Consider the following 230,686-nt stretch of genomic DNA (forward strand, 5'->3'; position numbering starts at 1 on the left):
CCGCAAGCCTTCATCGACACCGTAAAACGCATCTCCATCACCTTCGGTGGTATCAACCTGGAAGACATCAAGGCGCCAGAGTGCTTTGAAATCGAACGTGCTCTGATCGAGCAGTGCGACATTCCGGTATTCCACGATGACCAGCACGGCACCGCGATCGTGACCGCTGCGGGCATGATCAACGCCCTGGAAATCGCTGGCAAAACCCTCGCTGACGCCAAGATCGTCTGCCTGGGCGCTGGTGCTGCGGCCATCTCCTGCATGAAATTGCTGGTGAGCATGGGCGCGCGCATCGAAAACATCTTCATGGTTGACCGTACCGGCGTGATCCACTCCGGTCGTGACGACCTGAACCAGTACAAAGCCGTATTCGCCCACGCTACCGAGAAGCGCAGCCTGGCTGACGCACTGGCAGGCGCTGACGTGTTCGTCGGTCTGTCCGGTCCGAACCTGCTGAGCGCAGAAGGCCTGCTGTCGATGGCTGCCAACCCGATCGTGTTCGCTTGCTCGAACCCGGATCCGGAAATCTCCCCGGAGCTGGCGCACGCTACCCGTAGCGACGTGATCATGGCGACCGGCCGTTCGGACTACCCGAACCAGGTCAACAACGTACTGGGCTTCCCGTTCATCTTCCGTGGTGCCCTGGACGTTCGCGCCAAGCGCATCAACGAAGAAATGAAAGTGGCTGCCGCCAACGCCCTGCGTGAACTGGCCAAGCTGCCAGTGCCACAGGACGTGTGCGATGCCTACGGCGGTGCTCCGCTGGAATTCGGTCGTGAGTACATCATTCCGAAGCCAATGGACAAGCGCCTGATCACCCTGATCTCCGATGCTGTGGCCAAAGCGGCAATCGAGACCGGTGTGGCCACCCTGCCGTATCCGAAGAACTACCCGCTGAAAAGCGTGGATGACGTGTTCAACGGCTAAGTCGTTGTAGCGCTTCAACTGAAAGCCCCGGCTCGTGAGAGTCGGGGCTTTTTTATGCCTGGAGAGCCCCTCACCCTAACCCTCTCCCGGAGGGAGAGGGGACTGACCGAGTTGTCTGGAGTCATACACCGACCTGAAAGGGTGGCGTCGATTATGGATTCGGCACGGCACGTTCAAGTCGGCGCGACTGCCGAGCATCCCCCAATAAGTCCCCTCTCCCTCCGGGAGAGGGCTAGGGTGAGGGGCTCTTGATCTTCAGCCATAAAAAAAGCCCCGCACTTCTCACGAAGGCGGGGCTTTTCAATGACGCTGGATCAGAACAGATCGATCGGCGCCTGCTCATCCGCCGGCAGCGGGCTGCCTGGCGCAGTGCCGTTGCCCAGCTCGTTCACCGACGGTGGCGTGTCTTCCGACTTGAACAGCTCGAAGTACGCACCCGGCGTGCTCGGCGTCGCCGCACGACCGCTGACCGGGTCCACGCGCAGGCTCAGCAAACCTTCCGGCTCAGGCTGAACATGCGGCGGCTTGTCCTTGAGTGCGGCGGACATGTAGTTCATCCAGATCGGCAGCGCCACAGTGCCACCGAACTCGCGGCGACCGAGGCTTTCCGGCTGATCGAAACCGGTCCAGACCGTGGTCACGTAATCGGCGTTGTAACCGGAGAACCAGGCATCTTTCGATTCGTTGGTGGTACCGGTTTTGCCGGCGATGTCGCTACGGCCCATGGCCAGTGCGCGACGACCGGTGCCGAGCTTGATCACGTCCTGCAGCATGCTGTTGAGGATGTACGTGGTGCGGCCATCGACGATTCGCTCAGCCACGGCCGGTGCTTGTGGCACTGCCGCGTTGCCCGGCGCTTCGCCCGGAACCGGCGCGGCATTGACCGTGAACGACTGCGCGTCCGGCGCGGCGATACCGTCCGTCGCCGAACCGCCCTGAGGCACGGTCGGCGGATTGGCGACGAACAGCGTGTCACCGTTGCGGCTTTCGATCTTGTCGATGATGTACGGGGTGATCTTGTAGCCGCCGTTGGCGAACGTGCTCCAACCGGTGGCGATCTCCATCGGCGTCAGCGTCGCAGTACCCAATGCCAGCGAGAGGTTAGGCGGCAGGTCCTGCTTGTTGAAGCCGAAGCGGGTGATGTAGTCGATGGTCTTGCCTACGCCCATCGCCTGCAACAAGCGGATCGAAACGAGGTTGCGCGACTTGTACAGTGCTTCACGCAGACGGATCGGGCCGAGGAAGGTGTTGGTATCGTTCTTCGGACGCCAGACCTTGTCCAGATACTCGTCGACGAACACGATCGGCGCATCGTTGACCAGGGTCGCGGCGGTGTAGCCGTTATCCAGCGCGGCGCTGTAGACGAACGGCTTGAAGCTCGAGCCCGGCTGACGCTTGGCCTGCATGGCGCGGTTGTAGTTACTTTGCTCGAAGGCGAAACCACCGACCAGCGAGCGAATCGCCCCGTTCTGCGGGTCCAGCGACACCAGTGCGCCCTGCGCCTGTGGAATCTGGCTGAATTTCAGCGAATTGTCTTTCTGGCGCTGCACGCGAACCAGATCGCCGACTTGCGCAACATCCGACGGCTGACGCGGGTTGGCGCCCATGCTGTTGGTGTTGAGGAATGGACGCGCCCATTTCATGGTGTCCCAGGCGACGTGCTCTTCGCCGGTGCGGGTCAGCACTTGCAGGCCGTTTTTGTCGACCTGAGTGACGATGGCCGGTTCGAGGCTGCTGATGGTGCGTTGTTTGGTCAGCTCGCTGGCCCAGGCTTCGCGGGTCTTGCCCGGCAGGCGCGATTCAGGGCCGCGGTAGCCGTGACGCTGGTCGTAGGTCATCAAACCTTCGTGCAGCGCGGTGTTGGCCATTTCCTGCAGGTTGCTTGGCACTGTAGTGGTGACGCGGAAACCCTCGGTGTAGGCGTCGCTGCCATAACGACCGACCATTTCGGCACGGGCCATTTCGGCGATGTATGGCGCATTCACTTCCGGGGTCGGCACGTGATAGCTGGCATTCAGCGGCTCGTTGATCGCGGCGGTGTAGTCCGGCTCGCTGATCTTGCCGAGTTTGTACATGCGCCCGAGGATCCAGTCGCGGCGCTCTTTGCTGCGCGCCGGGTTGGCCAGCGGGTTGAAGCGCGAGGGTGCTTTCGGCAGGCCGGCGATCATCGCCATCTGCGCCAGGCTGATGTCACGGATCGACTTGCCGTAATACACCTGCGCCGCCGCCTCGATGCCGTAGGCGCGGTTGCCCAGATAGATCTTGTTCACGTACAGCTCAAGGATCTCGTCCTTGGTCAGTTGCCGTTCGATCTGCAGGGCCAGAAGAATTTCGGTGGTTTTACGCGAGAAGCTGCGTTCGCTGGTCAGGAAGAAGTTCTTCGCTACCTGCATGGTGATGGTGCTGCCGCCGGACTGAATGTGCCCGCTTTTGACCAATTGGGTCGCGGCGCGCATCAGGCTGCTCGGATCAACGCCATAGTGGTTGGCGAAATTGTCGTCTTCAGCACTTAGTAACGCATTAATGAAGTTGGGGGGAATGTCGGCGAAACGGATCGGCGTACGGCGCATTTCGCCAAATTCTGCGATCAACTTGTTGTCGCTGGAGTAGACGCGCAGGGGAATCTGCAACTGAATGCTTCTCAGCGCCTCCACAGACGGCAAACCCGGACTAAGGTAAAGAAACGCGCCGCTGAGACCTAAAAGCAGTCCGCAGAAAACGGCGACGATGGACCAACCGAAAAATTTCAGCAGACGAATCAAGGCTTTTGGACATCCAGGGCAAAGAATGAATTTGGCGACGGGGTTCCGGCTACACACAGAACGACCCGCGCTGGCAGTAAAAAGCGGAAAAAAACGCTGGGCATTATAAGCACTTTTCTGCTGGGGGCGTCATTTGCGCTTCTGTCAAGACGGAGTGAAGGAACGCAATGCGTATTACAGAGTCCGTAACTCACGGAAAGTCATAGGGAATTGGTAGTGCTGGGACTCTTCAATAAAAAGACCAATACGTTACTGGGGATCGACATCAGCTCCACGTCAGTGAAGCTGCTGGAACTGAGCCGTCAGGGTGATCGCTACCGCGTCGAGGCCTACGCGGTAGAGCCTTTGCCGGCGAATGCCGTGGTCGAAAAAAACATCGCCGAACTCGAAGGCGTCGGTCAGGCCCTGACCCGCGTGCTGGTCAAGGCGCGCACCGGGCTCAGGAGCGTGGCGGTGGCGGTGGCCGGTTCTGCGGTGATCACCAAGATCATCGAAATGGACGCCGGACTTTCCGACGACGAGCTGGAAAACCAGCTGAAGATCGAAGCTGACCAGTACATTCCCTATCCGCTCGACGAGGTCGCGATCGACTTCGAAGTCCAGGGCATGTCGCCGCGCAACCCGGAACGGGTCAGCGTGTTGCTGGCCGCCTGTCGCAAGGAAAACGTCGAAGTCCGCGAAGCGGCGCTCGCCCTCGCCGGCCTGACTGCGCGAGTGGTCGATGTCGAGGCCTATGCGCTGGAGCGCTCGTTCGGTCTGCTCGCCACACAACTGGCCGCCTCGCAAGAGCGCTTAACCGTGGCGGTGGTCGACATCGGCGCGACCATGACCACCCTCAGCGTCCTGCACAACGGCAAGATCATCTACACCCGCGAGCAACTGTTCGGCGGTCGGCAACTGACCGAGGAAATCCAGCGGCGTTATGGCCTGACCGTCGAGCAGGCCGGGCTGGCAAAAAAGCAGGGTGGCTTGCCCGAGGATTACGTCAGCGAGGTCTTGCAGCCGTTTCGCGAGGCGCTGGTGCAGCAGGTATCCCGTTCACTGCAGTTCTTCTTCGCTTCCGGCCAGTACAACGCGGTCGATCACATTTTGCTGGCCGGTGGCACGGCGTCGGTGCCGGGGCTCGATCGGTTGATCGAACAGCGCCTGAACACCCCGACCCAAGTGGCTAATCCGTTTGCCGACATGGCCCTGAGCAGCAAGGTCAACGCCGGGGCACTGGCCAGCGATGCGCCAGCCCTGATGATTGCCTGCGGGCTCGCGCTCAGGAGTTTCGACTGATGGCGCGGATCAACCTTCTGCCGTGGCGCGAAGAGCGCCGTGAAGAACGCCGCAAACGCTTTCTGCTGGCGCTGATCGGCGTGGTCGTCGGGTCGGTAGGCGCGGTATTCATTGCCGATCAGATCATCAGCGCGGCGATTGATCAGCAAATGGCGCGCAACGATTACATTGGCAAGCAGATCGCCGTGGTCGATGAGCGGATCAAGCAGATCAGCGATCTCAAGGCGCGCCGCCAGCAACTGGTCGAACGCATGCGCATCATCCAGGACTTGCAGGGTAACCGGCAGATCAGCGGGCGGATCTTCGATCAACTGGCGCGCACGCTGCCTGACGGGGTGTATTTCACCCAGGTGAAAATGGTCGGTAAAACCCTTTCCATCAGTGGTGCGGCGGAGTCGAACAACCGCGTTTCCGAGCTGATGCGCAATCTCGATGCTTCCGACTGGTTCGATGCGCCGAGCCTCAACGAGGTGAAAGCGACCTCGGCCGATCAGGTGGAGCAATCCAACACCTTTCAGTTGACCGTTCGTCAGACGCAGCCAAAAAGCCTGGAGGACGACCAATGAAACCGTCCGAATGGCTGGATAGCCTGCGCAATATCGATTTCAACGATCTCGACTCCAGCAACATCGGATCCTGGCCGGCCGCCGTCAAGGCCATCGCCGGGGCGCTGTTGATGGTGCTGGTATTGGGCCTTGGCTATAACTTTTTCATCAGCGACATGGAAAACCAGCTGGAGGCCAAGCGCGAAGAAGAAACCACGCTGAAGGAGCAGTTCGCCAGCAAAGCGCATCTGTCGGCCAATCTCGAGCTGTACACCCAGCAGATGAAGGAGATGGAAAACTCTTTCGGCGTGTTGTTGCGGCAGTTGCCCAGCGATACCGAGGTGCCGGGGCTGCTCGAAGACATCACGCGCACCGGTCTCGGCAGCGGCCTGGAGTTTGAAGAAATCAAACTGCTGCCGGAAGTCACCCAGCAGTTTTACATCGAGCTGCCGATCCAGATCACCGTCACCGGGGCCTATCACGATCTTGCGACGTTCGTCAGCGGCGTCGCCGGGCTGCCGCGCATCGTCACCCTGCATGACTTCGAACTGGCGCCGGCCAACCCCGAGGGCGGGCCGAAACTGCGCATGAGCATCCTCGCCAAGACTTACCGCTATAACGACAAGGGGCTGCAAAAATGACCCCGATCCGTTATTTCGCCTTGTCGATGACCTTGTTGGCGCTGAGCGGTTGTGGTGGGAGTAGCGACTTCAGCGACCTCGATGCCTATCTGAACGAAGTCCGTCTGCGCCCGGCCGGCAAGATTGAACCCACCCCGACATTCCGGTCTTACCCCACATTCACCTACAGCGCCGCGAACCTGCGCAGCCCGTTTTCACGCCAGGGGCGCGTCGATCTGGCCGGCCGGCAGCACGGTTCACGCAACGTCAAACCGGACCTCAACCGGGTCAAGCAATACCTCGAAGGTTTCAACATCGAGCAGTTCGAGATGGTCGGCACGATTGCCAATGCCACCGGCTCCTTCGCGCTGTTGCGCGGGGCGGGCGGGGTGCATCGCCTGAAAGTGGGCGACTACCTGGGGCGCAACGACGGTCGCATCGTCGCCATCAGCGCCACGCAGGTCGATGTGGTCGAAATCGTTCCCGACGGCGAAGGCGCCTGGCTGGAGCGTCCGCGCACCATTCCTTTGAAAGAGCACTCATAGTGGAAGTCGAATAATGAACAGGATTTTCTCCACCCTCGGTTTTTCGCTATGGATAGCGCTGTTGTCGCCGATGGTTCACGCGGCCAATCTGCGGACGCTGGATGTCGCGGCATTGCCCGGCGACCGCGTCGAGCTGAAGCTGGCATTCGACAGTCCACCGCCGGTGCCAAAGGGCTACACCACCGACTCGCCCGCGCGGATCGCCCTCGATTTGCCGGGTGTTGCCAGCCAGTTGGCCAGCAAGAATGTCGATCTGGGCAGCGGCAATGCGCGCACGGCGACGGTGGTCGAAGCCAAGGACCGCACGCGGCTGATCGTCAGTCTCACCCAACTGGCGCCGTACAGCACGAGGGTCGAGGGCAATAATCTGTTCGTCGTGGTCGGGCAGGGCGCTCCGACAGCCGCACCGCGCACCGCCGCTGTAGCACCGCGCGCGACGGCGGCGGCAGTGGCGCCAGCGAAGACGTTCGTGGCGAAAAACCGCGCCATTCGCGGCGTCGACTTTCAGCGTGGTACGGCGGGTGAAGGCAATGTCGTCATTGATCTGTCTGACCCGACCATCGCCCCGGATATCCAGGAGCATGACGGCAAGATCATCCTCGGCTTTGCCCGTACGCAGTTGCCGGAAAAACTGCGGGTGCGCCTCGACGTCAAGGATTTCGCCACGCCGGTGCAGTTCGTCAATGCCGGTGTGAGCGGTGATCGCACGGTGATTACTGTCGAGCCGAGCGGCACTTTCGAATATTCCACCTTCCAGACCGACAACAAGCTGACCGTCAGTATCCGGCCGATGACGCTCGACGATCTGCAAAAACGCAACGCCGACCGTAACGCCTACGTCGGTGAAAAGCTTTCGCTGAATTTCCAGGACATCGACGTGCGTTCGGTGCTGCAACTGATCGCCGACTTCACCAACCTCAATCTGGTGGCCAGCGACACGGTGCAGGGCGGCATTACTCTGCGTCTGCAAAACGTGCCATGGGATCAGGCGCTGGATCTGGTGCTGAAAACCAAAGGCCTGGATAAACGCAAGATCGGTAACGTGCTGCTGGTGGCGCCGGCCGACGAGATTGCCGCCCGCGAACGCCAGGAACTGGAATCGCAGAAGCAGATTGCCGAACTGGCGCCGCTGCGCCGTGAGCTGCTGCAAGTGAATTACGCCAAAGCGGCAGATATCGCCAAACTGTTCCAGTCAGTGACCAGCGCCGAGGCGAAAATCGACGAGCGTGGTTCGATCACGGTGGATGAGCGGACCAACAACATCATTGCCTACCAGACCCAGGATCGCCTCGATGAGCTGCGGCGAATCGTGGCGCAACTGGATATTCCGGTGCGCCAAGTGATGATCGAGGCGCGCATCGTCGAGGCCAACGTCGATTACGACAAGAGTCTGGGCGTGCGCTGGGGTGGTTCGGTGCAGAACAAGGGCAACTGGAACACCTCCGGAGTCAGCAACGGCTCATCGACAACCATTGGCACGCCGGGCAGCACCAGCACTAACTCGCCCTTCGTCGACATGGGCACGGTCGGCAATACCTCGGGGATCGGCATTGCTTTCATCACCGACAACGTTTTGCTTGATCTTGAACTGACGGCCATGGAGAAGACCGGCAACGGCGAAATCGTCTCGCAGCCCAAGGTCGTCACCTCCGACAAGGAAACTGCGAAGATCCTCAAAGGCACCGAGATTCCGTATCAGGAAGCCAGCTCCAGCGGCGCTACCTCCGTGTCGTTCAAGGAAGCTTCGTTGTCGCTGGAAGTGACGCCGCAAATCACCCCGGACAACCGCATCATCATGGAGGTCAAGGTCACCAAGGATGAGCCGGACTACCTGAACAAAGTGCAGGATGTGCCGCCGATCAAGAAAAACGAGGTCAATGCCAAGGTCCTGGTCAACGACGGCGAAACCATCGTGATTGGTGGTGTTTTCTCAAATACTCAAAGCAAGGTCGTAGATAAGGTGCCATTTCTTGGCGATGTGCCGTATCTTGGCCGCCTTTTCCGGCGTGATGTGGTTTCGGAGAAAAAATCCGAGCTGCTGGTATTTCTCACTCCGCGTATCATGAATAACCAGGCGATTGCTGTGAGTCATTGATTCTGTGCGAAATTTGATTCTTGTAGGACCGATGGGCGCTGGAAAAAGCACCATCGGCCGGCTGCTGGCCAAAGAGCTGCGCCTGCCGTTCAAAGATTCCGACAAGGAAATTGAACTGCGCACGGGCGCCAATATCCCGTGGATCTTCGATAAAGAAGGCGAACCGGGCTTTCGTGACCGTGAGCAGGCGATGATCGCCGAACTGTGCGGGTTCGATGGCGTGGTGCTGGCGACTGGCGGCGGCGCCGTCATGCGTGATGCCAATCGCAAGGCCCTCCATGAGGGCGGGCGAGTGGTGTACCTGCACGCCTCTGTCGAACAGCAGGTCGGCCGCACGTCGCGCGACCGCAATCGGCCGTTGCTGCGCACAGCCAATCCAGAAAAAACCCTGCGTGACCTGCTGGCGATCCGCGATCCGCTTTATCGGGAGATCGCCGATCTGGTGGTGGAAACCGACGAACGGCCGCCACGCATGGTGGTGCTCGACATTCTCGATCGTCTGGCGCAGCTTCCTCCCCGTTAAAGCATCGCTCGAAATGCGCTATCCTCGGCGGCCTGTCACAGCCCGTCGAGGTTGTGGCGGATGGCGTGCGAGCGGCGTCATACCCGCTACAGGCCGCCGATAACCAATAATTCAGGGCAGGACGCCTGCTTCCATCTTCACTGTGGGGACACATGCAGACACTCAAGGTCGATCTAGGCGAGCGCAGCTACCCGATTCATATTGGCGAAGGTTTGTTGGATCAGCCTGAGCTGCTGGCTCCGCATATCCATGGGCGGCAGGTGGCAATCATCTCCAACGAGACCGTTGCGCCGCTCTATCTTGAACGTCTGACCCGCAGCCTGACGCAGTTCTCGGTGATCTCCGTGGTGTTGCCCGATGGCGAAGCCTTCAAGAACTGGGAAACCCTGCAACTGATTTTCGACGGTCTGCTGACTGCTCGGCATGATCGCCGCACCACCGTTATCGCCCTCGGCGGCGGTGTCATCGGCGACATGGCCGGCTTCGCCGCTGCCTGCTATCAGCGCGGTGTCGATTTCATCCAGATTCCCACTACGTTGTTGTCCCAAGTCGATTCGTCGGTGGGCGGCAAGACCGGCATCAACCATCCGCTTGGCAAAAACATGGTCGGCGCGTTCTATCAGCCGAACGTGGTGCTGATCGATACCGCGTCCCTGAAAACCCTGCCAGAGCGCGAGCTGTCGGCGGGCCTGGCGGAAGTCATCAAGTACGGTCTGATCTGCGACGAGCCGTTCCTGACCTGGCTCGAAGACAACGTCGATGCCCTGCGCGCGCTGGATCAGAAGGCCCTGACCTATGCCATCGAGCGCTCCTGCGCAGCCAAGGCTTTGGTGGTTGGCGCCGACGAAAAAGAAACCGGCGTGCGCGCCACGCTCAACCTCGGCCACACCTTCGGCCACGCCATCGAGACCCACATGGGCTATGGTGTCTGGCTGCATGGTGAGGCGGTCGCGGCTGGCACCGTGATGGCGCTGGAAATGTCCGCGCGTCTGGGCTGGATCAGTGAAGCGGAGCGTGATCGCGGCATCCGTCTGTTCCAGCGCGCCGGCCTGCCGGTGATTCCGCCAGAAGAAATGACCGAAGCCGATTTTCTCGAACACATGGCAATTGATAAAAAAGTGATCGACGGTCGTCTGCGCCTGGTGCTGCTGCGCCGGATGGGCGAAGCGGTGGTGACCGCCGATTATCCGAAAGAGGTTCTACAGGCCACGCTGGGAGCGGATTACCGCGCCCTGGCTCAGCTTAAAGGTTAATAAGATTCCGATGACTAGTTTGCATGCCGACGAGGCGTTCCTCGGCCATTTTCAGTTAAGTCACGACCCGTTCGCGCCGCGCGTGCCGGGCTTCAAATTTTTCCCGGCCCAGCGCAAACCGGTTCTGGGTCAACTGCATCATCTGGCGCGTTACAGTCAGTTGCTGCTGGTGGTCACCGGCCCGCAAGGCAGCGGCAAGACCCTGCTGCGTCAAGCGTTGGTGGCTAGCACTAACAAGCAATCTGTGCAGAGCGTGGTGGTTTCCGCCCGTGGCGCCGGTGATGCCGCTGGCGTGTTGCGTCAGGTCGCTCAGGCGCTGGACGTGGCGCAGGCCGACGTCGGCGCGATTCTGGCGCAAGTCGTGCAGCTGGCGCTGACCGGTCAGGAAGTCTACTTGCTGGTAGATGACGCCGAGCAGCTCGATGAATCCGCGCTCGAAGCGTTGATGGCGCTGGGTGCCGGTGCGCCGGAAGGTCGCCCGCACGTGTTCCTGTTCGGTGAGTCGTCGCTGATCGCTCAGCTCGAGGCTTTGCACCTTGAGGAAGAGCGCTTCCACGTCATCGAATTGCAGCCGTACACCGAAGAAGAGACCCGCGAGTATCTCGACCAGCGGCTCGAAGGTGCCGGCCGCGGTGTCGAACTTTTCACTGCGGATCAGATCTCTGATATTCACGAAAGCGCCGAGGGTTGGCCTGGCAATATCAACCAGGTAGCTCGCGATGCACTGATCGAAGTCATGATTGCCAGCCGCTCTGCGGTGAAGCGTCCAAGTATGGGGTTCAACATGCCGAAGAAACACGTATTGGCGATTTCCGCCGTCGTCGTGGTCGCGGTCGCCGCCGCCTGGTTGATGCCGGGCCGCAGTAAGGCGCCGACCACCGGTGCTCCGGCCAATGAACAGGCACAGCTGCCATTGGGCCAAGGCGCCAATGGTGGAAATCCATCCGTCGAATTCGCCGGTAACACGCAGCCGATGCCGTTGCCGCTGGTCGGCAACTCGCAACCGGTCATGCGCGGCCCGCTGGCCGAAGCTGCCGGTGGTATCACCGAAGGCGACGACGGCGTGCCGGTCGAAGGCTCCAGCGCCACGCCGCCAACCGTGACCACTTCGGCGCCACCAGTGGGAGTGCCGGCCGGTCCTGCACCGACGCCGGTGCCGCTGCCAGCCGCCAAACCGACCCCTGCGCCAACGCAGATCGCTTCCGCCAAGCCTGCACCAGCAGCGCCAGCGGCGAAACCGGCTCCTGCGCCAGCCAAACCGGTTGCAGCAGCGAAATCTGCCGAGAAGCCGGTTACCGTTGCCAAGGCTGCCGGTGGCAACTGGTACGCCGGTCAGCCGACCGGCAACTACGTGGTGCAGATCCTAGGCACCAGCTCCGAAGCGACCGCGCAAAACTTCGTCAAGGAGCAGGGCGGCGAGTACCGTTATTTCAAGAAAGTGCTCAACGGCAAGCCTCTCTACGTGATCACCTACGGCAACTTCGCCAATCGTGACGCAGCCGTTTCTGCCATCAAGGCCTTGCCAGCGAAGGTTCAGGCTGGTAAACCTTGGCCTCGCACTGTCGCCAGCGTCCAACAGGAACTGGCAACAACTCGCTGAAGATTCGGCGGCCTTACCCAGGCCGCCTCTCCAAGCACCTCAAAATTTCTACGAGTGCGCGCCGTCTCTACAGACCGCGTGCCTTGTGGTGTCTGCGTCATAGTAGTCTTTGAGTCGTTGCAGTCAGAATTAAAAAAGTTTTGACTAGCACAGCAGATCGCTTTAAACCTTTCACAAATGCGACATGAATTTGCGACATTTCGTCGTCAAATTTGTGAGCCTCTGTGTCGCTGTGTACAATGACCACCCTTTTGCCCCCGCTAAGCCGGCGTACGTTCGGCGCGGTATGCAAGTGGTTGAATTGAAAAGAAATTTGCCTCGAAAAGAGGCAGCCTGGTGAGAAAGTGTCTATGAAAGCAGGTCTGTACCAACCAGATGAATTCAAGGATAACTGCGGTTTCGGCCTGATAGCCCATATGCAGGGCGAGCCCAGTCATACCCTTTTGCAAACGGCCATCGAGGCCCTGACCTGCATGACCCACCGCGGTGGGATTAATGCCGACGGCAAGACCGGTGACGGTTGCGGTCTGCTGATTCAGAAGCCTGACGCGTTCCTGCGAGCCATTGCTCAAGAAACCTTCAGCGTCGAGCTGCCCAAGCAATATGCCGTGGGCATGGTGTTCTTCAATCAGGATCCGGCCAAGGCCGAAGCCGCTCGCGAAAACATGAACCGCGAGATCCTCGCTGAAGGCCTGCAACTGATCGGCTGGCGCAAAGTGCCAATCGACACCAGCGTCCTCGGCCGCCTCGCTCTTGAGCGCCTGCCGCAGATCGAGCAGGTGTACATCGGCGGCGAAGGCCTGAGCGATCAGGACATGGCTGTGAAGCTGTTCAGTGCACGTCGTCGTTCGTCGGTGGCCAATGCCGTCGATTCCGACCACTACATCTGCAGCTTTTCGCACAAAACCATCATCTATAAAGGCCTGATGATGCCGGCCGACCTGGCCGCGTTTTATCCAGACCTGAGTGACGAGCGCCTGCAAACCGCGATCTGCGTGTTCCACCAGCGCTTCTCCACCAACACCCTGCCGAAATGGCCGCTGGCTCAGCCATTCCGCTTCCTCGCCCACAACGGCGAGATCAACACCATCACCGGTAACCGTAACTGGGCACAGGCCCGTCGGACCAAGTTCAGCAACGATCTGATGGATCTGGAAGAACTCGGCCCGTTGGTCAACCGTGTCGGTTCCGACTCCTCGAGCATGGACAACATGCTCGAACTGATGGTCACCGGTGGCATCGACCTGTTCCGTGGCGTGCGGATGATCATTCCGCCAGCGTGGCAGAACGTCGAAACCATGGACCCGGATCTGCGTGCGTTCTACGAGTACAACTCGATGCACATGGAGCCGTGGGACGGCCCGGCCGGCGTGGTCATGACCGACGGTCGCTACGCGGTGTGCCTGCTCGACCGTAACGGTCTGCGCCCGGCGCGCTGGGTCACTACCACCAACGGTTTCATCACCCTCGCCTCGGAAATCGGCGTGTGGGATTACAAGCCGGAAGACGTGATTGCCAAAGGCCGTGTCGGCCCTGGCCAGATCTTCGCCGTGGACACCGAAACCGGGCAGATCCTCGACACCGATGCGATCGACAACCGTCTGAAATCCCGTCATCCGTACAAGCAATGGCTGCGCAAGAACGCCCTGCGCATTCAGGCGACCATGGAAGACAACGATCACGGTTCGGCTTTTTACGACGTCGATCAGCTCAAGCAATACATGAAGATGTACCAAGTCACGTTCGAAGAGCGCGACCAGGTACTGCGTCCGCTTGGCGAGCAAGGCTACGAAGCCGTGGGTTCGATGGGCGACGACACGCCGATGGCCGTGCTGTCGCAGCGCGTGCGCACGCCGTACGACTATTTCCGCCAGCAGTTCGCGCAGGTCACCAACCCGCCGATCGACCCGCTGCGTGAAGCGATCGTGATGTCGCTGGAAATCTGCCTCGGTGCCGAGCGCAACATTTTCCAGGAGTCGCCGGAACACGCCTCGCGCGTGATCCTCAGCTCGCCAGTGATCTCACCGGCCAAGTGGCGCTCGCTGATGAACCTCGACCGCCCCGGTTTCGAGCGGCAGATCATCGATCTCAACTACGACGAAAGCGTCGGCCTCGAAGCTGCGATCCGCAATGTGGCCGATCAGGCTGAAGAAGCCGTGCGCGCCGGTCGCACCCAGATCGTTCTGAGCGACCGCCATATCGCTCCGGGCAAGCTGCCGATCCACGCATCCTTGGCGACCGGTGCGGTGCACCACCGCCTGACCGAAAAAGGCCTGCGTTGCGACTCCAACATCCTCGTTGAAACCGCGACCGCCCGTGACCCGCATCACTTCGCGGTGCTGATCGGTTTCGGCGCCTCGGCGGTGTATCCGTTCCTCGCGTACGAAGTGCTGGGCGACCTGATCCGTACCGGTGAAGTACTGGGCGACCTCTACGAGGTGTTCAAGAACTACCGCAAAGGCATCACCAAGGGTCTGCTGAAGATCCTGTCGAAGATGGGTATTTCGACCATCGCTTCGTACCGTGGTGCGCAGCTGTTCGAAGCCATTGGCCTGTCCGAAGAAGTCTGCGACCTGAGCTTCCGTGGCGTGCCGAGCCGCATCAAGGGTGCGCGTTTCGTCGACATCGAAGCCGAGCAGAAAGCACTTGCCGCCGAAGCCTGGAGTCCGCGCAAGCCGATCCAGCAGGGCGGTCTGCTGAAGTTCGTCCACGGTGGCGAATATCACGCGTACAACCCGGACGTGGTCAACACCCTGCAAGCCGCCGTGCAGCAGGGCGACTACGCCAAGTTCAAGGAATACACCTCGCTGGTGGACAACCGTCCGGTGTCGATGATTCGCGACCTGTTCAAGGTCAAGATCCTCGACACGCCGCTGGACATCAGTGAAATCGAACCGCTGGAATCGGTGCTCAAGCGCTTCGACTCCGCCGGTATCTCGCTGGGCGCACTGTCGCCGGAAGCTCACGAAGCCCTGGCCGAAGCCATGAACCGCCTGGGTGCGCGTTCGAACTCCGGCGAAGGTGGTGAAGACCCGGCGCGTTACGGCACCATCAAGAGCTCGAAAATCAAGCAGGTTGCTACTGGCCGTTTCGGCGTAACGCCGGAATACCTGGTCAACGCCGAAGTGCTGCAGATCAAGGTCGCGCAAGGCGCCAAGCCGGGCGAGGGCGGGCAACTGCCGGGCGGCAAGGTCAACGGTCTGATCGCCAAGCTGCGTTACGCAGTGCCGGGCGTAACCCTGATTTCGCCACCGCCGCACCACGACATCTATTCGATCGAAGATTTGTCGCAGCTGATTTTCGACCTCAAGCAGGTCAACCCGAAGGCATTGGTTTCGGTGAAGCTGGTAGCTGAAGCGGGCGTCGGCACCATCGCCGCCGGTGTGGCCAAGGCCTATGCGGACCTGATCACCATCTCCGGCTACGACGGTGGTACCGGTGCTTCGCCGCTGACCTCGATCAAATACGCTGGCGCACCGTGGGAGCTCGGTCTCGCCGAAACTCACCAGACCCTGCGCGGCAACGACCTGCGCGGCAAAGTCCGGGTGCAGACCGACGGCGGCCTGAAAACCGGCCTCGACGTGATCAAGGCTGCCATTCTCGGCGCCGAGAGCTTCGGCTTCGGCACCGCGCCAATGATCGCGCTGGGCTGCAAATACCTGCGTATCTGCCACCTGAACAACTGCGCCACCGGCGTCGCCACTCAGAACGAGAAGCTGCGTAAAGATCACTACATCGGTACCGTCGACATGGTGGTGAATTTCTTCACCTACGTCGCCGAAGAAACCCGTGAGTGGCTGGCCAAGCTCGGCGTGCGCTCCCTCGAAGAGCTGATCGGTCGCACCGATCTGCTGGAAATCCTCGAAGGCCAGACCGCCAAGCAGAATCACCTGGATCTGACGCCGCTGTTGGGCAGCGATCACATCCCGGCGGACAAGCCACAGTTCTGCGGCGTTGAGCGCAACCCTCCGTTCGACAAAGGCCTGCTGGCCGAGAAAATGGTCGAGATGGCTTCGTCGGCGATCAACGACATGAGCGGCGCCGAGTTTGACCTGGACATCTGCAACTGCGACCGTTCGATCGGCGCGCGGATCTCCGGCGAAATTGCGCGCAAGCACGGCAACCAGGGGATGGCGAAAGCGCCGATCACCTTCCGCTTCAAAGGCACTGCCGGTCAGAGCTTCGGCGTGTGGAACGCCGGCGGTCTGAACCTGTACCTGGAAGGCGACGCCAACGACTACGTCGGCAAAGGCATGACCGGTGGCAAGCTGACCATCGTGCCGCCGAAGGGCAGCGTTTATAAGACTCAGGAAAGCGCCATCATCGGCAACACCTGCCTGTACGGCGCCACCGGCGGCAAGCTGTTCGCCGCCGGCACCGCAGGCGAGCGTTTTGCCGTGCGTAACTCCGGTGCCCACACGGTTGTGGAAGGCACTGGCGATCACTGCTGTGAGTACATGACCGGTGGTTTTGTCTGCGTTCTGGGCAAGACCGGTTACAACTTCGGCTCTGGCATGACCGGTGGTTTCGCCTACGTGCTCGATCAGGACAACACCTTCGTTGACCGGGTCAACCACGAACTGGTGGAAATCCAGCGGATCAGCGGCGAGGCGATGGAAGCCTATCGCAGCCACCTGCAAAACGTGCTGAACGAGTACGTCGCGGAAACCGACAGCGAGTGGGGTCGTGAACTCGCCGAAAACCTCGATGACTACCTGCGCCGTTTCTGGCTGGTCAAGCCCAAGGCTGCCAACCTGAAGTCGTTGCTTTCCAGCACTCGTGCCAACCCGCAGTGATATGCGCCTGAAGAGTTTGATGAGGTTTTAACAATGGCTGAACGTCTGAATAACGACTTCCAGTTCATCGATGTCGGGCGCAAAGATCCGAAGAAGAAACTGTTGCGTCAACGCAAGAAAGAGTTCGTCGAAATCTACGAACCGTTCAAACCCCAGCAGTCGGCCGATCAGGCCCACCGCTGTCTGGGTTGCGGCAACCCGTATTGCGAATGGAAGTGCCCGGTGCACAACTTCATTCCCAACTGGCTCAAATTGGTGGCCGAGGGCAACATCCTTCAGGCCGCCGAGCTGTCGCACCAGACCAACACCTTGCCGGAAGTCTGCGGCCGGGTGTGCCCGCAGGATCGTCTCTGCGAGGGTGCCTGCACCCTTAACGACGGTTTCGGCGCGGTGACCATCGGTTCGGTCGAGAAGTACATCACCGACACCGCGTTCGCCATGGGCTGGCGCCCGGACATGTCCAAGGTCAAACCGACCGGCAAACGTGTCGCCATCATTGGCGCAGGCCCGGCGGGTCTCGGTTGTGCGGATGTGTTGGTACGCGGCGGCGTGACCCCGGTGGTGTTCGACAAAAACCCGGAAATCGGTGGTTTGCTGACCTTCGGCATCCCCGAGTTCAAGCTGGAAAAGACCGTGCTGAGCAATCGTCGCGAAGTCTTCACCGGCATGGGCATCGAGTTCCGTCTCAATACCGAAGTCGGCAAAGACGTGACCATGGAGCAACTGCTCGCCGAATACGATGCAGTGTTCATGGGCATGGGCACCTACACCTACATGAAGGGCGGTTTTGCCGGTGAAGACCTGCCGGGCGTTTATGACGCGCTGGACTTCCTGATCGCCAACGTCAACCGCAACCTGGGCTTTGAAAAGTCGCCGGAAGATTTCGTCGACATGAAAGGCAAGAAGGTCGTGGTACTCGGCGGTGGCGACACGGCGATGGACTGCAACCGTACTTCGATCCGTCAGGGTGCCAAGTCGGTGACCTGTGCTTATCGTCGTGACGAAGCGAACATGCCCGGCTCGCGCAAAGAGGTGAAGAACGCCAAGGAAGAAGGCGTGAAATTCCTCTACAACCGCCAGCCGATCGCCATCGTCGGTGAAGACAAGGTTGAAGGCGTCAAAGTGGTCGAGACCCGTCTCGGCGAACCGGATGCCCGTGGCCGTCGCAGCCCTGAACCGATCCCGGGTTCCGAAGAGATCATCCCGGCTGATGCCGTGGTTATCGCTTTCGGCTTCCGCCCGAGCCCGGCGCCGTGGTTCGAACAGTTCGAAATCCAGACCGACAGCCAGGGTCGTGTTGTCGCGCCTGAGCAAGGTCAGTACAAGCACCAGACCAGCAACCCGAAAATCTTCGCCGGTGGCGACATGGTGCGCGGTTCCGACCTGGTGGTGACGGCGATCTTCGAAGGCCGCAACGCCGCCGAAGGCATCCTCGACTACCTGGGCGTCTAAACCCGGCTCCTGAGCCAAACGCAATAAACCTGTGGGAGCGAGCCTGCTCGCGAAAGCGGTCTGCCAGCCAACTTAAATGTTGGATGTGCCGACCTCTTCGCGAGCAGGCTCGCTCCCACAGTTGTTTCTCGGTGTTAGTGATAACGCATTGATCGTTCCCACGCTCTGCGTGGGAATGCAGTCGGGGACGCTCTGCGTCCCCAAAAGCGTGACGCAGAGCGTCACAGGAGGCGTTACCACGCAGAGCGTGGGAACGATCATTGCGCAATAAATTGACCCGATAGACAAAAGGCTGACCTGCATCCGTGCCTTTTGCGTCGCGCTCTGAGAAAATGCCCGCACTTTTTTTCCGGATGCCGACATGACTGCCCTGAAGAACGACCGTTTCCTCCGCGCCCTGCTCAAGCAACCCGTAGACGTCACCCCGGTGTGGATGATGCGCCAAGCCGGTCGCTACCTGCCTGAGTACCGCGCCAGCCGCGCCCAGGCCGGTGATTTCATGAGCCTGTGCATGAATCCGGAATTCGCCTGCGAAGTCACGATGCAACCGCTCGACCGCTATCCACAACTGGACGCGGCGATCCTGTTTTCCGACATCCTCACCATTCCCGATGCCATGGGCCAGGGCCTGTACTTCGAGACCGGTGAAGGTCCGCGCTTCAAGAAAGTCGTCAGCACAATGGCGGACATCGAAGCGTTGCCAATCCCTGATCCACACAAAGACCTCGGCTACGTGATGGACGCGGTCAGCACCATCCGTCGCGAGCTCAACGGTCGTGTGCCGCTGATCGGTTTCTCCGGCAGCCCGTGGACCCTGGCGACCTACATGGTCGAAGGCGGCTCGTCGAAAGACTTCCGCAAGACCAAAGCGATGCTCTACGACAACCCGCAAGCCATGCACCTGCTGCTGGATAAACTGGCGCAGTCGGTGACCTCTTACCTCAACGGCCAGATCATGGCCGGCGCGCAAGCGGTGCAGATCTTCGATACCTGGGGCGGCAACCTGTCGGCGGCGGCCTATCAGGAGTTCTCGCTGGCCTACATGAAGAAAATCGTCAGCGGCCTGATCCGCGAATACGACGGGCGCAAAGTGCCGGTGATCCTCTTCACCAAGAACGGCGGCCTGTGGCTGGAAAGCATCGCCGAGGCTGGTGCCGACGCACTGGGCCTGGACTGGACCTGCGACATCGGCAACGCCCGCGCCCGCGTTGGCGACAAGGTTGCCTTGCAAGGCAACATGGACCCAACTGTGCTTTACGCAAAACCGGAAGCGATCCGCACTGAAGTCGGGCGCATTCTGGCCAGCTACGGCAAGGGCAGCGGTCACGTGTTCAACCTCGGCCATGGCATCACGCCTGAGGTTGATCCGGAGCACGCCGGTGCGTTCCTGCGCGCGGTGCATGAGTTGTCGGCGCAGTATCACGAGTGATCAACGCCCAATAAAAAACGCCCGGCATATGCCGGGCGTTTTTTTAGATCAAAAGATCGCAGCCTGCGGCAGCTCCTACATGGGATTAATGTAGGAGCTGCCGAAGGCTGCGATCTTTTGCTTTTAAGCTTTGACACCACCGAGTGGCGGCAACTTCGCCAGTTTCAGCGCCACCAGCAGCGCGATCAGCAGCAACGAACCGATAAACAAGCCAATCCCGTTCCACCCGCCCAAATGCCAGAACACCCCGCCCGCCGTCCCGGCAATGCTCGACCCGGCGTAATAACTGAACAGGTACAACGACGACGCCTGCCCCTTGGCTTTGGTCGCGCGACGACCGATCCAGCTACTCGCCACCGAATGCGCGCCAAAGAAGCCAAAGGTGAAAATCAGCATGCCGACAATCACCAGCAGCAACGGCGTAAACATCGTCAGGGCAAGACCGGCAAACATCAGCGCAATGGTCGCCCACAGCACTTTGCGTCGTCCCAATTTGTCCGCCAGTGAACCGATCTTCGCCGAGCTGTAGATCCCCGACAGGTACACCACCGACAGCAGACCCACGAACACCTGATCAAGGTTGTACGGCGCCGCCAGCAAGCGATAACCGATGTAGTTGAACAGCGTGACGAACGCGCCCATCAGCACGAACGCCTCAAGAAACAGCAACGGCAAACCGGCATCGCGAAAGTGCATGGTGAAGCCGTCGAGCAAGCTGCGCGGGTGCAGGGAGCGCGAGCGGAAGTTGCGCGACTCCGGCAGGATCTTCCAGAACACCGCCGCCGCGATCATCGCCAGACCGCCGATCACCAGCATTGCCGTGTGCCAGCTGACAAAGTCGATCAGAACGCCGGTGATCAAGCGCCCGCTCATCCCGCCAATCGCGTTGCCGCCGATGTACAGACCCATCGCCAAACCGATGTGCTGCGGATGAATCTCTTCGCTCAGATAGGTCATCGCCACCGCCGCCAGACCGCTCAGCGACAGCCCGATCAGTGCGCGCATGATCAGCACGCCTTCCCAACTCGGCATCATTGCACTGGCCATCGTGCACAGCGCCGCCGCGAACAGCGCAGTCACCATCACCGGTTTGCGCCCGACCCGATCGGAAATCGGCCCGGTAATCAGCAGGCCGATGGCGAGCATGCCGGTGGCCACCGAGAGGATCAGGCTGCTCTGCGCCGCGTTGATGCCATATTCGTGAGACAGCAGCGGCATCATTGGCTGCACGCAGTACAAAAGGGCAAACGTCGCGAAGCCGCCGCTGAACAATGCCAGCACCGTGCGCATGAACATCGGCGTGCCTTTTTCGATGTAGATCTCTTGCAGCTCGGTGACGACATCGTCCGCCGCCGCGGGCGGGACTTCATGGGCTAGGGGCGCGACAGCAGTTTTCACTTCAGACCTCGGAGGGCACGGCCAGGCTGGCAATGAAAAAATCATATAGCTGGCTAATGTTTCTATCCAATATATTGTTCGACCTGTTTGATAGCTTTTACGACCTAATGGGATATCCATGGAATTTCGTCATCTGCGCTACTTCATCGCCGTCGCCGAAGAGCTGCATTTCGGCCGTGCCGCACAGGTGCTGGGCATCTCCCAGCCACCGCTGAGCCAGCAGATTCAGGCGCTGGAGCAGGAGGTCGGCGCGCGGCTGTTTGAACGGACCAATCGTCGGGTCGAGTTGAGCGAAGCGGGTCGACTGTTTCTCGAAGAGGCGCGGTTGGTGCTGGCCCAGGTTGATAAAGCAGCGGATGTGGCGCGGCGTGCACAGTTGGGTGAGCTGGGCGAGTTGAAGATTGGTTTCACCTCTTCGGCACCCTTCAACTCGACCATTCCTCAGGCGATTTTTGCCTTTCGCCAGCGCTTCCCGGCGGTGCACCTGAACTTGCGCGAGATGAGCAGCACCATGGTTGCGGATGCCTTGGTCGATCAGTCGATCGAGGTCGGCATCATGCGGCCGCTGGGTTTGCCGGATTCACTGAGCGTAGTGGAATTGATGCGAGAGCCGCTGGTGGCGGTACTCAGTTCCAAGCATCCGCTGGCGCAGGGTTCCGAGGACGGCTTGTTTCTGGCGGCGCTGGCCCATGAACCGTTTGTGTTTTTCCCACGCAGCTACGGCAGCGGTTTGTATGCGCAACTGCTCAGCCTGGCTCGCGACGCCGGGTTCAGCCCACATTTCGCGCAAGAGGCCGGCGAGGCGATGACCATTATCGGTCTGGTGGCAGCGGGGTTGGGCGTGTCGGTGATGCCGGCGTCGTATCAGCGGATGCGCATCGATGGCGTGGTCTATCGGCCCTTGCTTGATCCCGAAGCGGTGACCGCCGTGTGGCTGGTGCAGCGCAAGGATCAGAAATCCCCGATGGCCAAGGCCTTTGTCGACCTGCTCACACGCAAGGTAGAACCATCAATTGGGTAATGGCGGCTGACCTCTTCGCGAGCAAGCCCGCTCCCACAAGAAATCGCATTCCAATGTGGGAGCGGGCTTGCTCGCGAAGGCGCCCGCTCAAACAGCAGATTTTTCAGGGCAGTCGTACCAGATCCCCCTTCAACGCCACCCGCGTGACAAAAATCCCCGCCCGACACTCATACGTATTCAAATCCTTGCGCACATGCTGGTCGTAATAACTGACGAGATTGACCACCGCATTCGCCCCGACCCGCTTGGCGTCCGCCTGCAACTTGATCAGATTCGACTGCAACACCCACTCGCAGGAATCATGATCACTCTTGTTGGAACCGTTGGTGCTCAGATCACTGATCACATCCCGACGCAGCAACTGCTGAGTACCCTGCGGCCCATTGCCAAGCAGATAAAACTTCACACTGCCATCCAGCCGCCCGGCCCGCAGCGCATCCGAAACGACCGTTTCGAAGGGCATATACATAAGATTGGTGGCATGGCTAGCGCTCGGCGATAGAGCGAAAAGCGCAACGGCGATCAGGGCTTTCACTTGCATGGTCATCTCCTTGACGGTGAAAGAGAAGCGCGAGTGCAGGCGATGTGCTGAGGCCTGCATCAGCGAGTGTAGACGCCGTCCAGACGCAGCACACTCTGTGGCGAGGGAGCTTGCTCCCGCTGGGGCACGAAGTGGACCCAAGTCTTGCATTCACCGTTTTTCAGCGAGCCCGCGTCGCCGGATTTTGCGACTGCTGCGCAGCCGAGCGGGAGCAAGCTCCCTCGCCACAGGTTCAGCACAATTCAATCAGTGTTTGAAGCAGACAGAGTGTCGGCCATGACAAGCCGACCTGTTTGTGAAAGGGCGCCGAGAGGCGCCCTTTGTCGTTTCTGGCGTTTACTGAATCTTCGCCAGGTCACCCTTCAACGCAACACCCGCCATGATCGCGCCGGCGTGGCATTCGTAGGTTTGCGCATCCTTGCGCTCGTTGCTTTTGTAGAAGCTGACGATGTTGGTCACGGCATTGGCGCCGGCGCTTTTCGCGGCCTGGTGCAGGCTGATGATGGCCGACTGTGCAACCCATTGGCAGGCTTCTGCGTCGGACTTGTTGAAGGCGTTGGTCTTCTTGTTGGTGACGGCGCCGGGGCTGATGACGCTGACTTTGCCGGCCGGGGTGTTGCCGGCCAGGTAGAACTTGACGCTGCCATCGATTTTGCCGGAGCGGGTGGCTTCGGCGACGGCTTTGTCGAATGGCAGGTAAACCGCCGTGTCACGGGCCTGGCTGACCGCAGGCAAGGCGCAGAGCAGCAGGGTGGTGACAGCGAGTTTGTTGAAGCGCATGGAGGTCTCCTTGACCTGGATTAATTCGGTTGCGGCCAGCGGCGGAAAATCAACGAGGTGTTGACGCCACCGAACGCGAAGTTGTTGTTCATCACATAGTCGTGGTGCATCTGGCGGAATTCCCCGCGCAGGTAGTCGAGCTTGCCGCAGTGCGGATCGACCTCGTCTAGGTTGAACGTGTGCACGTACTGGTCGCGATTCATCATCTCAATGCTGAACCACGATTCCAGTGCACCGCAGGCGCCCAGTGTGTGGCCGAGGAAGCTCTTCTGCGAGCTGATCGGCATGCGTTCGCCGAACAGGCTGCTGGTCGCCAGGGTTTCGGCAATGTCGCCCTGTTCGGTGGCGGTGCCGTGGCCGTTGACATAGCCGATGGCATCCGGTGTCAGCCCGGCGTCTTCCAGCGCCAGTTCCATCGCGCGGCGCATGGTCGTTTGCTCGGGGCGGGTGGTGTGCTGACCGTCGGCGTTGCTGCCGAAACCGACGAGTTCGGCGTGGATGTGCGCACCGCGCGCGAGGGCATGTTCCAGCTCCTCCAGCACCAGCATGCCGCCGCCTTCACCGATCACCAGACCGTCGCGGCCCTTGTCATACGGACGCGGGCTGGTCTGCGGCGCATCGTTTTTCAGACTGGTGGCGTAGAGCGCATCGAAGACCATCGCTTCGGTCGGGCAGAGTTCTTCGGCGCCGCCGGCAAGCATCAGCGGCAAGCGACCGAACTTGATGGCCTCATAGGCGTAGCCGATGCCCTGGCTGCCGCTGGTGCAGGCGCTGGACGTCGGGATCAAACGCCCGGTGAGGCCAAAGAAGATGCTGATATTGGCAGCCGTGGTGTGCGGCATCATCCGCACGTAGGAGTTGGCGTTGAGGCCTTCAGCGACCGAGTTGAGCAACATATTGCCGAACGCCTTGATCTCGTCGGTGCTGCCGGTAGATGAACCACAGGCCACGCCCATACGCCCGTCCTTGATCGACGGGTCGCCCAACAGGCCGGCATCGGCGAGGGCTTTTTCCGCCGCGCCGACTGCTAGCCGCGACACCCGGCCCATGCTGCGCAGTTGTTTGCGCGTCCAGTGCGCGGGCACGACGAAGTCATCGATGGGGCCGGCGAGGCGCGTGTTGAGTTCGCTGAAGCGATCCCACTCGTCCATCCGGCGGATGCCGCTGCGGTTGGCGGCGAAATTGCCGGCGATGGTCTGCCAGTCGCTGCCCAGCGAAGTGATACCGGCCATGCCGGTGACGACGACGCGCTTCATCAGCACAAGCCTCCGTTGACCGCCAGGACCTGGCGGGTGATGTACGAGGCTTCCGCCGACATCAGGAAATTCACCGCACTGGCCACCTCTTCAGGCGTGCCCATGCGTTGCGCGGGGATCATTTTCATCAGTTCTTCCACCGGCACGTTTTCGTCGAGCATGGCCGTGTCGATCAGGCCCGGCGCGACGCAGTTAACGGTGATTTTGCGCTTGCCCAGCTCAATCGCCAACGCCTTTGCCGCGCCGATCACACCGGCCTTGGAGGCGCTGTAGTTGACTTGGCCACGGTTGCCGATCAGCCCCGAGACGGAAGTGATGCAAACAATGCGACCGGCGGCGCGGCGGCGGATCATCGGCATCATCACCGGGTGCAGAACGTTGTAGAAACCGTCGAGGTTGGTGCGCAGCACCACGTCCCAATCGTCATCGCTCAGCGCTGGAAATGCGCCGTCGCGGGTCAGACCGGCGTTGAGCACCACGCCGTAATAGGCACCGTGGTTTTCAACGTCGGCTTCGAGAATGCTTCTGCAGGCTTCGCGGTCGGCGACATCGAATTGCAGAATGCGCGCCTTGCGCCCCAACGCTTCGATTTCAGCCTGCACCGCTTGGGCTTCCGCTACGCCGCTGCGGCAATGCACGACGATGTCGTGCCCGGCTTGTGCCAGGCGCAAGGCAATGGCGCGGCCGATGCCACGGCTGGAGCCGGTGACCAGTACGGATTCAGTCATCGTTCGACTCCTTTTTTTGCACAAGATAATCAGCCGCTGCAGGCGGCCGGAACACATTCAACCGGGCAGTCGCTTCGATGCCGGGCGCGTTGATATGGCATTCGAAAACGCCCATGCCGTTGTCGTCTTCCAGCGAGCGAATGCCATGAATGGTCAATTCGCTGCCGGCTGGAAACGCGTCGACGTTGCACTCGAACTTGCGCGTGCCGAGCAGGAAACCCAACTCCACCGGTTTGCCTTGCTGGCGCGCATGGCAACCGGCGAAGGCCGCGACGCTTTGCGCCATCAACTCGATGCCGACCCACGCCGGCAGGCTGCCGTCGGGCAGGTTGAACAAACCGTCAGGCTTGACCGTGAGCGTGGTGTAGATCTGTTCATCGTCGAAGCTTTCGATGCTGTCGATCAGGATCATGTCGCCCGCATGGGGCAGCAGCTCGGCGAGCGGCCAGGCAGTCATGGGGCATCTCCGATAATCAGGCTGACGTTGTTGCCGCCGAAAGCAAACGAGTTGCTCATCAGGTAGCGGGGTGCAATGGACGTCAGGCGTTCGTCTGCAGTCACCCACTTCAGGGGCGGCAGAGCCGGGTCGGCCTGGCCGTCCCAGACGTGCGGTGGCAAAAGGTGGGCGGGGTTGTCGGCGCTGAGGCTCAGCCAGCAGAACGCGGCTTCCAGCGCGCCGGCAGCGCCGAGGGTATGGCCGGTCAGCGGTTTGGTCGATGAGCAGGCGACGCCTTCGGGGAACAGCGCGGCGACGGCGAGGCTTTCCATGGCGTCGTTGTGTTGCGTGGCGGTGCCGTGCAGGTTCAGATAATTGATTTGCGCGGCTTGCAACTGAGCGCGGCTCAAGGCTTTCTGCATCGCTTGCAGCGCACCGCGGCCGCTCGGTTCGGGCGCGGAAATATGGTGCGCGTCGGAGCTGGCACCGGCGCCGAGCAAGGCGATGGCCGGGCCGTCGCCTGGCTGTTTGCTCATCACGAACAGCACCGCCGCCTCGCCGATGTTGATGCCGTTGCGATTGGCCGAAAACGGATTGCAGCGCTCCGCTGAAACCGCCTCAAGTGACGAGAAACCGTTGAGCGTCAGTTTGCACAGACTGTCGACCCCGCCGCACAGCACCGCGTCGCACAGGCCCAGGTCGAGCAGGCGCTGAGCGCTCATCAAGGCCCGCGCACTCGACGTGCAAGCGGTGGAAATCACATAGGCCGGGCCGCTGAGTTGCAGCCAGTCGGCGAGAAAGTTCGCTGGAGCGCCAAGCTCCTGCTGACGGTAATCGTATTGCGCCGGAAACTGCTGTTCACGAATGTAGTGCGCCAGGCCACGGCTGGCCTCGTCGATGCCCGAGGTGCTGGTGCCGAGCACCACGCCGATGCGCTCGCGGCCGTAGGTGCGGATCGCCTGATCGATGTCATCGCGAATCTGCATTGCGGCTTCGAGCAACAACTGATTGTTGCGGCTGCTCTGCTCGGCGAGTGCTGCTGGAATCGCCGCCAGTTCACCCTGCACGGCAGCCACCGGCAAATCACGCTCCGCGACCCAGCCGGATTCGTGGCGCATGCCCGAGCAATCGCCGGCAAACAGCTTGTGCGCGATGCTTTGCTTGTCGCGGCCCAGTGAGCAAATCACCCCGAGGGCATTCAGGTAGGCGGTCATGGTGTCGATTCATCCAGCGCAGACACGCGATAGTGCGGGCCTTGGGGCAGATTCATTTGAAAGCTCAGCGGTTGTGCATAACGGATGTCCCAGCGCGCCGGCAGCGAACGTTGCCCGACCTGTTGTTGCGCGTCGGGATAATTGCGCAGCAGTTCGTTGGCCGGGGTCAGAGCAAACAGTAGCGCAGCGAACAGCTCGCGAGCTTCCGGATTGGGCGGCAGCAGACCATCGGCCTGCCAATGCCCGTCGATCAGTTGCTGACGCGCCTGGGGAATGCCTAGCGGGTCCATCATCGACCAGCGAATGCCGGAGCCTTCACGCTGGATCACCAGCAGCCAGTCCTGGCGTTGCCCGGCCTGATCGCGCTCGATGTGCAGTTGCAGCGGCAATGGCAGAGTCGGGTTGCCCGCCGGCAACGGTGCCTGGCTGGCGCAGGCACTTAACAGCAATACAACGCCGATCATCACCAGTCGCAGCGCTGCGGTCACTGTGGGAGCGAGCCTGCTCGCGAAGGCGCCTGCACATTCGACAAAGAGATTGGCTGACCTATCGCTTTCGCGAGCAGGCTCGCTCCCACAGGTAATGTGTCGCATCAACGGTCACCCTGCAGTGGCTTGCGCGCGACGACGTTGACCAGCGTTTCTTCACGCTGCCCGAACGGCTTCGGCTTGAGCAGGCCAAATCTTTCAAGCAAGCCAAAATCCTTCGACCGGCTCCACCACAGATACGGGTACGAAACATTGCGCTCGGCAAACTCGAAACCCTGCTCGCGAATCATTTCCAGGTACTGCCCCGCGCTTTTCTGCACATGCATCGGATGGCGGAACAACCAGCGAATCACCCAGGTATCAATGTAAGCCTCGGTGGACTCGGCGAAAAGCAGATAACCGCCCGGCTTGAGCACGCGATAGAACTCGGCGAGGGCTTTTTCCTGCTCGACCAGATGATGAAAAGTCTGGTGGCAGAACAGCAGGTCGACGCTCGCGTCCGGCACATTCAGGGTAGCGCAGTCACTGCCGATCAGCTCGACATCAAGGCTCAGACGTTTGGCTTCCTCGCCGCTCAGTTCAAGGCTGTGCGGGTCGGCATCGATGCCAATCAAGCGCTGGGGTGCAAAGGTCTGGCGCAAGTGACCGAACGACTTGCCCTGGCCGCAACCGGCGTCCAGCAACACCGGATGTTCCGGCAACGGTTCGCTGAACAGCCCGCGCAAATCGTTGATCGCCACGCGCAAGACATGGTGCTGCCAGGTATGGCTGCGCAGGAACCAGAAACCGAAACGGGTTTCCTCGACGTAGCTGTCGCTCAAGTAGTTCATGTGGCGTCCTTTGCACAGAGTTCGGAAATCATCTTCAAGCGGCGGCGCGCCTCGCTGACGAACGGGTTGCGTTCGTCCCAGGCGTAACCGGCGAGGATCGAGCAGATCATCCGGCGAATCTCCGCCTGGCTGTCCTCGTAGAAAATCACGTCCTGGAACGTACCGGCATACCAGCCTTCGACGTAGCAGCGGAAGGTGTCGACGCCACGTTTCAGCGGCTCGGCAAATTCGCGCTGCCAGTCGACCGTTTCGCCTTGCAACTGACGATGCAGCACCGCCGCCGCCATGCTCGCCGACCGCATGGCGATGGTCACCCCGGAGGAGAACACCGGGTCGAGAAACTCCGCCGCGTTGCCGAGCAAGGCAAAACCCGGGCCGTGCAGGGTTTTGACGTTGGCTGCGTAGCCGCCGAGGGTGCGCGCAGGGGTGTCCCATACGGCGTTGTCGAGGACGTCGGCAAGGCTTGGCGTTTCAGCGATGAAGCTGCGCAGGCAAGCATCGAGGTCGGCATCGCGACCGGCGAAATGTTCGGCGGCCGCGACCACGCCCACTGAGCAACGACCGTTGCTGAACGGGATCGTCCAGAACCAGATGTCGCGATGCTGCGGATGGGTGGTGACGAGGATTTTTTCACGGTCGAACGCGGGGCTGTCGATGTGATCCTCGACGTGGGTAAACACCGCCTGACGCACCGGGAAATTCGACGGTGCTTCGAGATCGAGCAAGCGTGACAGCACGCGGCCGTAGCCGCTGGCATCGAGGACGAAATCCGCTTCGACGCGGTATTCGCTGCCGTCCTCGCGACGTACATCAAGCTGCGGTTTTACTCGCTCGAAATCCACGCTGACGATGGCATCGCCATAGCGAATCTCGGCGCCTTGCAACGCCGCCTGATCAGCCAGCAATTTGTCGAAATCGGCGCGTTGCACCTGGAAAGTGGTGGGCTTGCCTGCGGAGAACGTATCGCTGAAATCGAACGCGCTATAACGCTCGCCCCAGGCAAACGCAGCGCCGGTTTTGCGTTGGAAACCGGCGGCGTTGACCGCCTCGAGCATGCCGGCTTCTTCGACGAAATCCAGGCAATGGCTGAGCAGGCTTTCACCGATGGAAAAACGCGGAAAGTGCTGGCGTTCAATGACCAGCACATCGTGGCCCTTGCGCTTGAGCAATGCTGCAGCGATTGCGCCGGACGGGCCGGCGCCGATGATCACGACCTGACGGGATTCCATTTCAACGATTGGCACGCGAGCTCCGGGGCAAAGGGTTGTTCAAATTCAGTGGGGCGCTGTGCAGGCCGATCAGGGCCGGCAACAGCGTGGCAATCAGGCCCATCAGCATCAGCGCGAAGTACAGCGCAGGCGTGATGAGCTGTTGTTGCAGCAGCAAATTGAGAAAGACGATTTCGCTCAGGCCACGAATGTTCAGCAGCACGCTTTCGCGCCAGCGGCTGGCGCCTTCGAACGAGGCGCCGGCCCAGCCGAGGCCGAGCCAGTTGCCCAGCAGTTTGCTGGCAATCGGCACCAGCAGCAGTGCTGCCCATTGCAGGGCGCTAAGGCTGGCGACGGCGCTGTGCACATCGATCTGCACGATGCCGAATGTGAGGATCAACGGGATGGCGATCCACGTCTGCAAGCGGCTCATCCAGCGCGCCGGTACTGGCAGCACCAGCGGCACTTTCAGCGCAGCCATGCACAGCAGATAGCCGATGCCGAAAATCAGCGCATTGAGTTTGTAATGCTCGGCCATGACCAGCAGCGCGAAGAAACCGAGGCTGTAGGTCAGCGGTCGCCGTACACCGAGCAGACGCAGCAGCAATGGCACGCACGCAAGCCCCACCGGCAGCAACAGACTGCTCAGGTGCAGGCTGCCCTGAGCGAGGCCGAACAGCGTCCAGCACGTCAGGTCGATGAGGATGGCGGTTTGCACCAGCCGTCGGGTGGCGGCCGGTGGATAGTCGATATGGCGCAGATACAGGTACAGCACCGGAATCGCGGTAATCGCGAACACCAGGCCGATAGCCAGTGAATTGAGCCATGGTTGTGTGGGCAGCAGCCAGTAAGCCGTCGCCAGGCCACAGACGAACGGCACGGCGAAACTCGGCACGGCGATTTTCACGCTTTGGCGATCAAGTTGCAGATCGATCACATCACTGAGGATATGCCCGAGCAACAGGGCAAAACTCAGGCTGTACAGACTCTTCAACCAGTCCGGTGCGATCAGTTGCGCACCGCTGAGTTGCCAGCCCGGCTCGATCCAGAAGTACATCAGCAGCGGCAAGCCGAAACTCGCCAACAGCAACTGACTGACAATCGGGATCAAGCCGAAATGGCGACCGACACGGGTGGCCGCGACAAACAACGCCAGGGCCAGCAGCCAGAAGGCAACGACCATCATGCTGCCGGCTCCGCAACCGGGGCAGGGTGTTCGTGACGCCCGGCCCACGGTGCCAGCAGGAAGCTGAAGGCCAGACCGAGGCTTACCGACAGGCCGAAATTGCTCACCGCCGGCGTGCTCGAAACCGCTAGCAGACCGAACGACAGCCATGTCGTCAGCGCCGCCAGCAATGTGCCGAGCAGGCTCACCGCGGCACCGCCGACCTGTTCACGCATGAGAATCGCGTAATCGACACTGATCGCCGTGACCAGCAGCAGGCCGAACAGGCTGAACAGGGTCAGCGGCTGGCCCAGCCAACCGAGGCTGGCCAGACTGCAAAGCGCTGCCAGCAGCGGCAGGGCAACGATGCGCAAGGCACCGCCGAAGCCGAACGGCAGGATCAGTACCAGCACGATCAACACGCAGGAGGCGAGCTTCAATTCAGCTGCGCTGATCTGCGTGGCGGCGAACACCGTATTCAATTCACCGAGACGATCGACCAATGTCACACCCGGTAAGTCCAGCGCCTGAATCCGCAACAGCGCAGGGTTGTTCAAGCCTTGCAGGCTGGTCATCGCCGCCACGCCCTCGGCGCTCGGGCCTAGCCAGAGCATGCGATAAGGCTCGCCGAGCGGGCCGGCCAGCGCGGTGTCGATGTCTTCGGCAGGCACCGTCTGCAACTGTTGCAACTCGGTTTGCAGCGCCGCGAGCGGAACGCCAAGGTCGAGTAGCGGCTGCCAGTATTGCGGCAGTTTATTCAGCGCTGCGCGCACCTGCTCCTGTTGGCTCGGCGGGCTGACCAGTTGATCGAGGGCCAGATAGCCTTGCAGTTTGTCGAGGTTGACCAGTTGTTCCAGGCGCTCGCTCAACGCTGCCTGACGTTCCAGCAGTTCTTGCTGATTGGCGCCGCGCACGAGGAAAAATTGACTGGTGGGCTGATAGCCGGTGATGCGCGCGATGGTCTGCGCTTCATCGGTCAGACGCTGCGGCGCCCCGACCCATTGGCGGATGTCGTTCTTGCTTTGCAGCTGCACCAGACCGCCGGCGCAGAAGGCGATCAGCAACGCCAACAGGACCGGAGTGCGTACGCGTTCGAGGAGTTTTTCGCGCAGCGTCACCAGCCGTTCGGCCAAGCGCAGTGGCCATTGCGCCGGACGCAACTCGAGATTGTTCAGCAGCGCTGGCAGCAGACACACCGCCGACAGGTACGCACCGAGCAACCCGGCAGCGGAGAACACGGCTATTTGCGTCAGCGCCGGAAACGGCGTCCAGGCCAGTGCCAGATAACCGATGACGCTGGTGACCAGGCTCAGCGTCAGCCCGGACACGGTCAGGCGCAGCGCCGGCCAGCTGCGCCATGGTTTCAGGCTCCAGCTTTTCGACAGATAGTGCAGCGGGTAATCGACGGCGACGCCGATCAGGCTTGAGCCCAGTACCAGCGTCATCACGTGCATGTGGCCGAACAGTGCCACGCACGCCACCGCGCCGAACAACATGCCGACCAGCACCGGCACGAAGGCCAGCAAGACCCGCCAGCGGCGAAACGCCAACAGCAGCAACAACAGAATACCAAGCGTGGCACCGCCGCCGACCCAGGTCATTTCGCGCGTTGCCTGTTGTTGACCGTTGGCCGCGTACAGCAGGCCACTGGCGGCGAGCAGTTGCACGTCGGATTTCGCCGCTTGCTCGCGACTGTGCTGGAGCAGATCGGCCACTTGCAGCGGCAGGTTCATGTCGAAGGCGTTGCCGGTGGTGCGCGCGCGCAGCATCACCCAGCTCTTGCCGTCGGCATCGGCGACCAATGCCCCGCTGCCGATGTCCAGTTGCACTGCGCCGTGTTTCGGCTGGCTGTTCTGGATGCGTCCGGTCAGGCCCAGCCAGTCGTCCTGGCTCGGCACCAGACTGAACCCAGTGAACGGGTCGAACAGCGCCTGCACGCGTTGTTGAATGAACACGTCGGGGTGTTCGCTGAGCAGTTGCCGGTCGTCCGCCGAGAGCATCGCCAGCCGCCCTTGCAGCAATTGCGTGCGCAAGGCTGGCAAGTCCGCTTGCAGGTTCCACTGGACTTTTTCGAACAGCCCGCTGGCCTGCCATTGCTCGCCCAGCGTCTGCGCCATGGCCACCGCTTGCTGGCGATCGGCGTGGCCGACCAGCACCAGCATTTCGCGGTTGAGCGGTTCCTGCATGCGCTGTTCGGCGCGCAGTTCGAGGGCATCAGGGTTGGTGCCGGGCACCAGTTCCATCAGGTTCGCCGACAGCGGCGCGCCGTCACGCCACTGCCAACCGGCCAGCGCAACGACTGCCAGCAGCAGGATCAGAAACAGCCAGGGCAGCCTGCGTTCACTCGGCAAAGTCATGTTGCTCCGTGTCGCTCAACGGTTGATTGGCGATGCTGTCCTGCATGCGCAGCACAGTGCTGTCGCCCTGGGTTTCCAGCAGCTCGATGGTTTGCACCAGCGCGCCGCCGTCGATGTTGATCTGTTTGAATACTTGCTTGAGCAGCAGCGAACGCGGGGTCAGGGTGAGTTTCCACTGCTGCGCGTCGCCGCTCAGGGCCAGTTCGAAGTCGCGTTGCAGGCCGCTGCTGTCGCCTTGCAGTACGGCGAGGAACAAGCGGTTCTGCTCAGCCCCGGCGCTCTTGTTCGGCAGCAATTGCCAGCCGTTATCGTCGCGGCGGGCGATGCCCTTGGCGCTGATGCGGTAGTCCTGCTGCAACGGCGTTTTCAGCAGCCAGAGCAGGCCGCGGTTTTTCGCAAGAACGAAATTGCCCTTGCTGAGCAGCGGCTGCGGCAGGGCGCGCAGGTGTTTTTCCTGGATGAACCGGCCGTGGATTACCTCCGGTTTTGCCAGTTGCTCGCTCAATTGTTGCAGGTCGAAAGCATTGGCCAGCGCCGACACCGTCAGCAGCGCCAATACGCTCAAGGTTTTAACAAAAACATTCATCGCAGCATCCTTTCCACGGCATCGGTGAAAACTTTCGGTGAAGCCAGCTGCATCTCGCGGCTGCTCACGTCGACGGCGACCTGCACCGAGCTGGCGCGGGTCAGGCGCTCGCCGGTTTGCAGGTCGGTGATCAGGTAGTTGATCTTCAGGCGGTTTTCCCACTCGACCAGATTGGCGCGCACATTCAGGCGCTGACCAAACACCGCGCCACGCACGTAGCGCAGTTGCAGGTCGATGATCGGCCAGGCGAACCCGGATTCGACCATGTGCGTGTAGTTGTGGCCGATCTTGTCGAGCAGCGCACACCGCGCGATTTCGAGGTATTTGACGTAATGGCCGTGCCAGACCACGTGCATGGTGTCGACGTCGAAAAACGGTACGAGGATTTCCGTGTCGGCGTGAAGCACTCCGGCGCTACGCATGCAGCCTCCAGTGTTGCGCGGCGATACGTTGCAGGCACAGGCGCAATTCGCCTTCCAGCGCGCGGTCTTCGATTACCGGCGGGAAATCCTTGGCCAGCTCTGCGTGCATCGCCGCCAACGACGGGGGCAGCGGCCGCGCGTCCTCGGCCTGCGCGCGCAGCCATACGCCTTGGTTGGCGGCGAGCAGGGTGGCAGCGGCGACCTGTTCGGTCAGTTCCAGCACACGGATCGCATCGCGGGCAGCGATGGTGCCCATGCTCACTTTGTCCTGGTTGTGGCACTCGGTGGAGCGCGAGAACACGCTGGCCGGCATGGTATTTTTCAGCGCTTCGGCGGTCCACGCGCTGGTGCCGATCTGCACAGCCTTGAAGCCGTGGTTGAGCATTGCGCGATCCGCTGGCGCGCCGGACAAGTTGCTCGGCAAACCGTGGTTGTAGCGCTCGTCGACCAGCAGCGCGAGTTGCCGATCGAGCAGGTCGGCGACGTTGGCCACGAGGTTTTTCAGGCTGTCCATGGCGAAGGCGATATGGCCGCCGTAGAAGTGCCCGCCGTGCAACACGCGCTCGGCTTCGGCGTCGATGATCGGGTTATCGTTGGCGCTGTTGAGTTCGATTTCGATGAACGAACGCAGCCAGTTCAGGCTGTCAGCCAAGACGCCGAGCACGTGCGGGGCGCAACGCAGCGAGTAGCGATCCTGCAAGCGGTGCAGCGGTGCGGTCGGTGCGTCGATCGCCAGATCCTTGCGCAGCCACGCGGCAACCTGCATTTGCCCCGGATGCGGTTTGGCGGCGAACAGACGTTCGTCGAAGTGCTCCGGATTGCCTTGCAGCGCGACCACGTTGAGCGCGGTGATGCGCGTGGCCAGTTGCAGCAGATAGTCGGCGCGGGCGAAGGCGAGGCAGGCGAGGCCAGTCATTACGGCGGTGCCGTTCATCAGCGCCAGCGCTTCTTTCGGACGCAGCACCAAAGGCGTCCAGCCGAGTTCGCGGTGCACATCGGCAGCCTGACGGCGTTCGCCACGGAACATCACTTCACGCTCGCCGGAGAGTGTCGCGGCGACGTAGGACAGCGGCGTCAGATCGCCGCTGGCACCGACCGAGCCTTCTTCGGGAATCAGCGGCAGGATGTCGTATTCGAGAAACGCGTGCAGGCGTTCGAGAAGCTCTACGCGCACCCCGGAGACGCCGTGGCACAAACTCTGCAAACGCGCTGCCAGCACCGCGCGGGTGGCTTGCGCGTCGAGCAGTTTGCCCAACCCGCAACCGTGGAAGGTGTAGAGGTGACGCGGCAACGCTTCGACGTGATGCAACGGCACCGCGACCACGCAGGAGTCGCCGTAACCGGTGGTCACGCCATAGATCACACCTTCCTTGTCCAGCAGCGAATCGAGGAACCGCGCGCCCTTGGCGATGCGCTCGCGGTAATCGGCGTCGCTCTGCAATTGCACGGGCGCCTGACGGTTGGCCAGGGCCAGCACGTCTTCGATGCGCAATGGGCGTTCGCCGAAGGTTACCGGCTCATGGGTTGGCGTCGTCATCGGTCTTCCAGAAAGGGTAAAAGTTGAACCATTGTTGCGGCGCTTCGAGGCAATAGTGACTCAGGCGCTGCGCATAGCGGGTGGCCCACTGATGAATGACCTGCTCGCGCTCGCTGCGCTTCCACACGATGGTGTCGGCGAAGGGTTCGAGGGTCAGGCGATAGTGGCCGTCCGGCTGTTTCAGGCACATCAGCAGATTGATCGGGCATTTGAGCAAACCGGCCAGCAGCCACGGGCCTTGCGGGAACGGCGCCGGATGGCCGAGAAAGTCCACGGTCACGCTGCGGCCGCCGTGTAGCGGCACACGGTCACCGGCAATCGCCAGCCACTCGCCGCGCTCCAGCCGCTCATGCAGTTGCAGCATGATCACCGGGTCGAGCTCGCTGACCTGAATCAGGCGCAGGTTGGTGGCTCCGGCTTCACCGAGCAAGCGGTTGAATTGCTCGGCGTGCTTGGTGTGCACCAGCACGTTCATGGTGACCTTCTCACCGATCTCCGCCAGTGCGCGGCACACCTCGAGGTTGCCCAGGTGCGCGCCGACCAACAGTTGCCCGCGACTGCCATGCAACTGGTTGCGCAGCAGCGCCGGGTCGATGATCTCGATCTGTTCGATGCGCAGCTTGCCGTTCCACACGTCGAGTTTGTCGAGCATGGAGTCGGCGAAGGCCATGAACTGGCCAAACACCCGCCGATGACTCGGACGCAAATCTTCGCGCCGGGTCGATTCGGCGAGGCGCTGCTGGTATTGCCAGGCACTGCGCCGTGCCGTGCGGCCGAACAGGAAAAAGTACAGAACGATGCCGTACAACAATGGGCTGAGCAGACGTCGCCCCAAGAGCTTGGCGGCGAGCGCCGTGAATTTCATCAGCAGGAAGCTGCCGCGTTCCTCGCGGTCCGCCCAGTGCTTCTTGTCGGTTTCGCCGGTCATGCTCGCCACCGTCGCCAGAGGATCACGGGAAGGCGCAGCAACATGCCGAAGAACAAGCGTGTGTGCATACTCGAAATCAGCGCGTTGTCGTGGAACAGCCGAAAGTGCGACACGCCGTCCAGCGGGTAATGCACGCTGGTCTGCAGCCAGCGCATGGGCTGATTGCGCCACGCCAGGCGGACGAGAATGTCCGAGTCGAAATCCATCCGTTTGCCGATTTTCGCCGAGTCGATCAGCGCCAGTGTCGGCACCAGCGGGTACACGCGAAAACCGCACATCGAATCACGGATCTGCAGTGACAGCGTGTTGATCCAGACCATGACGTGGGTCAGATAGCGCGCATACAGGCGGCCCTTCGGCACGCTCTCGTCAAACAGCGGATAACCGCAGATCAACGCCTCGGGGTGGGCGCGGGATTCGTCGACAAACCGCGCGACATCGTGCAAGTCGTGCTGACCGTCGGCATCGACCTGCAAGGCATGGCTGAAGCCCAGTCTTGAGGCCTCACGCAGGCCGGTCATCACCGCGCCGCCCTTGCCCTGGTTGGCGGTGAGGCGTACCAGATGCACGTTGTCGCGCTCGGCCAGCATATCGAGTACGCGGGCGCAGGAGGGTGTGCTCGCATCGTCGACCAGAATGCACGGCAGACCTTGCGCGAGCAGAGCCTCGATCACCGTACCGATCGCTGTTTCGTGGTTATAAACCGGAATCACCGCGCAAGGGTTATGCATAACAGTTCTCCTGTGGAAAACCGCGATCTCTGTAGGAGTGAGCCTGCTCGCGATTGAGTGCGCAGCACTCACCAAGGTCAATCATGCTCTACACCCAAGAGAATCCGCCCACTGGAGCACGTCGCCGTGTCATTGCGATAAGCGAAATACAACTTGCTGCGCTCCGGATCAAAGCGCAGATGCAGCTGGATCTCATCCCCGGGGCGAACCAGTTGCTGGAATTTCAGCACTTCCATCCCGGCAAACGCGCCGCCCAGATTCAGCAGTTGCCGAGCCAGATTCAGCGCCCATTCCACCTGCACAACGCCCGGCAAAACCGGGGCCTTGGGAAAGTGCCCACTGAAATAGGCCAGATCCGCCGGCACGCTCAGTTGCAGGCTCCACTCGCCGTCCGTCTCGGTTTGCTCAAGCACTTCGGGGGCCTTCGGCCGTGGCGCCAGCAGCAACGCCTCAACGTCAGCCTGAGGCAGTTTGCCTTGGCTGTTCAGCGGCAATTGCCGCACCAGCCGCCAGCGTCGCGGCAGGGCCAGCGCTTCACAATGTTGACGCAAATGCTGGCGCAGGCCCTCAGTCAGGCTGCGCCGGCCGTGTTCACGCAAGGCGAACAGGCCCGCTTCGCTGAGGACCAGCAGGGCGCCCAGCGACGCGCGATTTTCCTGGACCACGCCCAGCCGCGCTTCGGCGACCCAGGCATGGGCGACCAAAGCTTGCTCGAGCATCGGTAGGGATATGCGTTTTTCTTCCAGCTTGACGATGCGGTCCAGCCGTCCAAGCAGCTCGAAACGACCGTCGGCGGCGATGCGCGCGGCATCGGCGGTGTGTTCGATGTGGCCGGCAGGCAGATAAGGCGACGCAATCAGCAGTGCACCGTCGGCGTCCTGACTCAATTCAACACCAACGAACGGCTGCCACAGTTGTTCGCCCTGACGCCAGGCGATACCGCCGGTTTCCGAACTGCCGAGAATCTCCGTCGGCCATTGTTGCAGGCGTTGCTGCAGGCTCTGCGCGGCTTCTGCCGGCAGCGCGCCGCCGGAGGAAAACACCCGGCGCACGGGGCTCAGCGCTGGCCAGTCGAGGTTGTCGCCCATGCGCTTGAGTAGCGCCGGGCTGGCGACCCAGGCGAAGGCCGGATGTTCACGGCTGGCGCGTTGCATGTCTTCGGGGAATGCCAGTTGCTTGCGCACGAACGGCCGCCCGGCGCACAGCGGCCACAACACGCGAAACAGCAGACCGTAGATGTGCTGGGTGGCAACGCTGCCGATGATGCAGGCTTCACCGAGATCCGCGCCCCAGAGTTGTTCCAGCGCCTCGACCTCATTGGCCAGTTGGCGCAGGGTCTTGTCGATGCGCTTGGGTTCACCGCTGGAGCCGGAAGTGCACAGGCTCAGGCGGCACTGATCGAGATCCAGTGCAGCGCCAGGCAGCGGTGGCTGCTGAAAGTCGTGCAATTGCGCGTCTGCGGATTGATCGGTCAGCCACAAGTCAACTTCGCCTGACCAACGCTGACGGGTTTGCGCTTGCAGATCCGATGGCAACAGAACGCTGACGCCTGCACGCCACGCACCCAGCAAGACGATGGCCAGGTCGGCAGCATCTTCCAGATGCACAGCCACACGCTTGACGCCACGGGCTTGCAGGCCGGCGGCGACGCTCAGCGCCTGTTCACACAACTGCGCGTGATCAATGGCCGGTGCGTAACTGATTGCCCGCGCTGGCACAGCCTTGAGCAACAGCTGCTCAAGTTTTATCCAGTTCATGTACGGCCTCTTACCCGTTGTCGTATCAGCCATTCAATGGCAAACATCAGGCCGATCAATCCATAGGAGATCAGGCCGGTGTACAACATCCACCAATTCAGCGGCGCCCACAGGGTCAGGAGGGCGGCGCACAAACCGTTAAAGAAGAAAAACACGCTCCAGGCCACCGTGACCTTGCGCGTGTAGCGAATCGCGATGTCCGGCAGCTCCGGCTCACGCAGGCGCGCCAGACGCTCAACCATCGGCGGCCCGTATTTCAGGCTCAGGCTGAACAGCACCAGCATGAAGCCGCTGATCAGCACCGGATACCAGCGCAGCAACAGCGGACTGTCGAACAGCGCCAGCAACACGCAGAAGACAATGGCCGCGCACGCCATCCACAGGCTGCCAGGCTTGCGCTCGCCGCTCAGGGCCCGCGCCAGCCACAGACTGCCGAGCAGCAGACCGAACTGCCACGGGGCAAAATGCTCCATGCCGAAATACACCGCAAAGGGGTACAGCAGACCGGCCAGCAGCAGGCCGAGGCCGATCAATCGGCTCATGCGGCCGGTTGAACCAGACGGTAGACCGCCTCGACCACGTCACCGACGGTGCGCACCGATTTGAATTCTTCGGCGGCGATTTTCTTGCCGGTCTGGCGCTTGATGTGATCGATCAGATCGACGGCGTCGATGCTGTCGATTTCCAGATCCTGATACAGGTTGGAGTCCAGGCTCACACGGGCCGGATCCAGTTCGAACAGCTCGACCAGGGCATCGCGCAGGGTGTTGAAAATATCGTCACGAGTTTGCATGGTCCGGTCTCAAGCTGCCTGTTTGGCCGTGACGAACGCCGCAAGGCTGGCCACGTTGGTGAAATGGTTACGGGTGTCTTTGGCATCGGCGTCGATCTTGATGCCGTATTTTTTCTGGATCGCCAGCCCCAATTCCAGCGCGTCGACGGAATCCAGGCCGAGGCCTTCGCCGAACAGCGTCTGCTCGTCGCCGATGTCGTCGGCGCTGATGTCTTCAAGGCCGAGGGCATCGATGATCAGCAGTTTGATATCACGATTCAGATCGCTCATCTTCGGCGAGCTCCTTAATAAAGTAAGAGTGCAAATAATCGTTGAGCTTGCGCGAGGCTTGCGGTGCAGGCCCCTGCGCGGCAAAGGTCTGTGGGTCTATATCGGCGCCGATTCGAAAACTGAAGTGCACGCGGCGGCATGGGATCCGATACCACGGTTCGGCTTTGGTCAGCGTGGTCGGGTTGACCTTGATAATCACCGGGGTGAGGATTTTCGCACCGCGCAGGGCAATCGCCGCCGCGCCCCGATGAAAGGCCGGCGCCTGCCCCGGCTGGGTGCGCGTGCCTTCGGGGAAAATGATCAGGGTCTGGCCGTTTTGCAGGGCTTGGGCGGCGGCATCGAGCATGTCCATGCTGCCGTCGTTGCTGATGTATTCGGTGCTGCGCAGTGGTCCGCGCGTGAAGGGGTTTTCCCACAGGCTTTTCTTCACCACGCAATTGGCCTGGCGCACCAGACCGATGAGGAACACCACGTCGATCAGCGACGGGTGGTTGGCGATGATCATCTGCCCTGGCCGACCGAGGCGTTCAGCGCCTTGAATGTCGTAGGTCAGCACGCCGGTGCGGGCCATGAACCGCACGAAAAACCAGAACAGCCGACTGACGGTCTGCCGCGCACGCCGGCGATGCGCGAGCGCATCACCGGGCAGGCAGCCGAGCAGCGGAAACACCAGCACGCGCAGGCACAACCCGCCCACCCCGAACAGGGAGAAGCTGGCGGCGGTGGCCAGCAGGCGCCAGTAGTAGGCGTCGCGGTTTTTCTCGGTCACAGGCTGCGTTGCCAGGTCCATACGCGATTTTTCCAGGCATGTTGGCAAAGGGGTTGCTGGCCGAGCAGGGTTCGCAGCAGATTGAGCGCGTGGGGCCATTGCGCTTTGGACAGTGCTTCTGTGGTGCTGTTCAGGGTCAGCCGCCAGTCGGTACCCGGGGTGAGCAACAGACCGACCGCATACGGAAACGGCACATCGTCGATCCACTCCGAATACGCTGCGGGCGGTTGTTCTTCAGTGATCACCAGCAGCACCGCCGGGGCGCCTTCGTTGAGCAGCGCTGCCGCTTCGAGCATGCCGTGTTCGAGACCGTCGCCCGCCGCAGCGAGGGCGGTCATTTCGCTGGTTTCACCGCGCATGATCGACCACAGGCCGATGATCGCGTTATGCACCGAGAGGCTGAACTGGGTCGGCGACAGCGGTTGCTCGGTGGCCAGATCGCGGAGAATCTCGTAGGTGCGTGGGGTTTCACCATGGCGGGAAACGAACACCAGGGGCAGGTTTTCCCGTCCGTCGGCCAGTGGCCAGCCGACACTGAACGCCATCCGCGCTAAGCGACTGAGACGCCGGCGCTGCATGGCCGGCAAAAACGACACATCGGGCGCGGCATCACTGGCCTGGAGCACCACCGGTTGTCGGCTCCAGGCCTGCCAGGCGTCCACGCTGTCGAGCCCGGGGGCCCACGCGCGCCATTGGGCGATGTTGAAGTTGATCACGGATTTCATCCCGCCCCTGCGGGCTTTTGTTGACGCGTTGAGTCGCCAGAACCGCAGCAGGCTTGACGTGGCGCTTGGCGCCGGGTGGCGCGCATTATCCCGGTGCGACGAGTGTGTAGCAAATGCTGGTTACATTTTGCGCAGTAAAATGTACTGAGTCGTACGCTGAAAAACTGTCACTTGGCCATTATCCAGATTGTTGGCGGCTTGTCTGTCGGGCATCGCGACGATCAATGACAGTTTTTGCGCCAGGCACACGGAGATATTTGCACCTGACTTTGTAGTCCGTGTCCGTGGAGGTAGCGAAGCGAGGTCGCACGCATCTACACTCGGTCATTCTTTGATACACGGAGGTTTTGTCATGCGGCGCGTGGTGTTCAATCAGAAAGGTGGCGTAGGCAAATCCAGCATTGCCTGCAATCTGGCGGCGGTCAGCGCCAGCGAGGGTTATCGCACGCTGTTGGTTGATCTCGATGCCCAAGCCAACTCCACTCAATATCTGACCGGGCTCACCGGCGACGACATCCCGATGGGCATTGCCGACTTCTTCAAGCAGACGCTGTCGTCCGGGCCGTTCTCGAAGAAAAACCAGGCGGACATCTACGAAACGCCGTTCGACAACCTGCACATCATCACCGCCACCGCCGAACTGGCCGATTTGCAGCCTAAACTTGAGGCCAAGCACAAGATCAACAAGCTGCGTAAGTTGCTCGATGAGCTCTCTGAGGATTACGATCGGATCTACCTCGATACGCCGCCGGCGTTGAATTTTTACGCGGTATCAGCGCTGATTGCCGCTGATCGTGTGCTGATTCCCTTCGATTGCGACAGCTTCTCGCGTCAGGCCTTGTATGGGCTGATCGCGGAAATCGAAGAGCTGAAAGAGGATCACAACGAAGGTCTGGAAGTTGAAGGCATCGTGGTCAACCAGTTCCAGGCCCGGGCCAGCCTGCCGCAGCAGATTCTCGATGAGTTGATTGCAGAGGGGCTGCCGGTGCTGCCGGTATACCTGACCAGCTCGGTGCGCATGCGCGAATCCCATCAGGCCAGCACGCCGCTGATCCACCTCGATCCGCGACACAAACTGACCCAGCAATTCGTCGAACTGCACAACCTGATCGAAGGGCACTGATTTCCCGGATTGCACCTAACCCCCTGTGGGAGCGAGCCTGCTCGCGAAGAGGCCGGTACTTTCAACACATATGTTGACTGAACGGACGCTTTCGCGAGCAGGCTCACTCCCACATTCGATCTACGGAGGGTCAGATGCCCTGGCTACGCAGCCACGCCAGCAACTGCGGCAACGGCAACGCGCCACTCTGTCGCGCCAGCTCTTTGCCGTTCTTGAACAGAATCAGACTCGGAATCGAGCGAATCCCCAACTGCGCCGACAACTGCTGATTCGCCTCGCTATCCAGCTTGGCCAACCGACACTTGCCCGCCAACTGCGCCGCGGCCTGTTCGAACACCGGCGCGAACGACTTGCACGGCCCACACCACTCCGCCCAAACATCCACCAGCAACGGCAGATCACCCTTGATCTGACTGGCGTAATCACCTTGCTTGAGTTCGAAGGGTTTGCTCAATAGCACGGCGGATTTGCAGCGTCCGCACTTGGGCTGGTCCGCCAGGCGCTCGGCGGGGATGCGGTTCAGGCCGTTGCAGGAGGGGCAGGGGATGAGGAGTGGTTCGGACATGATGGGTTCTCAGGCAGGAAGTCTATGAGACTGATCTGGAGGCAAAGTCGCGATTATCAAGGAATTGATCTGTAAGTCTTTACCTTCCTCAGTTGAGGAAAGGGCCTACGCACGTCTGCGCGGAGGTTGACTATCTGTATTTTATCTAATCGGTCATCTTGTGCAGACCTGAGCGAAATACCATTCCTATGACCGCCAAGACAGTTAAACGCCTTCCACTCTCGGAGCTTTTGAAGGGCTCTGAATATCTAAAAACCTTAAATGCCCGGACGAGTTGTTCGCTCACTGGGGACTCTGTTGGCTTTGAAAGTGTTTGCCTTGATTCCGGTGCGGACCAAAGTCCGGGTCTCTTAACTCGTTTTCTGCAGTTGCCAGAAAACGAAGACGACTACGATGCTTTGGTATTGGCAATCGACGAACTGCTGGATATTACCGGCGATGATGAGTCGCACCCGTTGATGAGCTTGGTCGACATCATCGGTGACTGGATCGAAGCATGGGATCACACCCATCACCCCATGGCCCAGGCAAGTGGCGAAGAGGTTCTCGGTTACATGATGCGTGAGCACGGCCTGACTCAGAGCGACTTGCCGGGTGTTGGTACTCAGTCGGTTGCTTCGGAGATTTTGAACGGCAAGCGCAAGCTTAACTTGCGCCAGATTCGTTGGTTGGCAGAGCGCTTCAATGTGCCAATCGATGTGTTTACCTGATGCTGGTTCAAGACGAACAACTGATCTCCAAATGCTTGCCCCACTCCGGCGGCCGCTCGGCATAACCGTCCATCCCCGGCTGCTCTTCAAACGGTTTGCTCAGCACCGCGTGCAGCCGGCGTACTTCTGAGTAATCCCCTTGTTCAGCCGCATCGATCGCCTTTTGCGCCAAATAATTGCGCAGGATGTACAGCGGGTTAACCGCATGCATCCGTGCGCGGCGCTGTCCTTGATCAGCATCGCCGTCACGCGCAACCCGGGCAATGTAGCGTTCGCCCCAGGCGTCGAAGCCTTTGATGTCGACGAAGTCGTCGCGCAACTGAGCGACTGCCTGCTGAGGTGAGTCTTCGCCGAGTCGGCGGAAAAACAGCGTGTAGTCGACGCCGCTGTTTTGCATCAATTGCAGCAGGTTTTCCAGCAGTAGCTGGTCGTCATCTTCAGCGCTGGTAAAGCCGAGGCGCCGGCGCATCAGGTCGAGGTAATGCGCCTGAAACAGGGGCAGATACAAGCCGAGGGTTTCGCGCAGGGCTTCGACACTGATGAATGGCGTCAACGCCTGCGCCAGTGCGCTGAGGTTCCATTGGCCGACCGGCACCTGATTGCTGAACGAGTAACGCCCCTGATCATCCGAATGATTGCAGATGAAGTTGGCGTCGAAGTCATCGAGGAAGGCGAACGGGCCGAAGTCAAACGTGATGCCTAGGATCGACATGTTGTCGGTGTTCATCACGCCGTGGCAGAAGCCGTAGGCCTGCCATTTGGCGATCAGTTCGGCGTTGCGCTCGACGATTTCGCGGAACATCGCCAGATACGGTTCCGGTTGCTCCAGGCACTCAGGGAAGTGCATTGCCAAGACGTGTTCGCCAAGCTGCTTTTGCTGCTCGGGACGTTTGGTGTAGTAGAAATATTCGAAGTGGCCGAAGCGGACATGGCTCGGCGCCAGACGCAGGACCATCGCCGCGCGTTCCTGCTTTTCACGCCACACCGGGGTGTCGGAGCCGATCACGCACGCCGCGCGGGAGGACGGGATGTTCAGCGCGTATAGCGCTTCGGAAGCAAGGAACTCGCGGATCGACGAACGCAACACCGCGCGGCCATCGCCCATGCGCGAAAACGGCGTCTGCCCGGCGCCCTTGAGGTGCAAGTCCCAATGTTCGCCGGCAGTGTTGTAGACCTCGCCGAGCAACAAACCACGACCATCACCCAGTTGCGGCGTATAGCCGCCGAACTGATGCCCGGAATAGACCATTGCGCGCGGCTCGGCATCGGCCCACAGCTTGTGGCCGCCGAACAGTTCGGCAAATTCCTCGGTTTCAGCGGTCGCCGGGTCGAGATCGAGCAAGGCCAGGGCCGCCGGGCTCGCCACGACCAGACGCGGATTGTCGATCGGCTCGGGCAGCACATGGGCGGAGAACGCGTCGCCCAGGCGGGCAAAGCGATTGTCGAAGGTCAGTTCGTCGAGGGCTTTCAAGGGCCGGCTCCAGCAGAATGTCCGAGCATTCTGCTGGGATTAGACCGGTTAGTCGAGTTTGGCCGGCGGCGGCTCTTGTAGCGGTTTCTGATCGTCGGCGACCGGCACGATGGTTTTCGCATCGGCTTCGACCGGCACCAACTTGTATTCCTGGCCGTGCAGGTTCTTCAGGTAAACCTCCATCTGGCGGAACGAGATGTTGATGTGCTGCTTCTTGAACTCGCGGTTGATGAAGCGGTTGACCTCATCGAGCACCGGGTTACGGTCACCGAGGTCGCGCACGTGCATGCGCAACTCGTGGTCGAGGGTGCTTTCGCCGAAGTTGAGGAAGTACACGTGCGGCTCGGGTTCTTTGAGTACCCGTGGGTTTTCGCGGGCAGCCTTGAGCAGCAATTCTCTGACCAGATCCAGATCGGAACCGTAGTCGACGCCGAGTTTCAGCGTGACGCGAGTGATGGTGTCGGTCAGCGACCAGTTGATCAGTTGCCCGGTAATGAACGTCTTGTTCGGAACAATGATGTCCTTGCGGTCGAAGTCGGTGATGGTGGTGGCGCGGATGCGGATCTTGCTCACCGTGCCCGAGAGGTTGCCGATGGTGATGGTGTCGCCGATCCGCACCGGGCGCTCGAACAGAATCATGATGCCGGAGATGAAGTTGGCGAAGATCTCCTGCATACCGAAGCCGAGGCCGACCGACAGCGCTGCCACCAGCCATTGCAATTTGTCCCAGCTGACGCCGAGGGTCGACAGGGTCGAGACGAAACCGACGCCGGCAATCACATACGACAGCAGCGTGGTGGTCGCGTAGGCACTGCCCTGCGCCAGATTGAGCTTGGACAGCACGAACACTTCGAGCAGGCCCGGCAAGTTGCGTGCGAGGGCGAAGGTGATGCCGATGATGATCAGCGCGCCGAGCATGTCGCCGATGCTGATCGGCACCATGCTCATGTTGGCGCCGGTGCCGCTGGTGTATTCGTAGAGGGTGATGTTGTCGAGGTACGAGAACACCGAGATCAGGTCCGACCAGACCCAGTACAGCGCCGCGATGAAGCCACCGAGCAGGGCCAGGCGAATCAGGCGCAGAGACTGTTCGTTGACCTTTTCGATGTCCAGCGTTGGCTCTTCGATCACCGCCTCGCCGTCGCCGGCCTCTTTCGCCGCCTGACGTTTGGCCAGCGCACGCTGGTAGGCCAGACGCCGCGCGGCAACGCTGAGGCCACGGACGAAGGTGGCCTCGATCACCAGCCAGAACATCAGCAGGTACAGGGTGTTGATCAAGCGATCACTGAGCTTCAGCGCGGTGTAGTAGTAGCCGAAGCACACCGCGACAAACAGCGCGATCGGCAGCAGGGTGAACATCACGCCAACGGCTTTGCGGAACAGCGAAGCATTTTCGTGGGCCGGGCTGCTGATCAGCAGGCGGCTGAGCAGCCATGCCATCAATGCATAGCAGGTCAGTACCACGGGCATGCCGAGTACGTCGTCGGCCAGCGCCGCCGGTTGCAGTTCGGCGACGGCGACAATGGTCACCAGCGCCATGACGACCAGACCGAGCCTGCGCACCCAGCCTTGCAGGAATTCGACCTGCGGTTTTTCCCAGCGGAAGTGCAGTTCCGCCACGCCGCCCGGCGCCAGAATTCGATACGCGGTGTAGAACACCAGCCACGCCTGGCCCATCTGCAACAGGGCTGCGCCCATGTTGGCGTTCTGCCCGCGAGCGTCGATCTGCAACGCCAGGCCGCACAGCGCCAGGCCGAGCGCCACCGGCATCGCCAGCAGGATATTGATCAGGATCGCTTGCGGCGTGTGCCACTGGCTGTCGCGTTTGAAGTGGCCGATGTCCTGGTGAACCTTGTTGAGTCTGCCGTACAGGGCTTTGCGTCGCCACAGCAGGGCGCCGATCAGCAGGGCCAGCGGCAGGAACAGCAAGGGTCGCTGGATCAGACCGTCGGTCAGCTCACTCAGGCTGGACGCCCAAGGCAGCGTATCGATCTGGCGCTTGAGGCGCTCCGGCACACTGCGCATCCACTCGATGTCCAGCGGCTTGTTGCTGGGAATCCAGAACATTTGCTCATCGAGGGTCGCGCGCAGGCTTTGCGCGGTGCTCAGCAGTTGTTTCTGATTGAGTTGCAGGGTGATCGATTCGTTGAGCACCGCGCTCAGTTCGCGGTTCAAGCGTTCGAGCAGGTCGGCGCGGGTGTTGGCCAGATCAAGCAGGCTTTTGCGCAGTTGCGGGGTGACCTGTTCCGGCGGCTGTGTCGCCAACAGATTGTCGACGTAGGTCGAGGGGTTGCTGAGCAGCTCACGTTGCTGGCTGACTTCGAACTGATACAGGCGAATGTCGGCGATCTGATCGGCGAGGTCGCGGTCGACCTTCAAGCGCGGCAGCGCCTGTTTCTGCTTATACAGAATTTTCGACAGCAGCAGGCTGCCTTTGAGCACGTTGATCTGCTCGTCGAGTGCCGAGTCGCTTTGGGTCAGGCTGTCGAGTTGCTGTTTGGTCTGCAGGTTCTGCTGGGTCACCTCGTTGAGGCGGTCGGTGCTTTTCAGCAGATAGTCCGAGAGCTTGAGGTTGGCCGTGCTCTCACTGGCGAGCAGGCTGCTGCCGCCGGACTTTTGCGCTTCGATTGACTGCTGGGTGACGGTTTCCTGAGACTGCGCCAGACGCTTCTGGTTGATCAGGGTTTGCAGTTCCTGGATCTCGCGGTCGAGGCGGTCGGATTTCTCCGAGAGCAGGTCATGCTGGGCGTTGCCCAGATCCTGCAACTGGCTGTTGCCGGCCAGTTCCTGACGGCGCAGCGGGATCAGCGCATTCAGCGCGGCGAGTTCGGCGTTCAACTGGTCACGTTGCTCGGCGCTGACCGTTTTGCCCGCGTCCTTGCCGGACTTGAGGATGTTGGTGATTTGCTGAATGCGTGTCTGGCTGGCAGAGATTTCCGCCTGGGCGCGCTCCGGGCGGGTCTGTGCGGTGATGATCAGGCTGTTGGCGTCGGCCAGGGCTTTTTGCAGGTCACTCTGCTGGGTCGAGCGCTCGGTGAGGATCTGCTCCAGTTGCGGAATCGATTCGCGGGGGAAACGCTGCGCCACCGGCACCACGCTGGTGGCCTTGAGGCGCGTCAGTTCGCGGGCATTTTCGATGGTCTGCTTGGGCGCCGTCGCCAGTTGCTGTTTGAGATCGATCAGCTTCTGTTCGTAATCACGCTGATTGTTCAGCTGATTAAGGGTGTTCTGCAGGACGGTTTGCAGGGTCTTTTTGTCGGCATCCGGCAGTTTGCTGTCGGCGAGCTTGTCGAGGCTCGCCTGTACGGCTTCGCTGGACGGTGGTTCGGCGGCGTACAGCGGGCCGACAGTAAGACTCAGGCCCAGCAGGGCCGCGGCGAAAAAGGAGCGCAGGGTAGGCATAGAGACCGGTCAAGCAAGTGAGAGTGGACGCAGTTTAGAGGAAGAGCCCGGGACCCGGGCGACTTCCTTCGGGGAATCTGACGCCGACTTTGCCGATCTTGTTCCCGTCCATGACCGCGACTGTCCAGTGAGTGTTGTTCCACTCCACCTGGTCACCAACGATCGGTGCACCGCCGACTTTATGGGCAATAAAGGCGCCCAGGGTCGTTTCAGGATCAATGCCTTCTGCCGGCAACCCGTAAAGCGCTGCAACCGCTTTAAGCTGGGCGTCTCCTTCCAGCACGAAGTCGCCGAAGAAGCGCAGATCGAGTCCGCGTTGCGGTGCCTGGCTGAACAGTTTGCCGAGCGCCGGCAGGTTGTGTTCATGGCCGATAACGCACAGCAAATCATCGACTTCCAGCACCGTACTACCCGACGGATGGAGCAGTTGCTGGCCACGAAACAGCGCGGCGATACGTGTGCCTTCGGGCATTTTCAGTTCACGCAGGGGCGAGCCGATGCACCATTTCTCCGCACCGAGCTTGTAAACGAACAGTTCCCACTCGCTGGTGATGTGCACTTCCAGCGCCGATCGCGAGATTGGCGCAGGCTCCGGCGGCACCGTGACCTTGAGCAGTTTGGCCACCCACGGCAGGCTCGTGCCCTGCACCAGCAGCGACACCAGCACGATGAAGAAGGCAAGGTTGAAGTACAGCTGCGCATTCGGCAGCCCGGCCATTAGCGGGAACACCGCCAGAATGATCGGTACCGCGCCGCGCAGGCCGACCCAGGAAATAAAGGCTTTTTCGCGGCCATGGAAGGCCTTGAACGGCAGCAGGCCGACGATCACCGACAGCGGCCGCGCAAACAGGATCATCCACAGCGCCAGACCGAGGGCGGGCAGGGCGATTGGCAGCAAGTCATGCGGAGTGACCAGCAGGCCGAGAACGAGGAACATGCCGATCTGCGCCAGCCACGCCATGCCGTCGAGCATGTGCAGAATACCGTGGCGGCTGCGTACCGGACGGTTGCCGATCACCAGGCCACACAGGTACACCGCGAGGAAGCCGCTGCCGTGCAGGGCGTTGGTCAAGGCAAACACCACCAGACCGCCAGCGATCACCAATATCGGATAGAGGCCGGCGGCGAGGTTGATACGGTTGACCAGTTGCAGCATCAGCCAGCCGCCGCCGAGGCCGATCACGCCGCCGATGCCGAACTCGCGCAGCAGATGCGTCAGCAGGCTCCAGTGCAGACCGGTCTGGCCGCTGGCGAGCATGTCGATCAGGGTGACGGTGAGAAACACCGCCATCGGATCGTTACTGCCGGATTCGATTTCCAGGCTGGCAGTGACTCGTTCGTTCAGGCCTTTACCACCCAGCAACGAGAACACCGCCGCGGCGTCGGTAGAGCCAACGATGGCGCCGATCAGCAGGCCCTGAATCAGGTTGAGGTCAAACAGCCACGCGGCCGCCATGCCGGTCAGCCCTGTGGTGATCAACACCCCGACCGTGGCCAGCGACAGCGCTGGCCATAACGCCACGCGGAAACTGGAGACCCGCGTGCGCAAACCGCCATCGAGGAGGATCACCGCCAGTGCGAGGTTGCCGACCAGATAGGCCGTCGGGTAATTATCGAAAATGATCCCGCCGCCATCGACCCCGGCGGCCATGCCGACCGCAAGAATAATCACCAGAATCGGAATGCCGAGACGCGAAGACAGGGAACTGACAAGAATGCTCGCACCTACCAGCAACGCGCCGATCAAGAACAGGCTGTTGATGGTCGTCGCATTCAAAGGCAGTACTCCAGAAGCGTAAAGACGGGCACAAACTGACCATGCAGTCTGCGTGCCAGCGATTCTAACCTGTTGAAATGTGATGCTGTCAAAAAGCTTTTTCAGTGTGGCATCAGGTTTTATGTTCGGCGGGCGATTGCTGCCCTCACCCTAGCCCTCTCCCGGAGGGAGAGGGAACTGATCGAGGTGTTTGTGCAAGGTACATCGACCTGAAAATCCTGAGTCGAACTCAGGTTTTGAAAAACACGAAGATCTGCTCCCTTTCCCCCTCTCCTGGGGGGGGGGAGAGGGAACTGATCGAGGTGTTTGTGCAAGGTGCACCGACCTGAAAATCCTGAGTCGAACTCAGGTTTTGAAAAACGCGAAGATCTGCTCCCTTTCCCCCTCTCCTTGGGGGGGGAGAGGGCACTGATCGAGGTGTTTGTGCGAGGTACGCCGACCTGAAAGTCCGGAGTCGAACTCAGGTTTTGAAAAACACGAAGATCTGCTCCCTTTCCCCCTCTCCTGGGGGGAGAGGGCACTGATCGAGGTGTTTGTGCAAGGTACATCGTGTAGTGGTCAACTAATCCCGGACACGACGTTAAGTTTTTCTTCTGCCCGCGCTGGCGCCAACCCACCGTTGAATTGATGGGGTCGAATCCAGTTGTAGCGATGCATCAAGAATTGGCTGATATCACGCTGGGCTTCTTGAGCCGTTCTGTAGCCCGTGGTCGGTATCCATTCTGTTTTCAAGCTGCGGAACACGCGCTCCATCGGCGCGTTGTCCCAGCAATTTCCCCGCCGGCTCATGCTCTGGCGCATGCGATAACGCCACAGCCGCTGGCGAAAGAGTCGGCTTGCATATTGCGATCCCTGGTCCGAGTGGAATAGCAGATCCGAAGGCCTGCCACGCTGCTCATAAGCCATATCCAGCGCCTTGATCACCAGCTCAGCGTCCGGCTTTTCCGACAACGCCCAGCCCACGATCCGGCGTGTGCAAAGATCCAGCACGACAGCCAGGTAATGCCACTTTCCTTGCGCCCAAATGTAGGTGATGTCGCCGCACCACACTTGGTTGGGTGCCGGAACATCGAACTCCCGATTCAAGATGTTCGGGATATCCAACCGTTCAACTGTCGCTCGTTTATAGGCATGTGATCCGGGCTGTTTGCTTACTAAATCAAGCTCGCGCATCAGGCTGCGCACTTTGAATCGACCGAGCTGCTCACCGTCGTCACGCATCAGCGACAGGATGCTGCGGCTGCCCGAAGCACTGCGACTTTGCGAGAACAGCTCGCTCACCCGGCTGCGCAATCGAAGCCGTTCGACATCAGGTGTTCGGCGCCTAAGGCGCTGGGCGTAGTAACACGAGCGAGTGACATCAAACACCTTGCACAGCCAATCAGTCGGCTCATGGACGCTCAGCTGATTGATCAGCGCGTACGCTCGTGATCTTCCGACATCAAGAGCGCGGTAGCCTTTTTTAATATCGATTTTTCCCGTTCAAGGCGGGCGATCCGGGCTTCCAGCTCCTGGATTTTCTGCTGTTCCGGGGTCAGCGCTTTGCTCTGTGGAGTGACGCCTTGGCGCTCCTGCTGAACCTGATCAACCCAGCGGCGCAGGGCCGACTCGCCGACGCCGAGTGAACGGCTGGCTTCGATGTAGCTGTAGTTTTGCTTGAGCACGAGGTCGGCAGCCTCGCGTTTGAATTCAGCGGAAAAGACACGACGTTGTTTGGTCATCTGACACCTCAATCTGGCGAGCATTCTCGCCTAAATGGGTGTCCGGTTTCATTAGACCACTACATCGACCTGAAAATCCTGAGTCGAACTCGGGTTTTGAAAAACACGAAGATCTGCTCCCTTTCCCCCTCTCCTGGGGGGGAGAGGGCACTGATCGAGGTGTTTGTGCGAGGTGCGCCGACCTGAAAGTCCGGAGTCGAACTCAGGTTTTGAAAAACACGAAGATCTGCTCCCTTTCCCCCTCTCCCTCTGGGAGAGGGCTGGGGTGAGGGTGCTTTGGATCTTGATCCACTCAATTAAAGGCTGAACCGCCCAACCATGTTGTTCAGGTCCAGCGCCAGGCGCGACAGCTCGTTGCTCGCCGCGCTGGTCTGGTTCGCGCCGGTCGCCGATTGCACCGACAGATCACGAATGTTGACCAGATTGCGATCCACTTCACGCGCCACTTGTGCCTGCTCTTCCGCTGCGCTGGCGATCACCAGGTTGCGCTCATTGATCTCGACGATGGCGGTGTTGATGGTGTCCAGCGACATGCCGGCGCCACGCGCGATGTTCAGCGTCGACTCGGCGCGCTCGGTGCTGTTGCGCATCGAATCCACGGCGTGTTCGGTACCGCTTTGAATGCTGCCGATCATCCGTTCGATTTCGCTGGTCGATTGCTGGGTACGATGCGCCAGGGCGCGCACTTCGTCCGCTACAACCGCAAAACCACGGCCAGCTTCACCGGCACGCGCCGCTTCGATCGCTGCGTTCAGTGCCAGCAGATTGGTTTGATCCGCGAGACCACGAATAACGTCCAGCACTTTGCCGATATCACGGGATTCGTTGGCCAGATCACCGATCAGGCTCGCGGTGCTTTGCACATCGGCACTCATGCGTTCGATGGCGCTGACAGTTTCCTGAACCAGATCACGACCGTCGCCGGCAGACGTGGTGGCGTTCTTCGAGGCTTCCGAAGTGCTCACTGCGTTGCGCGCGACTTCTTCCACGGCGCTGGTCATTTCGTTGACCGCAGTCGCCGCCTGTTCGATTTCGTTGTTCTGCTGAGTCAGGCCGCGAGCACTTTCGTCGGTGACGCTGTTCAGCTCTTCCGCTGCCGACGCCAGTTGCGTGGCCGAACCGGAAATCCGCTGCAAGGTGTCACGCAGCTTCGATTGCATCTTCGCCATCGCCGCCAGCAAGCGCCCGGCTTCGTCGGTGCCGTCAACATGGATCGGCTGAGTCAGATTGCCCTCGGCAATGGTTTCCGCCGCATCCAGCGCCTTGGCGATCGGCTTGGTGATGCTGGTGGTCAGCAACCACGCGAACAAAAAGGTCAAGCCAGTGGCGATCACCAACAGGGTCACCACCAGGTCGAACGCGGAAGAATACTGATCTGCCGCTTGCTGGTTGGTTTCGCTGATCTGCTCGCCGTTGATTTGCATCAGGCGGTTGAGCACGGTGTTCATCGCTTCGGAGTTGTTGAGCAGTTCGGTGTTGAGCAGGTTGCGCAGCTCATCCACCTGATTGTTGCGCGACAGGCTCTTCATGCGGTCTTCGATCTGGCGGTACTGACCGAGCAATTGCACGTACTGGTCGTAGGCCGCACGTTCCTCGGAGCTGCCGATCAGTGGCTCGTAAGCCGTTTGAGCGGCGCGGATCTGCTGGTTGCGCATGTCCAGCAACTCAACGGTTTTCTGCTGCACGTCCGGTTCGCGATTGACCAGCAAACGGTACGACAACACGCGCAGGCGCAGGGTCAGTTGGGTGAACTCGTCGAGGTTTTTGATGCTCGGCACGCTGCTAGAGGAGATGTCCTCGGCGGCGCCACGGATTTTGCTCATCTGGTTCAGGGCGAACACGCCGAGAATCAGCATCAGGCCGCCGATCAAAGCGAAGCCGGTAAACGCCCGTGGGGCGATATTCATATTGCGGAGGGACATGGGCGGATACCAAGAGAGGGCCGCATCCATGCGGGCTGAGACTGCTGTATGGATGACTTATCGGTCATACGACTAAAGTCTTGAGGCAGTGTGCGTATTTGTCGCAGAAGGGCTGGGGCGACGAAGTGCAGGAACCAGATCGGCAGATCACAGTCTTTAAAACTCGCAAGAATGGTCGCCCACCAGGAAAATCAAGGCTTTGCGCCGGTTTAACCCTGGCATCCGTGGTGACTTTTCTTTATCGTACGCGCCCTTTGAAAATGCCTGGAAGATCAAAATGTTGGAAGCATCCCTCAGCCAATTGGAACAGCTCGTCAGCGACCTGGTGCAACAGAACCAGAGCCTCGCGCAAACCAACCAGAATCTGTCCACGGAACTGGCCCAGGCCAAGGATGAGAACGAAAGCCTGCAACTGAACCTGATGGAACAAGAAGAAAAGCACGGCGCTACCGCAGCGCGCATCCAGGCTCTGGTTGATCGCGTCAACGCAGGTCCTGTCAGCGCATGAACCACGGCACAGCAGGGGTAAAAGTCGTCTCCATTCTTGGGGAGGACTATTCGATCAAGGCACCGGCCGGGGAAGAGCAGACCCTGCTGGACGCGGCGCTCATGCTCAAGGCCGCTTTGGCCGACACCAAACGCAAATACCCGACGCTGATCGGTGACCGCTTGCTGGTGCTGGCAGCGATGAATCTGTGCTCGCAGCAGATCGAAATGAAGAAACAGCACAAAGAAGAACTCGACCGTTACCAAGAGCAAGTCAGCGCCACGGTCGACACCATCGCCAAGACCATCAATCAGGGTTGATGGGGTTGCGCACAACCAAAGAATAGATTGTCGATCGGGTTGTATACAATCGGCACGGCTGTTGCATTGCTTCCGCCACTTATTCTTTGGGGGTGCTCCATGCAGTTGTGGCGACGCAGTATTCAATGGCAGCTGATTCTCAGCATGGGCACCGCCCTGCTGGTCAGTATCCTGATCGTGGTTGGCATTTATACCCTTGTGGTCAACCGCCTTGCCCAGAGCTATCTGGTCGAACAAGCACTGCCGTCGAGCATCGAAGCGACGCGCAACGATATCGAACGCATCCTCGTGCAGCCGCTGACGGCGGCCAAAGACATTGCCAGCAACACCATGGTCCGCGACTGGCTGGCCTCCGGTGAAGACAGCAGCAAAACGGCGGGCTTCGCGCAATATCTGGAAGGCATCCGCGCCGAACACAAGGCTTTTACCGCTTTGATCATCGGCACCGAATCCAATCATTACATCACCGAAAAAGGCCTCGATCGTACCCTCAGCCGGGCCAAACCGGCCGATGCCTGGTTCTATTCCTTTCTCGACAGCAATCAGCCGCGCACCCTGAACATCGACAACGACGGAGCCACCGGAGAATTGGCGCTGTTCATCGATTTGAAGGTCGAGCAGGCCGGCAAAGTGGTCGGCGTCGCGGGGCTTGGGCTGAGCATGAAAGAGCTCTCGGAGCTGATCCACAACTTCAGCTTTGGTGAGCGCGGCAAGGTCTATCTCGTGCGTTCCGACGGTTTGATCCAGGTGCATCCGGAGGCGCAGTTCAGTGGCAAGCGCACTTTAAGCGAGCAGATCGGCAGCAATGCTGCGCAGGCAGTCCTCGGTCAAAAAACTGCCGTCAGCAGCAACTTCCAGCGAGACGGCGAAGACTTCCTCGCCTTCAGTCTGCCTTTGCGCGATTTAGGCTGGACTTTGGTGGCCGAAGTGCCGCAGTCGCAAATCTACGCCGAGGCGCGCAAAGCCATGTGGATGAGCGGCGGCATCGGCCTGGCGGTGGCGCTGGTGTGCCTCGCCCTGGTGGTGTGGCTGGCGCAAGGTCTGGTGCGACCGATTCGTCAAGTAACAGCCGCACTGGTAGCAATCGGTAGCGGTGGGGGAGATTTGACCCACCGGTTAGATTCCAGTCGCGCCGATGAGTTGGGCGACCTTGCTCGCGGCTTCAACCGGTTTCTCGACAGCCAGCGCGGGATGATCGGCGAAGTGCTGACCACCAGCGAGCGCCTGCGCACTGCCGTGGGACAGGTGGCAAAAGTTGTCGAGAACACTGCAGAGCGCTCCGGCCGTCAGCAGGAAATGACTGACATGGTCGCGACTGCCGTTCACGAGATGGGCCTGACCGTGCAGGAAATTGCGCAGAACGCCGGCAACGCGGCGCTCGCCTCGCAAACCGCGCGCGATGAAGCGATGCAGGCGCGGGAAGTGGTCGGCGGTTCGATTCGGCATATTGAAAGCATGTCGGATGAGATTGGCCTGGCAGCGGGTGCGGTGGGTGAACTGGCGCACCAAGTAGCGTCGATCGACTCGGTGCTGGCAGTGATTCGCGGGGTGTCCGAACAGACCAATCTGCTGGCGCTCAACGCGGCGATCGAAGCCGCGCGTGCCGGCGACATGGGCCGCGGCTTTGCCGTCGTAGCCGATGAAGTGCGCACCTTGGCGCGCCGCACGCAGGCGTCGACCGACGAGATTCAGCAGATGATCGGCAGCCTCAAGCAAGGCGCGGAAAATGCCGTGTCGTCGATGCGCACCGGGCAAGCCGCAACCGGCACCGGGGTTGAGTCGAGTCAACGCACCGGGGCGTCGTTGACGGCGATTACCGGGCAGGTCGAACGCATCAGCGACATGAACCATCAGGTGGCGACGGCGACCGAGGAGCAGTCGGCGGTGACCGAAGAGATCAACCGTAACGTGCAGGGCATTTCCGATCTGGCGCGGGCGACGGCGGGGGAGGTGCGGGCGTGTCGTGAGGATTGTCAGATGTTGCAGAAGTTGGCGGATGATTTGGCGCGGCAAATGGGTGGGTTCAAGCTGAGCTGAGTTTTCTATCAGAAAAGCCCCTCACCCTAGCCCTCTCCCAGAGGGAGAGGGGACTGACCGTGGAGCATTCAGGAAGTACGCCGACCTGAAAATGCTGTGCCGAAACCATAATCGACGCGGTTTTTCAGGTCGATGTATAGCGCCAGACACCTCGGTCGGCCCCCTCTCCCTTCGGGAGAGGGCTGGGGTGAGGGCAGGGTGTCAGAACCACGCATCCTGCATCGCCAGGCACGTATCATCCCGCGCCTCCAGCAACGCCAGTTCATGGTGGCAACCTGGCACTTCCCACGTCAGAAAATACCGCGCCGCCTGCAACTTGCCCTTATAGAAGTCAGCATCCGCTGCATTCCCTTTGGCCAACCCTTCCTCTGCACGAATCGCCTGTTCCAGCCAGCGCCAGCCAATCACCGTGTGGCCGAACACCTTCAGGTACAGCGCTGAATTCGCCAAGCTGCTGTTGACCTTGCCCTGCGCCAGATCAGTCAACAAACCGATGGTCACCGTTTGCAGGCGCGCCACCAGTTTCTCCAGTGGCTCGCGCAATGCGCTCAGCGATTCGTAGGCTGTCGCGCGTTCAGCAGTGCTGGCGATAAGGCGAATGAGTTGCTTCAGCCCGGCACCACCGTTCTGCGCCAGCTTGCGCCCGAGCAAGTCCAGCGACTGGATGCCGTGGGTGCCTTCATGGATCGGGTTCAGACGGTTGTCGCGGTAATACTGCTCGACCGGATACTCACGGGTGTAACCGTGGCCGCCGAGAATCTGGATCGCCAGTTCGTTGGCCTTGAGGCAGAACTCCGACGGCCAGGATTTGACGATTGGCGTGAGCAAATCCAACAGTTCATGCGCCTGTTTACGCTCGGCTTCGGACTCAAGTGTGGTGGTGTCATCGAACAGGCGAGCGGCGTACAAGCCGAGGTCAAAGGCACCTTCGACGTAGGATTTCTGCGTCAACAGCATGCGTCGTACATCGGCGTGTTGAATGATCGCCACCGGCGCGGCGGTCGGGTCCTTGCTGTCCGGCACGCGACCTTGTGGGCGTTCGCGGGCGTACTCCAGCGAGTACAGATAACCGGCGTAGCCGAGCATCACTGCGCCCATGCCGACGCCGATCCGCGCCTCGTTCATCATCTGGAACATGTAACTTAAACCGCGATGTGGTTCGCCTACCAGATAGCCGACACACTCGCCGTTATCGCCGAAGTTCAGTGCGGTGGAGGTGGTGCCGCGCCAGCCCATCTTGTGGAACAACCCGGCCAGCAGCACGTCGTTGCGTTGGCCGAGGCTGCCGTCATCGTTGACCAGAAACTTCGGCACGATGAACAACGAAATGCCTCTAACGCCCGCAGGCGCGTCCGGCAGCTTGGCCAGGACCATGTGCACGATGTTTTCCGACAGCGGATGATCGCCGCCGGAAATGAAGATCTTGTTGCCCTTCAGGCGATAAGTGCCGTCGGATGCAGGCTCGGCGCGCGTACGAATATCCGACAGCGATGAGCCGGCATGCGGTTCGGTCAGGGCCATGGTGCCGAAGAAGCGGCCGTCGATCATCGGTTGCAGAAAGCGTTGTTTCTGCTCTTCAGTGCCGAAGCTCTCGATCAGATTCGCCGCGCCCATGGTCAGGAACGGGTAGGAAGTCGAAGCCGCGTTGGCTGACTGGAAATGTGCGAAGCAGGCTTGCGACAGCAATGTAGGAAGTTGCATGCCGCCAGCGTCGAAGCTTCTTGCGGCGTTGAGGAATCCGGCTTCAAGGAAGGCATCTACCGCCGGTTTCACCTCGGGAATCAGAATCGCCTTACCGTCCTCGTAGCGTGGCTCGTTCTCGTCGCCCTTGCGGTTGTGCGGCGCGAAGTACTTCTCGGCGATGTGGCGTGCGGTACCGATGGCGGCGTCGAAGGTCTCGCGATTGTGCTCGGCAAAGCGCTCACGCCGGGTCAGGCCCTCGGCATCGAGGACTTCATACAGCTCGAAAGCCAGATTGCGGGAACTGAGCAGCGTCTCGGACATGGCGACCTACCTGAAATTGGGGTTGGGCCGAGTCTAGGCGTGCTGATAAAGGCTGAACAGGATGATTGATGGGCGTGATACAGAAGCAAAAGATCGCAGCCTTCTGTAGGAGCTGCCGAAGGCTGCGATCTTTTGATCTTAAATGTGGGAGCGAGCCTGCTCGCGAAAGCGGTGGGTCAGGCGACATTGGTGTTGACTGACACTCCGTCTTCGCGAGCAGGCTCGCTCCCACATGGGGTCTACATTCCAGGCGACCGTTGCGGGCGCCTGGAGTTACAGCGGTTTAGCCGATAGTCATCAAGCTGGCATTACCACCCGCCGCCGCAGTGTTAACGCTCAACGCCCGCTCGATCACCAAGCGCTCCAGGGCAATGTTGGTCTCGCCCTGGGACAAGCCCTGAACCCCAACGATCGCGCCGCCACGCTTGGCAATCTGCTGGCAAACACCGCGCAACTGGTCGGAATGGCCGTGATGCAGAACCGCATCGAACACCACTTCGTCTTTATTCCAGTCGGCAACCAGTTTGATCCGCGCCTGAATGTCCTTCGGCAGGCGTGCGAACAATGCCTTGCTGATGTCGGACTCCGGCCATACCGCCGAGCCGCCTACCGCCAGCACCGCTGCCAGTTGCGTCAGCAGATCACTTTCAACCTCCGCCAGGCACAGCACGTGCTCGCGCGGCAGAATCGCGTAGCTGTTTTTCTCACCGGTCGGGCCGGCCAGTACGCGAGTGATGCCGCTCTGCGATTGCGCAGCGTACTGCGCGCACAGCGTGCTCAGTTCTGCGTACTTGTTGCTTTCGGCCCAGGCTTTCAGGGCGTTCAGCGGTTTGCTCATGGCGTCGCGCAAACGAACGTCCGGGGCGACGACAGCATCACCGCGAGCGAAGGATTGTTCGATGGCATCGGTAGGACGTGTCGCCAGCAAACGGTACAGGTACAGCGGGCCACCGGCTTTCGGGCCAGTACCCGACAGGCCTTCGCCGCCGAATGGCTGCACGCCGACCACGGCACCGACGATGTTGCGGTTGACGTAGACGTTACCGGCATTGACGTTGTCGATCACCTTGGCGATGGTCTCGTCGATACGGGTGTGCACGCCCAGCGTCAGGCCGTAACCGGAAGCATTGATCTGGCCGATCAGTTGATCGATCTCTTTGCGCTTGTAGCGCACCACGTGCAGCACCGGGCCGAAGATCTCGCGTTGCAGCTCGTCGAAGCTTTCCAGTTCGATCAGGGTCGGCATGACGAAGGTGCCGCGTTTGACTTCTTCGGTGTCGGCGATCGCCACCTGGTAGACGTTGCGACCTTTGTCGCGCATGCCCTGGATGTGCTTGTCGATGCCAGCCTTGGCTTCGGCGTCGATCACCGGGCCGATGTCCACGGACAGGCGCTCCGGGTTGCCGAGACGGCTTTCCGCCATGGCACCTTTGAGCATTTCGATGACACGATCGGCGGAATCTTCCTGCAAGCACAGTACCCGCAGCGCCGAGCAACGCTGACCGGCGCTGTCGAAAGCCGACGACACCACGTCGATCACAACTTGCTCGGTCAGTGCCGAGGAGTCGACGATCATTGCGTTCTGGCCACCGGTTTCGGCGATCAGTGGAATCGGACGGCCCTGGCTGTCGAGACGGCCAGCGATGTTGCGTTGCAGCAGACGCGCGACTTCGGTGGAACCGGTGAACATCACGCCTTTGACGCGCTCATCGCCAACCAGACCGGCGCCAACGGTTTCACCGCGACCCGGCAGCAGTTGCAGCACGCCTTCCGGGATCCCTGCTTCGAGCAGCAAGCGCACGGCTTGCGCGGCAACCAGCGGAGTTTGCTCTGCTGGTTTGGCCAATACCGGGTTACCGGCAGCCAATGCCGCAGCGACTTGGCCGCTGAAAATCGCCAGCGGGAAGTTCCACGGGCTGATGCATACGACTGGACCCAATGGACGGTGGGCGTCATTGCTGAAATCGTTGCGCGCCTGCACTGCGTAATAACGCAGGAAGTCGACTGCTTCACGGACTTCGGCGATGGCGTTGGCGAAAGTCTTGCCGGCTTCACGAGCCAACAGGCCCATCAGCGGCTGGATCTCGCCTTCCATCAAGTCAGCGGCACGTTCCAGAATCGCCGCGCGTTCGGCCGGCGGAGTGGCCTGCCAGATCGGTGCAGCGTTCAGCGCGCATTGAATGGCGTTGTCGACGTCTTCGACGGTGGCTTCCTGCACGTGACCAACCACATCACGGTGATCTGCCGGGTTCAGCACTGGCGCCGGAGTTTCGGTGCTGGACGCGCAACCGAGCATCGGCGCGGCTTTCCAGTCGGTGTGGGCAGTGGCGAGCAAGGCGCAGGACAGCGAAGCCAGGCGATGTTCGTTGGCCATGTCGATGCCGCTGGAGTTGGCGCGTTCGGCACCGTACAGATCACGCGGCAGCGGAATGCGCGGATGCGGCAAGCCGAAACCACCTTCCACGGTCGCCATCTGCTCGATCTGCGCTACCGGATCGGCCACCAATTCCTGAATCGAAATCGACTGATCGGCAATGCGGTTGACGAAAGAGGTGTTCGCGCCGTTCTCCAGCAAGCGACGAACCAGATACGCCAGCAGGGTTTCGTGAGTACCGACCGGTGCGTACACGCGGCACGGACGGTTCAGCTTGCCTTCGGAAACTTTGCCGACAACCTGCTCGTAGAGCGGTTCGCCCATGCCGTGCAGGCACTGGAATTCGTACTGGCCCGGGTAATAGTTCTGACCGGCAATGTGGTAAATGGCCGACAGGGTGTGGGCGTTGTGCGTGGCGAACTGCGGGTAGATGACTTCCGGCACCGACAGCAGTTTGCGTGCGCAAGCGATGTAGGAAACGTCGGTGTACACCTTGCGGGTATAGACCGGATAGCCTTCCAGGCCTTCGACCTGGGCGCGCTTGATTTCGCTGTCCCAGTACGCGCCTTTCACCAGACGGATCATCAGGCGATGACGGCTGCGGCGAGCCAGGTCGATCACGTAATCGATCACGTATGGGCAACGCTTCTGGTAAGCCTGGATGACGAAACCGATGCCGTTCCAGCCAGTCAGTTGCGGCTCGAAGCACAGGCGCTCCAGCAGATCCAGCGACAGTTCGAGACGGTCGGCTTCTTCGGCGTCGATGTTCAGGCCGATGTCGTATTGCTTGGCCAGCAGGGTCAGCGACAGCAGGCGCGGGTACAGCTCGTCCATCACGCGCTCGTACTGCGCACGGCTGTAACGCGGGTGCAGGGCCGAGAGCTTGATGGAAATGCCCGGGCCTTCATAAATCCCACGACCGTGGGAGGCTTTGCCGATCGAGTGAATGGCTTGTTCGTAAGACGCCAGGTATTTCTGCGCGTCGTGTTCGGTCAGCGCCGCTTCACCGAGCATGTCGTAGGAATAACGGAAGCCTTTGGCTTCGAACTTGCTCGCGTTGGCCAGTGCTTCGGCGATGGTTTCGCCGGTAACGAACTGCTCGCCCATCAGGCGCATGGCCATGTCGACGCCCTTGCGGATCATCGGCTCGCCGCTCTTGCCGATGATGCGGCTCAGCGACGAAGTCAGGCCGGCTTCGTTGTGCGTCGAGACCAGTTTGCCGGTCAGCAGCAGGCCCCAAGTAGCAGCGTTGACGAACAGCGATGGGCTGTTGCCCAAGTGCGGATGCCAGTTGCCGGTGCTGATCTTGTCGCGGATCAGTGCATCGCGAGTGCCCTTGTCCGGGATACGCAACAGCGCTTCGGCCAGGCACATCAGCGCCACGCCTTCCTGAGACGACAGGGAAAATTCCTGCAGCAGACCCTGAACAATGCCTGCACGACCGCCGGCACTTTTCTGGTTACGCAGTTTTTCCGCGATGGAGGCAGCAAGTTTGTTAGTGGCTTCGGCCATCGCTACCGGCAGGCGAGCCTGCTCGATCAGCATCGGCACGACTTCCGGCTCCGGGCGACGGTAAGCGGCGGTGATCGAGGCGCGCAGAACGGACTGCGGCAGGATGCTTTCGGCGAATTCGAGGAAGCACTGGTGGGCGTGATCGGTGTGGACTTCGCCCGCCTCATCGGCGTCCTTGGCGGTCAAACCGTTCAGCTCGGTCAGGGTTGCACCACCCTCGAGTTTTTCCAGGTAATTGAAAATTGCCTGCTTGATCAGCCAGTGCGGTGTGCGATCAATCGAGGTCGCGGCAGCCTTCAGGCGCTCGCGGGTGGGGTCATCGAGTTTGACCCCAAGGGTGGTGGTAGCCATATTTTTATCCTCATGGTTGCCACAGTTGCGTGGCATCAGCTGGCGGCAAGATTAGCCGTGCGCTGAAAGAGGTGCAACCGGGTGCAACCCTTTTTTTGTCGGAATAATAGGCAGCTCGTCAGGAATTATTTTCTGGTACGAAAGTGCTGCTCCTGCTTGGTGCTTTTGCTTCTAGCAAAGGGCCATGACTGCCACAAAAGGGAGCAAAAACGGGGTAATTGTCGATAAATCCGACTAGGTGCAACTAATTCTCACGAAACTGGTTGCACCTTATTTGCTTTGTTGCATAGCATTCGCGCCCTAGGTGCAACCGGGAATAACCCGGTGTACCGGCTGATGGCTTTCCTGGGGAAACATCAGTCCTAAATGCGCGGGATCCCGGATCGTCTGCCAAACGTCGTCGTTTGCGTGCGGTTCACCACCGCCGCTACATAAAAACAAAGCCAGGGCGTAACTCAATGAGCGTAAGCAATCCAACCCTGATCACGTTCGTGATCTACATCGCAGCAATGGTGCTGATCGGCTTGATGGCCTATCGCTCCACCAACAACCTTTCTGACTATATTCTCGGCGGTCGCAGCCTCGGCAGCGTCGTCACCGCGCTGTCTGCCGGTGCCTCCGACATGAGCGGCTGGTTGCTGATGGGCCTGCCGGGCGCCATCTACATGTCCGGTCTGTCCGAAAGCTGGATTGCCATCGGTCTGATCATCGGTGCCTACCTGAACTGGCTGTTCGTTGCCGGCCGTCTGCGTGTGCAGACCGAGCACAACGGCGATGCCCTGACCCTGCCGGACTACTTCGCCAGCCGTTTTGAAGACAACAGCGGTCTGCTGCGGATCATCTCGGCGATCGTGATTCTGGTGTTCTTCACCATTTACTGCGCTTCCGGCATCGTGGCAGGTGCCCGTCTGTTCGAAAGCACCTTCGGCATGTCCTACGAGACGGCGCTGTGGGCCGGTGCTGCGGCGACGATTGCCTACACCTTTATCGGTGGTTTCCTGGCAGTGAGCTGGACCGACACCGTACAAGCCACGCTGATGATCTTCGCGCTGATCCTGACGCCGATCATCGTCCTGCTGGCCACCGGTGGTGTCGATACTACGTTCCTGGCGATCGAAGCACAGGACCCAAGCAACTTCGACATGCTTAAAGGCACCACCTTCATCGGCATCATCTCGCTGATGGGCTGGGGTTTGGGCTACTTCGGTCAACCGCACATCCTCGCGCGTTTCATGGCGGCGGACTCGGTGAAATCGATCGCCAAGGCGCGTCGTATTTCCATGACCTGGATGATCCTGTGCCTGGGCGGCACCGTGGCGGTGGGCTTCTTCGGTATCGCCTACTTCTCGGCACACCCGGAACTGGCCGGCCCTGTCACCGAGAACCACGAGCGTGTGTTCATCGAACTGGCGAAAATCCTCTTCAATCCATGGATTGCCGGTGTGCTGCTGTCGGCCATTCTGGCTGCTGTGATGAGCACCCTGAGCTGCCAGTTGCTGGTGTGCTCGAGCGCCCTGACCGAAGACTTCTACAAAGCATTCCTGCGTAAATCCGCTTCCCAGGTTGAACTGGTGTGGGTTGGCCGTGCGATGGTTCTGCTGGTTGCCCTGATTGCTATCGGTCTGGCCGCCAACCCGGAAAACCGCGTGCTGGGCCTGGTGTCCTACGCTTGGGCCGGTTTCGGTGCCGCGTTCGGTCCGGTGGTACTGATCTCGGTGATCTGGAAAGACATGACCCGCAATGGCGCACTGGCCGGTATCCTGGTCGGCGCGATCACTGTTGTGGTCTGGAAGCATTTCGAACTGCTGGGGCTGTACGAAATCATTCCGGGCTTCATCTTCGCCAGCCTGGCCATCTTCATCGTCAGCAAGCTCGGTTCGCCGACTGCTGGCATGGTGCAGCGCTTCGACGCAGCGGAAAAAGATTTCAACTTGAACAAGTAATGCACTGAGCTTCGGCTCACAAAGAAACGGCCCGTTTCCTACAGGAGACGGGCCGTTTTTTATTGCCTGTGATTTCTCGAACATTGTGGAGATCCAATGTGGGAGCGGGCTTGCTCGCGAAGGCGGTTTCTCATTCAGCAATGATTCAAGCTGACTTACCGCTTTCGCGAGCGAGCCCGCTCCCACATTTGGTTCGTCGATGGTTTGAGGGATTTGTCTGTAGTCGGATGCGCCAATTTTCAGAGGCTTTTTCGACAATAGAAGTAGGGCAAATCTGATTTTCCCGTCACCCACCCATCCCCCCTTGGCCCTCATGCAGAATCGCCCGCCCTTCATTCTGCAAAGAGACATCGGATGTTCGCGCCTGCCAATCAACCGCGTTTCACGTTGACCTTCGAAGGCGCCCAGCATGACCTCAAGGTCCTTGAGTTCACGGGCAAGGAAGCCATCAGCCAGCCGTTTCGTTTCGAGCTTGAACTGGTCAGTGAGCGGCCCGATCTGGATCTCGAAAGCCTGCTGCACTGTCAGGCGTTTCTGAGTTTTGATGCTCAGGGTTCTGGCGTTCACGGTCAGATTTATCAGGTCGGGCAGGGTGATTCCGGGAAACGCCTGACGCGTTATCACCTTAGTCTTGTCCCGCGTCTGACGTATCTCGCGCACCGCATCAATCAGCGGATTTTCCAGCATCAGAGCGTGCCGCAAATTGTTGCGCAGGTGCTTAAAGATCACGCGATCCTCCGTGATGCTTTCGAGTTTCGGTTAGGCAGTGAATACCCGGTGCGCGAGTATTGCGTGCAGTACGCCGAAAGCGACTTGGCGTTCATTCAACGCCTGTGTGCCGAGGTCGGTATTCATTACCACTTTCAGCACAGCCCCGCCGGACATCTGTTGGTGTTCGGCGACGATCAAACCGTGTTCCCGCGATTGGTCGAGCCAACGCTTTATCTGCCCGGTAGCGGCATGTCTGCCGGGGCGCCGGCGATCAAGCGCTTCAATGTGCGTGTGGAAACCCGTTCCAGCGTGGTTACCCGGCGTGACTACAACTTTGAAAAGCCGCGCCTGCAACTGGAGAGTCGCATTGACGGCGAGCAACGCCCGGTGCTCGAGGACTATCACTTCCCCGGTCAATTCAATGATCGTGAAACCGGCAAACACCTCGCCCAGCGTGCACTTGAGCGACATGTCGCCGATTACCGTCAGGCCGAGGGCATCAGCGATGAATCCGCACTGGTTTGCGGGCATTTCCTGCAACTGATCGACCATCCGCGTAACGACTGGAACGACCTGTGGCTGCTGACCGCCGTCGAACACCATGGCCGACAGCCGCAAGTGCTGGAGGAATCGGTGACCAGCGATGGGGAAGAATTCCAGGGTTACCGTAATACCTTTCTCGCCACGCCGTGGGCAGTGTTCTTTCGCCCGCCGCTGGGGCCGGACAAGCCGCGAATGCTCGGTTACCAACCGGCCGTTGTCACCGGCCCGAAAGACACCGAAATCCACTGCGACGAGTACGGCCGGGTCAAAGTGCAATTGGCCTGGGATCGTGATGGCGAGTTGAACGAGCATTCCAGTTGCTGGCTGCGCGTTGCCACCGGCTGGGCCCATGATCGTTACGGCAGTGTGTTGATTCCACGGATCGGCATGGAAGTGTTGGTCGGCTTCATTGACGCTGACGCCGACAAACCCTTGGTAATGGGCTGCCTGCCCAACGCTGCGACGCCGATCCCGCTGGATCTGCCGGCAGACAAGACCCGCAGCATCTTTCGCAGCCAAAGCAGCCCCGGCGGTGGCGGCTACAACGAGCTGCGCATCGAGGATAAAAAGGGCGCCGAGGAAATCTACCTGCGCGCCCAGCGCAACTGGACGCAGCACGTGTTGAACGATCAGCAAGTGCAGGTTGATAACCAGCGCAGCATTGTCGTCACCGGCACCGCGCGGCATGAATTGAAGGCTGATGAACAGCGCATCACCCACGGTCAGCGGCAGGCCGAGGTGAAGCAGGACGATCATCTGACAGTGAGCGGCGACCGGCATATTCGTGTCAGCAGTCAGTCGCTAAGCGCCAGTGCTCAGTTCCACGTCAGCGCGGGTCAGCAAGTGGTCATCGATGGTGGCGCGAGCGCAACGATTCAGGCCGGTGGGCAGTGGATCAACATCGGCCCGGGCGGGATTTTCAGCAGTGTGCCAATTGTCGTCGGCGGCGCGCCGATGGCGGCGATCAGTGCAGCACCGGTTGTGCCGGGGTTGCCGGAGAAGCTGGTCGCTGCACCTGCGGCCATGCTCACCGCCGCACAAATCATGAGTTTCAAAGGCGACGCGCCGTTCTGCGAAGAGTGTGAGCGGTGCAAGGATGGTGTCTGTGCAGCCTGATGTTCTCGACCCCCGCGTGTGGCTGGCGCAGGAACCGCTGAAACCGACAGAGCAACTGTTCGCGATCTTCAGTCATGCCAGTGACGCCAATCCTCCGCTGGTTTCGCCGAACCCGATCTGGGCGGGCACGATCTACGCCGAGTGGGATGCGGTGATGCCCTTCGTGGGAGTTGTCGCTGCCGACAGTGAGTTTCTCGATTGGGTAGCGACCACCGAGTCGCGGGACTGGGGCTGGTTGGCGGTGTCCTCAGCAACGCTTGAAGAGGTAGTGGCGCACTTTCGCAGCCTGACCCAAGTGCTGATGCCGGGCGGCAAAACAGTGTTTTTCCGGTTCTGGGACGGGCGGTTTCTATTTCCGATCCTGCAGGCTGATGAGGTGGACACGGCGCAGATGTTACCGGTGATCGGGCGTGGATTGATCAATGGTCAGCCGCTGGAAATCGCTGGCAGAGCACAAGTTTCAGCGCGGTCATTTCCGTGGTGGCAGATTCCGCCATCGGTGTTGACGGAGCAGGGCGATGAGGTTCGGACGGCCAATGCGTTGCAGTGGTTGAGCGAAGAGCATCCGGCTCTCTTCGAAACCGTTCCCGAGGCGGTTTTGCGCTGCAAGGTCAGGCAGTTTTTTCAGGATTCAATGTCGGAAGAATCGTCGCAATCGGCATTGTTGGCGTTTTTGCTGGCAGAGTCGGAGTGATATTTCCGGGCGAGCGCTTGGGAGTTTTCCTTCGAGTTGCGGCGGTTTTCATGAACTGGTGGGCGGTGGGTTGCAGGGATAGTCTTTTCGTTGTCACTGCGAGAGTGGTGACGGGTGTAGGAACCCTGGCAAATTCACCGCGCATCAGCGTCGACGTTTGATTACGGCACTTAAGTGCGTGCCCGTAATATCTTTCGCGGCGGCTGTGCGCGGGAACGCTTCGGCGTAGCTGAGTTTGGTGGGTTTCTCAGTTTCCTACTCTCGCGTACGGCTGCCACCAAACCTGTAGGAAGGTCATTGGCAGGCTCATTTAACCTATTGAGGTGCAACTTATATGGCCAGGCTTAAACCCGATCCATCCTACGAAAAAATCATCCCCCATCCCGACAACCGCTTCATGGCCCTGACCGGCAATTGCAGCGACATGCCCACTCTGTTCATCGACACCCACGTTCCCCTCGACATCCTCATGGACGCCGCCAATCACCGCATCCGCACCGTGGTTCAGGTCCTGGAAAACATGTGCATGCGCGGCTCGGTCGAGTGCGACTCGATCATCCTCAGCGACTTCGCCATGCTCTGCGCCATCCCGCTGCGCGATGGCTGTGATGTGCTGGATGTTATTGGGCGCAGGTTGGGCGGCATGCCGTCCTGACGGCTCAAGATCAAAAGATCGCAGCCTTCGGCAGCTCCTACATGAATCGCCGTGTAGGAGCTGCCGAAGGCTGCGATCTTTTGACTTTAAAAAAGGCTCAATCAACAACGATGTAAGCATCTTGGGCCCGAATAAAACGGTCGAACGCCTCTGAGTTGTAAACCTGCAGACAAGCATGGAAGACCATTTTTTCATCCGAGTATTTGCTGCCGGCGGAGGTCTGGGCATACGCCGCTGACATATGGTTCCTCGTCTCGTTATAGGGATCGTGCAGCACCTGCAGCGTGTCTTCATTTTGCAGAACGGTGTGCATGCCTTTGCCCATGAACGAGTAGGCAACTGCGGCCAATGCGATGTCTTTTCTCAGGGCGGATTGCTCATTGAATGGCGCCAGGAGGCATTGGCTCAAGCCGTAATTTTTGAGGGTTTGCCGGGCTTGATCGGTGTGGTTTGCGTCGGCAAGTGCTATGTATGGGCCTAATGCGCCGAGTAGGAAGATGAATGGGTGTCGCATGAGATTTTGACTTCCTGTCGGTCGTGGTTAGCCAGTGTAACTGCATGACAGCGAAGCCCCTCACCCTAACCCTCTCCCGGAGGGAGAGGGGAGTGACCGAGTCGGCTGGGTGAGGTACGCCGACTTGCGACTTCTGCAGCGTACTTTGCCCGGCCACGCTTGAGATCGCGGTGGTCTTTCAGGTCGACGTAAGCCGCGAGATCACCACAATCAGTCCCCTCTACCTCTGGGAGAGGGCTAGGGTGAGGGCAGGCTTTTGCCCGCTCAGCCGCCAACCCCTGACTTGCCGCCCGGTAAAAGGTAAACTTCGCGCCCTTCGCAGGAGCAGCCATGAATTATCGTCACGCCTTCCATGCCGGCAATCACGCCGATGTGTTCAAACACCTGACCTTGACCCGCCTCATCGCCCTGATGTCGCGCAAGGAGCAGCCGTTTGCTTATCTCGACAGCCACGCCGGCATCGGTCTGTATGACTTGCAGGGCGATCAGGCGAATCGTACCGGTGAGTACCTGGAAGGCATCGCGCGCTTGTGGGATCAGCCGGATCTGCCGGCGTTGACCGCTGACTACATGAAAGTGCTGCACGAGATGAACCCGGATGGCCAGTTGCGCTATTACCCGGGTTCGCCGGAGCTGGCACGGCGCCTGACGCGTCCGCAGGATCGGGTGATGCTCAATGAGAAGCACCCGGAAGACGGCGTGCTGCTCAAGGACAACATGGCCGGTGATCGTCGGGTCAAGGTTCATCTCGGCGAAGGCTGGCATGTCGCGCGAGCGATGTTGCCGGTGCAGGAGAAGCGTGCGGTGATGCTGATCGATCCGCCGTTCGAGCAGCTCGATGAAATGCAGCGTTGCGCGGCGTCGTTGAAAGAGGCGATCGGCCGGATGCGCCAAACGGTGGCGGCGATCTGGTATCCGGTGAAGGATCAGCGTGCGTTGCGTCGCTTCTATCAGGATCTTGCTGGCTCGGGTGCGCCGAAGTTGTTGCGCGTCGAGCTGCTGGTGCATCCGCTGGATACGCCGAACAGTCTGAACGGTTCGGGCATGGCGATTGCCAATCCGCCGTGGGGGCTGGAGGAGGAACTGCGTGAGTTGCTGCCCTGGTTGTCGAAGAAGCTGGGGCAGACCCAGGGCGGCTGGCAGATGGACTGGTTGATTGCCGAGAGCTGATTAACGGCAAGATCAAAAGATCGCAGCCTGCGGCAGCTCCTACACGATTCGGTATCGCCCACAAATGTGCGGACGATCACTGATCTCCTGTAGGAGCTGCCGAAGGCTGCGATCTTTTGCTTTGAGGATTTAATTGCCTGCCAGGCTCGGTGGCATGCACACGCCGGTGCCGCCAATCCCGCAGTAGCCTTCAGGATTTTTCGCCAGATACTGCTGGTGATACGTCTCGGCGAAGTACACGGTCGGCGCCTGTTCGATCTCGGTGCTGATTTCACCCAGACCTGCTTTCGACAACTCGGCCTGATAGGTCGCCTTGCTCTTCAGCGCCGCATCCAGATGCGCAGGCGAAGTCGCATAGATCACCGAGCGGTACTGCGTGCCGATGTCATTGCCCTGACGCATGCCCTGCGTCGGGTTGTGCAGTTCCCAGAACATCGCCAGCAGTTCTTCGTAGCTGACTTTATCCTTGTCATACACCACCAGCACCACTTCGGCGTGGCCGGTCAGGCCCGAGCAGACTTCTTCGTAGGTCGGGTTCGGCGTGAAGCCGCCGGCGTAACCGACGACCGTGCTGACTACGCCTTCACGCTGCCAGAAGCGGCGCTCGGCACCCCAGAAGCAACCGAGACCGAAAATCGCAAAGTCGACGTCCTGGAAAAACGGGCCAAGCAATGGAGTTTCGTCGAAGACGAAGTGCTTTTCAGGCAGGGTCATCGCGGTTTCGCGGCCGGGCAGAGCTTGTTCTTTAGTCGGGAGCACGTTTTTGTTCACCAGAATTTCCGAGCGCAGAACCATGATCGTTCCTCTCAGTCAGGATGGGATGTAAAAAGTCAGACCGCCAGTGTGCCCAATGATGCCGAGTTAATCACTACCCAATGTAGGAGCTGCCGCAGGCTGCGATCTTTTGATCTTGTCTTTTAAAAACAGGATCAAAAGATCGCAGCCTGCGGCAGCTCCTACAAGGGATCGGCGGGGATTAGAGGCAGAGCGGGCCGCGCGGGTAGCGTTTCAGTGCCTGGATCAGTTCGGCGCCGGGGATTGGCCGGTCGAACAGGTAGCCCTGGCCGACGTCGCAACGGTGCCGGCGCAGGAACGCCAATTGCTCGGCGGTCTCGATGCCTTCGGCCACAACTTTGAGCTTGAGGTTGTGCGCCATGGCGATCACCGCAGAGGTGATTTCCATGTCGTCCTGGTTGTCGGGGATTTCGTGGATGAAGCTGCGATCGATCTTGATGATGTCGATCGGGAATTTTTTCAGATAGCTCAGCGACGAGTAGCCAGTGCCAAAGTCGTCCATGGCCAGGGTCAGGCCCAGACGCTTGAGCTGATCAAGCTGCAAATGCGTGTCTTCGGTGGCTTCCAGCAACAGGCCTTCGGTCAGCTCAAGTTCGAGCAGATTGGCCGGCAGCGCTTCTTCCTTGAGGATGTTGGCGATGGAGGCGACCAGATCCGGGTCGGAGAACTGTTTCGGCGACAGGTTGATCGCCACTTGCAGATTGCCCATGCCGGCAGCGGTCAGCGCTTTGCTCATGCGGCAGGCCTGACGGGCGATCCATTTGCCGATCGGAATGATCAGGCCGGTCTCTTCGGCGACGCTGATGAACTGGTCCGGGCGAATCATCCCGCGCTCCGGGTGATTCCAGCGCAACAGCGCTTCCATGCCCAGCAGACGACCGCTGCGCAGGCACAGCTTGGGCTGATAGAACACGTCCAGCTCGTTCTGGGTCAGCGCGCGGCGCAGGTTGTTCTCGACGAACAGTTTGTAACTGGCCTCGGCGTTCAGCGCTTCGGTGAAGACTTGCACCTGATGTTTGCCGTTGGCCTTGGCTTTGTGCAGCGCCAAGCCGGCGTTACGCATCAGCGTTTGCGGGTCGCGCCCGTGCAGCGGCGCGCAAGCCAGGCCCACGGAGCCGGTGACGCTGATCAACTGGTTGTCGACGAACATCGGCTTATCGAGGGTCATCAGCAACTGGCTGGCGATCTGTTGCCCGGCCTCAAGGTCGGTGTTGTCGAGCAGCACGGCGAATTCGTTACTGGCGAAACGCGCAAGGCTGCCGCTCGGGCTGAGGCTGTTGCGCAGGCGCCGGGCCAGGCTGATCAGCAGTTTGTCGCCGGTCTGATGGCCGAGGCTGTCGTTGATCCGCTTGAAGTTGTCGATGTCCACCAGCAACAGGCTGATCGGGGTATCGCTATCCCGGGCGAAGCGTTCGTCAAGGTTACGGATGAACGCCGGGCGGTTGCCGAGGTTGGTCAGGTTGTCGGTGTAGGCGAGGCGCTCGATGCGCTGCTGCGCCAGTTTGGTCTGGGTGATGTCTTCGTAGATGCCGATGTAGTGGGTCAGCTCACGGTTGTCGCCGTAGACCTTGGAAATCGACAACTGGCCCCAGTACGGTTCGAGGTTCTTGCGCCGGCTCTTGAATTCGCCCTGCCAACTGTTGCTCTTGGCCAGCGCGGAAGGTGCGTCGAACAGCAGCTCGCTGAGGTTCTCCAGCGCCGGCAGCTCGGACAGGCGCTGGCCATGGACTTCTTCGGTGGTGTACTGGGTGATCGCGGTGAAGCTCGGGTTAACGTATTCGACCACACCGTCGCAATTGACCAGCAGAAACGCGTTGGCGCTTTGCTCGACCGCACGCTGGAACAGGTGCAGGGCGCTGGTGGCGGTGCGCCGGTTGTGATTGTTGATGACTTGCGCGAACTGGTCGGCCAGCTCACCGGCAAAGGCGATTTCATCGGACTGCCAGGCGCGGGTCACGCCGGTCTGCTCCAGGCACAACACGCCGACGACCTGGCCATCGACACGAATGCTCGCATCGAGCATCGCGTTGACGTCGCGCGGGCGCAGCGCCTCGGCCATGTCGCGGGTGCGCGGGTCGCGCATCGCGTTGTGCGCGTCGATCGCACGGCTGCTGTGCAACGCTTCCATGTAGTCAGGGAAGGTGCTGATGTCGATTTCGTCGGGCAGGATGTATTCCTGCGTCGCGCGGTGATACGCGGAGATCGGCACCAGTTGCTGGCCTTCGAGGTTCCACAGGCTGGCGCAGTCGATTTCATAGATATCGCAGGCGCAGCGAGTGATCAGTTCGGCGGCTTCCTGCAACGAATTGTGCGTGCTGTAGCGCTGACGGGCGAGTAACAGAATCAGATCCTGCTGGGCGCGCACGCGTTCGAGGTGTTGCAGTTGTTCCTGCTGGGCGCGCTGGTTGAGTTCCAGGGCTATTTGCAGGCGCGAGTTCTGGGTTTCCAGATCGACCGAAGGCGGTAGCGGCGCATCGTCAAATACGTCATCGACTGCCAGCAGATAGCCGCGCAGCAGGTGACGATTGTGTTGTTTGTAGGCTTCGCCCAGTTCGAGGATGCTCAGCGCACCGGCCGCAGTGTGCAGGGTATAGCGCACCAGATAATGCGGGCTGGCGGTCAGTTGTTGCTGGATCGCGTCATGCAGTTGATAACGCGCTTCCGGCTCCATCAGACTGGCGTAGGGTGAACCGACCAGAGCGCACAGCTCGACAGCCGGTTGACCGAATTGGCGTTCGCAGTTGGGATCGAGGAACAACATCGCCCAACTGGCTTCATTCAAGCGCTCGAAACGCAGCATGCCGAGCCGCGAGGGCACAGGCAACTGCGTCACTACCTCGGCCGCCATACGGCTGGCGGCATCGGGTTGGCTCTTCATGAAGGGAACTCGCTTGAAAATATGCTGAACGCGGGGGCTCTCGCCCTCTTTAACGTTGCCTGCGGCAAGGTTGCATCATTGCGGCACTGACTGACAAGAGAGATGAAGGCCAAGTGCTATAAGAATGTGTCGGCTGCGTTGAACATTTCTCCAGCGTGGGGGTGAAAAGAGCCAAAGATCGCAGCCTGCGGCAGCTCCCGCAGGGCAATTCGAACAATGTAGGAGCTGCCGAAGGCTGCGATCTTTAAGGCTTAGCGCAGCTTTATGGTGACCGACTGCAGTGGCTTGCCATCGCGGTCATGATAATTGATCAAAATATGATCACTCTCGACCAGCATATGCGCAAAGTTGTCCTGGCTGATCACCTCGCTGGTCAATTCGTGCACATAGTCACCCGCCGCGGTGCGCGCCAGCGGTTGATCGAGGACAAACGTCGACGCCTTGGCATACGGCAGCAGTTTGCTGTTGCACAGCGGCGAAGACACCACGGTGTGGATTGCGAAATCGGCATCCTCGCTATGGCTCAGGCGCGCAGTCAGCGAGCCGTGGACATCGCCGGAAATGATCACGACATTGCTGATTTTGTGCGTGCGCACGGTTTCCAGCAGGCGCAGTCGTTGCTCGGCAAAGCCCTGCCAGCCATCGTCGCCATTGGCTTGGCGATCCGGGAAAAACATCACGCTGGTCACCACAAACTTGACCCGCGCCGTGCTGTTGATCAGCCATTGGCACAAGGCCAGTTCCTGAGCTTCATCGAGGATGCGCCGCTCATTGTTCGACAGATCGCGTCGGGTGCGCGTGTCGGTCACAAACCATTCGATATCGGCTTCGCTGAATGGGTACCAGTAATGCTCCAGTGAAGCATGATCAAGTTGTCCGTTAGTTGTCAGTGCATAAGCCGGGCTATGGCTTGCCTGGTATAAATTGTATGCCGCCATGGCGTTGCGATATAACTTGTCGTCAGCCGGTTCGGCATTCGCTGGCCAATTGTCTTCAATCTCGTGGTCGTCAAGTATCATGTAAGTTGATGTGCCGGACATCAGGCGTTTTATGCCCGGTTGTGAAAAGGCCGCGCGGTATTTAATGAGGATGTCTTTATAACTGCGATCGGGACCGATCCGGTTCAGGTCATCGACATAAATCTGGTCGCCGCTCATGATGGTTGCGCTGATCGGCGGTTGCTGGCCTTCGATCAATTGGTTGATGGACGTAAAGATCCGATCCCCCAGCAATGGCAATACCGGCACGCCTGCTGTCAGGCGCAGATAGCGACAGGAGCCGAGAATATAGGCGCGTGGCCGCAACGGCTCGCTGCTGCGAGTACGCAAGCGATAAATTTCCCGCGGCCATTGCAGCGGCAGTTCCGCGACGCTGTCCACGGTATGTACCGGGCTCATCGGGCTGAACCAGCCGGTTTGAAATTCATACTCGGTGTCTTCCAGCAAATCATTCAGGATGAACACTTCGCACATATCGCCTAATTCACCCAGTTTGCTAAACAGGGCGGTTGACCATAGTTGTGAATTGCTCGGACGATAACGCAAGCCGGCAAACACTTGCAGGTTCTTTTGATATTCGCCACGAACCAGGATGCGCGCGTGGTTAGTTGTGGTGTGGCCAATAATCGGGCCGATAACGGGTTTTAACATATTCGAATCCATTCGAAAGAGTAAGGCGAAGTGCATGCATTGCTAAAAAGTCGATGCGCTGACTTTGTTGTCGCAAGACTAGTTGCCGACAGAATAAAAAGATCGCTGTGAAGTGGACTCAGGTCGTAGCCGATGTCAGCGGGTTTTGTGGGAAAAGTACCGGTTTATAAATTTCAGGCAAAAAAAAGCCCCGCCAAACTGACGGGGTTGAGGTACGAGCGTGTGGCGCTCGAAAACGTGAAGCACAAGCGGCCCTCCGTTGCCGGAGGGCCGCCTGGGATTACAGCAGGATGGTGCGAATGTCCGCCAGCAGGCTGCCCAGACGCTGGGTGAAGCGTGCGGCAGCGGCGCCGTTGATCACACGGTGATCGTAGGACAACGACAGCGGCAGCATCAGTTTCGGCTGGAAGGCTTTGCCGTCCCAGACTGGCTGGATGGTTGCCTTGGAAACACCGAGTATCGCCACTTCCGGCGCGTTGACGATCGGCGTGAAGCCGGTGCCGCCAATGTGGCCGAGGCTGGAAATGGTGAAGCAGGCGCCTTGCATGTCGTCAGCAGTCAGCTTCTTGTCGCGGGCTTTGGCGGCCAGCGCAGCGGCTTCGGCTGCCAGTTGCAACAGGCTCTTCTGGTCGACGTTCTTGATGACCGGTACCAGCAGGCCATCCGGGGTGTCGACGGCGAAGCCGATGTTGATGTACTTCTTGCGGATGATCGCTTTGCCGCTTGGTGCCAGCGAACTGTTGAAGTCCGGCAGCTCCTTGAGCATGTGCGCGCACGACTTGAGCAGCAGCGGCAGGATGGTCAGCTTGACGCCGGCCTTCTCTGCAACGGCTTTCTGCGCGACGCGGAAGGCTTCCAGCTCGGTGATATCAGCCGAATCGAACTGAGTCACGTGCGGGATGTTCAGCCAGCTGCGGTGCAGGCTCGACGCGCCGATCTGCATCAGGCGAGTCATCGGCACTTCTTCGATTTCGCCGAAACGGCTGAAGTCGACGACCGGAATCGGCGGGATGCCCGCGCCACCGGTTGCGCCAGCAGCGGCCGGTGCTTCCTTGGCCTTCTGCATCATCGCTTTGACGTAAACCTGCACGTCTTCTTTCAGGATACGACCGTGCGGGCCACTGGCGCCGACAGCATTCAGCTCGACGCCGAACTCGCGAGCCAGTTGACGCACGGCAGGGCCGGCGTGAACTTTCGCGCCTGGCTTGGCCGGGGCGGCTGGAGCGGCAGCAGGTGCAGGCGCAGCGGCAGCCGGAGCAGCAGCGGCAGGAGCACTTGGAGCAGCGGCGGCAGCTGGAGCCGGGGCAGCAGCAGGCGCCGCGCCTTTGACTTTCAGCTTGAGAATCAGATCGCCGGTACCGACTTCGTCATCCAGCTTGATGGAAACGCTTTCCACCACGCCAGCGGCAGGCGATGGAATTTCCATGCTCGCCTTGTCGGATTCCAGCGTGATCAGCGACTGGTCGGCTTCAACGGTGTCGCCAGCCTTGACCAACACTTCGATGATCTTGGCTTTGCCAGCCGAACCGATGTCCGGAACGTGGATGTCCTGAACGCTGTCGGCAACCGGTGCCGCTGGCGCGGCTGCCGGAGCAGGCGCAGCAGCAGCGGCCGGTGCAGCAGCCTGGGCCGGAGCGGCTGCAGCAGGGGCCGCAGCACCCGCCACTTCCAGATCCAGAATCAGGTCGCCAGTGCCGACTTCATCGTTGAGCTTGACGCTGATGGCCTTGACCACGCCAGCGGCAGGCGACGGGATTTCCATGCTCGCCTTGTCGGATTCCAGGGTGATCAGCGATTGATCAGCTTCGACGGTGTCGCCGACCTTGACCTGAATCTCGATGATCTGCGCCTTGCCCGACGAACCGATGTCCGGCACGTGCACTTGCTGAACCGAAGCGGCAGCAGGGGCAGCGGCTGGCGCGGCAGCAGCAGGAGCGGCGGCCGGTTTTTCTTCAGCCTTTTTAGCCGGTGCAGCAGCAGGAGCAGGGGCCGCTTCAGCGGCGCCCTCGACTTCCAGCTCAAGCAGTTCGTCGCCTTCTTTCAGACGGTCGCCCAGCTTCACTTTCAGGCTCTTGATGACGCCGGCTTTCGGGGCCGGCACTTCCATGCTGGCCTTGTCCGATTCCAGGGTCAGGATGCTCTGGTCGGCTTCGATACGGTCGCCGACCTTCACAAACAGTTCAATTACTTCACCTTCACCGCTGCCGATGTCAGGTACGCGAATGAGTTCGCTCACAAAATGTCTCCTCAGCAGTCCAGTGGGTTGCGTTTTTCCGGGTCGATGCCGAACTTGGTGATGGCTTCAGCCACAACCTTAGGTTCGATATCACCACGGTCAGCCAGTGCTTCCAGGGCTGCCAACACCACGAAATGACGGTCAACTTCGAAGAAATGACGCAGTTTTTTGCGGCTGTCGCTGCGGCCAAAACCGTCGGTGCCGAGGACTTTGAATTCCTTGGACGGTACCCACTGACGGATCTGCTCGGCGAACAGTTTCATGTAGTCGGTGGAGGCGATGACCGGACCTTTACGGCCGTTCAGGCACTCTTCGACATAGCTCAGCTTAGGCTTCTGGCCCGGCTTCAGACGGTTGCTGCGCTCTACAGCGAGGCCGTCGCGACGCAGTTCGTTGAAGCTGGTAACGCTCCACACGTCAGCGCCAACGTTGAACTCTTCACGCAGAATCTTCGCCGCTTCACGGACTTCACGCAGGATGGTGCCGGAGCCCATCAGCTGTACGTGGTGCGCCGCATCGCGGGTGTCTTCTTCGAGCAGGTACATGCCTTTCTTGATGCCTTCTTCGGCACCGGCCGGCATGGCTGGCTGCTGGTACGACTCGTTCATCACGGTGATGTAGTAGAAGATGTCCTGTTGCTCTTCGGTCATCTTCTTCATGCCGTCCTGAATGATCACCGCCAGCTCGTAGCCGTAGGTTGGATCGTAGGTGCGGCAGTTCGGGATGGTCGCGGCCAGCAGGTGGCTATGACCGTCTTCGTGTTGCAGACCTTCACCGTTCAGGGTGGTACGGCCGGCGGTGCCGCCGATCAGGAAGCCACGGGTACGGCTGTCGCCGGCAGCCCAGGCCAGGTCGCCAATACGCTGGAAGCCGAACATCGAGTAGAAGATGTAGAACGGCAGCATCGGCTGGTTGTGGCTGGAGTACGAAGTACCGGCAGCGATGAAGGAACTCATGGCGCCCGCTTCGTTGATGCCTTCTTCAAGGATCTGACCTTTCTGGTCTTCCTTGTAGAACATCACCTGGTCTTTATCGACTGGCTCGTAGAGCTGGCCGACGGAGGAGTAGATGCCGAGCTGACGGAACATGCCTTCCATACCGAAGGTACGGGCTTCGTCCGGGATGATCGGAACGATGCGCGGGCCGATTTCCTTGTCCTTGACCAGTTGCGCGAGGATTCGCACGAAAGCCATGGTGGTGGAAATTTCACGGTCTCCGGAGCCATCAAGGATTGCCTTGAGGGTGTCCAGGTCCGGAGTCGGCACGCTGAAGCTTTGTGCGCGGCGCTGAGGCACGAAACCGCCCAGTGCAGTGCGACGCTCGCTGAGGTAGCGGGCTTCGGCGCTGTTTGGCTCTGGCTTGAAGAACGGCAGGTTCTCCAGCTCTTCGTCCTTGACCGGGATGTCGAAGCGATCGCGGAACAACTTCAGGCTGTCGACATCGACTTTCTTGGTGTTGTGCGCAGTGTTTTTCGCTTCGCCGGCACCGGTGCCATAACCTTTGATGGTCTTGGCGAGGATGACGGTTGGTTGTTCTTTGTGGTTGACCGCTTCGTGGTACGCCGCATAGACCTTGTACGGGTCGTGGCCGCCACGGTTGAGTTTCCAGATCTCGTCGTCGGACAGATCAGCAACCATCGCCTTGAGTTCTGGCGAGTTGAAGAAGTGCTCGCGAACGAACGCGCCGTCTTTGGCTTTGTAGTTCTGGTACTCGCCGTCGATGACTTCGTCCATGCGACGTTGCAGGATGCCGTCGACGTCTTTGGCCAACAGTGGGTCCCAGAAACGGCCCCAGATGACTTTGGTCACGTTCCACTGAGCACCGCGGAACACGCCTTCGAGTTCCTGGATGATCTTGCCGTTGCCGCGAACCGGGCCGTCGAGGCGCTGCAGGTTGCAGTTGATGACGAAGATCAGGTTGTCGAGCTTCTCGCGGCCGGCCAGGGAGATTGCGCCCAGGGATTCCGGCTCGTCGCACTCGCCGTCGCCCAGGAAGCACCAGACTTTCTGTTTGCCCGGCTGGATGAAACCGCGGTGTTCCAGGTACTTCATGAAGCGTGCCTGGTAGATCGCTTGAATCGGACCCAGACCCATCGATACGGTCGGGAACTGCCAGAAGTCAGGCATCAGCCAAGGGTGCGGGTAGGACGACAGGCCCTGACCGTCGACTTCCTGGCGGAAGTTGTTCATCTGGTCTTCGGTGATGCGGCCTTCCATGAACGCACGGGCGTAAACGCCTGGCGAGGTGTGGCCCTGGAAGTAGATCAGGTCGCCGCCGTGTTCGTCGGTCGGGGCCTGGAAGAAGTAGTTGAAGCCGATGTCATACAGGGTCGCACTGGAAGCGAAGCTGGAGATGTGACCACCGAGGTCAGAATCTTTCAGGTTCGTACGCATTACCATGGCCATCGCGTTCCAGCGTACCAGCGAGCGAATGCGGCGTTCCATGAACAGGTCGCCAGGCATGCGTGCTTCGTGGGTTACCGGGATGGTGTTGCGGTAAGGCGTGGTGATGGCGTAAGGGAGCTGCGAACCGCTGCGGGTCGCGAGTTCACCCATACGGGTCATCAGATAGTGAGCACGGTCTTCGCCTTCTTTGTCGAGAACCGATTCCAGGGCGTCCAGCCATTCCTGGGTTTCGACGGGATCGAGGTCTTGCATGGCTTGCTCCAGGGCGGAAAGGCTTCCAGAATCGGTTGCCTGAGTTTGCGACTGGCCTTGTGGGCAGACGATTTAAAATTCTTGGATTGCCGACAGGTTGTTCCGGCGGCGTGTAGTTTTACTACAAATCTTCCGGCATTTCAGCCTTTCGGATGTATAGACGAGTAGTAAAACTACAGATGAAAGGCTTGTGGCCTCCGACTGCGTTGTGAGAATAATCGTTAAGGTTGGTCAATTACCATCCGTAAAAGGTGAAACTTTGATGCTGGGTGCTAAAGAAGACGAAATTTCGGCTATTTCTAACTTTTGTTCGACAGTCCTTCACGTAGCGGGTTTTCACCATTCACTACAAGCGGCCATTTACACGCCGATCAAGGATAGACCATGACCCTGCCCGTGCTTGCCGAACTGCCTGCCATTCTCCTGCCGTTGGTCACTCGATCCGAGCAGTCGTTCCGTACGGCCGTCGCCGAGCTTGAAGACGATCACGGCTTCGCGAGCTGGACGCCAGAGCGCTGGGCGCAGTTCGCCCGCGTCACCGCCGCCAGCGAGTTTGTCATTGAACAGAGCGTTCGTGACCCTTTGATGTTGCTTGCGCTGGTGCAGTCCGGCGAACTCGACCGACCGTTCGCACCGGGTGAATTGTGTGCGCAGATTTCCGCTGCGGTGAACGCGGCACAGACCGAAGACGAACTCGGTCGCGCCCTGCGTCGTCAACGTGCGCGCCATCAAGTGCGGATCATTTGGCGTGATCTCAACCGTCAGGCCGATCTGGTGCAGACCTGCCGCGACCTCTCGGACATGGCCGACGCCACCATCGACCAAGCTTATCAATGGTTGTACAGCCGCCATTGCGAGCAATTCGGTACGCCGACCGGCCGCCGCAGCGGTGAGCCGCAGCAAATGGTCATCCTCGGTATGGGCAAGCTCGGCGCTGTCGAGTTGAACCTGTCTTCGGACATCGACCTGATCTTCGCTTACCCCGAGGGCGGCGAAACGGTGGGCGTGAAGCGCTCGCTGGATAATCAGGAATTCTTTATTCGCCTCGGTCAGCGTCTGATCAAGGCGCTGGATCCGATGACGGTCGACGGCTTTGTGTTCCGCGTCGACATGCGCCTGCGCCCGTACGGTTCGTCCGGTGCGCTGGTGTTGAGCTTCAACGCGCTGGAGCAGTATTACCAGGATCAGGGCCGCGACTGGGAACGCTACGCGATGATCAAGGCGCGGGTGGTGGCCGGCGATCAGGTCGCGGGCGCGCAGTTGCTCGACATGCTGCGGCCGTTTGTTTATCGGCGTTATCTGGACTTCTCGGCGATCGAAGCGCTGCGCACCATGAAGCAGCTGATCCAGCAGGAAGTGCGGCGCAAGGGCATGGCCGACAATATCAAGCTGGGCTCCGGCGGGATTCGTGAGGTCGAGTTTATCGCTCAGGCTTTTCAGTTGATCCACGGTGGCCGCGACTTGAGCTTGCAGCAACGTCCTCTATTAAAGGTGTTGAGCACGCTGGAAGGGCAGGGTTATTTGCCGCCGGCGGTGATCAGCGAGTTGCGCGAAGGTTACGAGTTTCTGCGTTACACCGAGCATGCGATCCAGGCGATTGCCGACCGTCAAACGCAAATGCTGCCGGACGGCGCGCAGGATCAGGCGCGCATTGCCTTTATGCTCGGTTTTGCCGATTGGGAGGCTTTCCACGAAAAACTGATGTTCTGGCGCGGCCGCGTCGCCTGGCACTTTGCGCAGGTGATCGCTGATCCCGACGAAGAAGAAGGCGCCGAAAGTGAAGTGGTGGTCGGCGGTGAATGGCTGCCGTTGTGGGAAGAAACCCAAGATGAAGAGGCTGCGTGTCGCCAGCTCGAAGAGGGTGGTTTTGCCGATGCAAGCAAGGCCCTGAAAGCATTGGCCGGTTTGCGTGGCAGTCCGCAATTGCGGGCGATGCAGCGATTGGGACGCGAGCGTCTCGATGCGTTCATTCCGCGTCTGTTGGCGCAAGCCGTTGAACATGCCAACCCGGATCTGGTGCTTGAACGCGTACTGCCGTTGATTGAAGCGGTTGCACGGCGTTCGGCTTATCTGGTCTTGCTGACGGAAAACCCCAGCGCCCTGCGACGCTTGCTGACGCTGTGCGCAGCGAGCCCATGGATCGCTGAACAGATCACCCGTTTCCCGCTGCTGCTTGATGAGCTGCTCAACGAAGGTCGTCTGTTCAAGCCACCCTTGGCGCCGGAACTGGCGGCTGAATTGCGTGAGCGCCTGACGCGAATCCCGGAAGACGACCTCGAACAACAAATGGAAGCCCTGCGTCATTTCAAACTGGCTCACCGCTTGCGTGTCGCCGCTTCGGAAATCGCCGGCAGCCTGCCGCTGATGAAAGTCAGCGATTACCTGACGTGGCTGGCGGAAGCGATTCTTGAACAAGTGCTGGCCCTGGCCTGGCGCCAGACCGTGGCCAAACACGGCACACCGCTGCGCACTGATGGCACCTTGTGCGATCCCGGCTTCATCATTGTCGGTTACGGGAAAGTCGGCGGGCTGGAACTCGGGCATGGTTCGGATCTGGATCTGGTGTTTATCCACGACGGCGATCCGCAGGCGGAAACCGATGGCGCCAAGCCGATTGATGGCGCGCAATTTTTTACCCGGCTGGGGCAGCGGATCATTCACTTGCTGACGGCGCAGACCAACTCGGGTCAGCTCTATGAAGTGGACATGCGTTTGCGGCCATCCGGTGCTTCGGGGTTGTTGGTGAGTTCGCTGGGGGCTTTTGCCCGCTATCAGGAAAATGAAGCGTGGACGTGGGAGCATCAGGCCTTGGTGCGCGCGCGGGTGCTGGTCGGCAGTCAGGATGTGGGGCAGGCGTTCGAGAAGGTTCGCGCGCAGGTGTTGGGCAAGGCGCGGGATCTGGCCAAGTTGCAACAGGAAGTCAGCGAGATGCGCGCGAAGATGCGCGACAACCTCGGCACCAAGAGCACAGCGGCCGGCACAGCGGCGAATGCCTTCGACGCCACGGCGCCGTTCGACCTCAAGCAGGACGCCGGAGGTATCGTCGATATTGAATTTATGGTGCAATACGCGGCTCTGGCGTGGTCGCACAGCCACCCGCCATTGCTGCGCTGGACCGATAACATCCGCATCACGGAAGAGCTGGAACACGAAGGGCTGATGCCTGCCGAAGATGCCAGCCTGTTGCGCGAGGCCTATAAAGCCTACCGCTCCGCCGCTCACCGGCAGGCCTTGCAGAAGGACGCCGGCGTCATTGCGGGAGACCAGTTTGCTGAGGAACGCCGACAGGTTTTGCGAATCTGGAAGGAGATGGGGCTAAGCTGAAGCCAGTTTATGCAGCACCCAATACCCTGTGGGAGCGAGCTTGCTCGCGAAGGCAGAGTGTCAGACGACGATAATGTTGAATGTGCTGGCCCCTTCGCGAGCAGGCTCGCTCCCACAGTGATCTGCGGTGAATCGCAGATGTTGGAACAGATGCAAAACCCTGTGGGAGCGGGCTTGCTCGCGAAGACGGCGTGTCAGGCAACATTAATTTCGGATGTGCCGGCGCCTTCGCGAGCAGGCTCGCTCCCACAGTGATCTGCGGTGAATCGCAGATGTTGGAACAGATGCAAAACCCTGTGGGAGCGGGCTTGCTCGCGAAGACGGCGTGTCAGGCAACATTAATTTCGGATGTGCCGGCGCCTTCGCGAGCAGGCTCGCTCCCACAGTGATCTGCGGTGAATCGCAGATGTTGGAACAGATGCAAAACCCTGTGGGAGCGGGCTTGCTCGCGAAGACGGCGTGTCAGGCAACATTAATTTCGGATGTGCCGGCGCCTTCGCGAGCAGGCTCGCTCCCACAGTGATCTGCGGTGAATCGCAGATGTTGGAACAGATGCAAAACCCTGTGGGAGTGAGCCTGCTCGCGAAGACGGAGTATCAGACGACGATAATGTTGAATGTGAAGACCCCATCGCGAGCAGGCTCGCTCCCACAGTAGATCTACAGTGTTTGTAGAGTTCTCGAGGCGGGGAGGCGTAAATGCCTCCCCGGTTCGTTTTTGGAAACCATATGAATATTCTGATCGTTGGGCCCAGTTGGGTCGGTGACATGGTGATGGCGCAGACACTGTTTCAGTGTCTCAAACAGCGCCACCCGCAATGCGAAATCGACGTGCTGGCCCCCGAGTGGAGCCGGCCGATCCTTGAGCGCATGCCCGAAGTGCGCAAGGCCTTGAGCTTTCCGCTCGGCCACGGCGCGCTGGAATTGGCGACGCGTCGGCGCATCGGCAAATCCCTGCGCGGCCAGTACGATCAGGCGATCCTGCTGCCGAACTCGCTGAAGTCGGCGCTGGTGCCGTTTTTTGCAGGCATCCCGAAACGCACTGGCTGGCGCGGCGAATTCCGCTACGGCCTGCTCAACGATGTGCGCACCCTCGACAAAGAGCGCTATCCGCTGATGATCGAGCGTTTCATGGCTTTGGCCTATGAAGCGAACGCCGAGCTGCCGAAACCTTATCCACGCCCAAGCCTGCAAATCGACCCGGTCACCCGCGAAGCCGCGTTGGCCAAGTTCGGTTTGAGCCTCGATCGTCCGGTATTGGCCCTGTGCCCCGGCGCCGAGTTCGGCGAGTCCAAGCGCTGGCCGTCCGAGCACTACGCCAAAGTCGCCGAAGCGCGTATTCGCGAAGGCTGGCAGGTGTGGCTGTTCGGCTCGAAAAACGATCACGCGGTCGGCGAAGACATCCGCGCTCGGCTGATCCCTGGCCTGCGCGAAGAATCGGTCAACCTCAGCGGCGGCACCTCGCTGGCTGAAGCCATCGACCTGATGTCCTGCGCCGACTCGGTGGTCTCCAACGACTCCGGCCTGATGCACGTCGCCGCTGCGCTGAACCGTCCATTGGTCGCCGTCTACGGCTCGACTTCGCCGGGCTTCACTCCGCCGCTGGCCGAGCATGTCGAAGTGGTGCGTCTGGGCCTGGAATGCAGCCCGTGTTTCGACCGTACCTGCCGTTTCGGCCATTACAACTGCCTGCGCCAGCTGATGCCGGACGCGGTCAACGATGCCTTGCAGAAATTGCAGGGCTCTGTGGTCGAGGTTCATTAAGTTGCGGGTACTGTTGATCAAAACTTCATCGCTGGGCGACGTGATTCATGCGTTGCCGGCGCTGACCGACGCCGCCCGGGCCATTCCCGGAATCAAATTCGACTGGGTGGTGGAAGAAGGCTTCGCCGAGATTCCGACCTGGCATCCGGCCGTTGGCAAAGTGATTCCGGTGGCGATCCGCCGCTGGCGCAAAAACCTTTGGAAAACCATCACCAGCGGTGAGTGGAAACGCTTCAAGCAAAGCGTGCGCACGAACAAATACGACTTGGTGATCGACGCCCAAGGCCTGCTGAAAAGTGCCTGGCTGACCCGTTACGTCAAAGCGCCGGTGGCCGGACTCGACAAAGGTTCGGCCCGCGAGCCGGTGGCCGCGCGTTTCTACGACCGCAAACTGGCAGTGGCCCGTGGGCAACACGCCGTCGAACGCGTGCGCCAACTGTTCGCCATCGCCCTCGGTTACGACCTGCCAAAAGGCCTGGGCGACTACGGCCTCAACGTCGAGCGTCTGGTCGAACTGCCACGCAAAAACGCCTTCGTAGTGTTCCTGCACGGCACCACCTGGGACACCAAACACTGGCCGGAAGCCTACTGGCGCGAACTGACCGAGCGTGTCGGTTACCTCGGCGTCGGCATCAAACTGCCGTGGGGCAATCCGCAGGAGAAGGCCCGCGCCGAGCGCATCGCCGCCGGTTTCAAACACGCCGAAGTGCTGCCGAAACTCAATCTGGCCGGCGTCGGCAAAGTCCTCGCCGGCGCGCAAGCCTGCGTCGCGGTGGACACCGGTCTCGGCCACTTGGCCGCGGCGCTGGACGTGCCGACCATCTCTCTGTTCGGTCCGACCAACCCGGGCCTGACCGGCGCCTACGGCAAGCTGCAGATACACTTGGCCAGCGACTTCCCGTGCGCGCCGTGCCTGCAAAAGAAATGTACCTATCAACCGACCGCGCAGGATGCCCGTCAGTTTGACCTGAAGCGTGAACAGCCGCTGTGCTTCACGCGTCTGAACCCCGAGCGTGTCGCCAGCCGACTGAGCACGTTGTTAATGGCTGAGGAGCTGCGCTGATGCAATTGGCATTCGTCCTGTACAAATATTTCCCGTTCGGCGGCTTGCAGCGCGATTTCATGCGCATCGCCCTCGAATGCCAGCAGCGCGGTCATCAGATCCGCGTCTACACGCTGATCTGGGAAGGCGAGGTGCCACCCGGTTTCGAAGTGCTGGTGGCGCCGGTCAAGGCGTTCTTCAATCATCGTCGCAACGAAAAACTCAGTGCGTGGATGGCAGCGGATCTGGCCAAGCGCCCGGTCGATCGTCTGATCGGCTTCAACAAGATGCCGGGGCTGGACGTTTATTACGCCGCCGACGGCTGCTTCGAAGACAAGGCGCAGAACCTGCGCAATTCGCTGTACCGCCGCTGGGGCCGCTATCGCCACTTCGCCGAGTACGAGCGCGCGGTGTTCGCCAAAGACGCGAAGACCGAAGTGCTGATGATTTCCGAAGTGCAGCAGCCGCTGTTCATCAAGCATTACGACACGCCGCTTGAGCGTTTCCATTTGCTGCCACCGGGCATCGCGCAGGATCGCCGACGTCCGGCAGATGCTGACGAAATCCGCGCCGGTTTCCGCGCCGAATTCAATCTGAAGGACGACGAATTGCTGCTGGTGCAGATCGGTTCCGGCTTCAAGACCAAGGGCGTTGATCGCAGCCTCAAAGCATTGGCGGCATTGCCCGCCGAGCTGAAGAAACGCACCCGGCTGTTTGTAATCGGCCAGGATGACCCCAAATTATTCCAGATGCAGAGTGCGACCTTGGGTTTGGGCGATAACGTGACGTTCCTGAAAGGGCGCAGCGATATCCCGCGTTTCCTGCTCGGCGCCGACCTGTTGATTCACCCGGCGTACAACGAAAACACCGGTACCGTGTTGCTTGAAGCGCTGGTCGCCGGTTTGCCGGTGCTGGTCAGCGCGGTCTGCGGTTACGCCCACTACATCGCCGAGGCCGACGCCGGGCGAGTGCTGGACGAGCCGTTCGATCAGGCGCAGCTGACGCAATACCTGACTGACATGTTGAAAGACGACGCTGCACGCGCGGCCTGGAGCCGCAATGGTCTGGCCTTCGCCGAGACGGCCGACCTCTACAGCATGCCGCAGCACGCGGCCGATGTGATTCTGGCGGAGCACGCTTAATGAAGTTGATGCTGGCTGAACCGTTCAAGAGCCTTTGGGCCGGACGCGACCCGTTCGCCGAAGTCGAAGGCTTGCAGGGCGAGGTATACCGCGAGCTGGAAGCACGCCGGACACTGCGCACGGAAGTCGACGGCAACGGATTTTTCGTGAAGATCCACCGTGGCATTGGCTGGGGCGAGATTTTCAAGAACCTGCTGACCGCGAAGCTGCCGGTACTCGGCGCGGGTCAGGAGTGGCAAGCCATCCAGCGTCTGCAGGAAGTCGGCGTGCCGACCATGACCGCCGTCGCCTACGGCGAGAAGGGCAGCAACCCGGCGGATCAGCACTCGTTCATCGTCACCGAAGAGCTGGCGCCGACCGTCAGCCTTGAAGACTTCAGCATTGACTGGGTCAAGCAGCCGCCGGAGCCAACGCTCAAGCGCGCGCTGATCGCTGAAGTCGCGCGCATGACCGGGATGATGCACCGCGCCGGGGTCAATCACCGCGACTGCTACATCTGCCACTTCCTGCTGCACACCGACAAACCGGTGACGCCGCAAGACTTCAAGCTCTCGGTGATCGACCTGCACCGTGCGCAGACCCGCGTGAAAATCACGCAGCGCTGGCGCAACAAGGATTTGGCCGCGCTGTACTTTTCCGCGCTGGACATCGGCCTGACCCGTCGCGACAAGCTGCGCTTCCTCAAGGGCTATTTCCAGCAACCGCTGCGGCAGATTCTTGCCGAAGAAGCGCCGTTGCTGAGCTGGCTGGAAGGCAAGGCCAACAAACTCTATGCGCGTAAACAGCGTTACGGGGATGCGCTCTGATGGCGGGTTGGATTCTGGAGCCGCAATACAGTGAACTCGCCGAAGATTTTGGCAGCCTCGAAGCGGTGTTCGCCCTGCAAGGCGAGCGGCTGACCCGCGATCCGCTGTCGGAAGTCATCCGCGTCGAGCGCAACGGCGTCAACTATTACGTCAAACGCTACGTCGGCGCCGGTAAGGGCTTGCGCCGTTACCTCGGCAAGCCGCGGGTGAAGATGGAATGGCAGAACCTCAAACGCTTCGCCAAGTGGGGCATTCCCACCGCTGAAGTGGTGGCCTGGGGCCTGGAACGACGCGGTGCGGCGTACGACCGTGGAGCGATGATCACCCGCGAACTGCCGCGCACCGAAGACCTCTCGGCGCTGGCCGAGCGCAACGATCCGAAACTCAAGGATCGTGCCTGGGTCGACGGCGTCAGTCGGCAACTGGCCGCTTACACGCGGACCATGCACGACCATCGCTTCACTCATAACGATCTGAAGTGGCGCAACCTGCTGATCGACGATCAGGCGCGACTGTTTCTGATCGACTGCCCGAACGGCGATTTCTGGCGCGGTTTCTGGCTCAAGTACCGCATCACCAAGGACCTGGCCTGCCTCGACAAGGTTGCCAAATATCACCTGTCGAACACCCAGCGCCTGCGCTTCTATCTGCAATACCGTGGGCGTGATCGCCTGAATACCGCTGACAAGAAGCGCATTCGCCACGTGGTGAGATTTTTCGAGGGACGCGAATGACTGATTTCCTGGCCGCTGAAGACCGTGCGCTGTTTGAGCGCAACGACCTCGGCACCTTCGACGCCCTGTGGGCCAAACAGCTCGAAGCGGTGGATGAACCGAACACCGACGGTGGCGGCTGGAGTAGCGTGTTTCGCCTTGAGCTGGAAGGGCATGCCTACTACCTCAAGCGCCAGAGCAACTACCTGACCCGCACGTTGCATGCGCCGTTCGGCGAGCCAAGTTTTGCCCGTGAATTTCGTAACATCAGTCGCTACAACACGTTGGGGATTCCGGCGTTGCAAGCGGCATTCTTCGGGCAGCGCAAGGTCGACGGCGAAGTCCGCGCGATCCTGCTGACCCGTGCCCTCGATGGCTGGGACGATCTCGATTCGTTGTTGCAGCGCTGGTCGGAACTGACTGCCACGCAGCAATCGGCGATTCTCAAGGCCTGCGGACAACTGGCGCGGCTGCTGCACGGTCTGCGTCAGGTGCACGGCTGCTTTTACCCCAAACATATTTTCTTGCAGACCGATGGCGCTGAGTATCGGGCGCAGTTGATCGACTTGGAGAAAACCCGGCCATTGCTGTGGGGCATGCGCGATCGGGTCAAGGATCTGGAACCACTGGTGCGCCGCGCGCCGCAATGGAGCGAGGCGCAACTGCGTGAGCTGCTCGCGGCCTATGTCGATCAGGCGACCGACAGTTCACTGGTCGACGCTTGGGTTACGCGCCTGACCGCGCGGCGCAGTCGCAAGGAGACTCGCTGATGCAGTTGTCCGACCTGAAAAACGCCGGGCGCACGCCAAGTCTGCCGCTGACGATTTCCCTCGCCGATGCCGCCGGGCCTGCCGATTTGCAGTTGCTGAGTCTGCTGCGGGTGTTGCCGGGGCAGCGTTATGTCGGTGCCGGCGTGTGGCGCGGGCGGCCGGTACTGGCGAAATTGCTGGTCGGCAGCAAAGCGGCGCGGCATTTTCAGCGTGAACTCAATGGCGTAAAGCTGCTCGCTGCACAAGGCCTGACCACACCGTTGCTGCTGGCTGATGGCTTGCAGGACGGCGAGGGCGGCTGGCTGCTGTTCGAATTCCTCGAAGACGCCGAGAGTCTCGGTGATGCCTGGAATCAGGTCGAGTCGCTGCCGATGCTGGCGGATGAACAATCGGCGGTACTGGCCGAGGCACTGGGCGCGATTGCTCAGTTGCACAGTAAAGGCCTGTGGCAGGAAGACCTGCATCTGGACAATCTGCTGCGCCACGATGGTCAGTTGCATGTGATCGACGGCGCGGGCATCGGCGCAGAAACCGCTGGCCAGCCGTTGTCGCGGCAGAAAGTTCTGGAAAATCTCGGGGTGTTTTTCGCCCAGTTGCCCAAGGCGCTGGAGCCGTTCACCGAAGAATTGCTGGTGTATTACCTGCTGAGCAACGGCGAACACGCGTTGCCGCTGGAACAGTTGCAGAAGCAGATCGCCAAGGTGCGTGCCTGGCGTCTGCGCGATTACCTGATCAAAGTCGGGCGTGAGTGCACGTTGTTTGCCGTGCAGCGCGGTGCTTTCGCGTTGCGCGCTATTCGTCGCGAGGAAGCAGCGGCAATGCTGCCCGTGCTGGAGCAGGCCGATGCACTGCTCGATCAAGGCCATTTGTACAAGACCGGTGGCGCGGCGAGTGTTGGCAAGGTCGATGTGGCCGGGCGCACGCTGGTGATCAAACGCTACAACATCAAGAATTTTGCCCATTGGCTCAAGCGCTTCTGGCGCCCAAGCCGCGCGTGGCATTCGTGGCGTGAAGGCAATCGTCTGGCGTTCCTCGGCATCGCCACGCCGAAACCGCTGGCGGTACTGGAGAAGCGTTTTCTGTGGCTGCGCAGTCGTGCCTATCTGGTCACCGAATTCCTGCCGGGGCCAGACATCATCGAGCGTTTTGCGCCGTATGTTGAAAGCGGCGAAGCGCCGGAATCCGAATTGCAGGCGCTGGATCAGTTGTTCGCAAGGTTGATCGCCGAGCGCATCAGTCATGGCGACTTCAAGGGTCATAACCTGTTCTGGCAGGACGATCGCTGGGCGCTGATCGATCTGGACTCGATGTGTCAGCACGGCTCCCTCGGTAGCTTCGCCCCGGCCTACGTCCGCGATCGTGCGCGGTTCATGCGTAACTGGCCAGAGAGCAGCGCGTTGTATCAGGTGATTGATCAGCGGTTGCCCAAAGACATCTCCGGCGCTGCCTGAATCCATTCGCCAGCAGGCTGGCTCCCACATTGGAAATACGTTCCCCTGTAGGAGCCAGCCTGCTGGCGATGAGATCCGCTCAAGCACTGTAATTCCCACGGGGGAAACGGTGCACAAACCCCACTGACTTCTCCTACAGCTTCTACAGAAGCCATGAACTGTGCCGCGTCCAGCCCCGATGCTAGTTTGCCTGACGACTTCGGAGGGCAACGCTTGATGATCAACAAGGCTGCAACACTGGCTGTTTTTTCATGGGTTTTATCGGGTTGCGGCAGTGCCCTGACCGTGCTGCAGGACGACGCCGACGTTGCCCGCGACATGCGCAAGCAAAAAACCTACTGCCAATCCATTCCGCGCATCTACAGCGGGCTGGCCTATGACTTCTGCGTATTGAACGCGCCTCCCGACCCGTCGGGCTTCCTGGTGCCTTTCGTGTTGCTGGACCTGCCGCTGTCCGGGGTTTTCGACACTGTCTCGCTGCCGTACACGCTTTATCGGCAGATCGAAGATGGCAATCTGAATATTTACTGGCGTTCAGGTGGTTACTGAGGTTACGAGCGGCTTTTCACCGAGCCGTTCACCCTGGGGCAATTCGCACAGGGTCATTCCCACCATGTTTACGCTATAATCCCGCCCTTTAGCTGTCTCTCGCCCGGTGCGAGGGCACATCAATTTTCAAGGCGCATCGCGCCTGCATGCAGACTAAAGAGGCTAGACCCCTGTGGCATTGACGATTCTTGGCCTGTCCGGCGCCCTTAGCCATGATCCCTCAGCAGCCTTGTACATTGACGGCAAGCTGGTGGCGGCGGCTGAAGAAGAGCGCTTCGTACGCGATAAACATGCAAAGAACCGCATGCCCTACGAATCGGCGAAGTTCTGCCTGGAGCAGGCTGGCATCAAGCCGTCCGACGTCGACGTGGTAGCGATTCCGTTCGCGCCGATCAGCCTGTTCGGCGAGGCTCGCTGGCACTACGCCAAGCGTTACTGGTACGCCCCGGATCGCGCCCTCGATGCGATCCTGATGGGCAACCGTCGCTACAAGCGCTATCGCAACAAGATCGTCTGGTGCCTTGAGCAACTGGGTTTCGATCCGAAAAAGATCAAGATCGAACCGGTCGAGCACCACTTGGCTCACGCCTCCAGCGCCTACCACTGCTCGGGTTTCAAAGAGAAAACCGCGATCCTCGGCATCGACGGCAAGGGTGAGTACGCCACGACCTTCTTCGGTTATGGCGAAAACGGCAAGATCCACAAGATCAAGGAATTCTTCGATCCGGACTCCCTCGGCGGCCTGTACGGCGCGATCACCGAGTTCCTCGGTTTCGAGATGCTCGACGGCGAGTTCAAGGTCATGGGCATGGCGCCGTACGGCGACGCCAGCAAATATGACTTCTCGCGTCTGGCCTCGTTCGAGAACGGCGAACTGGTGATCAACACCGACTACGCCAACGTGATCGGCCTGCGTCGCTACAAAGAGAAGGGCAAGGGCTTCTACTTCTCGCCGAAGCTGATCGAATGGCTGGGGCCGAAACGCGAAGGCGACATCGCTGACGAACCGTACATCCACTACGCCGCGAGCATGCAAGCGCTGTTCGAGAAGATCTCGCTGCAGATGATCGACCACTACCTGGGCGACATCCTCAAGGAAACCGGCAAGCTCGCGTTCGCTGGCGGCTGTGCGTTGAACGTCAAGCTGAACCAGAAAATCATCGCCCGCGATGACGTCAAAGAGCTGTTCGTACAGCCGGCGTCCGGCGATGCCGGCACCGCTGTTGGCGCTGCCGCTTACGTGTCGCACGCCCGTGGCGTGCCGGTCGAGAAGATGGAACACGTCTACCTCGGCCCGTCGTACAGCAACGAAGACGTGATCGCCGCGTGCGCCCGTCACGAGAACAAGCCAACCTGGCGCAAGCTCGACAACATGCCGGAGCAGATCGCCAAGATCATGGTCGATGGCAACCCGGTGGCCTGGTTCCAGGGCCGCATGGAGTTCGGTCCGCGCGCATTGGGTGGTCGTTCGATCATCGGTTGCCCGAGCATTGCCGGTGTGGCTGACCGCATCAACCACCAGATCAAGTTCCGCGAGCGCTGGAGGCCTTTCTGCCCGTCGATGCTCGACACCGTTGCGCCACAGATGATCAAGATCGATCACCCGGCGCCGTTCATGACCTTCACCTTCGAAGTGTCGGACGAGTGGAAAACCCGCGTACCGGAAGTCGTCCATGAAGACGGCACTTCCCGTGCCCAGGTGCTCAAGCGCGAATACAACCCGCGCTACTACGACATGATGAAAGCGCTCGAAGTCCTCACCGGCAACGGCGTGTCGCTGAACACCTCGCTCAACCGTCGTGGCGAACCGATGATCTGCTCGCCGACTGACGCGCTGAACATGTTCTTCGGCTCCGATCTGCAGTACCTGATCATGGAAGACATTCTGGTGGTCAAAGAGGGCGCAAACGCTTATGACTCGCTCGGCTGAACGCCATGTGCTGCAGTTCTGTCACGGCTATGACGGGCCGTTCCTCGACTGCGCACGGCAGTACGCCAGCCTGTTCGCGGGCACCGGTTATCGGGTGACCACGGTCTTTCTGACCGGGGCCGCTGATAGCGAGGTGGCTGCGGCGTGTGCCTCCGATGAAGTGTTGTTCATGGAATACAGCTCCAAGGCCATTCGTGGCCTGAAGCTGGGCGCAATCGGCGATCTGCGCAAGATCGCCGCTTCACGCAATTTCAGTTTCTGCATCGCCCATCGCTTCAAGCCGATCTACATCGCCTTGCTCGGCACTTCGCTGCCGGTGATTGGCGTGCACCACGCGTTTGAGGATTACAAACGCGGTACGCGCAAGCTGTTCGCGCACATTTTCCGCAAGCGCCTGAGCCTGCTTGGCGTGTCCGATGCGGTGCGCGACGACATGCGTCGTTGCCTGCCGAAGTGGCCGCAAGAGCGGATTCAGACGCTGTATAACCGGATCGATGTGCAGGCTTTGCAGTTCAGCCAGGTGTCGGCCCGTGAAGCCCGCGAGACCCTCGGTCTGGCGGCGGATGCATGGATTGTCGGCAACGTCGGTCGGCTGCATCCGGACAAGGATCAGGCAACCTTGCTGCACGGTTTTGCGGCGGCGTTGCCGGGTTTGCCGGGTAACAGTCAACTGGTAATTCTGGGCAAGGGCCGTCTCGAACAGGATCTCAAAGAGCTGGCGCGCGAGCTGGGTATCGGCGATCGCGTGCTGTTCCTCGGTCAGGTGCCGGACGCGCGCAATTACTTCCGCGCCTTTGATGTCTTTGCACTGAGTTCCGATCATGAGCCGTTTGGCATGGTTCTGCTGGAGGCCATGGCCGCCGGCGTGCCACTGCTTGCCACGGCGTGCGGTGGGGCCAAAGAAGTGGTCGAAGGCGTGGGTATTCTGTTCCCGCTGGGCGATGCCCAACACCTTGCGCAAGGCCTGCAACATCTGGCCGGAATGGATGATCAGCAGCGCCTGCAGTGCGCCGAAATGATGCTTGATCGCCTGCGTGAGCGTTTCTCCGACCGCGCGGTGCGCGACACCTTCTGGCATCTGCCGCAAGTTACCGATCTGGCACCGAGGGGCTGATGCTCAACCGATTTCAAGGCTGGCGTGAACGTGGCTGGTCGCCTGTCGACGCCTCGACCTATGCAACCGCCTGGCAGCGTTTTGGCGGCAGCGTCGCGACTCACCCGTTGGTGGTCGAGCGTCTGGCTTATCTCGCCGGCATCCCTGTGCGCTATCTGGCCTGGGAGCGACAGGGCGAGATCAAAGCGGCAATCCCGACCTGGGGCCGCGATCTGGCGCTGTCCAAGGATGTGCTCAAGCGCAACGGCAAAAAAGGCCTGTTCGATCTCGGCAACGCCGAGTTGATCCTGCCGGCCGCTGCCGATGCTCAGGCGCCGCTGCGCCATCGCGCACGCTATTTGTCTGCCCTCAACGAAAGCCGTTTCAGCGGCATGAAGTTGCAGACCGAACAACTGGCCATGGCCCGTACCCCGGAAGAACTGTCGAAGAAGTTTCGCTACAACCAGCGCCGCGAATTGCGTCTGCTCGAAGAGGCGGGCGGCGTGGTGCGTGCAGTCAGCGAGTTCTCCAGCGCCGAACTGGCCGCCATCTACTGCGATCTGTTTCAGCGCCGTTGGGGTTTCCCGGCCACAGGCGCGGCACGCATGGCAGAAGTCGTCGAACTGTTGCGCGAGCTGTTGATCGGCTCGGTGATCTTCCTCAACGATGCTCCGATCGCGATTCAACTGGTGTACCGCGTCGAGGCGTCGGAGTGGATCAGCGTCGAATACATCAATGGCGGCGTCGACCCTGAAACCCGCGAATTCAGCCCCGGCAGCGTATTGAGCTTCCTCAACACGCAAAGCGCCTGGGAACACGCGCGAGCGCTGGACAAACCGTTGCGCTTTTCCTTCGGTCGCGCCGACCGTGAATACAAGGATCGCTGGTGCAATCCTGTGCCGGTGTTCACCGTATGAGCCAGCCCATGAGCCGCAAACAGCAACTGCTCAAGCGCCATCGGCGCAACAAACGTGTCGGCCTGCTGATTGCGCTGATCGTGTTGATCGTGATCGGCGTGCTGGTGGCCTGGTGGTTGCCGCTGGTACTGGCAGTGATCGGCTGGATCGCCCATGAAGCGTGGTTCGCCGATCATTTGTTCTATTCGCCGAAAGACGATTACCAGTACAGCTTCCCGCCGTTTACGCCACAGCCAAAAGTGCACCTCAACGGTGAGCAACTGCGCCTGGATGAAGGCGTGATGGTGATGGATGACGCCACGCTGATTCTGGCGTTGCGAGTCAAAAGCACCTGGCTGGGACGCTTCTTCGATCCTCGTGTCGAGCTGACGGGCGGCCCGAATCCGGACGCACAAGCTTTTGAGCGTGGGGTTAACGGCCTGCGCTATCTGAACCTCAGCGGTCAGGCACAGGCCTTGTCGCAAGGCTCGCTGCGTTTGCGCGGGCGTTTTTGCCGCGTCTCTGGCGAACCGGTGTTGTGGGCGCTGGAGCAAACCGATTATCGCCGTCAGCGGGTCTTGGTGATCGCACCGCACGCCGACGACGCCGAACTGGCAGCCTTCGGGTTGTACAGCCAGGCAGACGAAGCCTGGATTGTCACCCTGACCGCCGGCGAAATCGAAGCCGAACACTATCAGCAGATGGGCCTGAACAAGGTCGAAGCGGCGCGGCTCAAGGGCCGATTGCGCGCCTGGGACAGCCTCGCCGTGCCGCGCTGGGCCGGCGTGCCGACGGAAAACTGCGTGCAGCTGGGCTATTTCTGTCTGCAACTGGCAGCGATGCAGGCTGCACCGAATCAAGCGATTGGTTCACGCGAAGCGGATCTGGACGATACCCGTCTGTTCCGTCAGTTGAATCCGTTCACCTTGCCGGGCGACGTCGATGGCGCACCGACCTGGAACAATTTGCTGGCCGACCTGCGCGAAGTGTTGCTGCGTGCACGTCCTGACGTGATCGTGCTGCCGCACCCGACGCTGGATCCGCATCCCGACCATATCTGTAGCCAGCAAGCTGTGTTGCAAGTGCTGGGCAGTCTCGACTGGCAGCCGACGCTGCTCGGTTACGCCAACCATCTGCATGACAATGATCGCTGGCCCATGGGCAACGCCGGTGAGGGCATCGCGCTGCCACCGGCCTTCGACGCCGCCGTACCGATGCAGCCGTTGTGTTTGCCGCTGACCCTTGCGCAGCAACGCGACAAGGCCATGGCGCTGGGCATGATGCATGACTTGCAGCCGCCAGCACCGTTCAAGCGCCGTTTGCGTCGCTTGATTCAACGCGTGCTGGCCGGGCGTGCGCCGTCGGTGTACGGCGAGAACGAGTTCTTTCGAAAAGCGGTCCGACGCCAGGAATTACTCTGGCTGCTGAAACCGGGTGAATCAGGCGTGAATCGGGGAGATTTATGAGTCAACGGTCAAAGGTTCTGCAGCTGCAGCCCGATTACAACGTCAAAGCCCATGATTTCGCCGACCTTGCCGAGCAGATCGTCAAGGCATTGCCTTCGGATCGCTATGAGATCACGGCGGCGTTCCTGCGCGGCAAACCCGCGCCTGGTGAGCCGGTCAGCCGCGCCGATCGTTCGGTGTATTTCGAGTTTTCCGACAAGTCCCTCAAAGGCATGCGCCTGCGGGCGATGTGGGAACTGTACAAGTTCTGCCGACGGGAAAAGTTCGACGTAGTCATCTGCAACCGCTTCAAACCGGTGAACATGATGCTTACCCTGAACCGCTGGTTGAAGGTGCCGCTGTGCATTGGCATCTCCCACGGTTTCGGCGAGTACGACCGCTTCTACCGCCGCCGCCAGACTCAACGCCTGATTGATCGGCACTGGCGCTTCGTCGGTGTCTCGCCTGCGGTCAAACAGTACCTGCTGGACTGCGATTGCGGTTTCACCGACCAGAATACTTACGCCATCACCAACGCCATCGACATCGAACAGGCCGAAGGCTTGCAACACAGCCGCGAAAAGGCACGTGAGCTACTCGGTATCGATCCGAATGTGCGCCTGATCGGCGCGCTGGGGCGACTGGTTTCGGTCAAGGGTCACACCTATCTGTTGCAGGCATTTGCCGCGCTCAAGGACAAATACCCGAACACGCAGTTGGCGATCATCGGTGCCGGGCGCCTGCAAGCGCCGCTGGCTGCCGAGATCGAAAAACTGAGTTTGAGCGGTCGCGCACATCTGCTGGGTTTCAAGGAAAACGCGCTGCAATACGTGCGCGCGTTTGATATCTGGACGATGCCGTCGCTGGCCGAAGGTCTCGGTCTGGCGTTGCTGGAAGGCATGAGCGGACATTTGCCGGTGATCGCCTCGAACGTGCCGGCGATGGTGCCGCTGATCGAAGGCGCCGGCGGTCTGGCGATTACGCCCAAGGATGTGCCGAGTATTGTCGCGGCGCTGGATCAGTACCTTGCGCTGACCGATGACGAACTCAAGGCCAAGGGCGAACAGTCCTACCGCTATCTGCAGGACCAACATGACATCGAGGTGTTCCGTCAGGAGTACCTCGACCTGATCGACTCAGGCCTGGCACAGGCTCGCAAGGAGCAGCCATGAGCGAAGCGAACGCCCTCGTCACCGTGATCATCGCCTCATACAACCACGGGCCATACATTGAGGAAAGCATCCTCAGTGTCATCAACCAGACCTACAAGAACATCGAACTGCTGGTGATCGATGACGGCTCGAACGACGACAGCGTCGAGCGCATCAACGCCTTGCAGGCACAGTACGGTTTCGATTTTCGGGTGCAGCAGAATCAGGGCCTGACCAATACGCTCAACGGCGCCATCGCGCGCGCCAAGGGCAGTCTGATTGTGCCGTTCGGTTCCGACGACATCATGTACCCGGAGCGCATCGCGGTTCAGGTGGCGTACATGGACGGCAAACCGGAAGTGGGGATTTGCGCCGGCAACATCGAATTGATGGACGCTGACGGCAATCTCTATCCGGAAAAACGTCAGCGTCGCGACGTGCCGTTCCGTCGTCTGGATTTCGATGACATGTTTCTGGAGCGCAAACCGTATCCACCAGCACCGACTCTGATGATCCGCCGCGAGGCGCTGGACAAGGTTGGCGGGTTCGATCCGACGATTCGTCTTGAGGATCTGTATATCGAGTTGAAGGTGACGCGTGCCGGTTATTTCATCGACGGCTTGAACATGGTCATGGCGCGCTACCGCAAGCACGCCACCAACTCGTACAAGAACCACCGTTTCATGATCGAAAGCATCCTGCGTATCTACGCATTGTTCAGCGATCACCCGCTGTACGACGAAGTGCGTTACAAGGCGCTCAACTCGATGTTCCTCAAGACCGCCAACCGCAATCGCAAGTTGGCGTGGGAGCTGCTGAAGCAGATCCCGTTCAAGGCTTGGAACAAGAAGACCTGGCGCGGTCTTGGGCGGTTACTGTTTTCGCCGCAGGAAAAGAGCTGAAACTGCGGTCGCCCGCGCTTAGCGGGCGACTTTCTCCGGGAGCTGCTTATCGCCTTTCTGGCGCGAGCGAATCCACTGCAGCATCTTCTTGCCGGCGGCCATGCCCGGCAACTCGATGTACAGAAAGCTCAGGCTGCTGATCAGAATCAGCAGGCACGTGCAGATCGCGATCAGCGGCAGATAGACATCCGCGTCCCGCGCGTCGAGATTCAGCAGCAGCGGCAGACGCTGCACCATCAGCCACAACACGAAACCGTGCAGCAGATAGGTGCTGTAGCTGATCTCGCCGAGCCAGCGGATGCTGCGTGGCTTGAGCGCACCGAACAGGCTGTTGCCCGACGCCACGATCACGAAAAACAGTGACAGCAGGAACAGCGGCCCGGTCTTGAAGGCACGGTTGAACGCGGTGAACGCAATCACCAGCGCCAGTAACGCAATGATCGCCGCCAGAGGTGTACGACTCCACGCCACCAACGCCGGTCGGCGAATCCAGTACGCCGCCGCGATGCCGCCGAGAAAACTGGCGATGAAGTGCTTCTTCAGCGAATGCTCCCAACCGACCACTTGATACAGCACATAGATGCCGATCAGGCACAGCACCACTTGTATCCAGTTGCCGCGGTAGATGAAGACCATCCCGGCCAGCGGCAGCGCCAGATAGAAGAATACTTCATAGGCCAGCGTCCAGGTGACGTTGGAGATCAGCATGCCGGTTTGCGGATATTGGTTGATGTCGGGGCGGTCAAAAGTCAGCCACGCCATAATCTGTTTGAACAGGGCGCTGCCAGGCTCCTTCAGCTCCCAGTTCTGCAAATGGAACACGGTGACAAAGACAATCAGCATCAGCGGCAGGTACAGCGGATAAAGTCGAAACACCCGCGAAATGCCAAACGCCAACCAATCGTGCTGACGCCCTTGGGTCAGCAGACGGTTCCAGAACAGAAATCCGGTGATCATGAAAAACAGCGCAACGCTGCCCTGACCGATCATCGAGTAAAAGTTGCTGGGCGGAAATCCGAACTCTCCAGTGCGCAGAAAAATCCAGGTAATGACCGCGTGGTGCACGAAAACACCAAACGCCAGATAGCCACGCAAGCCATCAATGCTGGCATAGCGGCTTTCACCGGAATGCTGCAGATGGCGGGCGATTTTCGGCACGACGCGCAGCAATAGCGCGGCGGATACGATGGCCAGCGCATAGGCGGCCAACGCAATCAGGGGGTTAGTCTCGATCATCAGTGAACTCGGGCCGGAGTGTTGCCGGCCAGCACTTGCCTGTGCAGATTATCCACCGCAGATTGCGACGCCGTGACGGCGTAGCCCTGAAGCAGTGCTTCGAAGTGTTCTTCGAACAGCCAGCGTTTGTCGACGGTGTAACGCTGCATATGGCGCAAATTTCGCTGGCGCAGGGCCAGACTGAGCGGGCTAGGGTAAACGCGCAGGTCAGCCAGATCAATCAAGCCGAACTCGCCATCCTCCAGCACCAACACGTTGCCCAAATGCAGAGAGCGGAAATAGACACCTTTCTCATGCAGTTGCGCCATGAACTTGCCAAAGCGTTCCACCAGCGCCTGACGAACGGCCGGTGCGGTAATGCTCTGCAATACCTGGCGCAGCGTGTGGCCGGGCAGGGGGGCGTAGTGCACGGCGCTGCTGCCATCGTTGAGGCGATACAGGTTGAGCACTTGCGGGGTTGGAATACCCATCAGGCGCAACTGTTCACTGTTGACGGCAAAGCGTTCGGAGTACGGATTGAAGTTGCCCGAGGTGTACCAGCGACGACGGCGGAACAGCTTGAGGAAGCTGCCATCGGTCAGGCGCAAGACTTTCGGGCCCAAACCATCCTCTTCGATCACCTGAGCGGCGTTGCTCAGATTTTGCAGGCCGGTGACGGTGAGTTTTTGCACCGGCATTGTCAGCAGGCGCCGCGCACGTTGATTGATGCTCAGTGCCGCGATCAGTGCCAGCGGAATCCACAACAGGAACCAGTGCTCCTTGGGCCGTGAAATGATTCCGCCACCTTCGGTCAGTCCGGCGCCGATGCCAAAGATCAGCAGCGTCGAGGCAACAATCAACAGTGGTTGTACGCGCTGGCGCCAACTGCTCAGCAGGCCCCAGAAAATGAAGAACAGCCACGGCAACAGGCCGAAGATGCCGACGTAATAGAGAACGCCCAGCACGAAACTGTGCGGCTCCTGGAAGTTGATGCCGACACCGGGGTCGACAGACAGCGTGGCGCTGTAGCCGTGACCGATCCAAGGATGGTCGGCAATCATGTGCAGCACCTGTTTCCAGATTTCCAGTCGATACGAATCGCCACGTTCGATGATCATTTGTGCAAACAGGAAGGCGACCGTTACACCGCTGAGCGCCAGGCCGATCAACAAGCCTATCGAGCGACGGTTCCAGCAAATGAAGCACAGCCACAACGCGGCCATTGTCAGCGCCACAAGCGGCGTTCTGGACCCGGTGCCGATTACTGCCATAAACATGATTGCCATTGCCGGCACACTCAGCCACATCATCTGGCGGCGTTTGCAGGTCATGGTCACGCTCAGCCAATAGGCGCTGAAGAAACCGAACAGGTGCGAGCTGAGCAATGGGTTGTCAAAAGCGCCACCGCCGATCAGACGCATGCCGGGTTCGTAAGTATGGGCGAATCTGAACAAGAACCACGTCGTTGCGAGCAGCGCCACCAACGCGGCGCCGAACAGTAAAGGTTGCAGGATCTCACTGCGATAACGCACCAGCAGATAGGTGCCGGCAAACAGCAGCAAGGTGTGCAGTGACGGTTTGAACATCCCGGCGATACCTTCGTCGCGCGGTCCCCAACTGAGGCTGAGCAAGGCCCAGGCGACAAACACCAGCAGCGCGACGAACACCGGCTCGCGTAGCAACTCCTTGAGTTCACGCGGACGCAGGCACAAAGCGATCAATGTCGGAATGCTGAACAAGCCGTAAAAAAGCTTGTGATGCAGACTTCGGCCCGGCAGAAAAAACAGCGCGCACAAGAGCAGGAAATAGCCGGCGGGAAGAATCCACAGGCTAATGAAATCGAAGACTCGATTGGACGTACTGTTAAAGCCGCGAAGTTGCATGCTGTGAGATTCAATCCTGAAGTTGATCGACCATTCGGGTGATGGCTATTTGATGCTGAAAAACGTGCCTAACAATAACAGCCTTTCGCCGTTTGCCAGAACCCTGAAGAAGCTGTGCTAAAGTCAGCGTCCTTTTTATCGACTTTCGCGTGATATGACTGACTCCAGTACCGCCGCAAGCCCTTCGAGCTTGAAAATCTACTTCCGCCTGCTCGGCTATGTTCGGCCGTACATCAGTCTGTTCCTGATCAGCATCGTCGGTTTCCTGATTTTCGCTTCGACCCAGCCGATGCTTGGCTACATACTCAAGTACTTCGTCGACGGCCTGTCCAACCCTGAGGCGGTGCTGTTTCCAAGCGTCCCATACCTGCGCGATCTGCAACTGTTGCAGGCTGTTCCGCTGCTGATCATCCTGATTGCCGCGTGGCAGGGTCTGGGATCTTATCTGGGCAACTACTTTCTGGCCAAGGTTTCCCTCGGTCTGGTGCACGACCTGCGGGTGCAGTTGTTCAACAACCTGCTGGTGCTGCCGAACCGCTACTTCGACAAGCATAACTCCGGTCATCTGATTTCGCGTATCACCTTCAACGTGACCATGGTCACGGGGGCGGCAACCGATGCGATCAAGGTCGTAATCCGTGAAGGCATGACGGTGATCTTCCTCTTCGCCTCCCTGCTGTTCATGAACTGGAAGCTGACGCTGGTGATGGTCGCGATCCTGCCGTTGATCGCCGTGATGGTGCGTACCGCGAGCAAGAAATTCCGCAAGCAGAGCAAGAAGATCCAGCTGGCCATGGGCGACGTCACGCACGTGGCCTCGGAAACCATCCAGGGCTATCGCGTGGTGCGCAGCTTCGGCGGCGAAGTCTACGAAGAGAAGCGCTTCCTCAAGGCCAGCCAGAGCAACACCGACAAACAGCTGCGCATGACCCGCACCGGCGCTATCTATACGCCGATGCTGCAGCTAGTGATTTACAGCGCCATGGCCGTGCTGATGTTCCTCGTCCTGTACCTGCGCGGTGACGCCTCGGCCGGTGACATGGTTGCCTACATCACCTTGGCCGGCCTGCTGCCGAAACCGATTCGCCAATTGTCCGAAGTCAGCTCGACGATCCAGAAGGGCGTGGCCGGTGCCGAAAGCATCTTCGAACAGCTGGACGTCGCGCCTGAAGTCGATACCGGTACAGTCACGCGTGACTCGGTGACCGGTCGTCTGGATGTGCGCAACCTGAGCTTCACCTACCCGGACACCGAGCGCCAGGTGCTCGACAACATTAGCTTTAGCGTCGAGCCGGGGCAGATGGTCGCGCTGGTCGGCCGTTCCGGCAGCGGCAAGTCGACGCTGGCCAATCTGATTCCGCGTTTCTATCACCACGACAAGGGTGAAATCCTCATCGACGGTGTCGAAGTCGAAAACTACAAGTTGCTGAACCTGCGTCGTCATATCGCACAGGTGACTCAGCACGTGACCCTGTTCAGCGACACCGTGGCCAACAACATCGCGTATGGCGATCTGGCTGGCGCGCCGCGTGAAGACATCGAAAAAGCCGCGCGTGACGCCTACGCGATGGACTTCATCGCGCAATTGCCCGAAGGCCTCGATACGCAGGTCGGCGAAAACGGTGTGCTGCTTTCCGGCGGCCAGCGTCAGCGCCTGGCGATTGCCCGCGCCTTGCTGAAGAACGCTCCGCTGCTGATTCTCGACGAGGCCACTTCGGCACTCGACACCGAATCCGAGCGGCACATTCAGGCCGCTCTGGATCAAGTGATGAAGGGCCGTACCACGCTGGTGATTGCCCACCGTCTGTCGACCATCGAGAAAGCCGATCTGATCCTGGTCATGGATCAGGGCCGTATCGTCGAGCGCGGCACGCATGATCAATTGCTGGCGCAGAACGGCTACTACGCACGCCTCAACGCCATGGGCCTCGATGCCCCGGCTGAAGACATCGCCTGAGACTGCCCGCGCGGCCCTGTAGGAGCTGCCGCAGGCTGCGATCTTTTGATCTGTTTTTCTAGACGCAGGGTGAAAAGATCGCAGCCTTCGGCAGCTCCTACAGGGAAAGTGCATTGCAGTTGTGGGCCGTTGTTTGTATCCAGACCTTTACCCTTCTTGACCAAACCGGCATAAAACCGGGCACCGCGCTTGTTAAGGTTCCTCAACGAACTCTTACATCTATCGAAGGGGCTATCCCCGTCGCGCGGGTACTCTCATGTTGCAACGCTATCTGTGGAAACTGCTGCCCAAGCCGCAGCGAGCCTTTCTGCTTGGGCGCTTGTCGGTGGTTGACCGGCAGGTCGTGAACAAGTCGTTGTCGGCCTGTGTGGTGTTTCCAAAGGCTTTCCAGCAGCACGGGTGTCTGTTCATTCATGTGCCCAAGTGCGCTGGCAGCAGTGTCTGCGAGGCGATGTTCGACGGCTGGCGTCCGGGGCATCTGCCCTTGTACTGGTATCAGGAACAGTTTCCCCAACAATTCGCCACGGCCTGGAAGTTCGCTTTCGTGCGGGATCCGCTGGAGCGCGCGTACTCGGCCTTCGCGTTTCTGCGCGGTAATGAACTGAGTGGCCGCGATCAGGCGGCGCAGCAACTGGTCAGGCAGTATCGGGATTTCGACGATTTTGTTTTGCGCTGGCTACATCCAGACAACATCTCTCGGCAATTGCACTTCGCTGCGCAAACCGATTTTCTCACTGACTCGCTAGGCCATCTGGCGCTGGATTTCATCGGCTATCAAGAACATCTGCAGCGCGACTTTCAGTTGGTCTGCGAGCAGTTGGGATTGGCCAGTCAGTTGCCCCACGTCAACAGCTCTCGGCAACGTCAGCCAATGCCTGCACGCGAGTTTTGCACCGCGCGCACCCGGCGCTTGGTGAAACGGACTTATCAGCGCGATTATGAGTTGCTCGGTTATGAATGAATCCCTGTCGCTGCCGGCGCCAGCGCCGGCCATTCGCCCTTATGGCTTGGCGTTGTCGCATCAGGCCCGCGCCATGATCAAGGGGCAGCGTCCGCGTTGCCTGTGGCTGACCGGGTTTTCCGGCGCAGGCAAGTCGACACTGGCCAATGCGCTGGAGCTGTATCTGCATCAGTATGGCCTGCACACGTTTTTACTCGATGGCGACAATGTGCGCAGTGGCCTGTGTCGCGATCTGGGCATGGGCGATAGCTGTCGCCGCGAGAACATTCGGCGTATGGCGGAAGTGGCGCGGCTGATGGTCGATGCCGGGTTGATCGTGATCGTCGCGGCCATCTCGCCGTTTCGCGCCGAGCGCGACGCCGCACGCCGACTTTTTGCACCGGAGGATTTTATCGAGGTGCACGTCAGTACCTCGTTGCAGGTCTGTGCGCGGCGCGATCCGAAAGGGTTGTATCAAGCGGTTCGCGAGGGCCGGATCAACAACTTCACCGGCGTCGACAGTCCTTATGAGGCTCCGCTGAGTGCGGAATGCCGAATCGACACCGAGGCCCTTGAACTGCCTGAAGCCTGTCAGCAGTTGGCAGCGTTGCTGCTCAAAAAATGAGCAAAAAAGCCAGCTGTTTCATCCTGTTGCAGCCCGCGCACAAGCCTTCGCCAACCCTGTGTTAATATCGCGCCCCTGTTCATTTTGTATGTGGGTTGCTCCATGAAGTTGTCCATGCCGCGATTCGATCAAGCCCCTGTCTTGGTGGTCGGCGATGTCATGCTCGACCGTTACTGGCATGGTGGTACCTCACGGATTTCCCCTGAGGCGCCGGTTCCGGTCGTAAAAGTCGAGCAAATCGAAGACCGCCCGGGCGGCGCTGCCAACGTTGCCTTGAACATTGCCGCGCTGGGTGCGCCGGCGTCGCTGGTCGGTGTGACCGGTGATGACGAAGCCGCCGACAGCCTGAGCAACAGTCTCAAGGGCGCGGGCGTGCGTGCGCTGTTCCAGCGCATCGCGCATCAGCCGACCATCGTCAAATTGCGGGTCATGAGCCGGCACCAGCAATTGCTGCGTATCGACTTTGAAGAACCGTTCGCCACCGATGCCCTGGCCTTGGCCTCGCAGGTCGATGACCTGCTCGAAGGCATCAAGGTGCTGGTGCTGTCGGACTACGGCAAAGGCGCGCTGAAAAACCATCAGGCCTTGATCCAGGCTGCTCGCGCCAAGGGCATTCCGGTGCTGGCCGATCCCAAGGGCAAGGACTTCTCGATCTATCGTGGCGCCAGCCTGATCACGCCGAACCTCAGCGAGTTCGAAACCATCGTTGGCGGTTGCGCCGACGAGCACGAGTTGGTGAGCAAGGGCGCGACCCTGATGCACGACCTCGAACTCGGTGCCTTGCTGGTGACCCGTGGCGAGCACGGCATGACCCTGTTGCGCCCGGATCATCCGGCGTTGCACTTGCCGGCCCGCGCCCGCGAAGTGTTCGACGTGACCGGTGCCGGCGACACGGTGATTTCTACATTGGCGGCAGCGATTGCGGCCGGTGAAGAACTGCCGCACGCGGTAGCCCTGGCCAACCTGGCGGCGGGCATCGTTGTCGGCAAGCTGGGTACAGCTGCGATCAGCGCGCCGGAACTGCGTCGCGCGATTCAGCGCGAAGAAGGTTCCGAGCGCGGCGTGCTGGGTCTGGAACAACTGCTGTTGGCGGTTGACGATGCTCGCGCGCACAACGAGCGAATCGTCTTCACCAATGGCTGCTTCGATATCCTCCATGCCGGCCATGTCACCTATCTGGAACAGGCGCGTGCGCAAGGCGACCGTCTGATCGTGGCAGTCAACGATGACGCTTCCGTCAGCCGTCTGAAAGGGCCGGGTCGTCCGATCAACAGTGTCGACCGGCGCATGGCGGTGCTTGCCGGACTCGGTGCGGTGGACTGGGTGATCAGCTTCCCTGAAGGCACCCCGGAAAACCTCCTGCGCGAGGTCAAGCCGGACGTGCTGGTCAAAGGTGGGGATTACGGCATCGACCAGGTGGTCGGCGCCGATATCGTCGCCGCTTACGGCGGCACGGTGAAAGTGCTGGGGCTGGTGGAAAACAGCTCGACCACGGCGATCGTCGAAAAAATCCGCGGTCAATAAAGTCAAAAGATCGCAGCCTGCGGCAGCTCCTACAATATTTCCCTGTAGAAGCTGCCGCAGGCTGCGATCTTTTGCTTTCAGGAATTCACTTTCTTGCGCGGCACGATCTTCTTCAGCAACTGTTTGGCCCTGCCGCGCAACCGCGCCAGGCCAGTAGCCTTCTCCGGCGGCGTCAAACCCTGCTGACGCAACCAGTCCTTCCAGCGAATCCGCTCTTCACGCACCAGCCAGCCATCCTGTTTGGCAAAACTCTCAGCCAGATACAGTCCACGGGTGCCCGCCGGGTACAGCTGGCCTTTTTTCAGGGTGTAGAGTTCGGCCAGCGGCTCGCCATCCTGCAGCGGCATCAAGTATAGATCCGGACGTTTGCGATCCAGCCGCGCCACCAGTTGATCGCCTTCCAGTCGCTCATCGACATGAAACAGGCTCAGGGACTTGGCTTCCTTGGGCACTTCCAGTCGCAGGTCGTAGATCAATTGCAGCGAGGCGGTGGGCAAATGCACATAGGCCCGTGGTCGTTCCTGCAATTGCAGGTTGGCGCAGCGCACCGGCCGCGCCGAGCCGGAGAGTGGCGTCAGGCGAAAGGGCAGGGCTTCGCGATAATGCAGCGCCGTCGCATAAGGCGCCGGCAGCCAAGTGTCATTGAAACGCCCGCCGAGCCAGCCTTCCGGGGTTTCCAGCAGGCACTCTTCAGCAATCTCCTGAATGGCGGTGTGCAGCGGAATATTCAGCTCGTGGGCTGGCACGTAACCGGAAATGAGCTTGAGCACCACATCGCCGCGATCCTGCCGACGCTGGCGCACCAGTACCCAGAAATCGCGATTCTGCCAATGCAAGGTCAGGCGCACCGACACCCCAAGGTTGGCCAGTTCCAGCGAGAAACGCTCGGCATCGGCGACGCTCACCGGTTTGCGTCGCTGCAAGGTCTGGGCGAAATTCAGCGGCATGCCGACGCTCTGATAGGTCAGGCCTTCGGGCGTGGCTTCGACGAACAGCGGCAGGGTCTTGAAGTTGCTCGGGTTCTTTCTGATGAGCGTGCGCGGCATATCGGCTCCTGCTTAAGGCCGCGAAGCGGCGTCAGTGACCACGAAGGACCTGGGCAACGGTCGCTACGTTGTGGGCGAGGTGCAGCGGATTGATCGTGCCGACAATAGCACTGGCCACACCAGGCTGCGCGAACAGCAATTCGAAACTGGCACGCACCGGATCGACGCCGGGGCTCAGGCAGACATGACCACTGGCCAAGGCTTTTTTCACCAGAATGGCTTTGCCGTGGGCAGCAGCATAGTCAATGACAGCCTTATCGTTTTGTTCGTTCAGATTGTAGGTGATCATTGCGCAGTCGCCTTGCTCCAATGCTTTCAAGCCACCTTCGACGGTTTTGCCGGAGAAACCGAAACCAAGAATCTTGCCCTCGGCCTTGAGTGCCGCGAGTGTCGCGTAAACTTCTTCGTGCTCGAGGATCGCCATGTCGTTGCCGTCGGAATGCACCAGCACCAGGTCGACAAAATCGGTTTCAAGACGTTGCAGGCTGCGCTCGACCGACATTCGCGTGTGTGTCGCGCTGAAGTCATGGTGCGACAAGCCATCGGCAAACTCTTCGCCAACCTTGCTGACGATCACCCAGTCCTGTCGCTGGCCACGCAACAGCGGGCCGAGGCGTTCTTCGCTGCGGCCATAGGCCGGGGCGGTGTCGATCAGGTTGATGCCCAGTTCGCGCGCCTGGCGCAGAAGCATGCGCGCCTCATCGTCGCCAGGAATCTGGAAACCGTTGGGGTATTTCACCCCTTGGTCGCGGCCGAGTTTGACCGTGCCCAGGCCCAGAGGCGAAACCATCAGGCCGGTGCTGCCCAGTGGGCGATGCAGATCATGCAGGTTGGCGATGCTCATGGCAGCAGTTGCTCCCAGGCTGGAACACCCATCGGTGGTTTCGGCAGGGCTGGCAATGGTTCGCTGGCTTGCGGCTGAATAGCGTCGCGCTCCAGCGAGGCGATCACCCGGTCGGCAAAGTCCGGCGCCAATGCCAGCTTGGTTGGCCAGCCCACCAGCAGGCGACCCTGTTCGGCAAGGAAGGCGTTGTCGGGGCGTGTCAGCCCGGTTTGCAGCGGTTCGGCACGGTCAACGCGCAAGGTCGCCCATTGCGTGGTGCTGAGGTCGATCCATGGCAGCAACTGGGCGATTTCCTTTTGCGCGGTGGCGATCTGTTCGGCCGGCTCGCGGTGCACGCCTTCGCTTTCAGCAATGTCGCCGCCCATGTACCAGACCCACTGGCCATCAGCCGCCGGATGCGTGGTCACGGTGATGCGCGGTTTGGTGCCGCCGCCCAGGCAATGCGCGTACAGCGGTTTCAGGCCCGGGCCTTTGGCGATGATCATGTGCAGCGGCCGGCGTTGCATGGCCGGTTGCGTCAGACCGAGGTCTTCAAGCAATTGCGCGGTGCCGGCGCCAGCGCTGAGGACGATGCGCTGGGCGCGGATCTCGCGGCCGTCGACTTTCAAACCGACCAGCACACCTGCTTCCAGCAGCGGCTCGATGGTTTGCCCGGCGAGCAGGCCATCACCGGCCAGATCGGCCAGGCGCTGAATCAGGCTCGGCACATCGACCACCAGCTCGGCGAGGCGGTAGACCTTGCCCTTGAAGCGCTTGTCCTGCAGGGCTGGTGGCAGTTGCTCGCCCTTGACCTGATCGACGCGGCCGCGCACGGCTTTGCTGGCGAAGAAACTGGTGAGGTTGCCGGCGAGGGTGCCGGGCGACCACAGGTAATGAGCTTCGGACAACAGGCGCACGCCGGTCAGATCCAGCTCGCCATTGCCGGCCAGCGCTTCACGCCAACGGCGCGGCATGTCGGCAATGGCTTCCGAGGCACCCGTCAGCGCGCCGTGCAGCGCGTATTTGGCGCCGCCGTGAATGATGCCTTGGGATTTAACGCTCTGCCCACCGCCGAGGCTGGCGCTTTCCACCAGCACGGTCGAAAAACCCTGACGGCGCAGACGCGCGTTCAACCAGAGGCCGGCGACACCAGCGCCGACAATCAGAACGTCGGTGGAAATAACGGATGGCATGCAACGACCTCAGTGTTCAAGACGAGGGCGCAGTATACAGACTCGGAGTTCGGCTTCAGATGTGAAAAAAGATCGCAGCCTGCGGCAGCTCCTACACAGAGAATGCGATCCCCTGTAGGAGCTGCCGCAGGCTGCGATCTTTTTCCTCAGTGCCCCGCGGTTTTCGAGAACAACTGGATCACCACGACGCCCAGCACAATCAAGGCCATCCCCAGCATCGCCGGAATATCCAGTTTTTGCCCGTAAATGAACAGCGCCGCGACGCTGACCATCACGATGCCCATCCCGGCCCACACCGCGTAGGCCACACCGACCGGTACGGTGCGTACCACCAGGGTCAACATCCAGAACGCAATCGCGTAGCCGACGATGACCAGCACCAGCGGCAGCGGCGTGCTGAAGCCTTTGACTGCTTTCATCGAGACGGTGGCGATGACTTCGGCGCAGATGGCAATGGCCAGGTAGGCGTAGGCGTTCATGGTTCAAATCCTCATGTGAAACGTTGCTTGCTGAGGCGGCATTCTAGAGATTCCCCAGATGGGGTAAAGTCATTACCTATCTGTTTCGAAGATGGGTTGGTACGTCAGCATGCAATGGAATCTCGATCAGCTACGGGTGTTTGTCGATGTCGCCGAGCAACGCTCGTTTTCGGCGGTGGCACGCCAGCAACGCAAGGCCCAGTCGGCGATCAGTAGCGCGGTTGCGATGCTGGAAGATGATCTGGGTGTCAGCCTGTTCGAGCGTAGCAGCGGTCGTCAGCCAACGCTCACTGAAGCGGGCGACGCGCTGCTCGAAGAGGCGCGGGAAGTCTTGCGTCAATGCGAACGCCTGAATGGTCGGGCGATGGCGATGCTGCGCGGCCAGGAAGCGCAACTGCGGGTGGCCCAGGACGAAGCGATGCCTTATCAGGCGCTGGTGGAAAGTTTCGGTGCACTGGCCGAGCAGTTTCCCAGCCTCGAATTACAGCTGACCAGCGCTGCCCAAGGCGAGGTCGCGCGCAAACTGGTCGAACGGCGTGCCGACCTGGGTTTGCTGTTCTACCACGACGAAATCCCCGAAGCGCTAGAGCGCCGAGTGCTCGGCAGCGTGGAAATGGTCACGGTCTGCGGCATCAATCATCCGTTGGCGACGCAGTCCTATGTCACCTGCCAGCAATTGGCGCAACACCGGCAACTGTTGATGTCGACGCAAACCAGCGTTTACCCCGGCAACGAGCCGGCCAGCCCACAAGTGTGGCGCGCCGACAGTTTCTACGTGATGGCCGAATGGCTGGTGCGCGATCTGGGTTGGGCCTGGTTGCCGCGGCATGTGGTGCAGTATTCGGCGTATCAGGGTTTGATGGTCGAACTCGACAGCGAATGGACGCCGCCGGCGCTGGTGGTCGAACTGGTCTGGCGCCGCGATGAGCCTTTAGGCCCGGCGGCACGTTGGCTGGCGGAGCGTTTTGCCGTGCACTTGCGCGCGATCGGCGAGAAAAGTCGATAAACTCCGCCGCCATGAATAGAACTCTGTACACCGCGCTGTTTTACCTGGGGCTGCCATTGGTGGCGATTCGGCTGTGGCTGCGGGCGCGCAAGGCGCCGGCGTACGCCAAGCGCATAGGCGAGCGTTTCTCCTACGGCATGCCGACGCTGCAACCCGGCGGCATCTGGGTGCACGCGGTGTCGGTGGGCGAAAGTATCGCCGCTGCGCCGATGATCCGCGCTCTGCTGCAGCGTTATCCACAGTTGCCGATCACCGTGACCTGCATGACGCCGACCGGATCGGAGCGGATTCAGGCGCTGTTCGCCAACGAGCCGCGCATCCAGCATTGCTATCTGCCGTATGACTTGCCGTGTGCGGCGGCGCGGTTTCTTGACCGCGTGCAGCCGAAACTCGCGGTGATCATGGAAACCGAGCTGTGGCCCAACCACATTCATCAGTGCGCCAAGCGCGGGATTCCGGTGGCGCTGGCCAACGGGCGTTTGTCCGAGCGCTCGGCTAAAGGTTATGGTCGCTTCAACAAGCTGACCGCACCGATGCTCGCCGAGATGAGCCTGTTTGCCGTGCAGACCGAAACCGAAGCCCAGCGCTTCCGCGATCTCGGCGCTCGCGCGCAGACGGTCGAAGTCACTGGTTCGATCAAGTTCGACCTGACCATCGACCCGCAACTGCTGCAACGCGCCGCCGACCTGCGCAGCCAATGGCAGGCACTGGAGCGTCCGGTGTGGATCGCCGCCAGTACCCACGAAGGCGAGGACGAAGTGGTGCTCGACGCCCACCGTCGCTTGCTGGCCAATCACCCGGATGCGTTGCTGATTCTGGTGCCGCGTCATCCTGAGCGTTTCAATTCGGTGTTCGAACTGTGCCAGCGCGAAGGTTTTGCCACGGTGCGGCGTTCGACCGCGGCCGATGTCGATGCGCAGACGTCAGTGCTGCTCGGCGACACCATGGGCGAGTTGCTGTTTCTCTATGCCCTGGCGGACAGCGCGTTTGTCGGCGGCAGTCTGGTGGCGAACGGCGGGCACAATCTGCTGGAACCGGCAGCCTTGGCGAAACCGGTGCTCAGTGGCCCGCACCTGTTCAACTTCCTCGACATCGCCGCGCAATTGCGCGAAGCCGGGGCGTTGGCCGAGGTCGATGATGCCGAAGGGTTGGCAGTGGAAGTGCAGCGCTTGTTCGAATTGCCGCGTGATGCGCAGCGCATGGCCGACGCCGGGCTGGCAGTGATGTGCCGCAATCAAGGTGCATTGCAGCGCTTGCTGGATGGCTTGGGCCGACTGATCAAATAGTCGCTTGGAATATGACTGTGGCGAGGGGATTTATCCCCGTTGGGTTGCGAAGCAGCCCCAAAACCATTCACCGCGGTGATTCAGGAAAACCCTGTTCACCGGTATTGCGACTGCTGCGCAGCCGAACGAGGATAAATCCCCTCGCCACAGGGGATTCATTCCAGATTGTTTACGGGCGCGCCTTGAGCTGCGCTTCGGCCGCCTTGGCCAGATCCGGCGGGAGGAAATCCTTGTCCGGGTTGTAGTCGGCTTTCAGATAACGCCGCAGATCTTCCAGATCCCCCGGATTCAACGTCCCCGCCGCCTGCTTCAAGCGCAGGTTGTCGAGAATGTAGTCATACCGCGTGTTGTTGTAGTTGCGCACCGAGGTGTACAGCTGACGCTGCGCATCGAGCACGTCAACGATGTTGCGGGTACCCACCTGATAACCGATTTCGGTGGCTTCCACCGCGCTCTGGTTGGAAATGATCGATTGCTTGCGCGCCTGCACCTGCTCGACGTCGGTGTTCACCGCACGGTGCAGGTTGCGGGTGTTCTCGACGATCTGCCGACGCAGCGATTCACGTTGCTGCTCGCTCTGATCCAGTTGCGCATACGACTGGCGCACTTGCGAACTGGTCAGGCCGCCGCTGTAAATCGGTACGCTCAATTGCAGGCCCACTGTGGTCTGCTCGACGTTGCCGTGGTACGGCGCGCCGAACACGCTTGGGTTGCCGAAACCGAGGGCGTCGTTGTCACCTTTTTCGTATTTGGCCACAGCGTCGAGAGTCGGCAAGTGGCCGGCCTTACGCTGTTTCAAGGTCTCTTCAGCCGAGCTGACGGCGAAGTTGCTGGCCAGCAGATTGAGGTTCTGTTTCGCTGCGGTGTCGACCCAGGCCTTGGCGTCATTTGGCGCCGGCGGCAGGATCGGCAGCGAGTGGACGATGCCCTGAATCGAGTTGTACTGACGGTTGGTCAGGGTGATCAGCGCTTCGAACGCATCATCGACCTGACGCTGCGCAACGATGCGGTTGGCCCGCGCAGTGTCGTAACTGGCTTGCGATTGCAGGACGTCGGTCTTGTCCGACAGGCCGACATCGAAACGCTCGTTGGACTGGTCGAGCTGGCGCTTGAAGGCGGCTTCTTCAGCCTTGGTCGAGGCGAGGTTGTCCTGGCTGCGCAGCACGTTGAAGTAATCTTCCGCCGATTGCAGGATCAGGTTCTGCTCGGTCGCTGACAGTTGCAGCGCGGCCTGCTCGTTGACGTCCTTGGCGGCCTGGTACTGGAACCAGCGATCGGCGCGGAACAACGGTTGGGCGAGGGTCGCCTGATACGAGTGAGCGCTGCGATTGGCGACGGCCGAAGGCTGATCGATCGAGGTGCGCACGTTGGCGGTTTCGGCGCCACCGGACAGGTTCGGCAGCAAACCGGCGCGGGCCTGTGGCACCACTTCTTTCTGGGCGCCGTACTGGGCGCGGGCGGCGGCCAGATCGGCGTTGTTGTCGACCGCTTCCTGATAGACGCTGACCAGATCGGTTTTGGTCGACAAGGGCGCTTCTGCTGCCCAGGCCATTGCGTTGGACGCACAAGACACGGCAACAGCCAGTGAAAGTTTGCGCAGCATGAGGCGATCCCTAGCATTAATATTATGGAAGTAATCCGGGCGCCAAAGGTAAGGCGCAGGCCCCATAGCGTCAAGGCGTGACGGGGCAAGGCGAGTGTAGTTGCGCATTTGCATGACAACAATCGGCCAAGCCCCTGTATTTGCGCCATTCATCATGGTGATTGCTGCGGTGTTGGCGTTCTTTGCCAGTTGTGTCTAGACTGGCCGGGTTCTTGTCGGGGTGCCTTGCTATGAGGCTGAGATCGAATAATTTCGGATCCCGTTGAACCTGATCAGGTTAGCGCCTGCGTAGGGAACAAGATTTCTCGTCACCCGGCGAGTCCTCTTGTGCTTCGTCCGGGAAATTGTTCGACAATCGAACGCTCGACGACGATGCACAGCACCAGTCCTGGTGCGTCCGTGCCTTTCAGGTTCTGCTCCGACAATCCACTGCCTGGATGCTGTCTGGAGAGCCCGTGATGACTACTACAAAATCAAAAAACGCGATCAACCTGAGTGACTCGGCCAAGGTCGACGAGCAATCGGTCAAGCCGTTCACCCGTTCGCAAAAAGTCTACGTTCAGGGCTCGCGCCCGGACATCCGCGTGCCGATGCGCGAAATCACCCTCGACGTGACCCCGACCGACTTCGGCGGCGAAATCAACGCGCCGGTCACTGTCTACGACACCTCCGGCCCGTACACCGATCCGAACGTGATTATCGATGTGCGCAAAGGCCTGGCCGATGTGCGTTCGGCGTGGATCGACGACCGTGGCGACACCGAGCGTCTGACGGGCCTGAGTTCCAACTTCGGTCGCGAGCGCCTCGCCGACCCGGAACTGACCAAACTGCGCTTTGCCCACGTCAACAATCCGCGCCGCGCCAAGGCCGGTGGCAATGTCACGCAGATGCACTACGCGCGTCAGGGCATCATCACGCCCGAGATGGAATTCGTTGCCATCCGCGAAAACATGAAGCTAGAAGTGGCCCGCGCCGCCGGCTTGCTGGATCAGCAACACCCGGGTCACAGCTTCGGCGCCAGCGTGCCGAAAATCATCACCCCTGAATTTGTCCGCGAAGAGATCGCCCGTGGCCGCGCAATCATTCCGGCCAACATCAACCACACCGAACTGGAACCGATGATCATCGGCCGTAACTTCCTGGTGAAGATCAACGGCAACATCGGCAACAGCGCGCTGGGTTCGTCCATCGAAGAAGAAGTGGCGAAACTGACCTGGGGCATTCGCTGGGGCGCGGACAACATCATGGACTTGTCCACTGGCAAGCACATTCACGAAACCCGCGAGTGGATTATCCGTAACTCGCCAGTGCCGATCGGCACGGTGCCGATCTATCAGGCGCTGGAAAAAGTCGGCGGCGCGGCCGAAGACCTGACGTGGGAGCTGTTCCGCGACACATTGATCGAGCAGGCCGAACAGGGCGTCGATTACTTCACCATTCACGCCGGTGTGTTGCTGCGCTACGTGCCGCTGACCGCCAAACGCGTGACCGGTATCGTTTCGCGTGGCGGTTCGATCATGGCCAAGTGGTGCCTGGCGCATCACAAGGAAAACTTCGCCTACACGCATTTCGAAGAAATCTGCGAAATCATGAAAGCCTATGACGTCAGCTTCTCGCTGGGTGATGGCTTGCGTCCGGGGTCGATTGCCGACGCCAACGACGCTGCCCAGTTCGGTGAGCTGGAAACCCTCGGCGAGCTGACCAAGATCGCCTGGAAGCACGACGTGCAAACGATGATCGAAGGCCCGGGCCACGTGCCGATGCAGTTGATCAAAGAGAACATGGACAAGCAGCTGGAGTGCTGCGACGAGGCTCCGTTCTACACCCTCGGCCCGCTGACCACTGACATCGCACCGGGTTACGACCACATCACCTCCGGTATCGGTGCGGCGATGATCGGCTGGTTCGGTTGCGCGATGCTTTGCTACGTGACGCCGAAGGAGCACTTGGGCCTGCCGAACAAGGATGACGTGAAGACCGGGATCATCACCTACAAGATCGCCGCGCATGCGGCGGACTTGGCCAAGGGGCATCCGGGTGCGCAGATTCGCGACAACGCCTTGAGCAAGGCGCGCTTTGAATTCCGCTGGGAAGACCAGTTCAACCTGGGACTTGATCCGGACACTGCGCGTTCGTATCACGATGAAACCCTGCCGAAGGATTCGGCGAAGGTCGCGCACTTCTGTTCGATGTGCGGGCCGAAATTCTGCTCGATGAAGATCACGCAGGAAGTTCGCGAATACGCGGCCAACCAGCGGATCGAAGCGGTCGACGTAGATATCGCCCAAGGCCTGGCGGAACAGGCCGAGCGGTTCAAGAAGGAAGGCAGTCAGCTGTACAAGAAGGTTTGATCTGACCTGAAAGGGTGGGCCTGCAAGGGCCCCTTCGCGAGCAGGCTCGCTCCCACTTTGGAATGCATTCAAGTGTGGGAGCGAGCCTGCTCGCGAATGCGATCAACACAACAAAAATGTCCCTCTGAGATAACACCCTTGAGCATTCAACCCAGCACTTATTCCCCCGACCTCGCCGTGCCCGCCGACAAGCGTGTATTCGGCGGTCGCGATCTGTTTTCCCTGTGGTTCTCCCTCGGCATCGGCCTGATGGTCTTGCAGACCGGCGCATTGCTCGCGCCAGGCCTGGGCCTGTCCGGTTCGCTGCTGGCGATTTTCCTTGGCACGCTGGTCGGCGTGCTGTTGTTGGCCGCTGTCGGCGTGATCGGCAGCGACACCGGCTTGTCGTCGATGGCCGCGCTGAAACTCAGTCTCGGCAGCAAAGGCGCGAGCCTGCCGGCGTTGCTCAACTTGCTGCAACTGATCGGTTGGGGCTCGTTCGAAATCATCGTCATGCGCGATGCGGCCAGCCTGCTCGGCACCCGCGCGTTCAGCGAAGGTTCGCTGTGGTCGAACCCGGTGTTGTGGACGCTGTTTTTCGGCGCGCTGGCGACCTTGCTCGCGGTCAGCGGGCCGCTGACTTTCGTCCGGCAGATCCTGCGCAAATGGGGCATCTGGCTGCTGCTCGCCGCGTGCCTGTGGCTGACCTGGAACCTGTTTGCCAAAGCCGATCTGGCGGATCTCTGGTCGCGCGCCGGTGACGGTTCGATGCCCTTCGCCGTGGGCTTCGACATTGCCATCGCGATGCCGCTGTCGTGGCTGCCGCTGATCGCCGACTACTCGCGTTTCGGCAAGCGTGCGAAGAATGTCTTCGGTGGCACGGCCATCGGTTTCTTCATCGGTAATTTCTGGTTGATGAGCCTTGGCGTCGCCTACACCTTGGCGTTCGCGCCGAGCGGTGAAGTCAACGCACTGTTGCTGGCATTGGCCGGTGCCGGGCTGGGCATTCCGCTGTTGCTGATTTTGCTCGATGAGTCGGAAAACGCCTTCGCCGACATTCACTCGGCAGCGGTCTCCAGCGGGATTCTGTTGCGCCTGAAAGTCGAGCATCTGGCCTTGGCCATCGGCGTGATCTGCACGCTGATCGCCCTGCTGGCGCCGTTGGCGCAGTACCAGAATTTCCTGTTGTTGATTGGTTCGGTGTTTGCGCCGCTGTTTGGCGTGGTGCTGGTGGATCACTTCATCCTGCGCAAGCGCAGCGCTCAGGTCGCTTCAGCCGCATTGCGCTGGCCGGCGTTGTTGGCGTGGCTGGGTGGCGTCAGCACCTACCATTTGCTGGCGAATCTGTATCCGGATGTTGGCGCAACCCTGCCGGCGCTGGTGCTGGCAGGGCTGTTGCAGCTAGTGCTCGGCCGGGCCTTCAGTTACGGCCAGGAAACAGCTCGGGCTTGAGAATGCCGTTCAGACGCGGATAAGGAATCTTCAGTTCGACGTGGCCCAGCGCGTAAGGCGCAATGGTGGTCACGTCGTACTTGAGAACCACGCCGCCATAGGTCAGCGCCACGTTCGGGGTTTTCACGAACGGCCAGTTCTTCACGAACTCCGCTTCCTGATCGAGCTTGGTGCTGATCAACCAGCTGTTGTGCGCGACCTGCGCCGCCTTCCAGAACGCCTCTTCCTGACCCGGCATCAGCATGTCGGACAGGTTCAGCACCTTGTGCTGCTGGCGCGAATAGTTGATGAAACCGCGCCCCGGGGTGCCATGCGCGCCACCGGTGTCGAGGTAGCTCGACAACTCGATGATCACCAAGCCGTCATGCTGCTCGCGTACTTTCGCTTGCAGGTAGCTGCTGTTGCGCGGGCCGGCGCTGGCCAGAAACTGATCGCGATAAGCCGCCAGGGTCGGCGCTATCGGGGCGTTTTTCTCGGTGCGGGTCATTTGCAGCAGACGTTTTTCGATGATGCCGTCCAGCGCAGGTTCTGCCGGGAAGCGCAGGGTGTCGATGTTGACCAGCGGGCAATCCGGGTTGGAACAGCCCGGTTTCAGTTGTTCCGACGCATCGCGGGTAGTTTCCAGCGGCGTGCGGTAGTTGGGTTGGAACAGGCTTGCGCACGCGCCCAGAGTCAGGGCAATGGCGGCCACGGAGGCAATTTTGAAAAGCGACATGGGCGTCCTTTCGAAAGCAAGGGAAGGCAAAAAGTTACCGCTTCGACTCTCAACGAAGCAGTCAGTTCGCCACTAAGCTAATTAGAGTGCGTTTCGCCGCCACCGTCCATCCCGCTGACGGTAAAGGGGCTGCATCAAACCGTTCGGGCGCGTTAGGATGGCGCGAAGTCGAGGTTGCCAGTCTCACACGGCAACCTCGTAATGGATGTGCAGTAAAGAGGATGCTCATGACTGATTTTGCCAATGCTATTCCGACCACCGTCGACGTCGTACGGCGCGAACGCTGCTACGAGGGCTTTTACAAGCTCGACCGTTTGCACCTGCGCCATGAATTGTTCGCCGGAGGCATGAGCCGCGAGATCAACCGTGAAGTGTTTGTCCGTCACGATGCCGTGTGCATGCTGCCCTACGATCCGCAGCGCGACGAAGTGGTGCTGATCGAGCAGTTTCGCGTTGGCGCCATGGGCAAGACCGACAACCCGTGGCTGGTCGAACTGGTCGCTGGTCTGATCGACAAGGATGAACAACCGGAAGAAGTTGCTCACCGCGAGGCGCAGGAGGAAGCTGGACTGGACATCAAGGCCCTGTGGCCGATGACCAAATACTTCCCGTCGCCGGGTGGCAGCAACGAGTTCGTGCATTTGTATCTGGGGCGTTGCAGCACCGAGGGCGTTGGCGGTCTGCATGGTCTGGAAGAAGAGGCAGAAGATATCCGCGTCACGGTCTGGGCTTTTGAAGATGCCTTGCAGGCCGTCCGTGACGGACGCATTGCCAACGCGGCGAGCATCATCGCCTTGCAATGGCTGGCGCTGAACCGCGCCGAAGTGAGGGGGTTATGGTCGTAAACAAGTTGCGCGATCGCTATCGAGTCGACCTCGCGGGGCTGCAAGCCGCCTGCGAGGCCAACTACGCGCGTCTGATGCGACTGGTGCCGGACATGCGCAACGAGCCGGAGGCGCGGCGCATCGCCGTGACCCAGGGCGAGCAGATGCTCGGCGTGCTGGCCCTCGAAGTGCTGCAAACCTGTCCGTACACCACCACGTTGCAAGTGCGTCAAGAGCACAGTCTGCCGTGGCTGCCGGTGCCGCAACTGGAAGTGCAGGTCTATCACGACGCACGCATGGCCGAAGTGGTCAGCGCCGAACATGCACGACGCTTTCGCGGCATCTATCCTTATCCGAACGCGGCCATGCATCAGCCAGATGAAAAGGCCCAGCTCAATCTGTTCCTGGGGGAATGGCTGAGTCATTGCCTGGCGTTGGGGCATGAGTACGAAGTCGTACGCTAGTTGTGAACTGTGTCCGGTTCGGCAGTTTCCTCTTTGACTGATCCCCCAGCATAATTGCGGCACTCGATCGATTCCGTGCTTTTGCCTTGGGAGAACGCCTTGCCGAGCGTATCCACGTTGACCACCGCCGATGCGGCGCTGCTGGTGCAGTTGTCCGACAGCCATCTGTTCGCTGAAGCGGACGGTACGCTGCTGGGCATGAATACCCGCGAGAGCCTGCAAAAGGTCATCGAACTGGTGCTGGGGCAACAACCGCAGATCGATCTGATTCTGGCTACCGGGGATATTTCCCAGGACGGCACGCTGGAGTCGTATCAGCAGTTTCGCCAGATGAGCGCGCAGATTGACGCCCCGGCGCGGTGGATTCCCGGCAATCACGACGAACCGATGATCATGGCCGAGGCCGCCGTGCAGAGCGCGCTGCTGGAGTCGGTAGTCGATATCGGCAACTGGCGGGTGACGCTGCTGGATTCGGCGGTGCCGGGTTCGGTGCCGGGGTATTTGCAGGATGATCAACTGCAACTGCTGGCGCGCTCACTGAGCGAAGCGCCGGAACGTCATCATCTGGTGTGCTTCCACCACCATCCGGTGTCGATCGGTTGCGCATGGATGGAGCCGATCGGCCTGCGCAATCCTGAAGCGTTTTTCGAGGTGCTGGATCGTTTTCCACAGGTTCGCGCGGTGCTGTGGGGGCATGTGCATCAAGAGATTGATCGCGAGCGCAATGGCGTGCGCCTGATGGCTTCGCCTTCGACCTGCATTCAGTTCGAGCCGGGCAGTGAGGGCTTCAAGGTCGGCGAGCAGGCACCGGGGTATCGGTGGTTAAGGTTGTTGCCGGATGGGCGGCTGGAAACCGGAGTGGAGCGAGTTACCGGGTTCACCTTCACCATCGACTACGGCTCCAACGGTTATTGATAATCCCTGTAGGAGCTGCCGGAGGCTGCGATCTTTTGATCTTGAAAACAGAATCAAAAGATCGCAGCCTTCGGCAGCTCCTACAGGATGCAGGCGGGCATCATTTGGATGGCCCATCCTGCCCTGACTCCCTGTAAACTCCGCTATCTTTGGCCGACACTCAGGGAGCTCAAATGTCCGGTTCGATCCTCTATATCCACGGTTTCAACAGCGCCCCGGCCTCGAAAAAGGCCTGTCAGCTGGTCGCGGTGATGGAGCGGCTGGGTTTGAGCGAGCAATTGCGGGTGCCGGCGCTGCATCACCATCCGCGCGAAGCCATCGGTCAGCTGGAGCAGGCAATCGCCGAGCTGGGCAGCCCATTGCTGGTGGGAAGTTCACTCGGCGGCTACTATGCGACTCACCTTGCCGAACGCCATGGCCTGAAAGCCCTGCTGGTCAACCCGGCGGTCAGCCCGCACCGGATGTTCGACGGCTATCTGGGCACGCAGAAAAACCTGTATACCGATGAAACCTGGGAATTGACCCACGACCACGTCACGGCCCTGGCCGAACTGGAAGTGCCGGCGCCTCAGGATGCCCAGCGCTATCAGGTCTGGTTGCAGACCGGCGATGAAACACTGGATTATCGCCTCGCCCAGCAGTATTACCGCGCCTGTGCCTTGCGCATTCAGGCCGGCGGCGACCACAGTTTTCAGGGTTTCGCCGGGCAATTGCCGGCGTTGCTGAGTTTTGCCGGCATTGGCGCCGATTTGTATCAGGCAATCGATTTCACCGCACTGTGAAGTCTTGCCCCTATTTCATGAATGACTGACGACGAGACCCTATGGCCACTCCCAGCGCTAGCTCTTATAACGCCGACGCCATCGAAGTCCTCTCGGGCCTCGACCCGGTGCGCAAACGCCCCGGCATGTACACCGACACCAGTCGGCCGAACCACCTCGCCCAGGAAGTTATCGACAACAGCGTCGACGAAGCCCTGGCCGGTCACGCCAAATCGGTGCAGGTCATCCTGCACGCCGACCACTCGCTGGAAGTCAGCGATGACGGCCGTGGCATGCCGGTCGACATCCACCCGGAAGAGGGCGTGTCGGGCGTCGAACTGATCCTCACCAAACTGCATGCGGGCGGCAAGTTTTCCAACAAGAACTACCAGTTCTCCGGCGGTCTGCACGGCGTGGGTATCTCCGTGGTCAACGCCTTGTCGACCGAAGTGCGCGTACGTGTGAAGCGTGACGGCAACGAATACCAGATGACTTTCGCCGATGGCTACAAAGCCTCCGAGCTGGAAATCGTCGGCACCGTCGGCAAGCGCAACACCGGCACCAGCGTGTACTTCGCGCCGGATCCGAAATACTTCGATTCACCAAAATTCTCCATCAGCCGCCTCAAGCACGTACTCAAGGCCAAGGCTGTGCTGTGCCCGGGGCTGCTGGTCAGCTTCGAAGACAAAGGCACCGGCGAGAAAGTCGAGTGGCATTACGAAGACGGCCTGCGCTCGTATCTGGTCGACGCCGTCAGCGAATTCGAACGTCTGCCGAACGAGCCGTTTTGCGGCGCTTTCGCCGGTAATAAAGAAGCGGTCGACTGGGCACTGCTGTGGCTGCCGGAAGGTGGCGACGCGGTACAGGAAAGCTACGTCAACCTGATCCCGACGGCGCAGGGCGGTACCCACGTCAACGGTTTGCGTCAGGGTTTGCTCGATGCGATGCGCGAGTTCTGCGAGTTCCGCAGCCTGCTGCCGCGCGGCGTGAAGCTGGCGCCGGAAGACGTCTGGGAGCGCATTGCGTTCGTCCTGTCGATGAAAATGCAGGAGCCGCAATTCTCCGGCCAGACCAAAGAGCGTCTGTCATCGCGTGAAGCGGCGGCGTTCGTTTCCGGTGTGGTCAAGGATGCCTTCAGTCTGTGGCTCAACGCCAACCCGGAAACCGGTCTGGCCTTGGCCGAATTGGCGATCAACAACGCCGGCCGTCGCCTCAAGGCGAGCAAGAAAGTCGAGCGCAAACGCGTCACCGCGGGTCCGGCATTGCCGGGCAAACTCGCTGATTGCGCCGGGCAAGATCCGATGCGTTCCGAACTGTTCCTGGTTGAAGGTGATTCCGCCGGCGGTTCCGCCAAGCAAGCGCGGGACAAGGAATTCCAGGCGATCCTGCCGTTGCGCGGCAAGATCCTCAACACCTGGGAAGTCGATGGCAGCGAAGTGCTCGCCAGTCAGGAAGTGCACAACATTGCCGTGGCCATCGGTGTCGATCCGGGCGCGGCGGACATGAGCCAGCTGCGTTACGGCAAGATCTGCATCCTCGCCGACGCCGACTCCGACGGTCTGCACATTGCGACCTTGCTGTGCGCGCTGTTCGTCCAGCATTTCCGCCCGCTGGTGGATGCCGGTCACGTCTACGTGGCGATGCCGCCGCTGTACCGCATCGACTTGGGCAAAGAGATCTACTACGCCCTCGACGAAGCCGAGCGCGACGGCATTCTCGACCGTCTGGTCGCCGAGAAGAAACGCGGCAAACCGCAGGTCACCCGATTCAAAGGTCTGGGCGAAATGAACCCGCCGCAGCTGCGTGAAACCACCATGGACCCGAACACTCGGCGTCTGGTGCAATTGACGCTGGGCGAAGACTTTGCCGAAACCGCGGAAATGATGGACATGCTGCTGGCGAAGAAACGCGCCGGTGACCGCAAGACCTGGCTCGAATCCAAAGGCAACCTCGCCGAGGTGCTGACCTGATGCAGTTTGGCTGGGCCTTGGCGGGTGCGTTGCTGCTGAGTGCGATGACGGTATCGGCCGAGCCGTTACAGGAGTTGCGCCTGCTTGCCGAGCATCCGGTCGACGGCATGCGCGGCGGCAATCTTTCGGGCCTGGCGCTGTGCGGTAACGAGTTGTGGACGGTGTCGGATCGCGATGACGATCAGATCTACCGTCTCGACACCCGCGACCAGGTCTGGCAGGCCGAAACCGTGCACATCGACGTCCCGCCAGTGCCCGACAGCGGCTTGCCGTGGGGCTTGAGTTCGCGCACCTGGGCGGCATCATTTGTTCGCGGTGGCGATCTGGACTTCGAAGGCATCACCTGCGACAACGCCGGCAATCGCTTCATTGTCAGCGAAGCTCATGCGGCCGTTTTGCAAGTGCCGCCACAAGGCCCGGCGTCATGGCTGAAAATCTCGCCGATGCTGGTGAAGGAAGCCCGTGCCAGTGGCATGTTGCTGCACTTCAATGCGCTGTTCGAAGGTTTGGCGATCAACCCGGCGGGCGATCAGTTATGGCTGGCGGCCGAGCGCGAGCGTCGCGGCCTGCTGAAGATCAAGCGCCAGCAAACGGTCTGGGATTGTGACGGTGCTTGTGTGCTGCTCAGCGAAGCCGGGGTCGAAATGCAGCCGTCGCAGTTTCCCAAGGCGCGCGCCGTGACCCGTGATTTCGCCGACCTGTCACTGTTCAGCGGCAAACTGTTCACGCTGGAGCGCAACGCCTTCCAGATCTGCCGCCGCGATGCAGTCACGGCTAAAGTCGAACATTGCTGGTCGTATGCTGAAGATGCCTTGCAACCGCAGCGCCAATACTCACAGGCCTACGGTCTGGCAGAAGCCTTGGTGGTGGATGCGCAGGGCGCATGGATCGGTATCGACAACAATGAAGGCGTCCGCGCCGACGGCGAAAAACGCCCGATCATCTGGCGCTTCGCCGCGCCGGATGGCGGTTGGAGCGCCAAACCGTGAGCCAGCAACCTGCGGGCAAACGCGCCGGGCGGGTGCTGATGATTCTGGCCTGGTGCGCGGCGTTGTTTCTGGCCACGCGGTTTTTCGGCCAGTGGGAGCAGCGCCAGCAGAATCCGAACGTGGTAGTCAGTTCGGAGCAGGGCGAAGGTTTTATCGAAGTGAAACTGGCCGGCAACGCTCAAGGGCATTTTGTCGCCAGCGGTCAGATCAACGGTGAGCCGGTGGAGTTCATGCTCGACACCGGCGCCACTGATGTGGCGATCCCGGCGGATCTGGCCAAACGCTTGAAGCTGGAAGAAGGTTTCGGTGTGACCCTGAGCACGGCCAACGGCCTGAGCCAGGGCTATCGGACCAAAATCGACCGCCTGCAACTGGGCGACATTGTGCTGCGGGATGTTCGCGCACTGGTGGCGCCGGGGCTGCATGGCGATCAGGTGCTGCTCGGCATGAGCGCCCTGAACAAACTTGAATTTACTCAGCGCGGTGGCACCATGTTGCTGCGCCAGACAACGAACCGATGAGGCCTGCATGAGCAATCCCCTTGATCTCAGCCTGGACGGTGTAGAACGCCGGTCGCTGGCTGACTTCACCGAAAGTGCCTACCTCAACTACTCCATGTACGTGATCATGGACCGTGCACTGCCGCATATCGGCGACGGTCTGAAACCGGTACAGCGTCGCATCATTTATGCGATGAGCGAGCTGGGGCTGGACGCTGATTCCAAGCACAAGAAATCGGCACGTACGGTCGGTGACGTGCTCGGTAAGTTTCACCCGCACGGTGACTCGGCGTGCTACGAAGCGATGGTGTTGATGGCTCAGCCGTTCAGCTATCGCTACACGCTGGTCGACGGCCAGGGCAACTGGGGTGCGCCGGACGATCCGAAGTCCTTCGCCGCCATGCGATACACCGAAGCGCGTCTGTCGCGTTATTCCGAAGTACTGCTCAGCGAGCTTGGCCAAGGCACTGCCGACTGGGGCCCGAACTTCGACGGCACCCTGCAGGAGCCGCTGGTGCTGCCGGCGCGTCTGCCGAACATTCTGCTCAACGGCACCACCGGCATCGCCGTGGGCATGGCCACCGACGTGCCGCCGCACAACCTGCGCGAAGTCGCCACCGCTTGCGTGCGTTTGCTTGATGAGCCGAAAGCCACGGTCGAACAGCTCTGCGAACACATTCAGGGCCCGGACTATCCGACCGAAGCGGAAATCATCACGCCGCGCGCCGACCTGCTGAAAATGTATGAAACCGGCAAGGGCTCGGTGCGCATGCGCGCCGTGTATCACGTCGAGGACGGCGACATCATCGTCACCGCGCTGCCGCACCAGGTCTCCGGTGCCAAGGTGCTGGAGCAGATCGCCGCGCTGATGCAGGCGAAACCGTCGAAAGCCCCGCAGATCGCTGACCTGCGTGACGAATCCGACCACGAAAACCCGTGCCGCATCGTCATCATTCCGGTCAACAGCCGCGTTGATCACGATGCGCTGATGCAGCACCTGTTCGCCAGCACCGAGCTGGAGTCGACCTACCGGGTCAACGTCAACATCATCGGTCTGGACGGCAAACCGCAGCTGAAGAATTTGCGCGCGCTGCTGGTCGAGTGGCTGGAATTCCGCGTGCAGACCGTGCGTCGCCGCCTGCAATTCCGTCTCGACAAGGTCGAACGTCGCCTGCACCTGTTGGACGGTTTGTTGATCGCTTACCTCAACCTCGATGAAGTGATCCACATCATCCGTACCGAGGAACACCCGAAAGCCAAGCTGATCGAGCGTTTCGCCCTCAGCGAAATCCAGGCCGACTACATCCTCGACACCCGTTTGCGTCAGTTGGCGCGACTGGAAGAGATGAAGCTGCGCGATGAGCAGGACGAACTGCTCAAGGAACAAGCCAAGCTGCAAGCTTTGCTGGGCAGCGAAGCCAAGCTGAAGAAGCTGGTGCGCACCGAGCTGATCAAGGACGCCGAAACCTATGGCGACGACCGCCGCTCGCCAATCGTCGAGCGCAGCGAAGCCAAAGCGTTGACCGAACACGATCTGCTGCCGAACGAGAAAGTCACCGTCGTGCTGTCGGAAAAGGGCTGGATCCGTTCGGCCAAAGGCCACGAAATCGACGCCACCGGCCTGTCGTACAAGGCTGGCGACGGCTTCAAGACCTCGGCGGCGGGGCGCTCCAACCAGTCTGCCGTGGTGATTGACTCCACCGGCCGCAGTTATTCGGTTGCCGCGCATACGCTGCCGTCGGCGCGTGGCCAGGGCGAACCGTTGACCGGTCGTCTGACACCGCCACCGGGCGCGACGTTCGAATGCGTGCTGATGCCGGAAGACGAAGCGTTGTACGTAATCGCTTCCGACGCCGGTTACGGTTTTGTCGTCAAAGGCGAAGACCTGCAAGCCAAGAACAAGGCCGGTAAAGCCCTGTTGAGCCTGCCGAACAACGCCAAGGTGATCGCGCCGCGAGCAGTGGCCGATCGTGAGCACAACTGGTTGGCCTCGGTGACGACCGAAGGTCGCCTGCTGATCTTCAAAATCAGCGATCTGCCACAATTAGGTAAGGGCAAAGGCAACAAGATCATCGGTATTCCCGGTGAACGTGTGGCCAGTCGCGAAGAATATGTCACGGACATCGCCGTCATTCCGGAAGGCGCCACCTTGGTGCTGCAGGCCGGAAAACGTACCTTGTCGCTGAAAGCCGACGACCTCGAACACTACAAAGGTGAGCGTGGACGTCGCGGGAATAAACTCCCACGGGGCTTCCAGCGGGTAGATGCGCTGCTCGTCGAAAACCTCAATTAGGCGCCCTAGAGCGTTCGATCTACGATTTAACGCGTAGATCGACGCTTTGGCGCTGGAGTCGGAACGCATATTCACGGATGATATGGCCTTTCCAAGCGCCGGCGTGGCCGAGCGTTCTTCATATTTATTGAGTATTTTCACTGTGGTCAGCCTTGTGGCGGCCACCTGGACGGGATGATGACTGCGCTGCGCCTTCCACTTATTTTGTTGCTCGCCGGCGTTCTTGGCCTGGCGGGTTGCAGTGTTCACCAGCCGGTGTCGCTGTATCAACTGGACAGCGGAAGTCCGGTTCAGCCTGCGCAAAGCGCGGGCATGGCAGTTTTGTTGGGCCCGGTAGTCGTGGCTGATTACCTGCAACGTGAGACTTTGCTGCAACGTCAACCGGACGGCAGCCTGCAAGCAGCGACCGATGGTCGTTGGGCAGGGAGCCTTTCGTCGGATATCGATCAGTTGTTGATGCGTCAGGTTGCTGGTCACCTCGACAGCCAACGTGTAGTGCTGGCACCGGCCACCAGCGGATTTACCCCGGATGTGCAGGTTTTGCTGACCATCACCCGTCTGGACTCTGGTGAGAAGCAGCCGGCTATTCTCGATGCGCAGTGGCGCTTGATCGACCGTCGTGGTCAGGTGCGCGATAACCGCATTGTTCATTTGCAAGAGTTGCACGCCGGCAGCACGGCGTCGCAAGTACAGGCGCAGGGGATTCTGTTGCAGCGTCTGGCTGAGCAATTGTCGGTGGCGCTGAAACCGTTGGCCAACCAGCCTCCGGTGGCTGAGGCTCCGCGTAAATCGGCACCGAAGCCAGCAGCACCGGCGGCGGAAGCCGAGAAGCAGCCGAAGATCCCGATGGCCTCGCCGATTCGTACGGACATGGAAGTGTTCCGCTTCTAAGTCTGGATCGAGTCAAGACAAAGCCCGCCTTGTGCGGGCTTTGTTGTGTCTGGGGGGCTGGAGATCTTTCTTCGTCAGTGCCGGCCTCTTCGCGGGCAAGCCCGCTCCCACAGTGGCCGTGGGTGTCCTAAAAAACCTTGGCAGCCTGGAACCCTGTGGGAGCGGGCTTGCTCGCGAAGAGGCCCGGACAGACGACAAAAGATCGCAGCCTGCGGCAGCTCCTACATGGGTGTTGCACGAATAAATCCCTGTAGGAGCTGCCGCAGGCTGCGATCTTTTCCGCAGGCAACAAAAAGCCCGCAGACAACCGCTTGTCTGCGGGCTTCTGTGTTTCAGGCCTAAGACTTAAGCCCGGCGTTCATGCATCCGCGCGAGCTGCCGTTCCAGCATCGACGGATAAGGCTCCATCAATCGCTCGACACAGCAAGCGCCTTCAGGACTGGCAATCGGGCGGATCCGCGCACGCTGACGAATCAGCGCATCGTCACTGATCTTGCGCTCAACCAGCAACAGATTGCGGCTATGTTGCGACAAGGCCAACGCGTCCTGGGCCGAGTCGGTCAGCAGCAGATCGATCTGACTCAAACCGAACAACTCGTCTCCGAGGGTCAGGCCCAGTTGCAATTGCAGGGTGATGCCGCTGTCTGCGACTTCAATCTGCAACTGATGACCCAGCGCCCGCAGCAACTCGCCGCAGCAAATCGCGTTGGTCAGGTAATCGTCGCCGCTGTCTTCGGTGTGGAACAGCATCAGCGTGCTGCCGTCGTTCAGGGTTTCGATTTCGCCCTGATACAGCGAAGCGGCCTGATCGAGGCAATCGCGATAGCGCTCCAGCAACTCTTCCAGACGCGCACGCGGCAGACGACGCAGGTGCTCCTGCGAGCCCAATTGCACCGCCAGCACAGCGCTGTGTTGCGGCACGCTTGGCGTGGCCTTGCGGATTACCGGCTGGGGCGCGGTATCAAGCGATTCGTCGCGCAGATCGGCGAAGGCGTCGTCGTCTTCATCGTCTTCAACGGTGCTGACCACGTGGCGCGGTGCCGGCTTTTGGGCGGCCAGGGGGCGGGTTTCGTCGAAGCTTGGGTCGCGCAGATTGCGCACTTCGAACTCCGGCTCGTCGTCCTCTTCTTCTTCGAACTCGGGTTCCGGCTCAGGTTTAGGCGCGGGCTCCGGGGCGTAGTTGGCGTGCAACTGGCGCGCCAGATCGCCGATCTCGTCCTGGCGATCAGTGCCCGGCGTGTATTCGTCGATGTTGCGCAGCCAGACGCGCAATTGCAGCAGCGGCGTCGACAGATAGCGGCCCATGCGCAGGCTCAAGGCCAGCGACAGCGCCAGCAGAATCCCGCTGAGAATGCCCATGCTTTGCAGGCTGATGGTCATCGGCTGCTGGAACTGATCCATGTCCAGGCTGATACGCAGTTGCCCGGCGGTCACGTCCTGGAAAGTGATCTTGCTCTCGTACATGCCTTCGGCTTCGCCCAGCAGGCTGTGCTTGGGCCGCTGACCTGACTCGGCGAGGATGCGGTTATCCACGCTGTAGATCGCCGCATGGGCGACCAGTTTGTTCTTGGTCAGGTTGTTGAGCAGCACGTTGAGGCTGAGGATGTCGTTGGACACCAACAGCTCCGTGGCAGAGGTCGCGGTCTGCGTGGTCAGGCTTTCGCCCAGCGCATCGGCCTGCTGGTGCATGGCCTGCTTGAATTGCAAACCCATCACGCCGGCATAGATCACCAAGGCCAGAGCGACCAGGATCACGTTATGGCTGGCAATGCGCAATGCAATCGGTACACGGCGGTGGCGCAGTGCACGGAAGATCAGCAGGAAGAAGTTATCGGTTTTAACTGGCGTGGGCCGGTTCACTGAGCTCGGCTCTTTTGTCCGTGAAGTTGACGCGCAGTATAGCGACAGGCCCTAGACCGGCAAAGCGCTCGCGGTGCCCGATGGTCACTGAAAGTGGGTAGAATGCGGTTTTTTTCCAGTTGCGGGGGTGCGCGTTGCGCGAAATCGTCCTGATTAACATCACGGGAGTCGACCGTCCGGGTCTGACGGCAGCCATTACCGGTGTTCTGGCACAAGGTGGTGTGAACATTCTCGATATCGGTCAGGCGGTGATCCACGACACCCTGTCGTTCGGCATCCTGGTTGAAATTCCCGACTCCGAGCAAGGTAAATCCGTGCTCAAGGACATCCTGTTCAAGGGCTACGAGCTCGACCAACAGGTGCGCTTCACCCCGGTGTCCGAAGAGGACTACCAGCAATGGGTGGGCAATCAGGGCAAGAAACGCCACATCGTCACCCTGCTGACCCGCAAAGTGACTGCCGGCCAATTGCAGGCCGTCAGCTCGATCACCGCCAAATACGGTTTGAACATCGACCATATCGACCGTCTGTCGGGTCGTATGCCGCTGGACACTCCGGCGGACAAGGGCAAAGGCTGCATCGAATTTTCCGTGCGTGGCGAAGCGGCTGATCCGCAGGCGCTGCGCGCTGAATTCCTCAGCGTCGCGCAGGAACTGAATGTCGATATCGCCTTCCAGGAAGATTCGCTGTTCCGTCGTAACCGTCGCCTGGCAGTGTTCGACATGGATTCGACGCTGATCGAAGCCGAAGTCATCGACGAACTGGCCAAGGCTGCCGGCGTGGGTGATCAGGTTTCCGAGATCACCGAGCGGGCAATGGCCGGCGAACTGGATTTTCGTGCCAGTTTCAAAGAGCGTCTGGCTTTGCTCAAAGGTCTGGATGTCAGCGTACTGGACTCGATCGGTGCTTCGCTGCGTCTGACCGAAGGCGCCGAAACGCTGTTCGCCGAACTCAAGCGTCTGGGCTACAAGACCGCGATCCTGTCTGGCGGCTTCACCTACTTCGCTAAACAGTTGCAGGCCAAGCTCGGCATCGACTACGTGTTCGCCAACGAACTGGAAGTGGTCGACGGCAAGTGCACCGGCGTGGCGATCGAGCCGATTGTCGATGCGCAGCGCAAGGCGGATCTGTTGAAAGAGCTGGCGCACAAGGAAGGTTTGCGTCTGGAGCAGACCATTGCCGTGGGCGATGGCGCGAACGATTTGCCGATGCTGGCGATTGCCGGGTTGGGCGTGGCGTTCCGTGCCAAGCCGTTGGTCAAGCAATCGGCGAAGCAGGCGATCTCGACGCTGGGTTTGGATGGCGTGCTGTATTTGCTGGGCTTCCGTGATCGTGATGGGCAGCTTTAAGATTTCTGCTATCTGAGCTGGCCTCTTCGCGAGCAAGCCCGCTCCCACATTGGAATGCATTTCAAATGTGGGAGCGGGCTTGCTCGCGAAGGCCGCGCCTCGGTCTAAAGCGATTTCCACAACGAATCAAAATCCTCCTCGCTCGCGCCATTCTGCGCGGCTTCCAGCGAGCGATAAGCAAACTGATTGAAACTGTGCGTACTCGCCACCCGTCGATCAAGGCCGGCGCGGTGTTCTTCGCCCTGAGTGTTGATCAGCACTTTATTGCCTTCCTGAAACGGTAAGCGTGGCGCCAGCAGCGTAGCGGGCACGTCGATCGCGCTGATCTCCGGCAACAATAATCCGCGCAAATACTGGCTGTGATCGTCGCGTGAGCGCACCAGTTGCAAGCCGCATGGCTGCGCATGTGGCGCCACCAACTCAATGCCCATTTGCGTACCACCGCCGCGCACCTGACGAATCCAGCGAATCACCGCGATGCTCCAGCCCAGACTGACGCTGTCCTGAATGCCGAGCATTTCTCCGGCCTGCAATTCGGCAGGCACCTCTTTCGGCCAGCCCAGGCAGTAACCGCCGGGACTGTGATTGATCACGGGCAATGCGTAAGTCGGGTAGTGCGGCGCCGCATCAGCGCTGCTTTCATCTTCGACGAGGTGGTCGTACTGGATTTCTTCGTAGGGCAAAAACTGCTCGTTATTCTGCGGCGCCGCGTCGAAAGCCTGGCTCCAGCTGTCCTTCTCACCTTTTGCCACGGCGTGGCTGAAATTCGCCGCGCGGGCGCCGGGGTGTTTGAGCATATCGCTGAAGCTACGCTCGCCGCCGAGGTAGAAGTGCAGGGCGCTCATGCCCACGCACACGGTCAGACTGCCCTGGCCGACGGTGCGCTGAAAACTGCGTTCGGCGGCCTGGCCCCATGCGGCATGCAGGTGTTGCAAGGTGTCGAAGCTGAGCCCGGTCGGGATCGGCAAAGGTGTCGACGTGTCCTGGTGCAGCAAATGCGCTTCGATGGCATTCACCAGCGGCTGTGGATCGAAGCCGAGCAATCCGGCCTGTTGCTCACTGCGAAACATGTTGCGATAACGCGGCCCGGCGTCGATTTGTGCGCTGACCGCAAACAGACCGTCGTCCGGGCGGGCGGGATGCAGCTTGAGCAGAGCGCTCCATGGTTCGAGCACTTCTGCCAATCGGGCGATCTGGTTCTGTCGCAGTTGATTGCAGCGGGCGCTGCCCAGCAACAGGGCAGCGATATAAGTCTGTTCCAGGCTCAACTCGGTGGTCAGGCTGGCCAGATCGTCATGCACTCGACGCTGTTGCAGCTGCAACTCACACGCTGTGCGATACAGCTGATGCAACTCAAACCACAAGTGTTCCGGTGGCGGGCTATAGAGTTGAGTCGCGCGCACCAATTGGCCTTTCGACGCATGGGCTGCCCGTTGCAGTGCGGTGCTGAGCAGCGCCGCGCGATCCTTGGCGTACTTGGGCGCAATGCGCAGGACGATCTGTTTGTAGCCGATGGCCAGATGACTTTGCAGCGCCTGACAGAGATTGCTGACCTTGCGCGAGCGCTCGTCGAGCATGATCGCCTGATGCAGGAAATGCCGCTCCAGGTGCTGGCAGACGAAGTAAACCTCGGGGCGCAGCAATTCGAGCAACTGCAGACGGTTGTCGCTGGGGGTGAGCAGTTGGTTGAGTTCGCCGAGGCCTTGATACAGCAGGCGGGCGGTTTCGCCGATGTTGGCCTTGGGCAAGTCGGCGATCCAGCGCTTGAGGTCGCGCGGGCTGGCTTCGCAAAACGACAGGCGTGGCTGACTCGGGGTCGGTGCGCGTAGCTGCGGTGGGGAAATGGTCTGGCTCATGCCAAAAACCATAGCAGCAAATAAGCGAACTGGTGTTCAACCTGTAGGAGCTGCCGAAGGCTGCGATCTTTTGATTTCGATTTAAAAAACCAGAATCAAGAGATCGCAGCCTTCGGCAGCTCCTACAGGGATTGTGTGTTTCTAGAATCAGGCTTTTGGCAGTGCCAGGCCTTGGCCCATCTGTACTGGTGAACCGGCTACCAGTTGTTCTGCCCATTTCACCTGATCCGGGCCGAACAGCACGACGGCAGTCGAACCCAGCTTGAAGCGGCCCAGCTCGGCGCCTTTTTCCAGATGGATCGGCGCACGCGCGGCTTCGTCGTAACGGAAGGTTTTCAGTTCACGCTTCGGCGGCGTGACCAGACCGGCCCAGACGGTTTCGATCGAAGCGACGATCATCGCGCCCACCAGTACAACGGCCATAGGCCCGCGCTCGGTGTCGAAAATGCACGCTACGCGCTCGTTGCGGGCAAACAGCTCCGGAACGTTTTCAGCGGTGGTCTGGTTCACCGAGAAGATCCGGCCCGGGATGTAGACCATCTCGCGCAGGGTGCCGGCCAGCGGCATGTGCACGCGGTGGTAGTCCTTCGGCGACAGATAGATGGTGGCGAAATCGCCGCCCATGAATGGCGCCGCGTTGGCGGCATCACCACCGAGCAGTTCCAGCACGCTGAAGCTGTGGCCCTTGGCCTGGAATACGCGACCGTGCTCGATCGGGCCGAGCTGGCTGACCGCACCGTCGGCCGGGCTGAGGATCGCGCCCGGGGTTTCGTCCAGTGGACGCGCGCCGTCTTTCAGGGCGCGGGTGAAGAAGGCGTTGAAGTGCTCGTAAGCGGTGAGGTCTTCGACCAGCGCTTGCGACATGTCCACCTGGTAACGCTTGGCGAACCACTGGGTGAAGGCATTCTTGAACCAGCGCACGCGGCACTCGGCGATGCAGCCGGCGAGGCGCGACAGCAGGTGATGAGGCAGCAGGTACTGGCTGAGGATAAACAGACGCTCTTTCATTAGTTGTCCTTAAAAACCTTAAATCTCGACAGGCGTGTCAGGGTGGTTGCCCCATTCGCCCCAGGAACCGGCGTAGCCCTTGACCCGCGGATACCCGAGGGACTTGGCCACCAGATAAGTGAAGCCCGACCGGTGATGGGTCTGGCAATGGGTAATGATTTCTTTGTCCTTGCTGATCCCGAGGTCTTCGAGGATCTGCGGCATGTCCGTACGAATGCGCAACTGACGGGCCTTGTCCATGCCGGCGGTCCATTCGAAATTGACCGCGCCGGGGATGTGCCCGGCCTTGGCGGCCAGCACTTTCTCGCCGGAGTATTCCAGCGGCCCGCGCGCGTCCCAGATCGCCAGATCGGCAGCACCGAGGCGGCTTTGCAGGTATTCACGGGTTGCGGTCGGCTCGTCGTGCAAGGTCAGCGCGACCGGGCCGCCCACTGCTGGTGGCACCTGGATCGACATCGGCATGCCATCTGCCAGCCATGCCGGCAAACCACCGTCTATATAGTGGTACTTGTCGTGACCGATCACGTCGAGCAGCCAGATGAAGCGCCCGGCCCAGCCGCCGCCTTCGTCGTCATACACGACGTAGACCGCGTCCTTGCGATGGCCCAGCTCACCGAACAATGCTTCCAGATCGGCTTTGGCCGGCAGCAGTCCCGGCGCCGGCGGCTGGCCGAGCTGGGTGCGTTTCGGATCGACAAAGCGTGCACCGGGAAGGTGACCTTCGGTGTAGCGGGCGGGACTGGTCAGGTCCACCAGAATCAGGTTGCTGGCCTCAAGCCGAGGAAGCAAGTCGCTCGGTTCGATGACGAGCGGCAAGCCAGAGAAGTCAGACATGTGAGGTCTCCAGAGCACAAAGGGGAGGATTGTAGCGCAGCCTCATCGGCCACGGCTGCTAAAGCTTTGCAGGGCTTTTTCGATGCATTGTGCGGTTTTGCCAAAGGCTTGCACGCTGATATCGGCGAACGGCCCGCCGCCCTGGTCGGCGACGACGATCATGATCACCCGGCCGTTATTGACCAATGAACGCAAGAGCAGATGTTCGCCACGAAACAGTGCGCGCAGGCTCGGAGGCAGCAGGGCGGAAAACTGTGCGTTGTTGTCCGGGTTGATGCGCACCTGCGCTTGTTGCGCGAGCAGGCGTTGCAGCACGGTACTTTGACTGACGGCGAACGTCAGCGCAGCGGCTTCTTTTGGCAAACCATGTGTTTGTTGCACGCGCAGACTGGATTGCGTGCGGTCGGCCATCAGGATCAGCACCCGACGCATGCCGCTGGCAACTAATGCATCGCGGGCCGCAACGGTCAGGCTCATGGCATTGGTGAAGCGGCTCGGTTCTGCCAGCAGTTCGGCGCACTGCTTGCGCCATTGCGTCAGGTCTTCGGCGCTGGGCGCGGCAGCCGGCAACATGCCGGCCGGCAAGCGGCGGGTGCCCCACGGCCACAACAGCGAAACCGCCGGGTGCCACAAGTCTGGCATTGCATGATGACGGGCGCTGTTGGCGGCCTGCTGGTGCAATTGTTGCTGCACTTCATCCATCGAAATTTGCAGGTAAAGGCTGGTCAGGTACTGCCAGCGCTCACTGTGCGGACTGTCCCAGGCCTGTTGCGCCGACAGCGCCAGACCATTGGCCAGTAGCACTGTGTTGGCCGGCTGATTGAGCCAGCGGCGCAATGTCGGGTCATCGTCGAGGCGGTTTTGCTGGCGCAACGGATGTTCGCTGTCGCGAGCGATGCGCAGCACTTTGACCAATTCGCGTTGTTCGCTGAGGAGCAGTTTGTAGCCCTGCTGAACCCAGATCGGCAGATGCCAGGCTTCGACCAGCGCGTCGGCGATTCTCAACAGGCGCACGCCAAACAATTGCTTTTCGACGGTGCGTGCCGACTCGCCCTTGTGGATAACCCGTAGTTCCCATTCTTCCAGCAACTGTGGATAGGTCAGCGCCAGCGGCCATAACGGCGACAGAAACAGCAGGCTGCCCCAATGAATGTCCTGCCACAGCCGCGCCAGGCGGCTGGCGAAAAAACCGTTGGCCTGTTGCGTCGCGTGCTGGCTGATCATCTGCAATTGGCGCAGGGCCTTGGGAATTTGCATCAGTGGCTCGGCGGGCAAGCGCGCGAGCAACTCTTCGGTACGCGCCAGGCCGAGACGGTTGATCGCCACTTCAAGATTTTCCGCCGGCGAAGCCATATTGCCGTGGGTGTGACGATTGGCCTCACGGATGATGCTCAAGGCCAGTGCGGGGCTGTCCTGCATCAGATCGGCGATGTCGCGCAGCGAGCTGCGATTGTCGCGAATCGCCCGGCAAACCTTGTCGTGAGCCTCTTGCGGTACGGGCAGTCGAACGCTGTCGAGCAGCTTGACCCAGCCGTCGAGCGTGGTCGGTTTTGCGTGTGGGACGTTCGTTTCATTAGCCATGTCTGGAGGGGATCTTCACTGACTGTAGACGCGCCCGGCATGGGCTAAATTGGCTTTTCGCCTGAACTGGCTATAGTCTGGCGCAGTTTTGCCGATAAGTAGAAGAAGAGATTTTTTAACTTCCGAATATGACCTTGAACCCGACTCAGTAAGTACTTTCCTACCTATGGCTAAAATTATCGGCATCATCGTCGTATTCGCGAGCGTGCTCGGCGGATACGTGCTCTCCCACGGCAAGATTGCCGCCCTGATCCAGCCCTTCGAGGTGATGATTATCGGCGGTGCGGCCCTTGGCGCATTCCTCCAGGCCAACCCCGGCTACATGACGATGCACGTGCTCAAGAAATCCTTGAGCATGTTCAGTTCGCGCTTCAGCCACACTTTCTATCTGGAAGTGCTCGGCCTGATCTACGAGATTCTCAACAAAAGCCGCCGCGAAGGCATGATGGCCATCGAAGGCGACATTGAAGATGCCGCTGCGAGCCCGATCTTCGCCAAGTACCCGGCAGTGCTCAAAGATGAGCGCATGACCGCGTTCATCTGCGATTACCTGCGCATCATGTCGTCCGGCAACATGGCCCCGCACGAACTCGAAGGTCTGTTCGACATGGAGTTGTACAGCCTCAAAGAAGACCTCGAACACCCATCCCACGCGGTAAACGGTATTGCCGACGCCATGCCCGGTTTCGGCATCGTTGCGGCGGTACTCGGTATCGTGGTGACCATGGCATCCCTGGGTGAAGGCGACCAGAAGTCCATCGGCCTGCACGTCGGTGCGGCACTCGTGGGTACCTTCTTCGGTATTCTCGCGGCGTACGGTTTCTTCGGCCCGCTGGCGCACTCGCTGGCCCACGATGCCAAAGAAGAGCTGAACGTCTACGAAGCCATCAAGGCCTCGCTGGTGGCTTCGGCTTCCGGCATGCCGCCATCGCTGGCGGTCGAGTTCGGTCGCAAGGTTCTGTACCCGGCCCACCGTCCAAGCTTTGCCGAGCTGGAACAAGCCGTTCGCGGTCGCTAAGCCATGGAAAATAATCAGCCGATTATCATCAAGCGCGTCAAGCGCATAGCCGGCGGGCATCACGGCGGGGCGTGGAAAATCGCCTTCGCCGACTTCGCCACGGCGATGATGGCGTTCTTCCTGGTGTTGTGGCTGTTGTCCACCGCCACACCTGAGCAGAAGATCGCCATCGCCGGTTACTTCAAGGACCCGGTCGGCTTTTCCGAAAGCGGTACGCCGTACATCATCGATCTGGGCGGCACGCCGACCCTTGCGCCGGAAAACACCCTCAACCCGGAAGTGAAGTCGCAGCCGCAACCGGACAAGGTCACGGTCGACACCGAGCAGGTTGAAGGCATGGCCGAGCAGGTCGAGAAGGAACGTCTGGAACTGCTCCTGCAAGAACTGCAGAACAAGGTCGACGAGAACCCGCAACTGCAGAAATTCAAGGATCAGATCCTCTTCGAGATCACGCCGAACGGCTTGCGCATCCAGATCATGGACGCCGAGAACCGGCCGATGTTCGACTCGGGTTCTGCACGCCTGAAGCCGTACTTCGAAGACATCCTGCTGGCCATGGCCGACACCATCAAAGCGGTGCCGAACAAGATCAGCATCAGCGGCCACACCGACGCCAAGCCGTACACCGGCACCGGCGATTTCGGTAACTGGGAACTCTCGGCCAACCGTGCCAACGCGGCCCGTCGTGCCTTGGTCGCCGGTAGCTATCCGGATGCGCAAGTGGCGCGGGTCGTCGGTTATGCCTCGTCGGCGCTGTTCGACAAGGAAAACCCGTTCAACCCGGTCAACCGTCGTATCGACATCGTCGTGCTGACCAAGAAAGCCCAGGCTGCCATCGAAGGCTCGCAAGGTGCCGATCCGGCGAAACCGGCGGATCAAGGCCAGAACGGCGGCGCTCCGGCGACGCCGGTCGACCCGAACGCACTGCCGGCGGATCAGCAGCCGGTGCCCGCGCATGAGTTGCGCGAACGGTTGAATCTGTTTGATGACGCCGCGCCGAAACCGGCGGAATCGGGGAGTGCGGCGCCAGCGCCGGCTCCTGCGCCGAAGCAGTAAGAGACGAAAAAGCCGACAGAGATGTCGGCTTTTTTGTGGCTGTCGGTTTGGATCTTGTGCGGGACTTGAGATCCATCCCCCTCACCCCAGCCCTCTCCCCCAAGGGGTAGAGGGGGAAGGGAGCCGATCTTCATGCTGTTCAGAGTCTGCGTTTGACTGATGCAAGGGAGCAGATCTTTGTGCAGTTCAAAACCTGAGTACGACTCAGGAATTTCAGGTCGGCAAACCTCGCATATTCCCCGCTGTCAGTCCCCTCTCCCTCCGGGCGGTCCGACGTTTCGGGAGGGCTAGGGTGAGGGGCTCTCAAGCCAAGCCGACCAATCAAAACCCCCGTCGAATCCTGCTCTTCAGCTGATCATGAAAGAGCTCGGCATTGCGCTTGTAAGTGCCCTTGGTGGATTCGCTGATCGAATCCAGCACCATCGAGCGCTTGTTCGATACTTCCTCCCGATAGGCATCGATAAAGAAATCGATGTCTTTATCCGTACTCAACTTCGGCCATTTATCCAGATACAGCGGCAGCTCCGCCGGCCCGGTCTTGAACGAGCAAATCCGCCGGTTGCTAATGGTCGCCTCACCAATCTCGAACGGCACCCACCACGACAAAGCAGTCCTCTCCGACACCACCGCGAGCAAGTGCGTGCATTCGGTGATGTTGCGCGTGATCACGCCGGTGATGTCGTCGGTGGTCTGCGACTCGGGGTCCAGCACATCCAGATAAGTCTTGATGTTGGCCTGCTTGAGGCGATTGTTGATCGCCACGGCATGCAGGCGATCCATGTGGCGGTAGCTGATGAAGACAGGCATCAGAAATGTCCTTTGAGCGCGAGTTCGCGGTAGTAGGCGCCGAGGGCGGTGAGGCGGCAGCCGGTGGAGTGGAGGGCGGCGTAGTACATATGCTCGGCGTCGACCGGTTCGATCAGGCTGTGGCGATTGCACTTTTGCAGTTGCGCGAAGATTTCGCCGTGGTCCGGGTTGAAGTTGGCTTCGGTCGGCTCGTAGCTCGGGTCGAGCGGGTAAGTCGATTCGGCTTCGGCAAACCAGTCAGGCAGTTTGCGCAGGATCTCTTTGGGGATCAGCGGCGAGACTTCCCGCAGGGAAATGAATTGCGAGACGTTAGTCTTGAACACCGGACGTTGTTCCCAGGCGTCGAGCGCGTTGTCGACGAAGGAATACAGGCTGCCGGGAGTGATCTTGCCGAGGATGTTCGCCGCGCCACCGTGCAAGGCCTGCAGCAGCAACCCGGTAAACACGCCGTGTTGCGCACCTTCCATGGCCGGCTCTTCCTTTTTGCAAGCGGTGAGAATGGTCATGCCTTCGCCGACCACGCTGCTTTCACTGCGCAACGCGCGCACCTCGCCGGCGGCGCCGCTTTGGCAGCAATCGAGGATGATCACTTTGTTCTTGATGCGCGTGGCTTTGCTCGCCCAGTTGAGGATGTCGCTGATGCGGATACCGTCCTTGGCGTTGCGATAATCCTGGGGCAGCAGCATGCCTTCGTCATTGTCGGTGTCGAAGCCGCCGTGCCCGGCGAAATACAACAGCGCAACGTTGCAGTCGCCGGAAAACAGCTCGCGGATCTGATCTTCGAGCATCTCCCGGCCCAGGTAATCCTCAGCCGACGTCAGCACGACGTTCTTGAAGTTGGGGTCGCCATCGGCGTCGGTTTTCAGCACCGAGGCCATGGCCATGGCGTCATTGCTGCAACCGCTCAGGCGCGAAATATGCGTGTAGTCGTTGATGCCGATAAACAGTCCCTTGCGCATGTTCAGGCCGCCGTGTGCAGGCGGATCGCGCCGACGATGCTGTTGGTGTTCCACGCGCATTCGGCGTGTGCGGCGTTACGCACCACCGTGGAAATACGCTCGGCGCCGAACGGTTTCACCGCGATGATCACCTTGCCCATGCGCTTGGCGATCTCGATTTCCTTGTTGATCCACTTGCTGTAGGTCGAGTACATGCCAGCCTTGATCAGCACCGCCGAGCACGGACGAATCTTGTTTTCGATGGCTTCTTCAAGCTGTTTGTCGGTCTGTGCGCCCATGATCGGGTTGTGCGTCGGCACCGAAAAATTCTTATAAGTGAAGTCGGGGTGGGCACTGAGCAGGCGCACCAGATTGTCGTGGGCGTGGGAGTAGTTCCACGAGTGGCTGATGAACAAATGGTAGGTTTGCATGGCAGATCCTCAAGGACGCGAAAGTGCGAAGAGGAACTGAATGTAGGCCTGTGAAACGCGCCGACAAGGTGTTCAGGAACAAAGAGAAATGTCCTGCAATCAGGCGTGCAGAAGTCCTACAGAAAAGCCTGATGTTTAAAAAGGACAGGGCTGTGTCAGATGCAGACCGACATCCGGCAGCCCTCGGGCGAGAGCCGCCGGTGCAGCTGTTTAATAGCCGTTTTCAGGCAGGCTGGCGATGATCGAGCGGTAGCTGTTCATGCGTTGTTGCTGCACGCGACCTTCTTCCAGCGCCTTGAGCAGTGCACAGCCTGGCTCGCGGTCGTGCTTGCAGTCGCGGAAACGGCAAGTGCCGAGCAGGTCGTCGAACTCGATGAAACCTGCTTCAACGTCGGCGCGGCTAACGTGGCCGAGGCCGAATTCGCGGATACCCGGGGAGTCGATCAACTCGCCACCGCCAGGGAAGTGGAACAGGCGCGCGGTGGTCGTCGTGTGCGTGCCCTGACCGGACAGCTCGGACAACGGCCCGACGCGGGTTTCAACTTCTGGCAGCAGGCTGTTGACCAGCGACGACTTGCCGACGCCGGACTGGCCGACGAACACGCTGATGCGCCCGTCGAGCTGCTGTTGCAGTTGTTCCATGCCGTTGCCGTGGTGCGCCGAGACTTCCAGTACTGGATAACCGAGCGTGCGATACACCGCCAGCAGCGCGTTGAGCGCCGGGGCGTTCTGCTCGTCGATCAGGTCGAATTTGTTCAGCAGCAGTAACGGGCGAATGCCGGCGTGTTCGGCGGCGACGAGATAGCGGTCGATCAGGTTGGCATGCGGCTCGGGCAGCGGGGCGAAGACGATGACGATCATGTCGACGTTGGCCGCCACTGGTTTCAACTGGCCACGGCTGTCCGGGCGGCAGAGTTCGGTGGTGCGCGGCAGTTGCGCGACGATCACACCGATACCTTGATTGCCGGCACGCCAGACGACCGTGTCGCCGGTCACCAGGGCTGGCAGGTTGGCGCGCAGGTGGCAACGGAATACCTGGCCGGCCTGATCGCCATCAGTGGCCTCGACCTCGACTTGCACACCGAAGTGGGCGATCACCAGGCCGGTCTGTTCCGGGCCCAGGTCGCCACCCTCGAGCGCTTCGACAGCCGAGGACTCGCGTTTGGCGGCGCGCGCTGCGCGCTCGCCTTGAATCTTTTCGATGCGCCAGTTTTGACGACGATTGAGTTGGCGTTTGGCCATGGGTGTTCCGTCTGAAGAATGCAGCGATTAGGTAAAACGGTCGCGAGTTTAGCACGCCCGGCCACTGGCCTAGGCTAAACTGCGCAGCATTGCCTAGGAGCCGAAATATGCAAAACCCGCAGAATCTGATCTGGATCGACCTGGAAATGACCGGTCTGGACCCGGACAACGATGTCATCATCGAAATGGCCACCATCGTCACCGACAGCGACCTCAACACGCTGGCCGAAGGCCCGGTGATCGCTATCCACCACAGCGACGAAGTTCTCGCGCGCATGGACGAATGGAACACTCGCACCCACGGTAATTCCGGCCTGACCCAGCGCGTGCGTGATAGCCGCATCAGCATGGCCGAAGCCGAAGCTGAAACCATCGCCTTCCTGGAAAAGTGGGTGCCGAACGGCAAGTCGCCGATCTGCGGCAACAGCATTTGCCAGGATCGCCGCTTCCTTTATACCCACATGAAAGCGCTGGAAAGTTACTTCCACTACCGCAACCTCGACGTCTCCACGCTCAAGGAACTGGCGGCACGCTGGGCACCAGACGTGCGTGACAGCTTCAAGAAAGGCAGCACTCATCTGGCGCTGGACGATATCCGCGAATCGATCGCCGAGCTGCAGCACTACCGCAAGCACTTCATCAAATTCTGATGTAATCCCTGTAGGAGCTGCCGAAGGCTGAAGATCTTTTGATCTTTTTTAAAAGCAAAATCAAAAGATCGCAGCCTGCGGCAGCTCCTACAGGGTTTTGTGTTTGCTGCGACGCCCTCTTTTGGTGCCGCACCGAAATGGCTAGACTGCGCGCCTTCCTGCCTGGATCGCCACCATGTTGCTGATGCTCTATCTCGTCGCCATCACCGCTGAAGCCATGACCGGCGCGCTGTCTGCCGGGCGTCGCGGCATGGACTGGTTTGGTGTGGTGCTGATCGCCTGCGTCACGGCGTTGGGCGGCGGTTCGGTGCGCGATGTGCTGCTTGGGCATTATCCGCTGACGTGGGTCAAACACCCGGAATACCTGGTGCTGACCTCGGTCGCCGCGATGTTCACCGTGTTCACCGCACGCTGGATGCGTCACCTGCGCTCGCTGTTTCTGGTGCTCGACGCCGTCGGCCTAGTGGCCTTCACCCTGATCGGCTGCATGACCGCACTGGAAATGGGTCACGGCATGCTGGTGGCTTCGGTCAGCGGCGTGATCACCGGGGTCTTCGGCGGCATCCTGCGCGACATCTTCTGCAACGACATCCCGCTGATCTTCCGCCGGGAACTGTATGCCAGCGTCTCGTTCGCGGCGGCGTGGTGCTACATGCTCTGCCTGTATCTGAACGTGCCGGGCGAGCAGGCCATCCTCATCACTCTGTTCGGCGGCTTTCTACTGCGGCTGCTGGCGATCCGTTTCCACTGGGAAATGCCCAAGTTCGTTTACAACGATCAGCCCTGACGCGATCCCTGTGTAGGAGCTGCCGCAGGCTGCGATCTTTTGACGTTGTTTCAAGATCAAAAGATCGCAGCCTGCGGCAGCTCCTACAGGGGTGTTACGCGATTCCGTGTTGTTTCAGGGCCCATTCGACGTGTTCTTGCACCAACTCCGACGGATAGTCCCGCCGCGCTTTCAACGCTTCCAGCACCGGAATGCTCGACGGCGCGTTACCCAGTCCCACCGCCAGATTGCGTAACCAGCGCTCATACCCGGCGCGGCGCAGCGGCGAGCCTTCGGTGCTGCTGAGAAACTTGTCCTCATCCCACAAAAACAGCTCGGCCAGTTCAGCGTTGTCTAGATTGTGCCGTGGCTTGAAGTCGCTTTCGCCAGAGGGTTTGGCGAAACGGTTCCACGGACAGCAAATCTGGCAGTCATCGCAGCCGAACACCCGGTTGCCGATCAGCGGGCGCAAATCTTCCGGAATCGCGTTTTTCAGTTCGATGGTCAGGTACGAAATGCAGCGTCGCGCGTCCAGCACATAGGGGCCGACAAAGGCATTGGTCGGACAAATGTCGAGGCAGGCGGTGCAGCGGCCGCAGTGTTCAGTGCTGTGTGGCTCGTCGACCGGCAACGGCAGATCGACGAACAACTCACTGAGAAAAAAATAACTGCCGGCCTTGCGGTTCAACACCAGGGTGTTTTTGCCGATCCAGCCCAGACCGGCCTGCTCGGCGATGGCTTTTTCCAGTACAGGCGCGCTGTCGACAAACGCACGAAAACCGAAGGGGCCGATCTCGGATTGAATCTTGTCGGCCAATTGTTGCACGCGTTTACGGATCAATTTGTGGTAATCGCGGCCCAAGGCATAACGCGACACGTAAGCTTTTTCCGGTTGCGCGAGCATTTGCGCCATTTGTGTGTCGCCGGGCAGGTAGTCCATGCGCAGCGAGACCACGCGCAAAGTACCCGGCACCAGTTCTTCCGGGTGCGAGCGTTTGCTGCCGTGGGCGCCCATGTAATCCATTTCGCCGTGGTAGCCGGCCTCGAGCCAGCGCGCAAGATGCTGCTCATGTTCGGCGAGATCCAGACCGCTGATGCCGACTTGTTGAAAGCCCAACTCGCGGCCCCAATTCTTGATCGATTGGGCGAGGGCGGGCAGGTCTGTGGTAATGGCGGACATGAGGCGAGAGAAACCGGAGCTGAGGTGCGTATAATTCTGCCAGACATCGGAGCCCGAAGACGCATGCCGCACACGAAAGATCAATTACCCGACGCGCTGTATGGCGCTGCACAGGTGCGCGAGCTCGATGCACGGCTGATTGCCGCCGGCACGCCGGGCTTCGAATTGATGCAGCGCGCTGCGCATGCGACCTGGCGCGCACTGGTTCGGCAATGGCCGACGGCGACCGAACTGACGGTGCTGGCCGGGCATGGCAACAACGCTGGCGACGGTTATCTGGTCGCGGCCATGGCGCAGCGAGCCGGGTGGCAGGTGCGGGTGCTGGCGGTCGGCGATCCGCAGCGATTGCAGGGCGATGCCGCGCTGGCGTATGCCGAGGCGCTGGCTGAAGGTGTTGCGGTGCAAGGCTGGCAGGCGCAAAGCGAACTGCGCGGCGTGATCCTCGATGCGCTGCTTGGCACCGGTCTGAGCGGCGAAGTGCGCGAGCCTTACCTCTCGGCGATCAAAGCCATTAACGCCAGCGGCTTGCCGGTAACTGCCGTCGATATCCCTTCTGGTTTATGTGCAGACACCGGGCATGTGCTCGGCGGCGCCGTGCAGGCCGATCTGACGGTGACCTTTATCGGGCTGAAACTCGGTTTGTTCACCGGCGATGCGGCGGATCACATCGGCTCGTTGCTGTTTAATGATCTGCAAGCCAGTGCCGACATCTATCGTGACATTCCGGTCATCGCCCAACGGCTCAACCCGGCTAATCTTCCGAAACTGGCGGCGCGTACGCCGACATCGCACAAAGGACGATTCGGTCATGTGTTGCTGATCGGTGGCGATCACGGGTTTGGCGGGGCGATCCTGCTCAGCACCGAAAGCGCCTTGCGCAGCGGTGCCGGCATGGTTTCGCTGGCGACGCGACCGGAGCATGTCCCGGCAGCGCTGAGCCGCGTGCCGGAGGTGATGACGCTCGGCACATCGTCGGCCAATCAATTGATGGGCTTGCTGGAAAAAGTCTCGACACTGGTGGTCGGCCCCGGACTCGGCCAGGCCAGTTGGGGGCGGGCGTTGCTGTCGGCGGCTGCCAACGCGCCGCTGCCGCAAGTCTGGGACGCCGACGCGTTGAACCTGCTGGCGAGCGGTTTTGTGAAGCTGCCCAAGGATTGCGTGATCACCCCGCATCCCGGCGAAGCGGCACGGTTGCTCGGCATCAGTACCGCCGAAGTGCAGGCTGACCGACCGGCCGCCGCGCGGGCATTGAGCAAAAAATATGCAGCGACTGTAACTCTCAAAGGTGCCGGTACTCTGATCGCACATCCCGATGGGCGTCTGGCGCTGTGTCATCAGGGCCATCCGGCGATGGCGACGGCCGGGTTGGGTGATGTGCTGGCCGGTTTGACCGGCGCTTTGCTGGCGCAGGGTATGCAAAGTTTCGACGCCGCGTGTCTGGCCGTGTGGCTGCACGCCAACGCCGGGGCGCAACAAGGCAAATTGGGCCGTGGGCTGGCGGCCAGTGATCTGATTCCAGCCATTCGTCAGTTGTTGGAGGAGCAAGCACCGTGTCTGAAGTAACCCTGTACCTGGCCGATGAACAGGCCATGAGCGACTTTGGCGCACGGATCGCCCGCGTGACCCAGGGCCACGGCCTGATTTTTCTGGAAGGCAACCTCGGGATGGGCAAAACCACGCTGTCGCGGGGAATCATTCGTGGCCTGGGCCACGTTGGCTCGGTAAAAAGTCCGACCTTCACATTGGTCGAGCCCTACGAGATCGGTGACGTCCGCGCCTTCCACTTCGACCTGTATCGACTGGTCGATCCGGAAGAGCTGGAGTTTCTCGGCATCCGCGATTACTTCGAAGACGATGCCCTGTGCCTGATCGAGTGGCCCGATAAAGGTGCAGGCTTTTTGCCAAAGCCTGACCTGACCATTACCATTAGCCCGCAAGACAGCGGGCGTTCGCTGAAAATTTTATCCCAGGGCTCGCGTGGCGAGGCCTGGTGTGCCGCTTTGGCATTGGAATCCAATTAAATGATGGGGTTAGGTATGCGCTTTCGCGCGTTGGTGGCTGCCGCTGGACTGATGTTGATGGCAGTAACCGTCAACGCTGTGGCCGATTCAAAGGTCAACAGCGTGCGCTTGTGGCGAGCGCCGGATAACACGCGACTGGTCTTCGACCTGAGCGGACCGGTACAGCACAGCGTCTTCACCCTGACCGCGCCTGACCGGCTGGTGATCGACATCAATGGTGCCACCCTCGGTGCGCCATTGAATGTGCAGACTGCCAACACGCCGATCACCGCGATGCGTTCGGCTCAGCGCACGCCGACCGATCTGCGGGTGGTCATTGACCTGAAGAAAGCCGTCACCCCGAAAAGCTTCTCGCTGGCGCCGAATGGCCAATACGGCAACCGTCTGGTGGTCGATCTGTTCGATAACGCAGCCGATGCCGAACCTGCACCTGCGCCGACACCTTCGGTCGCAACCGTACCAGCCGTGCCGGTGACCCCGACAGAACCAGCGATCAAGTTACCGCCAGCCCCGGCCGGCAAGCGCGACATCGTCGTGGTGATCGACGCCGGCCACGGTGGCGAAGACCCGGGTGCGTCCGGCTCGCGCGGCCAGCGTGAGAAAGACGTGGTGTTGCAGATCGCCCGCGAATTGCAACGTCAGGTCAACGGCATGAAAGGCTTCCGCGCCGAACTTACCCGTACGGGCGACTACTTCATCCCGTTGCGTGGCCGTACCGAAATCGCCCGCAAAAAAGGCGCCGATCTGTTCGTGTCGATCCACGCCGACGCCGCGCCTTCTGCGGCAGCCTTCGGCGCCTCGGTGTTTGCCCTGTCTGATCGCGGCGCAACCTCGGAGACCGCGCGTTGGCTGGCCGACAGCGAAAACCGTTCTGACTTGATCGGCGGTGCCGGCAACGTCAGCCTCGACGACAAGGACCGCATGCTCGCCGGCGTGCTGCTCGATCTGTCGATGACCGCGTCGCTGACCTCCAGCCTCAACGTCGGCCAGAAAGTCCTGACCAACATCGGTCGCGTTACGCCGCTGCACAAACAGCGCGTGGAACAGGCCGGGTTCATGGTGCTGAAGTCGCCGGATATTCCGTCGATCCTGGTCGAAACCGGGTTCATCTCCAACGCCAACGAAGCCAACAAGCTCTCGGCATCGAGCCACCAGCAAGCGCTGGCGCGTTCGATCAGCAGCGGCGTGCGTCAGTTCTTCCAGCAGAATCCGCCACCGGGCACCTACATTGCCTGGCTGCGTGATTCCGGCAAGATCGCCCAAGGCCCGCGCGATCACCGTGTCGGCCCGGGTGAAACGCTGGCGATGATCGGCGTGCGCTATCAGGTGTCGCCCGCCACATTGCGCAGCGCGAACAACCTGAAAAGCGATGAGTTGAAAGTCGGCCAGCACCTGACCATTCCTGGCACCGAACTGGCGTCCAAAGAATGAACGAAGTGCTGAACGCTGCCGCGCGCATCGAACTGCTCAGCCCACGGCTGGCGAACCAGATCGCCGCCGGTGAGGTGGTCGAACGCCCGGCCTCGGTGATCAAGGAGTTGCTGGAAAACAGCCTCGACTCCGGTGCCAAGCGTATCGATGTCGACGTTGAGCAGGGCGGCGTCAAGCTGCTGCGCGTACGCGACGATGGCAGCGGTATTTCCGCCGATGACCTGCCGCTGGCGCTGGCCCGTCACGCCACCAGCAAGATCCGCAACCTCGAAGATCTTGAGCAGGTGATGAGCCTCGGTTTTCGCGGTGAGGCACTGGCGTCGATCAGTTCTGTGGCGCGCCTGACCCTGACCTCGCGCACCCGCGATGCCGATCAGGCCTGGCAAGTTGAAACCGAAGGCCGCGACATGGCACCTCGGGTACAACCGGCGGCGCACCCGGTCGGCACCTCGGTGGAAGTTCGCGACCTGTTCTTCAACACCCCGGCGCGGCGCAAATTCCTCAAGACCGAAAAAACCGAATTCGATCACCTGCAAGAAGTGATCAAACGTCTGGCGCTGGCGCGTTTCGACGTCGCGTTCCATCTGCGCCACAACGGCAAAACCATCCTCAGCCTGCACGAGGCCCACGATGATGCGGCCCGCGCCCGGCGTGTGGCGGCGATTTGCGGTTCGGGTTTCCTCGAGCAGGCGTTGCCGATCGAGATCGAGCGCAACGGTTTGCACCTGTGGGGCTGGGTCGGTTTGCCGACCTTCAACCGCAGCCAGGCGGATTTGCAGTATTTCTTCGTGAATGGCCGGGCGGTGCGCGACAAACTGGTCGCTCACGCCGTGCGTCAGGCCTATCGCGACGTGCTGTTCAACGGTCGTCATCCGACCTTTGCGCTGTTTTTTGAAGTGGATCCGGCAGCCGTCGACGTCAACGTGCATCCGACCAAACACGAAGTGCGCTTCCGTGACGGGCGCATGGTGCATGACTTCCTTTACGGCACGCTGCACCGCGCATTGGGCGATGTGCGTCCGGAAGATCAGTTGGCCGGCTCGGTGACCACTGCCATCGTCCGCCCGACCGGCCTTGATGCCGGTGAATTCGGTCCGCAAGGTGAAATGCGTCTGGCGGCCAACGCTTTGCTGGAACAGCCGCAGGCGCAACCGGCGTTCAATACCACGTCCGGCGCCAGTGCCGGTGGCGCTTATCAGTATCAATACACACCGCGTCCGCAATCGGCGATGCCGCCGGCTGCCGAGGCTCAGGCTGCGTATCGCGAGTTTTTCGCACCGCTGCCTGAGGCCAATGCCAATGCGCTGCCGGCCGGGCAGGAAGACATTCCCCCGCTCGGTTACGCACTGGCGCAGCTCAAGGGCATCTACATTCTGTCCGAGAATGCCCAAGGCCTGGTGCTGGTGGACATGCATGCCGCCCACGAGCGGATCATGTACGAACGCCTGAAAATCGCCATGGCCAGCGAAGGCTTGAGCGGCCAGCCGTTGCTGGTGCCGGAGTCGCTGGCGGTCAGTCAGCGCGAAGCCGATTGTGCTGAAGAGCACGCGGCATGGTTCCAGCGCCTGGGCTTCGAATTGCAGCGTCTGGGTCCGGAGACCTTGGCGATCCGTCAGATTCCGGCCTTGTTGAAGCAGGCTGAAGCCAACCGTCTGGTCGGCGACGTGCTGTCGGACCTGATGGAATACGGCACCAGCGACCGCATTCAAGCGCACCTCAACGAATTGCTCGGCACCATGGCCTGCCACGGCGCGATCCGCGCCAACCGGCGCTTGGCCCTGCCGGAAATGAACGGCCTGCTGCGTGACATGGAAAACACCGAGCGCAGCGGTCAATGCAACCATGGCCGACCGACCTGGACCCAACTGGGCCTGGACGATCTCGACAAACTGTTCCTGCGCGGTCGTTGATGAACCAGCTCCCTCCAGCGATTTTCCTGATGGGCCCGACCGCTGCGGGCAAGACCGACCTGGCCATCGAACTGACCAAAGTGCTGCCCTGCGAGCTGATCAGTGTCGATTCGGCGCTGGTCTATCGCGGCATGGACATCGGCACCGCCAAGCCTTCGAAAGAACTGCTGGCCGAATTTCCGCACCGTCTGATCGATATTCTCGATCCGGCCGAAGCCTATTCGGCTGCGGATTTCCGTCGCGATGCCTTGCAGGCCATGGCTGAAATCACCGCGCGCGGAAAAATTCCGCTGCTGGTCGGCGGCACAATGCTCTATTACAAGGCTTTGGTCGAAGGCCTGGCGGATATGCCAGCGGCCGATCCGGAGATCCGCGCGCAGATCGAAGAAGAAGCTGCACGCCTTGGCTGGCAGGCCTTGCACGATCAATTGGCGGTCATCGACCCGGTGTCGGCGGCGCGGATTCACCCGAACGATCCGCAACGCTTGAGTCGCGCGCTGGAAGTTTATCGAGTCAGCGGTCAGAGCATGACTGCCCTGCGCCAGCAACAATCTGCGCAAAGTACTGAAGCAGCCGCTTCGGGACTGCAACAATTGCCCTATACTGTCGCGAACTTGGCCATTGCTCCGGCAAATCGGCAGGTACTGCACGAGCGCATTAAACAAAGATTCACAAATATGTTGGAACAGGGATTCATCGACGAGGTCGTAGCCCTGCGTAAAAGAAGTGACCTGCATTCGGGGTTGCCGTCTATACGTGCGGTAGGCTACCGCCAAGTCTGGGATTACCTGGATGGCACGCTGTCGTTAGCTGAAATGCAGGAACGCGGCATCATTGCCACGCGTCAGTTGGCCAAACGCCAGTTCACCTGGCTGCGCAGCTGGGAAGATTTACACTGGCTGGACAGTCTTGATTGCGACAATCTGCCACGCGCCTTGAAATACCTTGGGACCATCTCCATATTGAGCTGAGTCCTTGCAATTGCCGTCTATCCTTGGGGGTGTGGCGGCTAAAGCCATCTGAATTACCTATTTTTTATTATTGAATCCTTAAAGGAGTGCGGCACATGTCAAAAGGGCATTCGCTACAAGACCCTTACTTGAATACTTTACGTAAAGAGAAAGTTGGGGTTTCCATCTACCTGGTCAACGGTATCAAACTGCAAGGCACGATCGAGTCGTTCGACCAATTCGTGATCCTGCTGAAAAACACCGTAAGCCAGATGGTTTACAAACACGCTATCTCGACAGTAGTGCCAGTGCGTCCAATTCGTCTGCCTAGCGCAACCGAATCCGAAGCGGGTGACGCTGAGCCAGGTAACGCCTGATAGGAGTCTCCTTTGTTCTTTGAGCGCCACGGTGGTGGTGAACGGGTCATCCTCGTTCACTTGGATGGACAGGACCCTGAGGCGCGCGAAGATCCGCAGGAGTTTCAGGAACTGGCTAATTCGGCGGGCGCCGAGACCGTTGCGTTTTTTAACGTGCCGCGTCATCGGCCTACCGCCAAGTTCCTGATTGGCAGCGGCAAGGTCGAGGAGTTGCGCGACCTGGTCAAAGCCGAAGAAGCCGATCTGGTGATTTTCAATCACATCCTCACGCCCAGTCAGGAACGTAACCTCGAACGTGTTTTCGAGTGTCGCGTGATCGACCGTACCGGTCTGATTCTCGATATTTTCGCCCAGCGCGCCCGTACCCATGAAGGCAAGCTCCAGGTAGAACTGGCCCAGCTTGACCACATGAGCACGCGGCTGGTTCGTGGCTGGACTCACCTTGAGCGTCAGGGTGGTGGTATCGGTATGCGCGGCCCGGGTGAAACCCAGCTCGAAACCGACCGCCGTTTGCTGCGCGTGCGTCTGCGTCAGATCAAGGGCCGACTGGAGAAAGTGCGCAGCCAGCGCGAGCAATCGCGACGTGGCCGCTCCCGTGCGGATATCCCTACCGTGTCTCTGGTGGGCTATACCAACGCCGGTAAATCCACACTCTTCAACAACGTGACGAAGTCCGACGTGTACGCGGCTGACCAGTTGTTCGCCACGCTCGACCCGACCCTGCGCCGTCTTGATATTGACGACCTGGGGCCGATTGTCCTGGCCGACACGGTGGGATTCATTCGGCACTTGCCGCACAAGCTGGTCGAGGCATTTCGGTCTACGCTCGAAGAGTCGAGCAATTCCGACCTGCTGTTGCACGTGATCGATGCGGCCGAACCGGATCGCATGTTGCAGATTGAACAGGTGATGGTGGTGCTGGGCGAGATTGGCGCCCAGGACTTGCCGATCCTCGAGGTCTATAACAAACTCGATTTGCTTGAAGGCGTTGAGCCACAAATCCAGCGCGACGAAAACGGCAAGCCCCAGCGGGTCTGGCTGTCGGCGCGTGATGGTTCGGGTCTGGAGCTGCTTGAACAAGCGATTGCCGAGTTACTTGGCAGTGATTTATTCATCGGTACCTTGCGCTTGCCGCAACGATTCGCCCGACTGCGTGCGCAGTTCTTCGAACTCGGTGCGGTGCAGAAAGAAGAACACGACGAAGAAGGCATCAGTTTGCTGGCCGTTCGTTTGCCCCGTGTCGAGTTGAATCGACTGGTAAGCCGCGAAGGATTGCAGCCGATGGAATTCATCGAGCAACACACTTTGCAATAAAAGCCTGAAAAAGCGGTTGTGCCGTAACGGCAGGCATTCTGTAGCATTGGTCGGCGCGCCGTGGGTGCGTCTTTGCTTTATCAGATGGAGAGCGCTATGGCTTGGAATGAGCCGGGTGGCAACTCGAATAATCAGGATCCTTGGGGTGGCAAACGCCGCAATAACGGCGACCGCAAGGGGCCACCAGATCTCGACGAGGCCTTCCGAAAGCTGCAGGAAAGCCTGAACGGGTTGTTCGGTGGTGGTAAGAAACGTGGTGATGACGGCGGTGGTTCGGGCAAGAGCAGTGGCGGCTTCGGCGGTCTGCTCGGCATCGGCCTCGTCGTGCTGGCGGCCGTCTGGCTGTACAGCGCGGTCTACGTGGTCGACGAGCAGGAGCAAGCCGTGGTGCTGCGCTTCGGCAAGTACTATGAGACTGTCGGCCCGGGTCTGAACATCTACTTCCCGCCGATCGACAAGAAGTACATGGAAAACGTAACGCGTGAGCGTGCGTACACCAAGCAGGGCCAGATGCTGACCGAAGACGAGAACATCGTCGAAGTGCCGCTGACCGTGCAGTACAAGATCAGCAACCTGCAGGATTTCGTGCTGAACGTCGATCAGCCGGAAATCAGCCTGCAGCATGCGACCGACAGCGCCCTGCGCCACGTGGTGGGTTCTACCGCCATGGACCAGGTGCTGACCGAAGGTCGTGAATTGATGGCCAGCGAAATCAAGGAGCGTCTGCAACGTTTCCTCGATACCTATCGCACCGGTATCACCGTCACTCAGGTCAACGTACAGAGCGCAGCCGCACCGCGTGAAGTACAGGAAGCCTTCGATGACGTGATCCGCGCCCGTGAAGACGAGCAGCGTTCGCGCAACCAGGCTGAAACCTACGCCAACGGCGTCGTGCCGGAAGCCCGTGGTCAGGCCCAGCGCATCCTCGAAGATGCCAACGGCTACCGTGACGAAACGGTCTCGCGCGCCAAGGGTGAGGCCGACCGCTTCACCAAACTGGTCGCCGAGTATCGCAAGGCACCCGAAGTGACCCGCCAGCGTCTGTACCTCGACACCATGCAGGAAGTCTTCAGCAACACCAGCAAAGTACTCGTGACCGGCAACAAGAACGGCCAGAGCAACCTGTTGTACTTGCCGTTGGACAAAATGATTCAGAACAATCCAGGTAACAGTGGGCCTGTGACCGGTTCGGCCGCCGCCGGCAACAACACGGATGTCACGCCGCACGTCACTGACCTGCCGCAGTCGCGCACAAGGGAGACCCGCTGATGAGCAATAAATCGCTGATCGCCCTGATCGTTGGCGTCGTTGTGGTATTGGTCGGCTGGAACTGCTTCTACATCGTCGCTCAGACCGAGCGTGCGGTGCTGCTGCAATTCGGTCGTGTGGTTCAGGCCGATGTTCAGCCAGGCTTGCATGTGAAAGTGCCTTACGTTAACCAGGTGCGTAAATTCGACGCACGTCTGATGACGCTTGATGCACCGACGCAGCGCTTCCTGACCCTGGAAAAGAAAGCCGTGATGGTCGATGCCTACGCCAAGTGGCGCGTGAAAGATGCCGAGCGCTTCTACACCGCGACTTCCGGCCTCAAGCAAATCGCCGACGAGCGTCTGTCCCGTCGTCTGGAATCCGGCCTGCGTGACCAGTTCGGCAAGCGCACCCTGCACGAAGTGGTGTCGGGTGAGCGTGATGCGCTGATGGCTGACATCACCGCGTCGCTGAACAAGATGGCGGAAAAAGAGCTGGGTATCGAAGTCGTCGATGTCCGGGTCAAGGCCATTGATCTGCCGAAAGAAGTGAACCGCAGCGTGTTCGAACGTATGAGCACCGAGCGTGAGCGTGAAGCTCGCGAGCACCGCGCCAAGGGTAACGAGCTGGCTGAAGGCATCCGTGCCGACGCCGACCGTCAACGCCGCGTGTTGCTGGCTGAAGCCTATCGTGAATCCGAAGAGGTTCGCGGTGATGGTGATGCCCAGGCCGCTGCGATCTACTCCAAGGCTTATGGTCAGGATCAGGAGTTCTACGGTTTCTACCGTAGCCTGCGCGCCTACCGTGAAAGCTTCGCGAACAAATCCGACGTCCTGGTCCTCGACCCAAGCAGCGACTTCTTCCGTTACCTGGAAAAGTCCAAGCCTTGATACGACGTTGACCTGAATCATTCCGCCCGGCGGCTAAAACCTCGGGCGGGGTGATCCTTTGGGAAAACGTGTGTATGATGCGGCAGCCGGGAAATTCCCGGCTTTTTTGCGTCTGCACGTTTGATTGCTGTTTTTTGTTGCAGGCATCGGGTTGAATGGCCCGAGAGTATTTCGAGGAAAGTGATGGGCGAAGCCGGTAACAGGCCTTTCGCCGCGTCGTTCATGCGCGTGCGTTTTGAACGGGTCGGTCATTTTCTGCTTCACTCAAGGCTCGCCCGCAGGCTGGCCGCCCGGATCAAAGGGGAATGGCGTAATGGCAACGGTAGACCGCTGGCTGCTGCCAGATGGCATCGAAGAAGTACTGCCACCGGAAGCGGCGCGCATTGAAGTCGCGCGTCGTCAGGTGTTGGATCTGTTCCAGAGCTGGGGTTACGAGTTTGTCGTGACTCCCCATATCGAGTACCTGGAATCCCTGCTGACCGGCGCGGGCCAGGACCTGGATCTGCGTACCTTCAAGGTCATCGACCCGCAATCGGGCCGGCAGATGGGTTTCCGTGCCGACATCACGCCGCAAGTGGCGCGCATCGATGCGCACACCCTGCGTCGCGAAGGCCCGAGCCGTCTGTGCTATGCCGGTAGCGTGCTACATGCCCAGCCGCGTGCCTTGTCGTCCTCGCGCAGCCCGATCCAGTTGGGCGCCGAGTTATATGGCGACGCCAGCCCGAGCAGCGACGTTGAAGTGATCAGCCTGATGCTGGCCATGCTGCAACTGGCCGATGTGCCGGATGTGCACATGGACCTTGGGCATGTCGGCATCTACCGTGGTCTGGCGCGTGCCGCCGGTCTGTCCGGTGAAGTCGAGCAGCAGTTGTTCGATGCGTTGCAACGCAAGGCCATCGACGAGGTCATTACCTTGACCGAAGGCTTGCCGGCCGATCTGTCCGGCATGCTGCGTGCGCTGGTTGACCTGTGCGGTGGCCGTGAAGTGTTGAGCGCTGCGCGCGAGCGTCTGGCCAATGCGCCGGCGCCGGTTTTGGCGGCACTCGAAGATTTGCTGGCGATCGCCGAGCGTCTGTCGGCGCGCTTCCCGCAGCTGCCGCTGTATTTTGATCTGGGCGAATTGCGCGGCTACCACTACCACACCGGTGTGGTGTTCGCGGTGTTCGTACCGGGCGTTGGCCAGTCCATCGCTCAGGGCGGTCGTTATGACGACATCGGCGCGGACTTCGGTCGCGCGCGTCCGGCGACAGGCTTCTCCACCGATTTGAAAACCCTGGTGACCCTGGGGCGTGCTGAGATCGAGCTACCGTCTGGCGGTATCTGGATGCCTGACAGTACGGATGCGGCACTCTGGCAGCAGGTTTGCCAGTTGCGCAGTGAGGGTCAGCGTGTCGTTCAGGCGTTGCCTGGACAACCTTTGGCCGCCGCCCGTGATGCGGACTGCGACCGGCAATTGATTCAGCAGAACGGGCTTTGGCAAGTATCGCCACTGGCTTCTTGAGTTTTCCTGCCGGCCATCGCCGGCACCAAGTTTGCGCGAATGAGGACAAGTGTTATGGGTAAGAATGTCGTAGTCCTGGGCACCCAATGGGGTGATGAGGGCAAAGGCAAGATCGTTGATCTGCTGACCGAACATGCTGCCGCCGTAGTGCGCTACCAGGGTGGCCACAACGCTGGTCACACGCTGGTGATCGACGGCGAAAAAACCGTCTTGCACCTGATCCCGTCGGGCGTGCTGCGCGAAGGCGTGCAGTGCCTGATCGGCAACGGCGTGGTGGTTGCACCTGACGCCCTGCTGCGCGAGATCACCAAGCTGGAAGAGAAAGGCGTACCGGTGCGTGAGCGCCTGCGTATCAGCCCGTCCTGCCCGCTGATCCTGTCCTTCCACGTGGCGCTGGACCAGGCCCGTGAAAAGGCCCGTGGCGAGTTGAAGATCGGCACCACCGGTCGCGGCATCGGCCCAGCTTACGAAGACAAGGTTGCACGTCGTGGCCTGCGTGTTGGCGATCTGCTGAACATGCCGCGCTTCGAAGACAAGCTGCGTGAACTGGTGGATTACCACAACTTCATGCTGGTCGGTTACTACAAAGAGCCGGCTATCGAGTTCGAAAAAACCCTCGCCGAGTGCAAGGAATACGCTGAGCTGCTGAAGCCGCTGATGCTCGACGTCACCGCTGAGCTGCACGACCTGCGTCGCGCCGGCAAAGACATCATGTTCGAAGGCGCCCAGGGTTCGTTGCTCGACATCGACCACGGCACCTACCCGTACGTGACCAGCTCCAACACCACCGCAGGTGGCGTGGCGACCGGTTCGGGCGTTGGCCCGATGTTCCTCGATTACATCCTGGGCATCACCAAGGCTTACACCACTCGCGTCGGTTCCGGTCCATTCCCGACTGAGCTGTTCGACGAAGTTGGTGCACACCTGGCCAAGCAAGGTCACGAGTTCGGCGCTACCACCGGCCGTGCCCGTCGTTGCGGCTGGTTCGACGCCGTAATCCTGCGTCGCGCGATCGATGTGAACAGCATCTCGGGCATCTGCCTGACCAAGCTGGACGTCCTCGACGGCCTGGAAACCATCAACATCTGCGTCGGTTACAAAGACGCGCAAGGCAACGCCGTTGCCCCGACCGATGCTGACAGCTACGTAGGCCTGCAGCCTGTGTACGAAGAAGTGCCGGGCTGGACCGAATCGACCGTGGGCGCCAAGACCCTGGAAGAGCTGCCAGCCAACGCTCGTGCCTACATCAAGCGCGTTGAAGAGTTGATCGGCGCGCCGATCGACATTATTTCGACGGGCCCGGACCGCAACGAAACCATCGTTCTGCGTCATCCGTTTGCTTGATAAGTTGTTGATGTAAAAAAACAAAGGCCCCTTGATCGGGGCCTTTGTCGTTTATGCCTGTTGGACGGCATGACCTTTGCTGTGAATCTTCCTACAAGAGTGCCATCAAATTAATGGCGTCAGAAGTAGAGGTATTCACAGTGTCGGCCGTTCTCTCACTGTTACAAAGCCGTTTGTTGCGCCCGGTATTCGTTACCCTTGGTATCGCCCTTTTGGTGCAAGTGCTGGTCGCCGTCGCCCTGACGCGGAGCACTGTCACTGCGCTGGAAGCTGATTTGGCCGTGCGCCTCGGTGCCGACAGTCAGAAACTCTCCGGCGAACTGGAGCAGGCCGGACGCGAAGTCACGTCGAGCCTGGACAACCTCTCGAGCAGTACCCGTCAGCGTCTGACTGCGGGTTTATCCACGCGTCTGAAGGACGAGCAGGTACAACTGCGTGCGACCCTGGAAAAGGACCTGAAAGATTCGGCCAATGACATGGCCCAATTACTCGCCTCCGTTGCCCCGCGCGCGATGTGGGACAGTGACGTACCGACCCTGTCCGAGTTCGCCCGGCGCGCCCAGCGTAATCCCAACGTGCTGTTCGTGGTGTATGACGACGCCACCGGTCAGCACCTGACCCGTTATCTCAACCGCGAAAACCCGATCAACAAGGCCTTGCTGGAAAAAGGTCAGGGCGAGCGTGCGCTGGATAAAGTGCTGGATGCGGCGAAACACGATCCGTCGGTCTACTACCTCGAAGCCTCGATCAATCCCAATGGTGTGGAAATCGGCAAGGTGCTGATGGGGGTTTCCACGGCCTCGGTGGACACCGATCTGGCGGCGCTGGATAAACGCTTCTCGGCGTTGATCGCCAGCAGCGATCAACTGGTCGGCGCGAGCCTGCAAGGGGCGGCGGCGGACAGCGCCAAAGCAATGCAGGCGCGCCTGCAGTCGGCGCAAGCCACCGCGGTCGAGATGAAATCCAACACCGCCAATACCGTTCAGGAAGCCGCCGCGACCCTGCGCTGGCGAATCGGTATGGGCCTGGCGCTGGTGGGTTGCGGCGTGTTGCTGTTACTGGCCGTGGTGCTCGGCCATCGCGTGGTCAACCGATTGAAAATGCTCAACGCGGCCATGGACGATCTGGCGGCGGGCGAGGGCGACCTGACCAAGCGTGTACAGATCAACAGCAAAGACGAAATCGGTGACATGGCTTCGGCGGTCAATCGCTTTGTGGATAAGTTGCAGCCGATCGTGCGCGAGGCGGGCGATGTTGCGCAGCGAACCGGTGTCGAGATTGGCGCAATGACCTTGCGCAATGCTGGCGCCGATGCGGCCGCCGGCATGCAGCGTGATGAAGTGGCGGAAAGTCTGCGCGCACTGTCGCAAATGGCCGATGAGGCGCAGTCGGAAAGCCACGCGATGCAGGCGGCGCTGAAGCAGGTGGTGGATATCCGTCAGGCCACTGACGAAAACACCCGCACCTCGGCCAAAGTTGGCAATTTGATCGAAGCGCTGGCCGGGCAGGTCGATACCGGAGCCAAGGTGATCGAGCGTCTGGCGCAGCAGAGTGAACAGATTGAAGTGGTGCTGACGGTGATTCACGGGATTGCCGAGCAGACCAACTTGCTCGCCTTGAACGCGGCGATCGAGGCGGCGCGTGCCGGTGAAACCGGGCGGGGTTTTGCGGTGGTGGCCGACGAAGTCCGGGCGCTGGCGAGCAAGACACAAAGCTCCACCGGCGATATTCAGGCGCACATCGTCGCGTTGCAGCAGGGCGCGCGTGAGGCGGTCGAGGCGATTGGTCAGGCCGGGCGTCAGGCCAGCGAAGGTTTGCTGGTGTTGCGCGACAGTGCGCGGTTGCAGCAGTCGGTGCAGGTGTCGGTCGAGCAGGTGCATGCAGCGATTGGTCTGGCAACGCAAGCGGCGGCGCATCAGGCGCAGGGTGCACAGGCTGTGCGCGGGCGGGTCGAGACCATTCATGCACAGGCCGAGAAAGCCGCGCAGGCGGTGGTGGAGACCACGGCGAGCGGCAAGGTGCTGGATGGTCTGGCGGCGCAGCTGAAGGCGAGCTTGGGGCAGTTCAGGGCTTAACATCAAAAGATCGCAGCCTTCGGCAGCTCCTACATTGATCTCCTGTAGGAGCTGCCGCAGGCTGCGATCTTTTAGCGGCTCAGATACATCCGGGTCGTCAGCAGATATACAGGCAATCCGGACACCAATATCAACAACGCCGCATAAGGCGCCGCCGCCGCAAACTCGACATTCGCGGTATGCGCCCACACTTCGGTCGCCAGCGTATTCAGCCCGGTCGGGCTCAATAGCAACGTCGCCGTCAGTTCCTTCATTGCATCGAGAAACACCAGCGCAAACGCGGCGCCCAATGCCGGGAAGATGATCGGCAGCGTCACTCGGCAAAACGCCGTGAACGACGAAGCGCCCAGTGTTCGCGCAGCCTCTTCCAGCTGCGGCGCAGCCTTGTTCAGGGCCGTGCGGATCGGCGCCTGTGCCAGCGGCAAAAACAACAACGCGTAGGCGATCAACAACAAACCCGAAGTCTGGTACAGCGCCGGCACGTAATGCAGGGCGAAATACACCAGCGTCAACGCAATCACCAACCCTGGCAGCGCATGCAGCAGATAAGGCAGGCGTTCGGCCCAGATCGCCAGTTGGCCTTTGTAACGCACCACCAACAACCCGACCGGCACCGCCAGTACCAGGCACAACGCGGCGCCGCCGAGCGACAACGCCAGCGACGACAGCAAAGCCTCAGTGATCGCCGCCACCGGGAATGCCGCCGATGAGCCGACCGCTAGCCAGTACGCCAGCATCCCCAGCGGAATCCCGCTGCCAACAATCGCCAGTATCAGGCAATACAACTGACCGACCGTGGCCCATGGCCCCAGTCGAACTTGCTCGGCCTGACGCGCTGCGCCTTGACCGGTGCGCACATGCCGACCCTTGCCGCGCACGCGTAATTCCAGCCACAACAACAGCAGACACAACGCCAGCAAAACGGCCGAAAGCATCGCCGCGTTGGCGTTACTGAATTCCAGTTCGAATTGTTGGTAGATGGCAGTTGTGAAAGTTTGCAGGCCGATGATCGACAACGCGCCGAACTCCACCAGCATGTGCAAGGCAATCAGCAGCGAGCCGGCCAAGAGCGACGGCCAGAGCAGCGGCAGGGTGACGCGAAAAAACACCCCCCAACGATTCTGCCCCAGCGTGCGCGCCGACTCTTCAAGGGACGGATCAAGATTACGCAGGGTGGCCGCCACTGGCAGAAAGATCAGCGGATATTTCGACAGGCTCATCACCAGAATCGCGCCGCCAAGCCCTTCGAACTGCGCGCTCAGCGATACCCAGGTGAAACTGCTGACAAACGCCGGCACCGCGAACGGCAGGCAGAGGATCACGCCCCACAAGCGTCGGCCCGGCAGATTGCTGCGTTCCAGCAGCCAGGCCAGCGACAGGCCGATCACGCCGCAAGTGAGCGTCACGCCGACCATCAATGCCAAAGTGTTGCGCAGCAGTCCGAACACATACGGGCGCCACAACAAATGCAGTGCCTCGGCCCAGCCGGCCTGCCAGGCTTTGAGTCCGACGTACGCCAGCGGCAACAGGCTCATGACCACCAGCAGCAACACCGGCAGTACCAGCCAGATCGATGGCCGCTTGCGCTTTGGCACATAACCCCCGCGCGCGGCGGGGGCGGATAACGATGCAGTCATCAGTTCAAGCCAACTTCACGTTCCAGCTCCAGCGCTTCTTCGGCATTGCCCAGATCGGCCGGTGTTACGTTCGGCGCTTCCAGCTCGCTGAACGGCTTGAGCCCGCGATCCGATTCCATGCCTTTGTGCAGCGGGTATTCGGCGGTGGTCTGGGTGATTACGCGCTGGCCTTCTTCGCTGGCCATGTAGGCGAGGAATTGCTGGGCTTCTTTTGGATGCTTGCTGGATTTCAGCACGGCCGCGCTGGACACGGTGATCAAGCCGCCGACGTCGCCGCCGCTGAAGTAGTGCAGCTTGGAGTCGAGTTTGCCTTTCTCGCGTTGCAGGGCGAACCAGTAGTAGTTGTTCACCAGCACGGTGGCGACTTCGCCGTTTTCCACAGCTTTGAGGGCGACCATGTTGTTGCTGTAGGTCTTGCCGAATGCGCGCAGGCCGGTCAGCCATTCTTCGGCGGCGTCGCGGCCGTGCATTTTAATGATCGCCACGGCTTGTTCCTGAAAGGCGCCGCTGGTCGGTACGAAGCCGACTTTGCCTTGCCATTTCGGGTCGGAAAATTCCATCACCGATTTTGGCAGGTCTTTTTCGTCGACCAGTTTCGGGTTATAGGCGACCACGCGAACGCGCGCCGTCACGCCGATCCAGGTGCCGTTACCGGCGACGTATTTTTCCGGCAAAACCGCCAGGGTGGCGTCATCGGTTTTGGCCAGCAGGCCCAGTTCGCCAAGGTTGTTCAGCGGCGGCGATTCTTCTGTGTAGATCACGTCGGCGGGGGAGCGCCCGCCTTCTTCGATGACCTGGCTGGCGAGCTGATTGCTGCTGCCTTTGCGGACATTGACGTGAATGCCGGTCTTGGCTTCAAAGGCTTTGGCGATCGCGTCGCCGACTTCCTTGTGCTGGCCGTTGTAGAGAGTCAGGGAAACCGCATCGGCAGCCTGGGTGAGGGGAGTGGCGAGCGCCAGGCCGAGGAGGGTGAAGGTCAGGCCTCGGCGCAGGGTATTTCGAAACGTCATTCGCAGGGTTCCTCACTGTCGCATTGCAAAAACTTGCAACAATGATAAACGATATTGTTTCTCAAGTGCGCCTTGCGAGAGGCTGCCAGCTCTGATACGGCGTCTGTGTTGAACCGTAGGAGCTGCCGAAGGCTGCGATCTTTTGATCTTGCTCTTTGGAAAAACAAGATCAAAAGATCGCAGCCTTCGGCAGCTCCTGCATGGAGATATCAGGGTTTCGGGAGGGCAGAAACGCAAAAACCCGCTTTCGCGGGTTTTTGTGAAATCCAGGGTCGTAACCTTGAATTTGAATTGGTGCCCAGAAGAAGACTCGAACTTCCACGACCGTAAGGTCACCAGCACCTGAAGCTGGCGTGTCTACCAATTTCACCATCTGGGCAATCATCGCGAGCGTTGCCGCTGTTGATGTGGCGCACTATACGGAGCGCCTTTTGATCTGTAAACCCCTGATTTAATTTTAATAAATCGGTTTTAAGAAAACCCGGGCTTAGAATGCAAAAAACCCGCTTTCGCGGGTTTTTGTGTGAGTCTTGAAACTGATCTAGTCTCAAACTCGAAATTGGTGCCCAGAAGAAGACTCGAACTTCCACGACCGTAAGGTCACCAGCACCTGAAGCTGGCGTGTCTACCAATTTCACCATCTGGGCAGTATCGGCAACGCTTGTACGTCGTCGATGGCGCGCACTATACGGAGCGTCTTTTTAACTGTAAACCCCTGTCAGCAAAAAACATGATTTTTTTTACCGGCGGTGTTCAAAACGGCTTCTCAGTGTCGATACAGGGCCTCTGTTGGGCCTTATATAGTCGGAAATTTCCCGTTTCATGGCGCCTATGCCAAACTAACCCGCATATAGACAAGGTGAAAACTCTCTAATGGCCGATTGGCAGTCCCTCGATCCCGAGGCCGCTCGTGAAGCGGAAAAATATGAAAACCCTATTCCTAGCCGCGAACTGATCTTGGCGCATCTCGCCGATCGGGGTTCGCCTGCTGCCCGTGAGCAACTGGTTGAAGAATTTGGTCTGACCACAGAAGACCAGATCGAAGCCCTGCGCCGCCGCCTGCGCGCCATGGAGCGCGACGCTCAACTGATCTACACCCGTCGTGGCACGTATGCGCCGGTCGACAAGCTCGACCTGATCCTCGGTCGCATCAGCGGTCACCGCGACGGTTTCGGCTTCCTGGTGCCGGACGACGGCAGCGATGACCTGTTCATGAGCCCGGCGCAAATGCGCCTGGTGTTCGACGGTGACCGTGCGCTTGCCCGTGTTTCCGGTCTCGACCGTCGCGGTCGTCGCGAAGGCGTGATCGTCGAAGTCGTGTCGCGTGCACACGAAACCATCGTCGGTCGCTACTTTGAAGAAGGCGGCATCGGTTTTGTCGTCGCTGACAACCCGAAGATCCAGCAAGAAGTGCTGGTCACCCCGGGGCGCAATGCCAACGCGCAGATCGGTCAGTTCGTCGAAGTGAAAATCACCCACTGGCCGACGCCGCGTTTCCAACCGCAAGGCGATATCGTCGAAGTGGTCGGCAACTACATGGCGCCGGGCATGGAAATCGATGTTGCCCTGCGCACCTACGACATTCCGCACGTTTGGCCTGAAGCCGTGCTGAAAGAAGCGGCCAAGCTCAAGCCGGAAGTCGAAGAGAAAGACAAAGAGAAGCGCGTCGATCTGCGCCATCTGCCGTTCGTCACCATCGACGGCGAAGATGCTCGCGACTTCGACGATGCTGTTTATTGCGAAGCCAAACCGGGCAAGCTGCGCCTGTTCTCCGGCGGCTGGAAGTTGTACGTGGCGATTGCCGACGTTTCCAGCTACGTGAAGATCGGTTCGGCGCTGGACAACGAAGCGCAAGTGCGCGGTAACTCGGTGTACTTCCCCGAGCGTGTAGTGCCGATGCTGCCTGAGCAACTGTCCAACGGCCTGTGCTCGCTGAACCCGCACGTCGATCGTCTGGCCATGGTTTGCGAGATGACCATCTCCAAGTCCGGCGAAATGACCGACTACTGCTTCTATGAAGCGGTGATCCATTCCCACGCTCGTCTGACTTACAACAAAGTCAGCGCGATGCTGGAAACGCCTAAAGTCACCGAGGCGCGTCAGCTTCGCGGTGAGTACAACGACGTTCTGCCGCACCTCAAACAGCTTTATGCGCTGTACAAGGTGCTGCTGGCTGCTCGTCACGTACGTGGCGCGATCGATTTCGAAACGCAGGAAACCCGAATCATCTTCGGTACCGAGCGCAAGATTGCCGAAATCCGTCCGACCACCCGTAACGACGCGCACAAGCTGATCGAAGAATGCATGCTGGCGGCCAACGTCGCCACCGCTGAATTCCTCAAGAAGCACGAGATTCCTGCGCTGTATCGCGTCCACGATGGCCCGCCGCCGGAGCGTCTGGAAAAACTCCGCGCCTTCCTTGGCGAGCTCGGCCTGTCCCTGCATAAAGGCAAGGATGGCCCATCGCCGAAGGATTATCAGGCACTGCTGGCGAGCATCAAGGATCGCCCGGATTTCCACCTGATCCAGACCGTGATGCTGCGTTCGCTGAGCCAGGCGGTGTACAGCGCTGACAATCAGGGCCACTTCGGCCTGAATTACGAAGCCTATACCCACTTCACCTCGCCGATCCGTCGTTACCCGGACCTGCTCACGCACCGCGCAATCCGCAGCGTGATCCATTCGAAACAGGACACCCCGCACGTTCGCCGTGCCGGGGCGATGACCATTCCGAAAGCGCGTATCTATCCGTACGACGAAGCGGCGCTGGAGCAACTCGGCGAGCAGTGCTCGATGAGCGAGCGCCGTGCCGACGAAGCGACCCGCGACGTGGTGAATTGGCTCAAGTGCGAGTTCATGAAGGATCGCGTGGGCGAATCGTTCCCGGGTGTGATCACCGCCGTGACCGGTTTTGGCCTGTTCGTCGAGCTGACCGATATCTACGTCGAAGGCCTGGTGCATGTCACCGCGCTGCCGGGTGACTACTACCACTTCGATCCTGTGCATCACCGCTTGGCGGGCGAGCGCACCGGTCGCAGCTTCCGCCTTGGCGATACCGTTGAAGTGCGCGTGATGCGCGTTGACCTCGACGAGCGCAAGATCGACTTCGAGATGGCTGAAAAAACCATCAGCGCGCCGATCGGTCGCAAAAAACGCGGCGCTGAAACTGCCGCGCCAGCCGCCAAGGAAAAAGCCGAAGCGGCGCCAGCGAAAACTGCTGGTCGCCGTCCGGCCAAGGAAAAGGCTGCCGAAGCCTATCGCCCAAGCGACGCCGTGGCGAAAAACGCCGAACTGCGCAAAAGCCGTGAAATGAAGAAAGCTCTGCTTTCCGACGCCAAAAACGGTGGTAAAGCGGCGCCTGGGGGAAAGACCGGGCGGTCGGCGCCTGAAAAGGCCTCCGGCGGCAAGCCAGCGAAACCGAGCAAACACCGTAAAGGCCCGCCAAAAGCGGGTGCTGCTCCAGCCAAAAGTGGCGGGGCGCGTAAACCGAAGGCGAAGTCATGAGTCAGTTGGAAAAAATCTACGGCGTTCACGCGGTAGAAGCGTTGCTGCGTCACCACCCGAAACGCGTCAAGCAGATCTGGCTGGCTGAAAGCCGCAACGATCCGCGCGTGCAGACCCTGGTTGAGCTGGCCAACGAAAATCGTATCCAGGTCGGTCAGGCCGAGCGCCGCGAAATGGACGCCTGGGTTGAAGGCGTTCACCAAGGCGTGGTTGCGGAAGTCAGCCCGAGCCAGGTCTGGGGCGAAGCAATGCTCGACGAGTTGCTCGACCGCACTGACGGCGCGCCGCTGTTGCTGGTGCTCGACGGCGTGACCGATCCGCACAACCTCGGCGCCTGCCTGCGTTCGGCCGATGCGGCCGGTGCGCTGGCGGTAATCGTGCCGAAAGACAAGTCCGCGACCTTGACCCCGGTGGTGCGTAAGGTTGCTTGCGGCGCGGCAGAAGTGATTCCATTGGTTGCGGTGACTAACCTCGCCCGCACCCTGGAAAAACTGCAGCAGCGCGGTCTGTGGGTTGTCGGCACAGCAGGCGAAGCTGAAGTCAGCATCTACGACCAGGATCTGACGGGCCCGACCATTCTGATCATGGGCGCCGAAGGCAAAGGCATGCGTCGCCTGACCCGCGAACACTGCGACTACCTGGTGAAACTGCCGATGGCCGGCAGCGTCAGCAGCCTTAACGTCTCGGTCGCGACGGGCGTCTGTCTGTTCGAAGCTCAGCGTCAGCGCGGCGTAAAAGCCAAGTCAGCCGCGAAGAAATAAGCCTCCTGTAGGAGCTGCCGCAGGCTGCGATCTGTTGATCTTGTCTTTTAAAACAGAATCAAAAGATCGCAGCCTTCGGCAGCTCCTACAGGTGTCTCTCGGTGATTGTTCAAATAATCACCAATTGCCTTGCACCTCTTCTGTCCCTTCTCTACAATTGCGCCCCTTGCTGTGACGGCAGGCACGCATGTGCCCCGCGCCAGCAAGTCCATAAGTGTCATTCACTCCTTGTCTGACCGTTTTTGAGCGGCAGGCTACAACCCGTAAGGAGCATTCATGCGTCATTACGAAATCATCTTTTTGGTCCACCCGGATCAAAGCGAGCAAGTCGGCGGCATGGTTGAGCGTTACACCAAGCTGATCGAAGAAGACGGCGGCAAAATCCACCGTCTGGAAGATTGGGGCCGTCGTCAACTGGCCTACGCAATCAACAATGTTCACAAGGCTCACTACGTGATGCTGAACGTTGAATGCACTGGCAAGGCCCTGGCCGAGCTGGAAGACAACTTCCGCTACAACGATGCAGTGATCCGTAACCTGGTCATCCGTCGCGACGAAGCCGTAACTGGCCAGTCCGAGATGCTCAAGGCTGAAGAAAACCGCAGTGAGCGCCGTGAGCGTCGCGACCGTCCTGAGCACGAAGGCGCTGATAGCGCTGATAGTGATGACAGCGACAACAGCGATAACGCTGACGAGTAATCCACGGACCTTTTAAGGAGCCTATCAAATGGCACGTTTCTTCCGTCGTCGTAAATTCTGCCGCTTCACCGCTGAAGACGTGAAAGAGATCGATTACAAAGATCTCAACACTCTGAAAGCCTACGTATCCGAGACCGGCAAAATCGTTCCAAGCCGCATCACCGGTACCAAAGCTCGTTATCAGCGTCAGCTGGCCACCGCTATCAAGCGCGCCCGCTTCCTGGCCCTGCTGGCCTACACCGACAGCCACGGCCGCTGAGACCGGGCAGTCGACAAGTAGCAAAGGATTGAATGCATGCGTGCCTTAGCTGAGTTCATCATGCGAGGCCGTATGCAGGCCGCTCTCGTGGTGGCCGGATGTGCAACATTGCCGTTGTTGTATTGGTTGGGTGCTGCCGCCGCAAGCCTTGTGCTGCTGCGGCGCGGACTGACGGACGCCCTGGGTGTTCTGTCTCTGGGGCTGCTGCCAGCGTTGATCTGGTGGCTATACGCCGATGACCCACGGGCACTTCTGGTGCTGCTGGGGGCTTCGGGGCTTGCGTTGGTTTTGCGCGCAAGTGAGTCCTGGGTTCGTACGCTGCTGGTCAGCGTAGTGATTGGAGTGGTGTTTTCGGTGGTGCTCGGGGCAGCGTTTGCAGCCCAGATCGAGATGCTCGCGCAGGCCCTTATAAAGGTCATGCCGGCGCTTCTCGGTGAGACCTACAAGCAATTGTCGGTCGAAGAGCAAGCGCGTTTCGCGTCCCTGATTGCACCGGTCCTGACCGGACTGATTGCGGCTTTGTTGCAGATCGTCAGCGTGCTGAGCCTGATTGTCGGGCGTCATTGGCAGGCGTTGTTGTACAACCCGGGTGGTTTTGGTCGCGAGTTTCGCGCCATCCGGATCCCGCTGGGGCCGGCGATGTTACTGCTGGCGTTGATGCTTCTGGGCCCGAATCTCGGTGCACAGATGGCCATGTTGACGCCGTTGTGCAGTGTACCGCTGGTGTTCGCCGGACTTGCCCTGATTCACGGGCTGGTCGGGCAGAAGCGACTGGCCGGTTTCTGGCTGGTGGGGTTGTACGTCACGTTGTTGCTGTTCATGCAGCTGATCTATCCGTTGCTCGTGGTCCTGGCCATTGTCGACAGCCTGATTGATTTTCGCGGTCGTCATGTGTCGAAAGACACCGACAGCGCGAACGGTGAAGGTTAAAAGTTAAGAGGATTTTCACATGCAACTGATCCTTCTGGAAAAAGTCACCAACCTGGGCAACCTGGGTGACAAAGTGAACGTTAAGGCCGGTTACGGTCGTAACTACCTGCTGCCTTACGGCAAAGCTACCGCCGCGACCCCAGCGAACATCGCTGCGTTCGAAGAGCGTCGTGCCGAGCTGGAAAAAGCTGCTGCAGACCGTAAAGCATCGGCTGAAAGCCGTGCTGCCCAACTGGCCGAGCTGGAAGTGACCATCACTGCCACCGCTGGCGACGAAGGCAAGCTGTTCGGTTCGATCGGTACTCACGACATCGCTGACGCACTGACCGCCTCCGGCGTTGAAGTTGCGAAAAGCGAAGTTCGTCTGCCGAACGGCACCATCCGCAACGTGGGTGAATTCGACGTGGCTGTGCACCTGCACGCCGAAGTTGAAGCCACCGTACGCGTTGTCGTGGTAGCAGCTTAAGCAACACCTGATCGGCTGGCGGCTTGCCCGTCAGACGGTTAACATCGGGCACGATCCTGTTTACAGGTCGTGCCCTTTGTCTTTCTGAATTCCCCGTTTTTCCAAACAACACAAGTGGCCATGAACGATATCTCCGCTCCCGAGCAATACGATCTGCAAACCGCTGCCCTGAAGGTGCCGCCGCATTCCATCGAGGCCGAACAGGCTGTACTCGGTGGTCTGATGCTGGACAACAACGCCTGGGAACGCGTGCTTGATCAAGTCTCCGACGGCGATTTCTATCGACATGACCACCGCCTGATCTTCCGTGCGATCGCCAAACTGGCCGATCAGAACTCTCCGATCGACGTCGTGACCCTTGCCGAGCAATTGGACAAGGAAGGTCAGACCTCGCAAGTCGGCGGTCTCGGATACCTTGGCGAACTGGCGAAAAACACGCCGTCTGTCGCCAACATCAAGGCCTATGCGCAGATCGTCCGCCAGCGTGCGACGTTGCGCCAACTGATCGGCATCAGCACCGAGATCGCCGACAGCGCCTTCAACCCGGAAGGTCGCACCGCCGAGGAAATCCTCGACGAAGCCGAGCGGCAGATCTTCGCAATTGCCGAGGCCCGCCCGAAAACCGGCGGCCCGGTGGGTGTGAATGAGTTGCTGACCAAGGCCATCGACCGCATCGACACCTTGTTCAACACCGACAACGCCATCACTGGTCTGTCCACCGGTTACACCGACCTCGACGAGAAAACCAGCGGCCTGCAACCAGCCGACCTGATCATCGTCGCCGGTCGTCCTTCGATGGGTAAAACCACCTTCGCCATGAACCTGGTGGAAAACGCCGTACTGCGCAGTGACAAAGCAGTGCTGGTGTATTCCCTCGAGATGCCAGGTGAATCGCTGATCATGCGTATGCTCTCCTCGCTGGGTCGCATCGACCAGACCAAAGTGCGTTCCGGCCAACTGGAAGATGACGACTGGCCGCGCCTGACCTCGGCGGTCAACCTGCTCAATGACCGCAAGCTGTTCATCGACGATACCGCCGGCATCAGCCCGTCGGAAATGCGTGCGCGTACCCGACGCCTGGCGCGTGAGCATGGTGACATCGGCCTGATCATGATCGACTACCTGCAGTTGATGCAGATTCCAGGTTCCGGCGGCGACAACCGGACCAATGAGATTTCGGAAATTTCGCGTTCCCTGAAAGCCCTGGCCAAGGAATTCAACTGCCCGGTGGTGGCGCTGTCCCAGCTCAACCGTTCCCTCGAGCAACGACCGAACAAACGGCCAATCAACTCCGACCTCCGGGAATCCGGAGCGATCGAGCAGGATGCTGACGTCATCATGTTCGTGTACCGGGACGAGGTGTATCACCCGGAAACCGAGCACAAAGGCATCGCCGAGATCATCATCGGCAAGCAGCGGAACGGGCCGATCGGCTTTATCCGCCTGGCGTTTATCGGCAAGTACACGCGCTTCGAAAACCTCGCGCCGGGCAGCTACAACTTCGACGACGACGAGTAATCGTCGTCGCCTGATCTGGCCTCTTCGCGAGCAGGCTCGCTCCCACATTTGGAATGCGTTCAAATGTGGGAGCGAGCCTGCTCGCGAATGGGGTCGGCACAATTTCCGACCACAGCCGTCGGAATTGGTCAAAATTTGTGCTATATTCCGCGCCCGCGAAATTCAATGAAAGCCAACACCGGTTATCGACATGCAAGCAGCCAAGCCGTTATTTGACTATCCAAAGTACTGGGCCGAATGTTTCGGGCCAGCGCCATTCCTGCCGATGAGCAGGGAGGAGATGGATCAGCTTGGCTGGGATTCCTGCGACATCATCATCGTCACCGGTGATGCCTACGTCGATCACCCGTCGTTCGGCATGGCGATCATCGGCCGGCTGCTGGAGTCGCAAGGCTTCCGCGTCGGGATCATCGCCCAGCCAAACTGGCAGTCGAAAGACGACTTCATGAAGCTCGGCGAGCCGAACCTGTTCTTCGGCGTCGCGGCCGGCAACATGGACTCGATGATCAACCGCTACACCGCCGACAAAAAGATCCGTTCCGACGACGCCTACACGCCAGGCGGTATGGCCGGCAAACGTCCGGATCGTGCAAGCCTGGTCTACAGCCAGCGTTGCAAGGAAGCCTACAAAAACGTGCCGATCGTCCTCGGCGGCATCGAAGCCTCGCTGCGCCGCATCGCGCACTACGATTACTGGCAGGATCGCGTGCGTAACTCGATCCTGATCGACGCCTGCGCCGACATTCTGTTGTACGGCAATGCCGAGCGCGCGATTGTCGAAGTCGCCCAGCGCCTGTCCTACGGTCACAAGATCGAAGACATCACTGACGTGCGCGGCACCGCGTTCATTCGTCGCGATACGCCGAAAGACTGGTACGAAGTCGACTCGACGCGTATCGACCGTCCGGGCAAGGTCGACAAGATCATCAACCCGTACGTGAATACCCAGGACACCCAGGCCTGCGCCATCGAGCAGGAAAAAGGTCCGGTTGAAGACCCGCAGGAAGCCAAGGTCGTGCAGATCCTGGCCAGCCCGCGCATGACCCGTGACAAGACGGTGATTCGTCTGCCATCGGTTGAAAAGGTCCGTGGCGACGCTGTTCTGTATGCCCACGCCAACCGCGTGCTGCACCTGGAAACCAACCCGGGCAACGCCCGTGCGCTGGTGCAGAAGCATGGCGAAGTCGACGTCTGGTTCAACCCGCCGCCGATTCCGATGACCACTGAAGAAATGGACTACGTGTTCGGCATGCCTTACGCCCGTGTTCCGCACCCGGCGTACGGCAAGGAAAAAATCCCGGCCTACGACATGATCCGTTTCTCGGTGAACATCATGCGTGGCTGCTTCGGTGGCTGCACCTTCTGCTCGATCACCGAGCACGAAGGACGGATCATCCAGAACCGTTCCGAAGAGTCGATCATTCGCGAAATCGAAGAGATCCGCGACAAGGTGCCAGGCTTCACCGGCGTCATCTCCGACCTCGGCGGCCCGACCGCGAACATGTACCGCATCGCCTGCAAGACGCCGGAAATCGAATCGGCGTGCCGCAAGCCGTCCTGCGTGTTCCCGGGCATCTGCCCGAACCTGAACACCGACCACTCGTCGTTGATTCAGCTGTACCGCAGCGCCCGTGCCTTGCCGGGTGTGAAGAAGATCCTGATCGCCTCCGGCCTGCGCTACGACCTCGCGGTCGAGTCGCCGGAGTACGTCAAAGAGCTGGTGACCCACCATGTCGGCGGTTACCTGAAGATCGCCCCGGAACACACCGAGGAAGGTCCGCTCAACCAGATGATGAAACCGGGCATTGGCAGCTATGACAAGTTCAAGCGCATGTTCGAGAAGTACACCAAGGAAGCGGGCAAAGAGCAGTACCTGATTCCGTACTTCATCGCCGCTCACCCGGGCACCACCGACGAAGACATGATGAACCTGGCCTTGTGGCTCAAGGGCAATGGCTTCCGCGCTGACCAGGTGCAGGCGTTCTACCCGTCGCCGATGGCCACCGCCACCGCGATGTACCACTCGGGCAAGAACCCGCTGCGCAAAGTCACTTACAAGAGTGACGCCGTGACCATCGTCAAGAGCGAAGAGCAGCGTCGTCTGCACAAGGCGTTCTTGCGTTATCACGACCCGAAAGGCTGGCCGATGCTGCGTGAAGCGCTGACTCGCATGGGCCGCGCTGACCTGATCGGTTCGGGCAAGGATCAGTTGATCCCGACGCACCAGCCGACCACCGACAGCTACCAGAGCGCCCGTCGCAAGAACTCGACGCCGGCCGGCAGCCATAAAGTGGCGAAGGAAGGCAAAGAGAAGACCACCAAGATCCTCACTCAGCACACTGGCTTGCCGCCACGTGCCAGTGATGGCGGTAATCCGTGGGACAAGCGTGAGCAGGCCAAGGCTGCGGCGTTCGCCCGCAACCAGCAGGCGGCCAAGGAACGTAAGGACGCCGCGAAAGGCAAAGGGCCGAAGCCGACCCGCAAGCCGGTCGTACCGCGCTAAGTTGCTTTTTAGCTGAACAGAACGCCAACCTTTGGGTTGGCGTTTTGCATTTCTGCCGTTGGATTTATGCAGGCCGCAAGATCCATCCCCCTCACCCCAGCCCTCCCGAAACGTCGGACCGCCCCCAAGGGGGCGAGGGGGAAGGGAGCAGAACTCTGTGCCTTTCAAATCTGAGTTCGACTCAAGACTTTCAAGTCGGCGTATCTCCAACATCCAGCGCGGTCAGTCCCCTCTCCCTCCGGGAGAGGGTTAGGGGGGGCTCTCGCAACATTTACGTGCAATGAGCCCAAACCATTTCCCCGCATCGCCCGATTTTGGTGCTGTACTGCCTTAAGCATTCCGGGAAAGCGCCCAAGCCTGTGCATGGCATAAGTCTTGCGCGCTTTCGAATACGCTTAGGCTCGCAGGAGGCACGCCGTGTCGATTCATGTCGCATTGCATCACGTTACGCATTACCGCTACGACCGCGCTGTCGAACTCGGCCCGCAGATCGTTCGCCTGCGCCCGGCCGCCCACAGCCGCACGCGGATTCTGTCGTATGCGCTGAAAGTCTCGCCCGAGCAGCATTTCATCAACTGGCAGCAAGACCCGCAGGGTAACTACCTCGCGCGACTGGTATTCCCCGAGAAAACCGCTGAGCTGCGCATTGAAGTCGATCTGCTCGCCGAAATGGCCGTGTTCAATCCGTTCGATTTCTTCCTCGAACCCTACGCCGAAAAAATCCCCTTCGCCTACGCCGCCGATGAGCGCAAGGAGCTGGCGCCGTACCTCGAAACCCTGCCACTGACGCCGAAATTCAAAGCCTATCTGGACGCCATCGACCGCACGCCGCTACCGGCGGTGGACTTTCTGGTCGCGCTCAATCAACGCCTGAGCGAAGACATCGGCTACCTGATCCGCATGGAGCCGGGCGTGCAGACGCCGGAGCACACCCTCGAACACGCCTCTGGTTCCTGCCGCGATTCGGCGTGGTTGCTGGTGCAATTGCTGCGCAACCTCGGCCTGGCCGCGCGATTTGTTTCCGGCTACCTGATTCAACTGACGGCCGACGTGAAAAGCCTCGACGGTCCGTCCGGCACCGAAGTCGACTTCACCGACCTGCATGCCTGGTGCGAGGTGTATCTGCCGGGCGCGGGCTGGATCGGTCTGGATGCCACGTCAGGGCTGTTCGCCGGCGAAGGGCATATCCCGTTGGCCTGTAGTCCCGATCCTTCCTCGGCAGCCCCGATCAGCGGCTTGGTCGAACCGTGCGAGTGTGTGTTCAGCCACGAAATGTCGGTGGAACGGATCTGGGAGGCGCCACGCGTCACCAAGCCCTACACCGATGAGCAATGGCTGGCGATTCAGGCATTGGGCCGGCAGATCGATGCCGACCTGCTGGAGGGCGATGTGCGCCTGACCATGGGCGGCGAGCCAACCTTCGTGTCCATCGATGACCCGGACGGTGCCGAGTGGAACACCGCTGCATTGGGTGACGATAAACGTCGGCTCTCTGCCGAACTGTTCCAGCGCATGCGCAAACATTACGCACCGCAGGGGCTGGTGCATTTTGGGCAGGGCAAATGGTATCCCGGTGAGCAACTGCCGCGCTGGTCGCTCAATTGCTATTGGCGTCGTGATGGCGTGCCGATCTGGCACAACGACGCCTTGATCGCCGATGAGCAACAGGACTACGGCGCCGACGGCGAACTCGCCGGGCGCTTTCTGGCCAGTGTCGCCGAACGCCTGAAATTGCCTGTGCGCTTTGTGTTCCCGGCCTACGAAGACAATTTCTATTACCTCTGGCGTGAGGGCACGTTGCCGAGCAACGTCAGCGCCGAAGATTCGCGTCTTGAGGAACCTCTGGAGCGCGCACGCTTGCGCAAAGTCTTCAGCCAGGGCCTGAACAAAGTAATCGGCCAGGTATTGCCGCTGGCGCGCACCGCCAGGGGTGATCAATGGCAGAGCGGGCGCTGGTATCTGCGTGACGAGCACTGCCGTCTGGTGCCGGGCGATTCGCCGCTGGGTTATCGCCTGCCGCTCGGTTCGCAGCCGTGGGTGAAGGCCGCCGAGTATCCGTTTATTCATCCCCAGGATCCCAATCAGGATTTTTCCGAGCTGCCGCAAACCGCACAGCTCAACCGTCACGGCGAACCGGCGACGGCTGACGACCGTGCGCCGAAGATCGACGAATCTGCTGACTGGCTGACCCGCACCGCGTTTTGCGCCGAAGCCCGTGAAGGGCGGTTGTACCTGTTTATGCCGCCGCTGGAGCAGGTCGAGGATTATCTGCAACTGGTCGCGGCGATCGAGGCCACTGCTGAAGAATTGCATTGCCCGGTATTGCTCGAAGGCTACGAGCCGCCAAGCGATCCGCGCCTGAGCAACTTCCGCATCACCCCGGATCCGGGCGTGATTGAGGTTAACGTGCAGCCATCGGCGACGTGGGACGAATTGGTCGAGCGCACTGAATTTCTCTATGAGGAGGCGCGGCAAACCCGCCTGACTACCGAAAAATTCATGATCGATGGTCGCCATACTGGCACCGGCGGCGGTAACCACTTTGTGCTCGGAGGGGCGACGCCGGCGGATTCACCGTTCCTGCGCCGCCCGGATCTGCTGCGCAGCCTGATCAGTTACTGGCACAACCATCCGTCGTTGTCGTATCTGTTTTCCGGATTGTTCATCGGCCCGACGTCGCAGGCACCGCGTGTCGACGAGGCGCGCAACGATGCCTTGTACGAACTGGAAATCGCTTTCGCGCAGATGCCAGCGCCGGGCGAAGAATGCGCGCCGTGGCTGGTCGATCGACTGCTGCGTAACTTGCTCATCGACGTTACCGGCAATACTCATCGTGCCGAATTCTGCATCGACAAACTGTATTCGCCGGACGGCGCCACCGGGCGTCTTGGCTTGCTGGAACTGCGCGCGTTCGAAATGCCGCCGCACGCTCGCATGAGCCTCGCTCAGCAGTTGCTGCTGCGAGCATTGGTCGCACGCTTCTGGCGCGAACCTTATGCGCCGCCGAAACTGGCGCGCTGGGGCACCGAGCTGCATGACCGTTTTCTGCTGCCGCACTTTATCGAGCAGGACTTCGCCGACGTCATCGTCGAACTGAACAGCGCCGGTTATCCGCTAAGGGCGGAATGGTTCGCCGCGCATCTGGAGTTTCGTTTTCCCAAGGTTGGCGATCATGCGGTCAACGGTATCGAGCTGGAGTTGCGGCAGGCACTGGAGCCATGGCATGTGCTCGGCGAGGAGGGGGCGGCGGGTGGCACGGTGCGTTATGTCGACTCTTCGCTGGAGCGCTTGCAGGTCAAGATCAAAGGCCTGCCACCGCAGCGCTATTTGCTGACGTGTAACGGCATCGCCGTGCCGTTGCACCCGACCGGGCGCGTTGGCGAATTCGTTGCCGGGGTGCGCTATCGCGCCTGGCAGCCGGCCAACTGTCTGCAACCGACAATACCCGTGCACGCGCCGCTGGTGTTCGATGTGCTCGACACCTGGATGGGCCGTTCGCTGGGCGGCTGCCAATACCATGTCGCGCATCCGGGCGGGCGCAATTACGAGACGCTGCCGGTCAATGCCAACGAAGCCGAGAGCCGGCGCATGGCGCGTTTTTTCCGCGTCGGACACACACCGGGGAAACTTCCTATACCGAATGTGGAAATCAGTGACGAGCTACCGATGACAATCGATTTACGACGTTTCTAGGGCCTACGCGACACGCGGATTTTTCGTATATCCGCGCGTCATGTGCCTGCGTTAGTCTGACCGTTCCCTGCTGTCTGCCGAGCTTTCCATGCCTGACCTGCTAGACCGCTACCCGCTGACGGCGGGCACTTATCACGAACTGCTCGACGGCTGCGGCGCGGTGCGTCCGCACTGGAGGCGACTGTTCGACCAGTTGCAACGCAGCACCCCGGCGCAACTGGTGCAGCGCCAAGCGTTGCTGGCGCGGCAGATTCAGGAAAACGGCGTCACCTATAACGTCTATGCCGACCCGAAAGGCGCGGACCGGCCGTGGGAACTGGATCTGCTGCCGCATGTGATTGCGGCGGATGAATGGCAGCAGTTGTCGGCCGGAATTGCTCAGCGGGCGCGATTGCTCAATGCCGTGCTGGCCGATTTGTATGGGCCGCAGCGGTTGATCAGCGCAGGCTTGCTGCCCGCTGAGCTGGTGTTCGGGCACAACAATTTTCTCTGGCCGTGTCAGGGCATTGCGCCGCCGGAAGGCGCCTTTCTACATCTTTACGCGGTGGATCTGGCGCGCACGCCGGACGGCCGCTGGTGGGTCACTGCCGATCGTACCCAGGCACCGTCGGGCGCCGGGTATGCGCTGGAAAACCGCACCATCGTTTCCCGGGCTTTCCCCGAGCTGTACCGCGATCTGAAGGTGCAGCATCTGGCCGGATTCTTCCGCACCTTGCAGGAAACCCTCGCGCGTCAGGCGCCGGCCGGTAATGATGCGCCGCTGGTGGTGTTGCTGACGCCGGGGCGCTTCAACGAAAGTTATTTCGAACATTTGTATCTGGCCCGCCAGCTCGGTTATCCGCTGGTCGAGGGCGGTGACCTTACCGTGCGCGACGCCACGGTCTACCTGAAAACCCTCAGCGGTTTGCGCCGCGTCCACGCGATCATGCGCCGCCTCGACGACGACTTCTGCGATCCGCTGGAGCTGCGCACGGATTCGGCGCTCGGCGTTCCCGGGCTGCTCGAAGCGGTGCGTCAGGGCCGGGTCCTGGTGGCCAATGCGCTGGGCAGTGGCGTGCTCGAATCACCGGGATTGCTCGGGTTTCTGCCGAAGATCAATCAATACCTGTTCGGCGAAGAACTGATCCTGCCGTCCATCGCAACGTGGTGGTGCGGTGAGGCGCCTGTGTTGGCTCAGGCGCTGGAAAAACTGCCTGAACTGTTGATCAAACCGGCGTTTCCTTCACAAAGCTTCGCCCCGGTATTCGGCCGTGATTTGAGTGAAAAACAGCGCGATGAGCTCGCCGCACGCATGCGGGCACGACCATACGCCTATGTGGCGCAAGAATTGGCGCAGCTGTCGCAGGCGCCGATCTGGCAAGCCGAAAACGGTCAGTTGCAACCCCGGGCGATCGGCATGCGCATGTACGCCGTCGCCAGTCGCGACGGTTATCGAGTGCTGCCCGGTGGCCTGACCCGCGTGGCCGCCGAGGCCGATGCCGAAGTGGTGTCGATGCAACGCGGCGGTGCCAGCAAGGACACCTGGGTGCTCGGTGATCGTCCGCCGAGCGGCGAGCAATGGAAAACCCAGCGCAATGTCGGCGTGCATGACCTCGTGCGGCGCGATCCTTATCTGCCCTCGCGAGTGGTGGAAAACCTGTTCTGGTTCGGCCGATATTGCGAGCGCTGCGATGACAGCGCGCGACTGCTGCGGATCATGCTCGCGCGGTATGTCGATGGCGATGACCCGCAAGCCTTGCAGGCAGCCGTCGATCTCGGCGAGCGCCTGACGCTGTTACCGGACGAAGGCCAATTGCCGGAACGCTTGCTGGCCGCGCTGCTTGGCGATGACTGGTCGTTCAGCCTGCGCTCCAACCTGCAACGTTTGCAGTGGGCGGCCTCGCAGGTACGCGGCAAACTCTCGCGGGAGAACTGGCAGGCGTTGGTCGAGTTGCAGCGCGAAGCCACAGAGCTGGATACCGAAGAGCCGGATTTCGGCGAACTGCTGGATTTTCTCAACCGTCTGGTGATGTCGCTGGCGGCGTTGTCCGGGTTTGCGCTGGACGACATGACGCGCGACGAAGGCTGGCGTTTCCTGATGATCGGGCGGCGTATCGAGCGTCTGCAATTTCTCAGCCGCAGTCTGGCGGCATTTCTGCGCGGCGCCGCAGCGTTCGATCAGGCGGGGCTGGAATGGCTGCTCGAACTGGGCAACAGCAGCATCACCTACCGCTCACGTTATCTGGCCGTAGCGCAGTTGATTCCGGTGCTCGACCTGTTGTTGCTCGATGAACAAAACCCACATGCGGTGTTGTTCCAGTTGAAACTGGTCACGCGCACCCTGAAACGCCTGAACGATGATTTCGGCGTGCCGCGTGAGGCTGGGCTGCCGCCATTGGTCGAGCGTCTGGCGCGGTTCGATCTGGGCTGCCTGGAAAACCCGCTGTTCGGCGAGACCAGTGTGCGTGCGGCACTCGATGGCCTGGCGGATCTGCTGCAAGAGGTCGCCGAGGCCAGCGGCCAGGTCTCCGATCGTCTGGCGTTGCGCCATTTCGCTCACGTCGACGACGTCAGCCAGCGTACGGTGTCGGTCTGATGAGCGCGCATTACCAGATCTTCCACGACACCTGTTATCACTACGACAGCCCGGTCTCGCTGGCGCAGCAACTGGCGCACCTGTGGCCGCGCGAGTGCCGTTGGCAACGCTGCACCGAGCAGCAACTGCTGATCAGCCCGGAGCCTACGGCGCGGCGCGATGAACTGGATGTGTTTGGCAATCCGCTGACCCGCTTGGCCTTCGAGCGGCCGCATGATGAATTGCAGGTCAACGCGCGGCTCACCGTTGAAGTGCTGGCGCGGCCGGCGCTGGATTTCCAGCAGTCGCCTGCGTGGGAGCAGACCCGAGATGCGCTGACCTACAGCAGTCAGCCGTTGTCCGCCGAAATACTTGAGGCGTGTCGCTATCGGTTCCAGTCGCCGTATGTACATTTGAAGCGCAGCTTCGTCGAGTTCTCGCAAAGCTGCTTTCCAGTGGGCCGGCCGCTGCTGCTCGGTGTGCAGGCGTTGATGCAGAAAATTTTCAGTGAATTCACCTTCGATGCCGAGGCGACCCAGGTGGCGACGCCGCTGGTTGAGGTGCTGGAGCGGCGGCGTGGGGTCTGTCAGGACTTTGCTCATTTGATGCTGGCATGTGTGCGCTCGCGAGGCCTGGCGGCGCGTTACGTCAGTGGTTATCTGTTGACTCAGCCGCCACCGGGGCAGCCACGCTTGATCGGCGCCGATGCGTCGCATGCGTGGGTGTCGGTGTTTTGTCCGGTGCTGGGCTGGGTGGATTTCGATCCGACCAACAACGTGCAGCCGGCGCTGGAGCACATCACGCTGGCGTGGGGCAGGGACTTCTCTGACGTTTCGCCATTACGCGGAGTGATCCTCGGCGGCGGCAACCACGATCCGGAAGTGCGCGTAACCGTAATGCCCCTGAATTAATGCAAATCAAACTGTAGGAGTGAGCCTGCTCGCGATAGCGGTGTGTCAGCAGCAAATATTTCGTATGACACACCGCTATCGCGAGCAGGCTCACTCCTACAGGGGAATTGGGGTGTTTCTGGGAAGGGTTGTGAGGGCCGGCAGTGAAACCGCCAGCCCCGTCACAAATCCGCTGGGTCTGATTCGATCATCAAACCCGGTGGGGCTCAGGCGTCAGGCGCCTGATCTTTCGGTGCTTCAGTTGCATCAACATCGTCATCTGTTGCCACTTCACCCTCAGGGTTCAGTGCTGCTTCTTCAGCTGTTTGTTTCTTGCGCTGAAGCTTTTCCTCTTTCTTCTGTTCCTTTGCCAGGTCTCGTTGACGTTTGGCGAAGGAGTAATTGGGTTTGGCCATGGGCGTTCCTCTTGGTCGAAGGTGAGGTTGAGCGGCGCGTATTCTGCCCTGTATCGGTGCCCGGTGGTTAGCCGGGTTTTTGGTCGACCCATTTTGGCGTGACGGTCGGCTTCCATTGATCGAGGGCATCGAGCAGCGTTTGTGGTGATTCGCTCACTTGCAGCATGTCACGGTGTGGCGCGCGAACGAAGCCTTCGCCGACGATGTGGTCAAGAAATGCAGTGAGTTTGCTGTAAAAGCCGTTCACTTCCAGCAGCCCCAGCGGTTTGCCGTGGTAACCGAGCTGGCCCCAGGTCCAGACTTCGAACAGCTCTTCCAGCGTGCCGAGGCCGCCGGGCAGGGCGATGAACGCATCGCTGAGCTCAGCCATCCGTGCCTTGCGCGCATGCATGCCGTCGACCACTTCCAGACGTGTCAGGCTTTTGTGGCCGATCTCCTTGTCCATCAGGCTTTGCGGGATGATGCCGATCACTTCGCCGCCAGCGGCCAGTGCGGCGTCGGCGACAATCCCCATCAGACCCACGGCGCCACCGCCGTAGACCAGGGTCAGCTTGCGTTCAGCCAACGCCCGGCCAAGAGCGACTGCAGCTTCGGTATAAGCCGGGACGGTGCCAGCATTGGCACCGCAAAATACACACACGGATTTCAGAGACATGCCTTTCTCCTGGGTCAATCAGTCACAGGGTAATGGCTGGCACGCCTCGATCCAAGGGCTAAACTTCGTGTTCCGGTGATTCAAAGGTGCCGCTGGCGCCACAGGCGTAGGCGGCGAGCAAACTGCACAACAGACCGTTAAAGAACATGACAGGCACTCCGTCTCAGTAGATGCGCCGATCATAGGGCGGGCCGGGGAATCTGGCCGTTAGATTGTCTCGATGAGTGTCATAGCCTGAAAGTTGTATACAATTTTTGACTCAAGTCATAGGAACTTGCGAAGATTTCAGGCAGTCTTTCCACCATTAGTGTTTTTGTTAACCCTGCCTTGGAGATTCACCATGTTTTCCAAAGTTGTTGCGGTATCCCTGCTGGCGCTGGCCAGCAGCCAATTGATGGCTGCCGAGTGCAAAACCACCGTTGACTCCACCGATCAGATGTCCTTCAACACCAAGGAAATCGTGATCGACAAGAGCTGCAAGACCTTCACCGTCGAACTGACCCACTCCGGCAGCCTGCCGAAGAACGTGATGGGCCATAACCTGGTGATCAGCAAAGAAGCTGACATGCAGCCAATCGCTACCGCAGGCCTGGCCGCCGGTATCGACAAGAACTATCTGCCGGAAGGTGACGCACGCATCATCGCTCACACCAAGATCATCGGCGCCAAGGAAACCGACTCGCTGACCTTCGACGTGGCGAAGATTGCAGACGGCGGTTACGGCTTCTTCTGCTCGTTCCCTGGCCACATCTCGATGATGAAAGGCACGATTACCGTCAAGTAATCGAGTCAGGCACAAAAAAAGCGTCCCACGGGACGCTTTTTTGTTTTCTGTAGGAGCTGCCGCAGGCTGCGATCTTTTGATTTTGTTTTTGAAGATCAAAAGATCGCAGCCTCGTCTCACTCGACAGCTCCTACAGGGGGGGGCTTTCAACTTACGGGGCAAACGGCATTACGCGTTTGTGGTGGGTTTTGTTGTAGGTCGCGACGATGATGTCGAACGCTTCCTGACGCACCGGTTCGCCGTGCAGGAAGGCATCGATCTCGGTATAGGTCACGCCGTGGGAGGCTTCGTCCGGTTTGCCCGGTGACAGGTCTTCCAGATCCGCCGTCGGGATTTTCTCGACCAGCGATTCCGGCGCGCCAAAGCTGCGGGCAATCGCCCGAACCTGATTTTTCACCAGACCACTGAGCGGCGCGAGGTCGCAGGCGCCGTCACCGAACTTGGTGAAGAAACCCATCACCGCTTCCGCCGCGTGGTCGGTGCCGATTACCAGACCGTGCGCCGCGCCGGCGATGGTGTACTGGGCGACCATGCGCATCCGCGCCTTGGTGTTGCCAAGGACGAAATCCACCGACACCGCGTGCTTGCCTTCGAAAGCCGCGACTTCAGCGGCCAGCGACTTCACGGCCGGGCCGATGTTGACGGTGTGGCGCTCGTCCGGGGCTATGAAGTCTACCGAGGCTTGTGCGTCGTGTTCATCGAACTGGGTTTCGTACGGCAGGCGCACGGCGATGAATTTGTAGCTGTTGTCGCCGGTCTGGTCGCGCAGTTCGCGCATGGCGCGCTGGGCCAAGAGGCCGGCGGTCAGCGAGTCGACGCCGCCGCTGATGCCCAGCACCAGCGTCTTGAGCCCGGAATTGACCAGGCAATCCTGAATGTAGGTAATGCGCCGGGCGACTTCGGCCTGCAGGGCCTTGTAGTCGGCGAACGGCGGTTGCACTTTGAGCTGCTGCGCAATCTCACGCTGTACGGCTTGCATGAATTCACTCCTTGCTAGATAGACTGGAATCGGCAGGAACCTGGAAAACATGTCGCAAATAGGCGACGAAATTCGGGTCTTTGCAGTGGGACTTGCCTGGCTCGTCGGAGATCTTCGCCACCGGTTGGCCGTTGCAGGCGGTCATTTTAAGCACGATGCTCATCGGTTCAACACCCGCAATGTCACAGGTGAGGTTGGTGCCGATGCCGAAGCTGACGTTGATCCGGCCGTGCAGCGCGCGGAAGATTTCCAGCGACCTGGGCAGGGTCAGGCTGTCGGAGAACACCAGCGTCTTGCTCATCGGGTCGATCCCGAGCTGGTGATAGTGGGCAATGCATTTTTCGCCCCAGACCACAGGATCGCCGGAATCGTGGCGCAGACCGTCGAACAGCTTGGCGAAGAACAGATCGAAATCGCCGAGGAAGGCATCGGTGGTGATGCAGTCAGTGAGGGCGATACCGAGTAGGCCGCGGTATTCACGGACCCAGCAATCGAGCGCGGCGATCTGACTGTCGATCAGCCGTGGGCCGAGTTGCTGGTGCGCCATGATCCATTCGTGGGCCATGGTGCCCAGCGGTTTCATGTCCAGTTCGCGCGACAGATGCACATTGCTGGTGCCGACGAAACGGCCAGGGAAATCGTGCTTGAGCACGTTCACCACTTCTTCCTGCACGCGGTAGGAAAACCGACGTCGCGTGCCGAAATCGGCGACCTGCAGTTGCGACAATTCGTCAGCCGAGGCGTTGGCGGTCAGCCAGTCGAACTTGCGATAGAGCTGCTCGCGCGCCTGTTCGAGCACGGTTTCGCGGTAGCGATAGCGGTTGCGCACTTCGCTGACGATGGCCAGCAGCGGCACCTCGTAGAGAATCACATGCAGCCATGGCCCGCGCAGACGGATGAACAGTTCGCCATTCTCGATGCCGGTGTGCACGTAGCGCAGGTTGAAGCGGAACAACCCGAGGAAGCGCAGGAAATCCGGTTTGAGGAAGCTGATGCGCTCGAGGAAATTCAGTTGATCGGCACTCAGGCTCAGTTCGGCCAGGCGCTCTATCTGGTAGCGGATCTCGGCCAGATACGGGCGTAGATCCTCGCTGTTACGGCAACGAAACTCCCATTCGACTTCAACGTTGGGGTAGTTGTGCAGCACCGCCTGCATCATCGTCAGTTTGTAGAAGTCGGTGTCGAGCAGGTTCTGCACGATGCGATCGGCAAACACACTCTCGCTCATAACGGGGTCTCCAGGTGCGCCGCGCCGTGGCGCGGTCTCAATCAATGGCGCTAGTGGCGCATATCAGCGGTGGGGATTGCCAGCAATTTCTGCTGTGCTTCTGTAGGAGCTGCCGCAGGCTGCGATCTTTTGATGTTGGTTTTCAAAATCAAAAGATCGCAGCCTGCGGCAGCTCCTACAGGGGATTGTCGATCTGTTCGAGCATCCATTTGACGAAGTCGCGCACCTTCGGCACTTCCGCCGCGTGCTCCGGGTACGCGAGGTAATAGGCGTCGGGGCTGGGCATTGCATGCTGCCAGGGAATGACCAATTTGCCGTCGGCCAACTCCTCTTCCACCAGAAACCGTGGCAACAACGCCACGCCGCAGCCGACCTGCGCGGCGCGGATGCACATATAAAAGGTTTCAAAGCGTGGGCCGTGATAGCTGTGTTCGGTTTGGTAACCCTGGCTGTCGAACCAGTCGTGCCACGCCTGTGGGCGCGAGGCATTTTGCAGCAGGACCAGATCGGTGAGCTGCGTCGGGTCAGTAAACGGTGCGTCTGGCAGGCTGCCCGGCGCGCAGACTGGCACCAGCTCTTCGCCGAACAATTTCAGGCATTCCGTGCCGGGCCGCGAACCCTGACCAAAATAAAACGCCAGATCGCTGCGCCCTTGCAGCAAGTCATCGGCTTCCTGTTCGTTGCACAAATCCAGATGAATCGACGGGTGACGCAAACGCCAGCCTTTCAAGCGCGGCACCAGCCAGCGCGCGCCGAAGGTCGACGGCGTCGATACGCGCAGGACTTCGGTTTCGCCGCCGTAGGAACGCAGGTAATGGGTCGACATCTCCACCTGCGTGAGGATTTTTCGTACTTCAACCAGGTACAGATCCCCGGCCGGAGTCATCTGCAAACGCCGACGCACGCGGAGGAACAATAAGTGCTGTAACAATTCCTCCAGTTGCGCGACCTGCTTGCTGACCGCGCTCTGGGTCAGGTTCAGTTCTTCGGCCGCGCGGGTGAAGCTCAGGTGCCGGGTCACGGCTTCGAAGCACTGCAGGGCGGTGATCGAGGGCAAGTGGCGTTTGTTCAGCATGACCGATCCTTTTCTTGTCTTTCTATGCTCAGCATGAATAAACGGAATGATATCTCGCGTAAAGGTCGTTTGTTGCCTTGCCATTGTGACGCTACAACTAAAGGCCTGCCCGGTCGTGCAAACAGCGGCCGCACACATTCAGTTTTTTGCTTGAGGAGTGACCCATGGTTGCCGCATTGCTTGATCGTCTTGGTGTGAACCCGGCCCTTTATCAGAACGGCAAAGTGCCGGTGCATTCGCCCATCGATGGCAGCCGCATTGCCGCCATCAATTGGGAGGGCGCGGCCGAAGTCGAGCAGCACATCAGTCGCGCAGATCATGCGTTCGAACAGTGGCGCAAGATCCCGGCCCCGCGTCGCGGCGAGTTGGTGCGTCAATTCGGTGAAGTATTGCGCGAATACAAGGCCGACCTCGGCGAACTGGTTTCGTGGGAGGCGGGCAAGATCACCCAGGAAGGTTTGGGTGAAGTGCAGGAGATGATCGACATCTGCGATTTCGCCGTCGGCCTGTCTCGTCAGTTGTACGGTTTGACCATTGCCTCCGAGCGTCCGGGCCACCACATGCGTGAAACCTGGCATCCGCTGGGCGTGGTCGGTGTGATCAGTGCGTTCAACTTCCCGGTCGCGGTGTGGGCGTGGAACACCACGCTGGCGCTGGTCTGCGGCAACCCGGTGGTGTGGAAGCCGTCGGAGAAAACCCCGCTGACCGCACTGGCTTGTCAGGCACTGTTTGATCGTGTGGTGAAGAATTTCAGCGATGCGCCGGCGAATCTTTGCCAAGTGATTATCGGTGGTCGCGACGCGGGTGAAGCGCTGGTCGATGATCCGCGTGTCGCCCTGATCAGCGCCACCGGCAGCACGCGCATGGGCCGCGAAGTGGCGCCGAAAGTCGCCGCACGTTTTGCTCGCAGCATTCTGGAGTTGGGCGGCAACAACGCGATGATCCTCGGCCCGAGCGCCGATCTCGACATGGCCGTGCGCGCGATTCTGTTCAGCGCCGTCGGTACCGCAGGCCAGCGCTGCACCACGTTGCGTCGTCTGATCGCCCATGAATCGGTAAAGGAAGAAATCGTCACTCGCCTCAAGGCTGCTTATTCGAAAGTACGTATCGGCAACCCACTGGAAGGCAATCTGGTCGGCCCGCTGATCGACAAGCACAGCTTTGAAAACATGCAGGATGCGCTGGAGCAGGCATTGAGCGAGGGTGGCCGGGTATTCGGCGGCAAGCGCCAACTGGAAGATCAGTTCCCCAACGCCTACTACGTGTCGCCAGCGATTATTGAAATGCCCGAGCAGAGTGATGTGGTGTGCAGCGAAACCTTCGCACCGATTCTGTATGTGGTTGGCTATAACGATTTCGAGGAAGCGCTGCGCCTGAACAACGCGGTGCCGCAAGGGTTGTCATCGTGCATCTTCACCACTGATGTACGTGAGGCTGAGCAATTCATGTCGGCGGTGGGCAGTGATTGCGGGATCGCCAACGTCAACATCGGCCCGAGCGGTGCCGAAATTGGTGGCGCGTTTGGTGGCGAGAAGGAAACCGGCGGTGGTCGTGAGTCGGGTTCCGATGCATGGCGCGGGTACATGCGCCGCCAGACCAACACCGTGAACTATTCGCTGGAGTTGCCGCTGGCGCAGGGCATCACGTTCGACTGAGTTTGGAAAGACGCAGATCCCCTGTGGGAGCGGGCTTGCTCGCGAATGCGGTGTTTCAGTCGACACAGATGTTGGCTGATACGCCGCTTTCGCGAGCAAGCCCGCTCCCACAGGATCAGCAGTGTGTTTGGCAGGTTTCTGTTGGAGTCTGGCAATGCCGTTACGCGAAGAATGTCTGTGGGAAAAGCTCACGCCACAACGGCCGGATAACACCGCGCTGAATGGCGAAGTCAAAGTTGATGTCTGCGTGATCGGCGCCGGGTTCACCGGTTTGTCGGCGGCGCTGCATCTGTTGGAAAAAGGCAAAAGCGTCTGTGTGCTGGAAGCCCATCGCGCCGGCCACGGCGGTTCCGGGCGCAATGTCGGGCTGGTCAACGCCGGCATGTGGATCCCGCCGGACGAGATCGAAGCCGGTTTCGGCGAAGCGGTCGGCAGCCAGCTCAACCGCATGCTCGGGGCGGCGCCGGCGCTGGTGTTCAGCCTTGTGGATAAGTACAACATCGATTGCCAGTTGCGCCGCGAAGGTACTCTGCACATGGCGCACAACGCCAAGGGCGAGGCGGATCTGCGTAGTCGTGAGCAACAATGGAAGCGCCGTGGTGCGCCGGTCGAATTGCTCACCGGCAAGGCCTGCGAGCAAGCCACCGGGACGCAAAAAATCGCCGCCGCACTGCTCGATCGTCGTGCCGGCACACTCAATCCAATGGCTTACGTCAGCGGTTTGGCCAACGCCGTAACCGGCCTCGGCGGGCAGATGTTCGACCATTCGCCGGTCACTCGTCTTGAGCGTCAGGGCTCAAACTGGTCGGTGCAAACCGAGCACGGATCGGTGCTCGCCGAACAAGTGGTCATCGCCTCCAACGCCTATACCGAAGGCGACTGGACCGAACTCAAGCGCAACTTCTTCCCGGGTTACTACTATCAGGTCGCCTCGGTGCCGCTGAGCGAAGACGCCGCGCAGGCAATCCTTCCGGGCGGGCAGGGTTCGTGGGATACCAGACAAGTGTTAAGCAGTATCCGCCGTGACAAAGAAGGGCGCTTATTGCTCGGCAGCCTTGGCAACGGCAACCAGAAACCGACCTGGTTTCTCAAGGCCTGGGCCGACCGGGTACAACAGCATTATTTCCCCAACCTGAAACCGGTTGAATGGGAATGCACCTGGACCGGGCGTATCGCGTTCACGCCTGATCACCTGATGCGTCTGTTCGAACCGGCGCCGGGACTGGTGGCCGTCACTGGCTACAACGGTCGCGGCGTCACCACCGGCACCGTGGTCGGTAAAGCCTTTGCCGATTACTTGTGTAACGGCAATCCACAGGCCCTGCCGATACCCTTTGCACCGATGCAGCCCTTGGCGGGTGTGGGCTTGCGCAGTTGCCTGTACGAGGCCGGGTTCTCGCTGTATCACGCGGGCCAGTGCCTGCGCATCGTCATTTGAGTGTTGAAATATGTTGCCGGAAGCGGCGCTTTTCGATGCAGCGACTAGCCTGTAATGGTGCGGGTTGTAGCAGTCCCGCACCAGCAGTGTGCAGTTCGGTGACGCGGGCTGTTACAGGCTGGTTGCACGTCGTTTGGCGCCGCGGTTGCAATGATGGCGCGTGCGGGTTGCGCCTGAAAAAATAAATGGTTTCACCTTCCGCGGTTTAGACGGTTGCACGCCCAATGAAAATGGGAACGAAACAGTCGAAATAACAAGAAAGCAGCGACTTTTTGAAGAATAAAAAACCGATGGCACGGGCCTTGCTCTGAGCTTTCAGTGAAGTGAAGTCGCTGTGCCAACTAAAAAAAACCTTGGAGCACCACCTCATGTCCCAGACGTTTTACAAGAAAGGCTTTCTGGCCCTCGCAGTGGCTACTGCGTTGGGTGTTTCTGCGTTTGCTCAAGCCGACGTCAAAATCGGTGTAGCGGGTCCAATGACTGGCGCCAACGCGGCATTTGGCGAGCAGTACATGAAGGGTGCACAGGCGGCAGCTGATGCGGTCAACGCGGCAGGTGGCGTCAACGGGGAGAAAATCGTTCTGGTCAAAGGCGATGACGCCTGCGAACCGAAACAAGCGGTCACGGTCGCCAAGGACCTGGTCAACCAGAAAGTCGCTGGCGTAGTCGGTCACTTCTGCTCTTCTTCCACCATTCCAGCCTCGGAAATCTACGACGAAGCCGGCGTTATCGCGATCACCCCGGGTTCCACCAACCCGCAAGTGACCGAGCGCGGCTTGGGCGCCATGTTCCGTATGTGCGGGCGTGACGACCAGCAAGGCATCGTCGCCGGCGACTACATCGTCGACGTGCTCAAAGGCAAGAAAGTCGCGGTCATCCACGACAAGGACACCTACGGCCAAGGCCTGGCGGATGCCACCAAGGCGCAGTTGACCAAGCGTGGTGTGACCCCGGTCATCTACGAAGGCCTGACCCGTGGCGAGAAAGACTTCAGCGCCCTGGTCACCAAGATCCGCGCCGCCGGTGCCGACGTCGTTTACTTCGGCGGCCTGCACCCGGAAGCCGGTCCACTGGTCAAACAACTGCGTACCGAAGGCCTGAAAGACGTGAAATTCATGTCCGACGACGGCATCGTTACCGACGAACTGGTGACCACCGCTGGCGGCCCGCAATACGTCGACGGCGTGCTGATGACTTTCGGCGCCGACCCGCGTCTGCTGCCGGAAAGTAAAACCGTCGTCGATGCCTTCCGCAAGGCCGGCACCGAACCTGAAGGCTACACCTTGTACGCCTACGCCTCGGTGCAAACCCTGGCTGCGGCCTTCAATGGCGCAAAATCCAACAGTGGCGAGAAAGCCGCCGAGTGGCTGAAAGCCAATCCGGTGAAAACCGTCATGGGTGAGAAGGCCTGGGACAAGAAGGGCGACCTGAAAGTCTCCGACTACGTGGTGTACCAGTGGGACGCCAGCGGCAAATATCACCAGCTGGAAAAACAGAAGTAAGGGCTGACGCGATCAACTGAACGCCACAAACCCCTGTGGGAGCGGGCTTGCTCGCGAATGCGGGGTGTCAGTCACCATCAACGGTAGCTGATACACCGCATTCGCGAGCAAGCCCGCTCCCACAGGAGGTGGGGGTGATCAGGTGGATCGTGGCTGACATTGCTCCGACGTAAATCTGTATTTTCCCTAGAAGAGCCGCCCGCCTACAGGTGGGCAGGTTCTCACTGCGTGAGATTGCGTTATGGATGGTATTTTCCTGCAGCAACTGGTCAACGGCCTGACCCTCGGGTCGGTCTATGGCCTGATCGCCATCGGCTACACAATGGTCTACGGCATCATCGGCATGATCAACTTCGCCCACGGCGAGGTTTACATGATTTCCGCTTACCTGGCGGCAATCAGTCTGGCTCTGCTGGCTTACTTCGGTATCGAATCCTTCCCGCTGCTGATGCTCGGCACACTGATCTTCACCATCGTCGTCACGGCGGTGTATGGCTGGGTCATTGAGCGAGTCGCTTACAGACCCCTGCGCAACTCCACCCGACTGGCTCCGCTGATCAGCGCCATCGGTATCTCGCTGATTCTGCAAAACTATGCCCAGATCAGTCAGGGCGCACGCCAACAGGGCGTTCCGACACTGCTCACCGGCGCCTGGCGCGTCGACATCGGCACCGGTTTTGTCCAGCTCACCTACACCAAGGTGTTCATCCTGGTCGCCGCGTTCGTTGGCATGGGCCTGCTGACCTATGTCATCAAGTACACCAAGCTCGGCCGCATGTGCCGCGCCACCCAGCAAGACCGCAAGATGGCCTCGATCCTGGGGATCAACACCGACCGCGTTATCTCTTACGTATTCATCATCGGTGCAGCCATGGCGGCGCTGGCCGGCGTGCTGATCACCATGAACTACGGCACGTTCGACTTCTACGCCGGTTTCGTCATCGGCATTAAAGCCTTCACCGCTGCGGTACTCGGCGGGATCGGTTCGCTGCCGGGTGCGATGTTGGGCGGGATCATCCTCGGCATCTCCGAGTCGCTGTTCTCCGGCCTGGTCAACTCCGACTACAAAGACGTGTTCAGCTTCTCGCTGCTCGTACTTGTTCTGGTCTTCCGGCCGCAGGGCCTGTTGGGCCGTCCTCTTGTGTCGAAGGTGTAAGCGATGTCTTCAACCACCAAAAAAAGCATTGATGTCAAAAAAAGCCTGGTTGAGGCGATTCTTGCCGGCCTGATTGCCCTGATCGTTTTCGGGCCGATTGTCGGTGTCGTCCTTGAGGGGTACAGCTTCAATCTCGAACCGACCCGCGTGGCGTGGATCATCGGCATCGTCATGATTGGCCGCTTCGCCCTCAGCCTGTTCCTGCAAACGCCCAAGGGCCTGAAAATTCTCGACGGATTCGAGAGCACCGGTTCCGGTGTGCACGTACTGCCCAGCGATCATAAATCGAGCCTGCGCTGGATCATCCCGCTGCTGATTGTGCTGGCGGTCATCGTGCCGTTCGTTTCCAACTCCTATCTGCTGGGCGTGGTCATCCTCGGGTTGATCTACGTGCTGCTGGGCCTGGGATTGAACATCGTGGTCGGTCTGGCCGGTCTGCTCGACCTTGGTTACGTGGCGTTCTACGCCATCGGTGCCTACGGTCTGGCGCTCGGTTACCAGTATCTCGGTCTGGGTTTCTGGACCGTCCTGCCGCTGGCGGCAATTACTGCTGGCCTTGCTGGATGCATCCTCGGTTTCCCGGTGTTGCGCCTGCATGGCGACTATCTGGCGATCGTGACGTTGGGCTTCGGTGAAATCATTCGCCTGATCCTCAACAACTGGTTGTCCCTGACCGGTGGCCCGAACGGCATGCCGGCGCCACTGCCGACCTTCTTCGGTCTGGAGTTCGGCAAGCGCGCGAAGGACGGCGGGGTGCCGTTCCACGAGTTTTTCGGCATCGCCTACAACCCGGACGTGAAGTATTACTTCATCTACGCGGTGTTGTTCCTCGTCGTATTGGCCGTGCTGTACATCAAGCATCGTCTGGTGAAAATGCCGGTCGGCCGCGCATGGGAAGCCCTGCGTGAAGATGAAATCGCCTGCCGCTCGATGGGCCTCAACCACGTGCTGGTCAAGCTGTCGGCGTTCACCATCGGTGCATCGACAGCCGGCCTCGCGGGCGTGTTCTTCGCGACCTATCAAGGCTTCGTCAACCCGACCTCGTTCACCTTCTTCGAATCAGCGCTGATTCTGGCCATCGTCGTACTCGGCGGCATGGGTTCGACCATCGGCGTGGTAATCGCCGCATTCGTGCTGACCGTCGCCCCGGAACTGCTGCGCGGCTTCGCCGAATATCGCGTGTTGCTGTTCGGCATCCTGATGGTGTTGATGATGATCTGGCGACCACGTGGGCTGATCCGCATCAGCCGCACCGGGGTCACTCCACGCAAAGGTGCCATTCACTATGAGAGGACTGCGCCATGAGTGAAGTCGTACTCTCTGTTGAAAAACTGATGATGCATTTCGGTGGCATCAAGGCCCTGAGCGATGTCAGCCTGAAGGTCAAACGCAACTCGATCTTCGCTCTGATCGGCCCCAACGGCGCCGGCAAGACCACGGTGTTCAACTGCCTGACCGGGTTCTACAAAGCCTCCGGCGGCAAGATCGAACTGAACGTGCGCGGCCAGCAGACCAACGTCATCCAGCTGCTGGGCGAATCGTTCAAACCGACCGACTTCGTCTCGCCGAAATCCTTCCTCAGCCGTCTGTACTACAAGATGTTTGGTGGCACCCATCTGGTGAACCGCGCAGGCCTGGCTCGGACGTTCCAGAACATTCGCCTGTTCAAGGAAATGTCGGTGCTGGAAAACCTGCTGGTGGCCCAGCACATGTGGGTCAACCGCAACATGCTCGCCGGCATCCTCAACACCAAGGGCTACCGCAAGGCTGAAAGCGATGCGCTCGATTGCGCGTTCTACTGGCTGGAAGTGGTCGACCTGGTCGACTGCGCCAACCGTCTCGCCGGTGAACTCTCCTACGGCCAGCAACGCCGTCTGGAGATTGCCCGGGCCATGTGCACGCGGCCGCAGATCATCTGCCTCGACGAACCGGCTGCCGGCCTCAATCCACAGGAAACCGAAGCGCTCAGCGCGATGATCCGGCTGCTGCGCGATGAGCACGATCTGACCGTGGTGCTGATCGAACACGACATGGGCATGGTAATGAGCATTTCCGACCACATCGTGGTGCTGGACCACGGCATCGTCATCGCCGAAGGCGGGCCTGAAGCGATTCGTAACGATCCGAAAGTGATTGCCGCCTATCTGGGCGCCGACGAAGAGGAGCTGGTATGACGCAACCGATCCTCGAACTCAAAGACCTTGACGTGTTCTACGGACCGATCCAGGCGCTCAAGGGTGTTTCGCTGCAGATCAACGAAGGGGAAACCGTCAGCCTGATCGGCTCCAACGGCGCCGGCAAATCGACGCTGCTGATGTCGATCTTCGGCCAGCCACGAGCGGCCGGCGGGCAGATTATTTATCAGGGCGTCGACATCACCCAGAAGTCATCGCACTACATCGCCTCCCACGGCATTGCGCAATCGCCGGAAGGACGGCGGGTGTTCCCCGACATGACTGTCGAGGAAAACCTGTTGATGGGCACCATCCCGATTGGCGACAAGTACGCCAAAGAGGACATGCAGCGCATGTTTGCGTTATTTCCTCGGCTGGAAGAGCGCCGTACCCAACGGGCGATGACCATGTCCGGTGGTGAACAGCAGATGCTGGCGATTGCTCGTGCCTTGATGAGCCGGCCGAAGTTGTTGCTGCTCGATGAGCCAAGCCTGGGCCTGGCGCCGATTGTGGTGAAGCAGATCTTTGCGACCCTGCGCGAGTTGGCGAAAACCGGCATGACCATTTTTCTGGTCGAGCAGAACGCCAACCATGCGCTGAAACTGTCCGACCGAGCGTATGTGATGGTCAACGGCGAGATCCGCCTGACTGGCACTGGCAATGAGCTGCTGGTGAACGAGGAGGTGCGTAACGCCTATTTGGGCGGGCACTGATTGCTGCAACGTTATACACAGCCCCGGCGACGCAAGTCCCGGGGCTTTTTAATGCTTGCAATCCCCCTGTAGGAGCTGCCGAAGGCTGCGATCTCTTGATCTTTAAAAACACATCAAAAGATCGCAGCCTGCGGCAGCTCCTACAGGGAAAACGGCTGTTCCGTCAAATTGTGGAAAACAAATCCACCAAGCTGTCAAAGCGCGACATATAGACGCTGCAAATGGCTGTTTTTGCACAGTTTTGACTTGTCCCCGTTTACTGTGGAGCTGGCTGTGAATAACGTGGGAGTAGCTGGCTGAAAGCCTCTGGAACCGCGGGTTGCAGCGTTGTGGTTGTTTTTTGATCAGGCGTTTTTACGCGTGCTGGAGTCGCTCTTGTCAACCTTTTTATCCACTCGGCAAAGGGGTTGGTTGCTGGGGTGCAAGCCTGTGGATAAGTCTGTGATTAAACTCTGGAAAGACCTCGCTAAGGGCCGTAATTACTGGCCTCGCGCAATCACTGCACTGACCGCTCGGTCGTGCAAAATGCCATGTGCCGCACATCCGTCACTTCAGGGTCAAGCAAAAAACTTTCTATTTCGCCCGCAAAGCCTTGTGTGGCGCGGCTTTGCGCGTTTCCACTTGCCCCCGGAAACTGTGGAAGGGACTGTGGATAACGTGCGCGCACATGGCTACAGGCCACGCCCTGTATGACGCTCCGGCGATTGATCATTTTTTGAGCTGAAATACGTCCGTGTAGGAGCTGCCGAAGGCTGCGATCTTTTGACCTTCAGAAACAACATCAAAAGATCGCAGCCTTCGGCAGCTCCTACACGGAGGCGGTAGTTGCCCGATATTCGCGGGCCGGGCATGCTGCTGGCTGATTTTCTATTCCAAGGGCTGCTACGGTGGCCGAAGCAAGGAGAACACGATGTCCAACACCCTGTTTATCACCGGCGCGACGTCCGGATTTGGTGAAGCCTGTGCCCGCCGTTTTGCCGAGGCTGGCTGGAAACTGGTGCTGACCGGTCGTCGTGAAGAACGCCTCAATGCGCTGTGCGCCGAGCTGTCGAAGCAGACCGAGGTGCATGGCCTGGTGCTCGATGTGCGTGATCGCAAGGCGATGGAAGAGGCGATTGCCAACCTGCCGCCGTCGTTCGCCAAGCTGCGCGGCCTGATCAACAATGCAGGTCTGGCGCTGGGCGTGGACCCGGCGCCGAAGTGCGATCTGGACGATTGGGACACCATGGTCGACACCAACGTTAAAGGCCTGATGTACGCAACCCGCCTGCTGCTGCCGCGCCTGATCGCCCATGGCCGAGGCGCCGGCATCGTTAACCTCGGTTCGATCGCTGGTAACTACCCGTATCCGGGCAGCCATATCTACGGCGCGACCAAGGCGTTTGTTAAGCAGTTTTCGCTGAACCTGCGTTGCGACTTGCAGGGCACCGGTGTGCGCGTCAGCAATATCGAGCCTGGCTTGTGCGAGAGCGAGTTCTCACTGGTGCGCTTTGCTGGCGATCAGGAGCGTTACAACGCGACCTACGCGGGTGCCGAGCCGATTCAGCCGCAGGACATTGCCGAGACGATTTTCTGGGTGATGAATGCGCCGGCGCACATCAACATCAACAGCCTGGAGTTGATGCCGGTGAGCCAGACCTGGGCTGGGTTTGCGATTGAGCGTAACAAGGCTTAAGGCTGCGCTGAAGCTATTCGCGAGCAGGCTCGCTCCCACATTGGAACGCATTGCAAAGTGGGAGCGAGCCTGCTCGCGAAGGGGCCGCCACAGGCAATAAATCCCGATAAGGTAAACTCCCCTCGCAACAACCCAACCGCACCCCGCGGTTTTCAGGGTTTTCGAGGAGTTAAAGTGAGTAACCGAGGTGAGCAGGCGCTGCTCAAACAATCGACCATTCTGATGTTTGCCGTGGCGATCGCCGGGATCGTTACCGGTTTTGTTTCAGGTTCCCAATCCATCCTTTTTGATGGTTTTTTCTCGCTGATCGCAACCTTCATCAAAGTCCTGATGCTGATCACTGCCAAGTTGATCGCCAAGGAAAGCAACCACCGTTTCCAGTTCGGTTTCTGGCATCTCGAGCCGATGGTGCTGCTGATTGAAGGCAGTTTCCTCCTGTTGATTGCGATCTATGCATTTCTCAACGGTGTGTTCGGCATTATCAACGGTGGCCGCGAGATCGAACTGGGTCTGGTGATCATCTATGCAGGCGTGTTCACCGTGGTCGAGTTCGCCTATTTCTTCTACGTGCGTCGGCGTAACCGCAAACTGAAATCCAGCCTGATCCAGTTCGACAACATCAGTTGGCTGGTGGACGCGATGCTGTCCGTGGGCCTGTTGATCAGTTTCCTTGCAGCGCTGCTGCTCAAGTCGCAGGGCTATGGCCAGTGGGCGGCGTACGTTGACCCGCTGATCCTGATCGTGCTGGCGCTGACCATGTTGCCGCCGGCGTTCAAGATACTTCGGCCGGCACTGCGTGACGTGTTGGGGATCGCGCCGGACACGCTGGATGATCAGGTGCGCCAGGTGATGGATGCGGCGAAGGTCGAGCATGGTTTCGATGATTACGTGTCGTATGTGCAGAAGCACGGGCGGGCGCGGTTTATCGAGATTCATGTGGTGTTGCCGGCCGATTATGCGCTGAGCAATGTCGGGCAGCTGGATGCGTTACGTGAGGAGATTTCGGCGAAGCTGGGCACGCCGGATGCGGCGCGCTGGTTGACTATCAGCTTCACCGGGGACAAGAAGTGGATCGCCTGATGTAACCCTGATTCCTGTTGAGAACACATTTGTGGAGAAGGAGATTTATTGTGGCGAGGGGATTTATCCCCGTTGGGGCGCGAAGCGGCCCTAAAAAGAGCGGGGCCGCTGCGCAGCCCAACGGGGATAAATCCCCTCGCCACAGTAGATCTCCTCAGCACACTGGATCTCATTTTCCATGAGATCAGCGTAAATATTCAGCCAGACCGTGATAGCAAGTCACAAGGTGATACGGCGTGGTCGAAGGCATGTCCTTGCGACTAACCTCACCCAACTCATCCCGGCACTCATGCCAACCACCGGCATGCAGAAAGCGTTGTTGCAACGCCTGCAACTGGCGCAGCACCACGGCTTCGCTGCCCTGACGCAACGTCAGCGCCCGTAGATATTCCGCCTGTGCCCAGATCCGCTGAGTCGAATCCTTCGGCCGTCCATCCAGCTCCAGATCGAGCATCGCCCGCACCGCGCCAGACGGTTGCACCACACCGTATTGCTCGGTGAACGCGAACGCTCGGTCCAGTGCCGCATGCAGTTTCGAACCACGCAACAGCGGCGACGACTCCAGCAGGAAATACCACTCGAACTGATGCCCCGGTTCGTACCAGTTATCCACAGCCCCAAGCGGCTTCTCCATCAATACGCCGTGTGGCGGATCGATGAAGCGCTTGTGCATGGCTGTGCATAACTCCAGCAACGCTGTCTGCGTCTGTGCATCTTCGCGCACGGCCAAGGTGGCGAGGAATGCTTCGGCCAGGTGCATCAATGGATTCTGCAACGGACCGGTTTCAAGGGTGATCCAGTCGCGATCCAGGCACGCCTCGTACAAGCCATCACCGGTGGCAAAGCGCCGACCGATGATTTCCAGCGCCGCGTTCAAGGTCGACTCGACCAGCGGATCACCGGATCGGGCCCAGTAATGCGCGCAGGCGAACAGAATGAAGGCGTGGGTGTAGAGATCCTTGCGCTGATCCAGCGGCTTGCCCTGCGCATCGATGCTGTAGAACCAGCCACCGTGCTCGGCATCGTGGAAGTGCCGTTGCAGGGAACGGAACAGAGTCGCTGCGCGAGCTTCAGCGTTATCCACAACCCCGATCAGACTGGAAAACAGATACAGCTGGCGTGCACAGGCCATCGCGCGATAGCGCTGCGCTGGCAAAGGTTGGTGCGCAGCGTCCAGCGCCTCATAGGGCAACGCCATGTCGGCGTTCCAGCCCGGGCCTTGCCAGAGGGGCACGATCACGTTGACGAAGTGCTGTTGCACAGCGCCGAACAGGGCGGTCAATTCAGGCAGGGCGGTGGAGCGGGAAGCGTGGGGCATGGGCGGACGTCGTCACGGGCTGGGGCGATTGCGCGACATGGTAGCAGAGAGCACCGGGTGGGTGACGAACCCTGTAGGAGCTGCCGAAGGCTGCGATCTTTTGATCTTGCTTTTATTAATCAAAATCAAAAGATCGCAGCCTTCGGCAGCTCCTACAGGGGATGTGCCGTTTAGCCAGCCAGCAGCCAGGCGCCGGTGATGGCTGAGGCAGCGCCAGCGAGGCGTACCAACGGCGCAGCAGCCTGAGGCAGGAAACGCACCATGGCATAACCCACCGCATGCAATGCAGCGGTAGCCGCAACAAATCCAGCGGCATACGCCCAAGGGCTGCTCATGTCCGGCAGTTCCAGCCCATGCGCCACACCGTGGAACAACGCAAACACCGCCGTCGCCACCACCGCCATCACCAGCGGCGGACGCACCGCCAGTGCCACCGCCAGGCCCAGCGCCAGTACCGAGGCAGCAATTCCGCTTTCCAGCGCCGGCAATTGCAGCCCTTCAAACCCGAGCAGGCCGCCAATCAGCATGGTGCCGACAAACGTGCACGGCAGCGCCCATCGCGCGGCGCCTTGTTGTTGCGCTGCCCACAACCCGACGGCAACCATCGCCAGCAAGTGGTCGAGGCCGCCTATCGGGTGGCTGATACCGGCGATCAAGCCACTGTCGCCATGCCCCGGATGAGCAAAGGCCAATGCCGGGGTCAGCAGCAGCGCAACCGCGCCAAGAATGCGTTTGAGTGTCATGGAAAAGCTTCCTTGTTGAAAAGTGAATCAGGCTGCGGTCAGCAGGCCCTGGCGTTCGATGAAGGCGATGATGGCTTCCAGGCCCTGACCGGTTTTCTGGTTGCTGAAGACGAACGGCTTGCCGTTGCGCATGCGTTTGGTGTCGCAGTCCATCATCTCCAGCGAGGCGCCCACCAGTGGCGCAAGGTCGATCTTGTTGATCACCAGCAGATCGGATTTGCAGATGCCCGGCCCGCCCTTGCGCGGCAGCTTGTCGCCGGCCGAAACGTCGATCACGTAGATGGTCAGGTCGGACAGTTCCGGGCTGAAGGTCGCCGACAGGTTGTCGCCACCGGACTCCACCAGAATCAGGTCGAGTCCCGGAAAGCGTCGATTCAGTTGATCGACCGCTTCGAGGTTGATCGAGGCGTCTTCGCGAATCGCCGTGTGCGGGCAGCCGCCGGTTTCCACGCCGATGATCCGCTCGGGCGCGAGGGCTTCATTGCGCACCAGAAAATCGGCGTCTTCGCGGGTATAGATATCGTTGGTGACCACGGCGAGGTTGTAGCGCTCGCGCAGGGCCATGCACAGGGCCAGAGTCAACGCGGTCTTGCCGGAACCGACCGGGCCGCCGATGCCGACGCGCAGAGGTTGTGTGTTCATGCTTGTTTCTCCTAAGAGCGGAAGAGGCGGCTGTACTGGCGTTCATGGGCCATGCACGCCAGGGACAGGCCGAACGCGGCGCTGCCGATGTGTTCGGGATTGATTCGGCTGGCGTCCTGCTGCGCCTGTTGCAGCAGCGGCAGCAGTTCGCTGGTCAGGCGTTGCGCCGCTTGCTGGCCCAGCGGCAGGGTTTTCATCAATACGGCGAGCTGGTTTTCCAGCCAACTCCACAGCCACGCGGCGAGTGCGTCTTGCGGGCTGATGCCCCAAGCGCGCGCGGCCAGCGCCCAGCACAGGGCCAGATGCGGTTCTGTGCATTGATCGAGAAAGTCGCGCGCGGGCGTGTCGAGTTCCGGCAAACCGTTGAGCAATTGCTGCAACGAATAGCCCATCTGCCGACTTTCCAGATGCAGCTCGCGGGTCTCGCGGCTGGCGCGATGGCTTTCGCAGAGGTTCAGCAACTCGGGCCATTGTTGATCCGCCGCCGCCTGGCAATGCGCGAGCAATAGCGGCGCTTCGAAGCGCGCCAGATTGAGCAGCAACTGATCGCTGATCCAGCGGCGGGCGTCGTCCGGGCTTTTCACCCGGCCGTTATCCACCGCCATTTCCAGGCCTTGCGAATAGCTGTAGCCGCCAATCGGCAGTTGCGGACTGGCCAGGCGCAGCAGCGCCCAGGCCGGATTCACAGGCGCACACCGAACTGATGGAGTTTCGGCGCGTAGTTGAAGTCTTCGTCGCCGTGGCGGGAATGGTGATGGCCGCCGCCGTAGGCGCCGTGTTCCGGCTGGAACGGTGCTTCGATGGCTTCAACCTGCGCGCCCAATTGCTCGAGCATGGCTTTGAGCACGTAGTCATCGAGCAGGCGCAGCCAGCCATCGCCGACTTGCAGGGCAACGTGGCGATTGCCCAGGTGATAGGCGGCGCGGGTCAATTCGAAAGCGTTGGCGCAGGTGACGTGCAGCAGTTGTTCGGGGCGGGCACAAACGCGAACGATGCGGCCGTCTTCGGCTTGCAGGCATTCGCCGTCGTACAGCGGCGGCTGACCGCGCTCCAAAAACAACCCGACGTCTTCACCTTCGGCACTGAAACAGCGCAGACGGCTTTTGCTCCGCGCTTCGAAAGTCAGGAGCAACTCAGCGGCCCAGACGGGTTGAGGGTCGATTCTGCGGTGAATCACCAGCATCGGTAAGCTTCCAGCTTATGGACAATACTCAGACTAGAGCAAGGGCCTTGCCAATCGGACGAGATGTAGGAAATCCCTGTCGGAGACTAGCGGATGTTTCAGGATGTTGCGGAGATATGAGAGGTTTTGGTGCGTGAAGATTTTTTTATGCACCAATTTGCGGCGCATAAAAAAGATCGCAGCCTTCGGCAGCTCCTACATGAATCACTGTAGGAGCTGCCGAAGGCTGCGATCCGTTGATCTTTTATTCGGTACTGCCGAGCCCCTGCCAATGCTTGAGCCCGATAAAGATAAAACGCAGTTGCTGGGTGATCTTCGCCTGCGGCGTCAGATGCTCCGGCAGTGCTTCGGCGGGTGGATCAATAATGTCCGGCAGGGTGGCAAACACCGATTTGACGATCAGGTCAGCCATCACGCTCAGCCCCGCAGCGTCCAGATGCTGGAGTTTGGGCATCAACGTCAAATCCGCCGCAAGGTCGGCGCTGATGTTCTCGCGCAAACGCCCGATGGCTTGACGCACCGGCTGCGAACCGCCGTACTGCTCGCGGGCGAGAAAGAGAAATTGCGAACGGTTGGCGCTGACCACATCAAGGAAGATTCGCACCGAGGCATCGATAATGCCGCCCATGACGAATTCATTGTGGCGTACCAAACGGATGGTTTCGCGAAAGGTCTGGCCGACTTCACTGACCAGCACCAGGCCCAGCTCATCCATATCGGCAAAATGCCGGTAGAAACCGGTCGGCACTATCCCGGCGGTTTTGGTCACTTCGCGCAGGCTCAGGCTGCCGAATCCTCGGCCGCTTTCCATCAAGTGGCGGGCAGCGTCCATGAGGGCGTTGCGGGTCTGTTGTTTCTGTTCGGCGCGGGGCAGCATCGCAGGGTGTGTTCTTCGGCAGGACAAGCGCCGCACTCTAGCAAATCGGCTTTGTCGGCGTCGAACGGGAGGAGGTGCAGCGAAGGATTTCAGTGGGGCTGAAAAGTCAAAAGCCCAATCCGCTGATTGGGCTTTTTTTCGAGGCCGCCATGGGCTTAGCTCAAAGCGCTGTTGCGTTCGATCACACGGTCACCACCGCCTTCAGCGAGGGTTTGGCCTTGTGGGGTACGGTCGCTGCCGTCAGAAGCCAGGGTTTGACCTTGTGGAGTGCGGTCGCTGCCATCGGAAGCCAGGGTTTGGCCTTGTGGGGTACGGTCGCTGCCATCGGAAGCCAGGGTTTGACCTTGTGGAGTGCGGTCGCTGCCATCAGACGCCAGGGTTTGACCCTGTGGAGTGCGATCGGAACCGTCTTGCACCAGACCTTTCTCTTCGAGGCGATCACGGCCACCTTCGGCTACGGTCTGACCTTGTGGAGTCTTGTCATAGCCATCTTGCACCAGGCCTTTTTCTTCCAGGCGGTTGCGGCCGTTTTCAGCCAGGGTCTGGCCTTGTGGGGTGCGGTCGCCGCCGTCAGCAGCAACGGTCTGGCTGAATGCCGAGTGGCTGGATTTCACTTGCGGAGTCGCTTGGTCGGCAGCAGGCAGGGCGAAAGCAGTGCTGGCTAGCATCGACAGGGTAAGACTGAGCAGTAATTGGCGTTTCATGATGGGTTGCTCCTTGGGAGGGCGATAAAGTGGGTACGAGGGCAATGCTACTCTCGATAAGTCGATATAAAAGTTCATAAACGCAATGGTAATAATCAACAGAATTGATTGTTCTGGCGGGAGGCTCTAGATCAGGCCTTTCAGGGCGACGGTTTTGCACCGAGGTGGGTATTTTCGACTCACTCGCGCCTCGCAAAAGTGCGGGTCGCGGTAACGCTGTTCGACCGATCAGTCAGGTTCAGCCGGTTTTTTTGCGCTTTGATCAGCCTTTTGATTAAACCTGCGGGCCTTTTGCCAGTCACAGAATTCAGAGGGGCCGCATTGGCCCGCCGTTTCAGCCGTGCGCCGCGATGTCCGGGCGCACGTGATCAGGAGCTTTGTGCATGACGCGCACTGGAAAAATATTCAGCTGGACCTTCGCCATCCTCGTGCTGCTACTCGCCGTGCTGGTCTTGATCATCGTGTTCTTCGACTGGAACCGGATCAAACCGCCGATCAACGCCAAAGTCTCGGAAGAACTGCACCGACCGTTCGCCATCAATGGCAACCTCGCGGTGATCTGGCAACGCGAGCCGGACGAAGGTGGCTGGCGTGCCTGGGTACCGTGGCCGCATGTGGTGGCCGAGGACTTGAGCCTGGGCAACCCGGACTGGTCCAAAAAGCCGCAGATGGTCACGCTCAAGCGCGTTGAACTGCGCATCTCGCCACTGGCGCTACTGGCACAGCGCGTGGTGATCCCGCGTATTGACCTGACCGAACCCAATGCCGAGCTGCAGCGGCTGGCCGATGGCCGCGCCAACTGGACGTTCAAGTTCGATCCCAAGGATCCGAATGCCGAGCCGTCGAACTGGGTGGTCGACATCGGCGCCATCGGTTTCGACAAGGGCCATGTGACGCTCGACGATCAGACACTGAAGACCAATCTCGATGTATTGATCGATCCGCTGGGCAAGCCAATCCCGTACAGCGACATCGTCGGCGACAAAGCGGCGAAAACCGCACAGGACAAGGGCGCCGCACCGCAGGACTATGCCTTTGCGCTGAAGGTCAAAGGCCAATATCACGCGCAGAACCTCAGCGGCCAAGGCAAGATCGGCGGCCTGCTCGCGTTGCAGGACGCCAGTAAGCCGTTCCCGTTGCAGGCGCAGGCCAAGATCGGCGACACCAGCATCGAACTCACCGGCACGTTGACCGATCCGCTCAACCTCGGCGCCCTCGACCTGCGCCTGAAGCTGGCGGGTGCAAGCCTTGGCAATCTTTATCCGCTGACCGGCGTGACCCTGCCGGACACCCCGCCGTACTCCACCGACGGCCATCTGATCGCCAAGCTGCATGATGCTGGCGGCGCGAAATTCACCTATGAACAGTTCAACGGCAAGATCGGCGGCAGCGACATCCATGGCGATCTGACCTACGTTGCCAGTCAGCCGCGACCCAAGCTCAGCGGCGCGCTGCTCTCCAATCAACTGCTGTTTGCTGACCTCGCGCCGTTGATCGGTGCCGACTCCAACGATAAGCAAAAGGCTCGCGGCGGCGAGAGCAAACAACCGGCCGACAAAGTCCTGCCGGTGGAGGAGTTCAAGACCGACCGCTGGCGGGCGATGGATGCCGACGTCGAGTTCACCGGCAAACGTATCGTGCATAGCGAGAAGCTGCCGTTCACCGACCTTTATACCCACCTCAAACTCAACGATGGCGAGCTCAGTCTCGAACCACTGCGCTTCGGCGTGGCCGGCGGCAACCTTGATGCGCAGATCCGCCTCAACGGCCGCACCGAGCCGCTCGAAGGCCGGGCGAAACTGACCGCCCGTGGCTTCAAGCTCAAAGAGTTGTTCCCGACTTTTGAACCGATGAAAACCAGTTTCGGCGAGCTCAATGGCGACGCCGACATCAGCGGGCGCGGCAACTCGGTCGCCAAGCTGCTGGGCGGCGCCAACGGCAAGCTGAAGATGCTGATCAATGACGGTGCGATCAGTCGCGAGCTGATGGAACTGGCCGGGCTCAACGTCGGCAACTATGTGGTCGGCAAGATCTTTGGCGACAAGGAAGTGAAGATCAATTGTGCGGCGGCCGACTTCGACATCAAGACCGGCCTGGCGACCACACAGCTGTTCGTCTTCGATACCGAGAACGCGATCATCTATATCGATGGCACGGCGAACATGGCCACCGAGCAACTCGACCTGACGGTAACGCCGGAATCCAAGGGCTGGCGTTTGATCTCCCTGCGCTCGCCGCTGTATGTGCGCGGCAAGTTCATCAAGCCGGATGCCGGTGTGAAGGCTGTGCCGCTGATGTTGCGTGGGGCGGGAATGGTTGCGCTGGGCGTGATTGCTGCGCCGGCGGCGGGGCTGTTGGCGCTGGTGGCGCCGAGTGGTGGTGAGCCGAATCAGTGCGCGCCGTTGCTGGAGCAGATGAAAGCGGGCAAGGCGCCTGTCACCGTTAAGCCAACCAGGTAAAAGAATAAATCAAAAGATCGCAGCCTGCGGCAGCTCCTACAGGGATCAATGTAGGAGCTGCCGCAGGCTGCGATCTTTTGTTTTTAAGGGTTACAAGTCTTTCAGAATGTCAGCCATGTCGTCGGCATGCTCTTCTTCTTGCGCGAGGATATCTTCGAAGATCCGCCGGGTGGTCGGGTCTTTCTCGCCGATGTACTGGATGATCTCGCGGTAGCTGTCGATGGCGATCCGCTCGGCGACAAGGTCTTCGTAGACCATCTCCTTGAGATCTTTACCAGCCACGTATTGCGCGTGGGACATTTTTGACAACATGTCGGGATTGAACTCGGGTTCGCCGCCCAGTTGCACAATGCGCTCGGCCAGACGGTCGGCGTGCTGGGCTTCCTGAGTCGCGTGCTCGAGAAACTCCTCGGCGGCGACATGGGCTTTGACGCCGGTGGCCATGAAATAGTGGCGTTTGTAGCGCAATACGCAGACCAGTTCGGTGGCCAGCGATTCATTGAGCAAACGCAGCACCTCATCGCGGTCGGCGCTGTAGCTCTCGGTGACGGCGCCGTTCTCGACGTGTTGGCGCGCACGGTCGCGCAGGGTTTGGACATCTGACAGGTGCAGGTCGTTGCTCATTTCAGTCTCCTGGAGGCTAATCCGATGGGCGCCACGTTCTGCGGACGCGGTCGCTACCCAAGTTGTGAGTCATGCGCGCTGCAAAAAGTTTTATCGGTTTTACACAACCCTCGCAGCAGCTGCCGAAGGCCGCGCTCCTGGCGCCAGCCCGGACAACTCTGCCTCCTCGCGCAACCAGGCAAAAAACGCCCGCACCGGCGGATGCCGCTCCCGCCCCGGCACGCACAAGGCGCTGTAACCCGCGCCATCGACCACCACCTCGGCCATGTACGGCACCAGCAAACCGCTGGCGACACTTTCCGAGACCAGAATATTGCTCGCCAGCACCAACCCTTGCCCGGCTATCGCCGCTTGCAGGGCGTAATGCTCCTCATCGTATTCGCGGATCGCCGGTTGCTGCTGCAGCCAGTTTTCGCCGGACTTCGCACACCACGCCTGCCAGCCGTGGGCGTAGAGCTTGGAGTTATGCCAATGCACGCTGATCAACGTCGGCGTACGGCGCGATGCCAGCGCCACTTGCTCCGGCGAGCCGTAAACGCCGAACGACTCATCGAACAGGCACAGGCCATAAAGGTTGGGGTAATCGTCGAGGCTGTAGCGCAACACCAGATCGACGCTGGCGTCCTGGTGCAGATCGATGACTTCGCAATGGGTGTCGAGACGCACGTTGATGTTCGGATGCCGGGCATAAAACCGCCCCAGACGCGGCACCAGCCACAGCGCGGCAAACGCGGCGGTGGTCGATAGCGTCAGCGTGCCGACATTGCGCTGCGGGCGCAGGGTATCGACGCTTTGCGCGACTTCCAGTAACGCGCCGTGCAGGCTGCGAAACAGCCGCTCGCCGCCCTCGGTCAGGCGTACCTGACGCGGCAGACGTTCGAACAGCGCAACCCCGAGCCAGTCTTCCAGCGCACGGATCTGATGGGAGATTGCCGTGGGCGTCACCGCCAGCTCTTCGGCGGCAGCCTTGAAGCTCAACAGGCGCGAAGCGGATTCAAAGGCGCGCAGGGCGGTTAACGGCAATGAAGCAAACATTGGCAACTCCATGGATGAAAAAAATTCATCCAGACTGATTTTTACTCATTTGAGCCAGCCTAGTCGCGAGCCTCAGGCTGTAGACAACCAACAGTTTGATTCTAGTCCGGAGGCTTTACAGATGAGTAAGATTCTTGCGATTCATGCCAGTCCTCGCGGTGAGCGCTCTCACTCGCGACGTTTGGCAGAAAGTTTTCTCAGCGCTTGGCAGTCGCGTCATCCGCAGGCTCATATCACTCGCCGCGAAGTCGGCCGAGCGTTGATTCCAGCGGTCAACGAGGCCTTTGTCGCGGCGGCGTTTTACCCCGAACCCGAGACGCGGCCACTGTTGATGCAGGCCGATCTGGCGCTCAGCGATCAACTGGTCGGCGAGTTGCTTGATCATGATCTGCTACTGATTTCCACGCCGATGTACAACTTCAGCGTGCCCAGCGGCCTCAAGGCCTGGGTCGATCAGATTGTGCGGCTGGGCCTGACGTTCGATCACACACTGGACAACGGCGTCGCCCAATACACGCCGCTGTTGCAGGGCAAAAAGGCCTTGATCGTCACCAGTCGCGGCGGCTTCGGCTTTGGCCCCGGTGGTGAACTGGAAGCGTTGAACCACGCCGATCCATGGCTGCGCACGGCGCTGGGTTTCGTCGGTATCAACGACGTCAGGGTAGTCGCGGCTGAGGGTGAAGAATCCGCCGAACGCACCTTCGCGGTGTCGGTGGCCGAAGCCGAGCAGCGTTTGCTCGACCTCGCCCGGGAGTTCTAAATGGCCTGGCTGTTCCTGCTGATCGCCGCCGGGTTTGAAGTGACCTTCGCCATGGGCATGAAGTAGGCTGGTCGCGGAGTTGTCATCATCACGGAGGATGCTTGGCGAGCGTCTTGCACGCCTTGCATCCACTCACCGACCACAAGGATGTTTGCCCATGTCGACGCGTTATCCACTGGTGTTGGTGCCGGGCATGCTCGGCTTTATTCGGCTGGTGCTCTATCCGTACTGGTACGGAATCATCAAGGCGTTGCGCCGGGGTGGTGCGACGGTGATTGCCGTGCAGGTATCGCCGCTCAACTCCACAGAAGTGCGTGGCGAGCAGTTGCTGGCGCAGATCGATGAGATTTTGCGTGAGACCGGCGCGCACAAGGTCAACCTGTTCGGTCACAGTCAGGGCTCGCTGACGGCGCGCTATGCGGCGGCGAAACGGCCGGATCTGGTCGCCTCGGTGACGTCGGTAGCCGGACCCAATCATGGTTCGGAGCTGGCTGATTATCTGGCCCGGCATTACCCGGCGGACAGCGCCAAGGGGCGCCTGCTGGAAGCATTGCTGCGCTTTGTCGGGTGGTTGATGGCGTTACTGGAAACCGGCTATCGCGGGCCGAAACTGCCGGTGGATATCCACGCTTCGCATCAATCGCTGACCAGCGAAGGCGTGGCGCTGTTCAACCAGCGTTATCCACAGGGCTTGCCTGAAACCTGGGGCGGACATGGCCCGGAAGAGGTTAACGGCGTGCGCTATTACTCGTGGTCGGGGACGTTGCAGCCGGGCAAGACCGATCGTGGCGGAAATCTGTTTGACGGGACCAATCGCAGTTGTCGCTTGTTTGCGAAAACTTTTGTGCGTGAGCCGGGGCAGTGCGACGGCATGGTCGGGCGGTATAGCTCGCATCTGGGCACGGTCATTGGTGATGACTATCCGCTGGATCATTTCGACATTGTTAATCAGTCGTTGGGACTGGTGGGCAAGGGCGCGGATCCGGTGCGATTGTTTGTCGAGCATGCGGCTCGGCTTGAGGCTGCGGGTCTTTAGGATCAAAAGATCGCAGCCTTCGGCAGCTCCTACAGGTTCGGTGTCGAACACAAATTTTGTGAACGCCCCGAACTCATGTAGGAGCTGCCGCAGGCTGCGATCTTTTCCATCAGGCAACGCTGATTCGACGGCCCAGCACGGTGGTCCAGCGCTCGGAAAGAATCACCCCGCCCAACGTCAACAACCCGCCGACCAGGTGATACATCGCCAGCTGTTCCTTCAACACCACCGCCGCAATCAGCGCGGTAATCAACGGCAGCAAGTTGAAGAACAACGTCGTCCGGCTCGGCCCCAGACGTTGCACCGCCTGCATCCACGCCAATGGCGCAAGCATCGACGCCAGCAGGCACGCATACAGCACCAGTGGAATGTTCTGCAGGGTCAGACCGGTTTTCGGTGAAGCCGCATACAACGGAAACAACACGACAATCGCCACCAGCACCTGCAAATACAGCAACACCAGCGGCGGCAGGCGCAGCTGCCATTTCTTCAGCAGCGTGCTGTAGATCGCATAGGCCAGGGTCGCGATCAACATCATTGCGTCACCCATATTCAACCCGTGCTGCAACAGCGCGCCAAGGCTGCCGGACGACACCACGACCAATACGCCGGCAAACGACAGCACCGCACCGACCAATGCACCGGCAGTCAAGCGCTGGCCGAGGCTGATGATCGCCATGGTCAGCGACATCAATGGCATCAACGACAGAATGATGCCCATGTTGGTCGCGGTGGTCAGGGTCGCGGCGAAGTAGGCGAGGCTCTGATACACCGCCATGCCGAGCACGCCAAGGACATAAATCTTGCCCAGGTTCGGGCGAATCTGCGGCCAGTGCGCAATCACTGCTTTGAGCATGAAAGGCGTGAACAACAACCCGGCCAGCAGCCAGCGGTAAAAACCGATCTCGGCCGGGAAAATGGCGCCGACCGCGAGTTTGTTGATCACGGTATTGCCGGCCCAGATAAAAATCGCCAGCAGCGGAAAAGCGTATTGCATGAGTTGAAACCAGTACGTTGATGAAGCGCAATTATCCCTTGTCTGGATGCAAGCCTATACTTCCAACCGGACAACCTGCCTTTGAAACCGGACAGCATGAACAGTAAACACATCGATCTGCTGGATTTCAGCGAACTGCCGTCGACGGTGTACTTCCGGTACGCCGATTTCAACGCCCACGAATTTGCCGCGCCGCACCGTCATCCGTGGGGCACGCTGGAGTATGCGGCCCATGGCGTATTGCACATGGACGTCGACGGCAGCCGCTTCATGTCGCCGCCGCAATACGCGGTGTGGGTGCCGCCGCAGGTCGAGCACAGCTTTTATAGCCATCAGCCGGTCAACTATCGCGCGGTGTGTCTCGACCCCAAGGTTTGTATCGAGTTGCCGAAGCGCGCCTGCACTCTGGCGATCAGCGACATTCTCAAGGCGATTCTCAAGGACTTCGCCGCCCGCGATGTGAAGATCCCGCAACTCGATGCCGATCAGCGTCTGGCGCAAGTGCTGGTCGATCAACTGCAACAGGCGCCAGTGCATGAGTGCTATCTGCCCTACGCGAGCAGTCCGGGATTGCTGGCGATCCTCGAAACCCTGCAGGCCGAGCCGGGCAACAATCAGCCGCTGGCGCATTGGGCGCTGCAAGTGCATGTCAGTGAACGCACCTTGGCGCGGCAATTCGTGCGCGAGTTGGGGATGAGTTTTGGCGAGTGGCGTCAGCGTCTGCGGTATCTGGCCGCGATCGAAGCGCTGGAGACTGTGCGCAGCGTCCAGGAAATCGCCTTCGACCTCGGCTACAGCAGCGGCTCGGCGTTTATTGCCATGTTCGCCCGGCAGGCGGGCTGCACGCCGGAGCAATATCGGCGTAGCCATCTGGAGGGCAGGAAGGTGTAACAAGATTTGGCTACACTCCAGCAGAGGCCGCATCCATCGGTGCGGCGACAAGGAGAAAACTCCATGAAGATGTTGCGTGTGCCTTTGTTGATGATTGGTTTGCTCCTGTGTTCCCAGGGTTTCGCCGCCACGGCGCAACAGAACAAGATGACCACCTGCAATGCCGATGCGACCGCCAAGAGCCTCAAAGGCGATGAGCGCAAAACCTTCATGAGCACTTGCCTCAAGGCAGCGCCAGCGGCCAACGATGCCAAGACCCTGACGCCGCAGCAGGAAAAAATGAAAACCTGCAATGCCGATGCGAAAACCAAAGCGCTGACGGGCGATGCGCGCAAGACCTTCATGAGTGATTGCCTGAAGAAAAAATAAGATCAAAAGATCGCAGCCTGCGGCAGCTCCTACAGGATCGCGGTCTCATGTAGGAGCTGCCGCAGGCTGCGATCTTTTCGGCGCGACGAGGCACCCGGGCCTATGCTCGCTTCGGCGCCGGAACGCTGGCAGACTGCCAATCCTTTTACGCCGTTCGTTTTGAGGCTGTATGCCAACGTTTTCTGAGCGTCATGTAGTGTTCTGGGTCAGTTGCATCATCATTTTCGGCGGTTTGCTGCTGGTGCTGCCGCTGCGTTTGTTGCCGAGCCTGCTGGCCGGCCTGTTGGTGTTCGAGCTGGTCAACATGCTCACCCCGCAACTGCAACGGCTGATCGAAGGCCGCCGCGCCCGCTGGCTGGCGGTGGCACTGCTCGGCACGCTGGTAGTAAGTGTGCTGGCGCTGATCTTTGCCGGGGCCATCAGCTTCCTCCTGCACGAAGCCGAAAACCCCGGGGCTTCCCTCGATAAATTCATGGGCGTGGTCGATCGTGCGCGCGGGCAACTGCCGCCGTTCATCGACGCCTATCTGCCGGCCAGCGCCGGTGAATTCCGCGTCGCGATCGGCGAATGGCTGAGCAAGCATCTCTCTGATCTGCAACTGGTCGGCAAGGACGCGGCGCACATGTTCGTGACATTGCTGATCGGCATGGTGCTCGGCGCGATCATCGCCTTGCAGCGCGTGCCGGACGTGACCAAGCGCAAGCCGCTGGCCGCCGCGCTGTTCGACCGTTTGCACCTGCTGGTGCAGGCGTTTCGCAATATCGTTTTCGCGCAGATCAAGATTGCGTTGCTCAACACCTTCTTCACCGGCATCTTTCTCGCGGTGATCCTGCCGATGTTCGGGGTCAAGCTGCCGCTGACCAAAACCCTGATCGTGCTGACCTTCCTGCTGGGCCTGTTGCCGGTGATCGGCAACCTGATCTCGAACACGCTGATCACCATCGTCGGCCTGTCGCTGTCGATCTGGGTGGCCGTGGCGGCGTTGGGTTATCTGATCGTTATCCACAAGCTCGAATACTTCCTGAATGCGCGCATTGTCGGCGGGCAGATCAGTGCCAAGTCGTGGGAGTTGCTGCTGGCGATGCTGGTGTTCGAAGCCGCGTTCGGCTTGCCGGGAGTGGTGGCGGGGCCGATTTATTACGCGTATTTGAAGAGTGAGTTGAAGCTGGGCGGGATGGTTTGATCCGGCAGAACTGTGTTGCCTGAACTGACGCCTTCGCGAGCAAGCCCGCTCCCACATGTGACTGCATTTCAACTGAAGGAATGCGGTCAAAATGTGGGAGCGGGCTTGCTCGCGAAGGGCGCGCCGGCGATTCTGGATCAGTCCATCGAACCGTAACGCTTCATAGCCTCAATCGCCAAGCCGCTACCAATGCTGCCAAAGATATTCCCTTCGACATGCCGCGCATTCGGCAACATCGCCGAGACGCTGTTGCGCAGCGCCGGAATCCCGCTCGAACCGCCGGTGAAGAACACCGTATCAACCTGATCGACTGCCACGCCGGCATCGTTCAACAGCTGCGTGACACTGCCGCGCACGCGTTGCAGCAGCGCATCGATCGCTGATTCAAACAGCGCGCGGCTCAGTTCCACACTCAGCCCGGCTTCGATCCGGTCCAGCGGCACATGGCGGCTGTCGGTGTGGGTCAGCTGGATCTTGGTTTCTTCGACTTCCATTGCCAGCCAGTGGCCGGCGCGCTGCTCGATCAACTTGAACAGGCGATCGATGCCGCCGGTGTCTTCGATGTCGTAACGCATGCTGCCCAGCGCCAGACTGGACTTCTGCGAGTACACCGAGTTGATGGTGTGCCAGGTCGCCAGGTTCATGTGGTGGCTGGTCGGCATGTAGGCGCCGCTCTTCATGCGGCTGCCGTAGCCGAACAGCGGCATCATGCCTTGCAGGCTCAGCTGTTTGTCGAAGTCGGTCCCGCCGATGTGCACACCGCCGGTGGCGAGGATGTCATCGTGACGGTTGTCATAACCACGACGCTCGGGCGACAGGCGCACCAGCGAGAAGTCGGACGTACCACCGCCGATGTCGACGATCAGCACCAGCTCTTCTTTCTCGATGGTCGACTCGTAGTCGAAGGCCGCCGCAATCGGTTCGTACTGGAACGACACTTCTTTGAAGCCGATCTTCTTGGCCACGTCGACCAAAGTGTCTTCAGCTTCCTGGTCCGCCAGCGGATCATCATCGACGAAGAACACCGGGCGCCCGAGCACCACTTGCTCGAATTCCCGACCGGCGGCAGTTTCGGCGCGGCTTTTCAGCTGGCCGATGAACAGGCCGAGCAAGTCCTTGAACGGCATCGCCGTGCCGAGCACGCTGGTGTCGTGCTTGATCAGCTTGGAACCGAGCAGGCTTTTCAGCGAGCGCATCAGGCGGCCTTCATAGCCTTCCAGGTACTCGTGCAGCGCCAGACGACCGTAAACCGGGCGGCGCTCCTCGATGTTGAAGAAGACCACCGACGGCAGGGTGATCTTGTCGTCTTCCAGCGCGATCATCGTTTCCATGCCGGGGCGCAGCCAGCCGACGGTGGAGTTGGACGTGCCGAAGTCGATGCCGCAGGCACGGGCTGGAGAGGCGTCTTTCATGTCTTTCGGTTCCGGTCAAAAAAACGGCCGCGCAGTGTATGTCAGTGCGCGCCAGAATCGAAGGCCGGTCATCTGCTATTTCACGACTAAACTGGTTGAAAATCGCAGCTTCGCCCCAAACTTGCTGGCATGGGCCGGCAGAACCACCGGCGGTCACAAGAACCGTCGTCCACTGCCGATAAACTTCTGCTGCGCCACCCGGTCACAACCTTGAGATCGGTCAACCCGGCACGCGCGAATCGGCGCATGCTGGCATCGGCGCGAAATCGATAACGGACGGTGATTCCTTCGATGGACTTCAAAGACTATTACAAGATACTCGGCGTGGAGCCGACAGCAGACGACAAGGCAATCAAGGCTGCCTATCGCAAGCTGGCGCGTAAATACCACCCCGATGTCAGCAAGGAAAAAGACGCCGAGGAGAAGTTCAAGGACGCCTCGGAAGCCTATGAAGCGCTGAAAAGCGCCGACAAACGTGCGGAATACGACGAGCTGCGCCGCTATGGCCAGCACGGTCAGCCGTTCCAGGGGCCTCCGGGCTGGCAGAGCCGTGGCGGCTTTGGCGGCGGCGGTCAGGACACCGGTGACTTCTCGGACTTCTTCAGTTCGATCTTCGGCAATCGCGGCCCCGGTTTCGGTGGTGGCGAAGGTCGGCAACAACGCAGTGCAGGGCGCCGAGGGCAAGACGTGGAAATGGAACTGCCGATCTTCCTCGAGGAGACGCTGTCGAACGAGTCAAAGAAAGTCACCTTTCAGGTGCCGCAATACAACGCCAACGGCCAGCACGTCAGCAACACCAGCAAGAGCCTGAACGTGAAGATCCCGGCGGGCGTCACCGACGGCGAGCGTATCCGCCTCAAAGGCCAGGGTGCACCGGGCGTCGGTGGCGGGGCGAATGGCGATCTGTACCTGACCATTCGTTTTGCGCCGCACCCGAAATTCGATGTCGAAGGCGAAAACCTGATCATTACGCTGCCACTGGCGCCGTGGGAGTTGGCGCTGGGCACTGAAGTGGCCGTGCCGACCCTCACCGGCAAGATCAACCTCAAGGTTCCGGCCGGCAGCCAGAATGGCCAGCGCATGCGCGCCAAGGGCCACGGTTTGCAGAACAAGGCTGGCGAACGCGGTTACCTGTTCGTGCAGCTCAAAGCGGTAATGCCAAAAGCGGCCGACGACGAGGTCAAGGCGCTGTGGCAGGAACTGGCGAAGAAAGCCGCCTTCAATCCGCGAGAGAACTTCTAAATTCGACGACGGAGTAGCCCATCATGAGCAGCCCCCTGATCGTTCAACTGGACCTGGCAGAATTCTGTGAGGCGGCCGATTTGTCGGACGTTTACGTGATCGAAATCGTCGAACACGGCATCCTCGAACCTCAGGGCGCGCAGCCCCGGGAATGGCTCTTCACCGATTACGAACTGGCCCTGGCCAAGCGTGCGGCGAAATTGCGGCATGACCTGGAGCTGGAGTGGGAAGGTGTTGCGCTGGCACTGGATTTGCTGGAAGAGGTGCGTGAGTTGCGCACCGAAAACCGCATGTTGCGCCAGCGCTTGGGGCGGTTGGTGGCCGAGTAGATAGTCTGATCTTTTTCGGCTGTCTGTTCGGGCCTCTTCGCGAGCAAGCCCGCTCCCACATTTTGACCGCATTCCTTCAATTGAAATGCGATCAAATGTGGGAGCGGGCTTGCTCGCGAAGAACGATAACGCGGTAGCTCTGACTCAAAACAAAAAAGGCCCCGAAGGGCCTTTTTTTTTGGTCAGAACAGGAAGTACCGCTGCGCCATCGGCAGTGTTTCTGCCGGTTCACACCACAACAACACGCCATCAGCCCTGACCTGATACGTCTGCGGATCAACATCAATGTTCGGCAGATAATCGTTGTGGATCAGATCGGTTTTCTGCACGTCACGGCACCCCTTCACCACGGCGATTTTCTTTTTCAGCCCCAATGCTTCAGGCAGCCCGGCTTCCTGCGCCGCCTGACTGATAAAGGTCAGGCTGGTGGCGTGCAGCGACCCACCATAGCTGGCGAACATCGGACGGTAATGCACCGGTTGCGGTGTCGGGATCGAGGCATTGGCGTCGCCCATCAGGCTCGCGGCAATCGCGCCACCCTTGAGAATCAGCGTCGGTTTGACGCCGAAGAACGCCGGACGCCAGAGCACCAGATCCGCCCATTTGCCAACCTCGATCGAACCGACTTCATGGCTGATGCCATGGGTGATCGCCGGATTGATCGTGTATTTGGCGATGTAGCGTTTGGCGCGGAAGTTGTCGTTGCCTGCGCCGTCCTGCGGCAGCGGGCCGCGCTGTTTTTTCATCTTGTCGGCGGTCTGCCAGGTGCGCGTGATGACTTCGCCGACGCGGCCCATGGCCTGGCTGTCGGAGCTGATCATCGAGAACGCGCCGAGGTCGTGGAGGATGTCTTCGGCGGCAATCGTTTCGCGACGGATGCGGCTTTCGGCGAAGGCGACGTCTTCGGCGATGCTCGGGTCGAGGTGGTGGCAGACCATCAGCATGTCGAGGTGTTCGTCGATGGTGTTGCGGGTGAACGGCCGGGTCGGGTTGGTCGAACTCGGCAGCACATTGGGGAAACCGCAGGCCTTGATGATGTCCGGCGCGTGGCCGCCACCGGCACCTTCGGTGTGATAGGTATGGATGGTGCGGCCCTTGAACGCGCCGAGGGTGGTTTCGACGAAACCGGATTCGTTGAGGGTGTCGGTGTGGATCGCCACCTGCACGTCGAACTGATCGGCGACGCTCAGGCAGTTGTCGATGCTCGCCGGGGTGGTGCCCCAGTCTTCGTGCAGCTTGAGGCCGATGGCGCCGGCCTTGACCTGCTCGATCAGCGGCTCCGGCAGGCTGGCATTGCCCTTGCCGGTGAGGCCGATGTTCATCGGGAAGGCATCGGCAGCCTGGAGCATGCGCGCCAGATGCCACGGGCCCGAAGTGCACGTTGTGGCGTTGGTGCCCGTGGCCGGGCCTGTGCCGCCGCCGATCATGGTGGTGACGCCACTCATCAGAGCCTCTTCGATCTGCTGCGGGCAGATGAAGTGGATGTGCGTGTCGATGCCGCCAGCGGTGAGGATCATGCCTTCACCGGCAATCACTTCGGTACTCGCGCCGATGGCGATGTCGACGTTGGGCTGCACGTCGGGGTTGCCGGCCTTGCCGATCGCGAAGATGCGCCCGTCCTTGAGGCCGACGTCGGCTTTGACGATGCCCCAGTGGTCGATGATCAGCGCGTTGGTGATCAGCGTGTCGACGACCTCGGCGGCCAGCAGCTGGCTTTGGCCCTGGCCGTCGCGGATGACTTTGCCGCCGCCGAATTTCACTTCTTCGCCGTAGGTGGTGAAGTCTTTTTCGACTTCGATCCACAGTTCTGTGTCGGCCAGGCGCACCTTGTCGCCGACGGTGGGGCCGAACATGTCGGCGTAGGCTTGTCTGGAGATTTTCATGCAGCGTCCTTCAGGAAAATAGTGGTGAGCCATCAACCCTCACCCTAGCCCTCTCCCAGAGGGAGAGGGGACTGATCGCGGGTTTCTTCCGACAGACATCGACCTGAAATATCGAGTCGAACTCAGGATCGGAAAAGCCCCCATTCGGCTCCCTCTCCCTCGGGAGAGGGCTGGGGTGAGGGGCGGCGGTGCATGCAGATGTCAGAGGTCGCCCATGATCCGTCCGGCAAACCCGAACACCCGACGATGCCCGGCGTAATCGACCAGCTCGACTTCGCGACTCTGCCCCGGCTCAAAACGCACGGCAGTGCCAGCGGGAATATTCAGGCGCATGCCACGGCTCGCGGCGCGGTCGAAGGTCAGCGCGTCGTTGGTTTCGAAAAAGTGATAGTGCGAGCCGACCTGGATCGGCCGGTCGCCGCTGTTGGCGACTTTCAGGCTGACGGTGCGGCGACCGACGTTGAGTTCGATGTCGCCGGGCTGGATCTGGTATTCGCCAGGAATCATCACTGGGCTCCTTGCAGAATCTTGAAATAGAGGGCGGTCGGGCGATACGTGCCGGTCGGGTCGCAGGCGTAATCGGGAATCTGACCCGCGCGGGTGTACCCCAACGCCTTGTAGAAATCTTCGGCGGGCGAGCCGGCCTCGGTGTCGAGGTAGAGCATGCCGCGCTTGTGCTTGGGCGCTTCGAGTTCCAGCGCACTCATCAATTGCTGGCCAAGACCACGCCGCCGCGCGTTTTCGCGCACCAGCAGTTTCTGCACCTCGGCGCGGTTGAGACCGTTGCGCTTCTGGCACAGACCCAATTGCACACTGGCCTGCACCTGTTCGTCCTTGACTACCACCCAGAGCAATACGCTGCCCTTGTTGACGCTGTCCTGCACCTCATCGAAATACGCGCGCGCCTGAGCCGCATCGAGATCGGCCATGAAGCCGACGCTGGCGCCGTAGCCCACGGCATCGAGCAGCAGATCAATCAGGCCCTGACGATAGTGGGCAAAACTTTCAGCGTTGACGCGGCGCAGTTGGGCGGCGTTCATCGGTGTCACTCCTTGTTGGCGTCAGGCGGCTCCGCGCCAGGATTGAGGGTCAGTTGCATGAAGGTCAGGTCGAGCCAGCGGCCGAACTTGGTGCCGACCTGCGGCATCTGCCCGGTGATGCTGAAACCGGCGCGCTCGTGCAGACGAATCGAGGCGGCGTTGCCGCTTTCAATGGCGGCGACCATCACGTGTTTGTCGCAAGTTCTGGCCCGTTCGATCAGCGCCGTCATCAGTTGCGGGCCGAGTCCGTTACCACGCTGATCGCTGCGCACGTACACCGAGTGCTCGACGGTATGGCGGAAGCCATCGAACGGTCGCCAGTCACCGAACGAAGCGTAGCCGAGCACTGTGTTGTCGGCGTCGACGATCACCAGAATCGGGTAGGCCTGGGCCTGACGCGCGCTGAACCAAGCCTGGCGGTTGCCGAGGTCGACAGCCTGTTCATTCCAGATCGCCGTGGTGTTGAGCACAGCGTCGTTGTAGATGTCGCGGATCGCCGGCAGGTCGGCGTGGATGGCATCGCGAATGGAGTAAGTCATGGCGCGGCCTCAGACGATCGGTTGGTGGACGGTGACCAGTTTGGTGCCGTCGGGGAACGTCGCTTCGACCTGTATCTCGGGAATCATTTCCGGGATGCCTTCCATCACTTGTTCGCGGCTGAGCAGGGTGGTGCCGAAGTGCATCAGCTCGGCGACAGTCCGGCCGTCACGCGCGCCTTCGAGCAGCGCGGCAGAGATGTAGGCCATGGCTTCCGGATAATTGAGTTTCACGCCGCGCGCCAAACGCCGCTCGGCGACGAGGCCGGCGGTGAAGATCAGCAGCTTGTCTTTTTCGCGTGGGGTCAGGTCCATTGTGGGAATCCAATATCGGCAGTTAAAATTATGTCGTACACCCTGTAGGAGCTGCCGAAGGCTGCGATCTTTTGATCTTGATCTTGAAAAAACAAAATCAAAAGATCGCAGCCTCGTTTCACTCGACAGCTCCTACAGGGGAATGCATTTCAGGTGTTCCAGATTCGGGGGGGCTGGGCTTCGCGGTCCAGCAGCACCGGGCGCAGCAGGCGCCATAAATCGATGAGCCACGCGCGGGCGAGCAATGCTTCGCTGGCCAGACAACGGGCGATCAACAGGCCGGGCAACTGGGTCAAATCCCCGCGCACTTCGTGGCCGAGCGACCGGCAACGTTCGAGCAACTCAGCGTCAATTTCACCGGTCACCAACAACGTCGCAAACACCGGATGGCCATCCAGCCCGATCGGCGAATCGAGCAAGCCATCACCGCCGACAATGCGCTGGCGTTCATGCCAGAGCAAACGGCCGTCGCGACGAATATCCAGGTGCGCCTGAAAGTGCCCACGGTCGAAACGCTCGCCACTCGCCGGGCGACCCAGCGCCACCACATCCCAGTAGAACAGCCGCGCATCACCCTGCAGATCGATCGAAGTCGTGAGTTCGGCCTGGGCGGCGCTGTAGACGATGGTTTCCTGTGGCAGCCATTCCAGGGTCGCCCCGGCCGCCACCTGCAAATCGAGTTTCTGGTAGGCCGGGCCACCGGCGCGATACCACTTGGCCGCGCCTGGGCTGGTGATCTGCGCCCAGGCGCCAGGTTCGACGCGGGCGCTGATGTCCAGCCGATCGCCGCCGGCAATTCCGCCCGGCGGGTGAACGATGATGTGTTGGCAGACTTCGGGGCCTTCGGCGTACAGGTGTTTTTGTACGCGCAGCGGGCCGATGTGCCGGCGCATGACCGGGCGCGTGCAATCGCCGAAACGCGCGTAGGCGAGTTCCAGCTCGGCGTGCCAGCTCGGGGTAAACAGGGCAGGTGCAACAGTCGAATTCATGGTTTGTAATTATCGTTAGGAAGCTACAGATTAGTTCGTTGTACTAGATCGTTACCAGCCCGCGGACACCCTCGGCCTCCATATTTTCACCGCGACCCTGCTGCACAATCTCGCCCCGGGACATCACCAGGTATTGATCGGCCAGTTCCGCCGCGAAATCGTAGAACTGCTCAACCAGCAGAATCGCCATGTCGCCGCGCGCCGCGAGTTTCTTGATCACCGCGCCGATCTCCTTGATCACCGAGGGTTGAATGCCTTCGGTGGGCTCATCAAGGATCAGTAAACGCGGACGACTGGCCAATGCGCGACCAATCGCCAGCTGTTGCTGCTGACCGCCGGAGAGGTCACCGCCGCGACGCTGCTTCATTTGTAGCAGCACCGGGAACAATTCGTAGATGAAACTTGGTACTTCTTTGGCTTCACTGCCGGGGAAACGCGACAAACCCATCAGCAGATTCTCTTCCACCGTCAGGCGTCCGAAGATCTCGCGGCCCTGCGGCACATAAGCGATCCCGGCGTGAACACGCTGGTGCGGCTTGAACGTGGTGATCGGTTTACCCTCCCAATTCACCGCGCCTTCCTTGGCCGGCAGCAAGCCCATCAGGCATTTGAGCAGGGTGGTCTTGCCGACGCCGTTACGGCCGAGCAGGCAGGTGACCTCACCGACCTTAACGTCGAAAGACAGCCCCCGCAGGATGTGGCTACCGCCGTAGTACTGGTGCAGCTTGTCGACTTGCAGCATTTCCAGATCTCCTCAAATCCACCTGTGGGAGCGGGCTTGCTCGCGAATACGGTGGATCAGTCGCCATCAACTTTGAATGACACACCGCATTCGCGAGCAAGCCCGCTCCCACATTGGAAAGGTGTTTGCAGTTTCAGCGGCCGAGGTAGACCTCGATCACGCGCTCGTTTTCCTGCACTTGTTCCAGTGAGCCTTCGGCCAAAACGCTGCCCTGGTGCAACACGGTGACGTGGTCGGCAATCGAGCCGACAAAGCCCATGTCATGCTCCACCACCATCAGCGAATGCTTGCCCGCCAGGCTCTTGAACAGTTCAGCAGTGAACTCGGTTTCGGCATCGGTCATTCCCGCCACCGGCTCATCGAGCAGGAGCAATTGCGGGTCCTGCATCAACAACATGCCGATTTCGAGAAACTGCTTCTGCCCGTGGGACAACAACCCCGCCGGGCGATTGACCGAAGTGGTCAAACGGATCGTCTCCAGCACTTCGCTGATCCGGTCCTTCTGCTCACCACTCAAGCGCGCACGCAAACTGGCCCACACCGACTTGTCAGTCTTCTGCGCCAGCTCCAGGTTTTCAAACACGCTCAGCGCTTCGAACACCGTCGGCTTCTGGAACTTGCGACCGATGCCGGCCTGGGCGATCTGCACTTCGCTCATCTGCGTCAGGTCCAGCGTTTCGCCGAACCACGCCTTGCCGTGACTCGGGCGGGTCTTGCCGGTGATCACGTCCATCAGCGTGGTTTTGCCCGCGCCGTTGGGGCCGATGATGCAGCGCAATTCACCGACGCCGATGTACAGGTTGAGATTGTTCAGCGCACGAAAGCCGTCGAAGCTGACGCTGATGTCTTCCAGCGTGAGGATCGTGCCGTGGCGGGTGTCGAGGCCCGGGCCGACGCGTTGGCCAAGGCCGATCGAGTCGCGGCTGGTGCCGGCATCCTTGTTCGGCTCCACGGGAAAGAAGGCCGGTTCCAGCATGAATTCAGCGCTTGCCGTGACTCTCATTGTTCACCTCGTTTCTTCAGCAGACCGATCACGCCTTTGGGCAAATACAGCGTCACGACGATGAACAGCGCGCCGAGGAAGAACAGCCAGTATTCCGGGAAGGCCACGGTAAACCAGCTCTTCATGCCGTTGACCACACCGGCACCGAGCAGCGGGCCGATCAGTGTGCCGCGACCGCCAAGAGCAACCCAGACTGCCGCCTCAATCGAGTTGGTCGGCGACATTTCGCTCGGGTTGATGATCCCGACTTGCGGCACATACAACGCGCCGGCCAGACCACACAACACCGCGCTCAACACCCACACGAACAGCTTGAAACCACGCGGGTCGTAGCCGCAGAACATCAAACGGTTTTCCGCATCGCGCAGCGCCGTCAACACACGACCAAATTTGCTTTGCGCCAGGCGCCAGCCGATGAACAGACTCGCCACCAGCAGCAACACCGTGGCCAGAAACAGCACCGCACGAGTGCCCGGTTCAGTGATGCCGAAACCGAGAATCGTGCGGAAATTGGTAAAGCCGTTATTGCCGCCAAAACCGGTCTCGTTGCGGAAGAACAGCAACATCCCGGCAAAGGTCAGGGCCTGGGTCATGATCGAGAAATACACGCCCTTGATCCGCGAGCGGAAGGCGAAGAAACCGAATACCAGCGCCAGCAAACCCGGCGCCAACACCACCAGACACATCGCCCAGACGAAGCTGCTGGTGCCGGTCCAGTACCACGGCAATTCGTTCCACGACAGGAAGGTCATGAACGCCGGCAAGCCATCGCCGGCAGCCTGACGCATCAGGTACATGCCCATCGCATAACCGCCGAGCGCGAAGAACAGACCGTGGCCCAGCGACAGCAAACCGGCATAACCCCAGACCAGATCCAGTGCCAGGGCGACGATGGCGTAGCAGAGGATTTTGCCGACCAGTGTCAGCGTGTACGCCGAGACCGACAGCGTACTTTCCGCCGGCAACAACGACAGCAGCGGCAAGGCGATCAACAGGGCGAGGATCACCGCGCCAATCGCGATGGTGACTTTCGGCCCGGCCTTTTGTGTGGCCGTGACTAACAGAGGCTGGTTCATCAGTCGATCACCCGTCCTTTCAGTGCGAAGAGGCCTTGCGGACGTTTCTGGATAAACAGAATGATCAGCGCGAGGATCAGGATCTTGCCGAGCACCGCACCGATCTGCGGTTCGAGAATCTTGTTGGCGATGCCCAGGCCGAATGCTGCGAGCACGCTACCGGCCAGTTGTCCGACGCCGCCGAGCACCACCACCAGGAATGAGTCGATGATGTAGCTCTGGCCGAGGTCCGGGCCGACGTTGCCGATCTGGCTCAGCGCCACGCCGCCGAGGCCAGCGATGCCCGAGCCGAGGCCGAAGGCGAGCATGTCGACGCGCCCGGTCGGCACGCCGCAGCAGGCGGCCATGTTGCGGTTCTGGGTGACGGCGCGAACGTTGAGGCCGAGGCGGGTTTTGTTCAGCAGCAGCCACGTCAGCACCACCACAAACAAGGCGAAGGCGATGATGACGATGCGGTTGTACGGCAGCACCAGATTCGGCAGCACTTGAATGCCGCCGGACAGCCACGCCGGGTTGGCCACTTCAACGTTCTGCGCGCCGAACAACAAACGCACCAGTTGAATCAGCATCAGGCTGATGCCCCACGTGGCGAGCAGGGTTTCCAGTGGGCGGCCGTAGAGGTGACGAATCACCGTGCGCTCCAGTGCCATGCCGATCGCCGCCGTAACGAAGAACGCCACCGGCAACGCAATCAACGGGTAGAACTCGATGGCCTGTGGTGCGTAGCGCTGGAACATCAACTGCACCACATACGTCGAGTAGGCACCGAGCATCAGCATTTCGCCGTGGGCCATGTTGATCACGCCGAGCAGGCCGAACGTGATCGCCAGACCGAGCGCGGCCAACAGCAGAATCGAACCGAGCGACATGCCGCTGAAGGCCTGGCCGAGGATCTCGCCGATCAGCAGTTTGCGTTTGACCTGGGCGAGGCTGGTTTCGGCAGCGGTGCGCACGTTGGCATCGGCTTCGACGCCGGGTTCGAGCAAACCTTCGAGGCGCGTACGGGCCAGTGGATCGCCGGTTTCACCGAGCAATCTCACCGCGGCGAGGCGCACGGCGGGGTCAGTGTCGACCAGTTGCAGATTGGCCAGCGCCAGGCTCAGGGCGGCGTGGACGCCTTGATCTTTTTCGCCAGCGAGTTGCTGGTCGAGGAATTTCAGCTGCGCGGGTTTCGCGCTTTTCTGCAATTGCTGCGCGGCAGTCAGACGGATTTTGGCGTCGGCGGCGAGCAATTGATGGCTGGCCACGGCAGTGTCGATCAGACCCCGCAGGCGATTGTTCAGGCGCAGGGTTTTCGCTTGGCCGTCGATGGTCAGTTCGCCTTGTTGCAGGGCGTTGATCAATTCGATACGTGCCGGGTCGGGCTGCGCAGCCCAGGTTTCGAGGAGCTTGGCCTGTTGCACGGGATTGGCCGCGACGAAGTCTTCGGCATCGCCGGCGTGGGCCAGCATCGGCAGCAACAGTGCGATGGCGAGAAGCAAGCGGTGTATGGCAGTGGGCATGAGTGGTGTCCTGTTCAACCGCCCCCTCACCCTAACCCTCTCCCGGAGGGAGAGGGGACTGACCGAGGTGTTTGGACGATGTGCTACGACCTGCGAATTCGAGCCGAACTCAAGCTTTGAAAAGCATGAAGATCGGCTCCCTTTCCCTCTCCCTCACCCTCTCGAGATTGAGGGGACTGACCGAGGTGTTTGGACGATGTGCTACGACCTGCGAATTCGAGCCGAACTCAAGCTTTGAAAAGCATGGAGATCAGCTCCCTTTCCCCCTCGCCCCCTTGGGGGAGAGGGTTGGGGTGAGGGGGAAAAGATCTCCGCCCCACCGCAAACCCAAGTCAGACTCAGTTGCTCTTCACCGCATAATCCGGCTTCTTGTCGTTGCCCTGAATGAACGGGCTCCAAGGTTGCGCACGGACGGGCCCTTCGGTCTGCCACACGACGTTGAACTGACCATCGGCCTGAATCTCGCCGATCATCACCGGTTTGTGCAGGTGGTGATTGGTCTTGTCCATGGTCAACGTGTAGCCCGACGGCGCGGCAAAGGTCTGGCCGGCGAGGGCTTCGCGGACTTTGTCGACGTCAGTGGACTTGGCTTTCTCAACCGCTTGCGCCCACATGTGGATGCCGACGTAGGTGGCTTCCATCGGGTCGTTGGTTACGGCTTTGTCAGCGCCCGGCAGGTTGTGTTTTTTCGCGTAGGCTTTCCAGTCATCGACGAACTTCTTGTTCACCGGGTTCTCCACCGACTCGAAGTAGTTCCACGCCGCGAGGTTGCCCACCAACGGTTTGGTGTCGATGCCGCGCAGTTCTTCTTCGCCGACCGAGAACGCCACGACTGGCACGTCGGTGGCTTTCAAACCCTGGTTGGCCAGCTCTTTGTAGAACGGTACGTTGGAGTCGCCGTTGACGGTCGAGATGACCGCAGTCTTGCCACCGGCCGAGAACTTCTTGATGTTGGCGACGATGGTTTGATAGTCGCTGTGACCGAACGGCGTGTAGACCTCTTCGATGTCCTTGTCGGCAACGCCTTTGGAGTGCAGGAACGAACGCAGGATCTTGTTGGTGGTGCGCGGGTAGACGTAGTCGGTGCCGAGCAGGAAGTAGCGTTTGGCGCTGCCACCTTCTTCGCTCATCAAATATTCAACCGCCGGGATCGCTTGCTGGTTCGGCGCAGCGCCGGTGTAGAAAACGTTCGGCGACATCTCTTCGCCTTCGTATTGCACCGGGTAGAACAGCAGGCCGTTGAGTTCTTCGAACACCGGCAACACTGATTTACGCGACACCGAAGTCCAGCAGCCGAACACCACGGCGACCTTGTCCTGGGTCAGCAACTGCCGGCCCTTTTCGGCGAACAGCGGCCAGTTCGACGCCGGGTCAACCACCACTGGTTCAAGCATCTTGCCGTTGACGCCGCCCTTGGCGTTGATCTCGTCGATGGTCATCAGCGCCATGTCTTTGAGCGACGTTTCGGAGATCGCCATAGTGCCGGACAACGAATGCAGAATCCCGACCTTGATGGTCTCGGCGGCCTGGACAGTCCAGGTCATGCCCATCGCGGCAATGGATGCCGTGAGTGTGAAAGCCTTGATCAAACTGCGACGCTTCATTGTGCGATCTCCATGAACATTTGAAGTTTTTTTGGTTGGCAGATGCGGACGACTGAAGGGGCTTTAGCAAGGGCTGTGCCTAAGGCGGGTGAGGCCCGGTCTGAAGCGTTGGCGGGTGGCCGGCGTAACGCTTCCTGCACCAGTGCCGGGCACTCTGAGCGGTCGCGGGCACGCCGTTGCACTTGTATGGGGCTGGCGAGGGCAGGGATCGCAAAAACGATAACTATGTACCGCCACTGAGGCTCGCGGCACGGGCAGGCTACGGGGTCGATGTACCTCGAGAACTGAAACAGGGATGATTTCAATGACAGCAGTTTTTCCGCACGATCGGGCGGTTACCGGTCCGGCCTTGAGTGGCGCGTTCATGTCGGCGGATGACGCCGCTCGCTACGCCCACGAACGCGTTGGCACACGTCGGGATCGCGGCTACGGCAGTTGTATTTTCAAGCGCGACGATGGCCGCTTTGTAGTGAGCGAGCCGGTGGCGATCACCGCAGATTCTCTGGACAACCGTCTGCTGTATCCGCAGGACGCAGAGGGCAAGACGATCTTTGCGCCGCAGCACACCTTGCACAGTTTCTTCTATTCCCATGTGGCACTGTCGATGCTCGATGTGCAGGTTGTCGCCAACCATGGCTGGCAACGAGCCCAGGCCATCACCAGTTTGCTGATGTTCAATGCGCCGCAACTGCGATTTCTGCTCAATGAGCAAATGACAGCGTACCTTTCGGGTGCGCATGACAGCCTGATCGTTTTCAAACCGGACACGGAAAAGGCGGCGGCGCTGCTTGAGCAGCTGGGTACTGCCGAGTCACCGGGACCGCTTGGGTCAACGTCAGCCCTCCCGGGCGGTCTGGTTGCCAAGGTGGCGCAGGCGGGGGAACTGGAGGTCGTGGTCAGCAACAACAACTGGCGACCAAGGGGACGGATCACGTCGCAATCGTTCATCCTCGTTCACTCATGGGAACGAACGCGCCCCCAGCGAACTTCTTTTGGGGCGATATTTGCGAGCGCAGATGACGCCGCGCAAGATTGTTATCTGCGCGATACCGCGTCGCACGACGATGATCAAATTTGGTTTGGTTTCATCCTCAAGCAAAAGGGCAAACAGCAATACATTGCCTCGGAACTGGTGCCGGTGGACAAGGAGCGGAATGTACTTTTTGCGCTGAGTAGCCTGTTCCCTGCTTCTGGCGTTGCGGGGGGGTATCGCTTCCCCGAGTCTTTCGCCGTGCATTCGTATTTCTACTCACGTCCACGAATCAGACACGCCAAAGGCACTTCAAAAAACTGGTTGGGGCACAACTTCATTGAGCCGCGGGATCTGTTTGTTTCGGTCTACAACGCAAAAAAACATCCGCAAGTCGAGACCGGCGCATCGATCACGACCTACATCGCGCCCAGAGATGGAGTCCTTCTTAAATACACACCGCGCCAAGACACCCGGCTGTTCGATAACGATATGCCATTGATGGGGCTGGAGGCCATTCAGAGCAATCTGGCCTCCGGCAAAGTGTCGACTACCGACTTTGTCAGGGTCGTTGCCAACAGCGGTGAGCTGAGTGTGTTGCGCACCAGTCTGTGCTGGGATCGTAAAGGCACGGTCGACCGATATTGGTACCCGGGCCAAAACCTTCAGCGATTGGCGCTGGGCGCGGTTTTCCTGAGCGCCGATGACGCAGCGATCGCAACACGGGACAAGATTCCTTCCGGCACCCAGCGTGCCTACGGCGGGTTGATCCTGAAACGCCCGGACGGCTTGTTCGTGGCCACCGATCCGATAGCGATCCTGGAGGAAGACTTCGAAGTCGATTTCATCTTTCCAGACGCCAGTGTCAGTCAGGGAGCGTTTCCGGCGGGCTGTACTGTCGTCGGCCGGTATCGCTCCAGGGTTGCCCGTGAGTTGCCCATCCTGCTGAGCGAGGTCGATAAACAGGTATACCGGAACATGCTTTCGGTGGACGTGGTTTGCAGCGCTTTCCTGTGGGACACCCCGCGTCTGGAGGAGTATCTGTTCTGTCCTGATGGCGCAATCATCCGTTTCCTGGCAAATACCGGGCTTAAATTTCTGACGGGAATGTTCAAGAAACTGGGCATGGATATGCTCACGGGCATGCGGCCCTCGCGCATCAAGCAGAAAATTCACGATGGCTGGTTGCTGCCTCGAGACTGGGTAAAAGACCTGGTGAAGAATGGCAAATTGGCTGTGGTCGTCGGCAGCAAGCTGTGGGGCAATCCGGGAGCGCTCACTGCATTCGTCCCGATGCGGCAAGCTTCTGTCGATTCACCAACCCTCAGTGATCCTGCCTGCAGTCCGCTGTTCACCCAAGCGTCGGGCGCTGCGCGTTTCGTTCATGAACAACCTGGGCGAACCGGGGAGTTACACTTTGGCGCCCTCCTGACCAACGCCCGCAGCGGTCAGTACGTGGCGAGCCTCCCGCAAGAGGTGAGAGCGGACAAACTGACGATTGACGAAATCTTTCCACAGGGCTCACTGCCTGACCGTCACACGCTTCATGGCTTGTATCTGCGCGCCCCCGATCAACCCGCAGGCCTGACGGACGAAGATTATCGACATTTTTTTTCACCACTGGACGTGAGCCTGGCGCATACAGCCGTCTATTCACCTCAGGGGTATAAGCCGATCTATTTTTCCTGTTCAGATGGCGCGTTGCTGCGCTATGAGATGTCGCCTTTCGATGCGGATGCACCGCTGGACAAGTTTGGTCAGATCCAGTTGCGTCCAAACCGCTTCGGATCTACTGAGAGGGCTGAGTATTTCTGGCAAAAAATTACCCGGGCAACCTTCTCGCTGGCGAGCTACATCCGCCAGTTGGCCCATGTCGGCAAACTTGAAGTTCTCATCCCGAGCGCCTTCTGGTCGCGTGTTGGCGAGGTCGGGGCAGACTGGGCACCGAGGATGAAAGACCTCACACCCGAAGAACATTGGGCCAAAAAGCCTGAGCTTTCTTTGGGGCCGATTTTTCACCATGCCGACGATGCCGCCCGTTATGCGCAGTTTCGGGCCGGCAGCGCCTATGCACAGAAAACGGTGTATGAAAGTGCGATTCTGGCCAAGTCCACAGCCAACACTTATGTCGCGCTGGAGCCGCTGGCGGAAAACGAATCTCTGGAAGCGCTGGATCGCATCTTCCGCACCTTGAAGGCTGCGACCTCCAGAAGCAGAGCGCCGCAATTTCCCGATGGCTATGAATTGATCGCCAGTCACCAGCTGTATTTCTCCGGGTACATTCCAATGGCCGCCGACCCGGAAAAGGTCTACGCCAATTACGCCTCGCCGGAGATGGTGTTTGCCCATACGTTTGCGTTGAAGTCCAAAGGATTCGAAATCAACGCACACTATTACTCGACCCCGCACGGCGCGTTGATCAAATACGCTCCCCTCTATTGCGAAGCGGAGCGCCGTTTGCTGTCGACCCGCCCCGTGGAGCTTGTCAACGGCCAGTGGGAGACGCGCCTTTCGCCGGGTGCATTTATCTCCCAATTGGCCGGTATTGCTGAACTGCGGGTGCTGAAAGCAGCGTACTACTGGAACCAGGAGGGACGAGTCGGCACCCAATGGCGATCGTCGCGTCAGCAGGCACCGGCACAAACCCATAGACCGGTCCGGGACGAGCTGTAACACCATCAGCGCGGAAGTCTGTCAGGATCGGGCAAACTTCCGCGCCACATGAACGTTCAAAAAACGCGCCTTCCGGCAGCGTCAGGCGGCCGTCTTTTCTGCAAAATATTGCGACAGCAACAGCCGATCCAGCAGCCAGACCACCAGCAGCGAAGCCCCCACCAGCGGGAAAATCACCGCCAGCGCGAGCAT

188 protein-coding genes, 2 tRNA genes, 2 pseudogenes and 1 riboswitch (2 of these 193 only partly in view) are annotated in these 230,686 nt (G+C 60.2%); of the genes and pseudogenes, 103 read left to right on the forward strand and 89 right to left on the reverse strand.

Annotated features, from left to right (window positions below; genetic code table 11):
* Positions 1-927 carry the 3' portion of a malic enzyme-like NAD(P)-binding protein gene (locus C2E19_RS03150; protein ID WP_129387962.1) on the forward strand. 342 nt of this gene lie to the left of the window's left edge, so only the last 927 of its 1,269 coding nucleotides appear in the window; its start codon lies beyond the left edge, outside the window; the stop codon is at positions 925-927.
* A gap of 314 nt (positions 928-1,241) precedes the next feature.
* Here the strand turns inward: C2E19_RS03150 and C2E19_RS03155 are convergent, their stop codons facing one another.
* Positions 1,242-3,689, reverse strand: a complete 2,448-nt coding sequence (locus tag C2E19_RS03155) for a penicillin-binding protein 1A (protein ID WP_129387965.1) — start codon at positions 3,687-3,689, stop codon at positions 1,242-1,244.
* Positions 3,690-3,905: 216 nt separating this feature from the next.
* Here C2E19_RS03155 and C2E19_RS03160 point away from each other — a divergent pair, with 216 nt between their 5' ends.
* The 11 genes from C2E19_RS03160 (at position 3,906) to hemE (ending at position 19,828) form a co-directional block, all read left to right on the forward strand.
* The gene (locus C2E19_RS03160) at positions 3,906-4,970 is read left to right on the forward strand and encodes a pilus assembly protein PilM (RefSeq protein ID WP_129387968.1); all 1,065 of its coding nucleotides are present in this window, start codon (positions 3,906-3,908) and stop codon (positions 4,968-4,970) included.
* Positions 4,970-5,536, forward strand: a complete 567-nt coding sequence (locus tag C2E19_RS03165) for a PilN domain-containing protein (protein ID WP_129387971.1) — start codon at positions 4,970-4,972, stop codon at positions 5,534-5,536. Before C2E19_RS03160 ends, C2E19_RS03165 begins: the two co-directional genes overlap by 1 nt.
* Entirely contained in the window at positions 5,533-6,156 is a 624-nt protein-coding gene (gene pilO / locus C2E19_RS03170; protein ID WP_129387974.1) for a type 4a pilus biogenesis protein PilO, read from the forward strand. The genes C2E19_RS03165 and pilO overlap by 4 nt, the downstream gene beginning before the upstream one ends.
* Positions 6,153-6,680: a pilus assembly protein PilP gene (locus C2E19_RS03175; protein ID WP_129387977.1), complete on the forward strand. Its 528-nt coding sequence runs from the start codon at positions 6,153-6,155 to the stop codon at positions 6,678-6,680. Before pilO ends, C2E19_RS03175 begins: the two co-directional genes overlap by 4 nt.
* A gap of 13 nt (positions 6,681-6,693) precedes the next feature.
* Complete coding sequence (gene pilQ, locus C2E19_RS03180) at positions 6,694-8,775, forward strand: type IV pilus secretin PilQ family protein (RefSeq protein ID WP_129387979.1); 2,082 nt, start codon at positions 6,694-6,696, stop codon at positions 8,773-8,775.
* Positions 8,776-8,779: 4 nt separating this feature from the next.
* Positions 8,780-9,298 carry a shikimate kinase AroK gene (gene aroK / locus C2E19_RS03185; RefSeq protein WP_129387982.1) on the forward strand — a complete coding sequence of 173 codons (519 nt, stop codon included), beginning with the start codon at positions 8,780-8,782 and terminating at the stop codon, positions 9,296-9,298.
* 152 nt (positions 9,299-9,450) lie between these two features.
* Positions 9,451-10,551 (forward strand): 3-dehydroquinate synthase, encoded by a 1,101-nt coding sequence (gene aroB / locus C2E19_RS03190; RefSeq protein WP_129387985.1) that lies wholly within the window; start codon positions 9,451-9,453, stop codon positions 10,549-10,551.
* Positions 10,552-10,561: 10 nt separating this feature from the next.
* The gene (locus C2E19_RS03195) at positions 10,562-12,151 is read left to right on the forward strand and encodes an AAA family ATPase (RefSeq protein WP_129387988.1); all 1,590 of its coding nucleotides are present in this window, start codon (positions 10,562-10,564) and stop codon (positions 12,149-12,151) included.
* A 350-nt stretch (positions 12,152-12,501) separates the two neighbouring features.
* Entirely contained in the window at positions 12,502-16,947 is a 4,446-nt protein-coding gene (gltB, locus tag C2E19_RS03205; protein WP_129387991.1) for a glutamate synthase large subunit, read from the forward strand.
* A 33-nt stretch (positions 16,948-16,980) separates the two neighbouring features.
* Positions 16,981-18,399 (forward strand): FAD-dependent oxidoreductase, encoded by a 1,419-nt coding sequence (locus tag C2E19_RS03210; protein ID WP_007909438.1) that lies wholly within the window; start codon positions 16,981-16,983, stop codon positions 18,397-18,399.
* A gap of 361 nt (positions 18,400-18,760) precedes the next feature.
* Entirely contained in the window at positions 18,761-19,828 is a 1,068-nt protein-coding gene (gene hemE / locus C2E19_RS03215; RefSeq protein ID WP_129387994.1) for a uroporphyrinogen decarboxylase, read from the forward strand.
* A gap of 123 nt (positions 19,829-19,951) precedes the next feature.
* Here the strand turns inward: hemE and C2E19_RS03220 are convergent, their stop codons facing one another.
* Positions 19,952-21,226, reverse strand: coding sequence for an MFS transporter (locus C2E19_RS03220; protein WP_129387997.1), 1,275 nt, complete (start codon positions 21,224-21,226; stop codon positions 19,952-19,954).
* Positions 21,227-21,344: 118 nt separating this feature from the next.
* Between C2E19_RS03220 and C2E19_RS03225 the strand changes: the two genes are divergently transcribed.
* A complete protein-coding gene (locus tag C2E19_RS03225) occupies positions 21,345-22,247 on the forward strand; it encodes a LysR family transcriptional regulator (protein WP_129388000.1) in 903 nt (300 codons plus the stop codon).
* Between the two features lie 103 nt (positions 22,248-22,350).
* On the opposite strand, the gene C2E19_RS03235 is transcribed toward C2E19_RS03225, so the two are convergent.
* From C2E19_RS03235 to C2E19_RS03340, 22 genes are all read right to left on the reverse strand, one after another.
* Complete coding sequence (locus tag C2E19_RS03235) at positions 22,351-22,788, reverse strand: excinuclease (protein WP_129388006.1); 438 nt, start codon at positions 22,786-22,788, stop codon at positions 22,351-22,353.
* Positions 22,789-23,124: 336 nt separating this feature from the next.
* Positions 23,125-23,568 carry an excinuclease gene (locus C2E19_RS03240; protein ID WP_129388009.1) on the reverse strand — a complete coding sequence of 148 codons (444 nt, stop codon included), beginning with the start codon at positions 23,566-23,568 and terminating at the stop codon, positions 23,125-23,127.
* A 20-nt stretch (positions 23,569-23,588) separates the two neighbouring features.
* Positions 23,589-24,824, reverse strand: a complete 1,236-nt coding sequence (locus C2E19_RS03245; RefSeq protein WP_129388012.1) for a beta-ketoacyl-ACP synthase — start codon at positions 24,822-24,824, stop codon at positions 23,589-23,591.
* Positions 24,824-25,552 (reverse strand): 3-oxoacyl-ACP reductase FabG, encoded by a 729-nt coding sequence (gene fabG / locus C2E19_RS03250; RefSeq protein ID WP_129388015.1) that lies wholly within the window; start codon positions 25,550-25,552, stop codon positions 24,824-24,826. Before fabG ends, C2E19_RS03245 begins: the two co-directional genes overlap by 1 nt.
* Complete coding sequence (locus tag C2E19_RS03255) at positions 25,545-26,009, reverse strand: hotdog family protein (RefSeq protein WP_129388018.1); 465 nt, start codon at positions 26,007-26,009, stop codon at positions 25,545-25,547. The genes fabG and C2E19_RS03255 overlap by 8 nt, the downstream gene beginning before the upstream one ends.
* A complete protein-coding gene (locus C2E19_RS03260; protein WP_129388021.1) occupies positions 26,006-27,202 on the reverse strand; it encodes a beta-ketoacyl-[acyl-carrier-protein] synthase family protein in 1,197 nt (398 codons plus the stop codon). Before C2E19_RS03260 ends, C2E19_RS03255 begins: the two co-directional genes overlap by 4 nt.
* A complete protein-coding gene (locus C2E19_RS03265) occupies positions 27,199-27,666 on the reverse strand; it encodes a hypothetical protein (RefSeq protein WP_129396082.1) in 468 nt (155 codons plus the stop codon). The genes C2E19_RS03260 and C2E19_RS03265 overlap by 4 nt, the downstream gene beginning before the upstream one ends.
* Before the next feature lie 128 nt (positions 27,667-27,794).
* Positions 27,795-28,520 (reverse strand): class I SAM-dependent methyltransferase, encoded by a 726-nt coding sequence (locus C2E19_RS03270; RefSeq protein ID WP_129388024.1) that lies wholly within the window; start codon positions 28,518-28,520, stop codon positions 27,795-27,797.
* Positions 28,517-29,764 (reverse strand): NAD(P)/FAD-dependent oxidoreductase, encoded by a 1,248-nt coding sequence (locus C2E19_RS03275; protein WP_129388027.1) that lies wholly within the window; start codon positions 29,762-29,764, stop codon positions 28,517-28,519. The genes C2E19_RS03270 and C2E19_RS03275 overlap by 4 nt, the downstream gene beginning before the upstream one ends.
* A complete protein-coding gene (locus C2E19_RS03280; protein WP_129388030.1) occupies positions 29,751-30,914 on the reverse strand; it encodes a sodium:proton antiporter in 1,164 nt (387 codons plus the stop codon). Before C2E19_RS03280 ends, C2E19_RS03275 begins: the two co-directional genes overlap by 14 nt.
* Complete coding sequence (locus C2E19_RS03285; RefSeq protein ID WP_129388033.1) at positions 30,911-33,250, reverse strand: MMPL family transporter; 2,340 nt, start codon at positions 33,248-33,250, stop codon at positions 30,911-30,913. The genes C2E19_RS03280 and C2E19_RS03285 overlap by 4 nt, the downstream gene beginning before the upstream one ends.
* Positions 33,234-33,836 (reverse strand): outer membrane lipoprotein carrier protein LolA, encoded by a 603-nt coding sequence (locus tag C2E19_RS03290; protein ID WP_129388036.1) that lies wholly within the window; start codon positions 33,834-33,836, stop codon positions 33,234-33,236. The genes C2E19_RS03285 and C2E19_RS03290 overlap by 17 nt, the downstream gene beginning before the upstream one ends.
* The gene (locus C2E19_RS03295) at positions 33,833-34,258 is read right to left on the reverse strand and encodes a thioesterase family protein (protein ID WP_129388039.1); all 426 of its coding nucleotides are present in this window, start codon (positions 34,256-34,258) and stop codon (positions 33,833-33,835) included. The genes C2E19_RS03290 and C2E19_RS03295 overlap by 4 nt, the downstream gene beginning before the upstream one ends.
* Positions 34,251-35,795, reverse strand: coding sequence for a histidine ammonia-lyase (gene hutH, locus C2E19_RS03300; RefSeq protein ID WP_129388042.1), 1,545 nt, complete (start codon positions 35,793-35,795; stop codon positions 34,251-34,253). Before hutH ends, C2E19_RS03295 begins: the two co-directional genes overlap by 8 nt.
* On the reverse strand, positions 35,776-36,723 hold the full coding sequence (locus tag C2E19_RS03305; protein ID WP_129388044.1) for a glycosyl transferase: 948 nt from the start codon (positions 36,721-36,723) through the stop codon (positions 35,776-35,778). Before C2E19_RS03305 ends, hutH begins: the two co-directional genes overlap by 20 nt.
* The gene (locus C2E19_RS03310) at positions 36,720-37,454 is read right to left on the reverse strand and encodes a glycosyltransferase family 2 protein (protein ID WP_129388047.1); all 735 of its coding nucleotides are present in this window, start codon (positions 37,452-37,454) and stop codon (positions 36,720-36,722) included. Before C2E19_RS03310 ends, C2E19_RS03305 begins: the two co-directional genes overlap by 4 nt.
* 77 nt (positions 37,455-37,531) lie before the next feature.
* The gene (locus C2E19_RS03315; protein WP_129388050.1) at positions 37,532-39,211 is read right to left on the reverse strand and encodes an acyl-CoA synthetase family protein; all 1,680 of its coding nucleotides are present in this window, start codon (positions 39,209-39,211) and stop codon (positions 37,532-37,534) included.
* On the reverse strand, positions 39,208-39,753 hold the full coding sequence (locus tag C2E19_RS03320; RefSeq protein ID WP_129388053.1) for a hypothetical protein: 546 nt from the start codon (positions 39,751-39,753) through the stop codon (positions 39,208-39,210). The genes C2E19_RS03315 and C2E19_RS03320 overlap by 4 nt, the downstream gene beginning before the upstream one ends.
* Positions 39,750-40,004, reverse strand: coding sequence for an acyl carrier protein (locus C2E19_RS03325; RefSeq protein WP_064388843.1), 255 nt, complete (start codon positions 40,002-40,004; stop codon positions 39,750-39,752). The genes C2E19_RS03320 and C2E19_RS03325 overlap by 4 nt, the downstream gene beginning before the upstream one ends.
* A gap of 9 nt (positions 40,005-40,013) precedes the next feature.
* Entirely contained in the window at positions 40,014-40,274 is a 261-nt protein-coding gene (locus C2E19_RS03330) for a phosphopantetheine-binding protein (RefSeq protein ID WP_110719529.1), read from the reverse strand.
* Complete coding sequence (locus C2E19_RS03335) at positions 40,255-41,064, reverse strand: 1-acyl-sn-glycerol-3-phosphate acyltransferase (protein ID WP_129388056.1); 810 nt, start codon at positions 41,062-41,064, stop codon at positions 40,255-40,257. Before C2E19_RS03335 ends, C2E19_RS03330 begins: the two co-directional genes overlap by 20 nt.
* Positions 41,040-41,768, reverse strand: a complete 729-nt coding sequence (locus C2E19_RS03340) for a beta-ketoacyl synthase chain length factor (protein WP_129388060.1) — start codon at positions 41,766-41,768, stop codon at positions 41,040-41,042. The genes C2E19_RS03335 and C2E19_RS03340 overlap by 25 nt, the downstream gene beginning before the upstream one ends.
* A gap of 352 nt (positions 41,769-42,120) precedes the next feature.
* Between C2E19_RS03340 and C2E19_RS03345 the strand changes: the two genes are divergently transcribed.
* Positions 42,121-42,891: a ParA family protein gene (locus C2E19_RS03345; protein WP_053116690.1), complete on the forward strand. Its 771-nt coding sequence runs from the start codon at positions 42,121-42,123 to the stop codon at positions 42,889-42,891.
* A gap of 130 nt (positions 42,892-43,021) precedes the next feature.
* On the opposite strand, the gene trxC is transcribed toward C2E19_RS03345, so the two are convergent.
* Positions 43,022-43,456: a thioredoxin TrxC gene (gene trxC / locus C2E19_RS03355; protein ID WP_129388066.1), complete on the reverse strand. Its 435-nt coding sequence runs from the start codon at positions 43,454-43,456 to the stop codon at positions 43,022-43,024.
* A 362-nt stretch (positions 43,457-43,818) separates the two neighbouring features.
* Between trxC and C2E19_RS03360 the strand changes: the two genes are divergently transcribed.
* Positions 43,819-44,166 (forward strand): type II toxin-antitoxin system HigA family antitoxin, encoded by a 348-nt coding sequence (locus tag C2E19_RS03360; protein WP_174823957.1) that lies wholly within the window; start codon positions 43,819-43,821, stop codon positions 44,164-44,166.
* A gap of 7 nt (positions 44,167-44,173) precedes the next feature.
* Here the strand turns inward: C2E19_RS03360 and selO are convergent, their stop codons facing one another.
* The 6 genes and pseudogenes from selO to C2E19_RS29350 all read right to left on the reverse strand — a co-directional run.
* Complete coding sequence (gene selO / locus C2E19_RS03365; protein WP_129388072.1) at positions 44,174-45,637, reverse strand: protein adenylyltransferase SelO; 1,464 nt, start codon at positions 45,635-45,637, stop codon at positions 44,174-44,176.
* A 48-nt stretch (positions 45,638-45,685) separates the two neighbouring features.
* Positions 45,686-49,039: a mechanosensitive channel MscK gene (mscK, locus tag C2E19_RS03370; protein ID WP_129388075.1), complete on the reverse strand. Its 3,354-nt coding sequence runs from the start codon at positions 49,037-49,039 to the stop codon at positions 45,686-45,688.
* Positions 49,040-49,073: 34 nt separating this feature from the next.
* Positions 49,074-50,816, reverse strand: a complete 1,743-nt coding sequence (locus tag C2E19_RS03375; RefSeq protein ID WP_129388078.1) for a potassium/proton antiporter — start codon at positions 50,814-50,816, stop codon at positions 49,074-49,076.
* Between the two features lie 558 nt (positions 50,817-51,374).
* Positions 51,375-52,537 (reverse strand): IS3 family transposase gene (locus C2E19_RS03380; RefSeq protein WP_129388083.1). Its coding sequence is split into 2 segments (ribosomal slippage): positions 51,375-52,282 and positions 52,282-52,537, totalling 1,164 coding nucleotides; the frame shifts between segments, so codons are not numbered across the junction.
* 296 nt (positions 52,538-52,833) lie between these two features.
* Complete coding sequence (locus tag C2E19_RS29345; RefSeq protein ID WP_371042268.1) at positions 52,834-53,706, reverse strand: methyl-accepting chemotaxis protein; 873 nt, start codon at positions 53,704-53,706, stop codon at positions 52,834-52,836.
* A 30-nt stretch (positions 53,707-53,736) separates the two neighbouring features.
* Positions 53,737-54,489 (reverse strand): annotated as a pseudogene (locus tag C2E19_RS29350) (MCP four helix bundle domain-containing protein); the annotation flags it as partial.
* A 247-nt stretch (positions 54,490-54,736) separates the two neighbouring features.
* On the opposite strand from C2E19_RS29350, the gene C2E19_RS03395 reads away from it, so the two are divergent.
* The 3 genes from C2E19_RS03395 (at position 54,737) to C2E19_RS03405 (ending at position 57,303) form a co-directional block, all read left to right on the forward strand.
* Positions 54,737-54,967 carry a hypothetical protein gene (locus tag C2E19_RS03395; protein ID WP_129388091.1) on the forward strand — a complete coding sequence of 77 codons (231 nt, stop codon included), beginning with the start codon at positions 54,737-54,739 and terminating at the stop codon, positions 54,965-54,967.
* A complete protein-coding gene (locus C2E19_RS03400) occupies positions 54,964-55,266 on the forward strand; it encodes a cell division protein ZapA (RefSeq protein ID WP_129388094.1) in 303 nt (100 codons plus the stop codon). The genes C2E19_RS03395 and C2E19_RS03400 overlap by 4 nt, the downstream gene beginning before the upstream one ends.
* A gap of 99 nt (positions 55,267-55,365) precedes the next feature.
* A complete protein-coding gene (locus C2E19_RS03405; protein WP_129388097.1) occupies positions 55,366-57,303 on the forward strand; it encodes a methyl-accepting chemotaxis protein in 1,938 nt (645 codons plus the stop codon).
* A gap of 201 nt (positions 57,304-57,504) precedes the next feature.
* On the opposite strand, the gene C2E19_RS03410 is transcribed toward C2E19_RS03405, so the two are convergent.
* Together C2E19_RS03410 and putA are read right to left on the reverse strand one after the other, a co-directional pair.
* A complete protein-coding gene (locus tag C2E19_RS03410; RefSeq protein ID WP_129388100.1) occupies positions 57,505-59,307 on the reverse strand; it encodes an acyl-CoA dehydrogenase in 1,803 nt (600 codons plus the stop codon).
* Between the two features lie 283 nt (positions 59,308-59,590).
* A complete protein-coding gene (gene putA / locus C2E19_RS03415) occupies positions 59,591-63,544 on the reverse strand; it encodes a trifunctional transcriptional regulator/proline dehydrogenase/L-glutamate gamma-semialdehyde dehydrogenase (protein ID WP_129388103.1) in 3,954 nt (1,317 codons plus the stop codon).
* Positions 63,545-64,002: 458 nt separating this feature from the next.
* Here putA and putP point away from each other — a divergent pair, with 458 nt between their 5' ends.
* From putP to C2E19_RS03440, 4 genes are all read left to right on the forward strand, one after another.
* Complete coding sequence (gene putP / locus C2E19_RS03420) at positions 64,003-65,487, forward strand: sodium/proline symporter PutP (RefSeq protein WP_129388105.1); 1,485 nt, start codon at positions 64,003-64,005, stop codon at positions 65,485-65,487.
* Positions 65,488-65,841: 354 nt separating this feature from the next.
* Entirely contained in the window at positions 65,842-67,857 is a 2,016-nt protein-coding gene (locus C2E19_RS03430; protein WP_129388110.1) for a type VI secretion system tip protein VgrG, read from the forward strand.
* The gene (locus tag C2E19_RS03435; RefSeq protein ID WP_129388112.1) at positions 67,847-68,551 is read left to right on the forward strand and encodes a DUF4123 domain-containing protein; all 705 of its coding nucleotides are present in this window, start codon (positions 67,847-67,849) and stop codon (positions 68,549-68,551) included. The genes C2E19_RS03430 and C2E19_RS03435 overlap by 11 nt, the downstream gene beginning before the upstream one ends.
* A gap of 334 nt (positions 68,552-68,885) precedes the next feature.
* Positions 68,886-69,206 carry a hypothetical protein gene (locus C2E19_RS03440; RefSeq protein WP_129388114.1) on the forward strand — a complete coding sequence of 107 codons (321 nt, stop codon included), beginning with the start codon at positions 68,886-68,888 and terminating at the stop codon, positions 69,204-69,206.
* A gap of 97 nt (positions 69,207-69,303) precedes the next feature.
* Here C2E19_RS03440 and C2E19_RS03445 read toward each other — a convergent pair whose 3' ends face one another.
* The gene (locus C2E19_RS03445; protein ID WP_129388116.1) at positions 69,304-69,720 is read right to left on the reverse strand and encodes a hypothetical protein; all 417 of its coding nucleotides are present in this window, start codon (positions 69,718-69,720) and stop codon (positions 69,304-69,306) included.
* A 330-nt stretch (positions 69,721-70,050) separates the two neighbouring features.
* On the opposite strand from C2E19_RS03445, the gene C2E19_RS03450 reads away from it, so the two are divergent.
* Positions 70,051-70,890, forward strand: coding sequence for a 23S rRNA (adenine(2030)-N(6))-methyltransferase RlmJ (locus C2E19_RS03450; protein WP_053116708.1), 840 nt, complete (start codon positions 70,051-70,053; stop codon positions 70,888-70,890).
* Positions 70,891-71,019: 129 nt separating this feature from the next.
* Here the strand turns inward: C2E19_RS03450 and msrA are convergent, their stop codons facing one another.
* The 5 genes from msrA to aceE all read right to left on the reverse strand — a co-directional run bounded on the left by msrA (position 71,020) and on the right by aceE (position 81,105).
* Positions 71,020-71,685 (reverse strand): peptide-methionine (S)-S-oxide reductase MsrA, encoded by a 666-nt coding sequence (gene msrA / locus C2E19_RS03455; protein ID WP_129388117.1) that lies wholly within the window; start codon positions 71,683-71,685, stop codon positions 71,020-71,022.
* A 181-nt stretch (positions 71,686-71,866) separates the two neighbouring features.
* Positions 71,867-74,563: a bifunctional diguanylate cyclase/phosphodiesterase gene (locus C2E19_RS03465; protein WP_129388120.1), complete on the reverse strand. Its 2,697-nt coding sequence runs from the start codon at positions 74,561-74,563 to the stop codon at positions 71,867-71,869.
* 251 nt (positions 74,564-74,814) lie between these two features.
* Complete coding sequence (locus tag C2E19_RS03470; protein ID WP_129396083.1) at positions 74,815-76,212, reverse strand: alkaline phosphatase D family protein; 1,398 nt, start codon at positions 76,210-76,212, stop codon at positions 74,815-74,817.
* Between the two features lie 280 nt (positions 76,213-76,492).
* Positions 76,493-78,448 (reverse strand): dihydrolipoyllysine-residue acetyltransferase, encoded by a 1,956-nt coding sequence (gene aceF / locus C2E19_RS03475; RefSeq protein ID WP_129388124.1) that lies wholly within the window; start codon positions 78,446-78,448, stop codon positions 76,493-76,495.
* 11 nt (positions 78,449-78,459) lie between these two features.
* Positions 78,460-81,105 carry a pyruvate dehydrogenase (acetyl-transferring), homodimeric type gene (aceE, locus tag C2E19_RS03480; protein WP_129388127.1) on the reverse strand — a complete coding sequence of 882 codons (2,646 nt, stop codon included), beginning with the start codon at positions 81,103-81,105 and terminating at the stop codon, positions 78,460-78,462.
* 384 nt (positions 81,106-81,489) lie between these two features.
* On the opposite strand from aceE, the gene glnE reads away from it, so the two are divergent.
* From glnE to C2E19_RS03560, 15 genes are all read left to right on the forward strand, one after another.
* Positions 81,490-84,429 (forward strand): bifunctional [glutamate--ammonia ligase]-adenylyl-L-tyrosine phosphorylase/[glutamate--ammonia-ligase] adenylyltransferase, encoded by a 2,940-nt coding sequence (gene glnE, locus C2E19_RS03485; RefSeq protein ID WP_129388130.1) that lies wholly within the window; start codon positions 81,490-81,492, stop codon positions 84,427-84,429.
* A gap of 728 nt (positions 84,430-85,157) precedes the next feature.
* Positions 85,158-86,192 carry a lipopolysaccharide heptosyltransferase II gene (gene waaF / locus C2E19_RS03495; RefSeq protein ID WP_129388133.1) on the forward strand — a complete coding sequence of 345 codons (1,035 nt, stop codon included), beginning with the start codon at positions 85,158-85,160 and terminating at the stop codon, positions 86,190-86,192.
* 1 nt (position 86,193) lies between these two features.
* On the forward strand, positions 86,194-87,255 hold the full coding sequence (gene waaC / locus C2E19_RS03500) for a lipopolysaccharide heptosyltransferase I (RefSeq protein ID WP_129388136.1): 1,062 nt from the start codon (positions 86,194-86,196) through the stop codon (positions 87,253-87,255).
* The gene (locus tag C2E19_RS03505) at positions 87,255-88,376 is read left to right on the forward strand and encodes a glycosyltransferase family 4 protein (protein WP_129388139.1); all 1,122 of its coding nucleotides are present in this window, start codon (positions 87,255-87,257) and stop codon (positions 88,374-88,376) included. Before waaC ends, C2E19_RS03505 begins: the two co-directional genes overlap by 1 nt.
* Positions 88,376-89,182, forward strand: coding sequence for a lipopolysaccharide core heptose(I) kinase RfaP (gene rfaP / locus C2E19_RS03510; protein WP_129388142.1), 807 nt, complete (start codon positions 88,376-88,378; stop codon positions 89,180-89,182). The genes C2E19_RS03505 and rfaP overlap by 1 nt, the downstream gene beginning before the upstream one ends.
* Positions 89,182-89,916, forward strand: a complete 735-nt coding sequence (locus C2E19_RS03515; protein ID WP_129388144.1) for a lipopolysaccharide kinase InaA family protein — start codon at positions 89,182-89,184, stop codon at positions 89,914-89,916. Before rfaP ends, C2E19_RS03515 begins: the two co-directional genes overlap by 1 nt.
* A complete protein-coding gene (locus tag C2E19_RS03520; protein ID WP_129388147.1) occupies positions 89,913-90,665 on the forward strand; it encodes a lipopolysaccharide kinase InaA family protein in 753 nt (250 codons plus the stop codon). The genes C2E19_RS03515 and C2E19_RS03520 overlap by 4 nt, the downstream gene beginning before the upstream one ends.
* Positions 90,665-92,116: a lipopolysaccharide kinase InaA family protein gene (locus C2E19_RS03525; RefSeq protein ID WP_129388150.1), complete on the forward strand. Its 1,452-nt coding sequence runs from the start codon at positions 90,665-90,667 to the stop codon at positions 92,114-92,116. Before C2E19_RS03520 ends, C2E19_RS03525 begins: the two co-directional genes overlap by 1 nt.
* Before the next feature lie 216 nt (positions 92,117-92,332).
* On the forward strand, positions 92,333-92,665 hold the full coding sequence (locus C2E19_RS03530) for a YceK/YidQ family lipoprotein (protein ID WP_174823958.1): 333 nt from the start codon (positions 92,333-92,335) through the stop codon (positions 92,663-92,665).
* A 172-nt stretch (positions 92,666-92,837) separates the two neighbouring features.
* A complete protein-coding gene (locus C2E19_RS03535) occupies positions 92,838-94,595 on the forward strand; it encodes a carbamoyltransferase (protein ID WP_129388156.1) in 1,758 nt (585 codons plus the stop codon).
* Positions 94,579-95,709, forward strand: coding sequence for a glycosyltransferase (locus C2E19_RS03540; RefSeq protein WP_129388168.1), 1,131 nt, complete (start codon positions 94,579-94,581; stop codon positions 95,707-95,709). Before C2E19_RS03535 ends, C2E19_RS03540 begins: the two co-directional genes overlap by 17 nt.
* A complete protein-coding gene (locus C2E19_RS03545) occupies positions 95,709-96,605 on the forward strand; it encodes an antimicrobial resistance protein Mig-14 (RefSeq protein WP_129388171.1) in 897 nt (298 codons plus the stop codon). Before C2E19_RS03540 ends, C2E19_RS03545 begins: the two co-directional genes overlap by 1 nt.
* An 8-nt stretch (positions 96,606-96,613) precedes the next feature.
* Positions 96,614-98,050, forward strand: coding sequence for a PIG-L family deacetylase (locus C2E19_RS03550; RefSeq protein WP_129396084.1), 1,437 nt, complete (start codon positions 96,614-96,616; stop codon positions 98,048-98,050).
* Positions 98,047-99,201 carry a glycosyltransferase family 4 protein gene (locus C2E19_RS03555; protein ID WP_129388174.1) on the forward strand — a complete coding sequence of 385 codons (1,155 nt, stop codon included), beginning with the start codon at positions 98,047-98,049 and terminating at the stop codon, positions 99,199-99,201. The genes C2E19_RS03550 and C2E19_RS03555 overlap by 4 nt, the downstream gene beginning before the upstream one ends.
* Positions 99,198-100,082 (forward strand): glycosyltransferase, encoded by an 885-nt coding sequence (locus C2E19_RS03560; RefSeq protein ID WP_129388177.1) that lies wholly within the window; start codon positions 99,198-99,200, stop codon positions 100,080-100,082. The genes C2E19_RS03555 and C2E19_RS03560 overlap by 4 nt, the downstream gene beginning before the upstream one ends.
* Positions 100,083-100,100: 18 nt before the next feature.
* On the opposite strand, the gene C2E19_RS03565 is transcribed toward C2E19_RS03560, so the two are convergent.
* Positions 100,101-101,318, reverse strand: coding sequence for an acyltransferase (locus C2E19_RS03565; protein WP_129388180.1), 1,218 nt, complete (start codon positions 101,316-101,318; stop codon positions 100,101-100,103).
* Positions 101,318-103,180 carry a bifunctional O-antigen ligase/aminoglycoside phosphotransferase family protein gene (locus C2E19_RS03570; RefSeq protein ID WP_129388183.1) on the reverse strand — a complete coding sequence of 621 codons (1,863 nt, stop codon included), beginning with the start codon at positions 103,178-103,180 and terminating at the stop codon, positions 101,318-101,320. Before C2E19_RS03570 ends, C2E19_RS03565 begins: the two co-directional genes overlap by 1 nt.
* Before the next feature lie 154 nt (positions 103,181-103,334).
* Here C2E19_RS03570 and msbA point away from each other — a divergent pair, with 154 nt between their 5' ends.
* The 4 genes from msbA (at position 103,335) to hldE (ending at position 108,226) form a co-directional block, all read left to right on the forward strand.
* A complete protein-coding gene (gene msbA, locus C2E19_RS03575) occupies positions 103,335-105,137 on the forward strand; it encodes a lipid A export permease/ATP-binding protein MsbA (protein WP_129388186.1) in 1,803 nt (600 codons plus the stop codon).
* Between the two features lie 256 nt (positions 105,138-105,393).
* A complete protein-coding gene (locus C2E19_RS03585; protein WP_129388189.1) occupies positions 105,394-106,098 on the forward strand; it encodes a sulfotransferase family 2 domain-containing protein in 705 nt (234 codons plus the stop codon).
* Positions 106,091-106,702 (forward strand): adenylyl-sulfate kinase, encoded by a 612-nt coding sequence (gene cysC / locus C2E19_RS03590; protein WP_129388192.1) that lies wholly within the window; start codon positions 106,091-106,093, stop codon positions 106,700-106,702. The genes C2E19_RS03585 and cysC overlap by 8 nt, the downstream gene beginning before the upstream one ends.
* Positions 106,703-106,804: 102 nt before the next feature.
* Complete coding sequence (hldE, locus tag C2E19_RS03595; protein WP_129388195.1) at positions 106,805-108,226, forward strand: bifunctional D-glycero-beta-D-manno-heptose-7-phosphate kinase/D-glycero-beta-D-manno-heptose 1-phosphate adenylyltransferase HldE; 1,422 nt, start codon at positions 106,805-106,807, stop codon at positions 108,224-108,226.
* Positions 108,227-108,303: 77 nt separating this feature from the next.
* On the opposite strand, the gene C2E19_RS03600 is transcribed toward hldE, so the two are convergent.
* From C2E19_RS03600 to C2E19_RS03615, 4 genes are all read right to left on the reverse strand, one after another.
* Positions 108,304-109,272 carry a metal ABC transporter ATPase gene (locus tag C2E19_RS03600; protein WP_129388198.1) on the reverse strand — a complete coding sequence of 323 codons (969 nt, stop codon included), beginning with the start codon at positions 109,270-109,272 and terminating at the stop codon, positions 108,304-108,306.
* 31 nt (positions 109,273-109,303) lie between these two features.
* A complete protein-coding gene (locus C2E19_RS03605) occupies positions 109,304-110,116 on the reverse strand; it encodes an aldo/keto reductase (protein ID WP_129388201.1) in 813 nt (270 codons plus the stop codon).
* The gene (locus C2E19_RS03610; RefSeq protein WP_129388204.1) at positions 110,113-111,288 is read right to left on the reverse strand and encodes an FAD-binding oxidoreductase; all 1,176 of its coding nucleotides are present in this window, start codon (positions 111,286-111,288) and stop codon (positions 110,113-110,115) included. The genes C2E19_RS03605 and C2E19_RS03610 overlap by 4 nt, the downstream gene beginning before the upstream one ends.
* A 146-nt stretch (positions 111,289-111,434) precedes the next feature.
* Positions 111,435-111,767 carry a multidrug efflux SMR transporter gene (locus C2E19_RS03615; protein ID WP_016985677.1) on the reverse strand — a complete coding sequence of 111 codons (333 nt, stop codon included), beginning with the start codon at positions 111,765-111,767 and terminating at the stop codon, positions 111,435-111,437.
* A 109-nt stretch (positions 111,768-111,876) separates the two neighbouring features.
* Between C2E19_RS03615 and C2E19_RS03620 the strand changes: the two genes are divergently transcribed.
* Both C2E19_RS03620 and waaA read left to right on the forward strand, forming a co-directional pair.
* Complete coding sequence (locus C2E19_RS03620) at positions 111,877-112,773, forward strand: LysR family transcriptional regulator (protein ID WP_129388207.1); 897 nt, start codon at positions 111,877-111,879, stop codon at positions 112,771-112,773.
* Between the two features lie 11 nt (positions 112,774-112,784).
* The gene (waaA, locus tag C2E19_RS03625; protein WP_129388210.1) at positions 112,785-114,059 is read left to right on the forward strand and encodes a lipid IV(A) 3-deoxy-D-manno-octulosonic acid transferase; all 1,275 of its coding nucleotides are present in this window, start codon (positions 112,785-112,787) and stop codon (positions 114,057-114,059) included.
* A gap of 169 nt (positions 114,060-114,228) precedes the next feature.
* On the opposite strand, the gene C2E19_RS03635 is transcribed toward waaA, so the two are convergent.
* Positions 114,229-115,662 (reverse strand): TolC family outer membrane protein, encoded by a 1,434-nt coding sequence (locus C2E19_RS03635; RefSeq protein ID WP_129388213.1) that lies wholly within the window; start codon positions 115,660-115,662, stop codon positions 114,229-114,231.
* Positions 115,663-115,868: 206 nt separating this feature from the next.
* A riboswitch (TPP riboswitch) is annotated at positions 115,869-115,974 on the forward strand.
* A gap of 146 nt (positions 115,975-116,120) precedes the next feature.
* On the opposite strand from C2E19_RS03635, the gene thiC reads away from it, so the two are divergent.
* Entirely contained in the window at positions 116,121-118,013 is a 1,893-nt protein-coding gene (thiC, locus tag C2E19_RS03640) for a phosphomethylpyrimidine synthase ThiC (protein ID WP_129388215.1), read from the forward strand.
* Between the two features lie 138 nt (positions 118,014-118,151).
* A complete protein-coding gene (cytX, locus tag C2E19_RS03645) occupies positions 118,152-119,444 on the forward strand; it encodes a putative hydroxymethylpyrimidine transporter CytX (protein WP_129388218.1) in 1,293 nt (430 codons plus the stop codon).
* Here cytX and C2E19_RS03650 read toward each other — a convergent pair.
* Positions 119,413-120,159 carry an RsiV family protein gene (locus C2E19_RS03650; RefSeq protein WP_129388221.1) on the reverse strand — a complete coding sequence of 249 codons (747 nt, stop codon included), beginning with the start codon at positions 120,157-120,159 and terminating at the stop codon, positions 119,413-119,415. The two genes, cytX and C2E19_RS03650, sit on opposite strands and share 32 nt — an antisense overlap.
* Positions 120,160-120,386: 227 nt before the next feature.
* Here C2E19_RS03650 and C2E19_RS03655 point away from each other — a divergent pair, with 227 nt between their 5' ends.
* From C2E19_RS03655 to C2E19_RS03695, 9 genes are all read left to right on the forward strand, one after another.
* On the forward strand, positions 120,387-121,004 hold the full coding sequence (locus tag C2E19_RS03655) for an NUDIX domain-containing protein (protein WP_093430152.1): 618 nt from the start codon (positions 120,387-120,389) through the stop codon (positions 121,002-121,004).
* On the forward strand, positions 120,995-121,447 hold the full coding sequence (locus tag C2E19_RS03660) for a DUF1249 domain-containing protein (protein ID WP_064117171.1): 453 nt from the start codon (positions 120,995-120,997) through the stop codon (positions 121,445-121,447). The genes C2E19_RS03655 and C2E19_RS03660 overlap by 10 nt, the downstream gene beginning before the upstream one ends.
* Positions 121,448-121,546: 99 nt before the next feature.
* Positions 121,547-122,362: a 3',5'-cyclic-AMP phosphodiesterase gene (gene cpdA / locus C2E19_RS03665; protein WP_129388224.1), complete on the forward strand. Its 816-nt coding sequence runs from the start codon at positions 121,547-121,549 to the stop codon at positions 122,360-122,362.
* Positions 122,363-122,535: 173 nt separating this feature from the next.
* Complete coding sequence (locus tag C2E19_RS03670) at positions 122,536-123,144, forward strand: YqiA/YcfP family alpha/beta fold hydrolase (protein ID WP_129388227.1); 609 nt, start codon at positions 122,536-122,538, stop codon at positions 123,142-123,144.
* 41 nt (positions 123,145-123,185) lie between these two features.
* Entirely contained in the window at positions 123,186-125,093 is a 1,908-nt protein-coding gene (parE, locus tag C2E19_RS03675) for a DNA topoisomerase IV subunit B (RefSeq protein WP_129388230.1), read from the forward strand.
* Positions 125,093-126,082 (forward strand): esterase-like activity of phytase family protein, encoded by a 990-nt coding sequence (locus C2E19_RS03680; RefSeq protein WP_129388233.1) that lies wholly within the window; start codon positions 125,093-125,095, stop codon positions 126,080-126,082. Before parE ends, C2E19_RS03680 begins: the two co-directional genes overlap by 1 nt.
* Positions 126,079-126,603 carry a TIGR02281 family clan AA aspartic protease gene (locus C2E19_RS03685; protein ID WP_129388237.1) on the forward strand — a complete coding sequence of 175 codons (525 nt, stop codon included), beginning with the start codon at positions 126,079-126,081 and terminating at the stop codon, positions 126,601-126,603. Before C2E19_RS03680 ends, C2E19_RS03685 begins: the two co-directional genes overlap by 4 nt.
* 7 nt (positions 126,604-126,610) lie before the next feature.
* Positions 126,611-128,875: a DNA topoisomerase IV subunit A gene (gene parC, locus C2E19_RS03690; RefSeq protein WP_129388240.1), complete on the forward strand. Its 2,265-nt coding sequence runs from the start codon at positions 126,611-126,613 to the stop codon at positions 128,873-128,875.
* Between the two features lie 177 nt (positions 128,876-129,052).
* The gene (locus C2E19_RS03695) at positions 129,053-129,766 is read left to right on the forward strand and encodes a membrane integrity-associated transporter subunit PqiC (RefSeq protein WP_129388243.1); all 714 of its coding nucleotides are present in this window, start codon (positions 129,053-129,055) and stop codon (positions 129,764-129,766) included.
* A gap of 345 nt (positions 129,767-130,111) precedes the next feature.
* On the opposite strand, the gene C2E19_RS03700 is transcribed toward C2E19_RS03695, so the two are convergent.
* Positions 130,112-131,626 (reverse strand): AhpA/YtjB family protein, encoded by a 1,515-nt coding sequence (locus tag C2E19_RS03700; RefSeq protein WP_129388246.1) that lies wholly within the window; start codon positions 131,624-131,626, stop codon positions 130,112-130,114.
* Between the two features lie 134 nt (positions 131,627-131,760).
* Between C2E19_RS03700 and serB the strand changes: the two genes are divergently transcribed.
* Positions 131,761-132,975, forward strand: a complete 1,215-nt coding sequence (gene serB, locus C2E19_RS03705; protein ID WP_129388249.1) for a phosphoserine phosphatase SerB — start codon at positions 131,761-131,763, stop codon at positions 132,973-132,975.
* 104 nt (positions 132,976-133,079) lie between these two features.
* Here serB and C2E19_RS03710 read toward each other — a convergent pair whose 3' ends face one another.
* The 4 genes from C2E19_RS03710 to C2E19_RS03730 all read right to left on the reverse strand — a co-directional run bounded on the left by C2E19_RS03710 (position 133,080) and on the right by C2E19_RS03730 (position 138,254).
* Entirely contained in the window at positions 133,080-134,831 is a 1,752-nt protein-coding gene (locus tag C2E19_RS03710; protein WP_129388252.1) for a molecular chaperone, read from the reverse strand.
* A 147-nt stretch (positions 134,832-134,978) separates the two neighbouring features.
* Positions 134,979-135,839 carry an archaetidylserine decarboxylase gene (gene asd, locus C2E19_RS03720; RefSeq protein ID WP_129388256.1) on the reverse strand — a complete coding sequence of 287 codons (861 nt, stop codon included), beginning with the start codon at positions 135,837-135,839 and terminating at the stop codon, positions 134,979-134,981.
* A gap of 18 nt (positions 135,840-135,857) precedes the next feature.
* Positions 135,858-136,673: a thiosulfate sulfurtransferase gene (gene rhdA, locus C2E19_RS03725; RefSeq protein WP_129388259.1), complete on the reverse strand. Its 816-nt coding sequence runs from the start codon at positions 136,671-136,673 to the stop codon at positions 135,858-135,860.
* 42 nt (positions 136,674-136,715) lie between these two features.
* On the reverse strand, positions 136,716-138,254 hold the full coding sequence (locus C2E19_RS03730) for an HDOD domain-containing protein (protein WP_129388262.1): 1,539 nt from the start codon (positions 138,252-138,254) through the stop codon (positions 136,716-136,718).
* A gap of 166 nt (positions 138,255-138,420) precedes the next feature.
* Between C2E19_RS03730 and motA the strand changes: the two genes are divergently transcribed.
* Together motA and motB are read left to right on the forward strand one after the other, a co-directional pair.
* Positions 138,421-139,272 carry a flagellar motor stator protein MotA gene (gene motA, locus C2E19_RS03735; RefSeq protein ID WP_007952169.1) on the forward strand — a complete coding sequence of 284 codons (852 nt, stop codon included), beginning with the start codon at positions 138,421-138,423 and terminating at the stop codon, positions 139,270-139,272.
* 3 nt (positions 139,273-139,275) lie between these two features.
* Positions 139,276-140,328: a flagellar motor protein MotB gene (gene motB / locus C2E19_RS03740; protein ID WP_129388265.1), complete on the forward strand. Its 1,053-nt coding sequence runs from the start codon at positions 139,276-139,278 to the stop codon at positions 140,326-140,328.
* 321 nt (positions 140,329-140,649) lie between these two features.
* On the opposite strand, the gene C2E19_RS03745 is transcribed toward motB, so the two are convergent.
* The 4 genes from C2E19_RS03745 to rsgA all read right to left on the reverse strand — a co-directional run bounded on the left by C2E19_RS03745 (position 140,650) and on the right by rsgA (position 143,746).
* Complete coding sequence (locus tag C2E19_RS03745) at positions 140,650-141,135, reverse strand: toll/interleukin-1 receptor domain-containing protein (RefSeq protein ID WP_129388268.1); 486 nt, start codon at positions 141,133-141,135, stop codon at positions 140,650-140,652.
* Entirely contained in the window at positions 141,135-142,094 is a 960-nt protein-coding gene (locus tag C2E19_RS03750; protein ID WP_129388271.1) for a caspase family protein, read from the reverse strand. Before C2E19_RS03750 ends, C2E19_RS03745 begins: the two co-directional genes overlap by 1 nt.
* Positions 142,095-142,096: 2 nt before the next feature.
* Positions 142,097-142,504, reverse strand: coding sequence for a TIR domain-containing protein (locus tag C2E19_RS03755; RefSeq protein WP_129388274.1), 408 nt, complete (start codon positions 142,502-142,504; stop codon positions 142,097-142,099).
* Positions 142,505-142,714: 210 nt separating this feature from the next.
* Positions 142,715-143,746, reverse strand: a complete 1,032-nt coding sequence (gene rsgA, locus C2E19_RS03760; protein WP_129388278.1) for a small ribosomal subunit biogenesis GTPase RsgA — start codon at positions 143,744-143,746, stop codon at positions 142,715-142,717.
* A 107-nt stretch (positions 143,747-143,853) separates the two neighbouring features.
* Between rsgA and orn the strand changes: the two genes are divergently transcribed.
* A complete protein-coding gene (gene orn, locus C2E19_RS03765) occupies positions 143,854-144,396 on the forward strand; it encodes an oligoribonuclease (protein ID WP_129388281.1) in 543 nt (180 codons plus the stop codon).
* 175 nt (positions 144,397-144,571) lie between these two features.
* Positions 144,572-145,183 (forward strand): trimeric intracellular cation channel family protein, encoded by a 612-nt coding sequence (locus C2E19_RS03770; protein ID WP_129388284.1) that lies wholly within the window; start codon positions 144,572-144,574, stop codon positions 145,181-145,183.
* Positions 145,184-145,277: 94 nt separating this feature from the next.
* Here C2E19_RS03770 and queG read toward each other — a convergent pair whose 3' ends face one another.
* The gene (gene queG / locus C2E19_RS03775) at positions 145,278-146,342 is read right to left on the reverse strand and encodes a tRNA epoxyqueuosine(34) reductase QueG (RefSeq protein ID WP_129388287.1); all 1,065 of its coding nucleotides are present in this window, start codon (positions 146,340-146,342) and stop codon (positions 145,278-145,280) included.
* A 63-nt stretch (positions 146,343-146,405) separates the two neighbouring features.
* On the opposite strand from queG, the gene C2E19_RS03780 reads away from it, so the two are divergent.
* The 12 genes from C2E19_RS03780 (at position 146,406) to C2E19_RS03835 (ending at position 161,403) form a co-directional block, all read left to right on the forward strand.
* Complete coding sequence (locus C2E19_RS03780; RefSeq protein WP_129388290.1) at positions 146,406-147,905, forward strand: NAD(P)H-hydrate dehydratase; 1,500 nt, start codon at positions 146,406-146,408, stop codon at positions 147,903-147,905.
* Positions 147,893-148,363 (forward strand): tRNA (adenosine(37)-N6)-threonylcarbamoyltransferase complex ATPase subunit type 1 TsaE, encoded by a 471-nt coding sequence (tsaE, locus tag C2E19_RS03785; RefSeq protein ID WP_053116768.1) that lies wholly within the window; start codon positions 147,893-147,895, stop codon positions 148,361-148,363. The genes C2E19_RS03780 and tsaE overlap by 13 nt, the downstream gene beginning before the upstream one ends.
* A gap of 51 nt (positions 148,364-148,414) precedes the next feature.
* A complete protein-coding gene (locus tag C2E19_RS03790; RefSeq protein ID WP_372238471.1) occupies positions 148,415-149,794 on the forward strand; it encodes an N-acetylmuramoyl-L-alanine amidase in 1,380 nt (459 codons plus the stop codon).
* A gap of 8 nt (positions 149,795-149,802) precedes the next feature.
* Complete coding sequence (gene mutL, locus C2E19_RS03795; protein ID WP_174823959.1) at positions 149,803-151,704, forward strand: DNA mismatch repair endonuclease MutL; 1,902 nt, start codon at positions 149,803-149,805, stop codon at positions 151,702-151,704.
* A complete protein-coding gene (miaA, locus tag C2E19_RS03800) occupies positions 151,704-152,675 on the forward strand; it encodes a tRNA (adenosine(37)-N6)-dimethylallyltransferase MiaA (protein ID WP_129388299.1) in 972 nt (323 codons plus the stop codon). Before mutL ends, miaA begins: the two co-directional genes overlap by 1 nt.
* 95 nt (positions 152,676-152,770) lie before the next feature.
* Positions 152,771-153,031: an RNA chaperone Hfq gene (gene hfq / locus C2E19_RS03805; protein WP_007902656.1), complete on the forward strand. Its 261-nt coding sequence runs from the start codon at positions 152,771-152,773 to the stop codon at positions 153,029-153,031.
* Between the two features lie 12 nt (positions 153,032-153,043).
* A complete protein-coding gene (gene hflX, locus C2E19_RS03810) occupies positions 153,044-154,345 on the forward strand; it encodes a ribosome rescue GTPase HflX (protein ID WP_122593812.1) in 1,302 nt (433 codons plus the stop codon).
* Between the two features lie 96 nt (positions 154,346-154,441).
* A complete protein-coding gene (hflK, locus tag C2E19_RS03815) occupies positions 154,442-155,614 on the forward strand; it encodes an FtsH protease activity modulator HflK (protein WP_129388302.1) in 1,173 nt (390 codons plus the stop codon).
* Positions 155,614-156,483 (forward strand): protease modulator HflC, encoded by an 870-nt coding sequence (hflC, locus tag C2E19_RS03820; protein ID WP_034151639.1) that lies wholly within the window; start codon positions 155,614-155,616, stop codon positions 156,481-156,483. The genes hflK and hflC overlap by 1 nt, the downstream gene beginning before the upstream one ends.
* Before the next feature lie 313 nt (positions 156,484-156,796).
* The gene (locus C2E19_RS03825; protein WP_123470915.1) at positions 156,797-157,984 is read left to right on the forward strand and encodes an ATP phosphoribosyltransferase regulatory subunit; all 1,188 of its coding nucleotides are present in this window, start codon (positions 156,797-156,799) and stop codon (positions 157,982-157,984) included.
* Between the two features lie 54 nt (positions 157,985-158,038).
* Positions 158,039-159,328 carry an adenylosuccinate synthase gene (locus C2E19_RS03830; protein WP_027921980.1) on the forward strand — a complete coding sequence of 430 codons (1,290 nt, stop codon included), beginning with the start codon at positions 158,039-158,041 and terminating at the stop codon, positions 159,326-159,328.
* Between the two features lie 140 nt (positions 159,329-159,468).
* Positions 159,469-161,403 (forward strand): methyl-accepting chemotaxis protein, encoded by a 1,935-nt coding sequence (locus tag C2E19_RS03835; protein ID WP_129388305.1) that lies wholly within the window; start codon positions 159,469-159,471, stop codon positions 161,401-161,403.
* Between the two features lie 71 nt (positions 161,404-161,474).
* On the opposite strand, the gene C2E19_RS03840 is transcribed toward C2E19_RS03835, so the two are convergent.
* The 4 genes from C2E19_RS03840 to C2E19_RS03855 all read right to left on the reverse strand — a co-directional run bounded on the left by C2E19_RS03840 (position 161,475) and on the right by C2E19_RS03855 (position 164,697).
* Positions 161,475-163,040 (reverse strand): iron ABC transporter permease, encoded by a 1,566-nt coding sequence (locus tag C2E19_RS03840; protein WP_129388308.1) that lies wholly within the window; start codon positions 163,038-163,040, stop codon positions 161,475-161,477.
* Complete coding sequence (locus C2E19_RS03845; RefSeq protein ID WP_129388311.1) at positions 163,040-164,050, reverse strand: extracellular solute-binding protein; 1,011 nt, start codon at positions 164,048-164,050, stop codon at positions 163,040-163,042. The genes C2E19_RS03840 and C2E19_RS03845 overlap by 1 nt, the downstream gene beginning before the upstream one ends.
* A 292-nt stretch (positions 164,051-164,342) precedes the next feature.
* A tRNA-Leu gene (locus C2E19_RS03850) sits at positions 164,343-164,429 on the reverse strand.
* Positions 164,430-164,610: 181 nt separating this feature from the next.
* Positions 164,611-164,697 (reverse strand) — tRNA-Leu (locus tag C2E19_RS03855).
* Positions 164,698-164,923: 226 nt separating this feature from the next.
* On the opposite strand from C2E19_RS03855, the gene rnr reads away from it, so the two are divergent.
* The 11 genes from rnr to C2E19_RS03910 all read left to right on the forward strand — a co-directional run bounded on the left by rnr (position 164,924) and on the right by C2E19_RS03910 (position 181,848).
* Complete coding sequence (gene rnr, locus C2E19_RS03860; protein ID WP_129388314.1) at positions 164,924-167,554, forward strand: ribonuclease R; 2,631 nt, start codon at positions 164,924-164,926, stop codon at positions 167,552-167,554.
* Positions 167,551-168,315 (forward strand): 23S rRNA (guanosine(2251)-2'-O)-methyltransferase RlmB, encoded by a 765-nt coding sequence (gene rlmB, locus C2E19_RS03865; RefSeq protein WP_129388317.1) that lies wholly within the window; start codon positions 167,551-167,553, stop codon positions 168,313-168,315. Before rnr ends, rlmB begins: the two co-directional genes overlap by 4 nt.
* A 276-nt stretch (positions 168,316-168,591) precedes the next feature.
* The gene (gene rpsF, locus C2E19_RS03870; protein ID WP_038360383.1) at positions 168,592-169,014 is read left to right on the forward strand and encodes a 30S ribosomal protein S6; all 423 of its coding nucleotides are present in this window, start codon (positions 168,592-168,594) and stop codon (positions 169,012-169,014) included.
* Positions 169,015-169,042: 28 nt separating this feature from the next.
* Positions 169,043-169,273 (forward strand): 30S ribosomal protein S18, encoded by a 231-nt coding sequence (gene rpsR / locus C2E19_RS03875; RefSeq protein WP_002551829.1) that lies wholly within the window; start codon positions 169,043-169,045, stop codon positions 169,271-169,273.
* 36 nt (positions 169,274-169,309) lie between these two features.
* Positions 169,310-170,203 (forward strand): hypothetical protein, encoded by an 894-nt coding sequence (locus C2E19_RS03880; RefSeq protein ID WP_129388320.1) that lies wholly within the window; start codon positions 169,310-169,312, stop codon positions 170,201-170,203.
* Positions 170,204-170,222: 19 nt separating this feature from the next.
* Positions 170,223-170,669 (forward strand): 50S ribosomal protein L9, encoded by a 447-nt coding sequence (gene rplI / locus C2E19_RS03885; protein WP_008078307.1) that lies wholly within the window; start codon positions 170,223-170,225, stop codon positions 170,667-170,669.
* Between the two features lie 120 nt (positions 170,670-170,789).
* Positions 170,790-172,187, forward strand: coding sequence for a replicative DNA helicase (gene dnaB, locus C2E19_RS03890; protein ID WP_042557399.1), 1,398 nt, complete (start codon positions 170,790-170,792; stop codon positions 172,185-172,187).
* A 190-nt stretch (positions 172,188-172,377) separates the two neighbouring features.
* Positions 172,378-174,690 carry a YgiQ family radical SAM protein gene (locus tag C2E19_RS03895; RefSeq protein ID WP_129388324.1) on the forward strand — a complete coding sequence of 771 codons (2,313 nt, stop codon included), beginning with the start codon at positions 172,378-172,380 and terminating at the stop codon, positions 174,688-174,690.
* A gap of 417 nt (positions 174,691-175,107) precedes the next feature.
* Complete coding sequence (locus C2E19_RS03900; protein WP_129388327.1) at positions 175,108-178,383, forward strand: DUF2126 domain-containing protein; 3,276 nt, start codon at positions 175,108-175,110, stop codon at positions 178,381-178,383.
* Between the two features lie 88 nt (positions 178,384-178,471).
* Positions 178,472-180,958 carry a circularly permuted type 2 ATP-grasp protein gene (locus tag C2E19_RS03905; protein WP_129388330.1) on the forward strand — a complete coding sequence of 829 codons (2,487 nt, stop codon included), beginning with the start codon at positions 178,472-178,474 and terminating at the stop codon, positions 180,956-180,958.
* Positions 180,958-181,848: a transglutaminase family protein gene (locus C2E19_RS03910; protein ID WP_129388333.1), complete on the forward strand. Its 891-nt coding sequence runs from the start codon at positions 180,958-180,960 to the stop codon at positions 181,846-181,848. Before C2E19_RS03905 ends, C2E19_RS03910 begins: the two co-directional genes overlap by 1 nt.
* Before the next feature lie 206 nt (positions 181,849-182,054).
* On the opposite strand, the gene C2E19_RS03920 is transcribed toward C2E19_RS03910, so the two are convergent.
* Positions 182,055-182,243: a hypothetical protein gene (locus tag C2E19_RS03920; protein WP_129388337.1), complete on the reverse strand. Its 189-nt coding sequence runs from the start codon at positions 182,241-182,243 to the stop codon at positions 182,055-182,057.
* A gap of 67 nt (positions 182,244-182,310) precedes the next feature.
* Positions 182,311-182,898 carry a TIGR00730 family Rossman fold protein gene (locus C2E19_RS03925; protein ID WP_129388340.1) on the reverse strand — a complete coding sequence of 196 codons (588 nt, stop codon included), beginning with the start codon at positions 182,896-182,898 and terminating at the stop codon, positions 182,311-182,313.
* Positions 182,899-183,238: 340 nt separating this feature from the next.
* Between C2E19_RS03925 and azu the strand changes: the two genes are divergently transcribed.
* Positions 183,239-183,682 carry an azurin gene (gene azu / locus C2E19_RS03930; protein ID WP_008078296.1) on the forward strand — a complete coding sequence of 148 codons (444 nt, stop codon included), beginning with the start codon at positions 183,239-183,241 and terminating at the stop codon, positions 183,680-183,682.
* A 151-nt stretch (positions 183,683-183,833) separates the two neighbouring features.
* On the opposite strand, the gene nadE is transcribed toward azu, so the two are convergent.
* The 3 genes from nadE to C2E19_RS03950 form a co-directional block, all read right to left on the reverse strand.
* Positions 183,834-184,661 (reverse strand): ammonia-dependent NAD(+) synthetase, encoded by an 828-nt coding sequence (gene nadE, locus C2E19_RS03935; protein WP_129388343.1) that lies wholly within the window; start codon positions 184,659-184,661, stop codon positions 183,834-183,836.
* Between the two features lie 4 nt (positions 184,662-184,665).
* Complete coding sequence (pncB, locus tag C2E19_RS03940) at positions 184,666-185,889, reverse strand: nicotinate phosphoribosyltransferase (RefSeq protein WP_129388346.1); 1,224 nt, start codon at positions 185,887-185,889, stop codon at positions 184,666-184,668.
* A gap of 175 nt (positions 185,890-186,064) precedes the next feature.
* On the reverse strand, positions 186,065-186,964 hold the full coding sequence (locus C2E19_RS03950; RefSeq protein WP_129388349.1) for a LysR family transcriptional regulator: 900 nt from the start codon (positions 186,962-186,964) through the stop codon (positions 186,065-186,067).
* Positions 186,965-187,128: 164 nt separating this feature from the next.
* Here C2E19_RS03950 and C2E19_RS03955 point away from each other — a divergent pair, with 164 nt between their 5' ends.
* From C2E19_RS03955 to C2E19_RS04005, 9 genes are all read left to right on the forward strand, one after another.
* Positions 187,129-188,619 carry an aldehyde dehydrogenase family protein gene (locus C2E19_RS03955; RefSeq protein WP_129388352.1) on the forward strand — a complete coding sequence of 497 codons (1,491 nt, stop codon included), beginning with the start codon at positions 187,129-187,131 and terminating at the stop codon, positions 188,617-188,619.
* A 154-nt stretch (positions 188,620-188,773) separates the two neighbouring features.
* Positions 188,774-190,057, forward strand: a complete 1,284-nt coding sequence (locus C2E19_RS03960; protein ID WP_129388355.1) for an FAD-binding oxidoreductase — start codon at positions 188,774-188,776, stop codon at positions 190,055-190,057.
* 368 nt (positions 190,058-190,425) lie between these two features.
* Positions 190,426-191,559 carry a branched-chain amino acid ABC transporter substrate-binding protein gene (locus tag C2E19_RS03965; RefSeq protein ID WP_129388358.1) on the forward strand — a complete coding sequence of 378 codons (1,134 nt, stop codon included), beginning with the start codon at positions 190,426-190,428 and terminating at the stop codon, positions 191,557-191,559.
* 241 nt (positions 191,560-191,800) lie between these two features.
* A complete protein-coding gene (locus tag C2E19_RS03975) occupies positions 191,801-192,715 on the forward strand; it encodes a branched-chain amino acid ABC transporter permease LivH (protein WP_129388361.1) in 915 nt (304 codons plus the stop codon).
* A 3-nt stretch (positions 192,716-192,718) separates the two neighbouring features.
* Positions 192,719-194,020 carry a high-affinity branched-chain amino acid ABC transporter permease LivM gene (livM, locus tag C2E19_RS03980; RefSeq protein ID WP_129388364.1) on the forward strand — a complete coding sequence of 434 codons (1,302 nt, stop codon included), beginning with the start codon at positions 192,719-192,721 and terminating at the stop codon, positions 194,018-194,020.
* Entirely contained in the window at positions 194,017-194,889 is an 873-nt protein-coding gene (locus C2E19_RS03985; protein ID WP_007967487.1) for an ABC transporter ATP-binding protein, read from the forward strand. The genes livM and C2E19_RS03985 overlap by 4 nt, the downstream gene beginning before the upstream one ends.
* On the forward strand, positions 194,886-195,602 hold the full coding sequence (locus C2E19_RS03990) for an ABC transporter ATP-binding protein (protein WP_129388367.1): 717 nt from the start codon (positions 194,886-194,888) through the stop codon (positions 195,600-195,602). The genes C2E19_RS03985 and C2E19_RS03990 overlap by 4 nt, the downstream gene beginning before the upstream one ends.
* Positions 195,603-196,512: 910 nt before the next feature.
* Positions 196,513-197,277 (forward strand): SDR family oxidoreductase, encoded by a 765-nt coding sequence (locus C2E19_RS04000; RefSeq protein ID WP_008087168.1) that lies wholly within the window; start codon positions 196,513-196,515, stop codon positions 197,275-197,277.
* A gap of 174 nt (positions 197,278-197,451) precedes the next feature.
* Positions 197,452-198,357, forward strand: a complete 906-nt coding sequence (locus C2E19_RS04005) for a cation diffusion facilitator family transporter (RefSeq protein WP_129388371.1) — start codon at positions 197,452-197,454, stop codon at positions 198,355-198,357.
* A 184-nt stretch (positions 198,358-198,541) separates the two neighbouring features.
* On the opposite strand, the gene C2E19_RS04010 is transcribed toward C2E19_RS04005, so the two are convergent.
* The 7 genes from C2E19_RS04010 to C2E19_RS04040 all read right to left on the reverse strand — a co-directional run bounded on the left by C2E19_RS04010 (position 198,542) and on the right by C2E19_RS04040 (position 203,824).
* A complete protein-coding gene (locus C2E19_RS04010; RefSeq protein ID WP_129388374.1) occupies positions 198,542-199,675 on the reverse strand; it encodes an AGE family epimerase/isomerase in 1,134 nt (377 codons plus the stop codon).
* Between the two features lie 170 nt (positions 199,676-199,845).
* Positions 199,846-200,418 carry a HupE/UreJ family protein gene (locus C2E19_RS04015; RefSeq protein WP_129388377.1) on the reverse strand — a complete coding sequence of 191 codons (573 nt, stop codon included), beginning with the start codon at positions 200,416-200,418 and terminating at the stop codon, positions 199,846-199,848.
* 27 nt (positions 200,419-200,445) lie between these two features.
* On the reverse strand, positions 200,446-201,060 hold the full coding sequence (gene ureG / locus C2E19_RS04020) for an urease accessory protein UreG (RefSeq protein ID WP_129388380.1): 615 nt from the start codon (positions 201,058-201,060) through the stop codon (positions 200,446-200,448).
* A gap of 11 nt (positions 201,061-201,071) precedes the next feature.
* Positions 201,072-201,746, reverse strand: coding sequence for an urease accessory protein UreF (locus C2E19_RS04025; protein ID WP_129388383.1), 675 nt, complete (start codon positions 201,744-201,746; stop codon positions 201,072-201,074).
* Positions 201,743-202,243, reverse strand: a complete 501-nt coding sequence (gene ureE / locus C2E19_RS04030) for an urease accessory protein UreE (RefSeq protein ID WP_129388386.1) — start codon at positions 202,241-202,243, stop codon at positions 201,743-201,745. Before ureE ends, C2E19_RS04025 begins: the two co-directional genes overlap by 4 nt.
* A gap of 244 nt (positions 202,244-202,487) precedes the next feature.
* Positions 202,488-203,120, reverse strand: a complete 633-nt coding sequence (locus C2E19_RS04035) for a TetR family transcriptional regulator (protein ID WP_129388389.1) — start codon at positions 203,118-203,120, stop codon at positions 202,488-202,490.
* Positions 203,121-203,275: 155 nt separating this feature from the next.
* Entirely contained in the window at positions 203,276-203,824 is a 549-nt protein-coding gene (locus tag C2E19_RS04040) for a hypothetical protein (protein ID WP_129388392.1), read from the reverse strand.
* 383 nt (positions 203,825-204,207) lie between these two features.
* On the opposite strand from C2E19_RS04040, the gene C2E19_RS04045 reads away from it, so the two are divergent.
* Complete coding sequence (locus C2E19_RS04045; RefSeq protein ID WP_129388395.1) at positions 204,208-206,283, forward strand: AsmA family protein; 2,076 nt, start codon at positions 204,208-204,210, stop codon at positions 206,281-206,283.
* Between the two features lie 90 nt (positions 206,284-206,373).
* Here the strand turns inward: C2E19_RS04045 and C2E19_RS04050 are convergent, their stop codons facing one another.
* Positions 206,374-206,907, reverse strand: a complete 534-nt coding sequence (locus tag C2E19_RS04050) for a bacterioferritin (RefSeq protein ID WP_129388398.1) — start codon at positions 206,905-206,907, stop codon at positions 206,374-206,376.
* 99 nt (positions 206,908-207,006) lie between these two features.
* The gene (locus tag C2E19_RS04055) at positions 207,007-207,954 is read right to left on the reverse strand and encodes a LysR substrate-binding domain-containing protein (protein WP_164979402.1); all 948 of its coding nucleotides are present in this window, start codon (positions 207,952-207,954) and stop codon (positions 207,007-207,009) included.
* A gap of 109 nt (positions 207,955-208,063) precedes the next feature.
* On the opposite strand from C2E19_RS04055, the gene C2E19_RS04060 reads away from it, so the two are divergent.
* The 3 genes and pseudogenes from C2E19_RS04060 (at position 208,064) to C2E19_RS04070 (ending at position 209,738) form a co-directional block, all read left to right on the forward strand.
* A complete protein-coding gene (locus tag C2E19_RS04060; protein WP_129388404.1) occupies positions 208,064-208,702 on the forward strand; it encodes an FMN-dependent NADH-azoreductase in 639 nt (212 codons plus the stop codon).
* Positions 208,703-208,765 (forward strand): annotated as a pseudogene (locus C2E19_RS04065) (QacE family quaternary ammonium compound efflux SMR transporter); the annotation flags it as partial.
* Positions 208,766-208,859: 94 nt separating this feature from the next.
* Positions 208,860-209,738, forward strand: coding sequence for a triacylglycerol lipase (locus tag C2E19_RS04070; protein WP_129388408.1), 879 nt, complete (start codon positions 208,860-208,862; stop codon positions 209,736-209,738).
* A 109-nt stretch (positions 209,739-209,847) separates the two neighbouring features.
* Here C2E19_RS04070 and C2E19_RS04075 read toward each other — a convergent pair whose 3' ends face one another.
* Positions 209,848-210,735, reverse strand: a complete 888-nt coding sequence (locus C2E19_RS04075; RefSeq protein ID WP_129388411.1) for a DMT family transporter — start codon at positions 210,733-210,735, stop codon at positions 209,848-209,850.
* A gap of 96 nt (positions 210,736-210,831) precedes the next feature.
* Here C2E19_RS04075 and C2E19_RS04080 point away from each other — a divergent pair, with 96 nt between their 5' ends.
* The 3 genes from C2E19_RS04080 to C2E19_RS04090 all read left to right on the forward strand — a co-directional run bounded on the left by C2E19_RS04080 (position 210,832) and on the right by C2E19_RS04090 (position 213,178).
* Positions 210,832-211,626, forward strand: a complete 795-nt coding sequence (locus tag C2E19_RS04080; protein WP_129388415.1) for a helix-turn-helix transcriptional regulator — start codon at positions 210,832-210,834, stop codon at positions 211,624-211,626.
* 63 nt (positions 211,627-211,689) lie between these two features.
* Positions 211,690-211,995 carry a PsiF family protein gene (locus tag C2E19_RS04085; RefSeq protein ID WP_025111807.1) on the forward strand — a complete coding sequence of 102 codons (306 nt, stop codon included), beginning with the start codon at positions 211,690-211,692 and terminating at the stop codon, positions 211,993-211,995.
* A 169-nt stretch (positions 211,996-212,164) separates the two neighbouring features.
* Complete coding sequence (locus tag C2E19_RS04090) at positions 212,165-213,178, forward strand: AI-2E family transporter (protein WP_129388418.1); 1,014 nt, start codon at positions 212,165-212,167, stop codon at positions 213,176-213,178.
* Positions 213,179-213,315: 137 nt separating this feature from the next.
* Here the strand turns inward: C2E19_RS04090 and C2E19_RS04095 are convergent, their stop codons facing one another.
* A complete protein-coding gene (locus C2E19_RS04095; protein WP_129388421.1) occupies positions 213,316-214,590 on the reverse strand; it encodes an Hsp70 family protein in 1,275 nt (424 codons plus the stop codon).
* 291 nt (positions 214,591-214,881) lie between these two features.
* Between C2E19_RS04095 and C2E19_RS04100 the strand changes: the two genes are divergently transcribed.
* The gene (locus C2E19_RS04100; RefSeq protein ID WP_129388424.1) at positions 214,882-215,832 is read left to right on the forward strand and encodes a DnaJ C-terminal domain-containing protein; all 951 of its coding nucleotides are present in this window, start codon (positions 214,882-214,884) and stop codon (positions 215,830-215,832) included.
* Positions 215,833-215,855: 23 nt separating this feature from the next.
* Positions 215,856-216,161 carry a chaperone modulator CbpM gene (locus tag C2E19_RS04105; protein WP_129388427.1) on the forward strand — a complete coding sequence of 102 codons (306 nt, stop codon included), beginning with the start codon at positions 215,856-215,858 and terminating at the stop codon, positions 216,159-216,161.
* A gap of 182 nt (positions 216,162-216,343) precedes the next feature.
* Here the strand turns inward: C2E19_RS04105 and ureC are convergent, their stop codons facing one another.
* From ureC to urtA, 11 genes are all read right to left on the reverse strand, one after another.
* Positions 216,344-218,044, reverse strand: coding sequence for an urease subunit alpha (ureC, locus tag C2E19_RS04110; RefSeq protein WP_129388429.1), 1,701 nt, complete (start codon positions 218,042-218,044; stop codon positions 216,344-216,346).
* 201 nt (positions 218,045-218,245) lie between these two features.
* Positions 218,246-218,551 carry an urease subunit beta gene (locus tag C2E19_RS04115; RefSeq protein ID WP_016984791.1) on the reverse strand — a complete coding sequence of 102 codons (306 nt, stop codon included), beginning with the start codon at positions 218,549-218,551 and terminating at the stop codon, positions 218,246-218,248.
* Positions 218,551-219,084 (reverse strand): GNAT family N-acetyltransferase, encoded by a 534-nt coding sequence (locus tag C2E19_RS04120; RefSeq protein WP_129388432.1) that lies wholly within the window; start codon positions 219,082-219,084, stop codon positions 218,551-218,553. Before C2E19_RS04120 ends, C2E19_RS04115 begins: the two co-directional genes overlap by 1 nt.
* 5 nt (positions 219,085-219,089) lie before the next feature.
* The gene (locus C2E19_RS04125; protein WP_129388435.1) at positions 219,090-219,623 is read right to left on the reverse strand and encodes a GNAT family N-acetyltransferase; all 534 of its coding nucleotides are present in this window, start codon (positions 219,621-219,623) and stop codon (positions 219,090-219,092) included.
* A 9-nt stretch (positions 219,624-219,632) separates the two neighbouring features.
* Positions 219,633-219,935, reverse strand: a complete 303-nt coding sequence (ureA, locus tag C2E19_RS04130; RefSeq protein WP_008085431.1) for an urease subunit gamma — start codon at positions 219,933-219,935, stop codon at positions 219,633-219,635.
* A gap of 149 nt (positions 219,936-220,084) precedes the next feature.
* On the reverse strand, positions 220,085-220,924 hold the full coding sequence (locus tag C2E19_RS04135) for an urease accessory protein UreD (RefSeq protein ID WP_129388438.1): 840 nt from the start codon (positions 220,922-220,924) through the stop codon (positions 220,085-220,087).
* A 43-nt stretch (positions 220,925-220,967) separates the two neighbouring features.
* Positions 220,968-221,666 carry an urea ABC transporter ATP-binding subunit UrtE gene (gene urtE, locus C2E19_RS04140; protein ID WP_053116875.1) on the reverse strand — a complete coding sequence of 233 codons (699 nt, stop codon included), beginning with the start codon at positions 221,664-221,666 and terminating at the stop codon, positions 220,968-220,970.
* A gap of 133 nt (positions 221,667-221,799) precedes the next feature.
* The gene (gene urtD, locus C2E19_RS04150) at positions 221,800-222,669 is read right to left on the reverse strand and encodes an urea ABC transporter ATP-binding protein UrtD (RefSeq protein ID WP_008078129.1); all 870 of its coding nucleotides are present in this window, start codon (positions 222,667-222,669) and stop codon (positions 221,800-221,802) included.
* Positions 222,666-223,745 (reverse strand): urea ABC transporter permease subunit UrtC, encoded by a 1,080-nt coding sequence (gene urtC, locus C2E19_RS04155; RefSeq protein ID WP_129388446.1) that lies wholly within the window; start codon positions 223,743-223,745, stop codon positions 222,666-222,668. The genes urtD and urtC overlap by 4 nt, the downstream gene beginning before the upstream one ends.
* On the reverse strand, positions 223,745-225,247 hold the full coding sequence (gene urtB / locus C2E19_RS04160; RefSeq protein ID WP_129388449.1) for an urea ABC transporter permease subunit UrtB: 1,503 nt from the start codon (positions 225,245-225,247) through the stop codon (positions 223,745-223,747). The genes urtC and urtB overlap by 1 nt, the downstream gene beginning before the upstream one ends.
* A 338-nt stretch (positions 225,248-225,585) precedes the next feature.
* Positions 225,586-226,851 (reverse strand): urea ABC transporter substrate-binding protein, encoded by a 1,266-nt coding sequence (gene urtA, locus C2E19_RS04165; RefSeq protein ID WP_129388453.1) that lies wholly within the window; start codon positions 226,849-226,851, stop codon positions 225,586-225,588.
* Between the two features lie 304 nt (positions 226,852-227,155).
* Here urtA and C2E19_RS04170 point away from each other — a divergent pair, with 304 nt between their 5' ends.
* Positions 227,156-230,494: a hypothetical protein gene (locus C2E19_RS04170; protein ID WP_256661279.1), complete on the forward strand. Its 3,339-nt coding sequence runs from the start codon at positions 227,156-227,158 to the stop codon at positions 230,492-230,494.
* Positions 230,495-230,575: 81 nt separating this feature from the next.
* Here C2E19_RS04170 and C2E19_RS04175 read toward each other — a convergent pair whose 3' ends face one another.
* Positions 230,576-230,686, reverse strand: partial view of a PepSY domain-containing protein gene (locus C2E19_RS04175; protein ID WP_129388459.1) — the end only. The gene runs 1,257 nt beyond the window's last position; only the last 111 of its 1,368 coding nucleotides appear in the window; its start codon lies off the right edge, out of view; the stop codon is at positions 230,576-230,578.

This window comes from Pseudomonas sp. DTU12.3 (assembly GCF_004124275.1).
Lineage (GTDB): Bacteria > Pseudomonadota > Gammaproteobacteria > Pseudomonadales > Pseudomonadaceae > Aquipseudomonas > Aquipseudomonas helmanticensis.

Coding starts and splice junctions, on each gene's coding strand:
- C2E19_RS03165 (WP_129387971.1), top strand. CDS start 4,970: ATGGCGCGGATCAACCTTCTGCCGTGGCGCGAAGAGCGCCGTGAAGAA.
- pilO (WP_129387974.1), top strand. CDS start 5,533: ATGAAACCGTCCGAATGGCTGGATAGCCTGCGCAATATCGATTTCAAC.
- C2E19_RS03175 (WP_129387977.1), top strand. CDS start 6,153: ATGACCCCGATCCGTTATTTCGCCTTGTCGATGACCTTGTTGGCGCTG.
- pilQ (WP_129387979.1), top strand. CDS start 6,694: ATGAACAGGATTTTCTCCACCCTCGGTTTTTCGCTATGGATAGCGCTG.
- aroB (WP_129387985.1), top strand. CDS start 9,451: ATGCAGACACTCAAGGTCGATCTAGGCGAGCGCAGCTACCCGATTCAT.
- C2E19_RS03195 (WP_129387988.1), top strand. CDS start 10,562: ATGACTAGTTTGCATGCCGACGAGGCGTTCCTCGGCCATTTTCAGTTA.
- gltB (WP_129387991.1), top strand. CDS start 12,502: ATGAAAGCAGGTCTGTACCAACCAGATGAATTCAAGGATAACTGCGGT.
- C2E19_RS03210 (WP_007909438.1), top strand. CDS start 16,981: ATGGCTGAACGTCTGAATAACGACTTCCAGTTCATCGATGTCGGGCGC.
- hemE (WP_129387994.1), top strand. CDS start 18,761: ATGACTGCCCTGAAGAACGACCGTTTCCTCCGCGCCCTGCTCAAGCAA.
- C2E19_RS03225 (WP_129388000.1), top strand. CDS start 21,345: ATGGAATTTCGTCATCTGCGCTACTTCATCGCCGTCGCCGAAGAGCTG.
- C2E19_RS03235 (WP_129388006.1), bottom strand. CDS start 22,788: ATGCAAGTGAAAGCCCTGATCGCCGTTGCGCTTTTCGCTCTATCGCCG.
- C2E19_RS03240 (WP_129388009.1), bottom strand. CDS start 23,568: ATGCGCTTCAACAAACTCGCTGTCACCACCCTGCTGCTCTGCGCCTTG.
- C2E19_RS03245 (WP_129388012.1), bottom strand. CDS start 24,824: ATGAAGCGCGTCGTCGTCACCGGCATGGCCGGTATCACTTCGCTGGGC.
- fabG (WP_129388015.1), bottom strand. CDS start 25,552: ATGACTGAATCCGTACTGGTCACCGGCTCCAGCCGTGGCATCGGCCGC.
- C2E19_RS03255 (WP_129388018.1), bottom strand. CDS start 26,009: ATGACTGCCTGGCCGCTCGCCGAGCTGCTGCCCCATGCGGGCGACATG.
- C2E19_RS03260 (WP_129388021.1), bottom strand. CDS start 27,202: ATGACCGCCTACCTGAATGCCCTCGGGGTGATTTGCTCACTGGGCCGC.
- C2E19_RS03265 (WP_129396082.1), bottom strand. CDS start 27,666: ATGATCGGCGTTGTATTGCTGTTAAGTGCCTGCGCCAGCCAGGCACCG.
- C2E19_RS03270 (WP_129388024.1), bottom strand. CDS start 28,520: ATGAACTACTTGAGCGACAGCTACGTCGAGGAAACCCGTTTCGGTTTC.
- C2E19_RS03280 (WP_129388030.1), bottom strand. CDS start 30,914: ATGATGGTCGTTGCCTTCTGGCTGCTGGCCCTGGCGTTGTTTGTCGCG.
- C2E19_RS03285 (WP_129388033.1), bottom strand. CDS start 33,250: ATGACTTTGCCGAGTGAACGCAGGCTGCCCTGGCTGTTTCTGATCCTG.
- C2E19_RS03290 (WP_129388036.1), bottom strand. CDS start 33,836: ATGAATGTTTTTGTTAAAACCTTGAGCGTATTGGCGCTGCTGACGGTG.
- C2E19_RS03295 (WP_129388039.1), bottom strand. CDS start 34,258: ATGCGTAGCGCCGGAGTGCTTCACGCCGACACGGAAATCCTCGTACCG.
- hutH (WP_129388042.1), bottom strand. CDS start 35,795: ATGACGACGCCAACCCATGAGCCGGTAACCTTCGGCGAACGCCCATTG.
- C2E19_RS03305 (WP_129388044.1), bottom strand. CDS start 36,723: ATGACCGGCGAAACCGACAAGAAGCACTGGGCGGACCGCGAGGAACGC.
- C2E19_RS03310 (WP_129388047.1), bottom strand. CDS start 37,454: ATGCATAACCCTTGCGCGGTGATTCCGGTTTATAACCACGAAACAGCG.
- C2E19_RS03315 (WP_129388050.1), bottom strand. CDS start 39,211: ATGAACTGGATAAAACTTGAGCAGCTGTTGCTCAAGGCTGTGCCAGCG.
- C2E19_RS03320 (WP_129388053.1), bottom strand. CDS start 39,753: ATGAGCCGATTGATCGGCCTCGGCCTGCTGCTGGCCGGTCTGCTGTAC.
- C2E19_RS03325 (WP_064388843.1), bottom strand. CDS start 40,004: ATGCAAACTCGTGACGATATTTTCAACACCCTGCGCGATGCCCTGGTC.
- C2E19_RS03330 (WP_110719529.1), bottom strand. CDS start 40,274: ATGAGCGATCTGAATCGTGATATCAAACTGCTGATCATCGATGCCCTC.
- C2E19_RS03335 (WP_129388056.1), bottom strand. CDS start 41,064: ATGGACCTGGCAACGCAGCCTGTGACCGAGAAAAACCGCGACGCCTAC.
- C2E19_RS03340 (WP_129388060.1), bottom strand. CDS start 41,768: ATGAAATCCGTGATCAACTTCAACATCGCCCAATGGCGCGCGTGGGCC.
- C2E19_RS03345 (WP_053116690.1), top strand. CDS start 42,121: ATGCGGCGCGTGGTGTTCAATCAGAAAGGTGGCGTAGGCAAATCCAGC.
- trxC (WP_129388066.1), bottom strand. CDS start 43,456: ATGTCCGAACCACTCCTCATCCCCTGCCCCTCCTGCAACGGCCTGAAC.
- mscK (WP_129388075.1), bottom strand. CDS start 49,039: ATGCCTACCCTGCGCTCCTTTTTCGCCGCGGCCCTGCTGGGCCTGAGT.
- C2E19_RS29345 (WP_371042268.1), bottom strand. CDS start 53,706: ATGGCGAAGATGCAATCGAAGCTGCGTGACACCTTGCAGCGGATTTCC.
- C2E19_RS03395 (WP_129388091.1), top strand. CDS start 54,737: ATGTTGGAAGCATCCCTCAGCCAATTGGAACAGCTCGTCAGCGACCTG.
- C2E19_RS03400 (WP_129388094.1), top strand. CDS start 54,964: ATGAACCACGGCACAGCAGGGGTAAAAGTCGTCTCCATTCTTGGGGAG.
- C2E19_RS03405 (WP_129388097.1), top strand. CDS start 55,366: ATGCAGTTGTGGCGACGCAGTATTCAATGGCAGCTGATTCTCAGCATG.
- C2E19_RS03410 (WP_129388100.1), bottom strand. CDS start 59,307: ATGTCCGAGACGCTGCTCAGTTCCCGCAATCTGGCTTTCGAGCTGTAT.
- putA (WP_129388103.1), bottom strand. CDS start 63,544: ATGGCTACCACCACCCTTGGGGTCAAACTCGATGACCCCACCCGCGAG.
- putP (WP_129388105.1), top strand. CDS start 64,003: ATGAGCGTAAGCAATCCAACCCTGATCACGTTCGTGATCTACATCGCA.
- C2E19_RS03430 (WP_129388110.1), top strand. CDS start 65,842: ATGTTCGCGCCTGCCAATCAACCGCGTTTCACGTTGACCTTCGAAGGC.
- C2E19_RS03440 (WP_129388114.1), top strand. CDS start 68,886: ATGGCCAGGCTTAAACCCGATCCATCCTACGAAAAAATCATCCCCCAT.
- C2E19_RS03445 (WP_129388116.1), bottom strand. CDS start 69,720: ATGCGACACCCATTCATCTTCCTACTCGGCGCATTAGGCCCATACATA.
- C2E19_RS03450 (WP_053116708.1), top strand. CDS start 70,051: ATGAATTATCGTCACGCCTTCCATGCCGGCAATCACGCCGATGTGTTC.
- msrA (WP_129388117.1), bottom strand. CDS start 71,685: ATGGTTCTGCGCTCGGAAATTCTGGTGAACAAAAACGTGCTCCCGACT.
- C2E19_RS03465 (WP_129388120.1), bottom strand. CDS start 74,563: ATGAAGAGCCAACCCGATGCCGCCAGCCGTATGGCGGCCGAGGTAGTG.
- C2E19_RS03470 (WP_129396083.1), bottom strand. CDS start 76,212: ATGTTAAAACCCGTTATCGGCCCGATTATTGGCCACACCACAACTAAC.
- aceE (WP_129388127.1), bottom strand. CDS start 81,105: ATGCAAGACCTCGATCCCGTCGAAACCCAGGAATGGCTGGACGCCCTG.
- glnE (WP_129388130.1), top strand. CDS start 81,490: ATGACCCTGCCCGTGCTTGCCGAACTGCCTGCCATTCTCCTGCCGTTG.
- waaF (WP_129388133.1), top strand. CDS start 85,158: ATGAATATTCTGATCGTTGGGCCCAGTTGGGTCGGTGACATGGTGATG.
- C2E19_RS03505 (WP_129388139.1), top strand. CDS start 87,255: ATGCAATTGGCATTCGTCCTGTACAAATATTTCCCGTTCGGCGGCTTG.
- rfaP (WP_129388142.1), top strand. CDS start 88,376: ATGAAGTTGATGCTGGCTGAACCGTTCAAGAGCCTTTGGGCCGGACGC.
- C2E19_RS03515 (WP_129388144.1), top strand. CDS start 89,182: ATGGCGGGTTGGATTCTGGAGCCGCAATACAGTGAACTCGCCGAAGAT.
- C2E19_RS03520 (WP_129388147.1), top strand. CDS start 89,913: ATGACTGATTTCCTGGCCGCTGAAGACCGTGCGCTGTTTGAGCGCAAC.
- C2E19_RS03525 (WP_129388150.1), top strand. CDS start 90,665: ATGCAGTTGTCCGACCTGAAAAACGCCGGGCGCACGCCAAGTCTGCCG.
- C2E19_RS03530 (WP_174823958.1), top strand. CDS start 92,333: ATGATCAACAAGGCTGCAACACTGGCTGTTTTTTCATGGGTTTTATCG.
- C2E19_RS03540 (WP_129388168.1), top strand. CDS start 94,579: ATGACTCGCTCGGCTGAACGCCATGTGCTGCAGTTCTGTCACGGCTAT.
- C2E19_RS03545 (WP_129388171.1), top strand. CDS start 95,709: ATGCTCAACCGATTTCAAGGCTGGCGTGAACGTGGCTGGTCGCCTGTC.
- C2E19_RS03550 (WP_129396084.1), top strand. CDS start 96,614: ATGAGCCGCAAACAGCAACTGCTCAAGCGCCATCGGCGCAACAAACGT.
- C2E19_RS03555 (WP_129388174.1), top strand. CDS start 98,047: ATGAGTCAACGGTCAAAGGTTCTGCAGCTGCAGCCCGATTACAACGTC.
- C2E19_RS03560 (WP_129388177.1), top strand. CDS start 99,198: ATGAGCGAAGCGAACGCCCTCGTCACCGTGATCATCGCCTCATACAAC.
- C2E19_RS03565 (WP_129388180.1), bottom strand. CDS start 101,318: ATGATCGAGACTAACCCCCTGATTGCGTTGGCCGCCTATGCGCTGGCC.
- C2E19_RS03570 (WP_129388183.1), bottom strand. CDS start 103,180: ATGCAACTTCGCGGCTTTAACAGTACGTCCAATCGAGTCTTCGATTTC.
- msbA (WP_129388186.1), top strand. CDS start 103,335: ATGACTGACTCCAGTACCGCCGCAAGCCCTTCGAGCTTGAAAATCTAC.
- C2E19_RS03585 (WP_129388189.1), top strand. CDS start 105,394: ATGTTGCAACGCTATCTGTGGAAACTGCTGCCCAAGCCGCAGCGAGCC.
- cysC (WP_129388192.1), top strand. CDS start 106,091: ATGAATGAATCCCTGTCGCTGCCGGCGCCAGCGCCGGCCATTCGCCCT.
- hldE (WP_129388195.1), top strand. CDS start 106,805: ATGAAGTTGTCCATGCCGCGATTCGATCAAGCCCCTGTCTTGGTGGTC.
- C2E19_RS03600 (WP_129388198.1), bottom strand. CDS start 109,272: ATGCCGCGCACGCTCATCAGAAAGAACCCGAGCAACTTCAAGACCCTG.
- C2E19_RS03605 (WP_129388201.1), bottom strand. CDS start 110,116: ATGAGCATCGCCAACCTGCATGATCTGCATCGCCCACTGGGCAGCACC.
- C2E19_RS03610 (WP_129388204.1), bottom strand. CDS start 111,288: ATGCCATCCGTTATTTCCACCGACGTTCTGATTGTCGGCGCTGGTGTC.
- C2E19_RS03615 (WP_016985677.1), bottom strand. CDS start 111,767: ATGAACGCCTACGCCTACCTGGCCATTGCCATCTGCGCCGAAGTCATC.
- C2E19_RS03620 (WP_129388207.1), top strand. CDS start 111,877: ATGCAATGGAATCTCGATCAGCTACGGGTGTTTGTCGATGTCGCCGAG.
- waaA (WP_129388210.1), top strand. CDS start 112,785: ATGAATAGAACTCTGTACACCGCGCTGTTTTACCTGGGGCTGCCATTG.
- C2E19_RS03635 (WP_129388213.1), bottom strand. CDS start 115,662: ATGCTGCGCAAACTTTCACTGGCTGTTGCCGTGTCTTGTGCGTCCAAC.
- thiC (WP_129388215.1), top strand. CDS start 116,121: ATGACTACTACAAAATCAAAAAACGCGATCAACCTGAGTGACTCGGCC.
- C2E19_RS03650 (WP_129388221.1), bottom strand. CDS start 120,159: ATGTCGCTTTTCAAAATTGCCTCCGTGGCCGCCATTGCCCTGACTCTG.
- C2E19_RS03655 (WP_093430152.1), top strand. CDS start 120,387: ATGACTGATTTTGCCAATGCTATTCCGACCACCGTCGACGTCGTACGG.
- C2E19_RS03660 (WP_064117171.1), top strand. CDS start 120,995: ATGGTCGTAAACAAGTTGCGCGATCGCTATCGAGTCGACCTCGCGGGG.
- C2E19_RS03670 (WP_129388227.1), top strand. CDS start 122,536: ATGTCCGGTTCGATCCTCTATATCCACGGTTTCAACAGCGCCCCGGCC.
- parE (WP_129388230.1), top strand. CDS start 123,186: ATGGCCACTCCCAGCGCTAGCTCTTATAACGCCGACGCCATCGAAGTC.
- C2E19_RS03680 (WP_129388233.1), top strand. CDS start 125,093: ATGCAGTTTGGCTGGGCCTTGGCGGGTGCGTTGCTGCTGAGTGCGATG.
- parC (WP_129388240.1), top strand. CDS start 126,611: ATGAGCAATCCCCTTGATCTCAGCCTGGACGGTGTAGAACGCCGGTCG.
- C2E19_RS03695 (WP_129388243.1), top strand. CDS start 129,053: ATGACTGCGCTGCGCCTTCCACTTATTTTGTTGCTCGCCGGCGTTCTT.
- C2E19_RS03710 (WP_129388252.1), bottom strand. CDS start 134,831: ATGAGCCAGACCATTTCCCCACCGCAGCTACGCGCACCGACCCCGAGT.
- asd (WP_129388256.1), bottom strand. CDS start 135,839: ATGAAAGAGCGTCTGTTTATCCTCAGCCAGTACCTGCTGCCTCATCAC.
- rhdA (WP_129388259.1), bottom strand. CDS start 136,673: ATGTCTGACTTCTCTGGCTTGCCGCTCGTCATCGAACCGAGCGACTTG.
- C2E19_RS03730 (WP_129388262.1), bottom strand. CDS start 138,254: ATGGCTAATGAAACGAACGTCCCACACGCAAAACCGACCACGCTCGAC.
- motA (WP_007952169.1), top strand. CDS start 138,421: ATGGCTAAAATTATCGGCATCATCGTCGTATTCGCGAGCGTGCTCGGC.
- motB (WP_129388265.1), top strand. CDS start 139,276: ATGGAAAATAATCAGCCGATTATCATCAAGCGCGTCAAGCGCATAGCC.
- C2E19_RS03745 (WP_129388268.1), bottom strand. CDS start 141,135: ATGCCTGTCTTCATCAGCTACCGCCACATGGATCGCCTGCATGCCGTG.
- C2E19_RS03750 (WP_129388271.1), bottom strand. CDS start 142,094: ATGCGCAAGGGACTGTTTATCGGCATCAACGACTACACGCATATTTCG.
- C2E19_RS03755 (WP_129388274.1), bottom strand. CDS start 142,504: ATGCAAACCTACCATTTGTTCATCAGCCACTCGTGGAACTACTCCCAC.
- rsgA (WP_129388278.1), bottom strand. CDS start 143,746: ATGGCCAAACGCCAACTCAATCGTCGTCAAAACTGGCGCATCGAAAAG.
- orn (WP_129388281.1), top strand. CDS start 143,854: ATGCAAAACCCGCAGAATCTGATCTGGATCGACCTGGAAATGACCGGT.
- C2E19_RS03770 (WP_129388284.1), top strand. CDS start 144,572: ATGTTGCTGATGCTCTATCTCGTCGCCATCACCGCTGAAGCCATGACC.
- queG (WP_129388287.1), bottom strand. CDS start 146,342: ATGTCCGCCATTACCACAGACCTGCCCGCCCTCGCCCAATCGATCAAG.
- C2E19_RS03780 (WP_129388290.1), top strand. CDS start 146,406: ATGCCGCACACGAAAGATCAATTACCCGACGCGCTGTATGGCGCTGCA.
- C2E19_RS03790 (WP_372238471.1), top strand. CDS start 148,415: ATGTTGATGGCAGTAACCGTCAACGCTGTGGCCGATTCAAAGGTCAAC.
- miaA (WP_129388299.1), top strand. CDS start 151,704: ATGAACCAGCTCCCTCCAGCGATTTTCCTGATGGGCCCGACCGCTGCG.
- hfq (WP_007902656.1), top strand. CDS start 152,771: ATGTCAAAAGGGCATTCGCTACAAGACCCTTACTTGAATACTTTACGT.
- hflK (WP_129388302.1), top strand. CDS start 154,442: ATGGCTTGGAATGAGCCGGGTGGCAACTCGAATAATCAGGATCCTTGG.
- hflC (WP_034151639.1), top strand. CDS start 155,614: ATGAGCAATAAATCGCTGATCGCCCTGATCGTTGGCGTCGTTGTGGTA.
- C2E19_RS03825 (WP_123470915.1), top strand. CDS start 156,797: ATGGCAACGGTAGACCGCTGGCTGCTGCCAGATGGCATCGAAGAAGTA.
- C2E19_RS03830 (WP_027921980.1), top strand. CDS start 158,039: ATGGGTAAGAATGTCGTAGTCCTGGGCACCCAATGGGGTGATGAGGGC.
- C2E19_RS03840 (WP_129388308.1), bottom strand. CDS start 163,040: ATGACTGCATCGTTATCCGCCCCCGCCGCGCGCGGGGGTTATGTGCCA.
- C2E19_RS03845 (WP_129388311.1), bottom strand. CDS start 164,050: ATGACGTTTCGAAATACCCTGCGCCGAGGCCTGACCTTCACCCTCCTC.
- rnr (WP_129388314.1), top strand. CDS start 164,924: ATGGCCGATTGGCAGTCCCTCGATCCCGAGGCCGCTCGTGAAGCGGAA.
- rlmB (WP_129388317.1), top strand. CDS start 167,551: ATGAGTCAGTTGGAAAAAATCTACGGCGTTCACGCGGTAGAAGCGTTG.
- rpsF (WP_038360383.1), top strand. CDS start 168,592: ATGCGTCATTACGAAATCATCTTTTTGGTCCACCCGGATCAAAGCGAG.
- rpsR (WP_002551829.1), top strand. CDS start 169,043: ATGGCACGTTTCTTCCGTCGTCGTAAATTCTGCCGCTTCACCGCTGAA.
- C2E19_RS03880 (WP_129388320.1), top strand. CDS start 169,310: ATGCGTGCCTTAGCTGAGTTCATCATGCGAGGCCGTATGCAGGCCGCT.
- rplI (WP_008078307.1), top strand. CDS start 170,223: ATGCAACTGATCCTTCTGGAAAAAGTCACCAACCTGGGCAACCTGGGT.
- dnaB (WP_042557399.1), top strand. CDS start 170,790: ATGAACGATATCTCCGCTCCCGAGCAATACGATCTGCAAACCGCTGCC.
- C2E19_RS03895 (WP_129388324.1), top strand. CDS start 172,378: ATGCAAGCAGCCAAGCCGTTATTTGACTATCCAAAGTACTGGGCCGAA.
- C2E19_RS03905 (WP_129388330.1), top strand. CDS start 178,472: ATGCCTGACCTGCTAGACCGCTACCCGCTGACGGCGGGCACTTATCAC.
- C2E19_RS03910 (WP_129388333.1), top strand. CDS start 180,958: ATGAGCGCGCATTACCAGATCTTCCACGACACCTGTTATCACTACGAC.
- C2E19_RS03920 (WP_129388337.1), bottom strand. CDS start 182,243: ATGGCCAAACCCAATTACTCCTTCGCCAAACGTCAACGAGACCTGGCA.
- C2E19_RS03925 (WP_129388340.1), bottom strand. CDS start 182,898: ATGTCTCTGAAATCCGTGTGTGTATTTTGCGGTGCCAATGCTGGCACC.
- azu (WP_008078296.1), top strand. CDS start 183,239: ATGTTTTCCAAAGTTGTTGCGGTATCCCTGCTGGCGCTGGCCAGCAGC.
- nadE (WP_129388343.1), bottom strand. CDS start 184,661: ATGCAAGCCGTACAGCGTGAGATTGCGCAGCAGCTCAAAGTGCAACCG.
- pncB (WP_129388346.1), bottom strand. CDS start 185,889: ATGAGCGAGAGTGTGTTTGCCGATCGCATCGTGCAGAACCTGCTCGAC.
- C2E19_RS03950 (WP_129388349.1), bottom strand. CDS start 186,964: ATGCTGAACAAACGCCACTTGCCCTCGATCACCGCCCTGCAGTGCTTC.
- C2E19_RS03955 (WP_129388352.1), top strand. CDS start 187,129: ATGGTTGCCGCATTGCTTGATCGTCTTGGTGTGAACCCGGCCCTTTAT.
- C2E19_RS03960 (WP_129388355.1), top strand. CDS start 188,774: ATGCCGTTACGCGAAGAATGTCTGTGGGAAAAGCTCACGCCACAACGG.
- C2E19_RS03965 (WP_129388358.1), top strand. CDS start 190,426: ATGTCCCAGACGTTTTACAAGAAAGGCTTTCTGGCCCTCGCAGTGGCT.
- C2E19_RS03975 (WP_129388361.1), top strand. CDS start 191,801: ATGGATGGTATTTTCCTGCAGCAACTGGTCAACGGCCTGACCCTCGGG.
- livM (WP_129388364.1), top strand. CDS start 192,719: ATGTCTTCAACCACCAAAAAAAGCATTGATGTCAAAAAAAGCCTGGTT.
- C2E19_RS03985 (WP_007967487.1), top strand. CDS start 194,017: ATGAGTGAAGTCGTACTCTCTGTTGAAAAACTGATGATGCATTTCGGT.
- C2E19_RS03990 (WP_129388367.1), top strand. CDS start 194,886: ATGACGCAACCGATCCTCGAACTCAAAGACCTTGACGTGTTCTACGGA.
- C2E19_RS04000 (WP_008087168.1), top strand. CDS start 196,513: ATGTCCAACACCCTGTTTATCACCGGCGCGACGTCCGGATTTGGTGAA.
- C2E19_RS04010 (WP_129388374.1), bottom strand. CDS start 199,675: ATGCCCCACGCTTCCCGCTCCACCGCCCTGCCTGAATTGACCGCCCTG.
- C2E19_RS04015 (WP_129388377.1), bottom strand. CDS start 200,418: ATGACACTCAAACGCATTCTTGGCGCGGTTGCGCTGCTGCTGACCCCG.
- ureG (WP_129388380.1), bottom strand. CDS start 201,060: ATGAACACACAACCTCTGCGCGTCGGCATCGGCGGCCCGGTCGGTTCC.
- ureE (WP_129388386.1), bottom strand. CDS start 202,243: ATGCTGGTGATTCACCGCAGAATCGACCCTCAACCCGTCTGGGCCGCT.
- C2E19_RS04035 (WP_129388389.1), bottom strand. CDS start 203,120: ATGCTGCCCCGCGCCGAACAGAAACAACAGACCCGCAACGCCCTCATG.
- C2E19_RS04040 (WP_129388392.1), bottom strand. CDS start 203,824: ATGAAACGCCAATTACTGCTCAGTCTTACCCTGTCGATGCTAGCCAGC.
- C2E19_RS04045 (WP_129388395.1), top strand. CDS start 204,208: ATGACGCGCACTGGAAAAATATTCAGCTGGACCTTCGCCATCCTCGTG.
- C2E19_RS04050 (WP_129388398.1), bottom strand. CDS start 206,907: ATGAGCAACGACCTGCACCTGTCAGATGTCCAAACCCTGCGCGACCGT.
- C2E19_RS04055 (WP_164979402.1), bottom strand. CDS start 207,954: ATGGAGTTGCCAATGTTTGCTTCATTGCCGTTAACCGCCCTGCGCGCC.
- C2E19_RS04060 (WP_129388404.1), top strand. CDS start 208,064: ATGAGTAAGATTCTTGCGATTCATGCCAGTCCTCGCGGTGAGCGCTCT.
- C2E19_RS04070 (WP_129388408.1), top strand. CDS start 208,860: ATGTCGACGCGTTATCCACTGGTGTTGGTGCCGGGCATGCTCGGCTTT.
- C2E19_RS04075 (WP_129388411.1), bottom strand. CDS start 210,735: ATGCAATACGCTTTTCCGCTGCTGGCGATTTTTATCTGGGCCGGCAAT.
- C2E19_RS04080 (WP_129388415.1), top strand. CDS start 210,832: ATGAACAGTAAACACATCGATCTGCTGGATTTCAGCGAACTGCCGTCG.
- C2E19_RS04085 (WP_025111807.1), top strand. CDS start 211,690: ATGAAGATGTTGCGTGTGCCTTTGTTGATGATTGGTTTGCTCCTGTGT.
- C2E19_RS04090 (WP_129388418.1), top strand. CDS start 212,165: ATGCCAACGTTTTCTGAGCGTCATGTAGTGTTCTGGGTCAGTTGCATC.
- C2E19_RS04095 (WP_129388421.1), bottom strand. CDS start 214,590: ATGAAAGACGCCTCTCCAGCCCGTGCCTGCGGCATCGACTTCGGCACG.
- C2E19_RS04100 (WP_129388424.1), top strand. CDS start 214,882: ATGGACTTCAAAGACTATTACAAGATACTCGGCGTGGAGCCGACAGCA.
- C2E19_RS04105 (WP_129388427.1), top strand. CDS start 215,856: ATGAGCAGCCCCCTGATCGTTCAACTGGACCTGGCAGAATTCTGTGAG.
- ureC (WP_129388429.1), bottom strand. CDS start 218,044: ATGAAAATCTCCAGACAAGCCTACGCCGACATGTTCGGCCCCACCGTC.
- C2E19_RS04115 (WP_016984791.1), bottom strand. CDS start 218,551: ATGATTCCTGGCGAATACCAGATCCAGCCCGGCGACATCGAACTCAAC.
- C2E19_RS04120 (WP_129388432.1), bottom strand. CDS start 219,084: ATGAACGCCGCCCAACTGCGCCGCGTCAACGCTGAAAGTTTTGCCCAC.
- C2E19_RS04125 (WP_129388435.1), bottom strand. CDS start 219,623: ATGACTTACTCCATTCGCGATGCCATCCACGCCGACCTGCCGGCGATC.
- ureA (WP_008085431.1), bottom strand. CDS start 219,935: ATGGACCTGACCCCACGCGAAAAAGACAAGCTGCTGATCTTCACCGCC.
- C2E19_RS04135 (WP_129388438.1), bottom strand. CDS start 220,924: ATGAATTCGACTGTTGCACCTGCCCTGTTTACCCCGAGCTGGCACGCC.
- urtE (WP_053116875.1), bottom strand. CDS start 221,666: ATGCTGCAAGTCGACAAGCTGCACCAGTACTACGGCGGTAGCCACATC.
- urtD (WP_008078129.1), bottom strand. CDS start 222,669: ATGAGAGTCACGGCAAGCGCTGAATTCATGCTGGAACCGGCCTTCTTT.
- urtC (WP_129388446.1), bottom strand. CDS start 223,745: ATGAACCAGCCTCTGTTAGTCACGGCCACACAAAAGGCCGGGCCGAAA.
- urtB (WP_129388449.1), bottom strand. CDS start 225,247: ATGCCCACTGCCATACACCGCTTGCTTCTCGCCATCGCACTGTTGCTG.
- urtA (WP_129388453.1), bottom strand. CDS start 226,851: ATGAAGCGTCGCAGTTTGATCAAGGCTTTCACACTCACGGCATCCATT.
- C2E19_RS04170 (WP_256661279.1), top strand. CDS start 227,156: ATGACAGCAGTTTTTCCGCACGATCGGGCGGTTACCGGTCCGGCCTTG.